This is a genomic window from Gordonia sp. (in: high G+C Gram-positive bacteria), from assembly GCF_052106715.1.
Classification (GTDB): Bacteria; Actinomycetota; Actinomycetes; order Mycobacteriales; family Mycobacteriaceae; genus Gordonia.
The window spans coordinates 1-192075 of the sequence record NZ_JBQEDL010000003.1 but is presented as its reverse complement, the minus strand read 5'-3'; the positions used below and the strand labels follow the sequence as shown (position 1 = coordinate 192075).

At 66.4% G+C, this 192075-nt stretch carries 171 protein-coding genes, 4 tRNA genes, 1 other RNA gene, 1 pseudogene and 1 riboswitch; of the genes and pseudogenes, 76 read left to right on the top strand and 101 right to left on the bottom strand.

Translation table 11 applies throughout. The annotated features are described in order from the left end of the window. Nucleotides 1-208 precede the first annotated feature (208 nt). Complete coding sequence (locus ACTIMF_RS02975; RefSeq protein WP_442348780.1) at nt 209-1135, bottom strand: RluA family pseudouridine synthase; 927 nt, start codon at nt 1133-1135, stop codon at nt 209-211. Beyond that, complete coding sequence (lspA, locus tag ACTIMF_RS02970) at nt 1128-1721, bottom strand: signal peptidase II (protein ID WP_442348779.1); 594 nt, start codon at nt 1719-1721, stop codon at nt 1128-1130. Before lspA ends, ACTIMF_RS02975 begins: the two co-directional genes overlap by 8 nt. Before the next feature lie 84 nt (nt 1722-1805). Between lspA and ACTIMF_RS02965 the strand changes: the two genes are divergently transcribed. Continuing rightward, nucleotides 1806-2828 (top strand): hypothetical protein, encoded by a 1023-nt coding sequence (locus ACTIMF_RS02965; protein WP_442348778.1) that lies wholly within the window; start codon nt 1806-1808, stop codon nt 2826-2828. A gap of 114 nt (nt 2829-2942) precedes the next feature. On the opposite strand, the gene ACTIMF_RS02960 is transcribed toward ACTIMF_RS02965, so the two are convergent. Further along, a complete protein-coding gene (locus tag ACTIMF_RS02960) occupies nt 2943-3521 on the bottom strand; it encodes a hypothetical protein (RefSeq protein ID WP_442348777.1) in 579 nt (192 codons plus the stop codon). Between the two features lie 179 nt (nt 3522-3700). Here ACTIMF_RS02960 and ACTIMF_RS02955 point away from each other — a divergent pair, with 179 nt between their 5' ends. After that, complete coding sequence (locus tag ACTIMF_RS02955) at nt 3701-4639, top strand: asparaginase (protein WP_442348776.1); 939 nt, start codon at nt 3701-3703, stop codon at nt 4637-4639. Nucleotides 4640-4652: 13 nt separating this feature from the next. Here ACTIMF_RS02955 and ACTIMF_RS02950 read toward each other — a convergent pair whose 3' ends face one another. Both ACTIMF_RS02950 and ACTIMF_RS02945 read right to left on the bottom strand, forming a co-directional pair. Then, the gene (locus ACTIMF_RS02950; protein WP_442348788.1) at nt 4653-6014 is read right to left on the bottom strand and encodes a DNA polymerase IV; all 1362 of its coding nucleotides are present in this window, start codon (nt 6012-6014) and stop codon (nt 4653-4655) included. Nucleotides 6015-6061: 47 nt separating this feature from the next. Next, nucleotides 6062-6244 carry a hypothetical protein gene (locus ACTIMF_RS02945; protein ID WP_442348775.1) on the bottom strand — a complete coding sequence of 61 codons (183 nt, stop codon included), beginning with the start codon at nt 6242-6244 and terminating at the stop codon, nt 6062-6064. A 70-nt stretch (nt 6245-6314) separates the two neighbouring features. Here ACTIMF_RS02945 and ACTIMF_RS02940 point away from each other — a divergent pair, with 70 nt between their 5' ends. Then, a complete protein-coding gene (locus tag ACTIMF_RS02940) occupies nt 6315-7073 on the top strand; it encodes an SGNH/GDSL hydrolase family protein (protein ID WP_442348774.1) in 759 nt (252 codons plus the stop codon). Nucleotides 7074-7493: 420 nt separating this feature from the next. Next, nucleotides 7494-8978, top strand: a complete 1485-nt coding sequence (locus ACTIMF_RS02935) for a DUF222 domain-containing protein (RefSeq protein WP_442348773.1) — start codon at nt 7494-7496, stop codon at nt 8976-8978. A gap of 70 nt (nt 8979-9048) precedes the next feature. On the opposite strand, the gene ileS is transcribed toward ACTIMF_RS02935, so the two are convergent. The 22 genes from ileS to ACTIMF_RS02825 form a co-directional block, all read right to left on the bottom strand. Then, nucleotides 9049-12249 (bottom strand): isoleucine--tRNA ligase, encoded by a 3201-nt coding sequence (gene ileS, locus ACTIMF_RS02930; RefSeq protein WP_442348772.1) that lies wholly within the window; start codon nt 12247-12249, stop codon nt 9049-9051. Between the two features lie 248 nt (nt 12250-12497). Further along, nucleotides 12498-13475 carry a hypothetical protein gene (locus tag ACTIMF_RS02925; RefSeq protein WP_442348771.1) on the bottom strand — a complete coding sequence of 326 codons (978 nt, stop codon included), beginning with the start codon at nt 13473-13475 and terminating at the stop codon, nt 12498-12500. Between the two features lie 45 nt (nt 13476-13520). Beyond that, the gene (gene wag31, locus ACTIMF_RS02920) at nt 13521-14324 is read right to left on the bottom strand and encodes a DivIVA-like cell division protein Wag31 (protein ID WP_442348770.1); all 804 of its coding nucleotides are present in this window, start codon (nt 14322-14324) and stop codon (nt 13521-13523) included. Nucleotides 14325-14632: 308 nt separating this feature from the next. Then, on the bottom strand, nt 14633-14935 hold the full coding sequence (locus ACTIMF_RS02915) for a YggT family protein (RefSeq protein WP_442348769.1): 303 nt from the start codon (nt 14933-14935) through the stop codon (nt 14633-14635). Between the two features lie 91 nt (nt 14936-15026). After that, nucleotides 15027-15830 carry a cell division protein SepF gene (locus tag ACTIMF_RS02910; RefSeq protein WP_442348768.1) on the bottom strand — a complete coding sequence of 268 codons (804 nt, stop codon included), beginning with the start codon at nt 15828-15830 and terminating at the stop codon, nt 15027-15029. Between the two features lie 82 nt (nt 15831-15912). Next, complete coding sequence (locus ACTIMF_RS02905; RefSeq protein WP_442348767.1) at nt 15913-16647, bottom strand: YggS family pyridoxal phosphate-dependent enzyme; 735 nt, start codon at nt 16645-16647, stop codon at nt 15913-15915. After that, nucleotides 16640-17356, bottom strand: a complete 717-nt coding sequence (gene pgeF / locus ACTIMF_RS02900; protein ID WP_442348766.1) for a peptidoglycan editing factor PgeF — start codon at nt 17354-17356, stop codon at nt 16640-16642. Before pgeF ends, ACTIMF_RS02905 begins: the two co-directional genes overlap by 8 nt. 16 nt (nt 17357-17372) lie before the next feature. Further along, entirely contained in the window at nt 17373-18545 is a 1173-nt protein-coding gene (ftsZ, locus tag ACTIMF_RS02895; RefSeq protein ID WP_442348765.1) for a cell division protein FtsZ, read from the bottom strand. A gap of 193 nt (nt 18546-18738) precedes the next feature. Further along, on the bottom strand, nt 18739-19413 hold the full coding sequence (locus ACTIMF_RS02890) for a cell division protein FtsQ/DivIB (protein ID WP_442348764.1): 675 nt from the start codon (nt 19411-19413) through the stop codon (nt 18739-18741). A gap of 44 nt (nt 19414-19457) precedes the next feature. Then, nucleotides 19458-20933, bottom strand: coding sequence for a UDP-N-acetylmuramate--L-alanine ligase (murC, locus tag ACTIMF_RS02885; RefSeq protein WP_442348763.1), 1476 nt, complete (start codon nt 20931-20933; stop codon nt 19458-19460). Continuing rightward, entirely contained in the window at nt 20930-22069 is a 1140-nt protein-coding gene (gene murG / locus ACTIMF_RS02880) for an undecaprenyldiphospho-muramoylpentapeptide beta-N-acetylglucosaminyltransferase (protein ID WP_442348762.1), read from the bottom strand. The genes murC and murG overlap by 4 nt, the downstream gene beginning before the upstream one ends. After that, nucleotides 22066-23889 (bottom strand): putative lipid II flippase FtsW, encoded by a 1824-nt coding sequence (gene ftsW, locus ACTIMF_RS02875; protein WP_442348761.1) that lies wholly within the window; start codon nt 23887-23889, stop codon nt 22066-22068. The genes murG and ftsW overlap by 4 nt, the downstream gene beginning before the upstream one ends. Then, complete coding sequence (murD, locus tag ACTIMF_RS02870; protein WP_442348760.1) at nt 23886-25418, bottom strand: UDP-N-acetylmuramoyl-L-alanine--D-glutamate ligase; 1533 nt, start codon at nt 25416-25418, stop codon at nt 23886-23888. The genes ftsW and murD overlap by 4 nt, the downstream gene beginning before the upstream one ends. After that, the gene (gene mraY / locus ACTIMF_RS02865) at nt 25408-26496 is read right to left on the bottom strand and encodes a phospho-N-acetylmuramoyl-pentapeptide-transferase (protein WP_442348759.1); all 1089 of its coding nucleotides are present in this window, start codon (nt 26494-26496) and stop codon (nt 25408-25410) included. Before mraY ends, murD begins: the two co-directional genes overlap by 11 nt. 97 nt (nt 26497-26593) lie before the next feature. After that, a complete protein-coding gene (locus ACTIMF_RS02860; RefSeq protein ID WP_442348758.1) occupies nt 26594-27109 on the bottom strand; it encodes a UDP-N-acetylmuramoyl-tripeptide--D-alanyl-D-alanine ligase in 516 nt (171 codons plus the stop codon). Continuing rightward, nucleotides 27106-28755, bottom strand: a complete 1650-nt coding sequence (locus ACTIMF_RS02855) for a UDP-N-acetylmuramoyl-L-alanyl-D-glutamate--2,6-diaminopimelate ligase (protein WP_442348757.1) — start codon at nt 28753-28755, stop codon at nt 27106-27108. Before ACTIMF_RS02855 ends, ACTIMF_RS02860 begins: the two co-directional genes overlap by 4 nt. 152 nt (nt 28756-28907) lie before the next feature. Then, on the bottom strand, nt 28908-30794 hold the full coding sequence (locus ACTIMF_RS02850) for a peptidoglycan D,D-transpeptidase FtsI family protein (protein WP_442348756.1): 1887 nt from the start codon (nt 30792-30794) through the stop codon (nt 28908-28910). 21 nt (nt 30795-30815) lie between these two features. Then, nucleotides 30816-31703, bottom strand: coding sequence for a hypothetical protein (locus ACTIMF_RS02845; RefSeq protein WP_442348755.1), 888 nt, complete (start codon nt 31701-31703; stop codon nt 30816-30818). A 16-nt stretch (nt 31704-31719) separates the two neighbouring features. Then, complete coding sequence (rsmH, locus tag ACTIMF_RS02840; RefSeq protein ID WP_442348754.1) at nt 31720-32715, bottom strand: 16S rRNA (cytosine(1402)-N(4))-methyltransferase RsmH; 996 nt, start codon at nt 32713-32715, stop codon at nt 31720-31722. Between the two features lie 245 nt (nt 32716-32960). After that, a complete protein-coding gene (gene mraZ / locus ACTIMF_RS02835) occupies nt 32961-33398 on the bottom strand; it encodes a division/cell wall cluster transcriptional repressor MraZ (protein WP_442348753.1) in 438 nt (145 codons plus the stop codon). A gap of 409 nt (nt 33399-33807) precedes the next feature. After that, nucleotides 33808-34221: a DUF3040 domain-containing protein gene (locus ACTIMF_RS02830; RefSeq protein WP_442348787.1), complete on the bottom strand. Its 414-nt coding sequence runs from the start codon at nt 34219-34221 to the stop codon at nt 33808-33810. 54 nt (nt 34222-34275) lie between these two features. Next, nucleotides 34276-34776, bottom strand: coding sequence for an SAV_6107 family HEPN domain-containing protein (locus ACTIMF_RS02825; protein WP_442348752.1), 501 nt, complete (start codon nt 34774-34776; stop codon nt 34276-34278). Nucleotides 34777-34940: 164 nt separating this feature from the next. Between ACTIMF_RS02825 and ACTIMF_RS02820 the strand changes: the two genes are divergently transcribed. Both ACTIMF_RS02820 and ACTIMF_RS02815 read left to right on the top strand, forming a co-directional pair. After that, a complete protein-coding gene (locus ACTIMF_RS02820) occupies nt 34941-35633 on the top strand; it encodes a GNAT family N-acetyltransferase (protein WP_442348751.1) in 693 nt (230 codons plus the stop codon). A gap of 4 nt (nt 35634-35637) precedes the next feature. Then, nucleotides 35638-36453, top strand: coding sequence for an LppM family (lipo)protein (locus tag ACTIMF_RS02815; RefSeq protein WP_442348750.1), 816 nt, complete (start codon nt 35638-35640; stop codon nt 36451-36453). 72 nt (nt 36454-36525) lie between these two features. Here the strand turns inward: ACTIMF_RS02815 and ACTIMF_RS02810 are convergent, their stop codons facing one another. Then, a complete protein-coding gene (locus tag ACTIMF_RS02810) occupies nt 36526-37506 on the bottom strand; it encodes a methylenetetrahydrofolate reductase (protein WP_442348749.1) in 981 nt (326 codons plus the stop codon). A gap of 101 nt (nt 37507-37607) precedes the next feature. On the opposite strand from ACTIMF_RS02810, the gene ACTIMF_RS02805 reads away from it, so the two are divergent. From ACTIMF_RS02805 to ACTIMF_RS02790, 4 genes are read left to right on the top strand one after another with little or no spacing between them, the layout of a single operon-like run. Next, a complete protein-coding gene (locus tag ACTIMF_RS02805) occupies nt 37608-38714 on the top strand; it encodes a polyprenyl synthetase family protein (protein ID WP_442348748.1) in 1107 nt (368 codons plus the stop codon). Next, on the top strand, nt 38714-40222 hold the full coding sequence (crtI, locus tag ACTIMF_RS02800; protein ID WP_442348747.1) for a phytoene desaturase family protein: 1509 nt from the start codon (nt 38714-38716) through the stop codon (nt 40220-40222). The genes ACTIMF_RS02805 and crtI overlap by 1 nt, the downstream gene beginning before the upstream one ends. A gap of 9 nt (nt 40223-40231) precedes the next feature. Continuing rightward, nucleotides 40232-41710: a polyprenol phosphomannose-dependent alpha 1,6 mannosyltransferase MptB gene (gene mptB, locus ACTIMF_RS02795; RefSeq protein ID WP_442348746.1), complete on the top strand. Its 1479-nt coding sequence runs from the start codon at nt 40232-40234 to the stop codon at nt 41708-41710. Further along, nucleotides 41703-42602 (top strand): phytoene/squalene synthase family protein, encoded by a 900-nt coding sequence (locus ACTIMF_RS02790; RefSeq protein WP_442348745.1) that lies wholly within the window; start codon nt 41703-41705, stop codon nt 42600-42602. Before mptB ends, ACTIMF_RS02790 begins: the two co-directional genes overlap by 8 nt. A 19-nt stretch (nt 42603-42621) precedes the next feature. On the opposite strand, the gene ACTIMF_RS02785 is transcribed toward ACTIMF_RS02790, so the two are convergent. Next, a complete protein-coding gene (locus ACTIMF_RS02785; RefSeq protein ID WP_442348744.1) occupies nt 42622-42987 on the bottom strand; it encodes an Rv2175c family DNA-binding protein in 366 nt (121 codons plus the stop codon). 73 nt (nt 42988-43060) lie between these two features. Between ACTIMF_RS02785 and ACTIMF_RS02780 the strand changes: the two genes are divergently transcribed. Next, entirely contained in the window at nt 43061-44287 is a 1227-nt protein-coding gene (locus ACTIMF_RS02780) for a protein kinase domain-containing protein (RefSeq protein WP_442348743.1), read from the top strand. 64 nt (nt 44288-44351) lie between these two features. On the opposite strand, the gene ACTIMF_RS02775 is transcribed toward ACTIMF_RS02780, so the two are convergent. Next, on the bottom strand, nt 44352-45746 hold the full coding sequence (locus tag ACTIMF_RS02775; protein WP_442348742.1) for a class II 3-deoxy-7-phosphoheptulonate synthase: 1395 nt from the start codon (nt 45744-45746) through the stop codon (nt 44352-44354). A 10-nt stretch (nt 45747-45756) separates the two neighbouring features. Next, complete coding sequence (locus tag ACTIMF_RS02770; RefSeq protein WP_442348741.1) at nt 45757-46257, bottom strand: polyadenylate-specific 3'-exoribonuclease AS; 501 nt, start codon at nt 46255-46257, stop codon at nt 45757-45759. A 41-nt stretch (nt 46258-46298) separates the two neighbouring features. On the opposite strand from ACTIMF_RS02770, the gene ACTIMF_RS02765 reads away from it, so the two are divergent. After that, on the top strand, nt 46299-47612 hold the full coding sequence (locus ACTIMF_RS02765) for a glycosyltransferase 87 family protein (RefSeq protein ID WP_442348740.1): 1314 nt from the start codon (nt 46299-46301) through the stop codon (nt 47610-47612). 12 nt (nt 47613-47624) lie between these two features. On the opposite strand, the gene ACTIMF_RS02760 is transcribed toward ACTIMF_RS02765, so the two are convergent. The 6 genes from ACTIMF_RS02760 to ACTIMF_RS02735 all read right to left on the bottom strand — a co-directional run bounded on the left by ACTIMF_RS02760 (nt 47625) and on the right by ACTIMF_RS02735 (nt 51976). After that, on the bottom strand, nt 47625-48350 hold the full coding sequence (locus tag ACTIMF_RS02760; protein ID WP_442348739.1) for a lysophospholipid acyltransferase family protein: 726 nt from the start codon (nt 48348-48350) through the stop codon (nt 47625-47627). 54 nt (nt 48351-48404) lie between these two features. After that, the gene (locus tag ACTIMF_RS02755; protein ID WP_442348738.1) at nt 48405-49397 is read right to left on the bottom strand and encodes an ROK family protein; all 993 of its coding nucleotides are present in this window, start codon (nt 49395-49397) and stop codon (nt 48405-48407) included. Nucleotides 49398-49399: 2 nt separating this feature from the next. Continuing rightward, the gene (locus ACTIMF_RS02750; RefSeq protein WP_442348737.1) at nt 49400-49747 is read right to left on the bottom strand and encodes a hypothetical protein; all 348 of its coding nucleotides are present in this window, start codon (nt 49745-49747) and stop codon (nt 49400-49402) included. Nucleotides 49748-49899: 152 nt separating this feature from the next. Continuing rightward, on the bottom strand, nt 49900-51111 hold the full coding sequence (locus ACTIMF_RS02745) for an ArsA family ATPase (protein WP_442348786.1): 1212 nt from the start codon (nt 51109-51111) through the stop codon (nt 49900-49902). 20 nt (nt 51112-51131) lie between these two features. Then, the gene (locus ACTIMF_RS02740) at nt 51132-51569 is read right to left on the bottom strand and encodes an SRPBCC family protein (RefSeq protein WP_442348736.1); all 438 of its coding nucleotides are present in this window, start codon (nt 51567-51569) and stop codon (nt 51132-51134) included. Then, nucleotides 51566-51976: a hypothetical protein gene (locus ACTIMF_RS02735; protein WP_442348735.1), complete on the bottom strand. Its 411-nt coding sequence runs from the start codon at nt 51974-51976 to the stop codon at nt 51566-51568. Before ACTIMF_RS02735 ends, ACTIMF_RS02740 begins: the two co-directional genes overlap by 4 nt. A gap of 133 nt (nt 51977-52109) precedes the next feature. Here ACTIMF_RS02735 and ACTIMF_RS02730 point away from each other — a divergent pair, with 133 nt between their 5' ends. Beyond that, nucleotides 52110-53906 carry an AMP-dependent synthetase/ligase gene (locus tag ACTIMF_RS02730; protein ID WP_442348734.1) on the top strand — a complete coding sequence of 599 codons (1797 nt, stop codon included), beginning with the start codon at nt 52110-52112 and terminating at the stop codon, nt 53904-53906. 97 nt (nt 53907-54003) lie between these two features. Here the strand turns inward: ACTIMF_RS02730 and ACTIMF_RS02725 are convergent, their stop codons facing one another. The 5 genes from ACTIMF_RS02725 to ACTIMF_RS02705 all read right to left on the bottom strand — a co-directional run bounded on the left by ACTIMF_RS02725 (nt 54004) and on the right by ACTIMF_RS02705 (nt 58767). After that, the gene (locus ACTIMF_RS02725) at nt 54004-55122 is read right to left on the bottom strand and encodes a glycosyltransferase family 4 protein (protein WP_442348733.1); all 1119 of its coding nucleotides are present in this window, start codon (nt 55120-55122) and stop codon (nt 54004-54006) included. After that, nucleotides 55122-56534, bottom strand: a complete 1413-nt coding sequence (locus ACTIMF_RS02720; protein WP_442348732.1) for a peptidase MA family metallohydrolase — start codon at nt 56532-56534, stop codon at nt 55122-55124. Before ACTIMF_RS02720 ends, ACTIMF_RS02725 begins: the two co-directional genes overlap by 1 nt. Further along, the gene (locus ACTIMF_RS02715) at nt 56535-57512 is read right to left on the bottom strand and encodes an NlpC/P60 family protein (RefSeq protein WP_442348785.1); all 978 of its coding nucleotides are present in this window, start codon (nt 57510-57512) and stop codon (nt 56535-56537) included. It abuts the gene before it with no gap. A 167-nt stretch (nt 57513-57679) separates the two neighbouring features. After that, complete coding sequence (locus ACTIMF_RS02710; protein ID WP_442348731.1) at nt 57680-58249, bottom strand: C40 family peptidase; 570 nt, start codon at nt 58247-58249, stop codon at nt 57680-57682. A gap of 18 nt (nt 58250-58267) precedes the next feature. Further along, nucleotides 58268-58458: riboswitch (cyclic di-AMP (ydaO/yuaA leader) on the bottom strand. 111 nt (nt 58459-58569) lie between these two features. After that, nucleotides 58570-58767, bottom strand: coding sequence for a hypothetical protein (locus ACTIMF_RS02705; protein WP_442348730.1), 198 nt, complete (start codon nt 58765-58767; stop codon nt 58570-58572). A 284-nt stretch (nt 58768-59051) separates the two neighbouring features. On the opposite strand from ACTIMF_RS02705, the gene ACTIMF_RS02700 reads away from it, so the two are divergent. Then, nucleotides 59052-60857: a DEDD exonuclease domain-containing protein gene (locus ACTIMF_RS02700; RefSeq protein WP_442348729.1), complete on the top strand. Its 1806-nt coding sequence runs from the start codon at nt 59052-59054 to the stop codon at nt 60855-60857. Further along, nucleotides 60854-61132 carry an Lrp/AsnC family transcriptional regulator gene (locus tag ACTIMF_RS02695; RefSeq protein WP_442348728.1) on the top strand — a complete coding sequence of 93 codons (279 nt, stop codon included), beginning with the start codon at nt 60854-60856 and terminating at the stop codon, nt 61130-61132. The genes ACTIMF_RS02700 and ACTIMF_RS02695 overlap by 4 nt, the downstream gene beginning before the upstream one ends. A gap of 9 nt (nt 61133-61141) precedes the next feature. Here ACTIMF_RS02695 and trpD read toward each other — a convergent pair whose 3' ends face one another. Then, nucleotides 61142-62197, bottom strand: a complete 1056-nt coding sequence (gene trpD, locus ACTIMF_RS02690; protein WP_442348727.1) for an anthranilate phosphoribosyltransferase — start codon at nt 62195-62197, stop codon at nt 61142-61144. Nucleotides 62198-62223: 26 nt separating this feature from the next. Then, a complete protein-coding gene (locus ACTIMF_RS02685; protein ID WP_442348726.1) occupies nt 62224-62673 on the bottom strand; it encodes a hypothetical protein in 450 nt (149 codons plus the stop codon). 152 nt (nt 62674-62825) lie between these two features. Between ACTIMF_RS02685 and ctaE the strand changes: the two genes are divergently transcribed. From ctaE to qcrB, 4 genes are all read left to right on the top strand, one after another. Further along, complete coding sequence (ctaE, locus tag ACTIMF_RS02680; RefSeq protein ID WP_442348725.1) at nt 62826-63437, top strand: aa3-type cytochrome oxidase subunit III; 612 nt, start codon at nt 62826-62828, stop codon at nt 63435-63437. A gap of 70 nt (nt 63438-63507) precedes the next feature. After that, nucleotides 63508-64398, top strand: a complete 891-nt coding sequence (gene qcrC / locus ACTIMF_RS02675; protein WP_442348724.1) for a cytochrome bc1 complex diheme cytochrome c subunit — start codon at nt 63508-63510, stop codon at nt 64396-64398. Continuing rightward, the gene (gene qcrA / locus ACTIMF_RS02670) at nt 64395-65561 is read left to right on the top strand and encodes a cytochrome bc1 complex Rieske iron-sulfur subunit (protein WP_442348723.1); all 1167 of its coding nucleotides are present in this window, start codon (nt 64395-64397) and stop codon (nt 65559-65561) included. Before qcrC ends, qcrA begins: the two co-directional genes overlap by 4 nt. Then, a complete protein-coding gene (qcrB, locus tag ACTIMF_RS02665; protein WP_442348722.1) occupies nt 65558-67177 on the top strand; it encodes a cytochrome bc1 complex cytochrome b subunit in 1620 nt (539 codons plus the stop codon). The genes qcrA and qcrB overlap by 4 nt, the downstream gene beginning before the upstream one ends. 110 nt (nt 67178-67287) lie before the next feature. Here the strand turns inward: qcrB and ACTIMF_RS02660 are convergent, their stop codons facing one another. Genes ACTIMF_RS02660 through ctaC form a run of 4 tightly spaced genes read right to left on the bottom strand, consistent with a single transcriptional unit; the run spans nt 67288 to nt 71087 of the window. Continuing rightward, nucleotides 67288-68940 carry a hypothetical protein gene (locus tag ACTIMF_RS02660; RefSeq protein ID WP_442348721.1) on the bottom strand — a complete coding sequence of 551 codons (1653 nt, stop codon included), beginning with the start codon at nt 68938-68940 and terminating at the stop codon, nt 67288-67290. Nucleotides 68941-68947: 7 nt separating this feature from the next. Beyond that, nucleotides 68948-69511: a GNAT family N-acetyltransferase gene (locus ACTIMF_RS02655; protein WP_442348720.1), complete on the bottom strand. Its 564-nt coding sequence runs from the start codon at nt 69509-69511 to the stop codon at nt 68948-68950. 8 nt (nt 69512-69519) lie between these two features. Then, a complete protein-coding gene (locus tag ACTIMF_RS02650) occupies nt 69520-69936 on the bottom strand; it encodes a cytochrome c oxidase subunit 4 (protein WP_442348719.1) in 417 nt (138 codons plus the stop codon). Then, complete coding sequence (ctaC, locus tag ACTIMF_RS02645) at nt 69936-71087, bottom strand: aa3-type cytochrome oxidase subunit II (protein ID WP_442348718.1); 1152 nt, start codon at nt 71085-71087, stop codon at nt 69936-69938. The genes ACTIMF_RS02650 and ctaC overlap by 1 nt, the downstream gene beginning before the upstream one ends. A 311-nt stretch (nt 71088-71398) precedes the next feature. Between ctaC and asnB the strand changes: the two genes are divergently transcribed. Continuing rightward, nucleotides 71399-73324 (top strand): asparagine synthase (glutamine-hydrolyzing), encoded by a 1926-nt coding sequence (asnB, locus tag ACTIMF_RS02640; RefSeq protein ID WP_442348784.1) that lies wholly within the window; start codon nt 71399-71401, stop codon nt 73322-73324. 24 nt (nt 73325-73348) lie between these two features. Here the strand turns inward: asnB and ACTIMF_RS02635 are convergent, their stop codons facing one another. The 3 genes from ACTIMF_RS02635 to ACTIMF_RS02625 all read right to left on the bottom strand — a co-directional run bounded on the left by ACTIMF_RS02635 (nt 73349) and on the right by ACTIMF_RS02625 (nt 75988). Beyond that, nucleotides 73349-74317, bottom strand: coding sequence for a carbohydrate kinase family protein (locus ACTIMF_RS02635; RefSeq protein WP_442348717.1), 969 nt, complete (start codon nt 74315-74317; stop codon nt 73349-73351). Nucleotides 74318-74426: 109 nt separating this feature from the next. Beyond that, on the bottom strand, nt 74427-74777 hold the full coding sequence (locus tag ACTIMF_RS02630; protein WP_237011102.1) for a HesB/IscA family protein: 351 nt from the start codon (nt 74775-74777) through the stop codon (nt 74427-74429). Between the two features lie 137 nt (nt 74778-74914). Then, nucleotides 74915-75988 carry a glycerate kinase family protein gene (locus ACTIMF_RS02625; protein WP_442348716.1) on the bottom strand — a complete coding sequence of 358 codons (1074 nt, stop codon included), beginning with the start codon at nt 75986-75988 and terminating at the stop codon, nt 74915-74917. Nucleotides 75989-76047: 59 nt separating this feature from the next. On the opposite strand from ACTIMF_RS02625, the gene ACTIMF_RS02620 reads away from it, so the two are divergent. From ACTIMF_RS02620 to ACTIMF_RS02610, 3 genes are read left to right on the top strand one after another with little or no spacing between them, the layout of a single operon-like run. Continuing rightward, nucleotides 76048-76722, top strand: a complete 675-nt coding sequence (locus ACTIMF_RS02620) for a DUF3043 domain-containing protein (protein ID WP_442348715.1) — start codon at nt 76048-76050, stop codon at nt 76720-76722. A gap of 2 nt (nt 76723-76724) precedes the next feature. Beyond that, the gene (gene cobT / locus ACTIMF_RS02615) at nt 76725-78494 is read left to right on the top strand and encodes a nicotinate-nucleotide--dimethylbenzimidazole phosphoribosyltransferase (protein WP_442348714.1); all 1770 of its coding nucleotides are present in this window, start codon (nt 76725-76727) and stop codon (nt 78492-78494) included. Then, the gene (locus ACTIMF_RS02610; RefSeq protein WP_442348713.1) at nt 78484-79230 is read left to right on the top strand and encodes an adenosylcobinamide-GDP ribazoletransferase; all 747 of its coding nucleotides are present in this window, start codon (nt 78484-78486) and stop codon (nt 79228-79230) included. Before cobT ends, ACTIMF_RS02610 begins: the two co-directional genes overlap by 11 nt. Nucleotides 79231-79238: 8 nt before the next feature. On the opposite strand, the gene ACTIMF_RS02605 is transcribed toward ACTIMF_RS02610, so the two are convergent. Both ACTIMF_RS02605 and gcvT read right to left on the bottom strand, forming a co-directional pair. Next, nucleotides 79239-80345: a branched-chain amino acid aminotransferase gene (locus tag ACTIMF_RS02605; RefSeq protein WP_442348712.1), complete on the bottom strand. Its 1107-nt coding sequence runs from the start codon at nt 80343-80345 to the stop codon at nt 79239-79241. Nucleotides 80346-80409: 64 nt separating this feature from the next. Further along, entirely contained in the window at nt 80410-81519 is a 1110-nt protein-coding gene (gene gcvT, locus ACTIMF_RS02600) for a glycine cleavage system aminomethyltransferase GcvT (protein ID WP_442348711.1), read from the bottom strand. A gap of 62 nt (nt 81520-81581) precedes the next feature. On the opposite strand from gcvT, the gene ACTIMF_RS02595 reads away from it, so the two are divergent. The 5 genes from ACTIMF_RS02595 (at nt 81582) to ACTIMF_RS02575 (ending at nt 87946) form a co-directional block, all read left to right on the top strand. Beyond that, nucleotides 81582-83096, top strand: a complete 1515-nt coding sequence (locus ACTIMF_RS02595) for a leucyl aminopeptidase (RefSeq protein ID WP_442348710.1) — start codon at nt 81582-81584, stop codon at nt 83094-83096. Between the two features lie 197 nt (nt 83097-83293). After that, nucleotides 83294-85111: a 2-oxoglutarate dehydrogenase, E2 component, dihydrolipoamide succinyltransferase gene (gene sucB / locus ACTIMF_RS02590; RefSeq protein WP_442348709.1), complete on the top strand. Its 1818-nt coding sequence runs from the start codon at nt 83294-83296 to the stop codon at nt 85109-85111. 218 nt (nt 85112-85329) lie between these two features. Next, nucleotides 85330-86058, top strand: coding sequence for a lipoyl(octanoyl) transferase LipB (gene lipB / locus ACTIMF_RS02585; protein ID WP_442348708.1), 729 nt, complete (start codon nt 85330-85332; stop codon nt 86056-86058). Beyond that, nucleotides 86055-87107 (top strand): lipoyl synthase, encoded by a 1053-nt coding sequence (gene lipA / locus ACTIMF_RS02580; RefSeq protein ID WP_442348707.1) that lies wholly within the window; start codon nt 86055-86057, stop codon nt 87105-87107. The genes lipB and lipA overlap by 4 nt, the downstream gene beginning before the upstream one ends. An 86-nt stretch (nt 87108-87193) precedes the next feature. Then, nucleotides 87194-87946 carry a DUF4191 domain-containing protein gene (locus ACTIMF_RS02575; RefSeq protein WP_442348706.1) on the top strand — a complete coding sequence of 251 codons (753 nt, stop codon included), beginning with the start codon at nt 87194-87196 and terminating at the stop codon, nt 87944-87946. Between the two features lie 47 nt (nt 87947-87993). Here the strand turns inward: ACTIMF_RS02575 and ACTIMF_RS02570 are convergent, their stop codons facing one another. Continuing rightward, a complete protein-coding gene (locus ACTIMF_RS02570) occupies nt 87994-88515 on the bottom strand; it encodes an RDD family protein (RefSeq protein ID WP_442348705.1) in 522 nt (173 codons plus the stop codon). Between the two features lie 267 nt (nt 88516-88782). Between ACTIMF_RS02570 and glnA the strand changes: the two genes are divergently transcribed. The 3 genes from glnA (at nt 88783) to ACTIMF_RS02555 (ending at nt 91882) form a co-directional block, all read left to right on the top strand. Next, nucleotides 88783-90216 (top strand): type I glutamate--ammonia ligase, encoded by a 1434-nt coding sequence (gene glnA, locus ACTIMF_RS02565; RefSeq protein ID WP_442348704.1) that lies wholly within the window; start codon nt 88783-88785, stop codon nt 90214-90216. 206 nt (nt 90217-90422) lie between these two features. Next, on the top strand, nt 90423-91301 hold the full coding sequence (locus tag ACTIMF_RS02560; protein ID WP_442348703.1) for a hypothetical protein: 879 nt from the start codon (nt 90423-90425) through the stop codon (nt 91299-91301). Nucleotides 91302-91312: 11 nt separating this feature from the next. After that, nucleotides 91313-91882 carry an FKBP-type peptidyl-prolyl cis-trans isomerase gene (locus ACTIMF_RS02555; protein WP_442348702.1) on the top strand — a complete coding sequence of 190 codons (570 nt, stop codon included), beginning with the start codon at nt 91313-91315 and terminating at the stop codon, nt 91880-91882. Here ACTIMF_RS02555 and ACTIMF_RS02550 read toward each other — a convergent pair. From ACTIMF_RS02550 to ACTIMF_RS02505, 10 genes are all read right to left on the bottom strand, one after another. After that, on the bottom strand, nt 91876-93006 hold the full coding sequence (locus ACTIMF_RS02550) for an esterase/lipase family protein (RefSeq protein WP_442348701.1): 1131 nt from the start codon (nt 93004-93006) through the stop codon (nt 91876-91878). The genes ACTIMF_RS02555 and ACTIMF_RS02550 overlap by 7 nt on opposite strands. Before the next feature lie 118 nt (nt 93007-93124). Then, nucleotides 93125-93820, bottom strand: coding sequence for a TetR/AcrR family transcriptional regulator (locus ACTIMF_RS02545; protein WP_442348700.1), 696 nt, complete (start codon nt 93818-93820; stop codon nt 93125-93127). Between the two features lie 70 nt (nt 93821-93890). Continuing rightward, nucleotides 93891-94967 (bottom strand): 2Fe-2S iron-sulfur cluster-binding protein, encoded by a 1077-nt coding sequence (locus tag ACTIMF_RS02540; protein WP_442348699.1) that lies wholly within the window; start codon nt 94965-94967, stop codon nt 93891-93893. Between the two features lie 37 nt (nt 94968-95004). Next, entirely contained in the window at nt 95005-96504 is a 1500-nt protein-coding gene (locus tag ACTIMF_RS02535; protein ID WP_442348698.1) for a pyruvate, phosphate dikinase, read from the bottom strand. Then, nucleotides 96501-97322, bottom strand: coding sequence for a coniferyl-alcohol dehydrogenase (locus ACTIMF_RS02530; RefSeq protein ID WP_442348697.1), 822 nt, complete (start codon nt 97320-97322; stop codon nt 96501-96503). Before ACTIMF_RS02530 ends, ACTIMF_RS02535 begins: the two co-directional genes overlap by 4 nt. Then, the gene (locus ACTIMF_RS02525; RefSeq protein WP_442348696.1) at nt 97319-98752 is read right to left on the bottom strand and encodes an aldehyde dehydrogenase family protein; all 1434 of its coding nucleotides are present in this window, start codon (nt 98750-98752) and stop codon (nt 97319-97321) included. The genes ACTIMF_RS02530 and ACTIMF_RS02525 overlap by 4 nt, the downstream gene beginning before the upstream one ends. Next, a complete protein-coding gene (locus ACTIMF_RS02520) occupies nt 98745-99956 on the bottom strand; it encodes a cytochrome P450 (RefSeq protein WP_442348783.1) in 1212 nt (403 codons plus the stop codon). The genes ACTIMF_RS02525 and ACTIMF_RS02520 overlap by 8 nt, the downstream gene beginning before the upstream one ends. A gap of 26 nt (nt 99957-99982) precedes the next feature. Continuing rightward, on the bottom strand, nt 99983-100612 hold the full coding sequence (locus ACTIMF_RS02515; RefSeq protein WP_442348695.1) for a MarR family transcriptional regulator: 630 nt from the start codon (nt 100610-100612) through the stop codon (nt 99983-99985). After that, a complete protein-coding gene (locus tag ACTIMF_RS02510) occupies nt 100609-102117 on the bottom strand; it encodes an AMP-binding protein (RefSeq protein WP_442348694.1) in 1509 nt (502 codons plus the stop codon). The genes ACTIMF_RS02515 and ACTIMF_RS02510 overlap by 4 nt, the downstream gene beginning before the upstream one ends. A gap of 82 nt (nt 102118-102199) precedes the next feature. Next, a complete protein-coding gene (locus ACTIMF_RS02505) occupies nt 102200-103951 on the bottom strand; it encodes a PEP-utilizing enzyme (protein ID WP_442348693.1) in 1752 nt (583 codons plus the stop codon). A gap of 196 nt (nt 103952-104147) precedes the next feature. On the opposite strand from ACTIMF_RS02505, the gene ACTIMF_RS02500 reads away from it, so the two are divergent. Both ACTIMF_RS02500 and ACTIMF_RS02495 read left to right on the top strand, forming a co-directional pair. Beyond that, a complete protein-coding gene (locus ACTIMF_RS02500; RefSeq protein ID WP_442348692.1) occupies nt 104148-104939 on the top strand; it encodes a 5'/3'-nucleotidase SurE in 792 nt (263 codons plus the stop codon). Nucleotides 104940-104967: 28 nt separating this feature from the next. Beyond that, on the top strand, nt 104968-105576 hold the full coding sequence (locus ACTIMF_RS02495; protein WP_442348691.1) for a histidine phosphatase family protein: 609 nt from the start codon (nt 104968-104970) through the stop codon (nt 105574-105576). Between the two features lie 60 nt (nt 105577-105636). Here ACTIMF_RS02495 and ACTIMF_RS02490 read toward each other — a convergent pair whose 3' ends face one another. Both ACTIMF_RS02490 and ACTIMF_RS02485 read right to left on the bottom strand, forming a co-directional pair. After that, entirely contained in the window at nt 105637-108645 is a 3009-nt protein-coding gene (locus ACTIMF_RS02490; RefSeq protein WP_442348690.1) for a bifunctional [glutamine synthetase] adenylyltransferase/[glutamine synthetase]-adenylyl-L-tyrosine phosphorylase, read from the bottom strand. A gap of 12 nt (nt 108646-108657) precedes the next feature. Continuing rightward, nucleotides 108658-109995 carry a glutamine synthetase family protein gene (locus tag ACTIMF_RS02485; RefSeq protein ID WP_442348689.1) on the bottom strand — a complete coding sequence of 446 codons (1338 nt, stop codon included), beginning with the start codon at nt 109993-109995 and terminating at the stop codon, nt 108658-108660. A gap of 201 nt (nt 109996-110196) precedes the next feature. Between ACTIMF_RS02485 and panB the strand changes: the two genes are divergently transcribed. The 3 genes from panB to ACTIMF_RS02470 are packed head-to-tail and all read left to right on the top strand — an operon-like array spanning nt 110197 to nt 113525. Further along, complete coding sequence (gene panB / locus ACTIMF_RS02480) at nt 110197-111039, top strand: 3-methyl-2-oxobutanoate hydroxymethyltransferase (protein ID WP_442348688.1); 843 nt, start codon at nt 110197-110199, stop codon at nt 111037-111039. A 17-nt stretch (nt 111040-111056) separates the two neighbouring features. After that, nucleotides 111057-112028: a prolyl aminopeptidase gene (gene pip, locus ACTIMF_RS02475; protein ID WP_442348687.1), complete on the top strand. Its 972-nt coding sequence runs from the start codon at nt 111057-111059 to the stop codon at nt 112026-112028. A gap of 15 nt (nt 112029-112043) precedes the next feature. Continuing rightward, on the top strand, nt 112044-113525 hold the full coding sequence (locus ACTIMF_RS02470; protein ID WP_442348686.1) for a CYTH and CHAD domain-containing protein: 1482 nt from the start codon (nt 112044-112046) through the stop codon (nt 113523-113525). Nucleotides 113526-113551: 26 nt separating this feature from the next. Here the strand turns inward: ACTIMF_RS02470 and ACTIMF_RS02465 are convergent, their stop codons facing one another. The 6 genes from ACTIMF_RS02465 to cobC form a co-directional block, all read right to left on the bottom strand. Beyond that, the gene (locus ACTIMF_RS02465; protein ID WP_442348685.1) at nt 113552-114988 is read right to left on the bottom strand and encodes an RNB domain-containing ribonuclease; all 1437 of its coding nucleotides are present in this window, start codon (nt 114986-114988) and stop codon (nt 113552-113554) included. Nucleotides 114989-115034: 46 nt separating this feature from the next. Further along, nucleotides 115035-115449, bottom strand: an RNA gene (gene rnpB / locus ACTIMF_RS02460) — RNase P RNA component class A. A 36-nt stretch (nt 115450-115485) separates the two neighbouring features. Continuing rightward, nucleotides 115486-116166, bottom strand: a complete 681-nt coding sequence (locus ACTIMF_RS02455; protein WP_442348684.1) for a histidine phosphatase family protein — start codon at nt 116164-116166, stop codon at nt 115486-115488. Further along, nucleotides 116159-116920, bottom strand: a complete 762-nt coding sequence (locus ACTIMF_RS02450) for a zinc ribbon domain-containing protein (protein ID WP_442348683.1) — start codon at nt 116918-116920, stop codon at nt 116159-116161. Before ACTIMF_RS02450 ends, ACTIMF_RS02455 begins: the two co-directional genes overlap by 8 nt. A 13-nt stretch (nt 116921-116933) precedes the next feature. Continuing rightward, the gene (locus ACTIMF_RS02445; RefSeq protein ID WP_442348682.1) at nt 116934-118058 is read right to left on the bottom strand and encodes a Nif3-like dinuclear metal center hexameric protein; all 1125 of its coding nucleotides are present in this window, start codon (nt 118056-118058) and stop codon (nt 116934-116936) included. Further along, nucleotides 118055-119131 carry an Rv2231c family pyridoxal phosphate-dependent protein CobC gene (cobC, locus tag ACTIMF_RS02440; protein ID WP_442348681.1) on the bottom strand — a complete coding sequence of 359 codons (1077 nt, stop codon included), beginning with the start codon at nt 119129-119131 and terminating at the stop codon, nt 118055-118057. Before cobC ends, ACTIMF_RS02445 begins: the two co-directional genes overlap by 4 nt. Before the next feature lie 30 nt (nt 119132-119161). On the opposite strand from cobC, the gene ACTIMF_RS02435 reads away from it, so the two are divergent. The 3 genes from ACTIMF_RS02435 to ACTIMF_RS02425 are packed head-to-tail and all read left to right on the top strand — an operon-like array spanning nt 119162 to nt 121348. After that, on the top strand, nt 119162-119884 hold the full coding sequence (locus ACTIMF_RS02435; protein ID WP_442348680.1) for an HAD-IA family hydrolase: 723 nt from the start codon (nt 119162-119164) through the stop codon (nt 119882-119884). Next, nucleotides 119877-120380: a low molecular weight protein-tyrosine-phosphatase gene (locus tag ACTIMF_RS02430; RefSeq protein ID WP_442348679.1), complete on the top strand. Its 504-nt coding sequence runs from the start codon at nt 119877-119879 to the stop codon at nt 120378-120380. The genes ACTIMF_RS02435 and ACTIMF_RS02430 overlap by 8 nt, the downstream gene beginning before the upstream one ends. Before the next feature lie 17 nt (nt 120381-120397). Continuing rightward, nucleotides 120398-121348, top strand: a complete 951-nt coding sequence (locus tag ACTIMF_RS02425; RefSeq protein WP_442348678.1) for an SURF1 family cytochrome oxidase biogenesis protein — start codon at nt 120398-120400, stop codon at nt 121346-121348. Here ACTIMF_RS02425 and ACTIMF_RS02420 read toward each other — a convergent pair. Then, the gene (locus tag ACTIMF_RS02420) at nt 121336-122292 is read right to left on the bottom strand and encodes a cobalamin biosynthesis protein (protein ID WP_442348677.1); all 957 of its coding nucleotides are present in this window, start codon (nt 122290-122292) and stop codon (nt 121336-121338) included. The genes ACTIMF_RS02425 and ACTIMF_RS02420 overlap by 13 nt on opposite strands. Between ACTIMF_RS02420 and ACTIMF_RS02415 the strand changes: the two genes are divergently transcribed. Then, a complete protein-coding gene (locus tag ACTIMF_RS02415; RefSeq protein WP_442348676.1) occupies nt 122291-123106 on the top strand; it encodes a spermidine synthase in 816 nt (271 codons plus the stop codon). The two genes, ACTIMF_RS02420 and ACTIMF_RS02415, sit on opposite strands and share 2 nt — an antisense overlap. 40 nt (nt 123107-123146) lie before the next feature. On the opposite strand, the gene ACTIMF_RS02410 is transcribed toward ACTIMF_RS02415, so the two are convergent. Further along, the gene (locus ACTIMF_RS02410; RefSeq protein WP_442348675.1) at nt 123147-123959 is read right to left on the bottom strand and encodes a maleylpyruvate isomerase family mycothiol-dependent enzyme; all 813 of its coding nucleotides are present in this window, start codon (nt 123957-123959) and stop codon (nt 123147-123149) included. 111 nt (nt 123960-124070) lie between these two features. Here ACTIMF_RS02410 and ACTIMF_RS02405 point away from each other — a divergent pair. Next, nucleotides 124071-124142, top strand: a tRNA-Val gene (locus tag ACTIMF_RS02405). A gap of 2 nt (nt 124143-124144) precedes the next feature. Here ACTIMF_RS02405 and mdlC read toward each other — a convergent pair. Continuing rightward, on the bottom strand, nt 124145-125776 hold the full coding sequence (gene mdlC, locus ACTIMF_RS02400; RefSeq protein ID WP_442348674.1) for a benzoylformate decarboxylase: 1632 nt from the start codon (nt 125774-125776) through the stop codon (nt 124145-124147). A 167-nt stretch (nt 125777-125943) separates the two neighbouring features. On the opposite strand from mdlC, the gene ACTIMF_RS02395 reads away from it, so the two are divergent. After that, nucleotides 125944-126156: a DUF3263 domain-containing protein gene (locus ACTIMF_RS02395; RefSeq protein ID WP_442348673.1), complete on the top strand. Its 213-nt coding sequence runs from the start codon at nt 125944-125946 to the stop codon at nt 126154-126156. A 415-nt stretch (nt 126157-126571) separates the two neighbouring features. On the opposite strand, the gene ACTIMF_RS02390 is transcribed toward ACTIMF_RS02395, so the two are convergent. After that, nucleotides 126572-126642: transfer RNA gene (locus tag ACTIMF_RS02390), tRNA-Cys, on the bottom strand. A 159-nt stretch (nt 126643-126801) separates the two neighbouring features. Between ACTIMF_RS02390 and ACTIMF_RS02385 the strand changes: the two genes are divergently transcribed. Beyond that, entirely contained in the window at nt 126802-127689 is an 888-nt protein-coding gene (locus ACTIMF_RS02385; protein WP_442348672.1) for an SGNH/GDSL hydrolase family protein, read from the top strand. A 120-nt stretch (nt 127690-127809) separates the two neighbouring features. On the opposite strand, the gene ACTIMF_RS02380 is transcribed toward ACTIMF_RS02385, so the two are convergent. From ACTIMF_RS02380 to ACTIMF_RS02370, 3 genes are all read right to left on the bottom strand, one after another. Continuing rightward, a complete protein-coding gene (locus tag ACTIMF_RS02380) occupies nt 127810-128298 on the bottom strand; it encodes a peroxiredoxin (protein ID WP_442348671.1) in 489 nt (162 codons plus the stop codon). After that, entirely contained in the window at nt 128295-128714 is a 420-nt protein-coding gene (locus ACTIMF_RS02375; protein ID WP_442348670.1) for a DUF3052 domain-containing protein, read from the bottom strand. Before ACTIMF_RS02375 ends, ACTIMF_RS02380 begins: the two co-directional genes overlap by 4 nt. Nucleotides 128715-128844: 130 nt before the next feature. Continuing rightward, a complete protein-coding gene (locus ACTIMF_RS02370; protein ID WP_442348669.1) occupies nt 128845-129360 on the bottom strand; it encodes a hypothetical protein in 516 nt (171 codons plus the stop codon). A 224-nt stretch (nt 129361-129584) separates the two neighbouring features. On the opposite strand from ACTIMF_RS02370, the gene aceE reads away from it, so the two are divergent. From aceE to ACTIMF_RS02335, 7 genes are all read left to right on the top strand, one after another. Then, on the top strand, nt 129585-132359 hold the full coding sequence (gene aceE, locus ACTIMF_RS02365) for a pyruvate dehydrogenase (acetyl-transferring), homodimeric type (protein WP_442348668.1): 2775 nt from the start codon (nt 129585-129587) through the stop codon (nt 132357-132359). A gap of 120 nt (nt 132360-132479) precedes the next feature. Next, nucleotides 132480-133736, top strand: a complete 1257-nt coding sequence (locus ACTIMF_RS02360) for a PucR family transcriptional regulator (RefSeq protein ID WP_442348667.1) — start codon at nt 132480-132482, stop codon at nt 133734-133736. 207 nt (nt 133737-133943) lie between these two features. Beyond that, nucleotides 133944-134855: an ACP S-malonyltransferase gene (locus ACTIMF_RS02355; protein ID WP_442348666.1), complete on the top strand. Its 912-nt coding sequence runs from the start codon at nt 133944-133946 to the stop codon at nt 134853-134855. A 111-nt stretch (nt 134856-134966) separates the two neighbouring features. Further along, nucleotides 134967-135269, top strand: coding sequence for a meromycolate extension acyl carrier protein AcpM (acpM, locus tag ACTIMF_RS02350; RefSeq protein WP_442348665.1), 303 nt, complete (start codon nt 134967-134969; stop codon nt 135267-135269). Next, a complete protein-coding gene (locus ACTIMF_RS02345) occupies nt 135269-136534 on the top strand; it encodes a KasA/KasB family beta-ketoacyl-ACP synthase (RefSeq protein WP_442348664.1) in 1266 nt (421 codons plus the stop codon). The genes acpM and ACTIMF_RS02345 overlap by 1 nt, the downstream gene beginning before the upstream one ends. Nucleotides 136535-136563: 29 nt before the next feature. Continuing rightward, on the top strand, nt 136564-138015 hold the full coding sequence (locus ACTIMF_RS02340; RefSeq protein ID WP_442348663.1) for an acyl-CoA carboxylase subunit beta: 1452 nt from the start codon (nt 136564-136566) through the stop codon (nt 138013-138015). Nucleotides 138016-138243: 228 nt separating this feature from the next. Next, complete coding sequence (locus tag ACTIMF_RS02335) at nt 138244-138762, top strand: DUF3145 domain-containing protein (RefSeq protein ID WP_442348662.1); 519 nt, start codon at nt 138244-138246, stop codon at nt 138760-138762. Here the strand turns inward: ACTIMF_RS02335 and ACTIMF_RS02330 are convergent, their stop codons facing one another. The 5 genes from ACTIMF_RS02330 to ACTIMF_RS02310 all read right to left on the bottom strand — a co-directional run bounded on the left by ACTIMF_RS02330 (nt 138763) and on the right by ACTIMF_RS02310 (nt 143829). Next, nucleotides 138763-139125, bottom strand: coding sequence for a hypothetical protein (locus tag ACTIMF_RS02330; protein WP_442348661.1), 363 nt, complete (start codon nt 139123-139125; stop codon nt 138763-138765). A gap of 9 nt (nt 139126-139134) precedes the next feature. Continuing rightward, nucleotides 139135-139956 (bottom strand): serine hydrolase domain-containing protein, encoded by an 822-nt coding sequence (locus ACTIMF_RS02325; protein WP_442348660.1) that lies wholly within the window; start codon nt 139954-139956, stop codon nt 139135-139137. A 112-nt stretch (nt 139957-140068) separates the two neighbouring features. After that, nucleotides 140069-141199, bottom strand: coding sequence for an NDMA-dependent alcohol dehydrogenase (locus tag ACTIMF_RS02320; protein ID WP_442348659.1), 1131 nt, complete (start codon nt 141197-141199; stop codon nt 140069-140071). Between the two features lie 172 nt (nt 141200-141371). Continuing rightward, the gene (fadD5, locus tag ACTIMF_RS02315; protein ID WP_442348658.1) at nt 141372-142970 is read right to left on the bottom strand and encodes a fatty-acid--CoA ligase FadD5; all 1599 of its coding nucleotides are present in this window, start codon (nt 142968-142970) and stop codon (nt 141372-141374) included. Nucleotides 142971-143031: 61 nt separating this feature from the next. Next, a complete protein-coding gene (locus tag ACTIMF_RS02310; protein WP_442348657.1) occupies nt 143032-143829 on the bottom strand; it encodes an enoyl-CoA hydratase-related protein in 798 nt (265 codons plus the stop codon). Between the two features lie 178 nt (nt 143830-144007). Here ACTIMF_RS02310 and ACTIMF_RS02305 point away from each other — a divergent pair, with 178 nt between their 5' ends. Next, on the top strand, nt 144008-145216 hold the full coding sequence (locus ACTIMF_RS02305) for a TetR/AcrR family transcriptional regulator (RefSeq protein WP_442348656.1): 1209 nt from the start codon (nt 144008-144010) through the stop codon (nt 145214-145216). A 12-nt stretch (nt 145217-145228) separates the two neighbouring features. Here the strand turns inward: ACTIMF_RS02305 and ACTIMF_RS02300 are convergent, their stop codons facing one another. Beyond that, a complete protein-coding gene (locus ACTIMF_RS02300) occupies nt 145229-145897 on the bottom strand; it encodes a hypothetical protein (RefSeq protein ID WP_442348655.1) in 669 nt (222 codons plus the stop codon). A 159-nt stretch (nt 145898-146056) separates the two neighbouring features. Here ACTIMF_RS02300 and ACTIMF_RS02295 point away from each other — a divergent pair. The 6 genes and pseudogenes from ACTIMF_RS02295 (at nt 146057) to ACTIMF_RS02270 (ending at nt 148501) form a co-directional block, all read left to right on the top strand. Next, nucleotides 146057-146128, top strand: a tRNA-Asn gene (locus tag ACTIMF_RS02295). A gap of 182 nt (nt 146129-146310) precedes the next feature. Beyond that, the gene (locus ACTIMF_RS02290) at nt 146311-146751 is read left to right on the top strand and encodes a hypothetical protein (RefSeq protein ID WP_442348654.1); all 441 of its coding nucleotides are present in this window, start codon (nt 146311-146313) and stop codon (nt 146749-146751) included. A 214-nt stretch (nt 146752-146965) separates the two neighbouring features. Further along, the gene (locus ACTIMF_RS02285) at nt 146966-147550 is read left to right on the top strand and encodes a chloride channel protein (RefSeq protein ID WP_442348653.1); all 585 of its coding nucleotides are present in this window, start codon (nt 146966-146968) and stop codon (nt 147548-147550) included. A gap of 180 nt (nt 147551-147730) precedes the next feature. Next, nucleotides 147731-148225: an FBP domain-containing protein gene (locus ACTIMF_RS02280; protein WP_442348652.1), complete on the top strand. Its 495-nt coding sequence runs from the start codon at nt 147731-147733 to the stop codon at nt 148223-148225. Next, a pseudogene (locus ACTIMF_RS02275) lies at nt 148222-148329 on the top strand (hypothetical protein); the annotation flags it as partial. The gene ACTIMF_RS02280 and the pseudogene ACTIMF_RS02275, both read left to right, overlap by 4 nt. A gap of 46 nt (nt 148330-148375) precedes the next feature. After that, nucleotides 148376-148501 (top strand): hypothetical protein, encoded by a 126-nt coding sequence (locus ACTIMF_RS02270; protein WP_442348789.1) that lies wholly within the window; start codon nt 148376-148378, stop codon nt 148499-148501. Nucleotides 148502-148596: 95 nt separating this feature from the next. Here ACTIMF_RS02270 and ACTIMF_RS02265 read toward each other — a convergent pair whose 3' ends face one another. Then, a complete protein-coding gene (locus ACTIMF_RS02265) occupies nt 148597-149748 on the bottom strand; it encodes a flavin-containing monooxygenase (RefSeq protein ID WP_442348651.1) in 1152 nt (383 codons plus the stop codon). A gap of 95 nt (nt 149749-149843) precedes the next feature. On the opposite strand from ACTIMF_RS02265, the gene ACTIMF_RS02260 reads away from it, so the two are divergent. Together ACTIMF_RS02260 and ACTIMF_RS02255 are read left to right on the top strand one after the other, a co-directional pair. Continuing rightward, nucleotides 149844-150434: a TetR/AcrR family transcriptional regulator gene (locus ACTIMF_RS02260; RefSeq protein WP_442348650.1), complete on the top strand. Its 591-nt coding sequence runs from the start codon at nt 149844-149846 to the stop codon at nt 150432-150434. Beyond that, nucleotides 150431-152110 carry an MDR family MFS transporter gene (locus ACTIMF_RS02255; RefSeq protein WP_442348649.1) on the top strand — a complete coding sequence of 560 codons (1680 nt, stop codon included), beginning with the start codon at nt 150431-150433 and terminating at the stop codon, nt 152108-152110. Before ACTIMF_RS02260 ends, ACTIMF_RS02255 begins: the two co-directional genes overlap by 4 nt. A gap of 54 nt (nt 152111-152164) precedes the next feature. Here ACTIMF_RS02255 and ACTIMF_RS02250 read toward each other — a convergent pair whose 3' ends face one another. The 7 genes from ACTIMF_RS02250 to dnaG all read right to left on the bottom strand — a co-directional run bounded on the left by ACTIMF_RS02250 (nt 152165) and on the right by dnaG (nt 160407). Further along, a complete protein-coding gene (locus tag ACTIMF_RS02250; RefSeq protein ID WP_442348648.1) occupies nt 152165-153541 on the bottom strand; it encodes an FtsX-like permease family protein in 1377 nt (458 codons plus the stop codon). Further along, nucleotides 153538-154326, bottom strand: coding sequence for an ABC transporter ATP-binding protein (locus tag ACTIMF_RS02245; protein ID WP_442348647.1), 789 nt, complete (start codon nt 154324-154326; stop codon nt 153538-153540). Before ACTIMF_RS02245 ends, ACTIMF_RS02250 begins: the two co-directional genes overlap by 4 nt. An 88-nt stretch (nt 154327-154414) precedes the next feature. Then, nucleotides 154415-155059 carry a response regulator transcription factor gene (locus ACTIMF_RS02240; RefSeq protein WP_442348646.1) on the bottom strand — a complete coding sequence of 215 codons (645 nt, stop codon included), beginning with the start codon at nt 155057-155059 and terminating at the stop codon, nt 154415-154417. Continuing rightward, nucleotides 155056-156213: a sensor histidine kinase gene (locus ACTIMF_RS02235; protein ID WP_442348645.1), complete on the bottom strand. Its 1158-nt coding sequence runs from the start codon at nt 156211-156213 to the stop codon at nt 155056-155058. Before ACTIMF_RS02235 ends, ACTIMF_RS02240 begins: the two co-directional genes overlap by 4 nt. Nucleotides 156214-156226: 13 nt before the next feature. Further along, a tRNA-Ile gene (locus tag ACTIMF_RS02230) sits at nt 156227-156301 on the bottom strand. 58 nt (nt 156302-156359) lie between these two features. Further along, nucleotides 156360-158384, bottom strand: a complete 2025-nt coding sequence (locus ACTIMF_RS02225; RefSeq protein ID WP_442348644.1) for an OPT family oligopeptide transporter — start codon at nt 158382-158384, stop codon at nt 156360-156362. Between the two features lie 130 nt (nt 158385-158514). Next, a complete protein-coding gene (dnaG, locus tag ACTIMF_RS02220) occupies nt 158515-160407 on the bottom strand; it encodes a DNA primase (RefSeq protein WP_442348643.1) in 1893 nt (630 codons plus the stop codon). 174 nt (nt 160408-160581) lie between these two features. Between dnaG and ACTIMF_RS02215 the strand changes: the two genes are divergently transcribed. Next, entirely contained in the window at nt 160582-161067 is a 486-nt protein-coding gene (locus ACTIMF_RS02215) for a DUF4262 domain-containing protein (RefSeq protein ID WP_442348642.1), read from the top strand. Here ACTIMF_RS02215 and ACTIMF_RS02210 read toward each other — a convergent pair. The 4 genes from ACTIMF_RS02210 to ACTIMF_RS02195 are packed head-to-tail and all read right to left on the bottom strand — an operon-like array spanning nt 161042 to nt 165699. After that, nucleotides 161042-162010, bottom strand: coding sequence for a FecCD family ABC transporter permease (locus ACTIMF_RS02210; RefSeq protein ID WP_442348641.1), 969 nt, complete (start codon nt 162008-162010; stop codon nt 161042-161044). The genes ACTIMF_RS02215 and ACTIMF_RS02210 overlap by 26 nt on opposite strands. Then, complete coding sequence (locus ACTIMF_RS02205) at nt 162007-163005, bottom strand: FecCD family ABC transporter permease (protein WP_442348640.1); 999 nt, start codon at nt 163003-163005, stop codon at nt 162007-162009. The genes ACTIMF_RS02210 and ACTIMF_RS02205 overlap by 4 nt, the downstream gene beginning before the upstream one ends. Next, complete coding sequence (locus tag ACTIMF_RS02200; protein WP_442348639.1) at nt 163002-164702, bottom strand: siderophore-interacting protein; 1701 nt, start codon at nt 164700-164702, stop codon at nt 163002-163004. The genes ACTIMF_RS02205 and ACTIMF_RS02200 overlap by 4 nt, the downstream gene beginning before the upstream one ends. Before the next feature lie 4 nt (nt 164703-164706). After that, entirely contained in the window at nt 164707-165699 is a 993-nt protein-coding gene (locus ACTIMF_RS02195) for an ABC transporter substrate-binding protein (RefSeq protein ID WP_442348638.1), read from the bottom strand. 150 nt (nt 165700-165849) lie between these two features. Between ACTIMF_RS02195 and ACTIMF_RS02190 the strand changes: the two genes are divergently transcribed. Then, nucleotides 165850-166572: a helix-turn-helix domain-containing protein gene (locus ACTIMF_RS02190; RefSeq protein WP_442348637.1), complete on the top strand. Its 723-nt coding sequence runs from the start codon at nt 165850-165852 to the stop codon at nt 166570-166572. Here the strand turns inward: ACTIMF_RS02190 and ACTIMF_RS02185 are convergent. After that, nucleotides 166497-169574, bottom strand: a complete 3078-nt coding sequence (locus ACTIMF_RS02185) for a hypothetical protein (protein ID WP_442348636.1) — start codon at nt 169572-169574, stop codon at nt 166497-166499. The two genes, ACTIMF_RS02190 and ACTIMF_RS02185, sit on opposite strands and share 76 nt — an antisense overlap. A gap of 131 nt (nt 169575-169705) precedes the next feature. Here ACTIMF_RS02185 and ACTIMF_RS02180 point away from each other — a divergent pair, with 131 nt between their 5' ends. Next, on the top strand, nt 169706-170560 hold the full coding sequence (locus ACTIMF_RS02180) for an alpha/beta fold hydrolase (RefSeq protein WP_442348635.1): 855 nt from the start codon (nt 169706-169708) through the stop codon (nt 170558-170560). Nucleotides 170561-170709: 149 nt separating this feature from the next. Here ACTIMF_RS02180 and ACTIMF_RS02175 read toward each other — a convergent pair whose 3' ends face one another. Beyond that, nucleotides 170710-172080 carry an FAD-binding oxidoreductase gene (locus ACTIMF_RS02175; protein ID WP_442348634.1) on the bottom strand — a complete coding sequence of 457 codons (1371 nt, stop codon included), beginning with the start codon at nt 172078-172080 and terminating at the stop codon, nt 170710-170712. A 139-nt stretch (nt 172081-172219) separates the two neighbouring features. Between ACTIMF_RS02175 and ACTIMF_RS02170 the strand changes: the two genes are divergently transcribed. The 8 genes from ACTIMF_RS02170 (at nt 172220) to ACTIMF_RS02135 (ending at nt 181751) form a co-directional block, all read left to right on the top strand. Continuing rightward, complete coding sequence (locus tag ACTIMF_RS02170) at nt 172220-172912, top strand: S1 family peptidase (RefSeq protein ID WP_442348782.1); 693 nt, start codon at nt 172220-172222, stop codon at nt 172910-172912. Nucleotides 172913-172994: 82 nt separating this feature from the next. After that, entirely contained in the window at nt 172995-173348 is a 354-nt protein-coding gene (locus tag ACTIMF_RS02165; RefSeq protein ID WP_442348633.1) for a VOC family protein, read from the top strand. An 80-nt stretch (nt 173349-173428) separates the two neighbouring features. Further along, a complete protein-coding gene (locus tag ACTIMF_RS02160; protein WP_442348632.1) occupies nt 173429-174910 on the top strand; it encodes a DUF3375 domain-containing protein in 1482 nt (493 codons plus the stop codon). Next, entirely contained in the window at nt 174907-175506 is a 600-nt protein-coding gene (locus tag ACTIMF_RS02155; protein ID WP_442348631.1) for a DUF4194 domain-containing protein, read from the top strand. The genes ACTIMF_RS02160 and ACTIMF_RS02155 overlap by 4 nt, the downstream gene beginning before the upstream one ends. Continuing rightward, complete coding sequence (locus ACTIMF_RS02150) at nt 175503-178871, top strand: ATP-binding protein (protein WP_442348630.1); 3369 nt, start codon at nt 175503-175505, stop codon at nt 178869-178871. The genes ACTIMF_RS02155 and ACTIMF_RS02150 overlap by 4 nt, the downstream gene beginning before the upstream one ends. Nucleotides 178872-178888: 17 nt before the next feature. Continuing rightward, the gene (locus ACTIMF_RS02145) at nt 178889-179749 is read left to right on the top strand and encodes an SCO6745 family protein (protein ID WP_442348629.1); all 861 of its coding nucleotides are present in this window, start codon (nt 178889-178891) and stop codon (nt 179747-179749) included. 155 nt (nt 179750-179904) lie between these two features. Beyond that, nucleotides 179905-180921 (top strand): ATP-binding cassette domain-containing protein, encoded by a 1017-nt coding sequence (locus tag ACTIMF_RS02140; protein ID WP_442348628.1) that lies wholly within the window; start codon nt 179905-179907, stop codon nt 180919-180921. Next, a complete protein-coding gene (locus ACTIMF_RS02135; RefSeq protein WP_442348627.1) occupies nt 180918-181751 on the top strand; it encodes an ABC transporter permease in 834 nt (277 codons plus the stop codon). Before ACTIMF_RS02140 ends, ACTIMF_RS02135 begins: the two co-directional genes overlap by 4 nt. 19 nt (nt 181752-181770) lie before the next feature. Here the strand turns inward: ACTIMF_RS02135 and ACTIMF_RS02130 are convergent, their stop codons facing one another. After that, nucleotides 181771-182253: a PPOX class F420-dependent oxidoreductase gene (locus ACTIMF_RS02130; protein ID WP_442348626.1), complete on the bottom strand. Its 483-nt coding sequence runs from the start codon at nt 182251-182253 to the stop codon at nt 181771-181773. Nucleotides 182254-182278: 25 nt separating this feature from the next. After that, nucleotides 182279-183250 carry an intradiol ring-cleavage dioxygenase gene (locus ACTIMF_RS02125; protein WP_442348625.1) on the bottom strand — a complete coding sequence of 324 codons (972 nt, stop codon included), beginning with the start codon at nt 183248-183250 and terminating at the stop codon, nt 182279-182281. Nucleotides 183251-183384: 134 nt separating this feature from the next. Between ACTIMF_RS02125 and ACTIMF_RS02120 the strand changes: the two genes are divergently transcribed. The 6 genes from ACTIMF_RS02120 to ACTIMF_RS02095 all read left to right on the top strand — a co-directional run. Beyond that, nucleotides 183385-184377, top strand: coding sequence for an ADP-ribosylglycohydrolase family protein (locus ACTIMF_RS02120; protein WP_442348624.1), 993 nt, complete (start codon nt 183385-183387; stop codon nt 184375-184377). 132 nt (nt 184378-184509) lie between these two features. Then, nucleotides 184510-185517, top strand: a complete 1008-nt coding sequence (locus ACTIMF_RS02115; RefSeq protein ID WP_442348623.1) for an NYN domain-containing protein — start codon at nt 184510-184512, stop codon at nt 185515-185517. An 81-nt stretch (nt 185518-185598) separates the two neighbouring features. After that, on the top strand, nt 185599-186306 hold the full coding sequence (locus ACTIMF_RS02110; protein WP_442348781.1) for a DUF6319 family protein: 708 nt from the start codon (nt 185599-185601) through the stop codon (nt 186304-186306). Continuing rightward, on the top strand, nt 186303-187520 hold the full coding sequence (locus ACTIMF_RS02105; RefSeq protein WP_442348622.1) for an MFS transporter: 1218 nt from the start codon (nt 186303-186305) through the stop codon (nt 187518-187520). The genes ACTIMF_RS02110 and ACTIMF_RS02105 overlap by 4 nt, the downstream gene beginning before the upstream one ends. Nucleotides 187521-187585: 65 nt before the next feature. Then, nucleotides 187586-190987 carry a DEAD/DEAH box helicase gene (locus ACTIMF_RS02100; protein WP_442348621.1) on the top strand — a complete coding sequence of 1134 codons (3402 nt, stop codon included), beginning with the start codon at nt 187586-187588 and terminating at the stop codon, nt 190985-190987. Between the two features lie 48 nt (nt 190988-191035). Next, nucleotides 191036-192075, top strand: a 1040-nt coding sequence (locus tag ACTIMF_RS02095) for a thiamine pyrophosphate-binding protein (protein ID WP_442348620.1), incomplete at its 3' end; no start/stop codon positions are given.

Below are 192075 nucleotides of genomic sequence, written 5' to 3'. Positions count from 1 at the left end.
CGGCGAACAACGGCGACATCTTCGCCGCACCGTCGAGCATCGAGAACTCAGTGTGATTGTGCAGATGAACGAACGACCCGGACACTCTGGCGACTCCCCGCATTGCATTTCGATGGAACGGCTCCACTGTATGCGCCCGCTACGACAGTCTCGGCCCGGCACGCCCCGACCGTCGTGGGTTGTGACGCGTGTGGCGACCGGCGGTGCGCTAGACGTCCCGCAGTACGTCTAGCCCGTGCTGCAGGTCGGCCGGATAGTCGGTGGTGAACTGGACGCGCCGACCGTCGGCCGGGTGCGCGAATGCGAGGGAACGTGCGTGCAGCCACTGTCGGTCGAGGCCGAGTCGGCTCGCGAGAGTCGGGTCGGCACCGTACGTCGGATCGCCTGCGCACGGATGGTGCAGCGCCGAGAAGTGCACACGGATCTGATGCGTCCGCCCGGTCTCCAGGTGCACGTCCAACAGCGAAGCCGCCGCGAACATCTCAAGCGTCTCGTAGTGCGTCGTCGACGGCTTGCCGTTCGCGGTCACCGCGAATCGCCAGTCCGATCCGGGGTGGCGGCCGATCGGCGCCTCAATGGTCCCGACCGGCGGATCCAGGCGCCCCTGCACCACGGCGTGATACACCTTCTCGACGGTCCGATACTTGAACGCCCGCTTGAGGAGTGTGTACGCGTTCTCGGAAGCGGCGACGACCATCACGCCGGACGTGCCGACGTCGAGGCGGTGGACGATTCCCTGCCGTTCCTGGGCACCGGACGTCGAGATCCGGAAACCCGCAGCGGCGAGCGCTCCGATGACCGTCGGACCGGTCCAGCCCTGCGACGGATGCGCCGCGACCCCCGGCGGCTTGTTCACCACGACGATGTCGGAGTCGTGGTAAATGACGTCGAGATCGGCGACGGGGGTCGGCTCGACGGTCAGCGGGCGTTCGGGCTCCGGCAGGGTCACATCGAGCCAGGCACCCGCGACGAGCCGGTGCGCCTTGTCGACAGCGACACCGTCGACGGTGATGTCGCCCGCGTCCGCGAGACCCGCCGCGACGGTTCGGGACAGGCCGAGGAGTCGTGCAACCCCGGCGTCGACGCGCATCTCGTGCAAGCCGTCGGGAACCGGCATCGCTCGTGAGTCACGCATCGTCGCCCTCGTGCCCGTCCACGGCCGCGGCACGGCTCTTGCGTGCCGCCCACCCCGATCGGGAACCGTCGTAGTCGTAGCCGAGCAGAGTGAGCACCACCAGCAGCACCGCGCCGCACACGACGGCCGAGTCGGCGACGTTGAACGTCGGCCACCAGTCACCCACCTGGATGAAGTCGACGACGTGCCCGCGCAAAGGTCCCGGCGCGCGGAAGATCCGGTCCGTCAGGTTGCCGATCGCACCGCCCAGGACCAGTCCGAGGCCGATCACCCACCCGGTCGACACCAGTCGGCCGCTGTATCGCATGATCCCGATCACGACGGCGAGCGCGATGAACGTCAGCACCCACGTGTAACCGGTGGCCATCGAGAACGCGGCTCCGCTGTTGCGAATCAGCTTGAAGGTCACTATGTCGCCGATCACGTGGGTCGGATTCCACGGATCGAGTAGGGCCACGGCAAGCGTCTTGGTGATCAGGTCCAGAAAGTAGGCGACCACGGCCACGAGGGCGAGCAGTACGACGGTCCGGGAGGTGCTTCGCCCGGGGGTCCGGGCGCCATCGCGCCCGGGCTCGGTTTCACTCATTCCTCGATTGTCCACGATCGTCGTGGGTCACACCGACGCTCCCCTGGCCTGAGTGCTCTACGCGCGGTCATTACTCTCGGACATGTGAGTGTTCCGCCGATCGCGTCCGCCGCGAACCCGCATCCGTGCTCGCCCCATGATCGCAGAATCGGGCGTCGGGTGATCGCCGCTCTTACGGTGCTGCCGACGGGGGCGATCCTCGCGCTGAGCGGTTGCTCCGCCGACGACACCGACTCCACCGACTCCGGGCCGTGCGCTGCGTCGTCGAGCGCCGACCGCGAGGACGTACGCCCGATCGCGGTGGCTCCGGCCGATGTCGAGGTCCTCGACCCCGGAACCGCCGACCGCGCGCTCCTGGAGCCCCGACCGGACACGACGAGTCCGCAGAAGGTGACATTGACGACGGACTCCGTCGAAGCATCCATCACGCCGGGCGAAAATGGAAACCAGTCGGTGCAGCGCACTCAGCAGCAGTTGAGCACCCCGATCACCGCACGCGTGGTGTGCGATGACCCGTCCGACCTCGAGTTCACCGTCGGGACGCCGACGACGAAGGACGCTGAGCTCACACCTGAGCTCGACGCGATCGCCGGGTCGGACGGCGGGGTGAGCGTCGCCGACGGGTTGCAGGTGCGGTCGCTCCGGCTGTTTCCTAAGGAGGAGTCGGGATCGCCTGCGCGCAGCGCGCTCGAGCAGTCGTTCTCCGGCGCGCTCGACCAATCGGTTCCACTCCCGACCGAACCGGTGGGTGTCGGCGCCCGCTGGCAGTCGGTGCGCACCATATCGTCGGCCGCCACCATCAGACGGACCACGACCGTCACGCTGACCGGGCACACCGGGAACACCGTCGAACTGGCTGTCGCCGTCGAAGACGTCCCCGTCGACTCGATCTTCCGGATTCCGGGCTCTGCGCAGACGTTGACGATCAACCGGTACTCGATGGCGGGGAGCGGCGACCTCACTGTCGACCTCACCCGTGTGCTGCCGGTTGCCGGCTCAATCACCACCAAGGGCGGGCGCGAACTCGCCGGGGACGAGAACGGCCCGCCGCTGCTTCAGCAGAACGAGTACACCGTCACGTGGGCTTCCCCTGATGGAGCGTCCTGAGGGGGCGCCGCGAGACTCCGTAGCCGGGAGAGCACCAGGGACCGGAAGAGCCCCCCAGAACGGGACGAGTCCCGCACCGTGCGGTGCGGGACTCGTCGCCGAGTGTCGGGTAGGTCAGCTCGACTTCTTCTTCGACGACTTCGCTGTCGAAGAAGACGAGTCGTCAGCGCAGAGCGGCGTCTTGACGTCGTTGGCCGACAGCAGCGGGCAGACCGTCGACTTGGACAGCTTCCAGCGGCCCTGGTCGAACACGATCGCGGCGTCGATCTTCTGCGCCGGGTTGTCGGGAAGCTTGACCTCGACCTTGACCTTCGCCTTGTTCGGGCCGTTCTTGGTCACCGGCGGCTTGATCTTGTAGGTGACGTCCGGGTTGTCCTTGGCCGCCTTGACCAACTGGTCGAAGAGCTTGGGATCGACTTCGGATCCTTCGACGAGGTCCGTCTTCTCGGCGGGCTTGACCTTCGGGTCGAGCGCCTTCTCGAGCAGCCCGTTGAGCTCCTTGACGTTCGGCACGCTGCTCGAATCGGTCATCGGATCGCTTGACGACGACGTGCCGCCTGCGGCCGCGCTGCTCGATGCCTCTGCGGTAGGAACCGGAGGCAGGTCCGAGCCGCTGTCATCCGAACCGCACGCGGCGGTTGCGGCGACGGCGGCGGCCACCACGGCACCGGTCACGAAATTACGAATCTTCACGGATAAAATCCTCACGTCTGGTTCTACGCGGGTCCTGGTCTGGCCCCCGAGCCAACCCCACTATGCCAAAAGGGAACGCGGCGGCGCATCCGGCACATCTCGTACCGCCTGCCGCACCAGTCCCGCGCGTCGCCGGTGAGCAGCGCCCCTAGGGGCTCAACAAGTGCGAGAATCGGGCCATGAGCCCACGGCAGGTTGTGATGATCACCACCGGCGGCACCGCCGCCTCGCGCACCACAGACGACGGAGCGGTGCCCGTTCTGTCCGCGCAGGACCTGCTGCCGGACACCGCAGACGACGTCGTCGTCCGCCCCCGCGAGTTGATGACGGTCGACTCGTCGTCGATGACCGTGCGCCAGCAGTTCGACGTCGTACGCGCGATCGCCGAAGAGCTGTCCGATCCAGCAGTCGTCGGGGTGGTGGTCACCCACGGCACGGACACGTTGGAGGAGACCGCATTCCTCGCCGACCTCTTCGCTGCGGATCCACGTCCGGTGGTGTTCACCGGCGCTCAACGTCCCGCCGACCATCCGGACGCCGACGGACCCGCGAATATCGCGGCGGCTGTCGCGCTCGCCGCCGATCCGTCCTCCCGTGACCGCGGTGTGCTCGTCGCGCTCGGCGGATCGGTTCTCACCGCTCGCGGCGTGTTCAAGATGTCGACGACCGAACTCGGCGCATTCGACACGGTCCACCCCGATCTGCCGCGTCCGCTGGTTGCCGCGGCGCTGCCCACACGGCCGGCACGGGTGGATCTCCTCGCGCTCTACCCCGGTGTCTCACCCGGAACCATCGCGTCGGCAGTCGAACAGCGGGCGTCCGGAATCGTCTTGTCCGCCACCGGCTCCGGCAACACACATCCCGACATCACGGCGCAGGTGAACCTCGCGGTGCAACGCGGTGTCCCGGTGGTCGTCTCGACCCGCGTGCCGTACGGCTCCGTGGAGCCGACCTACGGCGGAGGCGGTGGCGGCGTCGACCTGCTCCGCGCGGGGGCCGTCTTCTCACCGTGGCTGCGAGCGCCACAGGCGCGGATGGCCCTCATCGCGCTCCTGTCGACCGGAGCCGAGACGGACGCGATCACCGCGTTCTTCGCGGCGTCCTCACCCGCCGGCTGACCCGCGGTCGACGTCAGTCCTCGTCGGGCAGATCCCAGTCGAGGCTGCCGAGCGGGTCCGCACGCTCCAGAAGCGGTTCGGGCAGGCGGAAGTTCCGCGTCCGTCCGCGTCCGGTCGATCGAGTCTCGAAACGGACCGTGACGAAACCGTGTCCGCCGCCCTGAACCCAGCCATGCCCGTGCTCTGGGTGTGTCACATCGGTGCCAGTGGGGAAATCGTCGGGAGTCCCGGGGCCGCGCGGGATCTGCACGCTCTCCGGCGTCGCGACGGCGGCTGCGTCGCCAGCGGGGTCGTCGGGATCCGGGACGGATCCGGCTGAATCGTGACCGGGAACCGCGTCGAGTTCGGGGAACAACGAGTCCTGTCGCACGTCGTCGAGTCCGGAGTAGCCGACGCCGACGAGACGGACCGGTCCGATGTCGAGAGGGTCGAGCATCACCCGGTAGGCGGCCGCAGTAAGCGCCCTGAGATCGGTTGTCGCGCTCGGGAGTGTCGACGATCGGGTCAGGATCGACATGTCACTGAGACGGTGCTTGACGACGATCGTCCGCGCGCCGCGACCGTCGTCGAGCAGTCTGCGGTGCGCATGCGACGCTGCCGACGAGACGGCGGCCCGCATGCCCGCGAGATCGATGATGTCCGTGGCGAACGTGCTCTCGGCACTGATCTGTTTGGCGTCCGCGCGTTCGGCGACCGGACGCTTGTCGATCCCCTGTGCCAGTTTGTGGAGTGCCGGACCGACCGTGGCTCCGAGCACCGAGGCAACTTCAGTCTGGGACAACGCGGCGAAGTCGCCGATGGTCTCCACGCCAAGACGCCCGAGCCGGTCGCCCGAGACGGGGCCGACGCCCCACAGCTTGCGAACCGGAAGACCGTGCAGGAAACCCAGTTCCGTGCTCGGTGCGATGGCTCGGTATCCGTCCGGCTTCGCCATTCCGGACGCGATCTTCGCGATCTGCTTCCCCGAGCCGAGCCCTACGGATGCGGCGAGCCCCGTCTCGTCCCGGATCGCCGATCGCATCGCTGTCGCGACTCGAGCCGCGTCTTCGACCGTCGCCCCGGCGAGTTCGGGCGGTTCGCCGAATGCCTCGTCTAACGACAAGGTCTCGATGACGGGTGCGAATCGCCGTACGATCTCGAACACTCGGCCGCTCACCACGCGATAGACCGACCCACGAGGCGGAACGACCACGGCCGTCGGCCCGATCAGTCGGCGTGCCTCATGCATCGGCATCGCCGACCGAGCCCCGTAGACCCGGGCCTCGTAGCTCGCACCGGCGACGACGCCCCGGCCGCCCACGCCGCCGACGAGGACCGGGCGCCCAGCGAGAGTTGGGCGGGTGAGTTGCTCCACCGATGCGAAGAAGGCGTCCATGTCGATGTGGAACACCCACCGTGGGCTGCGCTCAGTGCCGGAGTCCGTCACCACCGCTCACGGCACATCGCCAGCACTCGCGGGTCGTCCGTGACGAATCGATCGACCTCTTCGCCGGCGTCGCAGCGTAGGAGCGAGATGATCGCCGACTGCGGTCGCAGGGCAGCCACCTCCCACACTGCACCCGCGTCTTCCCACCGTTGCAGGCGATCGAGGTCGTCGGAGGTCATAGTGGCATTCTATCGTCGGCCGTACGCCCAGTGAGCGAGTGTCCGTCTTCCGGTCAGTAATCTCGTGCGGGTGAGTTTCACTCGATACGTCGCCCTCGGCGACTCGTTCACAGAAGGGGTCGGCGATCCCGACCCGACGCTCCCCAACGGTGTCCGCGGCTGGGCCGACCGCGTCGCAGCCGCCCTCACCGCCGCCGATCCGGCCACGCGGTACGCGAATCTCGCGATCCGTGGCCGCAAACTGATGCCGATCGTCGACGAGCAGATCGACCCCGCCGTCGCCTTGAACCCGGACCTGATCTCGATCCATGCGGGCGGCAACGACATGTTGCGCCCCGGCGTGGATCTCGATGCGCTCGGCGCGGCCTACGACGAGGCGGTCGGCAGACTCGTCGCCACCGATGCGACGGTCGTCATCTTCACTCCCCACGATCCCGGCGCGTCGAAGTTCTTCCGCCCGCTGCGCGGCCGGTTCGCGATCATGGCCGAGATCGTCCGCCAGATAGCCGACCGTCACGGCCTGGTGCTCGTTGACTACTGGCGTATCCGTGACTACGACGATTTCCGGCTTTGGGCCGACGACCGGTTGCACATGTCGGCGCAGGGACACCAGCGCATGGCGATCGCAGTTCTCGATGCGCTCGGCGTCGCACACGATCTGCAGCCTCTGCCCGTCCCCGACTCGATTCCTTCCGGTGCCGCCGAGAACCTCCGATGGACACGAGAGTTCCTCGGCCCGTGGGTGGGCCGACGGCTGCGCGGCACGTCGAGTGGCGCAGATCTGTCGCCGAAGTACCCGACGTGGTCGGCAGTGCCCGCCGTGGTCTGATGCGTCAGAGCGGACCACTGTCTGGCCGCTTCACTACCGGGCCCGCCATCAGTGTGCCGACCTGTGGCTCGCTCACATAGACGTAGCCGGCCCACTGCCCGTCCACACGAACGTCACTCAGCACGATCTCTTCCTTGTGGTGCAGATAACACACCGACCATGCGCCAGGTTGTCGGCAGTCCGACCCCAGATCTCGAGTTCCGACGCCGGGAACAACAGTCCGATCTCGTCGGGTACCGACACACCGGCCGGTAGGTCCTCGACGTGGTCGCGAATCAGATACTGACGCCGCCCGTCCGACCTCAGAACATCCACGCTCGCACAGCAACTCCACCGATCCAGAATTGTCGTACCAGCTTGCTAGTGTCTGTTCAGAAGCCAAATAAATAAGCTCTGACCAGCACAGAGGAGGTGATTCCGATGAGTGGATCGACGTACGAGGGTCCCACTCTCCCGGACTCGCCCGCCGCGCTGATCGAGCTGATGAACGAGGCCTCAGCCAAGCTCACCGAAGTGTCGTTCGCCTCGATGTCGAGCGACGAGATCCTCTCCGCCGCCGAGATGAACGAGCAGATGCGAGCCCGCGTCGAAGCCGCGACGACCGATCTCATGATCGAACTTAGCGACCAGTTCGCATTCCACGGGGCGGGCTTCCAGACCGTGCAGAAGTACATGGCCACCGGGCTCCGCTTGGGCGTCCCGGAGGCGAGCTCACGCATGAAGCTCATGTTCGCGACCGGTGAGTTCCTCGCCATCGGCGGCGGTCGACTCCCGGCCCGCAATCCAGCCACTGCGCAGGCACTGCGCGATGGCGCGATCAATCGCGCCCACGTCCGTGACATCGCCGAGGTGATGGACAAGATTCCCGCAGCAGTCGACGCGAGGACCGTTACCGTCGCCGAGCAGCACCTCGTAGACGCGGCACGGACGCTGTCCCCGGAGGGCCTCAAGAAAGTCGGCGCGCGAATCCTCGGTCACCTCGACCCCGACGGCGAGCTGACGGACGACGCTGATCGCAAGCGCACGCGCGGTTTCACCCTCGCCCCGCAGGATGCGCGGCTCATGTCCAAGGTGCGGGGCTCGCTGACCCCGTCGCTGCGGGCGAAGCTCGACGTGATCCTGACCGCGTGGGCAGCGCCCGGGATGAACAACCCCGAAGACCCGGAGTCGCCGCACGGTGCGGCCGACCGCGCCGACCTCGACGTGGACGTGCTGACGGCGGCGCGCGAGCGGGACACGCGAACCGCCGCGCAACGCAATCACGATGCGCTCGCGGCGATGGCCGACTTCGTCCTGGGGCACAGTGCGCTCGGTCGTCCGGACCGGATTCCGGCCGAGTTGGTCGTGACCGTCACCGACCAGGAGTTGGCTGCTGAGGCCGGTGTCGCGCTAACCGCGACCGGCGCGCGTCTTCCCGTGAGAGATCTCGTGGAGGTCGCCGCCCGCGCGACACCACATCTGGCCGTCTTCAAGGCCCACACCGCCGAAGTCCTTTACCTCGGACGCGGCAAGCGGTTCGCCGGCAAGGCGCAGCGTCTGGCGATGTTCGCCCGCGACCGCGGCTGCTCGGGCCCGGAGTGCGACGTACCGTTCTCCCGTACCGAGGCACACCACGTCGTCCGCTGGGAGAACGGCGGACTCACGGACATCGACAACCTCGGTGGAGCGTGCGGCAAGCACAATCGGTCCGAAGGCTCAGGGGCGGGTAAGTGGACGACCGCGATCCTCGCCGACGGGCCCGACGCCGGTCGCGTCGCCTGGCGCCCGTACGGCTCCACCCGCAAGTGGCAGGTCAACCCGATTCACCACGTCGGGCAGGAACCCGAGTTCCTCCCGCACGGCCCGTCTCGGGGCGCCGGCTCGGCGGTCGAGGCTCTGCTCACCACGATCCTCGACGCCGCCTGACCCGGCTCTACACCCCAAAAGTGGTGCGTGAGCCGGGCAGGAGACGTTGCAACCGAGCCGTCGAGAAGGCTCAGACCTTGGTCACGTCCGCAGAGACACCGTCGCCCAGCTCGATGGCGGCCGCGTCGCCGGTGACGACGTCGAACGTGGTCGCGAGGACCTCTCCCGCGATCAGGTCGGCGTGGGTCTGCGCGGTCTCGACCGACTCCGCCGGCACCACGAGGCGCACCGAGATGCGGTCGGAGACCTCGAACCCCAGGTTTCGGCGCGCATCCTGAAGCTCGCGGACCCGGTCCTTGGCCCAGCCCTCGGCTTCGAGCTCGGGAGTCACCTGGGTGTCGAGCACGACGAGGCCGCGACCGCTCGGCATCTCGGCCGTCGAATCGGGCGACGCCGCAACCAGCTTCCGCGTGAACTCCTCACCGCGCAGTTCGATGCCGTCGGCGATGACCACCTGCTCGCCGGTCTCAGCACTCGTCGAGAACTCCCAGTCACCCGACTTCACGGCCTTGATGGCTCGCTGAACATCCTTGCCGATCCGCGGGCCCGCAGCGCGTGCGTTCACCGCGACCTCGACTCGGCCGAAGGCGTCGACGTCCGTCGACAAGTCGACGGTCTTCACGTTCATCTCCTCGGCGATGAGATCCGAGTACGGCGCCATCGCCTCGGCTGTCGGTGACGCCACCGTCAACCCCGGCAGCGGCAGACGCACCCGCAGCTTGTTCGCCTTACGAACGCTGGACGCCACCGAGCACACCGACTGGATCTCGTCCATCGCCGCAACGAGGTCCAGATCGCTGGGAAGCTCGTCCTTGGCCGGCCAGTCGGCCAGATGCACCGACCGCTCCCCCGTCAGGCCGCGCCACATCGCCTCCGTGGCCAACGGCAGCAGCGGTGACGCCAACCTTCCTGCGACCTCGAGCACCGTGTACAGGGTGTCGAACGCATCCGGATCCGTGTCCTGCCCCGCCCAGAAACGCGCACGCGAACGACGCACATACCAATTGGTCAGCGACTCACAGAACGCACGGAAGCTCTCGCACGCGCCTGCGATGTCGTAGACGTCGAGTGACGCCGTCATCTCGTCACGGGTCGACGCGAGCTTCGCCAAGATGTACCGGTCGAGCACGTTCTGCGAATCGGTACGCCACGTCGCCCGACCGTCCGCATACAATTGTAGGAAGCTGTATGCGTTCCACATCGGCAGCAGCGCCTGGCGGACACCTTCGCGGATGCCGCGCTCGGTGACGACCAGGTTCCCGCCGCGCAGGATCGGCGACGCCATCAGGAACCAGCGCATCGCATCCGAGCCGTCCCGGTCGAACACCTCGTTGACGTCCGGGTAATTGCGCTTGGACTTGCTCATCTTCGCACCGTCGTCGCCCAGGACGATGCCGTGCGCAGCCACCGTCTTGAACGCGGGACGGTCGAACAGCGCGGTCGCCAGCACATGCAGGTTGTAGAACCAGCCGCGCGTCTGGCCGTTGTACTCCACGATGAAGTCGCCCGGGTTGTGCGGCAGCACCGCACCCGACTCGTCGCCGTCGAACCACTCGGTGTTCTCGAATGGGTAATGCACCTGCGCATACGGCATGGACCCCGATTCGAACCAGCAGTCGAGCACCTCGGGCACACGCCGCATCGTCGAGCGGCCGGTCGGATCATCCGGGTTCGGACGCGTCAGCTCGTCGATGTACGGCCGGTGCAGATTGTCCGGGCGCACCCCGAAGTCGGCTTCGAGTTGGTCGAGACTGCCGTACACGTCGATACGCGGGTAATCGGCGTCGTCGGACATCCACACCGGGATCGGCGCACCCCAAAAGCGGTTACGGCTGATGTTCCAGTCCTTAGCGCCCTCGAGCCACTTGCCGAACTGGCCGTCGCGGATGTGCGAGGGCGACCACGTGATCTCCTGGTTCAACTCCAGCATCCGCTGTTTGATCGGCTGGACGGCGACGAACCACGACGGCACCGCCATGTAGATGAGCGGCTTACCGGACCGCCACGAATGCGGGTAGGAGTGCTCGATGGTCTCGTGCCGCACAATACGGCCGGTCTGCTTGAGGTCTTTGATGATCACCGGGTTCGCGTCGAAGACCATGACGCCCTCGTACGGCGGGACCAGCGATGTGAATCGGCCGCCCGGATCGAGTGGCTGGACCACGTCGATGCCGTTGGCCGTGGCCACGTCCATGTCCTCTTCACCGAAGGCCGGAGCCAGGTGGACGACGCCGGTGCCGCTGTCGATGGTGACGTAGTCGGCCAGGAGGACACGGTGCGAGTTGGGGTGCCCGGCGAAGAAGTCGAACGGCGGGGTGTAGGCGAGGTCCGCGAGTTCGCGTCCCTGGTAGGTCGCGACAGTCTCCGGATCGACGATCTCCTTCGCATGCGCACCGACCAATGCGGACGCCAGAAGGTACTGCGTCCCGTCTGCGGCCTTCACATGCGAGTACTCGACGTCGGGGTGGACGGCGATCGCCAGGTTGGACGGGAGCGTCCACGGAGTGGTCGTCCAGATCAGCGCGTTGACACCGTCGAGCGCTGCGAGCGGCGAGTCCGCGGACACGGTCAACGGCATGGCGACCGTGACGGCCGGGTCCTGCCGCATCCGGTAGGCGTCGTCGAGCTTGGCTTCCTGGTTGCTCAACGGTGTCTGCTCGTACCAGGAGTACGGAAGCACGCGGTAGCCCTGGTAGACCAGACCTTTGTCGTGGAGCCGCCTGAAGGCCCACATCACCGACTCCATGAAGTCCAGGTCGAGAGTCTTGTAGTCGTTGTCGAAGTCGACCCACCGAGCCTGGCGGGTGACGTACTCACGCCACTCACCGGTGTACCGCAGCACCGAGTCTCGACAGAAGTCGTTGAACTTCTCGACGCCCATCGTCTCGATCTCCGACTTGTCGGTGATCCCCAATTGACGCTCGGCTTCGAGCTCAGCGGGAAGACCGTGTGTGTCCCAACCGAACCGGCGATCGACCTTCTTGCCACGCATCGTCTGATAGCGCGGGACGACGTCTTTGACGTAGCCGGTCAGGAGGTGACCGTAGTGCGGTAGCCCGTTGGCGAACGGCGGACCGTCGTAGAACACGAACTCCGGTGCGCCGGCACGGTTGGCGATCGACGCCTTGAACGTGTCGTCCGCAGCCCAGTAGTCGAGGACCCTGCGTTCGAGGTCCGGGAACGAGGGAGCGCCGCGCCCGGCGCCACCGGTCAGGTCGACGATCGGGTACACCGGTGTCTGCTGCGGAGTATCGGGAATCTGGTCGCTCATGCGTCCTCCTCGTGCCAGCTGATCGCTCAGCGTGTATCGGCACGGGGACGCTGGCCCGACGGCTGCGCGGTACCACCCCGCTTGCTGCATCACACACCGGGTGCGTGATGCAGCCTCTCATCGACAGGCTGTGACGGGCCTACCCGTCCGGTTCTACTGAGGCACGTCGCGTGCCCGTTCTTCCGGAAGCTCCCCGGTGATGGCCGGATCGTCGCTTGATGGTGCAGAGCTTACCCGCTCTGCACCACTCACCTGTCGTCGGTCTCGCTGGGCGACTGCGCACCCGAGTCCGACTCGCCCGCTGCCTCGTCATCGGAGTCGCGGTAGACGAACTGCATGGCCGGCAAGGTCGGATCCGAGGTGTTGACGACTACGTTCTCCGACTGTTCGATGCGGCGCCGACGACCGACGTACCCGGCCGACTCGGGATCACTCGAACTGTCGACCGCTCCGAACGAACCGGTGTCGGTCGGCGAACCGGCCGGGGTCGGAGTCGGTGCCGGCGGCTGCGCGCTCGATCCACCGAACTCCCCCGTGCCTGTCTCCGGTGCGGGCGCACCCGGCGCGTACGACGCGGGCGCGACGGTCGGCTGCTGCCCGGTCTGCGCGGGGAACGAACCTGTCACTGAACGGATGTAGTCGTTGGCGTCGCCGGTCTCTCCGGCACCGACGGAACCTGTCTGAGGCGGCGTCTGGCCGGTCGGGTTCTGGCCGGTGAACGGTCCTGAGGTCCGCTGATCGCCGACGGCGTTACCGTGCGCGTCCGGCGACACGACCGAACCGAGGCCGCCCCCGGCGGCCGGCTCCCACGTGTTGTCGGACGGCGCGACCACTGCCTGTGCGTGTTCCTGCTGCGAATCATCGACGCTGCCGGTTGCGGTGCGAACGTTCCCGGCGGGAAAGCCTGACGTCGGAACACTCGACGCGCCGAAGCCGCCCGTTCCCGGATCATCGGTCCTCGCCTGATCGTCCGCCTGCGCGGCGTCCTCGTCGATCAACGGCTCGGCCCGGGACGCGGACTCGCGGCCCCGAATGGTGAACAAAGGCTCGTCCTGGACGCCTGCTCGACCACGACGGTTGGCCCGGATCGTGTCGTACAGCAGCACGAGCAACCCCACCACGCACACCGCGATGCATGCGACGGCGAGCGCGAAGTTCGCGTTCATCAGGGCGATGACGAGCAAGACGAAACCGATGAGGGTCAAGCCCACTGCAGCGGTCAGCATGAGAGGCACCTCATCGGTTCGGTCTGTTCAGTAGCGCGGATCACGTCAGCTCTGCGGGTAGCCACCGTCGAAGCCCTGCCCCTGGCCGGACTCCGCAGGTGCTGCGCTTCCGCGCTGCTGCAGTTCTTCCAACTGCGATTCGAGGTAGGTCTTCAGTCGAGTGCGGTATTCGCGCTCGAAGGTCTTCAACTGCTCGATACGACCTTCCAGCACGCCACGCTGCTGGTTGATGGTCGTCATGATCTCGGTGTGCTTCTGTTCCGCGTCGCGCTGCAGGAAGTCAGCACGCTCCTGCGCCTGGCGAACCTGGGTCTCGGCGCGGGTCTGCGCATCTGCCAGGAGAGCCTCGCTGCGCTGGCGCGCATCGGCGAGCGTTGCGTCGGCGTTGCCCTGCGCGTCGGAGACCATGGCCTCGCTGCGCTGGCGAGCATCGGAGACGAGGCCGTCAGCCTCACTGCGCGCCGAGCCGGTGACACGGTCGGCAGTGTCCTGCGCGAGGGCGAGGATGCGGGCAGCGCGGCTGCTCGCCTCGTCGTCGGTAGCGGGAGCCGAGGCCTGGTTCTGGTTCTGGTTCGCAGCCGCCGCGACCGGTGCCGGAGTCGGCTCAGGGGCGGGAGCCGGTCCGGCGAAGCCCTGCGTCTGAGCGGGCCCGGCGGAGCGGGCTTCGGAGAGTTCGGTCTCCAGCTCGCCGACGCGCTGCTTGAGATCGTTGTTCTCGTCGATCAGGCGCGCGAGCTCCGCCTCGGCGAAGTCGAGAAACTGGTCGACCTCGTCCTCGTTGTAGCCCCGCTTACCGATCGGCGGTTTACTGAACGCCACGTTGTGCACATCAGCCGGTGTCAGCCGCATTTGCCGAGTCCCCTCTTACCTCTCGCTCGCATCCGGGTGGATACGAGATCGTCCGCCCGGGCGAACACGTCTATGCGACGGTTTTCATCGCAATTCCATTAATACCAGTACCACTACGTCACTAGCGTGTCATCTCGTCACATCAGGACCAAGTGTCGCCATAAGGCTCTACCAGTTCGCAATCGAAACTCGATCAAATCGTCACCAGGTGATGTTACGAGCTATCAAATTTGCTCGAGAGCCCCGCTGTGATCTGCGGTGACGACACTCACTCCCCCGTGAGCCCCGAACCCCGCGGGAGCCGATGGCTACACGCCCGACGCGACCGCGAAGTGCTGTGTGATCTGCATTCCTATCGACACGACGATCAGCACAATCAGCAGCGAGAGGTCGAGTCGAACGGCCCCGAGATTCAACGGCGGCACCACGCGGCGCAAGAACTTGACCGGCGGATCCGTCGAGGTGAAGACGATCTCGACGACCACCACCGACGCACCCTTCGGCCGCCAACGTCGGGCGAACGACTGCACCGTCTCGAGCACGAGCCGCGCAAGTAGCAGCAGCGTGTAAAGGAACAGGACGAAGTAGAGGATCCACAAGAAGGACGTCACTCCTCAAGGGTGCCTGATTACCTACGACAACGCCGCGTCGACCCGCCCATGGGCGCGTCGACGCGGCGTGCGTCACTACCGACTGCGAATCTCAGACCTGGTTGGAAAATCCCGTCTCGGCGATCCGACGACGCTGTTCAGGCGTCACGTCGATGCCTGCGGGTGAGAGCAGGAACACTTTGGTGGCGACCTTCTCCAACGAACCTCGGGCCGCGAAGGCCAGGCCCGCGGCGAAGTCGACGAGACGCTTGGCGTCGTCGTTGCTCATGTCCACCAGGTCCATGATGACCGGATTTCCGTCACGGTACCGCTCGCCGATCGTGCGGGCCTCGGAGTAGTCGGCCGGGCGAAGCGTGCTGATCTTGCCTGCCACGTCTCCCATCGGATCGACCTCCATACGGGGCTCGGGTGCGATGGCGTTGGCACCGCGCACGCTCAGGTTGGAACGGTCGAGCGGCTCCAACCGCGACCGGGCGGGAACCTCGTCAGAGAGCCGGCGCGACGCAGGCGCATCGGCCATGTGGCGCGACGCGCCGTACGGGCGGCTCGCACGCGGCGCGAAACCGCGCGCAACCTCGTAACGCTCCTCGCGAACGGGCGCCTCGAACTCGATACCCGCGTAGCCGACCTCGCGGTATTCGCCGCGGTACTCCGGCTCACGGAGTTCGCCACGCACCGGTTCGCCGCGCATGGGCTCACCACGCATGGGTTCATCGCGGTAACCGTCCTCGTAGAACGGCTCCTCGCGCATCGCGTTCGACCGGTACTTCTCCATGTACGTACGCTCACGCGCACTCAGGGCCGGCCCGTCGACAGGCTCGTCGAAGTAGTCGTCGTCGTATTCGCTCGGAGGCACCATGCCGAAATATGCCTTGAACTTCTGCATCGTCGTCATCGGAAGCCTTTCTACAGATGCGCGGGGTGGTAGTGAAAGTCGGTGTCTATTGATCCAGATGATTCTGCTGTGACCAATGTGACTAAGGGGAGAGTATCGGCCTGGCGCCCAGGATTGCGGTTCCGACACGCACACATGTCGATCCATGTGCGATCGCCTGTTCCAGGTCGCCGGACATGCCTGCCGACAGTTCCCGTGCGTCCGGATAATCGGCGACGAACCGCTCGCGCACGGCTGCGGCCTGCGCCATCGCCTCATCCGGATCGGCCTCGAGAGGGGCGATCACCATGAGTCCGTCCAACCGCAAGACCCCGGAATGGGCGGCGACTCGCTCAGCGACCCAGCCGAGATCTGCCTCGAGGAGTCCCCCACGCTCCGGATCGCCGTCCAGGCTGATCTGCAGCAGGATGCCGAGCGCTTCCGTACGCTCGCCATCGTCGAGACTGCGGTTCGCCGCCCCACCGAGTGCGTCCACGAGGTCGAGGGAGTCGACCGAGTGCACACGTCTGGCCCAGCGGCTGATCGACCGCGCCTTCTTTCGCTGCAGCCGCCCGATCATGTCGACGTCGAACGCGATATCGGGTCGGCCCCCGCGGACCTGCGCCATCTTGCGACCCGCCTCGGGTTCGCGAGACTCGCCGAATTCGCGGACGCCGAGATCAAGAAGATGGTCGACGTCACTCGCCGGGAAGAACTTCGTCACCACGAGCAGGGTGACGTCGCCTTCTGCGCGGCCTGCCGCACGCTCGGCTGCTGCGACCCGCGCCTTAGCAGCCGCCAACGACGCCGCGAGTTCGTCGCGACGCTCGTCACTCATTCGCATCCATCCAGATCACCGATGCGAGTCGACCCGTGGGCGCGCCGCGGCGATGGCTGAACAGTCGAGTGTCTTCGATCGTGCATCGTGGATCGGCAGCGACGGCTGCGACCCCCGCTTCGACGAGTTGCCGCCGGATCCCCGCGCGAAGGTCCAGGCCGGTGGTGCCCTTCTTGGTGCGGGTCGCGCTTCCGGGCAGGTGCTTCTCGACGTCGGCCTGCATCTCGGGCGGCACCTCGTACTGGTCTCCGCTTGCGGCGGGCCCGAGGAACGCTCCGACACGCTCGAGTCTCGCCCCGAGCTCGACCATCGTGCGGAGGGCCTCAGGAACGATTCCGATGCGTGCGCCGACGCGGCCGGCGTGAACGGCGGCGATCACGCCCGCTTCGTCGTCACTGAGCAGCACCGGCACACAGTCCGCGGTCAGCACCGCCAAGACGAGGCCGGTATGCGTGGTGACGAGTGCGTCGGTCACCGGGACGGGTTCGTCGACGGGACCATCGACGACAGTGACCGTCCGCGAATGGACCTGCTCCATCCAGACGACGCGATCGGGCCCCACCCCGAGATTGCGCGCCAGACGGGCACGGTTGTCCGCGACAGCGGTCGGATCGTCGCCGACGTGGTCGCCGAGGTTAAACGAGTCGTACGGCGCCTGCGAGACGCCACCGGCCCTCGTGGTCACGGCACGGCGGACCTTGAAGGTCATGCGTTAATCGTTCCTTCTACTTCATGAAGTCGGGCACGTCGACGTCGTCGTCGTCGAACCGGAGCGAGTTGCGACGCGGAGCCTGCTCGCCGAACGGGTTTCCGGACTTCTCCCGGTCACCGCCGAACAGCGGGTCCTCCTTGGGCGCCGACGTCGACACCTCGCCCGCACTGGCGTTCGCCACCGAACCCGAACCGTGTGACGACGCGGAAGCCGGCGGTGCGTCGGAGCGCTTGCGCGGCGATCCACCGTCGAAACCTGCGGCGATCACAGTCACGCGCACCTCGTCGCCGAGGTTGTCGTCGATCACGGTGCCGAAGATGATGTTGGCGTCCTCGTGGGCTGCCTCCTGCACCTGCGATGCGGCATCGTTGATCTCGAACAGACCGAGGTCGCTGCCGCCGGCGATGGAGATCAGGACACCCCGTGCACCCTCCATGGAGGCCTCGAGCAGCGGCGAGTTGATCGCAGCCTGAGCAGCCTTACTGGCACGCCCTTCGCCGCGCGAAGCGCCGATGCCCATGAGCGCACTGCCCGCATCACTCATGACGCCCTTGACGTCGGCGAAGTCGACGTTGATGAGACCGGGGGTCGTGATCAGGTCGGTGATGCCCTGGACACCGTTGAGGAGCACCTCGTCGGCGCTGCGGAACGCGTCCATCAGGGACAGCTGCGAGTCGCCGAGTTGCAGGAGCCGATCGTTCGGGATGACGATCAGCGTGTCGCAGGACTCGCGGAGGGCAGTGATGCCCTCATCGGCCTGGTTGCCGCGACGCTTGCCCTCGAACGAGAACGGGCGGGTGACGACGCCGACGGTCAACGCACCGAGCTTGCGCGCGATCGACGCGACGACGGGGGCGCCACCGGTGCCCGTGCCGCCGCCTTCGCCCGCCGTCACGAAGACCATGTCAGCGCCCTTGAGGAGTTCTTCGATCTCATCGCGGGCGTCCTCGGCGGCGACGCGACCCACGTCGGGGTTGGCACCCGCACCGAGTCCGCGTGTCGAGTCGCGGCCGATGTCGAGTTTCACATCGGCGTCGGAGATGAGCAGCGCCTGGGCGTCGGTGTTGATCGCGATGAACTCAACACCCTTGAGTCCCTGCTCGATCATCCGGTTGACGGCGTTGACACCGCCGCCGCCGATGCCGACGACCTTGATGACGGCCAGGTAATTGTGGGGTGGCGTCATGATGCCTTCCTACTTCGAGCTCAAACCCTAAAGCTGAACCATAGGGTTATAGTTATGTCAAGTACTTGCGATGTGCCTAACGGTATTGACTACGCGGTGCCGCGCCCGGCAAGGCGCGCGGGCGTGTCGCGATTAGTCGGTGAATTCTTCGCCACGAATCCGGTATCGGCAGCACTGGCCGCCGACCGGCTGGTCACTTGATCGCCGGGAAGTCCGGACTCGACACGTTGACCTCATCACCTTTGAGTTTGAGGATCTGCCGGAGCGATTCGGCCTTCTCCTCGTTCCGAGACGAATCTCCCCACACCGCGCGGCGACTGCTCTTGAGGACCAGCGTGATGTCGGCGGGCGAGGACGCTTCGACCGAGACCGTGCGACCCCTCAACCAGGACGGCAGCTCCTGCGCCGTCTTCAGCACCGCGGTGGTGGTCGGATCCTTCGGGCCGGGATGGTCTGTGACCAGTGTCGGGAGCCCGGCGAACGCGGCGGGCAGCGACTTCCGGTCGGGGAATCGCTGGTAGATCATGCCCAGTCGGTCCATGACGCCGATCTTTCCGTCCTGCTCCAGCGTGACAACCGGGACTCGCTCGGTCACGTCGATGGTCAGGGTCGACGGGTAGCTCCGCTCGACGGTGACCTCCTCGATCGCCGGAAGCACCGCCACGCGGTCTGCGACGGCGACGGTGTCCACCTGGAGCAACGGTGTACCGGTCGGCGCCTGCGCTACGCGCCGGACCTCGTTCTCGTCGACGGCATTGGCGCCTGCGACCTCAACGTTGCGTACCGACATGAGCGGCGTGTAGTACGCGATCGCCACTGCGGCCCCGACGAGCACCACGGCCAGAAGCGCCGTGACGATCACCGTCACGCGGCTGGGACGTCGACCGCCCTCACCGCGCCCGCGGCCGCGGCTCACTCGCTCGCAGCCAGCGCCGACAGAATCGACGCAGCCTGCATCGTGATGTCACCCGCGCCGATCGTCAGGACGAGATCGCCTCGGCGAGCGCGTGCGGCAACGGCTCCGGCGATCTCCGACATGTGAGGCACGAACTCGGCGGGAGCCGTCACCTGATCGGCGATGAGGCGTCCGCTGACACCCGCCTGCGGAGCCTCACGCGCGCCGTACACGTCGGCGACGATCACCTCGTCGGCCAGACTGAGAGCTGCAGCGAACTCGGCTGCGAACTCGGCGGTCCGCGAGTAGAGGTGAGGCTGGAACACCGCGATGACCCGGCCGGACCCGTGGCGCACCACGTCGCGCGCAGCCTGCAGCATAGCCCGGACCTCGGTCGGGTGGTGCGCGTAGTCGTCGTAGACGTCCACCTCCCGCTCGCGGCCCCGCAGCTCGAATCGTCGATGAACTCCGCCGAAGCCCTCTATGCCGTCTGCGACAGCGTCTGCGTCGACTCCGGTGCGCACACATGCCACGAGCGCTCCCAGCGCGTTAAGTGCCATGTGCCTGCCCGGGAGCGTCACTTCGAGCGAGCGCTCGACATCGCCGTCGGTGACGGGTTCGTGCAACCGTATGGCCGACGTGCTGCCTGCTCCACGCGGCGTCACTTCAAGCAGTTCGGCGACAAGCGGCACATCGGGGGCCAGATCAGCGTGATCGCCTGCGCCGTACCCGAGCACCGCGACTCCGCGCTCGGTCAGCGACGCGGTACACCGTCCGCCGAGGGCCGCCGATCCTGGATCGTCCAGACACAGGACGAGGGAGCCGCCGGGGCGGATCTGCGCGGCGAACCGGTCGAAGACGTCGACGTAGGCGGCCTCGGTGCCGAAGAAGTCGAGGTGGTCCACTTCGATGTTGGTGACGACGACGACGTCGGCGGTGTACTGCAGGAGCGAGCCGTCGCTCTCGTCGGCCTCGGCGACGAACACGTCTCCGCTGCCGTGGTGGGCGTTGGTCCCCGATTCGTTGAGTTCGCCGCCCACCGCGAACGAAGGATCGATGCCGCAGTGCTGAAGCGCGACGACAGACATCGAGGTCGTCGACGTCTTACCGTGCGTCCCGGACACCAGCAACGTCCGGTAATCGGCCATCAGGAGCGCGAGGACTTGCGGCCGGTAGAGGATCTCGATGCCGCGGGCGCGGGCGGCCACGAGCTCAGGGTTGTCTTTCGGAATCGCTGCGTGGGTCGTGACGACGACAGTCGGGCCGCCGTCGAACAGATCAAGGGCGGCCGGGTCGTGGCCGACCTGGACGACTGCGCCCCTGGTCCGCAGCGCCAAAATACCGCGCGAATCCTTGGCGTCGGAGCCCGACACCTGCCCGCCTCGAGCGAGCAGGATCCGTGCGAGGCCGGACATACCAGCTCCGCCGATGCCGACCATGTGCACGCGGGCGAGCTTCGCGGGTAACTGCTGCGGTGTTGCGGGCGCAGTCATCGGCTTCTTCTCTCTCGTGCCAGTTCCAGTGCTGCGCTCGCGACGGCGATGGCCGCGTCGCGGTGCCCCACACCTGCTGCTGCCGTTCCCATCGCTGCCAGGCGGTCGGTGTCGGCGATCAGTGCCGGAACCTCGCGTCCCGCCCATTCGGCGGTGACGACCTCGTCGTCGACGATCACGCAGCCGCCGGCCTGCTCGACGGGCATCGCGTTGAGTCGTTGCTCTCCGTTGCCGTGCGGCAGCGGCACGTAGACGGCAGGCAGTCCGGTCGCCGAGATCTCGGCGACCGTCATCGCTCCGGATCGGCACATCACGAGATCGGCCGCCGCGTAGGCCAGATCCATCCGGTTGAGATAGCTGACTCCGACGTAGGGCGGTGCGCCCGCAGGTGAGACGGGGCTGATCGAGTTCTTCGGACCGTACGCGTGCAATACACCGATGCCGGCCGCGCCGAGCGCGGTCGCGGCCGGAGCTACGGCCTCATTGAGTCGCTGCGCCCCCTGCGAACCGCCGAACACCAGCAGCGTCGGCGCCTCCGGATCGAGCCCGAAGAACGCTCGCGCACGAGCGCGCACTGCGGCGCGGTCCAGGCTGGTGATTGCGCCGCGCACCGGGATACCGACAACGTCTGCATCGGGTAGTCCGCTGTCGCCGACCGCGGCGAGTACCCGGGACGCCACCTTCGCGCCGACTTTGTTGGCGATGCCCGCACTGGCGTTCGCCTCGTGGATGACAACGGGCCGCCTACTCGTCTTCCGCAGCTCCGCGCGAGCGGCCAGGTAAGCGGGTAGTGCGACATAACCGCCGAATCCCACGATGACGTCGGCGTCGACCTCCGCGAAGACCTTGCGCGTCGCGACGACCGACCTCGCGACGCGCCACGGAGTCTTCGCCAACTCCATGCCCGGTTTACGCGGCAACGGCACCGGCGGAATAAGCCGTAGGTCGTAGCCGCGCTCGGGAACGATCGTGGTCTCGAGGCCTCGAACGGTGCCCAGTGCCGTGATGCGCGCGGTGGGGTCCAGCTGTCGGACCGCGTCGGCGACGGCGAGCGCCGGCTCGATGTGGCCTGCCGTTCCGCCCCCCGCGACTACGACGGACAATGGCCTGTCGCCGGACTCACTGTGCTTGCTCACCGACGCCTGTACTCCCGTTCATTTGGCCATTCGGGTCGCGGACGACCCCTGTTCTCTCGACGCGGCGGCGTCCACGACTGGTCGCGCCGCACCGATTGTGGCTGTGGTCGGCGCTGCTGCCGAGCCGATCCGCCTCGCCCGCCAGGATAATGGATCTCGCCGGACGAGACCGCGCCCGTCCGTCGCGGTGTCGCCGACATCGGCCTCGCTCGACGAGCGCGTGCTGGAGCGGGGCGTCGCCCGTCGCTCTGCGTCGAGCGCTTGCGCTCAAGGCGATCGCGGAGCTGGTCGGCCCGCGGCGGACGGTACATCTCGGGGACCGGCAGCCGCAGGACGCGAGCGACTCCGCTCGGCCGGGCAACGCTCAGTGCGCGGACCGCGTCGGGCTCGTGGCGGGCAGCCGCCGCCAGCAGTCCGAGCATCGTCAACATCGTCAACATCGATGTGCCGCCGTTCGAGAGGATCGGCAACTGGATGCCTGTCACCGGCAGCAGGCCGGTGACATAGCCGATGTTGATGAATGCCTGCACGAGGAACAGTACGGTGATCGTCGCCGACAGCAGGCGCAGGAAGGGATCGATGGAGCGCCGCGCGATACGCATTCCGACCCAGCCGAGCAGGACGAACAGCGCGACGACTGTCAACGCTCCGATCAGACCGAGCTCCTCGCCGATGATCGCGAAGATGAAGTCGTTGTGCGCGTTCGGAAGATAGTTCCATTTCGCGGTACTGCGTCCCAGGCCGACACCGAACACGCCACCGTTGGCCAACGCGTACTGCGCCTGCGTCGCCTGGTAACCGTCACCGAGCGGGTCGTTGGTGCGACCGATGAAGCTGAACACACGAGCCGCGCGGTAACTCGAGGACAACGCGAGCGCGACGGCGATCGCGGCGAATCCGATGGCGAACCCGCCGAACACCCGTCCGGGGAGGCCTGCGAACCACAGGAGCGCGCCGACGATGAGTGCGATGATCATCGTCGTCGACTGGTTCGGCTCGAGGATGATGAGCGCACAGATCAGAATCCCCATCGGCACGAGCGGCAGGAGCAGTTCCTTGCCGAACGCGCCGACGCTGCGCCGGGACGCCAACAGGTGGGCACCCCACACACACAGCGCGACCTTGACGAGTTCGGACGGCTGCACCGACAGGCCTGCGATGGAGAACCAACGACGTGCGCCGTTGACGGTGACACCGATGCCCGGCACCAGAACCAGGACGAGCAGGAGGGTCGCCATCATGATGCCGACGGTCGCGAATCGCCGGAAGTACCGTATCGGGAGCTTCAAGGTCCCGTAGAACAGTGCGAGTCCCAGGGCGGCGAAGATCGCCTGGGTAGTGACCATCCCGTAAGCGGAACCGTCCTTGGCGTACCCCTCCACCGAGGATGCGGACAGGACCATGATGAGGCCGAGGACGGTCAGGATCACGGTCAACGACAGCACCATGTGGAACGATGCCAACGGTTTACCGAGGAGTGTCTTCACCCCTTCGCGCAAGGTGGTCACGATGCCTCGAACGTCGACCGACGACATCGAGAAGTTCAGGCTGCGCGACGGCTGCGACGCCTGTTCGCGAGACGACGAGTCGCGACGCCGACGGCCCGAGCGTGGACGCACGTCATCAACCGAAGAGTCCTCGAGGTCCCCGTCTTGGCTCTCCCCATCCGAGATGTCTCGATCCGGGCTGTCCCCGTCCGAGGTGTCCCCGTCAGCGGTATCCCCATCAGCCGAGGGGTCGGCGTCTGTCTCGATTGCGACGAACTCGGCGAGATCGTCGTTAGCGCTCCGAGGTCGCGCGCCGCGCTTCCGCGCACTCATGCGAGCCGCGCGTCGGCGAGGGCCACGGACGCAGCGGCGAACGAATCGCCGCGCGCCCCGTAACTCGCGAACATGTCCAGTGATGCGGCCGCAGGCGCCAAGAGCACCGCGTCCACACCGCCGCGTCCACCGCGAGCGTCTGCCTCTGCCAACTGCCAGGCCGCCGAGACCGCCTGTGCCATCACCGCGTCGGCGCCGTCAGCGCCGACCGCCGTGATGGCGGGAGTGTCGTCACCAGTCCGCTGAGTCATCACCGAACTATCGTCCCTTGTGAATACTGTGACTGCTGGGACTTCTGGGGCGTGTCGCGCAATCGCCTGCAGAATGATCTCCCGATCTGCGCCGATGGCGACCACTCCCGCCAACCGCTGTGCGTTGCGGATGATCAAGTCATCGACTGAGGCGCCCTTCAAGAGTCCGCCCGCGATCAGAACGACACGGTCGAACCCGGCGACCGCGGCCTGCGCGGCGTGGGGGTTGGTGGCTTTGGAGTCGTCGACGAACGAGACACCGCCTATCGTGACGACGACCTTCCCTCGGTGAGCACCCGGCGAGAAGCCTGCGAGCCCGCGCTCCACCGCGTCGGCCGATACACCCGCGGCTCGCATGAGCGCTGCTGCGGCGAGAGCGTCTGCACGGCCAGACGGACCCAGCGGACGAATGCGATCGACCGCGATCAGCGGCACCGGCGCGCCCGCGAACGCTCGGTCCACGAGCGCTCCTTCGATCACCCCGAGCTCCCCCGACTCTGGAGCGTCAAGCGTGAAACCGATGCGCCGAGCGCCGTCGCCGACCGGGAGTTCGGACGCGACCTCGTCGTCGAGGCCAACGATCGCGACCGCGCCCAGGAGCGCCCGCTGCTTGGCTTTCGCGTACGCCTCGAACGAGCCGTGCCAGTCCAGGTGATCGGGCGCGACGTTCAGGACGACACCCGCGGCGGGACGGACGGACGGCGCCCAGTGCAGCTGGAACGATGACATCTCCACGCACAGCACTTCGACACGCGGATCCGCCCGTAGTGCGTCCACCACCGTCAATCCGATGTTTCCGCAGGCCACGACCGACAGGTCCGCAGCCTCGCCGATCGCTTCCGCCATCGACGTCGTCGTGGTCTTTCCGTTGGTGCCGGTGATCACCAGCCAGGCACGCGGCGGGCCGTAGATGCCGGAGCGGTCAACCCGCCACGCGAGCTCGACGTCGCCCCACACCGGGATACCGGCGGCAGCGGATGCGGACAGAAGCGGGTCGTCGGGCCGAAATCCCGGTGAGACGACGATCAGATCGACGTCGGACGGCGCGCGTACCGACCCGTCGGCGCCGGTGAAGGCGTCCGGGCCCAGCACGGCCACATTGCGCGCCCGCAGGTCCGGATCGACGACGCCGTCGAGGAACTTGGTGTCGAGCATCGTCACCGTCGCACCCTGCTCGAGGAGCAGATCCAACACGGACAGACCGGTGGCACGAGCCCCGGCGACGAGGACGCGAGCGCCATCGAGCACGGGCGGAGCCGTCAGTGCCTCAGCTGCCATGCGATATGTACTCGCTATAGAACAGTGTCAGTCCGAGCGCACAGGCGATCGCTGTCAGCAACCAGAATCGGATGATCACTGTGGTCTCGGCCCACCCCCCCAGCTCGAAGTGGTGGTGGAACGGCGCCATCCGGAACACTCGTTTTCCGGTGGTCTGGAAGAACGTGATCTGGACGACGACCGACACGATCTCGGCAACGAACAGCGCACCGAGGACGACGGCGAGGAGTTCGGTCTTAGTGGTGATCGACAGGCCCGCGACGAGACCGCCGAGAGCCAGCGACCCGGTGTCGCCCATGAAGATCTTGGCGGGCGCGGCGTTCCACCAGAGAAATCCGAGGCATGCGCCGCCCGCCGCTACGGCGACGACAGCGAGGTCGAGCGGATCGCGGACCTGATAGCAACCGGCCTTGTCGTCGTTCGCGCCGAGCAGTTCACACGACTGGCGGAACTGCCAGAAGGTGATCAGCACGTACGCACCCATCACCATCGCCGCGGACCCGGCCGCGAGACCGTCGAGGCCGTCGGTGAAGTTCACCGCGTTCGACCACGCCGCGACGACAAGCCAGCAGAAGAACACGAAGCCGATCGCCGAGAGCGAGATGACGTTGATGTCACGTACGTACGACAGGTGCTCACTGGCCGGTGTCAGTTCGGCGCCGTTGCGGAACTGTAGGAGCAGCACACCGAAGATGATCGCGGCGAGGAACTGGCCGACCGATTTCGCTGTCTTGTTCAGCCCGAGGTTCCGCTGCTTGCGGATCTTGATGAAGTCGTCGAGGAATCCGACGATGCCCAGGGCCGTCGCCAGACCGAGGACGAGAAGGCCCGACGCGCTCGGTCCCGAGCCGTCCTGGATAAACCCGACGAGGTGCGCACCCAGGTACCCCAGCCACAGCGCGGCGACGATCGCCACGCCACCCATCGAGGGGGTGCCGCGCTTGGCCTGATGACTCTGTGGTCCTTCGACGCGGATCTCCTGGCCGAATCCTTGGCGGGAGAACACCTTGATCAACACCGGGGTCAGCAGAATCGACACCGCCAGAGAGATCACACCCGCGATCAGAATCTGGGTCACAGCTGGAAGTCCTCACTCGTCGAGAGAAGTTGAATTCTGAATCTATCGTGAGGACGGCCGCTCCGGGTGCACCGGGTGACCCGCCGCGCGTCGAAAATCACAGCTCCACGATCCTGACCTGCAGCCCGACCTCGTCACGCCAGTAGTCCACAAGCGCGGGCCCGAGCTCGTCCGGGCCCGCGACGATGGCGACATCGCCCGATCCGGGCGCATAGCCGGGTTCGCTCCGCATGTGTTCGATCGCTTCGGCGGGCGTCGCGACGAATGCGGCCTCGTCGCCCCACGAGCCCTCCATGACCGCCCCCTGGTGCAATGCGCGGACGATGCGCGTCGTGCCGACCGCGATGATCTTGTCGACAGCGACTCGAACAGCCTGCCTGCCCAGACCGTCATGGGCGAGTGCTCGAGCGTTGTCGTCGAGTCCGTCACGATCTACGAGCTCGCCGAACACCGCCCACGTACGTCGTCCCGGCTCTTCCTGCGACACCCCCCGATGTCCGCTTCCCGCACCGGATTCCGCGGCCACAGCGACCATCTCGCGCAGGAGGCGTCTGGCGTCTGCGACGTCGGCGCCCGAGTCGGCGATCAACACGGTCAACGGCTCGACTCTCACGCTTGAGTCTCCTTCGTCGGTGCCACGCCCTGGTTCGACCCGGCACCGGCCCGCCCCACACCCGCCAGACGCCGGTCCAGGGTCTCGGCGAGTACCAGGCGATCGTCGAACGGGTGCTTCACCCCGGCGACCTCCTGGCCGGTCTCATGCCCTTTTCCGGCAATGAGGACGACATCGCCGGGGCTCGCCCATTCGACAGCAGCCGAGATAGCGGCCCGACGGTCGCCGATCTCGCGGACATCGATGGCCCGGCGAACGTCTCCTGGCGTCTGGTCGGCTCCTGCGATGACTGCTGCGCGGATAGCTGCGGGCTCCTCGCTGCGCGGGTTGTCGTCGGTGACGATCACCAAGTCGGCGCCGCGGGCCGCGGCCTGGCCCATCAGCGGACGCTTCTCGGTGTCCCGATCACCGCCCGCCCCGATGACCACGCCGATCCGCCCGGACGACTGCGCGCCGAGGGTCGCGAGGACCGCATCCACGGCAGCCGGTTTGTGTGCGTAGTCGACCACAGCCAGGAAGTCCTGCCCACGATCCACCTTCTCCACGCGTCCGGGCACAGCGACCGTCGTCAGGCCGTGGATCGCCAGCTCGACGTCCGTACCGGCCTCGGCGACGACGGCGAGCGCGAGCAGCGCGTTCGCGACGTTGTACGCACCGGGAAGCGGAAGGACGACGTCGTGTTCGACACCGGACGGGTCGACGGTGCGGATCTGCTGGGTCCCCTGGTCCGACTGCATCGTCTCGAGCACGCGCCAACCGTCGCCGCGTCCGACGGCGCTGTCGGACGTGGCGACGGTGATCACCGGTCGGTCGCCGCTAGCGGCGACAGCGGCCATCTGTGAGCCCCAGTCGTCATCAACGCAGATCACCGAGCGCTGAGCGTGCACGGCCGAGTCGGCGGCGAACAGCCGTGCCTTCGCCGCGAAGTACTCGTCCATCGTGTGGTGGAAGTCGAGATGATCCTGCGAGAGGTTCGTGAACGCACCGACGGCGAAGCGGCAGCCGTCCACGCGGCCGAGCGCCAGCGCATGACTGGACACCTCCATCACGACGGCGTCTGCCCCGCGCTCGCGCATCACTGCGAGAAGACGCTGCAGGTCGGGAGCCTCCGGCGTGGTCAGTTCGCTGGGAATCGGCTCACCGTCGAGTCGTGATCCCGTGGTACCGACTATGCCCACGCTCGCCCCGGTCGCCCTCAGCGCGGCCTCCGCAAGGTACGACGTCGTCGTCTTACCCGATGTCCCGGTGATCCCGATGAGTGTCAGCGACGCCGACGGGTCGCCGTACACCCGAGAGGACACTGCGCCGAGCACGGCGCGCGGATCTGCGTGCACGAGCGCCGGCAGATCGGCGCCTCGCTCGCTGGCGCGCACGATGTCCAGCCCGACGTGGTCGGTCAAGACTGCGACCGCCCCCGCGTCGACGGCCTGGTCGACGAACTCGGCACCGTGCCTACGTTGACCGGGCATCGCGGCGAATAGGTCGCCGGGTCCACAGTTCTGCGCCCGGAGCGTCGCTCCGCCGACCCGCACACCGTCCGAGCTGCCGTCGACATCGAGGTCCGCGACATCGGCGAGTTCGGCGACGTTCACCGGCTCGGTCACCGGTCGCAACCGAATCGCCTGCGGATCGTCTTGTGCGCTCACTGCGCCACCCCTCTCGTCGAGATAAGTCTGGGAGATCAGTATGGGAGATCGGTCTGAGCGTTCTCGGCCGCCGCTGCGACGCATTCGTCCAACCTCTGATCTCCTGCGTCCAGCGCGTGTCGGTAGACGAATCTACCGTGACGCTCAGTCGATCAGGACTGCAGGCGCAGACGCGGAGCGGGCTGCGCGGAATATGGAACTCGCTCGTGTTGCAGCAACCACTTGCCGATCGTGCCGAACAGCGGGGCCGCGCTCTGTCCGCCGCTCCCGTCCGAACTGCGGACCGGGTTGTCCATCATGATGCCGACGACGTATCGCGGGTCGTCGGCCGGCATGATCCCCGCGAAGGTGATGTTGTAACTCGACCGCGAGTAGCAGTTGCACTTCGGGTCGACCTGCTGCGCGGTGCCGGTCTTGCCGGACGTCTGGTAGCCGGCGATCGCACCCGACGCTCCGGTCCCCTGCTGCGGTCCGCCCTCGTCGTCCTGCATCACGGCCCGAAACATGTCGCGCACCGTGTGCGCTGTCTTCGGGGACACCACTCGTACCGACTCGGGAGCGTCGCCGCCCTCGATGATTCGCGGTTGAATGCGGACGCCGTCGTTCGCGATGGCCTGGTACATGGACGTCATCTGCAGCAGCGTCATCGACAGCCCCTGGCCGATCGGCAGGTTGGCGAAGGATCCGCCGGACCATTGGCTGAGTGCGGGTACTGCGCCGGGGCTCTCGCCGGGCAGTCCGACGTCGGCTGTCACACCGAGTCCGAACTTGCCGAGCATGTCGGCGAACCGGCGTTCGCCGACTCGCTGCGCCAGCATCAGCGTGCCTACGTTCGACGACTTGCCGAAGATCCCGGTGGTCGTGAACGGCGCGGTGCCGTGCGGCCACGCATCGTTGACGGTGATCCCGGACATCCGAATAGATCCGGGCACTTGGAGCACCTCGTCGGGGTTGGTCACGCCGTACTCGATCGCGGAGGCCGCGGTGATCACCTTGTTGACCGATCCCGGCTCGAACGGCGAAGTGACCGATCGATTGCCGCGATCGGCGTCCTGCTGCTGGTCAGCGGGCAGTGACGGGTTGAAAGTACTGTCGTTGGCCATCGCCATCACCTGTCCGGTGTGACTGTCGAGGACGACCGCGGAGACGTTGTGCGCGCCCGAGGCCTTCTTGGCCATGTTGACCTGGCTCTGCACGAACCACTGGACGTCGGAGTCGATGGTCAGTCGCACGGTCTTGCCGTCGACGGCCGGATGCACGTTTCGACTGCTGCCCGGAATGACGGCACCGTCCGCCCCCTGATCGAACGTCTCGGTGCCGTCGGTTCCGGCCAGCACCGACTCCATCGACGACTCGAGTCCTTCGGCGCCGTTTCCGTCGTAGTTGACGTCGCCGACCAAGTTCGCTGCGAGCGACCCGCCCGGATACACGCGGATGCTCTGCGGGTCCGCACCGACCTCGGGGAACTGATCCATGATCCCGGACGCGATCTCGGGGGTGATCGAACGTGCCAGGTACACGAAGTCCTTGTCGGACGTCAGTTTCGCCAGGAGATCCTCGGCGCTGATGCTGCCGCCGAGTGCGGACGACACGCCCGCGGCTATCTGCTTGAGGCGAGTGTCGACGTCCGGAAGACTCGGGTCCTTCTCGTGTTCGTCGGCGATCGACTTACGGACCGACTTCGGCAGAAAGGTGAGGGCACGCGCGTCATCAGTGTGAGCCAGAAGTCTGCCGCTGCTATCGACGATCGAGCCGCGTGTTGCAGGCAGCACGGACGTGACGGTTCGCTGTTGCGCGGCTTGCGCCGAGATCGAGTCGGCTGCGATTACGTGGACGTACACCATCCGGCCTGCGACGAGCGCGCAGGCGAGCGCGACGATGACCCACAGCATGCGCTGTCTGCCGATGAAGCGTTTGGACGGTGCGGTGTCGAGTTCGGCGATCCGGTCGTCGGCAGGCTGTGGAGCGTCGGGCGTACCGGCCGTCGATCGGACGCCCGGCCGAGAGACCGGCGGGCGGACTGATCGGGATCGGGTCATGATCGTCGATTCTCCCCCGCGTCAGCGCGGAGATTCTGCATTACGCTCCGGCGTGGCGTCGACGGGGGCGGTGACGTTCGTCTGCGGGCTGCTCACCTGCCGACGCGGCTCGACCTTCGGGCGGACATTCGGCGCGGGGCCGTCCGACGGCGCAGTCGTGTTCGGCGCAGTCGTATTCGGCGCAGTCGTGTTCGGCGCAGTCGTGTTCGGCGCAGTCGTATTCGGCGCAGTCGTATTCGGCGCAGTCGTATTCGGGGTGCGAGTACTCGGCGCAGCAGTGTCGCCGGCCCCCTGGAGTCCTTCGGAGTCGTCGACACCCTTCGGGTCGATCTTGTCGACGGGGTCCGGAGCGGGGTTCAGATCAGGCACTCGATCGCCTTCGGAGACCGTCGGAGACCCGACCCGGTGCGACTTGCCGTCGGCACCGATAACGATCTGCACGGCGCCTTGACTGGGGACCATGCCGAGGTCACCGGCCTTCGCGGCGAGCGCGGGTGCCGAGTCGGCGAGGTCGTGCTGCCGTTTGAGGTCGTCCCGCTTGTCTTGCAGGGTCTGATTCTGCTCGCGCATGGCGTCGAGGGCGTACGAGTTCTGCGCCGATTTGGTCGTCAAGAAGAGGGTGAGTCCGAGCGCTCCGGCGATGAGCAGCAGTACGGGGAAGACCAGCGGGATGCCGCCGATGCGTTTACGAGTGACCGCCGAGACAGCCGCTTCGGGTGACAGACGGCGCTGCCTCCGGTCGAGCGCACGCTGGGCGGCTTTCGACCGCGTCGCACGATCGCCCGATCCGACGCCGCGGACCCGACGCGGGGAGCCCGCGTGCGCACGTGCGCCCGCCGAGCTCTCGCCGCTGCGGCCGGACGTGCGGGTGGCGACCGTCTTCTTGCGGTCGTCGATAACCATGCTCATCGTGCTCCCCCTTCGTTCACTGCCGTCCCCCGGCGTCTGCTGCGATGCGTTCTATTGCTCTGATCCGGACCGGCGCCGACCGCGGATTCTCTTCTCGCTCTGCCTCATCGGCCTGTTCCGCGCCCCGTGTGACAAGGCCGAAGCGGGCGGCCGTGCCCGGCAAATCCACCGGAAGCCCTGCCGGCGTGGTGTTCCGGACGACTTTCGCGAAGTCGCGTTTGACGATCCGGTCCTCGAGCGACTGGTAGCTCATCACCGCGAGGCGACCGCCGACGGCCAACAGGTGCAGCGACGCCGGAATCACGCCGCGCAGCGACTCGAGCTCGTGGTTGACCTCGATCCGGAGCGCCTGGAAGGTCCGCTTGGCCGGGTGCCCTCCCGTTCGACGAGTAGCCGCCGGAATCGTCGCGTAGAGCAGTTCGACGAGCCTGGCCGACGTGGTGAACGGTTCGACGGCCCGCTCGCGCAGCACTGCCGACGCGATCTTGCCTGCAAAGCGCTCCTCGCCGTACTCACTGAGGATGCGGGCGAGCGCACCGTGGTCGTACGTGTTGAGGACGTCGGCCGCAGTCAGTTCGTCGTCTGCATTCATCCGCATGTCCAGAGGTGCGTCGACCGAGTAGGCGAACCCGCGTTCGGCCCGATCGAGTTGCATCGAGGACACACCGAGATCGAGGAGGATTCCGTCGACGGCCTTCAGATCGGCGGTCGCGGCGACGTCGCCGATCTCGTCGTAGCGCGCGTGGTGGTAGACGACGCGGTCACCGAACTGCGCGAGTCGGTCACCGGCGATGTCGATGGCCGACGTGTCGCGATCGATCGCATGGACGGTGAGCCCGGGAAGCCTGCGCAAGAAGTACTCGGTGTGTCCGCCGGCTCCGAGAGTCCCGTCGACGAGAACACTTCCCGCGCCGTCGTCGGAGGTTCGCGTCAGGGCGGGTTCGAGGAGCCGGAACATCCGCTCGGCCATCACCGGCACGTGGCCGTGTTCGCCGTGCTGACGTTCGTTCACCAGTCCCTCCCCTTTGGTCCCTGAAGTCCTGTAATCCCTGAATGCCGCTGATCTCTGCGGATACGACTCTGCGGTGAGGCGGGGTCCCCGCCCGAGCGCACCTGGCGTTGGGGAAGTACGTCAGGGTCGATCGGGCCGAGGCCTCATCTCACCGCAGCTGTCGTGAGTTCTTGTTCAGTTCGTCAATGTCTGTGCCGGACGCTTGCGGCGACCCGGAGGCCCCGCCGGCCTGCGAATCGATCCGGCTAGAGGATCGATTCCAGTGCTTGCGAGCCCGCGTTCGAGAACGCTTCCTCATGCTCCGCCTGGTACTCGCGCCACTTCTGCGCGTCCCAGATCTCGAGGTGGTCGTACGAGCCGATCACCACACACTCCTTGGTGAGCGATGCGTATCCGCGATGCTCACTCGAGAGGCTCACCCGCCCCTGCCCGTCGAGTCGTTGTTCGTCGGCTCCTGCGAAGAAGTACCGGAGGAACGCTCGCGCTTCGGGATCGTTGCGCGAGGCCGCCACAGCCTTATCCGCGATGGAGTCGAACTCTTCGGCTCGATACACCGACAGGCTGTGATCTTGGCTTCTCGTCACCATGACCCCTCCTGACAGTGCGTCTCGAAACTTCGCGGGCAACGTCAGTCGCCCTTTGTCATCGAGTTTGGGCGTGTACGTGCCGACGAAACGAGCCATGTCGGCACCTCCTCACCCGATGCTGAGTTCGGTGGTTCCGGTATCCTCCGCGCCCAGTGATGCCCACTCTACCCCACCTTCCACCACTTTCCACCCCTCATACCCCACTTCTCCACCACAGTCGGATAAAACCGCAGGTCAGATGCAATCACACCGTGGTGATTCTCAGATTTGAATGTCGCGTTCCCGCGTGTCACACGGTCATCAATGAGGCAGAACAATTCTGGAGTGCCTGGTGGGACGACTTTGGATCAGCGAGTGGGTGAAAGTGGGGACACCAGGTGGGGGAAGGTGGGGATGTCGGGGTATGACGGGGCATACCCAAACGAAAATCGGGGCCGCACCCTTCGTAGTGAAGGTGTGCGACCCCGATCTCAGGTCGAACTATTCGATGGCGACCGTCAAGTCGTCAGCTGTCGTCTTGCTCGAATCGCCTCTGGAACCGCGACTCCATCCGCTCGCTGAACGATGGCCGTCCGCCTCGGTTCGGTTTCCCGTCCCCGCGCGGACCCGACTGCGCTCCGTTCGGGTCCTGAGCTCCATGCCGATTCGGCGCGAGCAACCCGAAAGCTGCGGCACCGAACATGACGAGGAATCCGACGAAGCTCAAAATCTTGAGTCCGCCGAGTTCGAAGTCGACCATCAGTCCGCCGACCAACATAGCGAGTCCGATGAGAAACCCTAGCGCCGCGATAAGACGACGTCGTGCTGTCGGACGACCTACGCGCTGTTTGGTAACGCTCGAGGCGAACTTCGGATCCTCGGCGTACAGCGCGCTTTCAATTTCATCGAGCATCCGCTGCTCGTGCTCGGAAAGCGGCACCATCCCTCCCTCGCTGGTCGTCCGGGCGTCATCTTGTCGTTGCCCAGTTACTCCTCATGATACGAGCAGATCGGCCATCCGACCACCTTCGGTACTGAAGGTGCGCCTCCGATGCCCGATCTTCCCCTGTTCGTACGCCAACAGCGTCGCATCCGCTACATCGAGAAACTCCATGGCGCGCCGTTCTACACGGCTGCAGAGCGTGGAATCAACTGTACGGACGAGCCCCGCCTCGACCTTCGCGCGCATCGCGGACAGGCCGCCGAAATACTCGGCCAGGTCGTGCGCTTCGGGCGCGACCGCGCGGATACGACTCCATGCGTCCCGAGCATCACGACGTCGCCGGACCGGTCCAGCGGGCTCATACACGGCGAGTACTGCCCCCGACGCCCGGATTGCTGCCAAATAGAACAGACGGAACCGTTCGGCACCGTCGTCCTCGACAGCGGACGCGTCGTCGAACAGCGCTTCGGCGCGTTCAAGGAGCTCGCGGCTCCGGATCACGACGCGCTCGTCGACGATCTGCCTCGACTGCGACCGCGTAGGCTGTGCCATCTCGCCTCACTCACTTCGTCGGCTGGGCCCGTCCTTCCGGGCTCGTTGAAGTCGAGACTCCCACGGAGGTCTGACAATTCCGCGCGCTAATGTCGTCGGCGAAGGATTCTCGGCCCGCCCGCGGTACGAGATCGCGGATAGCCGAGAGGAAAGGGGTGCGCGCCGTGACGTCTCCGTCCCCGTTCCGGATCGTTGCGCTCGACCCCGCCGACGCCGACCGCTGGCTCGACCCCGCGGTGCACATCTATGTGACGGCGATGGAGTATCCGCGGAGCACCGAGTACCACCGGTCCCCCCTGTGGCGCGACCACATCGCCCGCCCCGGCTGGTTCGCGGTCGGTGCGGTCACTCGAGTCTCCGCGGTCGACGCCCTGCGGCCCGCGGTCGCCCGTCTGCGCGTCGACGGACTCACGGGCTCCGAGCGCGAGATCCTGGTCGGTGTCGCCTACGGATACCGCGGAGCACGCGACCAGTGGTGGAACCAGCAGTTGCGGTCCGGGCTGCGTCGCACCGGCCGGACCGCCGATCAGATCGCCGCGTTCACCGCCGACTACTTCGAGCTCACCGAACTCCACGTTCACCCGATGGCACAGGGTAGGGGCGTCGGCGAGCGACTACTGACAGCCTTGCTCGCCGACCGACCGGAGTCCAAGGTACTGCTCTCGACCCCGGAGGTCCCGTACGAGGAGAACCGGGCATGGTCGCTGTATCGGCGCCTCGGGTTCGGCGACGTACTACGTCGCTTCACCTTCATCGGCGACCCTCGCCCGTTCGCGTTCCTGGGCAGGCCACTCCCGCTGACCGAACAGGTCGGCCCGTGTCGCGACGAAGATCGGCGCGGTCCTCTGGCACGATGACACCGTGAAGTCACTGTGTCGCGTCCCGATCCTCGCCGTCGTCGCACTGCTTGCGCTCGTCCCCTTGCTGTCCGGGTGCTTGACTAAGTCCACGACCGTCGGCGATCAGTTCTCGGGCCGCGTCATCGTCGCCACCAGTCCGGATTCGGGTCCCACGACGCCGGCCTTCGACATCCCGGCGTCACTGAGCGGACAGGTGTGGGCCTCGGAGTTCCCGACGAAGGACACCGCACCGGCGCCGACTGCCACGACGGCGCCGGACACCGGGGACACGCCCGCACCGACTGCGCAGGGCAAGGCGGGAGCCCAATTGTCGTTCGACCACCTGTCGACCGGCCAGTTCGGCCAGCTCGGCGCCATCGTCGCCGCGGCACTCCCCGACCAGACAGCGACGGTCGACATGAAGGTGACGCGCAGCGGCGACTTCGTGCGACTGCGCGGATCGGCGGCGCTCGCCGAACTCGACCAGAAGACGTCGTACCTCGCCATCACCGTCGACTTCGCCGGGCCGGTCGTCGCGACCAACGGCCAGCAGACCGGCGACTCGACCGTCACCTGGATTCCCGCGCCGGGCCAGACCACCGAGTTCAACGCGGACGCCGAGTACGCCGACCCTGCGACCGCGGCCGTCCCCAGCTGGTCATGGTTCATGCTGTTGCTGTGCGTGGCCGTGATCGTGTTCATCGCAGTCGCCGCTTACAAGAACCGCGACAACAATCCGCGCCCGGGACGAGTCCTCAAGTCCAAGCCGCTGCCCAAACCCTTGCAGAAGGTGGCCGACAAGGTCTCTAAGGACGAGACCGATCCTGAGGCCCCCTAGCCTAGTCTCCAACGGTCAACGGTCTGGCCCCGATGGGCCGGTGCCTCGAAAGGCCCAGGAAGCGCCCGAGCGTCAGGCCGGTGTGAGCGCTCCCCGGGTGTCGACACCGATCCGCTCAAGGACCTCACTGGTGGCCTTCGCGAAGTTCAGGGTGCAGAAGTGCAGACACGGAGCCCCCTCGGCGATCAATCGCTCCGAGGCCTCCGTACACAGGTCGATGCCGACGGCGCGCACCGCTTCCCGGTTCTCCTCCGGTCCGTCCCCCGCTGCGCGTGCGAGACGTTCTTCGACGTCGGCGGGAATCGTGCTACCCGACAACTCAGTCATCCGACGCGCGCCCGCGAGCGACGTGATCGGCATGAGCCCGGGAATGATCGGCTTTGCGCCCTGTTCCGGATCGGCGGCCGCCACTCGGTCGCGCAGCCGTAGGTAGTCCTCAACGTCGAAGAAGACCTGGGTGACCGAGTACTCCGCACCGGCACGCAGTTTTCGAACGAGGTTCTCTGTGTCGGCGTCCAGATCGGGAGCACTGTGGTGCCCTTCGGGAAATGACGCGACACCGGTGTGGAAGTCGCCGAGACCATCGATCATATCGACGAGTTCGGACGCGTACTCGACGCCGTCGGGGTGCGGGGTCCATGCGCCGAGCGGATCACCCGGCGGGTCGCCTCGCAGAGCGAGGAGATTGACGATCCCCTTGTCGGCGTACGCACCGACAAGGGCGCGAAGCTCGTCGACACTGTGGTTGACGGCTGTCAGGTGGGCGATCGTCAACAGGGTCGTCTCGGTCGCCAGCTCACCCGCGATCCGAACGGTGCGGTCCCTGGTCGATCCGCCTGCGCCGTACGTCATGGATGCGAAGGCGGGGTTCATTCGCTCGAAGACGCGGACTGCGCGCCAGAGCCGAGCCTCGGCTTCTAAGTCGCGTGGCGGAAAGAACTCGACAGAGAACGGCACCGGGCCGCTGCCTCGGGCCGCGATCGCTTCGACGACCGACTGGCCGCCCGCGCGGGCAGGCGCGGACACAGTTGCTTCACTCACGTCCCCGATCATACGGACGAGTCCAGCCCGCCCCGGCTCGATGCTTCGAACCCGCCGCCGTTCACCACGGCCGTGAGACTGGTCACCCCGTGCCGCCCCGGTAGGCTGACCGCGTGTTGAATCTGACCGATGTGCCTGCTGCCGTCGACGCGGTGCTGGACGAGTTCTTCCAGGCCACGGCACCGATCTTGGAGTCGATCTATCCGACGGTCGGCGACGGTGGCGCCGCTCTGCGAGAGTTCGTGATGACTGGCGGCAAGCGCATTCGTCCGATGTTCGTCTACGCGGGCCGTCGCTGCCCCGGCGATAAAATCACGGTGAGTGAAACTCCGAGAGACGGCGACGAGACGCTGCGGGTCTGCGCCGCGATCGAGCTCATTCAAGCGTGCGCGCTCATCCACGACGACATTCTCGACCGATCCGACACTCGACGAGGCAACCCGACGATTCACCGTCGCTTCGAAGCACTCCATCGCGCTCGAGGTTGGGGCCACGACCCCGCGCACTACGGCGACTCGGCAGCCATTCTGATCGGCGACCTCGCGCTGGCCTGGGCGGACGATCTGTTCCACGGTGCGCTGCCCGTCGCAATCGCCGACCAGACCACCCCACCGCGCCCCATTCCCTTCCCGGCCTCCGCGGTGTGGTCGCAGATGCGCACAGAGGTGTTGGCCGGTCAGTTCCTCGACATCACGAACGAGGCGTCGGGCGATGAGTCAACGACGGCTGCCGAACGTGTCATGACGTACAAGACGGCCGCGTACACGGTCGCGCGGCCACTCGAACTCGGTGCGACGTTGGGTGGCGCCGACGAGAACATGCGTCGCGAACTGCACGGGATCGGCATCGATCTGGGCGTCGCATTTCAGCTCCGCGACGACCTGCTCGGCGTGTTCGGCGACCCTGCCGAGACCGGCAAGCCGTCGGGGGACGATCTGGTCGCAGGCAAACGCACGGCGTTGCTCGCCGTCGCTCTTCGGAGCGCCGACGACGCCGCCCGCAGCGTCTTGCGAGAGAGCATCGGGCGCACTCTCGACGACGCCGAGATCGCCGCGGCCCGAGGAGTTCTCGTCGATTCCGGGGCGGTGGCGGAGATCGAACGACAGATCGCCGTGCGACGTGACGCAGGCCTGGCCCGGATCGATGTATTGGACTGCGACGAGTCGGCCCGCGCCGACCTGTGTGCGCTGGCGCATCGCATCACCGACCGGAGTCGGTGATGGCATCGCGCGTCGCCGTGATCGGCGCAGGCCTGTCGGGGCTGGCCGCCGCCGCCCATCTGCGCGCGACGGGACTCGAGGTGACCGTCTTCGAAGCCGAGGACTCCCCCGGCGGGCTCGTCCGCACCGAGACAATCGGAGGGCACCGATTCGACACCGGCGCAACGGTCCTCACCATGCCGTCGCTGATTCTCGGCGTGTTGACTGCGCTCGGTGTCGACGCCGACGAGGCGAACCGTCGCCTGGCTCTGCGCACCGTCGACCCCAGTTACGTCATGAACTACGCCGACGGCACGAGTCTGGCGGTTCCGCATGACGCCACCGCAATCCCTGCGGCAGTCTCATCGGTCTTCGGCGAGCAGGCGGGCGACGGCGTCGCCGATCTGCTGCGCTGGCTCCGCCGCGTGTACGACGCCGAATTCGACACCTTCATCGACCGCAACTTCGGCGGCCTTGCCGATCTGGCCGATGGGCGGACCCGGCGGGCAGCCGCCGAGCTGGTCGGTCTGCGGACCCTCGGCGGGCTCACCGGTGCGATCGCTCGATTCGTCACCGACGAGAAGTTGCAGCGCGCCTTCACTTTCCAGGCCTTGTACGCGGGCGTTCCGCCGCATCGCGCACGTGCGATCTACGCGATCATCCCGGATATGGACATCGGGCGAGGAGTCTTCGCGCCTGCCGGCGGGATGGGGCGGGTGGCACGAGTACTCGCCGACGCGCTCACCGACAGCGGCGTCGAGATCGAGTACCGGGCGCCGATCGCATCGATCCGTAGGGACGCGCACGGAAGGGTGAGCGGCGTCTCGACCGACGACACCGTCGTCCCCGTCGACGCTGTCGTCGCGACACTCGAACGGGACGGCGTCGCCCGGCTCACCGGCGAACGCCCGAGGCGTCGGCTGCGGTACTCGCCGAGCGCCGTCGTCGTGCACGGACTACTGCCCGCCGGAACCACCGACGCGTGGCGATCCGGGCATCACACGCTCGACTTCGGCGCAGCGTGGACACAGACCTTTGCCGAGATCACCGGGCGGCGTGGGCGAGTGATGTCCGACGGTTCGTTCCTGATCACTCGCAGCGCGGTCGGCGACTCGTCGACCTTCGTCGCCGGAGGATTGGAGTCGGTGTCCGTGCTGGCCCCGACACCCAACCTCGATTCGGCCGCTCTGGACTGGGATCGGATCGCCGAGCCGTACGTCGCGGAGATCCTCGGAACGCTCGCGTCGAGAGGATATCCGGGGATCGACTCCATGCGCGTCGTGCGCGTTGACCACCCGACGACGTGGTCGCGGGCCGGACTGCCTGCCGGCACCCCTTTCTCGGCGGCGCACACCGCAACGCAGACCGGTCCGTTGCGGACGGCCAACGTGTGGCCGACCAGCCCGAACCTCGTGCTCGCCGGAAGCGCGACGGTGCCGGGCGTTGGCATCCCTCCGGTCGTCGTGTCGGGTTCCCTGGCCGCGGTCCGCGTCACCGAACTGCTGCGCGCCAGGGATGGTGGGCGGTAGATGTCGACTGTGACTGATCGTGTACGCCGCTACCCTGATGCGGTCCTCGGACTCCTCGGGTCGGTGGCCGTCACCATCGGCACATACGGGTTGGCCGACGTGCCTCGCAACGATGCGACGCTGGAACGACTCGGTCTGGTGCCCATGTCGTACGGCCACGGCAAGACGCTGTCGGGGATCGTCTTCTGGCTCGGCATCACGGCCATGGTCGTCGCATGGGTCCGGATCGGCCGCGACCGCGAGTCGATGAGTCTGCGCGCGATGTCGACGACGGTCCTGGTGTGGGCGGCTCCGCTGATGTTCGCGATACCGGTGTTCAGTCGCGACGTGTACGCCTATCTAGGACAGGCCGCAGTCCTGGCCGCCGGCTTCGACCCGTACAACGACGGCCCGGCACACGTGCCCGGCCCGATCGTCGACTCGATGGCGCAGATCTGGGCACCCACGACGTCGCCGTACAACCCGGCGTTCATGCTGTTGGCACGTGGGGTCTTCGCCCTGACCGGCGAGAACGTGTTCGCCGGAGTGATGGTGTTCCGGCTGGTACTGCTCCCCGGATTGCTCTTGGCGCTGTGGGCGGTGCCGCGGATCGCCGAGCATTTCGGCGCAAGCCGACGTTCGGCGATCTGGCTCGCGCTGCTCAATCCGCTGTTGTTGATCCACCTCGTCGGCGGCCCACATGGCGAGATGCTGTTGATGGGCGTCGTCGCCGCGGGGATCGTTCTGGTGTGCGACGGCCGCCACGCGCGCGGGCTGGCGGTGCTGGGACTCGCCGTGTCGTTGAAGGTGACCGCAGGCGTGATCGTGCCGTTCGTAGTGTGGATCTGGCTCGACCATCTGCGCAAAGAGCGCGAGGTGTCCCTGCGTGACCGGATCGGCGTGTTCGCCGCGACCGCAGCGATTCCCGTCGCCGTGTTCGGCGCGTTCACCGTGGTCCTCGGCCTCGGGTTCGGCTGGCTGAACGGCCTCGCGTTCGCGAATCGAATCATCAACCCGTTCACGATCCCGACCGCGGCCGCGCATCTGATCGCCTGGGTGGCGTCGCCGTTCCACGCGTGGAATCTGCACGAGGTACTCGGAGTGACCCGAGACATCGGTTCCGTTGTGATGGCAGTTGCGCTCGTCTACTTCTGGTGGCGCGGGCGCCGCGACGAGCGAACGGCGATGGCCTTCATGTGTTGGGCGGTGTTCGCGGTGCTGGTGCTCGAGCCCTCGACACTGCCCTGGTACTACACGTGGGTCACCGTGCTCGTCGTCGCGTTCACGCTTCCGATGTGGGTGCGCCAGGTGATCGCGGCGGCGAGCGTCGTCCTGTTGATCCTGTTCCAGCCCGACGACTCGATCCTGTTCTACAAACCGTTCGAGTCACTGCTGGCGTTAGCCCTCGGCGTCCTCGCCGCGGTGTCCCTTCGCCGCCGAGATCCGCTGCGGCTGACTCGCTTCTGCGGTGTGCTCCGCCCAGGCGTCTCCCCCGACACCCGTGGCTGATCCGGGCCGCGGCTTCGCGATCGCTCGCGCCGTCACGGCCGATGCGGGCCGCACCTACTATCTCGCCTCTCGACTACTGCCGCTGCGCCGACGCCGCGCAGTGCACGCGCTGTACGCTTTCGCCCGGATCGTCGACGATGTGGTCGACGGCTCGGGATTCGTGCACTCACCCGGGGACCGTGTCGACATGCTCGACGCGGGCCTTGCGGCGGCCCTGGCCGATCGAGAAACGCCGTCGGGTCTAGAGCCCGGAGAAGCCGACGTCCTCGCCGCCCTCGCTGTCGCGGTGCACGACAACGGAATCGACGTCGGCACTTTCGACGCCTTCTTGCGTTCGATGCGGATGGACATCCCCGGCACGGATGTCTTCCGGTCCCGCTACCGCACCTTCGGCGAGCTCGCCGAGTACACGTACGGTTCCGCAGCGGTCATCGGCCTCCAACTGGTCCCGGTCCTGGGGGCCGACCCAACGCTCGCCGACGGAGCCGCCCTTCTCGGAGATGCGTTCCAGCTGACGAACTTCCTCCGCGACGTCGCCGAGGACCTGCGACGCGACCGGATCTACCTGCCGTTGAACGAACTCGGCGCGTTCGGCGTCGACGAGCAGTCGCTGCGCTCAGATCTGGACCGGCGTTCGACGAGCCGCCCGATGCGGCACGCGATCGCCCATCTGATCGCCGTAAATCGCGATCAGTATCGTCGCGCCGCCGGGTCGATCGCGCAGTTGCCACGCTCGAGCCGCCCCGCGATAGCTGCGGCCGCGGCGTCGTACGGTGACATTCTGCGCGTGATCGAAGACATGGGCTACGACGTCATGCGGACTCGGGCCGTGGTACCGACCCGCACTCGGATCGGCCACGCAGTGGCCGCGTCGTTGACCGCGGCGCGGTGACGGTGCTCGACGCAGCCGGTCAGAACGCCTGAGCTTGCGCGCGTCTGATCACTTCACGCGCGGAATGCGTGTGCAAAGCGTCTGCTGGGCGCAGCGCGAGATCGTCGTGTTCTTCGAACAGCCACGCCAACGCCTCGTCGCGGGTGTACCCGCCGTCGAGCAGGGTCGTGACGAGTCCTTCGAAGTGTTTCGCGAGACCGTCCGAGCCGAAGAACGCTGCCGGGATGACCGGCTGTCCGCCGCGCGAGGCGGCGAGCAGATTGTGGTCGCGGATCAGCGTGCGAATCCGGTTCGTGGAGACCCGCAGCCGGGCGGCGGCCTCCTCGAGGCTCAGCACGTCGGCGTCGTCGGGAAGGATGTCGATGGAAAGCGGAAGGGAACCCACGGACGATGACACTACCCGCCCGTGACCTCCAGGTCACACGACTAGCGGTGCGTTACGGGTAGATTCGATCACCGTGAACACCCCCGACGACCCGCTGATCGGCCGCGTCCTGGAACGCCGCTATCAGATCGACGCGCCGATCGCGCGCGGCGGGATGTCCGCAGTCTACGTCGGCACCGATCTACGGCTACACCGTCGTGTAGCGGTCAAGGTCATGGATGCACGCTATGTCGGCGATCCGCAATTCCTCCGTCGCTTCGAGTTCGAGGCGCGCGCAGTCGCCGGGCTCAGTCACCCGGGGCTGGTCGCGGTCTACGACCAGAGCATCGACGGCGAGATCGCTTTCCTCGTCATGGAGTTGGTGCGCGGCGGCAGTATCCGCGAACTCCTCCGTGAACGTGGACCGATGCCCCCGCACGCCGTGGTCTCGGTGGCCGTCCCGATGCTCGGCGGTCTCGGTACCGCGCACCGTGCGGGCCTGGTGCACCGCGACGTGAAACCCGAGAACGTACTGATCTCCGATTCGGGCGATATCAAGGTCGCCGACTTCGGCCTCGTACGCGCCGTGGCGGAGGCCGGGGTGACGTCGGCGAGCGTCATCCTCGGCACCGCGGCGTACCTCTCGCCCGAACAGGTCTCGTCGACCGATATCGACGCGCGCAGCGACGTGTACTCGGCCGGAGTACTGCTGTTCGAACTCCTCACCGGCCGTCAGCCGTTCAGCGGCTCAACGCAACTGGCCCTCGCCTACCAGCGACTGTCGTACGACGTTCCGGCGCCCGGAGACATCATCGACGGCATTCCACCTCAGATCGACGACATAGTGCTGCGTGCCACCGAACGCCATCCCGACGATCGCTTCGTCGACGGCTTCGACATGCAGCATGCGGTGCTCGACGCGGTCGACGAGCTCGGGCTTCCCGCGTTCACAGTGCCCGCACCCCACCAGGCGTCGGCCCGTGTCACCTCGGCCATCGCCCGTCCGGTTCGCCCACCGCGGGCGGCTCAGGCCGGCCCGGGTGCAATGGCCGGGACGCGACAGGCCGCCGAGCCGCACCTACCCGACGACGACACAGACTTCGACGACCCGCAGTACGACGATGACGACGAGTTCGACGACCCGGACTTCCGCGACCGCGACCCGCGACGTGAGCACCGTGGAGTCGACCGTCGAGACCACGACGTCGACTCGATGCCGGCCACTCGCCGTCTGACCGCGATCGTCTGGCTCGTTCTGATCGTTCTGGCCGCCGCCGGAATCGCTGCCGTCGGCTGGGCCGTCGGCGCGACCCTCGCCTGAGCCGCTCTCGGCCCCGCCCGGCACACGATCTGCGGGGACGCTCGGATCGGCAGTGGACGCTCGATCAGCCGCGTAGCATCTCGGCGACGAGGAACGCCAACTCCAGCGACTGCTGTGTGTTCAGACGCGGGTCGCAGGCCGTCTCGTAACGGCCCTCCAAGTCGAGGTCCGAGATGTCCTGGGCACCGCCGAGACATTCGGTGACGTCTTCGCCGGTCAGTTCGATGTGGACGCCACCCGGGTGGGTTCCGAGCGCACGATGCACCTCGAAGAAGCCCTGCACCTCGTCGACGACGCGATCGAAGTGGCGGGTCTTGAACCCGGTCGACGCGGTGTGGGTGTTGCCGTGCATCGGATCGCACTGCCAGATCACCTTGTGACCGGTCTCTTCGACAGCTTGCACGATCGCAGGAAGCACCTCGCGAACCTTGCCGTTGCCCATCCGCGAGACGAGGGTCAGGCGGCCCGGCCGGTTATCGGGGTCGAGCAGTTTCACGTACTCGACGGCCTGTTCCGGCGTTGTCGTCGGGCCGATCTTCATGCCGATCGGGTTGTTGATCAGCTTCGCCAGCGCGACGTGCGCGCCGTCGATCTGACGCGTGCGCTCACCGATCCACAAGAAGTGCGCCGACAAGTCGTACAACACCTGGGCGTCACCGCCCCGCGGATCGTCGGCCAGCCGCAGCATCGCACGCTCGTAGTCGAGGACGAGCGCCTCGTGCGAGGCGAAGATCGATGCCGATTCGAGGCTCGAATCGGTGACACCGCACGCATCCATGAACTTGAGGCCGCGGTCGATCTCCGCCGCGAGCGCTTCGTACCGGGCGCCGGCCGGTGACGTGCGGACGAACTCCCGGTTCCAGTCGTGAACCCGGGCCAGTCGGGCTTCCGCACCGGTGAGCGCGCGCACCAGGTTCATCGCCGCCGATGCGTTCGCGTACGCCCGCACCAGACGAGATGGATCGTGGACCCGGGACGCCTCGTCGGCGGCCAGCGAGTTCACCATGTCGCCGCGGTACGACAGGAGGCCGAGCGCGTCTGTGTCGGACGAGCGCGGCTTCGCGTACTGTCCGGCGATGCGCGCCACCTTCACCACGGGCAGGCTCGCGCCGTAGGTGAGGACGACGGCCATCTGCAGAAGCGTCCGGATGTTCCCCTTGATGTGTGGCTCGGTGTTGGCCGCGAACGTCTCCGCGCAGTCGCCGCCCTGCAGAAGGAACGCCCGACCGTGGGCGACCTCGGCCAATTGGTCGGAGAGCTTCTCGACCTCGGTCGGCATACAGATCGGCGGAACGCTCTCGAGGACTGTCCTCATCTTCCGCGCCGCTTCGGCAGGCCAGTTGGGCTGCTGCAACGCGGGACGCGCCAGCACGTCCTCGAACCGTTCGGCGAGCGAGCCGGGCAACGGCGGAAGTTCGGGAAGTTCGTCGAGCGGTACGTCTACGGTCCAGTTCACCACGCCGTTGAGCCTATCCTGCATCGCCTGCACCCGAACGCGCCGCCTCGATCGTGCGCCACTTGTTCAGGTTGTGCCGCGCGTCGGCGAGCGCGTCGTGCGCGTCTCTCGGAGCCGGCGGCAGTTTCGGTGAGCCCGCTTGCTCCCAGTGCTGTCGCAGTTCCCTGGTGAACCGCGGCATGTTCCGCGGCAGTTCGGTCATCGGCCCCCACAGTTGGCACAGGACGACGTGATCGTAGGCGGCGACCCACGCCCACAACTCGATCCGCCCCTCGCCCGCGCTGAGGAACTCGTGTAGTTCCTCGCGGATCGTCTGTCGTGACCGCCACGCCTTGTCGGCGGGTGAGGGCAGCTTGTCAAGGACGTTGGCGCGCACCCAACTGCCCGCCCGGTCAGGATCGAACTCTGTGCTGCACGCGTAGAACTCACGGCCGTCCTCGGCCGCCACGCCGATCGACACCAGTTCGATCGTCGTCCCGTCCTCAATGAACTCTGTGTCGTAGAAGTAGCGCACGGGGTGAAGGTTAGCGCGGGCGGTCAGTCCATACTCTTCCTATGCCCTCTTCGACCCGAGCCGCCGAAGCCGTGCTGCGTCGATGGCAGCCCGGGCCCGTGGTGACCGTTCTCTGCGCGCTCGCCTTCGCGGCGTCGTCCATCCTGCAGATCGCCGGTGTCCCGTTCACCTCCAGTTGGGGGACGCGGACCCGCTTCGACATGGACGTGTACCGGCTCGGAGGGCAACTCTGGCACCAGGGTTTCAGTCTCTACGCCGACGGATCGATGCCGTTCACGCAGGACGGGATCTGGCTCCCGTTCACGTACCCGCCGTTCGCGGCCTTGCTGTTCACACCGCTCGGCGAACTGTCCCTGGACGTGACGAGCACTGGTGTGTCGATCCTGACCGCCGTACTCCTCGTCTACGTCACCAAGCTGACATTGGATGTCCTCAGCGTCGGCGACCGCGCCAACCGCTGGCAGATCTCATTGCTGGCGTCGGCGGTCACCGTGTGGTTCAACCCGTTCTGGATGACGCTCGGATTCGGTCAGATCAATATGGTGCTGATCACTCTGACGATGGTCGACGTCTTCATCATCGGTCGACGCAGCGGCGCCGCGTCCGCTGTGCAGGGCGTCCTTGTCGGCGTCGCATCTGCCATCAAGCTGACGCCGCTGGTGTTCCTCGGAGTCTTCCTCGCCGCGGGTCGGGTCCGAGCGGCCATCGTCGGCGTGGCGACTTTCGCAGCGGCGGCGTTCATCGGCTGGCTGTGGATACCCGACGACTCGGTGACGTACTGGACCGACACCGTGTTCCACACCGGCCGGATCGGCGAGCCCGAGGGGCCGATCAATCAGAACCTCAACGCGCTGTGGCTGCGCTTGTTCGGCACCGATGGTTCGACCGCATCGATCCTCTGGATCGTGACGAGCCTCCTGGTGAGCATTCCCGCCGCATACGCCGTGTTCGCTGCGCGTCCGCGCGAGGCGTTCGCGCCGGGTCCGATCGGCGGCCGAGTCGACGCGATGGTCATCGCATGCAGCGTGGCCGTGTGGGGGCTGCTCGTCTCCCCGACGACGTGGGCGCATCACTGGGTGTGGTGTGTGCCTGCGATCGCGACATGTCTGGTGTTCTTCTCGCGTGCCCACACCCGACGAGTCCGATCGGTGTACGGCACGCTGGCTGCGGTCGGCACGGTGAGCTTCGCGATCGGACCGTTCCAACTGTTGCCGATTCAGAACGGCTGGGCGTGGTGGGAGCACATCGTCGGCAACACGTACCTGCTCTGGGGCATCGCGCTGCTCTTCGCATTCGGTCGGATGCCCTACCGCCGCACGTGCGTCGACGACGACGAGAGACTCGGTCAGGCGTGACCCGGACCGGACTCAGGCCGCGGGTTCGTCTCCGCCGATGATCTCCTCTGCCTTCGTGTAGGTGCCGTCGTCGTTCTTGAGCTTCGCTGCGTAGACATCGACGTACTGCTGGCCCGTCAACCGCATCAGCGCGTACATGATCTCGTCCGTGACGGCGCGTTCGATGAACCGATTGCCCGCCATGCCCTCGTAACGTGAGAAGTCCAGTGGTTCACCGACCTTGACGGTGATTCGAGTAGGATGCGGCAGAACGGTTCCCGGTGGGTTGATGCGGTCGGTGCCGATCATGGCAACGGGGATCACTGGGGCGCCGGTCTCCAGCGCCAGGCGTGCCAAACCTGTCTTGCCCTTGTACAGGCGCCCGTCCGGTGATCGCGTGCCCTCCGGGTACAGACACAACATGCCGCCGCCTTCGAGTACTCGCTTGCCGGCAGAGAGCGCATTGGCCGCGGCAGTTGCACCGGACCGATCGATCGGGATCTGTCCGGACGCGGAGAAGAACCACTTCTGGAAACTGCCTTTGAGTCCCGGACCCGTGAAGTACTCCGACTTGGCGAGGAAGAAGATACGGCGACGCACCATCAACGGTAGATAGAAACTGTCGACGACGGCCAGATGATTGGACGCGATCAGGGCCGACCCGTCGGTGGGGATCTTCTCGTGCCCCTCGATGCGCGGGCGGCCCATGAGCCGCAGCATAGGTCCCATGAGGACGTACTTGAAGAGGAAGTACCACATGTGTTGCCCCAGTTCCCTTCTACCCGAAGCCGCGCGGCTCCTCGGACGTGCAGATCACTCTACTTCGCCGCTCGTACGCGTCGCGGCCAATCCCTCCCGAGCCACCTCGGCTGCTCCGATGACGCCGGCGGTCTCCCCCAGTTGGGTGCCACGGATACGGGCGAGATGCCGATGCCCGGCACCGGTGACCGCAGCGGTGTAGTGCTCACGAGCGTCGTCGAGGAACAGTCCGGAAGCCGCGCCGACGCCGCCGGCGAGGACGATGAGGTCCGGGTCGAAGACGTCGGCGATCATTCCGAGTCCGACGCCCAGCCATCGTGCAAGGTCCGCGTAGGCGGCGACGCCGACGGGATCGCCGTCGGCTGCCGCGGCGGCCACCCGACGACCGGTGAGCGAACCCGGGTCCGCATCCGATTCCGCTGCGAGCGCGCTCCGCGGAAATCGCTGCGACGCAATGAGTTCGACGGCGGTGTCGACCAGTGCGGTACCGCTGCAGTACCGCTCCCAGCAGCCGCGCTTGCCGCACGCGCACGGACGTCCGTCGGGCACGACCCGCAGATGGCCGAGTTCGGGAGCGACTCCGAAACTCCCGCGATAGATCTCACCGCCCAGGATCAGGCCTGCACCGATTCCGGTACCGATGGCCAGGACCAGAGTGTTGTGCCCGCGGGCCGCCGCACCGAAGTGCAGTTCGGCGACGGCTGCGGCGTTGGCGTCGTGTTCGGCGAACACCGGCATGCCGATCCGCGCGGACATATCGGCCGCCACCGCAGCCTCCTCCCACGCCAAATGCGGCGAGAAGCGCACCACGCTGCGGTCCGGGGTCAGGAAGCCTGCGATCGCCAGCCCGACCGCCCCGATCGCCCAGCGGTCGCGTAGTTCGCCGACCAACCGGTCCAAGCAGTGTTCGACGGCATCGGTCGTCGCAGGTGTAGCGGTCCGCAGCGTGTCCAGGATTCGCCCGGTCGGATCGACGACGCAGGCTCGGACACTCGTACCGCCGATATCGATACCGACCGTCAGGTCCGATCCGGTCTGGTGATCCACGTCTACCTTCCCGTGTTCGAGATACGCACCGGTATCGACTCGAATCCGGTCGGTGCGGCGGTCGGTTCGGACGGCGCCGACCTCAACATCTCGGCGACCGCTTCGAGGACCGTGATGAAAGCGGTGAGGATGCGTGAGAGGAGATCACCGAACTCGGCCAGCAGCGTGCCGAGTTCGGTGAACAGTTCGGGAACCGGTCCTGAGCCGAAGGCCGACGTCGCCTCGTGCTGCCCACCGCCGATCACCGCGGCCAGCTGGTCGATGGTCGTCGCGAACCCGAGCAGGAGTTCTTGCACCGGATCGCCGACGGTGGCGTCTGCGGTGCGCGCATCGCGCTCGTCGTCGGACATCTCGGTGCGGCTCCTGTCACCTGGTGGTCGGCTAACTAGTGAAGTGCCCTGGCGGGAACAACGAACCTTACCGGGCGTCACCGACGACCTTCAACGACGGAGGTCGGACCCGGTCAGGTCCTACCGACGCGATTCTAGTTCCCGGTCACCCGCTACGACGACACCGCTCCCCCGGTGCCGCCCTGTCGGGCAGGCCAGATCGCGGCATCGGGCTCGAACCGCACAGACAGCTCGCCGTCGGCCCAATTCGCGCCGACCACCCGGCAGCGGCGCAACACCGAGGGCAGTCGCACCGGATGCCGGAAGCCTGCGACGGTGACGAGCAGGTCGTCGCCCGACCGGCCGAGGTGCAGCCGGTCGGGTTCGGGGAGTCCCTGTCGCCATCTCAGTTCGAACAACGCGGCCAGCCCTTCCCCGGACGATTCCACGGTCAATGCCCCGCTCCCGTACGGACGGCCACTCGGAGCCGCGACCGGGACAGCGATCTTCCGGATCCGCGATAGTCGGTCCAAGACGCCGCCGGACGCGATCTCGCGCACCGTGACCCCATCGGGGTCACCGAGAATCCCACGGACGGTGTCGGCAGTCGGCGATGTGGGACGATCGGCGTCGCCCGCATTGATCAAGACCGAGCGCAGCGGCAACGCGGTCACGTCCGCGATCGCCAGATGGTCGGCTGCGACGCGACGGCTGCGTTCGGACGCGTCGAGGACGAGATGAGCAGCGACCGAGTGCGGGTCGCAGAACAAGTCCGCGAGGTCCTGACAGTCGCGGTCGATGCGTTCGATCGCCGCTGAGAGCTGAGCGAGGACGGGCTTCTCGCCTGCCTGAGCGAGCCTGGTGGCGCGCGGCCACATTCGCTCGATCGCAGCGGACAGGACAGTCGGTGCCCGCAACAACGCGAACGGGTCTCCGACTCCGGACAAGTCGACGACCACTCGCCTCCACTCGCCAGACGTGGCAGCGTCTCGGACCTGTCGCAGCATCAGGAACTCGGCGGCGCCGGGAAGATCGGTGAGCTCGCCTGGTGCCATCGACGCGAGTGTCCCCACGACCGGCAGCGCAGTACGGCCGGCCGTGAGCGCGGTCAGCGCCGCAGTGAACTCGGTCCATGCGCGTTCGATGACGTCAAGACGCCCCACGTGCAGCAGGTCGACACCCGACGTCACCGGCACCGGTTCCCCGGCGACCCGGTACACGCCCAACAGAGCCGGGACGGGCGAACGAGCGTCGAGAGTGATCAAGACGGTGTCGCGGTGCTCCCTGACCGGTAACGTACCCGCCCGCTCGACCGGGTGCGCGTCAGTGAACGCGGCGGCTGCGGCGAGCACCGAGACGCCCGAGCCACCAGGCCCGAGCACCAGATGGATGTCAGCGAGATCGATCAGCCTTCGACCCTCTTCTTGAGATCGCTGAGCGCAGCCTCAGTGATCGCCTTCTCCGCGCGTCGCTTGAGCTGGCTGATCATCGGGATCTGGAGATCGACCGTCAACGAGTAGGTGACCTTGGTCGATCCGTGCACCTGCTGCGTCAACCGGTAGCTGCCCTGCTGTCCGCGCTGGAGATCACTGGAGACGAGGTTCCACGACACCGAGGTGCCGTCGTCGGACCACTCGTATCGCAGTTCGTAGGTGTCGGCGAGGACACCGGCGTCCAGGACGAAACGAACGTGAGTGCCGCGGCCTCGGGAGTCGCGTTCGAGCACGGTCACCTCGCGTGCCGCACCCACCCACTGCGGATAGTTCTCGAAGTCGGCGATCACAGCCATGATCGCGTCGACGTCGGCCCCGACGACCGTCGACTGCTCGGTGTGCTCACTCATGCGATTGCTGCCTTACGTGCCGCTGGCTCTCCGGCGGCACGACCGCCTTCGACCGTCTGCTTGACCTCGAACGCCATCGCCTTCCCCGCTACTCGGCGGATCCGATTGAGTTCGGCGGTCGCATCCATCCACGCACGCGGCTCGGTCGGCAGTGCGGTGGTGGGCTCTGCGTGCAGGAAGTAGTGGAGGATGAACCCGTCCAGGCGCTTCTCGCACCAGATCTCCATGGTCCCGGTCAGCGGTCCCCCGACTCGCCAACGGACGCCCTCGTCACCGCGGTCTTGTGTGACCTCCAATGTCAGGTCCGGCCACCACCGCCGCCACCGCGCTCGGTCACCGACGACAGCGCCCGCCAGCGATACGGAAGCAGCGACGAAAGCGTCGTCGGCCACCTGGATGCTCGTCACCGACACAGCATCACATACCGGCGACGAAAGGCGAAAGCCGCCTCGGGCGCGTGAGACCCGCATCGGGCGATTAGAATCTGGGGATTGGACCAACAAGTCTTGTCACATAGAGCCGCTCCGGAAGGTGTATTCAATGGCTGAATGCCGTGTCCCCGCAGAATTCGTCACCCCGAAGGAGCGGAATTCGGCCGACGTCCTCTACGACATCGCTGCGGCGACGCCCGGCAGGACCGTTTTCCGCGTACAGCAGGGCGACCAGTGGGTCGCGCTGTCCGCAGATGACGCGGTGAACCGGGTCCGTTCGCTCGCCAAGGGGTTCATCGCCTCGGGCATCGAACCCGGCGACCGGGTCGCCATCCTGTCGTCGACACGACTCGAATGGACACTCATCGACTTCGCCATCTGGTCGGCGGGCGCGGTCCCGGTCCCCATCTACGACTCGTCGTCTGGGCCACAGATCGACTGGATCATGCGCGACTCGGAGGCCGTCGCCATCGTCGCCGAGACGCCGGAGCACCGCGCCACGGTCGACGGTGTCGAATCGGTCACCGATGCCGTTCAGGTGTTCGCAATCGACGATCCACAGGGCGACGGCATCGTCGACCTGTTCGCCGAGCGCGGCGCGTCGGTCACCGACGAGCAACTCGACGAACGACGTCGCCACCTGACGGCTGCCGATCCAGCAACCCTCATCTACACCTCGGGCACTACCGGGCGCCCGAAGGGCTGCATGCTCACCCACGCCAACATGCTCGGCGAGATCAGCGGCGTCCTCGAATCCTCAATGGGCACGCTCCTTCGCCCGGAGCGCCGCCTGCTCCTGTTCTTGCCGATGGCCCACGTGCTCGCTCGCGCCATCAACCTGGTGGCTCTCGAAGCAGGCGTCGAGGTCGGCTACACCAACAACACGAAGGATCTGCTGCCGATCTTCGCGCAGTTCCAGCCGTCACTGATCCTCTCGGTTCCACGCGTGTTCGAGAAGGTCTTCAACTCGGCGCGCCAGAGCGCTCACGACTCGGGTAAAGGAAAGATCTTCGACCTCGCGGCCGACACCGCCGTCGAGTACTCCAAGGCCGGCTCGAACCCCGGTCTCGTCCTGCGCGGCAAGCACGCACTGTTCGACAAGCTCGTGTACGGGAAGCTTCGTGCCGCCCTCGGCGGTGACTGCGAACTCGCCATCTCCGGCGGAGCACCGCTCGGTCCGCACCTCGGCCACTTCTTCAACGGCGTCGGCATCCCCGTCTACGAGGGTTACGGCCTCACCGAGACGACTGCCGCGATCTGTGTGAACACCCCGAACGAGGTGCGCGTGGGCACCGTCGGCCGTCCGCTTCCGGGCAACGCGGTCCGCATCGCCGACGACGGCGAGGTCATGCTGTCCGGCGAGGTCGTGTTCGCCGGATACTGGCACAACGACGAGGCGACGGAAGCTGCTCTCACCGACGGCTGGTTCCACACCGGTGACCTCGGCGACCTCGACGCCGACGGCTACCTGTCGATCACCGGCCGTAAGAAGGAACTCATCGTCACAGCAGGCGGCAAGAACGTGTCGCCTGCGCCGATGGAGGACATCATGCGCACGAACCCCCTGGTGTCGCAGGCGATGATCGTCGGCGATCAGAAGCCGTTCATCGCATCGCTCATCACCATCGATCCGGAGGCCTTCGAGACCTGGAAGTCGCGTAACGGCAAGGACGCAGGCGCCTCTGTCGAAGATCTGGCGAACGACGCGGACCTCGTCTCGGAGGTCCAGTCCGCCGTCGATCAAGCCAATCAGTCGGTCTCCCACGCCGAGGCGATCAAGAAGTTCCGGATCCTGCCGAGCGACTTCACCGAGGAGACCGGCGAGCTCACACCGACGCTGAAGGTCAAGCGCAACGTCGTCGCCGAGAATTTCGCCGACCACATCGAAGCGCTGTACACGAAGTAGCGCTCATGCTCCGATCGAGCATTTCTGCCTGCAAGTCGAGCGAGGTCGAGATTCTTGCCGCACAAGGGCCTCGACTTCGCTCGGCGGCAAGCGTCGGCTACAGGAGACGCATGAGGCGGGCGGCCTGCTGACCCCACTGCCAGTTGCCGACGATCCACTCCCGACCACGGGCGCCCATGTCCGCAGCCAGGTCGGGGTCGCGCAGGATCGCGATGACCGCCTCTGCGACCTGCGCACGGTCACGCCCGTCGACGACGGTCCCCGTGACGCCCTCGCGGACCGTCTCTGGGGCTCCCCCGGAGTCACCTGCGACGACCGGCACGCCGCTCGCAGACGCTTCGAGGAAGACGATGCCCAAGCCTTCGACGTCGAGGCCGCCACCCCGCGTACGGGTCGGCATCGCGAAGACGTCGGCCATCGCGTGGTGTGTCGGGAGTTCGTCCCCGGGTACCGATCCGGTGAAGAGCACGGTGTCGGTGACCCCGGTCTTGGCGGCCAACTCATGGAGCCGATCGCCGTACGGTCCGCCTCCGACGATCACTAATCGAGCGTCAGGCACTTCGCGCAGGACCGACGACCAGGCCTGGATCAATATGTCCTGGCCTTTACGCGGGACCAACCGGGACAGACACAGCACGACGGGTGCGTCGCCGAGTCCGTACCGTTCACGCAGTTCGGCGCGGCCGGCAGCATCGGGGGCGAACCGGTCCGTGTCGACACCGCACGGCACGTACTCGAGCGCAGCGTCACGGCCGAATGCGGCAGCGAAACGACCGCGCGTATAACTGCTGACGTACGTCACGACGTCGGTGTGCTTGCCGATGTGCCGCAGCACCTGCCGTGCACCGGGCAGCATCGACCAACCGACCTCGTGCCCGTGGGTGCTCGCGACGATGTGTCTGGCGCCCGCTTTCCGCAGCCGCGGCCCGAGCACGGCGAGCGGTGCGGCCGCACCGAACCAGACGGTGTGGACGTCGTTCTCACGAACCAGGCGTGCGGCACGGCGGGCGACGAACGGGGTCGGCAGCATCAGCGACGTCCGGTGGCGGACGATTCGGTAGGGCGCTGCCGCGTCGTACGCGTCCGATCCCTTCCATTTGGGCGCGTAGACGATGACGTTCTCCGGTGGCACGAATCGGAGCAGGTTCTCCAGGTACGACTGGATCCCGCCTGCGCGTGGCGGGAAATCGTTTGTGACCAGCAGTGTCGTCCGCATCATCGAACTTGTACGCGTAACCATTTCTGCCATTGCTTCACCAACGCATTCTTGTCGTGGCCCACCGCGTTCTTCATCGCAGCGTCCATTGCTGGCGTGTCACCGCTGGCGGTCATCTTCCGGTACATGTTCTTCAACACGGGCTCGCCGTACTTATCCGAGACGAACGCCGCAAACGACCATGCGCTCTGGTATGCAACGCGAGCGGCGTCGCTGTCGACGGCGAAATCAGAGTCGACCGGCAACGACTTCGGGAGCCGATTCGCTGCGACCTCGACCGCGAGATCCGGTGCGGCGTCCACGAACTCGCGGTACGTGCCTTTCCGGCCCACATATTCGGGGACGCCTTCGGTCAACCACATCGGGGCGATCTCGGGTGTGGACAGTCGCGTCGCGACATGCATGAGTTCGTGCCGGAGAACGACCGCCAGCGCGGGCTCGGACAGGTCCGCCGCATTGGGAGACAGTACGATGCGCTGGCCGACCACCTGCTTCGCACGCTCGTCGATACGCGAGAACACGGTCGCCGCCGCTGCCACCCCGGTGTCGCGAGCCGCCGTGCGGGTCAAACCCGCGAACTCGGCCTGATCGCCGGTCGCGATCACCGCAGCCCGCTGCGGCCAGTCGTCGCCCCAGAACTTGCTGACGGCGGCGACGGCCCCTGGCATGATCTTCCGCGCGCGTTCCACCACCTTGTCGGTCGTGGGGTACGACAGGATCGTCGACGAGCCACCGGCGGTGCGGACGTCTGTCGCAGCGAGCCCGCCGAACTCCCAGGGGCCGATCTCGACCGGCGCATCGGGTCCGGTGGTCGTCGGCCGAGGATCCAGTGCGACGGAAGCGTCGCCGAGTAACTTCCATTCGTCGCCGTACCGCGCGAACGCCATGGTCTCGCTGAGAGTCACCTCGGGTTCGGCGACGCCCGGCACCGCCGCCCCACCGAGCGCGTACGTGAGCTCCACCGGGGTCACCCAGGTGTCCGTCGCGCCGGCCTCGTCGACCTTGGTCGCCACCGTGGGGGCCAGCTGCCATTCGGCTCCGCTACTCGGCGCGACGCGGTAGGTGAACGATGTCGCGGCGAGCGGGCCTCCCCGACGGCCGCGGTCGGAGCCACGAGCGAACGCGTCCGCCATCGTGTGGAGTCGGTCGTCGATCCGGCGCGGTGCGGCGCGGTCGACGAGAGCGTCAACACCGTCTTTGTCTCCGGTGCGGATCACCGAGGAGAGTTCGTCGAGGAGTGCCGCCACACCGTCGGTCCGCTGCTGTTCGAACGGGTTGAGCGGTGTGCGCGACGCACTCACCGGAGCGGTGGACGAGCGATCATCCGTCGATTCTGAACAGGCGGCCGCCGTGCAGGCCGCCGTCACGACGACGAGGACCGCGACGGCGGCCCGAACGCGAACGTCCCTCACTCAGTACCGTCGCGCTGAGTTGTACGGGCCTGCCTTGTCGATCGGGACGACGGCGACCGGCACGCCGAACGTCGCCGCATGGACCACGAAGCCGTCGCCGACGTACATGCCCACGTGCGTGGCGTCCGGATAGTAGATGACGAGATCGCCGGGTTTGAGGTCGTCGCGCTCGACGGGCTTGCCGCCCGCGAGCTGTGCCTCACTGGTTCGCGGAATGCCCTTGTTCGCCTGCTTGTACGCCCACAGCATCAGGCCGGAGCAATCGAACTGATTCGGTCCTGTCGCGCCCCACACGTACGGGTCGCCGATCCGCGAGATCGCAGCCTGGACAGCCACGAGTGCGGGTGAGGTCCCCTTGGCGACGGCGCTCGCGTCGAACTTGTACTTGGGGCCGCGGAGCGCGGCGAGTTGCTTGCCGGTCAGTGATTTGTAGACCGCGCGGATCCGAACGGCTTCGAGCTGAAGGTCCGACTGTTTACCCTGAAGTCGTCCGCGCTGCTTCTCGGCGACGGCGACGGCGTCACTCGCCTCACGCGCAGACTTGTCGGCGTTCGCCTTCGCCTCACGCGTCTTACGGGCGGTCGCGGCGATCGACTTCAGGTCGGCAGCCGACTGACGCGACATGACTTCCAGTCCCGACATGTTGTCCAGAAGCCCTTGCGGCGAGTCGCTGACCAGCACCGCGTACAGCCGGTTGACGCGAGCGCCCCGGTAACTCGCTCGGGCGAGGGCGTCTACCTTCTCTTGGGCTTCCGCCATCTGCTTGTTCATCGAGTCGAGCTGCGTCGTGGCCTTCGCCGACGCGCGACGCGCGGTGACGACGATCTTGCGCTGCACGTCATAATCGTGCTGCGCCTTATTCATGGCCTCGGTGGTCTTCTCCGCGTCACGGGAGAGTTCCCGGTAGTGAGACAAGATCTGGCTCGCACCGCTCCTCGGCTCCGCTGACGCCGCAGGCGTGAGAGGCAGCACCGACATGGCCGCAGTCACTACGGTGCCGACGACGACCGCACAGGTCGCTCGCCTTCTGGCGCTTCGATTCGTCTTGTCCACCACATATTCCTTCAATGCCGAACGGGCGGGCCACACGCGTATCGCGCATGACCCGCCCGGTTCTCAAGATTTCACAACAGACGAGAGAACGCTCAGTAACGGCGGATGCTCGTCACGCTCCAGTTCTTGACCTTGTCGCGCTTGACGGGCACGCCTTCGGTCGACGCGTGAACGAACATACCGTTGCCCGCGTAAAGACCGACGTGGCCGCCGCCGTTGAACACCAGGATGTCGCCGGGACGTGCAGCTGCGATCGACGAGATCGACTTGCCGCCGCCCATCTGGCCGTAGCTGTCACGGGGGATGGTCTTGCCTGCCTGTCGGTACGCCCACGAGGTGAGGCCGGAGCAGTCGAATGAGCTGGGGCCGGAAGCTCCGTACACGTACGGCGAGCCGATCTTCGACTCTGCGTAGTGCAACGCCTTCTTGGCGCGAACCTGCTGCGGGGTGCCGATCGGACCCTGAGGGTCGAACTTCGGCGCCTTCGGCAGAAGGTTGTCCGGGACATCGAAATTGCCGATGCCGGGGACCTTCACGGGCGCTGCGTCCGCGGGGCCTGCTGCGAGTGCGAGCGATCCGCCGATGGCGATCGAGCCCGCGACTACCGCAGTCGTTGCAGCTTTACGGCCAGTGCCGGGCTTGTCCAAACGGTGTTTAGCCACTGAACTTCTGAACTCCTTGTTGTCTCCCTGACCGCCGACCGGGTTAGCTGTCGGGTTCGGGCCGGAAGAAATGGCCCTACGCGTTCCCAGGACTGGCTACCTGAGGCCGCGATTCACCCCGATTCGCCGGCGCGTTCTCACACGCCCTCGAAAGAAGTGGTTCCCCGGTTCGCCTCCGGAGGGTGAAGGCGATTAGGCGGTGACTCTCCGGACGGTCTCCCTATGCTGGGGGATCACCCTGAGTGGAAAGTCTCGAAAAGATTACGAAACCCCGACGCCGATGTCCACCAGCCTCGGCCCGATTGCGACACTGCGTCGTGTCAGACCGCGCGCAGCCAGTCGCGCTGATCCGGGCGGAATCCGGCGTGACCTGCAGTGACACCGGCTAAGGCATCGAGTGCCGTTTCGTCGGAAATCATCCCCGTGTCGACGAACACATCAACGGCATCCGCGATATCCAATTCGTCAGACGATGCGCCATACCCGCTGGTGACAGGGTTGAATAACACCTGCATCATGCATCCGTCGCACTTACGGTTCCGCCCGGGACAGCTCGCGCAGTCGATTCGCATTGTGATCCGCCTCTCATTTGATGCTCGTTGGCACGATCCCGCGAGTCTGGCCGATGGTCGGCGTGTCGCGGCAAGGCCGTTTATCTCAACCTCGGGTGCAGACTACGAGCGCCCTCTGACAATCCGGCATCGAACGAATCGGGCCGTCCCGTGTGATCGAGAGTCAGTGCGATCAGTCCCGGCACCGTCGCCAGAGGCGTTTGTCGGAGGTCGGGCCTACGGTGCAGACCATGACGCAAGGACAGCTGTCGTTCGCTGATCTCGACGACGACGAGTTCGCCGAGCGCTCGTTGTTCGAGACGACGCTCGTTGTCGTCGACCTGGAGACCACGGGCGGGAGTTCCGACGCCGATGCGATAACCGAGATCGGTGCGGTCAAGATCCGGGGCGGCGAAGTCCTCGGGGAGTTCGCGACACTCGTCGACCCCGGCCGGGACATCCCGCCGCAGATCGTCGCCCTCACCGGCATCACCACCGCGATGACGTACGACGCACCACCTATCGAGCAGGTGCTGCCCGCTTTCGCCGAATTCGCGCGCGGCTCGATCCTCGTTGCACACAACGCGCGCTTCGACACCGCATTTCTCCGTAAGGCCGCGGCCCGGATGAATCTCCCCTGGCCGTTCACCACATCGCTGTGCACAGTTGCGATGGCGCGACGCATCCTCACCAGAGAGGAGGCGCCGAGCGTCAAGCTGTCGGCATTGGCCGACCTGTTCGACGTCTCGGTGCGTCCGACCCACCGCGCGCTCGACGACGCGCGGGCGACCGTCGACGTGTTCCACAGACTCCTCGAACGTGTCGGGAACCGTGGAGTGCACACCTATCGGGATCTCACCGAATACTTGCCGCGGGCGACTCCGGCGATGCGGGCGAAGCGTTCGATGGCCTCCGGCCTGCCGCGGCGTCCGGGCGTCTACTTATTTCGCGGTCCGGGAGAGGAAGTCCTCTATGTGGGCACGGCCGTCGACCTCCGGCGCCGCGTCTCGTCCTACTTCTCGGGCGGCGACACGCGCGCCCGTATCGGCGAGATGGTGTCCCTGGCCGAACGAGTCGACCACGTGGAGTGCGCCCACGATCTGGAAGCCGGAGTACGGGAACTGACTCTGCTCGCCGCGCACAAACCCTCCTACAACCGTCGTTCGCGTAACCCGCACCGCGGCTGGTGGATCAATCTGAGCCGAGAGCGGTTCCCTCGACTGTCCGTCAGCCGGACGCCTGCACCAGACTCCATCGGACCGGTCCACAGTCGTGCGACGGCCACCGACGTCGCGGATGTCATCAGTGCGGCGGCTGGCTTGCGCAGTTGCACACAGAAACTCAAACGGGCAGACCACCACTGGTGCCCCGGCGAACGGTCCGCGGTCGGACTCCCCGATCCGCTGGTCGCGCACCTCCCAGGCGTGTGCCGTGCGGCCAGCGACCGGCCGCAGACGCTCCCCGACTATCTGTGCCGGGTCGAGGCCGCTCGCACTCTGATGACCGGTCAGTCCGACGCTCTACTCGCCGACCTTCACCGGCGGCTACAGCTTCTCGCCGACTCTCGACGTTTCGAATCGGCCGCCCGGGCACGAGACCGACTCTCGTCGACCGTGGACGTCCTCGCACGGTGTCAGCGACTCGTAGCCGTCGCGCGCGTACGGGAAATGGTCGTCGCCCGCTCGGACGGCGCGGGCGGATGGAACGTCAGTGTGATCCGCTACGGACGGCTGGCCGGTGCGGCACAGGCGAAACGGGGAGTCCCGCCGATGCCGGTGATCGAGATGGCCATAGCAGCGGCGAAGACGGTCCGGCAACCGGGAGGACTGCAACCCGATGGACTGCAACGCGAAGGACTGGGTCCGCTCGGCGGAGTTCCCGCCGAAGAGGTCTCACTCATCGAACGGTGGATCTCAGAGCCGGGTGCGCGGCTGGTGAGCACCACCGAGCCTCTGGACTCGCCGATCGGATCGGCTCAGCGGTGGACCGAGTTCTCGCGCGCGGCTCGCCGCGCCCGAGACGCACCGGACCCGGTCGCGGCTAGAGTTGGGGCATGATCACCGCCATCGTTCTCATCGGGGCCGACATCCACAAGATTCCCGAGACCGCGCAGGCGGTCGCGGACATCCCCGGCGTCACCGAGGTCTACTCGTGCGCAGGCGACGTCGATCTGATCGCCAAGGTCAGGGTCCGCGACCACGACGAGATCGCGGACGTCGTCACCGGCCGGATCAACCGCCTTCCCGGTGTGCGCACCAGCGCGACCCACATCGCATTCCGCAGCTATGCGAGCGCAGAGGTCGACGGCGGCTTCTCCATCGGCGAGGACTAGACCGGTACCTCAGGACAGTTCGCGGGTCAGGGCCGACCAATCGTCGAGGAGTCGAGCAGCGGCGCCGCCGTCGATGATCTTCTCCACTCGTACGACAGCCGCCTGCAGCGCGGCGAGCAGACTGTCGTCGTCGTACAAGGAAGCCTGTTCGTAGGCGACGATCGCAGCCGCCGCGTTCACAACGACGGCATCGCGTACAGCCCCATGCGCCCCGGCGAACAGGTCGCGAGCGATCTGAGCGTTCACCGTCGCGTCTCCGCCCTGTAGTGCAGCCAACTCGACGAAGTCCACGCCGAGTTCACGCGGATCGATCGTCAGGCGCCGGACCTGACCGTCGAACACCTGCCACGCGGTCGACGTCGTGGTCGTCGTGATCTCGTCGAGCCCGTCATCACCCCGAACCACCAGCACCCGGTTGCCGCGCTCGGCGAACGCCTGCGCCAGAACGGGAGCCAGATCCTCGAAGGCGCACCCGATGAGCCCAGCCTCGGGCGAGGCTGGATTCGTCAGCGGGCCGAGCACGTTGAAGACGGTCGGGATGCCGATCTCCTTCCGCGGCGGACCGGTGAAGCGGAACGCGGGGTGGAACACCGGCGCGAAACAGAACCCGATCCCCACCTTCGCCACGCACTCGGTCACTGCGTCAGGTCCCAGCGTGATGCAGACCCCGAGCGCCTCGAGCACGTCGGCTCCGCCGCTCTTGGACGAGGCCGCGCGGTTGCCGTGCTTGACGACCGCGATGCCTGCCGCAGCCACGACGATGGACGTCATGGTCGAGATGTTGACGGTGTGCGAGCGGTCCCCTCCCGTTCCCACGATGTCGACCGCGTCACCGGGCAGCGTGATCCGGTTCGCCATCGCCAGCATCGTGTCCGAGAGACCGCGCAACTCAGCAGGCGCGGCGCCTTTCATCTTGATTCCTACGCCGAACGCCGCAACCTGCGCTCCGGTCGCCGCATCCGACATGATCTCGCGCATCGCCCATGCGGCCTCCTCCGCCGACAGATCGACACCGTCTGTAGCCTTGCCGAGGATCTGCGGCCATGTGTGTTCCGGGATGCTCACGTATCCAAGACTATCGATCACGCGGGCTATCGATCACCCGGGACGTCGAGGACGGCCCACCCGACACTGACACCGCCGCTTCTCGAGGCGAGGCTCGCCACACGAGAGCGTTCCTGGGACACAGTGCGCGCATCGACCCGCTGCACGCGCGAGAGCGAGACCGGGACGAACTCCGCTCCGACGTCCGGATCGTCGTCCAGCCCCGCCGTTTCGACGTAGCCCTCAAGCGCCGCTGATGCGACGGCTGACTCGACGGCGGATTCCGGCACCGCGATCAAGTGGCGCAGGACGACGGGCGTATCTGAGGAGAAGTCCGCCGCGTCCAAGACCGTCGACGTCGCGACCGCATCGTCGTCACTGGAGACCACGACCACGAGGTCGGTATCGTCCACTCGGGCGACCCGCGACTGCTCACCGCCACGCCGAAACCCTCGCGCGAACCGCTTCCACAGGCTACCGGTGCTGTAAGTACTCATGGGAACGAGCAAACCACGCCCCGCTGACCCCGAGAACGGACACGCCGGAGACCGTTCCCGGTACCGACGTCTACCTGCGCAGAACGGTTGTGCCGAACCGATTTACCGACCCGGCTGGAAATCGGTTACTACGTACCGTCATACTTCTTGTTGTGACTAGCGCTGTGGGTAACTCCGGAACCGCCATCACCTCACGCGTGCACTCGCTGAACCGTCCGAACATGGTCAGCGTCGGCACCATCGTGTGGTTGTCGAGCGAGTTGATGTTCTTCGCCGGCCTGTTCGCGATGTACTTCGTCGCGCGGGCCAATGCTGCCGACGGGTGGCCGCAGCCGCCTGCCCACCTGAACCTCGCGCTCGCCGTACCGGTGACCCTTGTGCTGATTCTCAGCTCGGTCACCTGTCAGTACGGTGTCTTTGCAGCTGAGCGGGGGGACGTCTTCGGATTGCGCCGCTGGTACACCCTCACTCTGGTGATGGGCACCTTCTTCGTCTGCGGCCAGGCCTACGAGTACTACACACTGGTCGGCGAGGGCCTGACCCTGTCCTCGAACGCATACGGTTCGGTCTTCTACATGGCTACCGGATTCCACGGCATGCACGTGATCGGCGGACTCCTTGCGTTCATCTTCCTTCTGATCCGTACCCGGCTGTCGAAGTTCACGCCCGCCCAGGCGACTGCGGCCATCGTGGTCTCGTACTACTGGCATTTCGTCGACGTCGTGTGGATCGCACTGTTCGTGGTGATCTACTTCATCCGCTAGCCGTGACGGCACAGAACCACTCAGCCCGGTTCACCAGAAACCAGTCCAACCGCTTAGTAGAGAGTCACCGATGAGATCATCTCCACCGAGTTCGCCGAAGCCCACGGCCTCGACGGCGTCGCGCTCCAAGGCGCGTCGCAAGCTCCGCCGTCGCGCCACTGGAACGATCTTCCTGCTCCTCGGCCTCGTCGCCACCGGTCTGATCGCAGGCCTCCTCAGCCCGAAGCCACAGGTCGCCACTGCAGACGACCTCGAATCGAGCATGATCACTGCGGGCAAGCAGTTGTACGACACGTCGTGCATCACCTGCCACGGAGCGAACCTCGAGGGTGTCGCGGACCGCGCTCCCTCGCTGATCGGAGTCGGCGACGCGGCAGTCTACTTCCAGGTGTCCACCGGACGTATGCCCGCTGCACGCGGTGAAGCGCAGGCGCAGCGAAAGCCGGCCAAGTTCACCGAAGCCCAGATCGACCAGCTCGGCGCCTACATTCAGGCGATGGGCGGCGGACCCCGCGCCATGTACGTCACGAACGCAGACGGTCAGATCAAGCGTGACGAGAACGGATTCCCCGAGCTGCAGATGGATCAGCTGCGCGGTGAGAACCTCGGCCGCGGCTCCGAGCTGTTCCGAATGAACTGCGCGTCATGCCACAACTTCACCGGCCGTGGCGGCGCGCTCTCCGGCGGCAAGTTCGCTCCCCCGCTCTCGGACGTGAACCCGCAACAGCTGTACACCGCAATGCTCACCGGACCTCAGAACATGCCGAAGTTCTCGAACCGGCAGCTGTCGGTCGATGAGAAGAAGGACATCATCGGCTTCATCCGCTACGCGGACACCGCCGCCCCGTCGGGCGGTCTGGGTCTCGGTGGATTCGGGCCAGCCTCGGAAGGCATGGTGATGTGGGTTGTCGGCGGAGCGGTCATCATCGCTGGCGCCATGTGGATTGGATCACGAAATTGAGCGATTCGAATAAGGACATCCCATCCGACGAGGATCTCGCGGCGATGTCCCACGAAGACAAGGTTCGTCTCGGCACGAATCTCGACGGGGTGGAGATCATCCACCGCGCCGAGCGTTACCCCGAGCCGGGCACGAAGGCCGAGAAGCGCTCTGAATTCGCAGTGGCGGTCTGGTTCGTCATCGCCGGGGTGCTCGCCATCGCCGGCTTCGCGCTCTTCATCTGGAACCGGTGGGAATTCACCATGCCGGAGGAAGAGGGTTACTGGGCGTACACGTTCTACACTCCGCTGCTCGGCGTCACTTTCGGTGGAGCAATCCTGTCGTTCGGTTTCGGCGTAATCCAGATCACCAAGCGTTTCATCCCGCAGGAGATCTCGGTGCAGGACCGCCACGACGGCGGTTCGTCGGAGGTAGACAAGCAGACTATCGTCGCCGAACTCAAGGACACGGCCCAGACCAGCACCCTGGGACGTCGCAAGATGATCCTCGGTTCCGCAGTCTTTGGCCTCGGAGCACTCGGACTCGCAGGCGGCGTCGCCGCGGTCGGCGGTCTCATCAAGAACCCGTGGGCCAAGCGCGATGACGCTCCCCTGTGGAACACCGGGTGGTCACCGATCTTCAATGAGAAGAAGGGCGAGACCGTCTTCTTGCGGCGCGACACCGGCAACCCGTACCAGGTGGCGCTCGTCCGTCCGGAGGATCTGGACGCCGGAGGCATGGAGACCGTGTTCCCGTGGCGCGTCTCGGACGGCTACGGCGAGACCGAAGAATCCCGCCACAAGCTCCTCGAAGGCATTCGCGGCATCCGTAACTCGGTCATGCTCATTCGCTTCCGCCCCGAGGACAACGCGAAGGTCATCAAACGTCGCGGCCAGGAGAGCTTCAACTACGGCGACTACTACGCGTACACGAAGGTCTGCAGCCACCTCGGATGCCCGACGTCGCTGTACGAGCAGCAGACTCATCGCGTCCTCTGTCCATGCCATCAGTCGCAGTTCGACGCGCTTGAGTTCTGCAAGCCGGTCTTCGGACCCGCCGCACGCGCGCTGGCTCAGCTGCCTATCACTGTTAACAACCAGGGCTACTTGGTCGCCAACAGCACCATCAATGAAGGCGACTTCATCGAGCCCGTCGGACCTGCTTTCTGGGAGCGTAAGTCATGACAGTCGCCGACCGTGTCGCCGCGCAGGCCGAAGGGGTCGACTCCAGGTATCACCTCGCTGCTGGCATGCGCCGACAGATCAACAAGGTGTTCCCGACCCATTGGTCGTTCCTCCTCGGTGAGGTGGCGCTCTACAGCTTCATCATCCTGTTGCTGTCGGGTACCTACCTCACGTTCTTCTTCGATCCGTCGATGTCGCACGTCCAGTACGACGGCGCGTACGAGCCGCTCAACGGTGTGACGATGAGCCGCGCGTACGAGACCACGCTGAACCTCTCGTTCGAGGTCCGCGGCGGCCTGTTCGTGCGCCAGATCCACCACTGGGCAGCGCTGCTGTTCGCTGCGTCGATCATCTTGCACATGGCTCGCATCTTCTTCACCGGCGCGTTCCGTCGTCCGCGTGAAGCCAACTGGATCATCGGCTGCTTCTTGCTGCTGCTGGCGATGTTCGAGGGGTTCTTCGGATACTCGCTTCCGGACGACCTGCTCTCGGGCACCGGCGTCCGTGCCGCGATGTCGGGCATCGTCCTGTCGATCCCGTTGGTCGGAACCTGGGTCCAGTGGGCCCTGTTCAACGGCGACTTCCCGGGCGACATCATCATTCCGCGCCTGTACGTGCTGCACATCCTGATCTTCCCGGCCATCATCCTGGCGTTGATCGGTGCACACCTCGCCCTGGTCTGGTACCAGAAGCACACGCAGTTCCCCGGCCCGGGTCGCACCGAGAAGAACGTCGTCGGCGTTCGCATCCTCCCGGTCTTCGCGGCCAAGGGCGGCGCTTTCTTCGCAATCGTGTTCGGCTTCCTGGCACTGATCGCGGGCGTGTTCCAGATCAACCCGGTCTGGAACATCGGGCCGTACAACCCTGCGCAGGTCTCCGCGGGCTCGCAACCCGACATCTACATGATGTGGACGGACGGGTTCGCCCGACTGATGCCTGCATGGGAGCTCTATCTCGGCAATTACACGGTTCCCGCCGTGTTCTGGGTCGTGCTGGTCATCGGCGTGATCTTCGGGTTGCTGTTCGGTTATCCGTGGATCGAGAAGAAGCTCACCGGCGATTACGCGCACCACAACCTTCTGCAGCGTCCGCGTGACGCTCCGGTCCGCACCGCAGCGGGCGCGATGGCATTGACGTTCTACATCATCCTCACGTTGATGTGTATGAACGACATCATCGCGCTGAAGTTCCACATCTCGCTGAACGCGACGACGTGGATGGGACGTATCGGCATGATCGTCCTGCCTCCGTTGGTGTACTTCATCACCTACCGTTGGGCGCTGTCGCTGCAGCGAAGCGACCGCGCTGTCCTCTCCCACGGAATCGAGACGGGCATCATCCGTCGACAGCCGCAGGGCGAGTACATCGAGATGCATCAGCCGCTCGGCCCGGTCGACGACCACGGTCACCCGATCCCGCTCCCGTACGAGGGCGCTGCACTGCCGAAGCGGATGAACAAGCTCGGCTCGGCGGGCGCTCCCGGCACCGGAACCGTATTGATCCCGGACACCGCGGAGGAGCAGGCGCAGAACGTGCGGATCGCGCACGAACAGCACGAGGCCGAGAAGAAGGCCATCCAAGAGTTGCAGACCAAGGGCGGAAACCCGCTCGACTGAGGTCACCTCTCTTCCGACGACGGCCGTCCCGCATCTCGCGGGGCGGCCGTCGTCGTTCGTGGTCACTGGTGCCGGTCTGCTACTTCACTCCCCCACTGGCAGTGTGTTCCTCAGGCATCCGGTGGACGGAGCGCGGCGACAGCGAGCGTAGAGAGGAGCTCCCGGGAGCGCGGAGTGAACCTGACGTGGTTACGACCGGCGACTGCGTCGATGATCGTCTGCGCCCGTTCCAGGTAGGCGGCGCGCTCGACGTCCGTCGTCGACGATCGTGCGTGTCGCAAGAGCTTGACAGCCGTGGAGAGGTCGTCTGCATCTTTGCGCGGCAGCAGTGAATGCCCGCGGCGACGACCGGCGTCCTCACACGCCGTCCAACTCCGGACAAGACGCGACACCGCGCGTCGATACGCCGTGGCGTGCGATTCGTCTACCGGTCCGTCGGTGCGCAGCGCGTCGGCTTCGCCGACCGCATCGAGGAACGCTGCCGTCTCGTCCGCCCCGACATCGGTCACCGATGGATAGAGCAGAATGAGTTCCGGATCCATCTCGTACGCGAGGTACTCACGACGCACACGATCGTGGTCCGCGACGGCCGCTGTCCACAGCAGCCCTGATGCGGCCCCGTCCCGACCGGCCCGGTTTCGGCGCTGCGGTCTGGTTCGCGACCATAGCCGGGACCGACGAGAATCTCCGTTAGGAGCGGCACGGATCGGTGACGGCCCGACCGCGGGCAGCGGCTCCGCCGCAGCATCTGGATGGTCGGCCAGGTAGTCGCGACAGTCGTCGACGGCGACTACGACTGCGGTATCGGCGTCAGCGGACACGGGCGGTTCCACCTGTACGATGGCCTCCCCGCGCAGGCCGTCTGTCACGGCGAGCACACGGTGGTGCGTGCACCCTCGCGCCAGCGCAACGTCGCCTACCCGCGCTGTGCCTGGCACCACCGCGATGACGTCACCATCCTGTGGGCGCCACGATCGGCTGCCGAGGCGGAGCCTGGTCGTCGTGTCGTCGCAGCGGTATGCGCGGACGCCCTGCGGCGAGGTCGCAGGCTCGACCTGGGGAGACGGCGCACCCGCGGTATGCGGGCCGTCGATGCTCGGGATCGCTCCACACACCGCCACGAACGGCGCGAGCACGGCGCGCAGTTCGGCTTTGCTCGCGCGGTGCAGGACGAGGTTGCGCACTCCGGTCTGACGAAGGAGCATCGGCGCGGCCCCGATCGCCGCCAGGAGGTGTCTGCCGCTGGTCCCGAGCGCCTCCCGCGGGAGATGTGTCAGTGCGCGATCGACGAAATCCGGAGAGTGCTCCATGCCCGGACCCGCGCGGAGCACGGAGTCGCAGAGGTCCGCCGACACCGTTCCGCGCGCTGCACGCGCGATCGCCTGCGCCTCATACGGCGTCAGTTGGGTCAGACGCATGGCGAACGCGAGCACCACCGGATCGTCGGCACACAGCCACCGACGCATCGTCTGTGCGTCGGCGGCGTCGAGATAGTCGACAGCGGTCGGCGACGGGCAGAGTCGTTCGAGGGCCGTCGGCCGCTCGATCTCCGCGCCGGGTTCGGCTCTGCGGTCGTGCAGGCGGAACACGACGTCGAGGTCCATGTCGTCGTAGGCCACGGGGACGATGCTCCGCCAGGATCCGCCGCACATGAATTCGGCGGTCACGCTGTAGCTGATCGGGCGTTCCTCGACGCCGGGCGCCCAGAGAAGATCCGGGCCGTCGGCTGGGTCGGACACCTTCACGAATCCTCGCTTCAGCATGAGGTCTTCACCAGTCCGAACCGTCACGCAGGTCGCAGACCAGTCGCTGTGTGGTGTCCAGGTCGGCGTATGACGGTGTCCGCAACACGAGTGTGGAGTGCCGCTCGTCGCCCGGCGATGGCCGTATTCCGTCGACTGTGAGCACGCCCAACGGTCCACGCCACGGTTCCCACCCACGACGCAGGTACAGCGGGCGCCCGTCGTCGGAGGCTCCGAGCGCGCCGAGGTCGTGCGCGCGTACCACTATGTCGTCGACCCGTGCCATGATCGCGTCGCCGATCCCGCGACGACGCGTCCGCGCTGCGACTGCGACGGCCTCGACATACCCGGTGCGCATCACGGTGTCGCCTGCGATCAGCCTGCGCTGGACCACCGCAGCGTGGCCGACGATGCCCGTCTCGTCTTCGGCGAACACATGGACGCCGCCGAGACAGTGATCGAAGTCCGAGGCGTCGAAGTCGCCTGCGAACGCGTCATACAGGAACCCACGGAGCACGTCTCGGTCGGCTTCGGACAACTCGTGGGCATGACGAAGCCGCACCCGGTATCCGGATGCGGCTTCGGTCGACACTCGATCGGTCAGTGCTTCTCGGGACCCACGTGGTATTCGAAGACCAGGCCCGCGACGGATCCGATGATGACGAACACGAGGGCGATCGCGAACCAGAGGTTCGCGCTCGCGAACCCGACCGCGAAGAGCGCGGCGGCGCCGGCGATCATGATCGGCCAGTAGCTGTGCGGGCTGAAGAAGCCCAATTCGCCTGCGCCGTCCTCGACCTCAGCATCCTCGTAGTCTTCCGGGCGGATCTCGACGCGGCGAGCGACGAATCGAAAGTAGGTGCCTGCGATCAGTGCCAGGCCGCCGGCGAAGAACATGCAGACGGCGCCGGTCCACTCGACACCGGTCCGGTAGAAGAACGTGCAGATCGCGTAGATGATGCCCATCACGACGAAGAACATCGCGAGGATTTCAAAGATCCGTGCTTCGACCTTCATCAGTTCGTACCTTCCTTGGCAGGCGTGCAACCCGTCAGCTTGGTGTTCGAAGCATCACCGAGGTCCGACGGAGTCTTGTCGTTCGAGACGCGACGAGAGTCGAACGGAACGGTGGTAACCGATTCGGGCACCTGGCAGATCGCTTGGAGCGCTTCAGCGTTCGTCGCTTCAGGGTTCGCATCACGGTAGGCGATGTAGCGAGCGAAGTCGGCGGGGCTCACCGCACGGACCTCGAAGTTCATCATCGCGTGGAACGTGCCGCACATCTCGGCACAGCGTCCGACGAATGCGCCCTCACGATCGATCGAACTGATCTGGAACTGCGAATCAGTGTGGTTCTGATCCGGGAAAGGCATCACGTCGCGCTTGAAGAGGAACTCAGGAACCCAAAACGAGTGGACGACATCAGCGGCGGCCAGATCGAACTGAATCCGCGTGTCGGTCGGCAGAACCAGTACCGGAATCGTCGACGACGAGCCAAGCGTCTCGATCTTGTCGAAGGTCAAGTACTTGCGCTCTTCTGCGGAGCGTCCACCTGCCGCACCCTCGATGAGTTCCTTCTCACCTTCGTGCTCGCGGAACTTCGGGATCTGGAGGTCGAACGGCTCACCCTTACGGGAGTCCTTGGCGTCGACGAGCTGCTTGCCGTCGACGTTCACCGAGTTGTAGCCGAACTTCCAGTTCCACTGGAAGGCCGTGACGTCGACGACGACCGCCGGATTGTCTTCCTTGGTCTCCACCTTGTTCTGCACGACGACCGTGAAGTAGAACATCACGGCGATCAGCACGAACGGGATGGCGGTGTACGCCAACTCCAAGGGAACGTTGTAGCCGGTCTGACGCGGAATGACCTCGTCATCGCTCTCGTTCGCCTTACCGCGGTGGAAGGTGATGGTCCAGAAGATCAGACCCCAGACCAGGACACCCATCGCCAGCGCTGCGATGACCGACCAGGTCCAGAACACCCGCATGTCATGCGCTTCAGGGGTAACGCCTTCGGGCCAACCGAAGTTCAGCGCCTGTTCGGCACTGCAGCCCGACGTCATCAGCACGACGACACCCAGGACCGCGAGGGCACTCAGTCGTTTGATCGTGCGCGACGCCGGTACTCGTCGTCGTGCCGACGGCCGTCCACGGTTCGTCAATTTCACGCCTTCCTGCTGGCAGGGAGCTGTTCCACAAGGTTCGCACGGCGGAGCAAACCACTCCTTGCGCAATTCTTGCACCTAGTAACTACGCAGCGTAGTCCAACCCGCGGATGACTTCTCTATTGGGTCAGCCGATGTCGGCGCGGCGTAACGCGACCTGCGGATTCGCCCGGCCCGGCGTGGCGTCGACCTCAGGGGGCACCAGAGATGTCGCACGTCGGCGTGCTTCTACGGCATAGTGGACGCGGCGCGGATGCACCTGCGGGTCGCCGCTGCGCGGTACTTGCAATCGACGGGAAATGAGGCTTGTCAGCGTGTGCGGCTTGCTCGGAATGCTCACCAGCGACGGTTCGGCGGCGTCGACGGCCGGATTGATCGCGTCGGCAGCACACTGCATGCGACACCGAGGCCCCGACGAGCCCGGTACGTGGAACGACGACGACATCGTGCTCGGCTTCAACCGCCTGTCGATCATCGACATCGAGCACTCGCATCAGCCCCTGCGCTGGGGCCCGGACGAGGATCCAGAGCGCTACGCCCTGGTCTTCAACGGCGAGATCTACAACTACGTCGAGATCCGTGAGGAGTTGACCGCCGAGTACGGCACGAAGTTCCGGACCGAGGGTGACGGCGAGTCCATCGTCGCGGGCTTTCATCACTGGGGCCCCGAGATCGTCCGGAAGCTGCGGGGCATGTTCGCGTTCGCCGTCTGGGACACACAGACCCGTGAACTGTTCCTCGCCCGCGACCGGTTCGGCATCAAGCCCCTGTTCCTTGCGACCAGCGACGCGGGCACTGCATTCGGCAGTGAGAAGAAGAGCCTCCTCGAGGTCCTCGAATGTCTCGGTCTGGATCGCGAACTCGACGACCGGGCGATCGAGCACTACACGGTCCTCCAGTACGTCCCCGAACCCGAGACTCTGCACGCGAATATCACCCGCTTGGAGTCCGGTTGCTATGCGAGGCTGAGTCCCGGCGTCGCACCAGTCGTCACTCGCTACTTCGATCCGAAGTTCCCGGTTCGCCCGTTCACTCCGGACAGCACACAGAAGCGGTACGACGAGATCGCCGACGTGCTCCGCGATTCGGTCGCAAAGCATATGCGCGCGGACGTCACCGTCGGCTCGTTCCTGTCCGGCGGCATCGACTCGACCGCGATCGCCGCACTCGCCATCCAGCACAACCCCGACCTGATCACCTTCACCACCGGGTTCGAACGTGACGGGTATTCCGAAGTCGACGTCGCCGCCGAATCGGCCGAGGCCATCGGCGCGCGTCACATCGTGAAGGTCGTCTCGCCGCGCGAGTTCATCGAGGCGCTCCCCCGGATCATCTGGTATCTCGATGACCCCGTCGCCGACCCCGCCCTGGTCCCGCTCTACTTCGTGGCCGCCGAAGCCCGCAAGCACGTCAAAGTCGTGCTGTCCGGCGAGGGCGCCGACGAACTCTTCGGCGGCTACACGATCTATAAGGAGCCGCTGTCGCTCAAATCGTTCGACAAGATGCCTGCGGGCCTTCGTCGCCTCGCCGGGCGAGTCTCTGACCGCATTCCGGAAGGCACTCGTGGCAAGAGCCTCCTGCACCGCGGTTCGCTCTCCTTGGAGGAGCGCTACTACGGCAATGCCCGGAGTTTCGACGACGCCCGACTGCGCGCCGTGCTGCGAAACTTCCGTCCCGACTGGATGCACCAGGACGTGACGGCGCCGATCTACCGCATGTCCGAGGGGATGGACCCCGTCACCCGGATGCAGCACCTCGATCTGTTCACCTGGCTGCGCGGCGACATCCTCGTCAAGGCCGACAAGATCACCATGGCGAACTCGCTGGAACTACGCGTCCCCTTCTTGGACAAGGAGGTGTTCGCTGTCGCCGAGCAACTCCCGTACGACGAGAAGATCGCACACGACACCACCAAGTACGCGCTGCGCAAGGCGCTCGAACAGATCGTCCCGCCGCACGTCCTGCACCGCCGCAAGCTCGGTTTCCCCGTACCCCTGCGCCACTGGCTGGCAGGGACCGAGATGTACGACTGGGCACGTGAACTGATCGCGACGTCGGACACCGATCACATCGTCGACAAGGCCTTCACTCTGGCGATGCTGGAGGAGCACCGAGCCGGAACCGTCGACAACAGCAGGCGCATCTGGACCGTCGTCTGCTTCATGCTCTGGTACGGGATCTTCGTCGACGGGTCGGTCGTGCCTGATATCGAGGATCACGACTACCCGGTGCGTCTCTAGTAGGACGTGCCGAGTGGGTGCCCCTCAGATCGCGTTGGCGATCTCCTGCGCCGCGTCGGGACCGTAAGCGGCGGACAGGCGCTCACGGGCGGCGGCCGGATCCCACGACCAGCCCTGCGTCGACTCGCACTCGAGGACGAGGGTCGCGACCATCGCGCCGAGCTGGGCGCTGCGCTCGAAGTTCAGACCCTTGCTCAGTCCGGTCAGGAAGCCCGCGCGAAAGCCGTCGCCGACGCCCGTCGGATCGACCTGCTCGTTCACCGGCACCACGTTCACGTGCGTCACCGATCCGTCGGTGTCGATGATGTCGACTCCCTTCGAACCGAGTGTGGTGATCCGAACTCCGACCAGGTCGGCGATCTGGGCGTCGGACAGCCCGGACTTCTGCTTGAGCAGGCCCCACTCGTACTCGTTCGTGAACAGGTACGCAGCACCCTCGATCAGGTCTCGGGCGGCCTCCCCGTCCAGACGGGCCAACTGCTGCGACGGGTCCGCGGCGAACTCGATCCCCTCGGCACGGCAGGCCGCGGTGTGACGGCTCATGGCCGCCGGATCGTCCGCTCCGATCAACACCAGGTCCGGACGTCGGTCCGCGACGACTGCCGCCAGATCGATGTCGCCCGCCTCGGTCATCGCTCCCGCGTAGAAGGTGGCGAGCTGCGCCATCGTCTCGTCTGTGGTGCACATGAATCGGGCGGTGTGCTTGGTCTGCGACCGCTGGACGCCTCGGCAGTCGACGCCGTGCTCGCTGAGCCACGCCTCGTAGTCGTCAAAGTCGCCGCCTGCCGCACCGACGAGCAGAGGCTCGTTCCCGAGTACACCGAGCGCGTAGGCGATGTTGCCGCCGACACCGCCCCGGTGCAGAACCAGGTCTTCGACGAGGAAGCTGAGTGAGATGTGCTCGAGCTGATCGGCCACGAGTTGGTCGGCGAATTTTCCGGGGAACTTCATCAGATGATCGGTCGCGAGGGACCCACAGACGGCAATGAACATCTGTCCAACGTAGTGGGATCTCGACCGCACACGATCACCCGGGGGCTCGATCAACGCACGACGGCCGCGACCCCGGTACGGGATCGCGGCCGTCGAGGACCGTCGAAGGTCAGTTGAACGAGTCGCCGCAGGCGCAGCTGCCGGTCGCGTTCGGGTTGTCGATCGTGAAGCCCTGCTTCTCGATGGTGTCGACGAAGTCGATGGTCGCGCCCTGCACGTACGGGGCACTCATCCGGTCGACAGCCAGTCGCACGCCGCCGAAGTCGGAGACGACGTCGCCGTCGAGCTGGCGATCGTCGAAGAACAGCTGGTAGCGCAGACCGGCACAACCACCCGGTTGGACTGCGATACGCAGGGCGAGGTCGTCACGTCCCTCCTGGTCGAGAAGACCCTTCGCCTTCGCAGCTGCGGCGTCGCTGAGCAGGATGCCGGTCTCGGTTGTTTCGTTCTGGACGGTCATGAGCGCTCCTTGAATACGTCTGTCGTCAATCGCCTGACACGGATCGGAATCAGATGTCGTCGGTCTGACACGGTCAACGGTACCCGCCATATGGTTATTCCCGCATCATGCCCCGCGGCAACGTCGGCGTACTCGCCTCACGCCTCGCGCGCCGACCATCGGGCGGCGACGCACGCAGCGAGGCTCGTCAACGACGGCGCGGCGTCGTTCATCGCGGCACCGATCGAACCCACGTGTTCGGTCATCGACCACACTCCGGCGACCCCCTGTATCCGGGGGTCGCCGACCACCTGACCGGCGAGCACCACGACCGGCACGCTTCCGGCTTCGGCCGCGAGCGCCGCGGCGACCTTGCCGTGCGCGGTCTGCGAGTCGAACCGCCCCTCGCCGGTGATCACCAGGTCCGCAGCGGCCAGCCGGGACCGACGATCGGTCGCGTCACCGACGACATCCGCGCCCGGGTGCCGTCTCCCGCCGACCCACAGCATCGCGGCGCCGAGGCCGCCTGCCGCGCCCGCACCCGGCTCGTCGCGGACGTCCCGCCCGCTCGTCGCGAGGTCGTCGGCCCACGCGGTGAGTCGGTCCTCCAGCGCCGCGACAGCCGCCGGATCGGCGCCCTTCTGGGGTCCGAAGACGGCAGCCGCACCGTCGGGCCCGAGGAGCGGATTGTCCACGTCGGAGGCGACGATCACTTCCACATCGCGTAGTAGATCTGCGGCAGCGGCGCGTCCGCCGAGCGCTTCGAGGGCTCCCCGACCACCATCGGTCGTTGCGCTCCCACCGAGTCCGACGACGATCCGGGGCGGACGATCGGCGAGCGCGGCCCGTATCAATTGCCCGACTCCGACCGTCGTCGCCGCAAAAGCGGTCTGCGGGGACGGCGTGACTCCGAGGATCGTCAGTCCACACGCCTGCGCGGCCTCCAGATAGACGGTGCCGTCGGCGGCGATCCCGTATTCGGCGGTCACCGGGACGCCAAGCGGCCCCGGCACCCGAGTCGTGCGCACCGACACCGCTCCGGCGGCGGCAAGGACCGCGACGAATCCGGGTCCGCCGTCGGACTGCGGCAGGACGTCGAACGTGTCGTTCGGGCGCTCCGACGACCAGCCTTCGACGATCGCGGCCGCCGCCTCCGTCGCGGTGAGCGTGCCGCCGAACTCGTCGGGCGCGACGACGACAAACCTCTTGCGGGCGCCCGTTGGTTCCTCCATGCGCCGCAGGATACTGCCCGATTCCAGGCCGCCGCCCGTCATCGCCTAGTCTCGAAGGCGTGAAGCTGCCTTGGAAGTCCGATGCGACGAGCACCGACGACACCGTCGACGACGCCCAGACCACCGACGACGCCGACGGCGACGAAGCGCGCGTCGAGAAGGCGAAGCTGACGCCCGGCAAGGGTCGACCTACGCCGAAACGCCGCGAAGCCGAGAACAAGCGCCGCGGGCCTGTCGCACCGCCGCCCACCACTCGCGCCGAGGCTCGCGCACGTAAGAAGGCGCTCAAGTCGACAATGAGCAAGGACGAGCGCAAAGAACTCAGCGCAAAACGTCGCGAGGCCCGTCTCGAGCAGCGCGAGAAGATGATGAGTGGCGACGAGAAGTACCTGATGCCGCGCGACAAGGGGCCCGCACGTCGCCTGACCCGTGACATCGTCGACTCGCGCCGCAACTTCGCCGGACTGTTCATGCCGTTCGCAGTGTTCCTGATCGTCGCGATCATGATCCCCCAGCTCGCGGTGATCGCGAACCTGGTGCTGCTCGTGTTCGTCGTGTTCATGGCGATCGACTCGTACATTCTGGGGCGAATAGTCAACAAGCGTGTCCGCGAACGTCATCCGGACACGCAGGAGAGCCGGTTCCGGCTCGGTTGGTACGCCTTTACACGCGCCATGCAGCTACGCATGATGCGTGCGCCGAAGCCACTGGTCAAGCCGGGCGACAAGGTCTAGAAGTGCGCACCCTGGTCCTGGGTGGGACCCGATCAGGCAAGTCTGCACACGCCGAACGCCTCCTCGCCGATGCCGGCGAGGTCCGCTATTTGGCGACCGGTTCCGTGCCCGCAGACGACGCCGCGTGGGACGCGCGCGTCCGAGCGCATCGCGACCGGCGGCCAGAACGGTTCCGCACGGTCGAGACGACCGATCCCGCAGCCCAGCTCCGCGCCGACCGCACTGCGGCCGTCCTGTTGGACGATCTCGGCACCTGGTTGACCGGTGTCATCGACCGCGCTGGCGCGTGGGAGGACCAGGCGGTGTCCGTCGTCGACGACGTCGACGAGTTGTGTGCGGCGATCGCCGACCACCGGGGCGAGCTCGCGATCGTCAGCCCGGAGGTCGGGTTGTCGGTTGTCGCACCGACTGCCGCCGGGCGACGCTTCGCCGACGAACTCGGCGCGTTGAACGCCCGCGTCGCGCGGGTCGTGGACTCGGTCCGGCTCGTCGTCGCGGGTCGGGTGCTCGACCTCCCCGCCGACACGGCCAACCCCGTGGGTTCAGACGCTGCCGAATCAGACACCGCCGAATCACATACTGCGAGCTCGGCCATCGCAGATTCCGCCCCGGGGACGAGCGCGACCGCCGTGCCTGCCCCGGCCCCCTCACCCGATGCGGCGCAGGCACACGAGATGCGCACCGTCGAATTCGTTCCTCGCGCCGTGCCCGACGGGACCGACGCCGAAGTGTTCGTCGCGATCGACCCTCCCGACCACGAGACCGTAGCTCTGGCGGAAGCCCGCCAGCTGACCCTCACGAAGCCTCCGGGCTCGCTCGGGCTCCTCGAGGAACTCGGGGCCTGGGTGTCGGCATGCCAGTCGGAGTGTCCACCGCGTCGACTCAGCGCTCCCGCGGTGGCCGTGTTCGCCGGCGACCACGGCGTCGCCCGCGACGGAGTCTCGGCCTACCCACCCGCAGTCACCGCACAGATGATCGCGAACATCGCTGCGGGTGGCGCCGCCGTCAACGTGCTCGCCCGCCGTGTCGGCGCGAGTGTGCACGCCTTCGACATCGCCGCCGACATCGACCTCTCCGATCCTGACGCTGTCGTGACCGACTACAAGGTGCGGCACTCCAGTGGGGATCTGCGACGCGGCGAAGCCCTCACGATCGCCGAGGCACGGCGTGCGGTCGCAGCCGGCCGTGCTATCGCCGACGGGCTCGTCGACTCCGGCGCAGACCTGTTGATCGCGGGCGACATGGGGATCGGGAACACGACTCCGGCCGCCGTTCTCATCGGCACCATCGCCGACAAGGAACCGGTGGTCGTCGTGGGCCGCGGTACCGGAATCGACGACGAGACGTGGATCCGCAAGACCGCCGCGATCCGAGACGGTATGCGCTTCGGGCGCCGCTACCGTAATGAGCCGCTGGCGCTGCTGGCGGCAGTGGGCGGGGCAGACCTCGCCGCGATGGCAGGCTTCTATGCACAAGCCGCAGTCCGCAGGACTCCGGTGATCTTGGACGGTGTCGTCACGACCGCGGCCGCGCTCGTCGCCGAGCAGATGGCTCCGGGCGCGTCGTCGTGGTGGCGCGCAGGCCACCAGTCCACCGAACCCGCGCACGCCTTCGCCCTCAAGAGTCTCGGTCTGGAGCCGATCCTCGATCTGTCGATGCGGCTCGGCGAAGGCACCGGCGCGTTGACCGCGCTGTCGGTCGTCATGTCGGCCGTGGACATCCTGATCGACATGGCCACATTCGACGAGGCCGGCGTCAGCGATGGGGCGTAACCCTCTCACGGCAGTAGGCATCGCAGTCAGTTGGCTGACCGTCGCTCCGGTTCCCGCGCCCCGCGTCCAGATGGACCGCCGAGCCGGTGGCGCCGCGATCACGGCTGTTCCGCTGGTCGGCGCGCTGCTCGGAGGCATCGCCGCGGCCGCGGCGTATGGACTCTCGTTGACCGCGCTCCCCGACCTGCTCGTTGGAGTCCTCGTCGTCGCACTCCTGGCCCTCGCGACTCGCGGCATGCACGTGGACGGCCTCGCCGACACGGCGGACGGTCTGGGCTGCTACGGCGATGAGGTGCGCGTCCGGGAGGTGATGCGCAGCGGGGACGTCGGACCGTTCGGCGCCGCGAGCCTCGCTATCGTGCTCGGAGCTCAGGCGGCCGCTTTCGGCGCACTGTCGGCGAGCGAACAGTGGTGGGACATCGTGTTCGCCGTCGCTCTCGCCCGCGTGACCGCCGTCTACGTCTGCCGTGCGGGACTGCCGCCCGCGAACAGTACCGGTTTCGGCGCACTCGTCGCCGGAACCCAACGGTGGTCGATCCTCGTGTGGACCGCCGTCGCCGCAGCGGCCGCCTGGCCGCTCGGAATCCGCGCGCTGTGCGCGGTCGCCGCCGTCGCCGTGTTCTCCTACGCGTTCGCCGCCCACTGCCGACGACGAATGGGCGGGATCGCCGGCGACGTGATCGGTGCCGCCATCGAACTGTCGACTGTCCTCACGTTGGTCGTCCTGCTCGTCTGAGGGGCTCCTCAGCGGGCCGGGTGCAGTGTGGTCATCCAACCGTGGGTATCGGCGAACAGGCCACGCTGGAGCCCGGTCAGGGTGTCCCGCAACGCCATCGTGACCTCACCGGTCTCGCCGTCGGCGACGGTGTACTCGTCGGTGTCGCTCAGGACGCGTCCGACCGGGGTGATGACTGCAGCGGTACCGCACGCGAACACCTCGGTGATCTCGCCCGACCGGACGTCGGCCGCGAGTTCGTCGGTGGAGATCTTCCGCTCCTGGACCGCGTACCCGGCGTCGGCGGCGAGCGTCAACAACGACTTACGGGTGACTCCCGGCAACAGCGATCCGCTCAGCGCGGGCGTCACCAGTCGTGCTTCCGAGCCCGAGCCGTACACGAAGAACAGGTTCATGCCGCCCATCTCCTCGATGTAGCGGCGCTCGATCGCGTCGAGCCAGACCACCTGGTCGCAGCCCTTCTCCGCAGCCTGCGCCTGCGCAAGAAGCGAGGCAGCGTAGTTGCCGCCGAACTTCGCTGCGCCGGTGCCGCCCGGAGAGGCACGCACATACTCGGTGCTCAAGTACACGCTGACCGGTTTCACGCCGCCGGAGAAGTAGGCGCCTGCAGGCGAGGCGATCAGCGCGTACCGGTACTGGTCGGACGGACGCACGCCGAGGCTGGCCTCGGTCGCGATCATGAACGGCCGCAGGTACAGCGACTCCTCGCCGCCCGCAGGCGGGACCCACGCATTGTCGACGGCGAGGATCTGACGCAGCGACTCGACGAACACGTCTTCCGGGAGTTCCGGCATCGCGAGACGACGTGCCGACGTGTTGAACCGCTCGGCGTTGGCCTCCGGGCGAAACGCCGCGATCGAACCGTCGGGCTGCCGGTACGCCTTGAGGCCTTCGAAGATCTCCTGCGCGTAGTGCAGGACCATCGCCGCCGGATCCAGCGCGATAGGACCGTACGGCGTCACCCGTGCTCGGTTCCAGCCGCGACCCCGGTCGAAGTCGATCACGACCATGTAGTCGGTGAAGTAATTGCCGAAACCCGGCGCGGCGAGGATCTCGGCGCGGCGACCTTCGGAAACGGGGTGCGGATGTTCGGTACAGGTGAACTCCAAGGTCATGCCGACAATTCTAACGCCGACCCACAATCGGGTCTGCGCGTGCCCGGCACGCGATGACCGGGAGTCAGACGTGCCCCTCGACGAACGGCGGCAACACCACTTCGCATTCGAGTGCGCGTCCGCGGACGTCGACGACGACGGTCGCGCCCTTCTTGATCCCGGACGCGACATCGATGAATGCGAGGGCGATGCCCTGCTTGAGCGTCGGCGAGAAGGTCCCGGACGTGCACACACCGATCTGCTCACCGCCCGCCTGCGTGTGGACGGTGCAGTCGGCGCGAGGGACTCCGCGGCCGGTCGCCTTGAGCCCGTAGAGACGACGCGAGGGGCCTGCCTCCCGTTCGGCGACGAGGGCGTCGCGCCCGAAGAACTCGGGCTTGTCCCAGCCGACTGCCCACGAGCTACGCGCCTGTACCGGTGTGACGTCGGCACTCAACTCGTGTCCGTGCAACGCATAGCCCATCTCCGTGCGCAGCGTGTCGCGAGCGCCGAGTCCGGCGGGCAGACCGTCTCGAGCCGTCACCTCCGCGATCAGCGAGTCCCACACGACTCCCGCATCGGCCCAGAGCGGGAGGATCTCGTAACCGTGCTCGCCGGTGTATCCCGTCCGACAGACTCGAACCCGGCGGGCCGCACCGTCGACCGTCATCTCGGCGTCAGCGAACGCCATGTAGTCCATCCCAGTAGGCAGGCCGAGCGCTTCGAGGACGTCCGTCGACTGCGGCCCCTGCACCGCGAACACCGCGTACTCGCGGTGCAGATCGGTGATCTCGATATCGTCGGGAGCCACTGCGCGCATTGCGTCGAGCACAGCCGCGGAGTTCGCGGCGTTCGGGATCAGGAAGACCTCGTCGTCGCCGACCAGATACGTGATCAAATCGTCGATCACACCACCGTCGGGAGCACAGCACATCGTGTACTGAGCCTTGCCCGGCACGATCTTGCCGAGGTCGTTGGTCAGTGCCCGGTTGACGAACGCGGCCGCGCCCGGGCCGGCGACGAGCGCCTTGCCGAGGTGGCTGACATCGAAGATGCCGACGGCCTCGCGGACCGCCGTGTGTTCGGCAACGGTGCCCGAATACGACACGGGCATGTCCCAGCCGCCGAATTCGGCGAACGATGCGTGCAAGGCTGCGTGGCGGTCGGCGATGGGGCCTGCGAGGAGTTCGGTCATGCCCGATACGGTATCGCCCGCACCGACTCGGGGTACACACGCCTGTGGCAGAGTTGACTTCTGTGAGCAGCAACGATTTCTCCGCCCGCGAACGCGGCCCGCGCATCGAACTGACCACCGCCATCGCCAAGGACGACGACGTCCTGGTGATCGGCCTGACCGCCCCGGATGCCGACGGCGAACCGCCGACTCTGCTAGTCGCCGACGATCTTTTCGACGACGAGACTGCAGACCGCGTGACGACCTCGCTGCACGCGTTGGGAGCGACCCATAAGTCCGGCTCGCTGACGACGATCCCCGCACCCGCGTCACTGCCGGTGTCCCGGATCCTCGCCGTCGGACTCGGCGACGAACCCGACGACGCCGAAGCGCTACGCAAGGCCGCAGGCGCTGCGATCCGTGCGCTGGACGGCGTCGCCACCGTCGCATCGACGCTCTCGGCCGCCGCGATCGGCCCCGTCGCCGAAGGCTTCTACCTCGGGGCATACCGGTTCGACGAGTTCCGCACCGACAAGTCGCGCTCGGATGAGCGGCCTCCGTCGAAGGTGCGACTGCTGGCTCCGAAGACCAAGGAGAACCGGGCCGAACTCGACCACGCGGTGGCCGTCGCCGACGCCGTCGCGATCGCCCGCGACCTGGTGAACACTCCGCCGAGTCACTTGTTCCCCGCCGAGTTCGCCGAGCGTGCCCGCGTCCTGGGCAGCCAGGCCGGCCTGCGCGTCGAGATTCTCGACGACACCGAACTCACCAAAGCCGGCTACGGCGGAATCATCGGCGTCGGCAAGGGCAGTTCGCGTCCGCCGCGGCTGGTCCGCCTCATCCACGAGGCGAAGGGCTCGGACAAGAAGGTCGCTCTCGTCGGCAAGGGAATCACCTTCGACACCGGTGGCATCTCCCTTAAGCCCGCAGCAGGCATGGAGGCGATGACCTCCGACATGGGTGGTGCGGCAGCAGTCATCGCGACCGCCGTCGCCGCAGCGCGTCTGGACGTCGACGTCACCGTCGTCGCGACCGTCCCGATGGCCGAGAACATGCCGTCCGGGACGGCCCAGCGCCCAGGCGACGTCCTGACCCAGTACGGCGGCACCACCGTCGAAGTCCTCAACACCGACGCCGAAGGGCGCCTGGTCCTCGCGGACGCCATCGTCCGCGCCTGCGAGGACGAGCCCGACTACCTGATCGACACCGCTACCCTGACGGGTGCGCAGATGGTCGCTCTGGGTACCCGGACCCCGGGCGTGCTCGGCACCGACGAGTTCCGCGACCGCGTCGCCGCCGTCTCGCAGAACGTCGGGGAGAACGGATGGCCGATGCCGATGCCGCCCGAGCTCCGCGCCGACCTCGACTCACGGGTCGCGGATCTAGCGAACGTCACCAACCACCGGTTTGGTGGAATGCTCTCGGCCGCAATGTTTTTGCGCGAGTTCGTCGCGGACGGCGTCGGATGGGCCCACGTCGACGTGGCAGGCCCGGCATTCAACTCGGGCGGCCCATGGGGATACACCGCCAAGGGTGGCACCGGCGTGCCTGTGCGGACCCTAGTCGCCGTCCTCGAAGACATCGCAGACAAAGGGTGACCGGGTCCACAACACCTACTCACGGGTAAGAGGGCCACTCCCCTGAGAGCACTGCAGTCGGCGGGTACTGTGAATCGCGGGAGTCGGTCGATCCACCGCCTGCAGCATGCGTTCGCGTAATCCTCGCGCACGCAGATCAGACCCGCATCGGCTAGACCGGACATAACAAGGTTCACGAGTTTAGGGAGTCACACGCAATGGCCTTCTCTGTTGAGATGCCCGCACTGGGTGAGAGCGTCACCGAGGGCACCGTCACCCAATGGTTGAAGCAGGAAGGCGACACCGTCGAAGTCGACGAGCCCCTGCTCGAGGTCTCGACCGACAAGGTCGACACCGAGATCCCATCGCCGGTCGCCGGTGTTCTCACCTCGATCCTGGCGCACGAGGACGATGTGGTCGAGGTCGGCGGTCAACTCGCGTTGATCGGTGATGAGGGCGAGACCGCCGACAGCGCTCCGGCCGCTGCGGAGTCGGCTCCTGCCGAATCGGCGCCCACCGAGCCGGAACCCGCGCAAGCCGATACCGCTGCGGCCGAAGCCGCCCCGGCCCAGTCAACTCCCTCCGAAGCCGCTCCCGCTGAGTCGGCTCCCGCCGGATCCGCGTCGGGTACCGACGTCGTAATGCCCGAGCTCGGCGAATCCGTCACCGAAGGCACGGTCACCAACTGGCTCAAGCAGGTCGGCGACTCGGTCGAGGTCGACGAGGCGCTCCTCGAGGTCTCGACCGACAAAGTCGACACCGAGATCCCGTCGCCGGTCGCCGGCACCCTGTTGGAGATCGTCGCCGATACAGACGACGTCGTCGAGGTCGGCGGCCGTCTCGCCGTCGTCGGCGACCAGGACGGAGCCCCCGCAGCATCTGCCCCGGCAGCATCCACTCCGGCCGAGCAGGCGCCTGAGCCCAGTCCGCAGCCCGAATCGGCTCCGCAGCCCGAATCGACTCCGACGCCTGAGCCACAGTCGGCTCCCGCGACTCCGACGCCCGAGCCCGCGGCACCCGCTCCCGCCTCGAACAGCTCTGCGTCGAACAACGCTGCCTCGACGAGCGCTGTCTCGGACACTCTCGAGTCGACGCCGTACGTGACGCCCCTGGTCCGTAAGCTCGCGGCCGAGAACGACGTCGATCTGTCGTCGGTCTCCGGCACCGGTGTCGGTGGGCGAATCCGCAAGCAGGACGTGTTGGCCGCCGCCGAGGCGAAGAAGGCTCCGGCCACTGCACCGGCGGCTCCCGCCTCGGCTCCGGCCACTGCTCCCGCGGCCGCTCCGGCCACGGCGAGCCCGGAGTTGGCCGCCCTGCGCGGAACCACGCAGAAGATCAACCGCATCCGCCAGATCACCGCGGCGAAGACCCGCGAATCGTTGCAGAGCAGCGCACAGCTGACGCAGGTCCACGAGGTCGACATGAGCCGCATCGCGGCGCTGCGGTCCTCGGCCAAGGCCACGTTCCTGGCCGCCGAGGGCGTCAACCTCACGTACCTGCCGTTCTTCGCCAAGGCGGTCGTGGAAGCACTCAAGGCCCACCCGAACGTGAACGCGTCGATCGACGAGCAGGCCAAGGAGATCACCTACCACGCGAACGTGCACCTAGGCATCGCTGTCGACACGCCGCAGGGCCTGCTTTCTCCGGTGATTCACAATGCAGACGATCTGTCGCTCGCCGGTCTGGCGCGCGCTATCGCCGACATCGCCGACCGTGCTCGCAACGGCGGCCTCAAGCCGGACGAGCTCGCCGGCGGCACCTTCACGATCACCAACATCGGAAGCCAGGGCGCGCTGTTCGACACGCCGATCCTAGTTCCGCCACAGGCCGCGATGCTTGGCACCGGCGCGATCGTGAAGCGTCCCGTGGTGCTGACCGCACCGGACGGAACCGAATCGATCGCTTCGCGGTCGATGACGTACCTGCCGCTGACCTACGATCACCGCCTCATCGACGGCGCCGACGCCGGTCGTTTCCTGACGACGGTCCGCCAGCGTCTCGAAGCGGCCGAGTTCGCCGCCGATCTGGGACTGTAAGACGTCCCGAGACACCGCGACCGCCGTCCGCTGCGACTTTCGGGTCGGAGCGGACGGCGGTTCGGCGTCTGACGGCAGTGATCCGTCCGGCGGAAGCCACCGTGGAATAGTCTGCGCCGCACGAGATGTTGGACAGGATGTGCGTGCACGGACCGATCACCCCCGCCCCGTCGTCCGCGTCGTGGCTTCCTCCCCCATTTCCGCCTAGGAGTATCGCTGTGCGTAATGGATCCGCTCGGTTGAGCACCGAACCCGTCGAAGTTCGTCTGCTCGGCTCCGTCGACTATCAACAGGCGTATCGGCTGCAGCACGACCTGGCCGACAAGCGTGCCTCCGGGGAGCTCGACCACGATGTGATGCTCCTACTGGAGCATCCGCCGGTGTACACGGCGGGTAAACGTACGCAGGCCTCGGACCGACCGGTGAACGGCGCACCCGTGATCGACGTCGATCGTGGCGGACGCATCACATGGCATGGTCCGGGGCAACTCGTCGGGTATCCGATCATCAGACTCGCCGAGCCGGTCGACGTCGTCGACTACGTACGCCGCCTCGAGGAGGCGCTGATCCGCGTATGCGATTCGCACGGCGTCACGACTGGACGCATCGACGGCCGGTCGGGAGTGTGGGTACGCGACGACGCAGGCGAGCGTAAGCTCGGCCAGATCGGTATCCGAGTCGCCAAGGGAGTCACCCTCCACGGCTTCGCTCTGAACGTCGATCCCGACATGTCGGTGTTCGAAGCCATCGTGCCGTGCGGCATCGCCGACGCCGGAGTCACCTCCATCGCGATGGAGACGGGCACCGCACTGAAAGTCGCCGACGTTCTCGCCGAGGTGACCGCATCGATCGTCGACTGTCTCGACGATCCGATTCCACCGTCGCCCGGACACACCGCAGACACACTCACGACCACCGAACCCGCAACCGTAGGAACTCCGCAGTGACTGCTTCACCGTCCACACCGTCCACCCCTTCCGGTTCGTCCGGGCAGGCCCCGGCCGGCCGCAAACTACTCCGTCTCGAGGTCCGCAACGCGCAGACCCCGATCGAGCGCAAGCCGAAGTGGATCAAAACCCGCGCCACGATGGGACCGGAGTACACCGAGCTCAAATCGCTGGTGAAGGGCGAAGGCCTGCACACTGTGTGCGAAGAGGCCGGCTGCCCCAACATCTACGAGTGCTGGGAAGACCGCGAAGCGACGTTCCTCATCGGCGGCGAGCAGTGCACCCGTCGCTGTGACTTCTGCCAGATCGACACCGGCAAGCCGTCCCCCCTCGATCGTGACGAGCCGCGCCGCGTCGCCGAGTCCGTGCGCTCGATGGGGCTGCGGTACTCGACCATCACCGGGGTCGCCCGCGACGATCTCCCCGACGAGGGCGTCTGGCTCTACGCCGAGACCGTTCGTAAGATCCACGAACTCAATCCGGGCACCGGTGTGGAGAACCTGATCCCGGACTTCCACGCCAACCCCGACCTCCTGGCCGAAGTCTTCGAGTCTCGACCCGAGGTGCTCGCTCACAACGTCGAGACGGTGCCGCGCATCTTCAAACGGATCCGACCGGCTTTCCGCTACGAGCGGTCGTTGGACGTGATCACCCAGGCGCGCGACTTCGGTCTGGTCACCAAGTCCAATCTCATCCTGGGCATGGGCGAGACGCCCGAGGAGATCCGCGAGTCGCTGAACGACCTGTACGAGGCCGGCTGCGACATCGTGACGATCACCCAGTACCTGCGGCCGTCACCCCGGCACCACCCGGTTGATCGTTGGGTGAAGCCCGAAGAGTTCGTCGAGCACTCCGAGTACGCGAAAGAACTCGGTTTCGCCGGGGTCATGGCGGGCCCGCTGGTGCGATCCTCCTACCGTGCCGGACGCCTCTACGCGCAGGCGATGGACCGTCACGGCCGTGAGATCGCACCCGAACTCGCGCACTTGACGGCCGAGGGATCGACTGCGCAGGAGGCGTCGAGCGTCCTGGCTCGCATGGCGAACTGACACCCGGGGCCCATGGTGGCGCGTGGTGTCCGACGCGGACCGTTCCGCCTCGGACTGCCGCGGCGACGCCCCGTAGACTAGTCGGCATGGCGAAGGCGCAAGACAAAGCGAGTAAAGAGGCGAAGGCGGCCGCGAAGGCCGCTCGCAAGGCGGCGAGCAAAGAACGCCGCCAGCAGATCTGGCAAGCGTTCCAGATGCAGCGCAAGGAGGACAAGGGCCTCATTCCGCTGATGGCGGGGATCATCGTCGCCGTCACGGTGATCTTCGTGCTGCTGTCGCTGTTCGCGAACTTCGGACCGCTGTGGCTGATGATTCCGCTTGGTCTGATCCTCGGCGTGCTGCTCTCGTTCATCGTGTTCGGCCGGCGGGTCCAGAAGACAGTGTTCCGCAAGGCCGAAGGGCAACCGGGCGCCGCGGGTTGGGCGCTCAGCAACATCAAGGGTCAATGGCGCGTACAGCAAGCCGTCGTAGGCACTTCTCATCTCGACGCCGTGCATCGGGTGATCGGCAAGCCCGGCGTCATCCTCGTCGGCGAAGGCCAGGCCAACCGGGTCAAGCCGCTACTCGCGCAGGAGAAGAAGAAGTCTGCCCGAGTAGTCGGCGACACTCCTATCTATGTGATCGTCGTCGGCAACGAAGAGGACCAGGTTCCGCTCCCCAAGCTCGAACGCCACATCCGCAAGCTTCCCGGCAACATCGACCGTAACCGGATGGACACACTCGAGGGTCGCCTGGCGGCGCTGAAGGCCAAGGGCGGAGCCGGTGCGGCGATGCCGAAGGGGCCGATGCCGCAGGGCGCCAAGATGCGCGGTGCCGCGCGCACTGTCCGCCGCCGCTGACCGAACCTGTCGCGCTGACCCCGCGCAGAGAAGTGTCTCGGAGGAGTTCAGCGTGCCCGGACCAGCGCGGTGCCGGTGGCGCGGTCGTGCATGGCGCGACCGTTGTAATCGTTGATGAGGGCGGGGACGACGAAGCTGATCAGCACCTGCCTCGCGAGCGCACGGACCGGGCCGACAGCGGCTCTGGGCACTTCGCCCGCGGCTTCGGATGCTCCGCGTTGCGCACCGTGGTCGACACGCGCCACGCGCATGCCGGTGATGTACTGGCCAGGGGTGAACCCGAAGAACGTCACTGTCAGCACGCCGATCACGAACCAGACGATCAGCACGGACGTGCCGATGTTGCTTCCCCAGCCGACGATGAGGAGCGCGATGCCGTACGACAGCAGCCAGTCGACGAGCAACCCCAAGACGCGCTGCCAACCGGTCGACAACGAGCCGACCCCGCTCTCCGGGAGCCCGAGGTCCTGGCCGCGGTAGTCGTTGTTCTCGCCGCCGGGCATCTGGGTACCCGACAGCCAGGTCCCCATCGCGCGCCTGGATGCGTGCTCTTCACGCCGTGCAGTCATAAGCCCATCGTAGTGGTCGAGCGGTGTTATCCGATTTCCCGTGACCACCGGCACACAGGAGCCCGTCGCCGCACATATGTCGACGGCAGGCGACTAGCCTGTAACACGTCGCCCGTGACGTAACACAGGGGAAACATTCGCTTGACGCCCGGGCAACCTCACCTCCATAGATTTCTCGGTGAGAGTCGCACCTGCCGAGCCCCGGTCGGTGCGGCCTGCGGTCAGAGGTTCTGGCCGGACGTTTTGATTTAAGGAGTCAGGCCCACCGTGTACAACACGAACGAAGAGCTGCTCGAAGGCATCAAGTCCGAAGGCGTCGAGTACGTCGACATCCGTTTCTGCGACCTGCCGGGCACCATGCAGCACTTCTCGATCCCCGCAGCAGCGTTCGACGAGGACGTCTTCACCGAGGGCCTGGCGTTTGACGGTTCGTCGGTTCGCGGCTTCCAGTCGATCGACGAGTCGGACATGATGCTCCTCCCCGATCCTGCAACGGCCCGCATCGACCCGTTCCGCAAGGCCAAGACGATGAACGTCAGCTTCTTCGTCCACGATCCGTTCACCCGCGAGGCCTACAGCCGCGACCCGCGCAACGTCGCCCGCAAGGCCGAGGACTACCTGCTCTCGACCGGTATCGCAGACACCTGCTTCTTCGGAGCCGAGGCCGAGTTCTACATCTTCGACTCGGTCTCGTTCAGCTCCGAGATGAACTCGACGCACTACGAGGTCGAATCGGTCTCCGGGTGGTGGAACGCGTCGTCGCCGACCGACCCGGACGGCAGCCCGAACCTCGGTTACAAGGTCCGGCAGAAGGGCGGGTACTTCCCCGTCGCACCGTACGACCACTACGTCGACCTGCGCGACGAGATGTCGTCCAACCTGACGAACTCCGGCTTCGAACTCGAGCGCGGCCACCACGAGGTCGGCACCGGCGGCCAGGCTGAGATCAACTACAAGTTCAATACGCTGCTGCACGCGGCGGACGACGTTCAGTTGTTCAAGTACATCATCAAGAACACCGCGTGGCAGAATCAGAAGTCGGTCACGTTCATGCCGAAGCCGCTGTTCGGCGACAACGGTTCGGGAATGCACGCCCACCAGTCGCTGTGGAAGGACGGCAAGCCGCTGTTCCACGACGAGTCGGGCTACGCAGGCCTGTCGGACGTTGCGCGCCACTACATCGGCGGCATCCTGCACCACGCACCGTCGCTGCTGGCATTCACCAACCCGACGATGAACTCGTACAAGCGTCTGGTTCCGGGCTACGAGGCACCGATCAACCTCGTCTACAGCCAGCGGAACCGCAGCGCCTGCGTCCGCATCCCGGTGACCGGCAACAACCCGAAGGCCAAGCGCGTCGAGTTCCGTTGCCCCGACAGCTCGGGCAACCCGTACCTGGCGTTCGCCGCGATGATGATGGCGGGGCTGGACGGCGTGAAGAACAAGATCGAGCCGCACGAGCCGGTCGACAAGGACCTCTACGAGCTTCCGCCGGAGGAGGCCAAGGGCATCCCGCAGGCCCCGACGTCCCTGGCCGCGGTCATCGACCGTCTCGAAGAGGATCACGACTACTTGACCGCGGGTGGCGTGTTCACCGAGGACTTGATCGAGACCTGGATCGCACTCAAGCGTGAGAGCGAGATCGAGCCGATCCAGATCCGTCCGCACCCGTACGAGTTCTCCCTGTACTACGACTGCTGATCCGCTGAGAGCTCTACCCGCTCAGCCGGACACGCGCAGCACATTCGACCCGCGCGGTGATCGCATTTCCGATCGCCGCGCGGGTCGGGTCGTCTGAATTCTGCCCAGCTGTCGCACACGGGTAGGCTCGATGTCTTGTACACGTTGAGGCCAGTGACCGTACCGGCGGCACGTGAGGTCCGAGGGACTCCGATCAAAGGGAAACGATGAGTGGACGACACCGCGTCCCGGCGCAGGACGACCGCGCCGCGCCGCGCCGACTCGTCGTCGCGGTGATCGTGGTAGCCGTCGTCATCGTTCTCGGAATCGTGAGCTACTTCGTGTTCGGGCGCGGCGACGACGCGGCTCCCCCGACGCCCGCCCCACCGGGTTCGGCACCTGCCCAAACGCTCCAGAAGTCGTTCGCCTCGCTGCACCTGACCGCACCCACCGGGGTAGCGCTCACCCCGGTCGGCGGCGGCAAGCCGCTCCTGTTCGGTGATCAGCAGGTACAGGACGCGTGGTCGACGATCAAGGCACCGCTCGGACTGGCCGCCGAACGAAAGCACGGTATGAGCCGCACCGAGGCGAACGCCGTCATCGACTCCGATAACGAGTCGGCACGCATCCTCACCCGATCGTTCGGTTCGCCGGTCAAGGCCTCCGATGAGTTGGCTGCCGTGCTGCGAGAGGGCGGCGACACGACGACCGTTCCCGCAGCACGCCATGGCCGCGACTACCCGCTGCTCGGCGAGACGTCGTGGAGCCTCGCTGATTCGGCGACGTGGACTGCGCATCTGCCGTGCATGATCGGCAGCGACCACGTGCTCGAGTTGATGCGCGAGGTGGCAGGCATCCAGGACTGGGGCCTGCGACGCATCGGTGACCGCAGCCCCGTCAAGGGCGGGTGGGGCCAGGCGCCCGACGGCGGCTATGTCGTGCGGCAGATCGGCGTTCTGAGGCTTCCCGACGGCAGTCGGACCGCGGTCTCGATGAGCACACACCTGCCCGGGATGACGTTCGAGGATGGCACCCGCGAACTCGACCAGATCGCCGACTGGCTGACGGCCAACCTGCGTCTGCTCCCCGGCGGCGCCTGCCGGTAGCCTTGACATCCATGACGTCGAAGACCACGCTCAAACCCCTCGTCCTGATTCCCGCGGCCCTCGCCGCCTTCGCTCTCGTAAGCTGCTCGTCCGACGACGATGCCGCCGCGTCGAACGCCCCGACGTGCCCGAAGGAGGCTCCCGCCCCGGGCACGCAGGCCGACTGGACTCTGCAGGGCAAGACCGGCACGCTCGACGTCGTCGCGCCGACCGATGACAACGCTCCCCTCATCACCGTCAAGGAACCGTTCACCGTCGACCAGACCACTGTGAAGACCCTCGACGAGGGCGACGGCACCGATGTCACCGAGGCGATGAACGTGACGGTCTGCTACCAGGGTGTCAACGGCCGCGACGGCAAGACCTTCGACAGCGCCTTCGAGCGGGGCGAGCCCGCCGAGTTCAGCCCGACCGGGGTCGTGCCCGGCTTCTCGAAGGCGCTCGTCGGACAGAAGGTCGGGTCGACCGTCGCCGTCGCGATGACGCCGACCGATGGTTACGGACCGAACGGCAACCCGCAGGCAGGCATCCAAGGCGACGACACCCTCGTCTTCGCCCTGAAAATCGTCGACGGTTACTGACGAACCGACGCGTCCGTCTTCGGTCCACGTCCCGGCGGCGCCGCGAACGGCTTGATGAGTTCGGGGACGCCGCCGGTCCGACGCAGAAGCGGCGTGCCGAAGAACGGGGCAACCACCTGACACGGGACCACGCGCGTCGGCTCGTCGTCCAGTGCGTTGAGGACGAACGCCGCCGCGCGAGGCGAACCGCAGATGCCGAGGTGGTCGGACAAGTCTTTGACGCACCCGTTCTGCAGGACGATGTTGTGCACCGTCGCGCCGTCATCGCCGGGTACCTGCCCCGAGGTGAACGGGCGGACGAGTTCGTCGTGGACGGTCGAAATGTTCGTGTACTCGATGCCGCGCACGTATGGCCCGCCGTCGGCGTTCATCTTCTGAATGAACGACGACCCGTCCATCATCTGCGGAAGCGCACGACACGGTATGACGGTCGCAGGGTCCAGGCCCAACCGCTTGTTGGCACCGGTGAACACCAGGCTGGCACGGTCGATGAGCGACGTACCTTGCCATAGGGGTGCCAGCGAGACGTATTTGGCGATCTTGTCCGCACCCCCGAGGTACTTCGCCCAGTAGTTCGGCACCAGTGTGCCCTGTGAATGGCCGACGACGTGGACCTTGTCGGTGCCGGTAGCCGCCATCACCTTCTCCGCGAATTCACCGAACTCGGCGGCGCTCTCCTCGATCGGTTTCATCCCACCGAGCGCCGAGATCGGCCATCGCGACCCTTCGATCGCGCCGTAGGTGAGGCTGAACACCGAATAGCCCGCCTCGGTCAACAACGGGACGTATGTCCCCCAGTTAGTCTGCCCGCCACCGGCGGTTCCGTGCGCGAGGATCACCGGGATCGGATGCTCCGGGTCCAGCGGATCGTCCCAGCGGTTGGCGCCGGGGAGGTCGCCGCCGGGGTGTGCGAGTTCGGGGCCGATTCCAGCGAAGAAGTCGTACACGACACGGCCCTGCGCGTCGTTCTGCTCGCTCCCCAGCGGAACTGTTTCCTTCGGGAATCGTTGCACCACTTGGTTTCCGAGCACCAGAAGAGGCTTCGTCGCCTGCTGTCCGATACGAACCGACGCGATCACCGCATCGGCGACTGCATGTCCGATGCGGGTACGCAAGGACTCCACGTTGTTTCTGCCTCCACAAATCTCCGCCTGCACACGATCGCATAGCGGTCTCCGGCACAGCCTACGGGAGCGGTGCGCCCGGCCCGGAATGTCGGAGCTCGCGGGTATCGACGGTGTGCTACGTGGGTTCCTTCACGAGCGGCAGCAGACGGTGCCACGCCGACCCAAGCGCCTCGCCCAACTCGTCGATACGCTCGCGACGCGGAGTCTGCGCCGGAAGCCCGACGTGGATGTAGGCGAGTTGCTCGGTCAGACAGCCGAGCGATTCGGCGAGGAGGTCGAGGCCGTCGTCTGCTATCTCGCCGCCTTCGGCCAGCCGAACGAGCCAACGATGGGTCCTGGCAACGAAGTCCCCGCGGATCCGGAGCCACAGCGCCTGGAAGCCGTCGTTCGGGCTGGCGGCCGCAGCCTCGCGCAACAGACGAAGGATGTGCCGATGCCGGGAGTACGCGTGAAGGTAGGTGGTGTTGGCCTCGATCAGGCTCTTCTCGTCGGCCGCTCCCCCGGAACTACTGCGCGAGGCGACGGCGATCTCCTCCAGGCCGGGCCGCAGCACTGCGAGAAATATGTCGTCCAGGGAATTGAAGTGTCGATAGAAGTTCCCCTGGGCCGTGCTTGCCCGGTGAACGACGTCCGAGATCCGCGTCCGGGTGTAGCCGTATTCGGTGAAGCACTCTCCCGCTGCTTGGATGAGCTTCTCGCGGGTGTGCTGTCCTCGCCGATTGGGGCGTTTGGCCGGCCCGTCCTCGACGAATCCCACCTCGCTGAACAACGCAACGATGGAACCGCTGGTGGCCTTCTCCTCGGTGGACATCGCCTTCACTCACCTTCCGACGGTTCCGCGACAATACATCGCAGCTCTGGGTGTTCTCTGACGGTATCGGTCAGAATTCGATCTTGATCACCTTCGACGCCGGTTTGGCTTGGCACCCAAGGATGTAGCCGTCGGCGATGTCGTCGGGTTCCAACGCATCGGTGCGCCCCAGATCAACCTCGCCTTCCGCGAGGCGACAGGTGCACGCACCGCACTTCCCCTCGCGGCACGCGTACGGCGTGTCGATTCCGCTGTGGACCATCACGTCGACGAGAGTATGCGTCGCAGGCCATGCCAACTGGTATGTCTCGTCGTCGATGTTCACCTCCACGTGCCCCGCGTCGGACAGACTCTCCTCGGTGAATTCGGCCATCGGCTCGAAGGGGTCACCGGTGAGCGATCGATACTCTTCGGTCTGAATCCGTACGGTGTCGAATCCGGCTGCCGCAGCACCGTCGCGGATCATCTGCATGAACGGCGCCGGTCCGCAGGTGAAGATCTCCCGGTCGCGATAGGCCTGCGCCCACCGGGCGAAATCGCCTGCGGTCGGCCGACCGCGCTCGGCCTCGAGCCAGTGCTCGACGACGAGCCGCTCGCCGTATCGCTCGCCGAGTTCGGCGAGCTCATCGCCGAAGATGATCGACTCGGCGTCCCTGTTCGCATAGAAGAACGCGATGCGGCCGGTCACCGACTCCAAGACAGTTCGCAGAATCGACATCTCGGGAGTCACGCCCGAACCTGCCGCGCACAGCAGCAGGTCCGCTTCCGGCGACCTTGGAGAGAACAGTCCGCTCGGCGGCAGAACGCGCAGGCGGTCGCCGACGCTGACGTTGTCGCACAACCAGTTCGACGCGTAGCCGGTCGTGGTGCGTTTCACCGTCAGGGCTACACCCGGTTGCGAGGGCGCGCTGGAGATCGAATAGCAGCGAGCGACCCACCCGGTCTGTGCGCTCGGCACCGCGACGGTCACGAACTGTCCCGGCGCGAACTCGTAGTCGGCCGATCGTGCGTCCGGGATCGCGAAGCCGATCGTGGTCGCGTCGGCGGTCTCGGGCACCACCCGGTCGACGGTGAGCACGTCACCGATCAGTGCGGCGCTCGGGTCGCGCGAGTCGACCGCTGTCGACGTCCTGGTTTCACTGGTCATCGCTATCGCTCCATGGCGAGTCGAGGCCGGTCCATGATCACTTCGATGCGAACCGACAGATGGGATGATTCTTTGCGTCGGCGGCCTCCGCGTAGCCGATCAGGGTTCGGACGTGCTCGTCGGCGCTCGCGGACGCAGTCCCGGTCTCACCGTCGGCATAGACCTTCCCCGAGTTGCCGTCGAACATGATCACCTGACCGCTGACGCGATCGACGACGCCTGGTCCCGCACCAACCACGCACGGCAGCCCGATCTCTCGGCAGACCAGCGCTGCGTGCGACGTCGCCCCGCCGACTTCAGTGAGAACGCCTGCAGAGGCGAACATGGCCGGGACGTCGTCGGGCGCGGTGAACGTGGTGGCCAGGATGGCTTGTTTGCCCTCGGCTTCCAGTGCGATGACCTCGTTGAAGTCATGGGCGACGTGCCCGTGTGCGACGCCGGGCGACGCGCCCAGCCCGACAGCAAGGGGTTCGCTCGTCGTCTCGATGCGAGTCGCTCCGGCCAAGGCCTGCACATGCTCCTCGGTGACTCGGTCGAGCGCTTCGCTCTCGGTGATCACACCGTCACCGACCAGGTCGACGGCGATCCGGACGGCCGCGCCGGGAGCGCGCTTTCCGGCACGGCACTGCAGCATGTAGAGGCGACCGCTCTCGACGGTGAACTCGATGTCGACGAGGTCGCGGTACTCCGATTCGAGGACGGTCGCGATCCGGGACAGCTCTGCGTGAAGCGCTGGCGCGGACTGCGCCAACTCGGCGATCGGTATCGGTGTGCTCTCCCCGGACACGACGTCCTCGCCTTGCGCGTTCGACAGCCATTCGCCGTACAGAACGGGCTCACCGGTGTTGGGGTCGCGACTGAACAGGACACCGGTACCGGATTCCTCGTCTCGGTTTCCGAAGGCCATCGCCTGGACTGTGACGGCGGTGCCGCCGCCTTCGCCGAGGGCGTGCCGCTCACGATAGGCACGGACCCGCTCGTTGGTCCAGGAGTCGAAGACCGCACCGATCGCGGCGCGCAACTGGTCCCACGGATCGTGGGGTGGTTCGCCCCCGTCGTCACCGAGGACGATGTCGGCGTACGAACGACGGAATCGGGACCAGGTGTTCTGGGCCCAGTCGGCGTCACCGCTCTCAACGGTGAGTGCTTCGACGAGATCGGGAGTCAACCCGAGGTTGAGGACGGTGTCCATCATGCCGGGCATGCTCTGCGCGGCCCCCGACCGCACCGAGACCAGCAACGGCGAGGGGCCGGATCCGAAGGTGCGTCCGGTGTCGTCTTCCAATGCGGTCACCGCACTCTTGACCTGGTCCCACATCGCGTCCGGAAGCGAGCGCGAGTTCTGGTGGTAGACACCGCAGACCGAGGTCGGCAGCGCGAAGGCGAGCGGGACAGGCAAGCCGATCGCACGCATCCGGTTCACGCTGTACGCCTTGCCGCCGAGTAGTTCGCGGTCGCCGGGCGACAACCCGTCCAGCAGAACGACGTCGTCGTGTGTTCCTGATGTGATGTCGCCTCGTGAGGCTTCCGTTGTCATGATGATGTCGATCCTTTGAACTGAGGTCGGTCGGAGGCGCCGACGAGGTCTACCGCGGGATGCTTCGACGCCTCTCGGGCGCAGAGGAGTCCGCCTTCTACCGGGATGTCGATGCCGTTGAGCCAGCTGGCCTGCGCGGACAGGGCGAACGCGACGACCGACGCGATCTCCCCGGGGCGGCCGTACCTCCCGACGGTGGCCACCGAGCGGTCCATGGACTCCTTCCCCATGCTCACGGTGAAGTCGTCCAGGATCGGTGTCTGAACCGGTCCCGGGCTGACACTCAGCGCACGAATGCCGCGGTCGATCAACGCTCCGGCGAGCCGGGCCGTCCAGTCGACGACGACCCGCTTGGACGTGTCGTACGCTGCTGGACCGTCCGCCGGGTGGGCGTCGAGCCAAGTTCGGATGTCGGCGGCTGCTGCGGCGACGATGAGCTCCTCGACCGCTTCCTGCGGCGCCGTATTGCGGTGAGCGGCAACCGATGCGACGTTGACGATCGCCGAACCGGCGGGCAGTCGCGGTAACAGCGACTGAGTCAGGATCCGCGGTCCGAGGACGTTGACTCGCAGAACAGTCTCCGACGGCGCCGTGCCCGGCACGCCTGCGACGTTGGCCAGCCCGGCGATGACGGCGGGAATCTGCGGGAGCGCCGCATCGATCGAGGCCGGGTCGGACAGGTCGCACTCGACGATGCCCGGGCCCTCGGTCCGGTCGAGGCCGATGACCTCTCGACCGGCGGCACGCAGCTGATCGGTAAGGGCCGCACCGATTCCCGATGCTGCGCCGGTGACGACCACCGGTGCGTTCGCCGTCATGACAGGACCGCCGTGACATCGGTGAACTCGTCGATCCCCATGACTCCCAGTTCCCTCCCGTAGCCGGAGTCGCGCATCCCGCCGAACGGGACGAGAACGCGGTCGCGGGTGCGCACTCCGTTGATCTTGACCTGTCCCACGGACAGCCGAGCAGCAGTCTCCTGAGCGCGGTCCTCGTCTGCGGACCACACTTCGGCAGACAATCCGTAGACACTGTCGTTCGCGATGCGCACCGCGTCGTCGACGTCCGAGTACGTCTGGACGACCACGACCGGGCCGAAGATCTCCTCACGCACCGCGGCAGCGGTCTCGGGCAGGTCGACGATGACGGTCGGGTCGATGAAGTAGCCGGTGTCGGCTGCCCGTGACGCGGCGCCCGTGCCTGTGACGAGACGACCGCCGTCGGCCAGCGCCTGGCCGATCCGGCCGAGCACTGCTCGTTGCGCCGACGCCGTGACCAGCGGTCCGTGCGTCGTATCCGCGTCCGTCGGATCGCCGAGGACGTACGTCTTCGCGGCGGCGCGGATCCGGTCGACGACATCGTCGAACGACGCAGCCGGGACTACCAACCGAGTGGTCGCGTTGCATGCCTGACCGGAGTTGACCAGTCCCGACCCAAGGGCGGCGGGCACTGCACGGTCGAGGTCTGCGTCGGGCAGGAGCACGGCAGGCGATTTGCCGCCGAGTTCCAGCGCGGTTCTGGTCAGGGTGCTCGCGGCCAGTGCGGCGACTGCACGTCCGGCCCGAACACTGCCGGTGAACGAGAGTCGGCTCAACTCGCGGTGGCCCGCCAACGCTGCTCCGGTGGTGGTCCCCGCCCCCGTGACGACGTTGAACAGACCGTCGGGAGCTCCTGCAACGGCGAACATCTCAGCGATCCGAAGTGCGTCGTAGGGTGTCTGCTCGGATGCCTTGAGCACGACGGCGCACCCGGCGACGACCGCGGCCGACACCTTCGCGATGATCTGGTGCACCGGCATGTTCCAGGGTGTGATCGCGCCGACGACTCCCGAACCGGAGCGCAGAAGCACGGCGTCTGCCGACTCCTCTCGCCACGGGAAGCTCGCGCGCGCCACCTCGGCGGTTGCCCGCAGCACTCGTCCGGGCAGCTGCGCCTGGGTGATCCGGGCGAGGCTGATCGGCATGCCCATCTCACGGGTGACCAGCCCGGCGATCGAGCTCTCCTCGCCTTCGAGCGATTCGGCCACTCGTTCGAGCAACGCCGCTCGAGTATCGACCGGGACGTCGCGCCACGACGCGTGGGCCCGCCGCGCGCTGGTTACCGCGCGATCCACCACATCGTCGTCGGCGTCGTGAACGGCGCCCATCGGCGCCTCGGTGAACGGGTCGATGATCAGATGTCGCGCCCCGGTCGCGGCGACTCGCTCTCCGTCGATGAAGCATTCTGCGGGCGCCAACGGCTCAACCATGTCGTTGCTCCAGACGGACGTCGAGGCGCTTGATGCCGCGGAAGAAGTTGCTGCGCAGTCGGGCCGGCTCGCCGTCGACGATGATGTCGATGTTGCGTTCGGCGAGGCGTGAGTAGAACAGCTTGGCCTCCAACCGGGCGAGGTTGGATCCGAGACAGCCGTGCTCTCCCCACCCGAACCCGAGGTGGTCATTGGGGTGGCGGTCGACGACGAACTCATCCGGACGGTCGAAGGCCCGCGGGTCACGGTTGGCCGAGGTGAACCACATGACGACCTTGTCGCCGGTGCGAATGGTCTTTCCGTGGAAGTCCACGTCCCGGGTGGCGTTGCGCCGCATGCAGATGATCGGCGAGACCCACCGGATCATCTCCTCGACGGCGAGCCGAGCCTTCGCCGGTTGCCGACGGATCAGCTCCCAAGCGGCGGGATTCTCGAACAGCACATACGTTCCGCCGGACAACAGGTTCCGGGTGGTCTCGTTCCCGGCGACCATCAGGATCAGGTAGTACGCGTCGAGTTGGCCGCGCGTGAGGGGCTCGCCCGCTATGGTCGCGGCCGCCAACGTGCTGATGAGATCGTCCGTCGGATGAGCTCGACGCTCGTCCTCGATGGTGCGGAAGTAGTCGAAGATCTCGTCCCGCGCGGCGACCGCGTCCTCGGGACCTGTCGAATGGTCCGGGTCGTCGGGCGACATGCGGTTGGTCCAGCTGATGATCCGTTCGCAGTCCGACAACGGTGCGCCGAGCAGCCGCGAGATCATGACGACCGGCAGCCGCGCCGAGACCTCCCTGACGAAGTTGAACGAGCCCTTGCCGACGTGCTGATCGAGCAGGTCGTCGATGACGGAGACGATGTCCGGCTCGAGCGCCTTGACCTTGACCGGTCGGAGGTGCGACGTCGACACACGCCGCAACGGCCCGTGGTCTGGCGGATCGACGTGGTGGACGCTTCGGGCCGAGTCGCCTTCTGCCCGCCGACTCGGAATCTGGGTACCCTCGGCCACGGTGAACGCCGAGTGGTTGTTCGCCACGGCGAGCACGTCGGCGTAGCGCGTCACCGACCAGAAGCCCGGACCGCCGTCGGGTTCACTGTTCCAGTGCAGCGGATCCTCCTCGCGGAGGCGGGCGAACAACTCACGGTCGCGCCCCTGTTCGAAGGCGTCGAGGTCCATGAGATCGATATCGGGTGCGCTCGCCACCGTCATACTGCTCGAGTCATTCATGTGAGTCCCTATTCGTCGCCCGCGCCGCGTTCGCGGCCGGCGGTCAACAGCAGATCTTGGTGCAACTCCATCCACACGTCGTGGTAGCTGTCGTACATCGGGCGCGCGAATGCCGCCCGGTCGCCCGCCTTCACCTTGTCCAGAGCAGACGCGAGGCGGCCACGGTAGCGCCCGAAGCGCGGTACCACTCCTGCTGCGTCGTCGAGTGCTGCCGCGATGCGTTCGTTGATCGCAGCGAGATCGGCGACGACCCCGGCGTCGTAGTCTTCGTCCTCGTGGTCGTTCGGACTGCCGTCCGCACGCATCTGCCAGGCCGAGCAGACCTTCTTGAAGTCCCCGTTGATCGGTAGGAACGCATCGTAGAACTCGACGATCGCCCCCTCGGCCTCGGGCGTCACCATCGCATCGGCGACGAGCCGGTCGTACTCGGTGCGACCGTTCGGAGTGATCATCGTGCCCGACATACGGCCGGCCTCGCGCCGGATCGCCAGTCCGTCCGACACCAGTTCATCGACGGTGCCCGACAACGACTTGGCCTCCAGTCCGGTGATGGCCGCGAGAATCTCATCGTTGGCGAGCCCCTTCACCTTGAGGGCGTGCAGAACCTCGAAGCGGGTGTCGACTGATTCGACTGTCATGACGTCTCTCTCCTTGTGAATCTGCTGACCAGGCTGCGTTTGTCGAGTTTTCCGGTGGGTAGTCGCGGGAGGTCATCGGTGAATTCGACGCTACGTGGCGCTTTGAAGTGCGCGAGGCGATTCCGCACGTGATCGATGAGTTCTCGTTCCCCGAGAGCCACACCTGGCTGCCGCCGGACGACCGCCTTCACCGTCTCGCCGAACTCCGGATCGGGCACGCCGATCACAGCGGCGTCGGCGACCGCCGGATGCGCCAGAAGCGCCGACTCCACCTCGTCAGGGTAGATGTTGACGCCCCCGGAGATGATCATGAATCCGCGCCGTCCGACCAGGTACAGATAGCCGTCCTCGTCCAGATACCCGATGTCGCCCATCTGCTTGAGCGGCTGAGCCTGCTCGTCGTCGGCGTTACGGTAGCTCTGCGCACCCGACGCTTGGAAGCACACCGTCCCCTCGGTGCCCGCAGGCACGTCTGCGCCGTCGGCGTCGACGACGCGCACCCGCGTCGCTCCGAGCGGCCGGCCGACCGAGCCCGGGTGGATCCGAGCCTCGTTCGGGGAGATGTACGTGTGCCCGTATCCCTCGGAGGCGCCGTAGTACTCGTGCAAGATCGGCCCCCACCAGTCCAGGACGTCGGTCTTGACGTGGGCGGGGCACGGCGCACCCGAAGTGAACGCGACTCGATGGGTCGGTGAGAGACCGATCTGCTCCCGGTCAGACAAGCGCAGCATCCGCACCAGCATCGTGGGCACCCATTGCGAATGCGTCACCCCGTACTCGACGATCGCCGCGAGCGAGTCCCGCGCGTCGAACCGTTCCATGCACACCACGGTGCCGCCGGCCGACAACGTGATCAGCGCGAACGTGAACGGTGCAGCATGATAGTTCGGTGCGGGCGAGAGCAGCACGGTGCTCGAATCGACTCCAAGGCGGTCGACCAGTTCCGAATGCCTCCGCGGTGCGTCGGCCGGGTGGACGCCGAGCAACTTCTGCGCGAAGCGTTTCGGGCGGCCCGTCGTTCCGCTGCTGTAGAGCACTCGCGCCCCGAGCAGTTCGTCGTCGATCGGCTCGGCCGACTGCCCGGCGAGCGCATCGTCGAGCGTGATACAGCCCGCAACGTCTCCGTCCACGCAGACGATGACCGGCCGCGGTTCCAGTGAATCGACTGCTGCGACGATGTTCGGCGCGAGCGCAACACTGGTGACGATGGCCGCCGGACTGTCGTCGGCGATGAGTGCCGCGAGTTCGGCAGGCTTGAGGTGCCAGTTGATCGGTGTCACGTAGAGCCCGCTGCGCATGCCCGCCGCCACCGCGACCGGCCAGGCCAGCGAGTTCTCCATCACCAGGATCACCGAGTCGCCCGGCGCTGCCCCGACCGAGCGCCAGTAGTTGGCGAGTCGGTTGGACTGTTCGTCGAGCCGGCCATAGGTCAGACGTCGGCCCGATCCTGCCATGACATAGGCAATCGCGTCGGGTCGATCGCGAGCTGTCGCCGGAGGGTACATGTCACTCCTGATGATCGATGTCGATGCCGGTCCGTATGCACGGAGTCGGTCGGGATGGGTGGTCGGACTTCACCGGGCCTCCTCAGGACGACGGGTCCTCGAGAACCGTGACGGTGCCAGACGTGCCGTTGACCTCAATCAGCGCGCCGTCCGGGATCCGCGCAGTCGCGTTGAGCGCCGATACCACGCACGGGATCCCCAGTTCGCGACTGACGATCGCAGCGTGCGAGAACGGCGCGCCGACGTTGACCACGACGGCGTTAGCAGCGACGAACAGCGGGGTCCACGACGGATCGGTGATCGGCGCGATGAGGATGTCACCTGCCTCCAGTGCCGCGGGATCGTCCGGCGAGGTCAGGACCCGGGCCCGACCGCGCGCCGTGCCGTTGCACCCGGACACGCCCGCGATCTCTCCCCCCGCCGTCAGCACGGGCACGTCGAGGCTGTCGACCCGCTCCCAGGTCGAGAGATCCGGAGCCTCGCCTGCGACGACGAACGGCGGGATGTACTCGAAGAGCTCCAGATAGCTGCGCTCGCGATCGGCGAGAACCTCAGCGAAGGACGCGGGATCGGCCAGAAAGCCGTCGAGTTCCTCGGCGAACAGCATGAACACGTGCTCAGCGGCCTCGATGTGTCCGGCCTTCGCCACTCGGCTGCCCAACTCGATCGCCGCCAGCCGGATCTCGTGCATCGCCATAGCCGCCGTCGTCCGCGCACGCTCTCGACCGCGCATCCACACCGTCGAACCGTTGAGAACGGCCTCGAACTGGCCGGACGCCTCGGGATCTGCGGCAATCGACTCGCGGATGGCGGCAGACGCGGCCTCCCGTTCGGCGGCGCGGGCCTCGTTCTTGATCTGGGGTCCTTCGTCGTCGGACACCCGTCGCATCGTGTCGATCGTCGACAGCGCGATCTCCGGGACCTGCCCCCAGGTCTTGGCGCGGATCTCCCATTCGGCGGGTCCGCGGAAGTCCCAGTCCTCGAGAAACTGGTCCAGCTCGGCGACGAATTCGGCCACCGCCGGGTCGTCGGAAGCGCGCAACCGATCCACGAGGCCTGCCAGTCCCTCGTCGAATAGCGCGGCGATCGCCGGTGCCTGCGCGGCCCGGCTGAGTTTCCACATCACGGTCGACGGGATGGCGGAGTCGACATCACCGAGACCGGAGACCAGGACGAGTGCGAGTTCGGGCTTGCCGATCGCTTCGGCGAACTGAGCGACCCCGCCGAGGCCGACGCCGCATTTCAGCGACGCCTCGATATGCCGCTTGAACAGTGGCCGAAGGATGTAGTCGAACGAAGTGATCCGCTCACGCAGTTCCTGCTCGGTTAACGTCGTCAGATCCGGGCGCTGCCTGCGGATCTCCAGGACGGCTTCACGGTCCTTGTCGTACTCGGGCAGGCCGGTCGCGCCGAGGACCTCGTCCATGAGCCACGCACCCGCCTTCTCCTCGAACGCCGGATCCTCGTCGAAATCTCGTCGTTCACTCTCGTAGCTAGGGATGCCCGGCATGTCGCCGAAGTACTGGAGGTCGACCGCTTCCGGCGACATCCCCGGCACGCGCACGCCGAACAGGCGCATGAGCGACATGTTGATGTACAGGTAGCTCCCGAAAGCAGGCAGGACCGTCGTCGGGACGCCCGACTTCTCGTACAGATCGTCGTCCCAGACACGGCACGCCACGAACGCGTCACGCCAACCCGGCTCGAGATTGTGTTGGAACCCCGCCGACGCATTGAGCGGGCTGATCGGGTTGGGAAAGATCTCACCGACGTTTGCTCGCGAGTACAGCGGGAAGACCTGCGAGACCTCGTCGTTGATTGGCCACTGAGACACGGTTGCTCCTTGCGGAATGAACTCGACGATTATGCGATTACCGATTCACATTATTATGTGACCGGCGACACCGTGTCAACCCTCATATTCGTAGATTTTGCACGCGAAGTCGCAACCCTAAGCCGACATTCGAGATTCTTGTGGACAAATATGCGACTCATAGATCACAATCGAGCAACATGACATGGAGGTTCACATGCGCATTATGGTGACCAACGACGATGGGATCGAGGCCGCGGGGCTCCGCAGTCTCGCGCTCGCCTTGACCGCCTCGCACCACTCGTTCCAGGTAGTGGCGCCGTCGACCGATTTCTCCGGCTCTGGTTCCGGACTCGGCTCCATCGAGCACGGCATCGAGATCGCCTACTCCGAGCATTCGATCGCGGGCATCGACGCCGAAGCGTTCGCCGTCGACGCCCCGCCGACGTTCGCCGTCCTCGCCGCCTGCGCCGGGCTGTTCGGGCCGCGCCCCGACCTCATCGTCAGTGGTGTCAACGACGGCTTCAACACCGGTCGGTTCCTATCGACCTCGAGCACGGTCAGTGCGGCGTTGGCCGCCGGTTCGCTCGGTGCGCGAGGGCTCGCGGTGAGCACGGGATTTGCACCGAACGGCCGCACGGACACCGCGTCGCAGGTCGCAGTGCACGCGGTCGATTGGATGCTCACCCACAGCGCACCGCGCACGGTGCTCAACGTGAACGTCCCCGACCTCGGACTGCACGAGCTCAAAGGAGTCCGTACCGGCCCTCTGGCCCCGCGAGGACTGATGGGCCTGCGTTTGACGCGGTCGAGCGACGCCATAATTCTGGAACGCTTCGAGAACGGCGACTCGCTCGGCACCGACACCGACGCCGCCCTCGTCCGGGACGGTTACGTAGCGCTCAGCGTCTTACCGAGCATCTCCGAGACATCCATGGTCTCGACGTCCGCCGACCCCGCTGAACCGATCGAAGACGCGCTGCGGACAGTGGCTCCGTCGGCGTCATGACTACCCGAACACCGAAGGTGGGACCAGCATGGAACTCCTCCTCGTCCGGCACGCACAACCTGAGCGGGTAACGGCATCGGCGAGTGCCGCCGATCCGGCGCTCACCGCCCTCGGACACCGCCAGGCGGCCGACCTCGCGTCCTGGCTGGCCGCACACCCCGAGTCCCGGCCCGACCTGGTCGTCTCCAGCCCGATGCGTCGCGCACGGGAGACCGCCGAAGACCTCGTCGCCGCATACCGGGCGCCGCTACGAGTTGACTTCCGTCTTGCCGAGTTCGACTTGGGCGCAACCGAATACGTGCCGATGGAAATCCTTCCCGCCGACCGGATCACCGTCGTGGCCGGCGCATTGACCACGGGCCGGTGGGGTGCCCATCGGTTCGACCCCCAGGAGTTCCGATCTCGAGTCCGCGAGGCATTCGACGACATCGTCGCCGACCGATCCGCGAACCGAGTCGCTGTGGTGTGTCACGGCGGCGTGCTCAACTCATTCCTCAGCACGCTCATCGGAGAACCGCACGGTGTGTTCTTCTTGCCGAACTACACGTCGGTCAGCCGAGTCGTGAAGAGTCCGAACGGCCCCCTGATGGTCGAGTCCCTCAATGAGGTCCCTCACGAGCCGCCTGGTCTGCCCTGAGCCCGGTCTGCCCTGACTGGTGATCAGAGAGGCTCTGATCTCGAGCGGCCGGTTTACGCGTCAGCCTCCGAATACTTCGACTACCACTGCCTTCGCCCGACGCGTGACGCGCATGTAGTGCTCCAGAAACTCGGTCGCCTCCTCCTGCGGCCATCCCGCCGCATACGCGACTGCGCGTAGCTGGCGACCTGGGCCGGGCAGCTGGTCGACGGGTTTGCCGCGCACAAGGACCAACGCGTTGCGGGCGTGTGTCGCGGTGATCCAGGCCTCGGTCAGAACCTCCACTTGATCGGCCGGGATCAGCTCGGCCTCAGCGATGGCCGCCAACGTCTCCAACGTGGAGGTGTTGTGCAGTGACGCGAACTCGTGGGCATACCGCAGTTGAGTCAGCTGCACCGTCCATTCGACGTCGGCGAGCCCGCCGCGACCGAGCTTGGTGTGCGTCGCGGGGTCCGCTCCGCGAGGCAGTCGCTCGGAGTCGACGCGCGCCTTGATCCGACGGATCTCACGGACGGCATCGGGCGATACTCCCCCGGCCGGATACCGGGTCTTGTCGATCATGTGCAGGAAGTCCAGGCCGAGGTCGGCGTCACCGGCGACGGTGTGCGCGCGAAGCAGAGCCTGCACCTCCCACGCTTCGGCCCACTGCCGGTAGTAGGCCTCGTAGGAGGCGAGCGTTCGCACCACGGGACCGTTGCGCCCTTCGGGACGCAGGCCGATGTCCACCTCGAGCGGCGGGTCGGCACTGGGCGATCCGAGCATCGTTCGAACCTGCTCGGCGACGCTCTGCGCCCATGACACGGCGTCGGCGTCGTCGAATCCGTCGACGGATCGGCAGACGAACAGCACGTCGGCGTCCGACCCGTATCCGAGTTCGCCGCCGCCGAGTCGGCCCATGCCGATCACGGCGATCCGCGCGGGCGCCGGCGTCCCGCGCGTACGCAGGGACTCTTCGATCACCTTCTCGAGCGCGGCGTCGAGGACGGCCGCCCACACCGTCGACAGCGCCTGACACACCTCTTGGACGCTCATCAGGCCCAAGATGTCTGCCGACGCGATGCGTGCCAACTCGGCGCGCCGATGCGAACGCGCGACCGCGATGGCTCGAGTCAGGTCGGGGGCGCGGCGCATCGACGCGCGCAGCCCCTTGGCGACGTCTGCCGAATCGACCTCGGTGAGCTTCGGCCCAGCGGCTCCGATCGAGTACATCGCAATGACGTCCGGAGACCTCATCAACAAGTCGGCGATGTACTCACTGGTCCCGAGCACACGCATCAGGGACTCGGCGACGACGCCGTCGTCACGCAGCAGCCGCAGATACCACGACGTGGTCCCCATCTGCTCGCTGAGTTTGCGGTAGTTGAGGAGGCCGGCGTCTGGGTCGGGCGCGTCGCTGATGTGCTCGAGCAGTTCGGGCAGGATCATCGACTGGATGGCCCCGGTCCGGCCCGGCGTGGACGCCAGCGCGCGGATGTGCGCGAGCGCGCGCTCCGGCTTCGCGTAGCCGAGTGCCGCCAGTTGGCGTTTGGCCGAGTCGTCGGTGAGTCGCAGCAGACCTTTCTCCTGGCGAGCGACGGCGTCCAGCAGCGGACGGTAGAACAGCTTCTCGTGCAGTTGGCGCACTCGTGTGATCTGCTTGCGGAGGCCGCGACGAAAGACTGCAGCAGCGTCCTTGTCGCCCTCGGGGCGTACGTGCGCCGCCCTCGCCAACCACCGCACGGCGGGCTCGTCGTCGAGGTCGGGCAGTACATGGGTCCGCTGCAGCCGCTGCAACTGCAGCCGATGCTCGAGGAGCCGAAGGAACTGGTACGACGCCGAGAAGTTCGCGCCGTCGTCGCGGCTGATGTATCCGCCCGTGACCAGTGCGTCCAGGGCGTCGAGCGTCGACTGGACGCGCAACGACGCGTCGACCCGGCCATGCACCATCTGCAGCAGTTGGACGGCGAATTCGACGTCACGCAGTCCGCCGCGGCCCAGCTTCAGGTTCCGCGCCTTGTAGTCGTCGGGAACCAACGATTCGACGCGCCTGCGCATCGCCTGCACTTCGGGGACGAAGTCGTCACGCTCGGACGCGTCCCACACCATCGGAGATGTCGCGAGCACGTAGTCGTATCCCAGGCTCATGTCGCCGGCCATCGGTCGAGCCTTCAACAGCGCCTGGAACTCCCACGTCTTGGCCCACCGCTTGTAGTACGCGATATGCGACTCGAGCGTCCTCGTCAGCGCTCCCGACTTCCCTTCGGGACGCAGCCCCGCATCGACGTCGAAGAAGGCCAGAGATCCGATCCGCATCGTCTCCCCCGCGATCCGCGCCGACGTGGTGTCTGCGGGTTCCGCGATGAAGACGATGTCGACGTCACTCACGTAGTTGAGTTCGCGCGCACCGCATTTGCCCATCGCGACGACGGACATACGCGCCTGGAGCGGATCGTCGCCGAGGACGTCGGCGATCGCGACCGCCAGCGCAGCGGTCAACGCGGCGTCGGCGAGGTCGGCGAGTCGGCCGCCCACCTCGGGTAGGTACAGGACGGGTTCGTCCTCGACGGTCGCGGCCAGGTCATGCGCGGCCAGGATCAGAACCTGGTCACGGTATGCCCGACGTAATTGGGTGACGGCGTCGTTTCCGGTGACGCCCGCGCGGAAGGTGAGATCCTCGGCTGCGGCACTCGCGTCCGGGACCGCGTCAACGGCCGCCAGCAACGATGTCCGCGACTCGTCAGCGGTCGGCATGACGTCGTCGACCAACATTCGCCAAGCATGAGGTTCGGCGATGATGTGGTCGGCGAGCGCATCGGAGCCACCCAGCGCCGACAACAGACGGCCGCGGAACGGCTTCGACGTGTGCAGCAGCGCATCGATCTCACGCCACGGCTCGTCCTCCCGCTCGCGCAGACGGTTCAGTGCCCGGAGTGCCAGGTCCGGGTCCGGGGCACGCGAGAGCGCCCACAGCAGGTCGACGTCATCGAGAGACGACCAGCCCAACGCGGCCAGGTTCTCACGCGCGTTCTCGTCTAGCAGCCCGAGGCGCCCCGGGCTGGGCACCACCGAGCGGCCTGTCCCTCTCGTCACTCGTCAGACCCCTTATAGCGGCAGGTAGCGCTCGAGTTCGAACGGTGTCACGCGGCCGCGGTACGCCGTCCACTCGGCCCACTTGTTCCGGAGGAAGTAGTCGAAGACGTGCTCCCCCAAGGTCTCTGCGACCAGCTCGGACTTCTCCATCTCGGTCAGCGCGTCGGCCAGTGACCCGGGCAGCTCCCGGTAGCCCATCGCCCGACGTTCGGCGGGCGTCAACGCCCACACGTTGTCTTCGGCCTCCTCGGGGAGGTCGTAGCCTTCCTCGATGCCCTTGAGCCCGGCCGACAGGATCACGGCGAACGACAGGTACGGATTGCAGGCGGAATCGGGCGTGCGGACCTCGACTCGTCGCGACGACGCCTTGTTCGGCGTGTAGAGCGGCAACCGCACCATCGCCGAGCGGTTGGCCCGCCCCCAGGTCGCCGCCGTCGGAGCCTCGTCCCCGTAGACAAGCCGCTTATAGCTGTTGACCCACTGGTTCGTGACAGCGCTGATCTCGTTGGCGTGCTCGAGAATTCCGGCGACGAACTGTCGGCCGACGGTCGAGAGCTGCATCGGGTCGTCAGGATCGTGGAAAGCGTTCGTATCGCCTTCGAACAGACTCAGATGCGTGTGCATCGCCGAACCCGGGTGGTCGCTGAACGGCTTGGGCATGAACGTCGCCCGTACACCGTCGTTGAACGCGACCTGCTTGACCAGGTAGCGGAAGGTCATCACATTGTCGGCCATCGAGAGTGCGTCGGCATACCGCAGGTCGATCTCCTGCTGGCCCGGGGCCGCCTCGTGGTGCGAGAACTCGACGGAGATCCCCATCGACTCGAGCGCGTCGATCGCATGCCGCCGGAAGTTGGGGGCCGCGTGGTGGAACGTCTGATCGAAGTAGCCGCCGCCGTCCGCGGGGATCGGCGGAGCTCCGTCGTCCGGAGTGTCCTTGATGAGGAAGAACTCGATCTCCGGGTGGACGTAGCAGGTGAACCCCTGGTCGGCGGCCTTGTTGAGTTGCCGACGCAGGACGTTGCGCGGATCGGCCCACGACGGTGTCCCGTCGGGCATCGCGATATCGCAGAAGATGCGAGCCGAGTACTGCTTCTCATCACTCATCCACGGCAATACCTGGAAGGTCGACGGGTCGGGTTTGGCGACAGTGTCCGCTTCGGAGACGCGCGAGAGCCCTTCGATCGCCGAGCCATCGAATCCGATGCCTTCGGCGAAGGCGCCTTCGAGTTCGGCAGGGGCGATCGCCACGGATTTCAGGTATCCGAGGACGTCGGTGAACCACAGCCGGACGAAGCGGATGTCGCGCTCCTCGAGGGTGCGCAGCACGAATTCCTGTTGGCGATCCATACCCGAACCTTAGTGCTCCGCAGTTACGCGCGTGTTACACCGGCTAGGTTCGGCGCCGCCTTTCACGACCGGCGCGCCCATGTGACCAACGCCACCGGACGACCCCTGCCGGTTATGCGCGGACGGTGGAAGAATCAGTGCCGTCCACACCAACCCGGGTACCCGCGCCACGCGGGACTCGAGGCAGAAATGAGGCAAGTCATGTCGGAGAACTCCGTCTACGGTTCCACCGCCCCCACGTCGTCCCCGCGCCGACCGGTCCGCATTCAGCAACTCGCGAAGTGGAAATCCGAAGGCCACAAGTGGGCGATGCTCACCGCGTACGACTTCACGACCGCCCGCATCTTCGACGATGCCGAGATCCCGGTCCTGCTGATCGGCGACTCCGCCGCCAACGTCGTCTACGGTTACGACACCACGATCCCGATCACGCTCGACGAGCTGATCCCGCTCGCCCGTGCCGTGGTCCGCGGCGCACCGCACGCGCTCGTCGTCGCCGACCTTCCGTTCGGTACCTACGAGGCGAGCCCGCAGCAAGCGCTCGAGTCGGCGATTCGCATGTTCAAGGAGTCGGGCGCGCACGCGATCAAGATCGAGGGCGGCGAACGCATCGCCCCGCAGATCGCCGCGCTCACCGCCGCGGGAATCCCGGTGATGGCCCACATCGGCTTCACGCCGCAGAGCGTCAACGGCCTCGGCGGCTACCGCGTCCAGGGCCGCGGCGACGCCGCCGCCCCATTTATCGCCCACGCGATCGCCGGCCCGGCGGCAGGCGCCATCTCCGTCGTGATGGAGATGGTTCCGGCCGAGGTGGCAGCGCAGATCACCCGCAAGCTCACCATCTCGACGGTCGGCATCGGCGCGGGCCACGAAACAGACGCACAAGTCCTCGTCTGGCAGGACGCCGCCGGGTACACCCAGGGCAAGACGGCGAAGTTCGTCAAGCGGTACGCGGCGCTCGGCGAGGAGTTGGGCGCCGCCGCACGTCAGTACGCGAGCGAGGTCGCGTCCTCGTCGTTCCCCGGCCCTGAGCACTCGTACTGACGGCTATGGTTGGGCGCATGCGCACGTTGTATCCGGCAATCGAACCGTACGCGTCCGACCTACTGTCCGTCGGCGACGGACAAGAGATCTACTGGGAGACCACCGGCAACCCGGATGGGAAGCCGGTGGTCTTCGTGCACGGTGGTCCCGGCGGCGGGACATCGGGCGACCAACGTCGGTTCTTCGACCCTCAGCGGTACCGAATCGTGCTGTTCGACCAGCGGGGCTGCGGCAGATCGCGGCCGCATATCAGCGACGGCGCCGATTTGTCGGTCAACACCACAGAGCACCTGATCGCCGATATGGAGGCGCTGCGCGAGCATCTCGGCATCGATCGCTGGCAGGTGTTCGGCGGCTCCTGGGGATCGACCTTGGGGCTGGCGTACGCGCAGCGGCATCCCGACCGCGTCACCGAACTCGTGCTGCGCGGGATCTTCCTCCTGCGGCGCAGCGAGATCGACTGGTATTACAACGGAGGGGCGGCCAACCTCTTCCCGGATGTATGGGAGCGCTACCTCGAACCGATCCCGGAGGACGAACGGCCTGGCGGCGACCGCAGCGCCGACCTGGTCACCGTGTACCACCGACTGTTGAACGGCGACGACCGCCGGATCGCTCAGGAGGCGGCGGGCGCGTGGGCCGACTGGGAGGGACGCACGAGTTACCTCGCGCCGCGGCCCGCATCTGGCGACGGCGGACCGTGGGACTTGGCGTTCGCGACGATCGAGAACCACTACTTCGTCAACCACGGCTTCCTCGACGAGGGCCAACTGCTACGGGACATCGCGACCATCGAGCACATCCCCGCCGTGATCGTCCAGGGTCGGTACGACGTCGTCTGCCCGATGCGCAGCGCGTGGGACCTGCACCGAGCGTGGCCCGCAGCCGACCTTCACATCGTCGACGACGCCGGACACGCGTCGTTCGAACCTGGCATCGTCCACCATCTAGTGGAGGCCACCGACCGTTTCGCGCGTCCGACCGGCTGAGCACAGGAGCACATCATGAGCGCCCACGAGTCCCTCGAGATCGAACTCAAGTTCGACGTCGACGCCGGCCTACCCGCGCCCGACCTGGCGGGGCTGGTCCCCGACGGGACCGTGTCCACGCCACAGACCTATCTCCTCGAAGCGACCTACTATGACACTCCCGACACGGTCCTCGCGCGCAATCGCACCACGCTGCGGCGTCGGACCGGCGGCACCGACGCGGGCTGGCACCTCAAGCGCCCCTCGACCGTCAAGTCGGCTCGGCGTGAACTCGGAGTGTCTTTCGACGACGCGCCGACCGACGACGGGGTGCCCGCCCTGATGCTCGATCAGGTCGCTTCCATCGTGCGGCGAGCGGAACTCAGTCCGGTCGCGACGATCACCACCGACCGCACCGTGACGAGCGTGTTCGACGCCGACGGCCGCGAACTCGCGGTCTTCTGCGAGGATCTCGTTTCTGCCGAGTCCTTCCTGCCCGGCGGCGGTGTCGCGCGGTGGGCCGAGTGGGAGTTCGAGCTCGTCGAGGGCGACGGCGTACTCCTCAAACGGGCCAAGTCGTATCTCAAGGAGGCAGGCGCGCGGAAGGCGTCGAGCGTCTCGAAGCTGGCGCGCGCGATCGGATCACTCCCGGTCGACGACGAGCCGCGAACCGTCGGACGCAAATCGACGGCCCTCGACCTGGTGCTGGCCGGGCTCGCCGCGCACCGCGACGCACTCGTCGCCTACGATCCACTGGCCCGCGACGATGCATCCGACGCCGTCCACCAGATGCGCGTCGCCGCACGACGACTGCGGTCGACGCTGACCTCGTACCCGCAGGTCCTCACGCCGGACTCGGTCGAGCCCATCGCCGCCGAGCTCAAACTTCTCGGCACGGTCCTCGGCGAGGCCCGCGACCTCGAAGTCGCGTTGGAGACCAACGAGATGATGCTCGCCAGGGAGAACACTCCCACCGACTTGTACGAGGTGCTCGTCGAAGGCGAACGAGTGCACCACGAGCGAGCTGTCCGGGCCATGCGGTACGCGTTGTCGACCGATCGCTATCTGGCCCTGCTGGACGACCTCGACGCACTGATCGCCGATCCGACGCCCGGCCTCGATGCCGACAGTCCCGCTCGAGACGTCGCGGCCGAGGCGATCGCCATGTCGTACCGACGGCTACGGCGCGCGCAGAAGGCGCTGCGCCAACACGACTCGTGGTCGCCCGACTGGGTCGAAGCGCTCCACACGATTCGCAAGCGCGCCAAGGCGACTCGGTACACAGCAGAGACGGCCGCTCCCCTCCGCCGATCCTCGTTCGCTGAGGTCGGCTCCTACGCGAAGAAGGTGCAGACCCACCTCGGCGTCTTCAATGACACCGCCGTCAACCGTACGAAGCTGGCCGACGTCGCCGAGAACACGCCACTGAGCCCGGCGGCCCTGTTCGTACTCGGCCGGCTGGACGCCCGCGAGGAGACTCGTGGCCGCAAGGCAGTCAAGGCGTACCGAAAGCTCTGAACCCGGCAGCCGGTTGAGGCGACCCCTCAGTCACGCACCGCGAACCGCACCTTCGCCTCTTCGACATCGGCCACGGTCACTTCCACCGTGGACCTGGCACCGGCGGCGGGCGCGCCGTCGCATGCACCGATGATCGCCGGCGAGGCGATGAATACCTCGGCGGAGCGTTCGCCGTTCGCCTCACGCATGACGACGGCGTCGAAGCGCGTGCCGATCCGGTCGGCGAGGACGGTCGCCTCGGTGAGATCGATGCTGCGCCGTTCGGCCGTCGACGCCAGCTGATCCGACGACGCCATCGTCTTACGCAGGGACGGAAGAGCTTCGGTCACCCAGTCCGGAACCCCGTACCCGCCGGCCGCCGCGAGACACACTTCGGTCGCGTACCGGTCAGCCAGCCGCCTCAGCGGCGCCGTGACGTGTGAGTACACGCCGCCGACCCCGGCGTGAACGACGTCCGCGTCGTCGTAGTGTTCCCCCGGTTCGAGTGTCAGGTAACCGGAGCCGCGCATCAACCGGGCCCCGACCGTCATGAGCGCGAGCGTCGTCGGCGCGTCGGCCTGCAGTCCAGCCAAGAACTCACCCGGCGACGACCCGTCTGCCCACGGAACACCGAGAGTCCTTGCGGCGCTGCGGAGTTCGGCGATCGCGTCGTCTGACGCGGGAGGGACGGTCCGCAGCAGCCCGATCCCGGCGCGCCGCTGAATATCGCCCGCACACATACCGACCAGGAGGGACACTTGCGCGTTCCAACCGTCGGCGCGGGTGCGTGGAGCGATCTGCAGTGTCCACGCGCGGCCGCCGTCGTGGCGGACGACCTCCTGGTCGGGCAGGTCCAATTGCATGGCCCCGCGCCGCAGCGACCAGTCGATGCGAGTCTGCCCGAACGTAGGCAGTGCAGCGATGGACGGATGCAGGCTCCCGCCCTCGTACGCGGCCATCACCTCCGCGTAGTCGAATCTCCTTCGCGAGCGGACGATCGCTCGTTCGACGCCGACCTCGGCGGTATCGCCGGAGCCGTCGACCCGGACGGTCCACAGCACGGCGGGTCGGACCTCGTCGGGCAACAGCGATCCGACGCCTTCGGACAGTGGCCGAGGATGCAACGGCACGCTCTCGTCCGGGAAGTACATCGTCTGCCCGCGTTCACGACTCTCGTCGTCGATCGCTCCACCCGGTTCCACGAGCGCTGCGACGTCGGCGATCGCGTAGTGGACGAGGAAGCCGTCGCCGTCGGACACCACTCGAAGTGCCTGGTCCAGATCCTTGGAGCCGGGCGGATCAATGGTGACGAGTTCGATGTCGGTCCGGTCGGTGCGCCCGTGGGCGAAGCGATCTGCGACATTGCGGGCCTCCGCGGTCGCGGCCGACGAGAAGTCGGCGGTGAGATCGAGTTCCCTGCGGATCCGGTCGAAGTCGATGGCAGAAGCGAGCACTCTGCGTCGGACACCCGTGAACGGTTGCATACCCCGAATGTAGTGGTCGCCGAATGATGCAGTCCTCGGATGTGGGCGAACGAGCCGACGTGTAAGCCGGATCCTGTCCCGACCCTTGCGGATCGGTGGCGACCATCCATCTGGACACACCGTTGCCGGGTGCCTCGAGCGGCCAACCCGCGAGCTCGGACGAGCAGTCCTCAAGCACTCGCGCATCCGCACCGGCTCGCGGTGCGGACTTCGGCCTTGCTCCGGGTGGGGTTTACCGAGCCGTCACGGTCACCCGTGTCGCTGGTGCGCTCTTACCGCACCGTTTCACCCTTACCGTTCCGCGTACGGGACGGCGGTCTTTTCTCTGTGGCACTGTCCCGCGGGTTACCCCGGGTTGCCGTTAGCAACCACCCTGCTGCTGTGGAGTCCGGACTTTCCTCGGCTGTCGGCCTGCGCAATGGAGTGCGTGGTTCCGTCGCCGCGGCCGCCCGGTCGGCTCGTTCGCCGTTCGAGAATACCGCAGCTCTCACCGAGCGTCATACACGCTGTGTCTGTAAATGCGCGGTGTCGTTGACGAGCCGAACGACGGAGCCGCCGTCGGGATAGAACTCGACGATCGAGTATGACGCGAGGTCCAGGTGCAGCCGGAACAGCAGTTCGGGGCCGACGCCGAGGGCACCGCGCAGGAACGTCTTGATCGGCGTCACATGGCTGACAGCGAGGACTGTCTGGCCCGCGTACTGATCGACCAGATCGTCTCGGACCCGAGCGATGCGCTGGCCGACCTGTGCGAAGCTCTCCCCGTTCGGCGGTGTGACGTCGACATCGCTCAACCACCGACGGTGCAGCCGTCCGTCACGTTCGGCGGCCTCAGCGAACGTCAGGCCCTCCCAGTCGCCGAAGTCCGTCTCGATCAGACCTTCGTGCACGGTGACGTCGAGTCCGAGGACACGCGAGGCGAACTCACCTGTCGCACGCGCACGAGACAACGGCGACGATACGATCGCGTCGATCCCACCGAACGGACGATCGGCGAGGCGCACCGCAGCGGCGGTCGCCTGCTCGAGGCCGACGTCGCTGAGCTCTGGGTCGCCGTGGCCCGAGTAGCGGCGTTCCACCGACAGCGCGGTCTGACCGTGCCGGAGCAGGATGATGCGGGTCGGCGCCGACGTCTGTCCCTGCCAGCTCGGCCCATTGACCCCGTGCTCGTCATTCACGGGGGCGCCCCTGTCCCGGCAGGCCGGAATGGTCGGTTCGGATCATGATCGCGCCGCACTCCTCGCACCGCAAGACCTCGTCTTCGTCGGCGGCGGCGATCCGCGACAGTGTGCGCGGGTCGAGTTCCATCCGGCACGCTCCGCAGCGGCGCGCCTGGACCAGTCCGGCGCCGACCTGCCCGCGATCGTGGAGCTTCTCGTAGACACCGACGAGGTCGGCGTCGATCGTCGCCGCCAGTGCTGTCCTTCGCTCGGCGAGATCGGCCGAGCGCGCATCGACGGCTTCGGCCGCTGCGTCGCGCTTGGCGACGAGGTCCAACTCGTTCTCGGTCAAAGTCAGCAACGTCGCCTCGGCGCGGTCCGCCTCGGTCGCCGTCGCCTCCTGCTGCTCCATGAGTTCGAGCATCTCGCCTTCGAGAACATCGCGACGCCGTTCGAGTGACTCCAGTTCGTGCTGTAGTTCGGCAAGCGCCTTGTGCCCCGCCGTTCCCCCCTCGATCGTGGCCTTGTCTCGCGCGACGTGCTCGGCCATCCCGGTCAATTCGCGGTCGAATCTCTCGTACACCTCAGCGAGATCGTCGACGGCGACCCGTGCGGCGGCGACGTCGTCACGAGCGGCGTCGAGCTTCGTCGCCAGTTCGGCCAGTTCGGCGTCCTCTGGCAGGTTCTTACGACTGTGCGCGGTCTTGGCGATGTCCGCGTCGAGGTCGGCGAGGTCGAGCAGTGTTCGCTGCGCGGCGGCAGAGGCTTTCATGGGCACACTCCTGTCACTGGGGTCGTCGGGCGACGACGCCGAAGGGATCGGTGGGTGGCGTGAAGACGTTCGTCTCGCAGCCGAAGTCGGTGAGCAGCGCGGCGGCCTGTGCGCACCACGGATATTCGGTTGACCAGTGGCCTGCGTCGATCAATGCCGGGGCCCCCTCGCGCCGTGCCTCGTCGACCACATGATGGCGCAGATCCCCGGTCACGTAGGCGTCGACGCCCGCGCGGGACGCGGCCGAGACGAGCGAGTCGCCTGCTCCGCCACACACGGCGACGGTCTGGATTATCGCTGCGGGGTCCCCGGCCCCGCGTACGGGCCAGGCTGCGGTCGGCAGTGCGTCATCGACGTGGGCGACGAACTCCGCCAACCGCATCGGGACGGGCAGACGGCCGATGCGGCCGAGCCCGAGGTCGCTGTCGACCGGCGCCTGTTCGAAGACGTCGAATGCTGGCTCCTCGTAGGGGTGAGCGGAGACGAGCGCGGCGAAGACGGCGGATCGGACTCGGCGCGGCGCCACCATCTCCATACGCTCCTCGTCGACGCGAGTCAGTTCGCCGACTCCGCCGATCGCCGGGGACGCGGTGCCGACGGGCAGGAACTGCCCGGTACCGACGACTCCCCATCGGCAGTCACGGTAATCGCCGATCGCCCCGGCTCCGGCCGCGAACATCGCTTCGCTGACCTGGTCGACGTTCCCTTCGGGGACCATGACCACCCACTTATCGAGCGTTCGGACCGGTTCGGCGTCCAACGGGACGGTGTCGACGAGTCCGATGGCGTCCGCAAGGGCGTCCGACACCCCGGGCCGAGCCTTGTCGGCATTGGTGTGCGCCGAGTACAGGCCGCACCCGGACCGGATGAGCCGGTGGACGATTCGTCCCTTCGGAGTGTCGGCACCTACCCCCGTCACACCGCGCATCAACAGCGGATGGTGGGCGAGCACGAGTTGTGCGCGGGTGTCCACGGCCTCGTCGACGACGGCATCGGTCACGTCGACGCACACGAGCACTCGCTCGACGGGCTCGTCGGGGTCACCGCAGACCAACCCGACCGCGTCCCACGATTCGGCGAGCCCGACCGGGTAGGCCTGTTCCAGTCGCGTGATCACGTCCGCGAGTGTGCGGGTCATCTCGTCGGTGCTCCTGTCTCGAGTCGGTTCCTCACATCTTGCATGGCGTGCACGAGCGCATCGGACACTTCGCGTGGACGAACCGCCAGCCGCAGGTAGTCCGAGTCCAGTCCCTCGAAGTTGGCACAACTACGCACGGAGAACCCGCGCGCAGCCAACTCGTGCTTCCATCGCCACGCCTGCGGAATCTTCACCATCACATACGGTGCGCGTGGCTCGGCCTCCGGCGCGAAGCCGAGGTCGGACAGTTGCGCGAGGAGATGGGCACGCTCGTCGTCGACCAAGTGCGCCTGGCTGCGTGCATACTCCTGTCCTTGCGGCCCCAGACACGCGGCGAGGGCCGCGAGTGTGAGCGTTCCGACTGCCCAGTGCCGTCGGCCTGCGGTCATCCTGGCGATGAGCTCGGGTGCCGCCAGCAGGTATCCGGCGCGTAAGCCGGCCAGGCCGAACGTCTTGGTGACCGATCTGACGACGATCAGATCGTCTGTCGTCTCGGCTGCCACCGATTCCGGTTCCAGCCGGTCACCGTCGAGAGTGAGGTCGGCGAACGCCTCGTCGACAACGACGATCCGGCCCGGACACCGCAGCGCGAGGACGTCGGCACGCGGATGCAGCACGGAGGTCGGGTTCGTCGGGTTGCCCAACACGACGAGGTCGGCGTCCTCGGGTACGTCTGCGTCGACGAGCCGCCACGGAGCGTCCAGGGTGACGTGGCTGATCCGGGCGCCCGACGCGGACAGCACGCGCTCGGGCTCAGTGAACGACGGCGCGATCACGGCGACGTGCCGCGGGTTCAGGTGCGCGAGCAGCTCGAACCCTTCTGCTGCGCCGCCGAGCAGAAGCACCTCCTCGCGCGTCCTCTGGTGCAACCGTGCGACGAGACCCGCCACGTCGTCGGCTTCGCGTGCACTCGGATAGGCAGCGAGGTCGGCGATGCGCCCGCGCAGTGTCTGCGCGACGAACTCCGGCGGACCCGGGCGAACGTTGACCGCGAAGTCGACGAGCCCGGCCTGTGCATCGGCGTCACCGTGTCGGTCGCGGTCGCGCAGGTGGGGAGGCACGTCGACTGTCATGATCATTCAGCCTACGTGCACGATGGAACCATGATTTCGGCCCCGACCCTCCCCGGCCCCTTCACAACCGACCCCGTCACGACCGATACCTGCCTGCTGTTCGACCTCGACGGCACCATCACAGACAGTTATCCCGGGATCACCCGTTCATTCCTGCACGCGCTCGAGGTCATCGGCGAACCGGAGCCACCCGTCGAGTTCCTGCAAACGATCGTCGGTCCGCCGCTGGTCGAGTCGATGCGTGCCCTCGGATACGACGAGGCGACCTCGGCCGCCGGGGTACGCGCATATCGGGCTCGCTACGACGTCACGGGCTGGCTCGAGAACTCGGTCTACGACGGGATGGCCGCATTGCTGGCCGATCTATCCAGCGCAGGCCGCACACTGGCGCTCGCGACGAGCAAGGACCAGCGGATCGCGCGCAACATCCTGGACCATTTCGAACTGACGTCGTACTTCGCATTCGTGGGCGGAGCCGACGAGACGGCGGGGCGAGCAGGCAAACAGGCCGTCGTCCGACATGCCCTCGAGACGTTGGACGTCGATCCGGACTCCGAGCACCTCCTAATGATCGGCGACCGATCACACGACATCGACGGTGCCGCATCCTGCGGGGTCCCGGCGCTCGGCGTCCGATGGGGTTACGCTCTCGCAGGAGAACTGGAGGACGCCCTCGTACGCGCGGGCGGTCCGGGACACGACCGGCGGATCGTACAGACGGTCCCGCAACTGCGAAAGGTACTCGGTGTCTGACAACGCGGCGGCTTCAGCCGCAGGCCGCGCACTGCACATCTGTTTCGTCTGCTCCGGCAACATCTGCCGGTCACCGATGGCTGCGTCGATCTTCGCGCACGCCGTCGAGGATGCTGGGCTCTCGGACCAGGTTCGAGTGACCAGCGCAGGCACCGGAGGATGGCATGTCGGCGAACCCGCCGACAATCGCGCGCGCACAGAACTGTTGGCGCACGGCTACTCCGATGCGCACGTCGCCTCCCAGTTGACACCGGACCACCTGTCCGCCGACCTTCTCGTGGTCGCCGACCGCGGGCACGTAGCGGAGTTGGAACGTAAACGTCTCGGCGACCGTGTCCGACTGCTCCGCAGTTTCGATCCCGAAGCGGACGGCGACGAGGTCCCGGATCCCTACTACGGGACGCAGGACGACTTCGAGTTGGTCCGTACCCAAGCGGAGGCCGCGGTCCCCGGATTGATCGAGTGGGTCCAGGAGACGCTGGCCACTCGAGCCTGATCCGTATCCTGGAGGGCGTGCGCGTCCTCCGTTCGTTCCTCAAGCCCGGGTGGCTACTGCTCGTGCTGCTCGTGATCGCGTTCGCGGCAGCGTGCTTCGCGATCCTCGCACCGTGGCAACTCGGGAAGAACAGCGACACGGAGCACCGGAACGACCTGATTCGCGCCGCCGTCGATACCGACGCCGTCCCGATCGACCAGCTGGCCCCACCCGGAAGCACTCTCGACCCGAACAACGAATGGCACGAGGTATCGCTGCGCGGCCGGTACCTGCCAGATGACCAGGTGATGCTGCGGTTCCGCTACTCGCAGGAGCGGCCCGCCGTCGAAGCGTTGACGCCGTTCCAGATCGCAGGTTCGGGCCGGACGATCCTGGTGAATCGAGGAATTGTCGCCAACAACGAGAACGGGCAGGTGAGCGTGCCCGTGCCGCCGTCGGGCGACGTGAGCATCGTAGCCAGGCTCCGCAAGTCCGAGGGCACGAGCCGAGGTAAGGAACCGCGTGTCGAGGGCGGCGAGTCGACGGCATACACAATCGACACCGCGCAGCTCTCGCGCCTCACGGGTCTGCCGTTGGATCCGTACTACCTTCAGCTCTCACCGAATCAGCCGGGCTCGCTCGGCGAGATCGAGCTTCCCCAGCTCGAATCCGGTCCGTTCCTCTCCTACGGCCTCCAGTGGCTGGCGTTCGGCGTGATGGTTCCGCTCGGCGCGGCCTACTTCATCTACAACGAGGTCAAAGCGCGGCGCGCCCGTCGCGCGGACGGCGACGACACGGCGGTCGTCGAGACTCCGCAGCCTACGACCAAGTCCGAACGCGACCGCATCCGACACACACTTCGCGAAGCCGGTTTCCGATCGGGAAACGATGTCCACGCGGCGCCGGGCACGCAGGTCGGCGACGGATCGGCGGGCATCGCAGACGACGACGCCGTCAAGACGCGGCTAGCGCAGCGCTACGGCAAATAGCCACGAGCACCAGCTTGCGCGAGCACTGCCACTACCGCACTCGCTCGCTGCACCTGACGCGACAACCTCACCGCTGCCCGCAGATCAGACGCTGTGGGAGACGGCCCGTCGCCGAGCCGCGGGCGCTCTTCGACGCCGTGCGCGTACTCGGTCCGGCCCCCGAGACTGACCCCGAGGGCCCCTGCGAACGCCGCTTCGACCACGCCGGCATTGGGACTCGGATGCCCGCCGGAGTCTCGCCGGACGGCGGTCCACACCTCCCGCGGACGACCCGAGAGCGCACCGACGAACAACGCGGTCACGCGCGCTGGCACGAGGTTCGCGGCATCGTCGATCCGCGCCGACGCCCACCCGAACCGAAGATACTTCTCCGATCGATAACCGACCATGGCGTCGAGGGTGTTCGCGGCCCGGTATCCGAGCATCCCGGGGGCTCCGGCCACCGCGCCCCAGCACAGCGGCGCGACGGCCGCATCCGAGGTGTTCTCGGCGATCGACTCGAGCGCCGCACGACAGATCCCGGCCTCGTCGAGTCGGGTGGTGTCGCGGCCGACGAGGCCCGCAACCGCGGTCCGTGCGGCGTCGATGTCGCCACCGTCGAGTGCATCGGCGATATCGTCGCCGATGCGGCACAGCGACGTTCCGCCCAGCGCGCTGAACGTGGCCGCCGCCGTGCCCGCGACCCCGGCTCGCCGCGCGAGCACACCGCACAGCGCCCCGGCCCCAATCCAGCAGGCGGCGAACATCGCACCGCTCACACGGCCGTCTCGATACAGAACCTTCTGCGATGCGGCGACACCACTGCCGAATATCGCGACCGGATGACCGCGCCGGGGGTCGGCGAACACCGAGTCGGTGAGGGCTCCGACTGCGGACCCGACGGCGGCGGTGTGGCGGTGGCGCATCCGGTGATCGTATCGACCGCCGATATCATCGGTGGCCATGGCCGCCTCTCGTCCGACTCCCGAAGCCGGGGTCTTCGACATCTCCACCGGTACTGCCGAACTCGTGCACAGCATGGACGGTGGCTGGTTGCTGTCGGTCAACGGTGCGCAGAGCAGCCACATCGACCCCGACCGGCCCGATGCGCTCGATTTCGAGTACATGCGCCAGGCCGCGGCCGCCATCGCCGATCACTACCCCGACCCCGCGACGCCGTTGCGCGTGCTGCACCTCGGCGCAGCGGCGTGCGCTCTCCCCCGGCATCTCGCGCACCGGTACCCGCAGTCTCGGCACGTCGCTGTCGAGATCGACGCCGAACTGACGCGTCTCGCACGGGAGTGGTTCGATCTGCCGCGGGCGCCGAGACTACGGATCCGGGTCGGCGACGCCCGCGAGGTCACCGAGAGCCTGCGTGAGCGGACACGCGACGTCGTGATGCGTGACGCGTTCAGCGCGAGCCTCACGCCCAGGCACCTGACGACCGTCGAGTTCACCCGCGCCGTGCAGCGACTTCTGGTGCCCGGCGGCCTCTACATCGCGAACTGCGGCGACCGCCGCGACCTCGCGTCAGTCCGGTCGGAGGTGTCCACGATCGCCGATGTCTTCGCGAACGTCGAGCTGATCTCCGATCCGTCGATGTTCAAGGGCAGACGGAGCGGGAACATCGTCGTCGTCGCGGGCGACGGCCCACTGCCTGACTCCGCACGTCTGGAACGTGCCCTCCGGGCCGATCCCGAACCGTCTCGGCTGGTGACGGGACGCGACGCCATTGCCTTCGGGTCGGGGCAGATCCGACGGGACGTGCCGGCGGTGTAGGAGCGCGATTCGGATCCTCCACCGTGCCAGACCGACCGGGTCAGATCATGTAATGCAGGCTGTCGACGATCGCTGATCCGAGCGCGACGTCGCCGTCGATGTGGACGCTAGCCTGTGCGGCTCCGGGGCGTCCGCCTGCGAGGCGTGTGTAGTCGGTGATCGTGGTCCGCAGCGTGACGTCGGCCAGGCCGTCGAGTTCAGGTACGAGCGCGGCCCGCTCGTCGACTGCGATGTGCACCTGCTTCGGCACGAGGCCGGTGAACTCGAACCTCACGCGGCAGCCTTTCGGTGCCGCGGCCTTCTTGCCGACGATGTACGGCATGACGGCCGCCATCTCGTCCAGTGCGAACCCGGCCGGTTCCGGGTCGGACGGCTCCCCCATGTCCAGGGCGTCGCGCAGATCCACCTCGTGCACCCAACTGTCGTAGGTGCGCACCCTCATGAACCGCCCGTACGTCTCCGGACCGACCGGCGTGACGGCGTCCTCGTTCCACTCCTCGTCGTCCATCGTGGTCAGGTCGGCGATGCGCTTTGCGGTCATCGCCCGGTAGTCGGCCATCACCTCCGCACGACTGCGGGCCCGGTAGTGGTCGACCCATCGCTCGTTGAGTTCACCGATCGGGTTCTTCACGTGATCGAGTCCGGCGACGTCACGACCTGCATCAGGTTCACGGCCGTCGAGCATGTTCTCGGTGCCGACGATATGCGCGACGACGTCGCCCACCGACCAACCCGGTAGACCGGAATCCGCTGACCACTGGTCATCCGAGAGCCCGCTGACGAGCGCGTCGATCGTCCTCCACTGTGCACCGAGCGCCGCAATGACCGGCGCCTTCTCCACTCGAGTCTTCATGCGGGTTCCTCTCGCTGGGCATGCCTCGGTCGAGTCTACGAACACCGGTTTGAGGCTTCGACCGCACACCCGATATTGTTCTGTGGAGCCGCCGTTTCGACAGCGGCTCACGCGCGTATAGCTCAGCGGTAGAGCTCTGGTCTTACACACCAGCGGTCAGGGGTTCAAATCCCTTTGCGCGCACTCTAGATCAGCGGCGGGATTGCCGGGTCGATCGGGACTTCGATCATAGTGGGGCCGTTACGATCCCACGCCTTCGCGAGTTCGGTCCGCACCTCGGCGGCGGTCGATGCGACGACTCCTTTCGCACCATAGCCTTCGGCGACCAGGTGCGGCTTCAGCCCGGGAAGGTCGAGACCCGGGACTCCCGGGTTGTCCTGGAACTTCGCGAACGCCTTCAGGATTCCGTACTCGCGGTTGTTGGGCACGATGACGACGAGCGGCAGTGCGTGCTGCGCCGCGGTGTACAGCGCCTGCGGCGAGAACTGCAGTGAGCCGTCTCCGATGACCGCCATGACGGGTCGATTGCGGCCGAGGTCTCGCTCCGCGAGTGCGATACCGACCGCGGCGGGAAGGTCCCATCCGAGCGCACCACTGGCCATCGCGAAATAGCTGTCCGGTTCCGTGAACATCCACTCGGAGTGCAGGTCGGCGATATTCGACGGTGATTCCTGCACGATGACCGTGTCTGCGGGTGCCGCGACGCTGAGGACCCGAAACAACTGCCGAGGAGTGAGCCTGCCGTCGTTGTCGGGGTCGGCCGGCCTCGCCTCCGCGGACGCATGCGGAGCCAGGCGATGCTCCTGCCTCTCGACCGCCGCCCGACTCTGCCGCACAGGAACCAGGTCGGCCAATGCGCGGAGCGCGAACACTGCGTCGGAGATCAGGCTGTCACCGACGGGCGCACGACCGGACTCGGCCGGATCATCGGTGATGTGCAGAAGGCGCGAACCCGCGGGGATGTAATCGCCCGGCACCCACGGGTAGTAGCGGAACACCGGCGCTCCCACGACGAGAACCACGTCGTGTCCCCTCAACTTCTCCGACAGGAGCCCCTGCGCGAACGGCAAGCCGCCCGCGTAGAGCGGATGATCCTCGGGGAAGGGCACGCGCTCGCTCGACGGCGCCGCCCATACGGGAGCGCCGACGCGTTCGGCGAGTGAGACGGCGTCCTCCCAGCCGTCGGCGCGAGCGATGTCGGAGCCGTAGATCAGGACCGGGTTCTCCGCTGCGGAGAGAACGGCGGCGAACTCGGCGAGCCGGCCCGGGTCGGGCCCGACTCGAGTGGCGACGGACCGCACCGACGCCCGACCAGCCGCCTCCTTGTCCCAGTCGTCGAGCGGAAGGGACAGGAATACGGGCCCCTGCGGCGGCTGCATCGCGACGGCGTAGGCGCGCATGAAGGCGGCGGGCACGTCCTCGGCCCGCGCCGGCTGGTAGGCCCACTTCACCCACGGCTTCGCGATGACCTCGGGATCGGGATTCACCAGCCACGGTTCCAACAAAAGCATCTCTCGAGTCTGCTGACCGGCCGTGATAATCAACGGCGTCTTGTTCTGGAAGGACGAGTCCAAGGTTCCCACCGCGTTGCTCACCCCAGCGGCGGTGTGCACATTGACGAGTACGGGCTTTCGGGTGACCTGGGCATACCCATCGGCTGCTGCGACGACACTGGCTTCGTGGAGCCCCAAAACGTAGCGGAAGTCGTCCGGGAAGTCCTCCAGGAACGTCTCCTCCGTCGAACCCGGATTGCCGAATATCGTGGTGAGTCCGAGTTCGCGTAGAAGCTCGAAAGTGGTGTCGCGGACTGTGATCACGTGAACTGCTCCTTCTGCGGTACCCGCCCCGACACGAGGCGTGCGAGCTGCGTCTCGTCCCGAGCACACACTCCTTGGTCCATACACTCTGGATACACCAAGCGAACTCGCGTCTGCAGCCGTACCGGCCCCGACAGGAGGACGCACGACCGAGAGACCCAGCAGCGATGAACGACGAAGACCGGGACATACTCGATCTCTCCAGACGCGAGTTCCGTAGCCCGCAAGCCCACGCCGAGGCGGTAGGCAGCGTCCTCGGGATGTCGATCACCCGCTATTTCCAGGAGCTCAACCGCCTCGTCGACGATCCGGAAGCGCTGGCGTACTCACCGACTGTCGTCAAACGACTGCGGCGCGCCCGCAGACGACGCAATACCTGACCGATCTGAGACGACCCGCCACGACGTCGTCATCGCGTCGCGCGCCGCCGGTAGTCACGCAGCGTCATCCAGTCTCCCGCAAGAGCATGGCGCGCAGGCGCGACGCGAGCACCATGTCACTGCGTTCAGCGCGCTTCGCCCCCAGCACCAGGACCTGGACGGTGTCCATCACAAAATCGTCCATCCCGGCAGGACGGCCGACCGCGGCCCGAGTGGCATCGTTTGCCAGCGATTCGAAAACGGCGCGCCCTCCGCGCAGCCGGTGGCCGATGCGGCACGGCCAGCGGGTTTCATCATCTGGGCGACTTCTCGGCGGCGTTCACGACCAGGTTCGGCAAGACCCCGACCAACGTGGTTCGCGGCGTTTGCGGGCGACCTTTCCGGCCGTGATCTGCGAGCGCGTCAGACCCGATAGAGCGGATGGCGGGATTCGAACCCACGTAGACGGTTTTGCAGACCGCTGCTTAGCCTCTCAGCCACACCCGCGTGCGACGCCTCCGACTCTGCTCGAGGCCTGCCTTCGAGTCGAGGGTTTGACGCAGCGGGGCACCAAAAGTCTATGAACGCGGGCCTGCCTGCTGTGACCAATTCGCAATCCGCTAAGACTTGATACTGCTGAGGTTTGTGTTATCTACTGTGGCTATTGTGACTACTGAGACTGACTTCCGCCCCGATTCCCGTCGACCCGTGCGTCGGCCGACCTGGCTGCTGCGCGCCGCGACGTCGGTGGGCGCAGTAACCCTCGCTGCAGCAGTGGCGACGAGCGTCGCCGGACAGGCCGCCGCCGAACCGACGATCGGCGAACTCATGGACAGCGCGGGAAACGTGCTGCAGGAGTTGCCTATCGACCCGAACGGATCGAGTGACCTGACCTCCCTGTTCGACCTACTCTCGCCGCAGTCCCCGATGCCTCCCGGGACACCGAGCACACCGACGGGCGACCGACGCACATCGTGCAAGCAGGTCGTACAGATCGGCGACTCGGCCTCTGTCGGCGTCGACAACGCGTCGAAGGTCGCCAAGGCCGAGGACCGCCTCACTCCGCAGTACAAGCGCGTCGGCGTCGAGCAGGTGACTCTCGACGCAGGCGGTGGACGCTCCATCGTCGAGAAGGTCGACGGCGAACCCAATGCCGTCGACGCCGTCGACAGCGCGCTCGGACGCGGATACCGAGGATGCTGGGTGATCGCGGTGGGCACCGACGACGCCGCCAACATCGCTGACGGATCGAAGGTCACCGCTGACCAGCGGATCGATCGTGTGATGCGCAAGCTCACCGACCAGAACGTACTGTGGCCAACCGTGATGACGAACGACCCGAGCAACACCGCGTACTCGGAGAAGAACATGACCGCGTTCAACGATGCCCTCAAGCGTGCCGCCGCCCGGTACCCGAACCTGAAGATCTACGACTTCGCGTCCGAGACCCAGCCCTCCTGGTACAACGACGACGGAATCCATTTCAACGCAACGGGAGTCACGCAGCGCAACCGACTTTTCGCGACGGGGCTCGCCACCGCTTTCGGCGCCTGAGTCCCGATCTGGCGTTCACCCCGCACGCGTGGGCCGCCGCTTATAGTCCGGACTAGTAGCGGGCGCCGACGCTTGTAGCGTTCGACGGGGCCGCAGTCGGGTATTCGTCCGATCGGACGGTCAACTGCGAGCGGCGAGCGCCGCCGACCAGGTGTCCTCGGTGCGCGCTTCACCGGGGCCAACCATCGAAGAATGACGAATCACGCCGTCGCGGCCGACGAGGAACGTACCGCGATTGGCGTATCCGCGATCCTCGTCGAGTACACCGTACTTGCGCGCCACCTCACCGTGCGGCCAGAAGTCGGACAGAATCGGAAACAGGTATCCCTGCGCCGACGACCACACCTTGTGCGTCGGCGGCGGACCGACCGACACTGCGACAGTCGTCAACGTGTCGTCGGCGAACCGCGGCAGATTATCGCGAATGTGCCCGAGTTCGCCTTCACAGGTGCCGGTGAACGCGAGCGGAAAGAAGACAGCCAGAACGTCGCCGTGTTGACGCAGACCAGAGAGCGACACACGCCGGTTGTTCTGATCGCGCAACTCGAACTCCGGTGCGACCGACCCCACCGGAATGGGGCCGACGACAGCGGTGCCGGCGCTTGTCATGCCTTCTTGCCCGACCGAGCCTTCGGTGTCACGAGTCGTGCACCGGACCAGTCGTCCAAGTTCACGACGGAGGTCTGCGTGAGGCCTGCGGTCGGTGCGGCCTCCGCGATGACAGCAGGATCGACGTGACCGTCGAGACCGGTCTTCGGCGAGAGCACCCAGACGTATCCGCCTTCGGCCAACGGCCCAATAGCGTCCATCAACGCGTCTACCAGGTCCCCGTCATCGTCACGCCACCACAGGATGACTGCGTCGACGACATCGATGGCGTCCTCGTCGAGCATCTCCGCGTCGATTGCGTCTTCGATGTCGGCCCTCAGGTCGTCATCGGTGTCTTCGTCCCAACCACGCTCTTGGATCACCATTCCGTTGGTGAATCCGAGCTTGCTCGCCTTGTCGTCTGTGGCGGCTACCACCGCGTGCGTCCTCCCGATCGTCGTACTGATTCCACGTCCGCCGAAGCGAGACGTAAGTCAAGCGTAGAGGGTCTCGCCGGTTATCGACAGCAGACACCCGACTCCGGGACCAACTACCTGATCCCGGCGATCACTTCGTCGGCAGGTATTCGGCGCACCGGTCGAGCACCGCACGCCGCTTGTCGTCCCACTCATCAGAGGCACGATTGAGCGAAACCCTCTGTTTGCGCGTGATCCGTTCGGCGAGCTTCTCCGAACTGTCGACGAACCCCGACACGTCGTCGACGAGGTCGGTCGGCGCGGCAGGCGAGATCCTCTCGCGGACGACGTCGGCGCCCGTCTCCAGCGTCTCTGCGGCCCAGCGGTCTTCGGATCCGACGGTCTCATACGACTGCTTCTGGTTCAGCACCCTCATGAAGGTGTTGTAGTCGCGGACCATCACGCCTGCGGAGGTGATCACCTGGCGACACACCTGGATCGCGGCCACCCGCTCCACATCTGAACGTTCCGCGGAGGAGACGCCCGACGCGTCCGACGCCGATACGACCGGATCCGGAATCTCACCGGAGCCGTCGGAGCATCCAACCATCAGCATCACACCTGCCGCCAGCACGACGCCGACGACAGCTGCTCGAGCGCCTTTCATGCGACTCCCCCTGGCGTAGACACGAATTGCTTGAGGTTACCGCAGAGTAGAACGTGTGACTGGGCACATCTGCGTCTGAGGACCGTGATTTGGGGCACGATGGGGCCGAGGGTGCGCGAGAATCCTTGGGTACTCGAAACGAATCCGACCGTCACCACCCCGACGGTCATGTGAGAGGCGCGCCGCAGACCATCACGACGCGCTAGAGGAAGATTGGTGGATAAGTGACTGACCTGACCACGAGCACACCGAGCACCGGAGCGCGATCCAGCCGCGTCAAGGTGATTCGCGACGGTGTGGCGTCCTACCTGGCCGACAGCGATCCGTCGGAGACCGACGAGTGGCTCGAATCGTTCGACGCGATGCTCAGCAACGCGGGACCCGAACGGGCGAGATACCTGATGCTTCGGATGCTCGAGCGCGCGGACGACAAGCGAGTCGTCCTGCCACAGCTGACGTCAACCGATTACGTCAACACCATCCCCACGGACTTGGAACCGGACTTCCCGGGCGACGAGGACATGGAGCGCCGGTTCCGCGCATACATCCGGTGGAATGCTGCGGTCATGGTCCACCGCGCCCAGCGTCCTGGGATCGGCGTCGGCGGCCATATCTCGACGTACGCGTCGTCAGCATCGCTCTACGAGGTCGGCTTCAACCACTTCTTCCGCGGTCTGGACCATCCAGGTGGCGGCGACCAACTGTTCATTCAGGGCCACGCTTCCCCCGGCATCTACGCGCGCGCCTTTCTCGAGGGTCGCATCGACGAGCACCGCATGGACGGATTTCGACAGGAGCACAGCCACGCCGGGTTGGGCGGCGGCCTCCCGTCGTATCCGCATCCGCGTCTGATGCCTGAGTTCTGGCAGTTTCCGACAGTTTCGATGGGCATCGGCCCGATGAACGCCATCTACCAGGCTCGATTCAACAAGTACCTTCACCTCAACGGCATCAAGGACACGTCACAGCAGCACGTGTGGGCGTTCCTCGGCGACGGCGAGATGGACGAACCCGAGTCGCGCGGACTCGCGCAAGTCGCAGCGTCCGACCATCTCGATAACCTGACGTTCGTCGTCAACTGCAACCTGCAGCGCCTCGACGGCCCGGTCCGCGGAAACGGAAAGATCATCCAGGAACTGGAGTCGTTCTTCCGGGGCGCAGGCTGGAACGTCATCAAGGTGGTCTGGGGGCGCGAGTGGGACAACCTGCTGCACGCCGACCAAGACGGCGCCCTGGTCAACTTGATGAACAAGACGTCCGACGGCGACTACCAGACATACCGCGCCAACGACGGCAGTTTCATCCGCGACAACTTCTTCGGTCGAGACCCGCGGACCAAGGAACTCGTCAAGGACTACACCGACCAGGACATCTGGAACCTCAAGCGTGGCGGCCACGACTACCGCAAGATCTTCGCCGCCTACCAGGCCTCGCTGAATCACAAGGGTCAGCCGACGGTCATCCTGGCGCACACGATCAAGGGCTACACGCTGGGCGGGCACTTCGAGGGTCGTAACGCCACCCACCAGATGAAGAAGATGACCCTCGACGACCTGAAGGCCTTCCGCGACACGACGCGCGTTCCGATCTCGGACGCACAGCTCGAGTCCGATCCGTACTTACCGCCCTACTACCACCCGGGCGTCGATTCACCGGAGGCCCAGTATCTGCTCGAGCGTCGGAGCACGCTCGGCGGGTTCCTCCCGCGACGCCACATGACCCCCGAGCCGTTGCATCCCGACACCACGCGCGCTCTCAAGGCGGTCTCCGGCGGCTCGGGCAAGCAGCAGGTCGCCACCACGATGGCGCTGGTCCGCATCTTCAAGGAGTTGATGCGCGACGAGCAGATCGGCAAGCGGATCGTGCCGATCATCCCCGACGAAGCGCGCACCTTCGGCATGGACTCCTGGTTCCCGACCCTCAAGATCTACAACCCGAACGGCCAGCACTACCGTTCGGTCGACGCGGAGCTGATGCTCGCGTACAAGGAGGCCGAGAACGGCCGGATCATGCACGAGGGCATCAACGAGGCAGGCTCCACCGCGTGCTTCACGGCGGTCGGCACGTCCTACGCCACGCATAACGAGCCCATGATCCCGCTGTACATCTTCTACTCGATGTTCGGCTTCCAGCGGACCGGCGACGGCCTGTGGGCTGCGGCCGACCAGATGGCCAATGGATTCGTGATCGGCGCGACTGCAGGCCGCACGACGCTCACCGGTGAGGGGCTGCAACACGCGGACGGTCACTCGCATCTGATCGCCGCCACCAACCCGGGCGTCGTCGCATACGACCCGGCGTTCGCGTACGAGCTCGCGCACATCGTCGACGACGGTCTGCGCCGCATGTACGGCCCGGAACCGGAGAAGGTGTACTACTACCTCACGGTCTACAACGAGCCCATCCACCAACCGGCCGAGCCCGCGGACCTCGACGTGGCCGGCGTCCTCAAGGGCATCTACCTGCATCGTCCGGCCGAGGGCGAGCACGAGGAGAAGGCGGGAATCCTCGCCTCCGGTATCACCATGAACGACGCGCTCGAAGCTCAGCGGCTGCTCGCCGCCGACTGGAACGTGGGAGCCGACGTGTACTCGGTGACGTCATGGAACGAACTCGCTCGCGACGGAATCGCTTGTGACCGTGAGGAACTGCGTGAAGGCACCGTCCGGACGCCGTACGTCACCGAGGTGCTGAGCCAGCGTCCCGGACCGTTCGTCGCGGCATCGGATTACATGCGTGGCGTCCAGGAGCAGATCCGCGCCTACGTACCCGGCACGTATCTGACACTCGGCGCGGACGGCTTCGGGTTCTCCGACACGCGATCGGCTGCCCGCCGGTACTTCAACATCGACGCGGCGTCGATCGCCGTCGGCGTGCTCGTCGCCCTGGCGCGGGACGGAAAGATCGACCGCTCCGTCGCATCGGACGCCGCCACGAAGTACCAGATCACCGATCCGACGGCTGCCCCGGTGTCCACCGCCGACCCCGGCGTCGCCTGATCTGCAGTCGCGACCGACACGACGCCGCCACCGGGATCCGCTGGCGGCGTCGTACCTCCTGGCCGGGGTCCTGCACTGCGCGCGACCCTCGCACCGGGCCATCAGCGTTACATTGGTGACGTGTCCGACCAACCGCTGAAGTCCACCCGCGCAACCGACGTGTTCGCCGACAAAGGTGCGCACGTACCGGCGCCGGCGACGGTGCACGATGCACTGCCCGATACGTTGTTGCGTCGAATGAAGCAGTACAGCGGCCGCTTGGCGACTGAAGCCGTGCACTCGATGTCCGACCAGCTCCCCTACTTCAGCGAGCTCGACGCAGCGCAGCGCGCGAGCGTCCAACTCGTCGTACAGACGGCAGTCGTCAACTTCGTCGAATGGATCCAGGACCCCGAAGGCAACGTGAGGTTCACAGTGCAGGCCTTCCAGGTGGTCCCCCAGGACTTGGCCAGGCGCATCACCCTCCTGCAGACCGTCGAGATGGTCCGTGTCGCGATGGAGTTCTTCGAGAAGTGGCTCCCGCTCCTCGCTCGCAACGATGCCCAGCTACGTGCACTCACCGAGTCGGTGCTCCGATACGGCCGCGAGATCGGATTCGCCGCGGCAGCGATCTATGCCGCGGCCGCCGAGTCGCGCGGGGCGTGGGACTCGCGAATGGAGGCGCTCGTCGTCGACGCCGTCGTCCGCGGCGACGACGACGCGCAACTCCTCTCCCGCGCGGCCGCACTGAACTGGCCGAGCGACTCGCCTGCGACGGTGATCGTCGGAACCCCTCCGCCCGAGCAGAACGTGTCGGTACCGATCGCCATCCACACCACCGCGAAGCAGTACGACCGTGCGACGTTGTCCGTGGTGCAGGGCAGCACTCTCGTCGCCATCGTCGGCGGTTCACTGCGCCAATCGGATCGATTCCTCACTGACCTCCTGGAACACTTCGCCGACGGTCCCGTCGTGATCGGGCCGACCACCGCGAACCTCACCGCCGCTCACGCGTCGGCTGTGGAAGCCCTCGCCGGTGTGCGCGCGGTGACCGGCTGGCAGAGCGCCCCCCGCCCGGTCTACAGCTCCGATCTGCTCCCCGAGCGCGCATTGAGCGGCGACGCCGACGCCGTTCGAATGCTCATCGATTCGCTCGTCACTCCCCTCGGCGGCGACAACGACACCCTGATGGGCACCCTCGAGTCGTACCTCGATGCGGGCGGCTCCATCGAGTCGTGCGCGCGCAAGCTTTACATCCACCCCAATACTGTTCGATACCGACTAAAAAAAGTGACCGACGTCACGGGTCGTGATCCAAGTAACCCCCGAGACGCCTACATCCTTCGAGTGGCCCTGACTGTCGGTCGGTTGACTCATTTTCAGCAAGAATCGCATTAAACAGCCACGTGAGTCACATGCGTTACACATTGCGTGAGAAAGATCCGCACGTCCGGTACGTTTTCACCCAGGCGGTAACGGATAACGGGCCGATGACGATGAAGGTGCCACTCGCGACACTTTTGTAGGAAACCTACAAATTTCATGGCCAAGGTTCATACGACTCAACACCCACACCGAGGGCCTTAAGGGTGTTCGCTTAGTCACGTGCTTGCGATGCTTGCGCCCGGACAGGGCTCTCAGAAACCCGGAATGCTCGCCGAATGGCTCGAGCTTCCGGGAAACCGTGACCGTGTGGCCGCGTGGTCGGAGACGACTGGACTCGATCTCGCGCGTCTCGGAACCACTGCGACAGCCGAGGAGATCACCGACACCGCGGTGACCCAGCCGCTCGTCGTCGCCGCCACACTGCTCGCCTTCGACGAACTGACCCGTCGCAACGGCCCGCTCCCCGCAGACACCGTCGTGGCAGGCCATTCGGTCGGCGAACTCGCGGCTGCAGCCATCACCGGCGTGATCACCCCGGACGAGGCGGTCCGCCTCGCGGGCATCCGCGGCAGCGAGATGGCCAAGGCATGCGCGATCGAGCCAACCACGATGGCCGCTGTCCTCGGTGGCGACGAGAGCGCTGTCCTCTCGCATCTCGCGGAACTCGACCTGGTACCGGCGAACCGGAACGCCAAGGGTCAGATCGTCGCTGCGGGCTCGGCCGGGGCGATCGACGAATTGGCCGCGAACCCGCCGGAGAAGGCTCGGGTCCGTAAGATCGCCGTCGCTGGCGCCTTCCACACCGAGTACATGGCTCCGGCACAGGAGGCCGTGGCCTCTGCTGCCGCCGAGATTACCCCCGCGGACCCGACACACACCCTGTTGTCGAACTCCGACGGCCAGCCCGTCGGCGACGGCGCCCTCGCGCTCAAGAAGCTCGTCACCCAGGTGACGAGCCCTGTGCGGTGGGACCTGTGCTCGCAGATCATGCTCGCCACCGGCACCGACGCACTCGTCGAACTCGCGCCGGCCGGAACCCTCGTCGGTATCGCCAGGCGCGAACTCAAAGGCGTGCCCTCGCGCGCCGTCAACGTCCCCGCAGATCTGGAGGACGTCCCAGGACTTGGATAGCGGTCGGGCAACCCCCGGCCACCGGAGAGTCGATCATCGACTTGTCCAACAGCGAACCCGCTGATCTCCGGAAAACACGCAACGCAATACGAACTAGAAGGGAGCCACACCGTGGCTGCAACTCAGGAACAGCTCGTCGCCGGCATCGCCGAGATCATCGAAGAGGTCACCGGTATCGAGCCGTCGGAGGTCACCCTCGAGAAGTCCTTCGTCGACGACCTGGACATCGACTCGCTGTCGATGGTCGAGATCGCCGTTCAGGTCGAGGACAAGTACGGCGTCAAGGTTCCCGATGAGGACCTCGCCGGACTGCGCACCGTCGGCGACACCGTCGCCTACGTCCAGAAGCTCGAGGCCGAGAACCCGGACACCGCTGCTGCCATCGCCGCCCAGATCGAGGCGAGCCAGTCCTGATGACCGAGCTGCGTGACTTTTCCACTCGCGGTGGGGAGTTCCCCAGCGTCGTGGTGACCTCAATGGTCGCCACGACGTCACTGGGCGCCGACCTGGACACGACCTGGGAAAATCTCGTCGCCGGTAAGTCCGGCATCCGCGAGCTCACCGACGAGTACGTCGGCAAGTACAACTTGCCGGTCAGTATCGGCGGCAAGCTGGTCGAGGATCCGACCCAGGAGGTCACCCGCATCGAGGCACGCCGCATGGCGTACGTCGAGCGGGTCTCCCACATCATGAGCAAGCGTCTGTGGGCGCAGGCCGGCGAGCCCGAGGTCGATCGCGACCGTCTCGCCGTCGTGCTCGGCACCGGGATGGGCGGAGCCGACGCGATGATCGACGCCGACAACGCCATCAAGACAACCGGCAACTACCGCAAAGTGTCGCCGCTCGCGGTGTCGATGACGATGCCGAACGGCCCCGCGGCCGTCGCAGGCCTCAACGTCGGCGCGCGCGCAGGCGTCATCACCCCGGTCTCTGCCTGCTCGTCGGGCGCCGAGGCCATCGCCCATGCCTGGCGGCACATTGTCTTCGGTGATGCCGACATGGTGGTGTGCGGCGGCGTCGAGGGACACATCGACGCGGTGCCGATCGCAGCGTTCTCGATGATGCGCGCCATGAGCACCCGCAACGACGACCCGGCAGCGGCGTCGCGTCCGTTCGACAAGTCGCGTGACGGCTTCGTCTTCGGTGAAGCCGCCGCGATGCTGATCGTCGAACGCGAGGACCACGCCAAGGCGCGCGGCGCTCATATCCACGCCCGACTTCTGGGCGCGGGCATCACGTCCGACGGCTTCCACCTGGTTGCTCCGGACCCGTCCGGTCAGGGAAATGCGCGGGCGATGACTCGTGCGCTGCAGACTGCGGGGCTCGCGAAGTCGGACATCTCGCATGTGAACGCACATGCGACGTCCACTCCGATCGGCGACACAGCCGAGTCGGAGGGTATTCAGGCGGCCGTGGGCAATCATGCCGCCATCTACGCGCCGAAGTCGGCGCTGGGACACTCGATCGGCGCTGTCGGTGCTCTCGAAGCGGTCCTAACGGTCAAGTCGGTGGAAGAGTCTGTCATTCCGCCGACATTGAATCTCGAAGAACTCGACCCGGAGTGCGGCGACATCGACGTCGTGCACGGGGAGGCTCGACGCGGCCAGATCGACTACGCGCTGAGCAACTCGTTCGGATTCGGAGGACACAACGTCGCTTTGACGTTCGGTCGCTACTGATTCACCTCCCCCGCAATAGGAGTAAACCGATGACCACACTGGCACCCATCCCCGGCCGTGAGGAAGCGACGGATCCCCGTGACCCGCTGCTTCGGTTGACGACATTCTTCGACGAGGGCACCGTCGAGTTGCTGCACGCCCGCGACAGATCGGGAGTGCTGGCAGCCGTCGGTGAGGTCGACGGTGTCCGCACCGTCTCCTATTGCACTGATGGCACCGTGATGGGCGGTGCCATGGGGGTGGTCGGTTGCGCTCACATCGTGAACGCGATCGACACCGCCATCGCCGAGCAGGCGCCGGTCGTTGCCATCTGGCATTCGGGCGGTGCCCGGCTCGCCGAAGGCGTCGAAGGACTGCACGCTGTCGGCGGAGTGTTCGAGGCCATGGTGCGCGCGTCCGGCTACGTACCGCAGATCTCCGTGGTCGTCGGGTTCGCGGCAGGCGGGGCCGCGTACGGTCCGGCCTTGACCGACGTCGTCATCATGGCGCCAGAGGGACGGGTCTTCGTCACCGGTCCGGACGTCGTCAAGTCGGTGACCGGTGAGAGCGTCAGCATGGAAGACCTGGGCGGCCCGCACACGCACGGCAAGCGCTCCGGCGTCAGCCACATCACCGCCGACTCCGAGGCCGACGCGTACTGGCGTGCCCGGCGTCTCGTCAGCACGTTCTCCCAGCAGGGAGACGTCGATCTGGCCCGCGCCGTGGCGGGCGACAGCGACATTCGCGCTCTCCTGCCCGAATCGAACCGTCGCGCCTACGACGTCCATCCAATCGTCGAGGCCGTTCTCGACACCCAGCACGCCGCGGATGGTGTCACCGAGATCTCGACGTTCGAAGAGATTCAGGCCAAGTGGGCGCCCAACATCACGATCGGCCTCGGACGGCTCGGCGGACGCTCGGTGGGCGTCATCGCCAACAACCCGCTCCGCATGGGCGGCTGTCTGAACTCCGAGGCGGCCGAGAAGGCCTCCCGTTTCGTGCGCATGTGCGACGCGTTCGGCGTTCCGCTCGTCGTCCTGACGGACGTCCCCGGTTACCTTCCGGGCGTCGGCCAGGAGTGGAACGGAGTCGTCCGACGCGGAGCGAAGCTCCTGCACGCGTTCGCCGAGTGCACGGTTCCTCGTGTCACCCTGGTGACCCGCAAGATCTACGGCGGCGCCTACATCGCCATGAACTCGCGTGCGCTCGGCGCGACGGCCGTGTTCGCCTGGCCGGGCTCCGAGGTCGCCGTCATGGGCGCGAAGGCCGCTGTCGGCATTCTGCACAAGAAGACGCTCGCCGCCACTCCCGAGGACGAGCGTGAGGCTCTCCACGAACGTCTGGCCGTCGAGCACGAGCAGATCGCCGGCGGTGTGGGACGCGCCCAGTCGATCGGCGTGGTCGACGAGGTCATCGATCCCGCCGCGACCCGCAGCCGTATCGCCGAAGCGCTCGCGGCCGCTCCCGCGCGCCGCGGACGCCACAAGAACATCCCGCTCTAGGGCGACGGGCAACCACTCAATTCAACGACGGCCGCTCACTTCGACGTCGTTCGCTCATCTCCGGAGGTGAGCGAACGGCGGTGAGGTGAGCGCCCGACACATTCGACAACAAATAGAACTAGCGCAACACGCACCTCACAAGGCATAATCTCTAACAGCGGTGTGCTATCCGATTCGACGCGGTGCCTTGGGGAAGACGTTCCTCGTCGAACCGGAGGTGAATGACCAGTGCGCAATCTCAACCAGTTTGCGGACCTGACGACAGGCGTGGTGTACATCCACGCCTCTCCCGTCGCGCTGTGCCCGCATGTGGAGTGGGCACTGTCGTCGACGCTGAACGCGCGCGCCGATCTCAAGTGGTCGGCGCAGAACGCGGAGCCCAGTCGTATGCGGGCGACGGTCGATTGGACCGGCCCTGTCGGGACCGCCGCGCGTCTCGCATCCGCGCTGCGCGAATGGCCCGGTCTGGCATACGAAGTGACCGAGAACGCGAGCGAAGGCGTCGACGGCGAGCGATTCAGCCACGTCCCCGGCCTCGGCCTCTGGCGCGGGTCGACCGGTGCGAACGGCGACGTGATCATCGGCGAGATGCAACTGCGGGCCATGATGGACAACCAACCCGACAGCGCGGGCTTGGCCGCCGAGCTCGACACGGTCCTGGGCACCGCGTGGGACGAAGCGTTGGAGAACTACCGCATGGGCGGTGCGGGAGCCGAAGTCACCTGGTTGCATCAGCGCGTCGGCTGATCACTCCCGGACGTCGACCAACGCCTGGTCGCGTTCGGCGCGGAGGATGTGTGTAATCCGCGACCCCACAGACTCGATAGTGAGCAGAACCGCGCACATGATCGAGATGGTCCCGGGGACGAACACGAGCATGTCGTCGATCCGATCCCAGGCCGCCGGACTCCACAGCGCCACCCAGGTCAGCATCAATGCGATGACTGTCGACAGTTCGCCGAGGAACGTCAGGACGACAAATGTGAGCGCGGCCTTCCGGTGCCGCCGAACAGCCTTGCGGGAGAAGTGGAAGTTCGCAGCCACGGCGAGCAGAAGCACGGCGAACAGCGAGAGAAGAAGGCCGAGATCATCGGCCGTCAGTGACCGCACGGCACCGTCCTAATCGGTATGTGAATCCAGTTCGTCCAGTATGCCCTGGTTGAACTCGCTCCACAGCGGCTTCGCCCACGTCCCGAACGGCCGGTCGGTCACCACGACGCAGGCGGAGCGACGATCGGGGTCCACCCACAGGAATGTCCCCGACTGGCCGAAGTGGCCGAACGTCGACGCCGAGTGCGACGGCGCCGTCCAGTGCCGCGCTTTGTCGCCCTTGATCTCCGGCCCCAGACCCCAGTCATTCGGGCGGAACTTCCCGTAGCCGGGGACGAAGCCGTCGATGCCCGGGAAATGGACGGTCCTCGCCGCACCTGCGGTCTGCACCGACAGGAGCGTCGGTTCGAGGAGTTCGGCCGCGAACCGGCCGAGGTCGTCCACCGACGCCCGCGCTCCGTGACCCGCCGACCCGGCCAGCACCGTCGACGTCATTCCGAGCGGCTCGCTTACGGCTTGACGCAGATACTCCCCGAACGCGATCCCGGTTTCGGTCGCCACCAGGTCGGCCAGGATCTCATATCCCCGGCTCGAGTAGATCCGCTGCTCACCCGGCCTCGCCTGGACCTCGCCGGTGTCGAAGGCGATCCCCGATGCGTGCGCCAGCAGATGCTCCACGCACGCGCCGGGCGGTCCGGCCCGCGTCGCGAGATCGATCGCCCCCTCTTCCACCGCGACGAGCACGGCGTGGGCAGCGATCAGCTTGGTCACCGAAGCGAGCTCGAACACGCGGGCGGTGTCGCCGAACGTGTCTCCGGAGCCACTCGCCGTGACGAGTGCGCCTGCCACGTTGTCGACGGGCCATGACTCCAATTGCGCCAGTGCCTTCACGGTACCGACGTTACCCAGACGATGCAGCGAAGACGATGCGAGGCCCACCGCTCGGCGGGCCTCGCATCGTTCGTCGGTCAGGACACCTCGCCCGACCGCCTCCATCCACTACTCAGCGATCGGCATCCGTGTACCGAATGACGCCGCGGATATTGCGGCCCTCGAGCATATCGGTGTAACCCTCGTTGATCTGGTCGAGCGTGTACTCGCGGGTGATCATATCGGCGATGTTGAGCTTGCCGATCTTGTACATCGACAACAGATTCGGGATGTCGAGCTTCGGGTTCGCGCCGCCGAAGATGGAGCCCTGCAGGTTCTTCTGCAGCAGAGTCAGCATGGACAGGTTCAACGTGACTTGATTCTCCACCATGTTGGCCATACCGGTGAGAACGCACGTGCCGTTCTTAGCGGTGATCGACAGCCACGTGTCGACGTCCTTGCCGAATACCTCGCCGACCGTGACGATGACCTTCTGGCACATGCCCCACTCGGTGGCGTTGCCGATCTCGTTCATGGCCTCCTCGACGGACGCGAACGCATGGGTCGCGCCGAACTTGAGCGCCTGTTCGCGCTTCCATTCGACGGGATCGATGGCGAACACGTTCCGCGCGCCCGCGATGACGGCGCCCTGCAGTGCCGCCGTGCCGACTCCGCCGACACCGATGATCGCAACGTCTTCACCTGGACGAACGTCGCCGCTGCGGGTGGAAGAACCGTAACCGGTGGGGATGCCGCAGCCACAGAGCGCGGCGATCTCAAACGGAATGTCCTTGTCGATCTTCACCGCGGACGCTTCGTGGACCACCATGTACGGCGAGAAGGTTCCCAGAAGCGTCATCGGGTAGACGTTCTCTCCGTCCGCGGTGTGAATGCGGAAGGTGTTGTCGGAGACCGCTTCGCCCTGCAGGAGCATGGCACCGAAGTCACAGAGATTGGCTACGCCGGCCTTACAGGACTTACATTTGCCGCACGACGGTATGAACGACAGGACCACATGGTCGCCGACCTCGAAATCAGTGACGCCGTCACCGATTTCTTCGACGACTCCCGCGCCTTCGTGCCCACCGAGGATCGGGAAACCGGCCATGGGGATTCCGCCGGTCATCAAGTGATGGTCCGAGTGGCACATGCCCGCGGCTTCCATTCGGATCTTGATCTCATGGGGTCTCGGGTCACCGATCTCGATCTCTTCGATCTTCCACGGCTGGTTGAGCTCCCGCAGGAGCGCGCCCTTCGTCTTCACCTTCACAACCTCGCTTCGCCTGAATCGGCTACGTCAGATCACTAATGTTTGCGCGCGGCTTCGCGCTCCCTTTGTGAGGGTAGTCAGCTGAGACGAAAATTGGAACACGTTTCAGAAAGAAATCTAGAACGTGTTCCAATTCGCCTCGCGGCAGTGGACCACCGGCGTCGTGCTACCCCTTGAGGCCCTCGTCCTTGCTCCCGTACTCGGCTCGCAGAGTCGGCTTGACGACCTTGCCGCCCGCGTTGCGCGGCAGCTCAGAGACGACGACGACATCCTTCGGGTGCTTGAAACGCGCCAGGTTCTCGTTCAGGTACGGTTCCAGATCCTCAATGGTCAGGTCGTCGACCCCCTCAGCGAGTACGACCACGGCCACCGGCACCTCACCCCACTTATCGTGGGCGCGACCGATGATCGCCGCCTCGGCGATCCCGGGGTGCCCGTACAGGACGTTCTCGACCTCGGCGCAGTAGATGTTCTCTCCGCCGGAGATGATCATGTCCTTGGCCCGGTCCACGACATAGAGGAAGCCCTCCTCGTCCTCGCGGACGAGGTCGCCCGAGTGGAACCAGCCGCCGTGGAAGGCGTCGGCCGTCCCTTGTGGGTTCTGCCAGTAACCGGACATCATGTTGGGGCCGCGGTACACGATCTCACCAATGTCACCTCGCTTCACGTCGTTCATCTCGGGGTCGACGATCCGCGCGGTGACACCTGGGACCACTCGCCCGATGGAGCCGATCTTGCGCAGCGCGTCCTTGCCTTCGAGAACGCAGGTGATCGGCGACATCTCGGTCTGACCGAAGACCGCGATGTTCAGCGCGTCTGGGAATGTCTCGTTCATCGCTGTGAGAACAGTGTCAGACGCGGGTGCAGCGCCCCACGAGATGACACGCAGGTTGAGTGTGCGCGGCTTGGCCTGCTGCGCGGCACACACGGCCTGCCACTGCGCAGGCACCAGGAAGATCGACGTAGTGCCCTCCCGCTCGAGAGTGTCGAGCATGTCGTCGGGGTCGAACGCACCGAGCGGGTGGATCACCGAGAGCGCCCCGATATAAATCAACGGGGTCATCGCACCGAGGCCTGCGATATGGAACATCGGCGCAACGCACGACCCGATGTCCTCAGCGCTCGTACTCAACGCCTGCAGCGTGTTCAACGCCTGCGCCTGCAGATTCTGATGGGTGAGCATCGCCCCTTTGGGCTTTCCCGTGGTGCCGGAGGTGTACATGATCAGCGCGACGGTGTCCTCCGGGATGTCGATCTCCGGTAGATCCGACCCGTCTTCGGCGACGAGCGCCTCGTAGTCGAGATGGCTGTCGTTCTGCGCCCCGCCGACGACGATCGTGTGGTCGATGGCGCCGGTGCCGCTGACCACGGCGTCGGCGAGCGGCGCGAGCATCGTCTCGGTGACGATGAGCTTGGCGCCCGAATCCGAGACGAGAAAGCCGACCTCCGGGGGCGTCATACGAATGTTGACCGGGACCGGGATCGCCCCGATGAGATTGGCGGCGAGGACGGTCTCGACGTACTCGCTGCGGTTGAGCATCAAGATGAGGATTCGGTCGCCGAACTCGACGCCGCGACGATGCAGGGCGGCCGCGAGGGCGTGCGTGCGCTCGTCGAGCTCGCGCCACGTCGTGGTCGCACCGAGGAACCGCAGGGCTCCGCTGTCCGGGATCATCGTCGAGTGGCGGCGGACCTGATTGTTCCAGTGGTTGCGGCGAGAGCGCAGCGGCTCGGTGTTCAGGGCGAAGCCCAGGGCGTCGGTCATGGGGTACTCCTCGGTGTTGTGCGCGGCGCGCGGACTCTTCGGTCGGGGTCGATGCAAGCGGTCAGCGGTCGCCGAATCCGGTGAGCGCTCGGTGGAATTCGGAAGACTGCAACAGACGCGTCTGCCCGGCGATCTCACGGTCGATCGCATCGTCGTAGTCGGCCAACGCGTGCGCGTCGAGCGCCTCCTTGGTGACAGCGAGCGCCGTCGGCGACTTACGCAGAAGCCGGGACACCGCGCGGTCGACCAGGGTTCCTAGACCCGCTTCGTCATCGGCTACAGCGGTGAGAAGACCGGCGTCGTAGGCTTCACGAGCGGGCAGCTTCTCCCCCAGCAACGCCATCGCGTTGGCGCGGGCACGTCCGAGCGATGCGGTGAACAGCGCGGTGGCTCCGCCGTCGGGCATCAGACCGATGTTGACAAATGCCAGCAGAAAGTACGACCGCGCCGTCGCGTAGACCAGGTCGGCCGCTACGGCCAGCGACGCGCCGATTCCGACGGCAGGTCCGTCGACCGCGGCGATCACCGGCACAGTCAGCGAACGGAACGCGCCGATGAGATGGGAGCCGTTCTCGATGATGGCACGCGCCTGCGTCTCATCGAAACCGCCGCTGGCCGCCGCATCGGTGGCCATCCCGGCGACATCCGCCCCCGCACAGAATGATCCGCCACGGCCCGCGACGACTACGACGCGGACGTCGGAGCGGTCGGCCCACTGGCCGCACAGTTCGATGAGACGGGCCGACGCTGCTCCGTCCAGAGCGTTCATCTGCCCGGGACGATCGATCTCGATGCGCGCGACACCGTCGTCGTCGATACCGTCCCACACTCCGTCTACATGTCGGGTCTCGCCGATCATCACACCTCGTATCGGATACGTGCCGTTTGTGAATTGCCAACACCGTACCATCGAGAGTGACCGAGGTCATGCGAATGCTCGTTAACTTGATTCAACCATAAGTGATCTTCACGTGCCATTATGTGACGAATCGTCATTCCGAGTCATGTTTACCCGCCATTCGATACGATGTCCGACTATGACCGCTCGGACACCGTTGGACGACGCCGTGGGCCGATCTCGCACTCGCCGCACCGACCGGCGCGAGATCGTCTTACGGACCGCGTCCGAGGTGTTCGGCGTGCGCGGGTATGCAGGTACTCGTCTCACCGACATCGCTTCTGAGGTCGGCATCTCCACACCCGCTCTGTACCGACACTTCTCGACCAAGTACGAGCTGTTCGCCGCCGCTGTTGACCGACAGTCGACCGATGTCGATTCCGCGATCTCTGCGGTCCCCCGTCACGACGAGCCGAGGCACGAACTGGCGGCGGTTCTCGCCGCGTTCACCGACACCGTGATGGAGCACCGCCGGGGCGGAAATCTGTACCGCTGGGAACGACGCGTCCTCGACGATGCCGATCGCACCCGCACCCGCGAGGTCCGCATCCGCCTGCACCGCCGACTGCGAATGCTGATCGAGACCGCCCGACCCACCCTCGACCGCCCGACTGCCGACCTGCTCGCCGTCGCTGCACTGTCGATCGCGGCCAGTCCGGCGACACATCGGATCGCGATGGGTCGACGTGCCGCGACCGAACTGGTTTCGACCGCAGCGGTCGCGCTCATCGGCGTCGAGCTTCCCGATCCCGCACCGGTGTTCGCGCACCCGCCGGGCCTGACCCCGATCGGACGTCGCGAGTCGATCCTCGCTGCATCCGTAGCGTTGTTCGCAAGGCAGGGTTTCCACGAGGTGACGGTCGAAGACATCGGCGCAGCGGTCGGCCTCCCCGCATCCGGCGTGTACCGCCATTTCGAGTCAAAAGCAGCCATTCTCGCAGCAGCGTGCTGGCGGACCGCCGACCGGACGACCGACGCGGTCGCCGTTGCCCTGTCACAGGCGCAGACCCCGCGCGATGCTCTGGTCGAATTGACAAGCCGTTACAGCGCGCTGTGCGTGGACGACCCCGACATCATGGCGGTCTATCTGTCGGGAGCCGGCGCACTCGACGACAACGACCTGCGCGCGTTGCGTCGCCAACAACGGACGACGGTCGACGAGTGGGCCACATGGGTGGTGCGTGCACGACCCGAACTGACGAGTGCCGCCGCACGCTATCTGGTGCACGCAAGCCTCAATCTGGCAAGCGATCTGGTCACTGGCCGACCCGGCGTCGATGCACCGACCGTCGCGGCAGTGTCGGCCGCGGTGCTACTCGGCGAAAGCGGCGCAGGCGCTGCCGGGTAGAACTCCCCGAGATCAGACCACTTCAAAGTCGGAGACGAGCCACTTCCCGTCGTCCTGGCTGAGCGTGAGCTTCACTCGCGACTCGTACGCGCCATTGCCTTCGCCGAGCGCAGGGGCCTGCGGACTGGTCACTGTGTTGTCGAGCGCCACGAGCACAACGGCTTCATCGGCTCCTATCGACACGATGCCCGCTGTCTGGGCACTCCCCTTCGACGAGGCGTGGGCGGCGTCGTTCGCTGCGCGCGCCTGCTGCGACGACTTGATGTAGGTGTCGGCGAACTCGGGCGTGGAGATCGCGCGGATCCGTCGGTCGAGATCGTCGTACTTTCCCGTCTCGTACGTCAGCATCTGAGCCGCGTACGATTTGGCGTCCCGCAGCGCGCCCGCACGGTCGAGATCATCGGAGTCGTCAGAACTCGACCCGAACGCCAGGTAAGCCAACACGGCGGCGGCCACCGCGAGGACCACGACCGTGGCGATCAGCGATGGAACCAGCGCACCGGTTCGGTGCATGCCGAGAACAACTGCCCCCTCTGCTCCGGAGTCCCCCGGCACCGACGATTCCTTCTTCTCCGACTTCCGCGACTCCTCGGCACGGATCTTCGCACGCTCAGCCCGGTTCGCCGCGAGAAAGTCGTCGTCGTCAGGTGCGGTCGGATCGTCGCCGGTGGTGGAAGACATGCGCCCCAATGTAGTGCCAACCATCGCCGTCAGATGCACTGAACTCCGTTCGATTCTCGACACCGCGTTCGTCGCCCTCAGTCGATCCGGGACTGTCCAGGCGTTTTGCACCTGCCGGGACCAATAGGCTAGAGTTTCAAACCGGTTCGGAAAGAGCAATCCCCCATAGCTCAACGGCAGAGCACTCGACTGTTAATCGAGCGGTTATTGGTTCGAATCCAATTGGGGGAGCAAGCAGACCCGCTGGCGACAGCGGGTTTTCTGCTTCTCACGCTACCGTTCGAACGTCCGCCCCGATGCCGGGCATTTAAGCCCCGATGCCAGTGGCCCCACACTGTCGGAACTGTCTGAGTCCACTCGGTCCGGTGATCCCGCATGCGCCCCGCGGTGAACGGCTGTTGCATACTGCAAGTATGAGATCCGGATGGAAGAGCCTGATCGCCGCTTCCGCCGCCTGCGTCCTGATGGCAGCGTCGGCGGCGTGCTCATCGGGCGACGACCGTTCTCAGCCCGACCACGGGTCCACAACGAAGCCTCAGACCAGCGCCGCCGCAGCACTTCTCGAGCCTGCGACGCCTGCGCAGATCGTCGACCGCTTTGTCCAGGCCGGGTTGCCTGCGACAGATCTGCACGATGTCACCGATTCCGAATGTCCGGAGGCGCATTGCATGTCGGCTGCCCAGACAGCCGAGACGACGGTCATGAAGTTCGACCATCCGCGCGACACGATGATGTACTACGCGACTCACCGAGGTGCCTTCGCCATTGCGGACATAGTGATCTCCTTCTCTGGCGACGTCGATGGGGACGCAAGGAAGGCGTACGAACGGCAGACGACACTCGCCGTCCGATAGGCCTGCATGACCAGACGCCCTGTCGACGACACCGGAGAGTCGGCCGGAGGCCTTGTCGGGTTCAGCCTCACCGCGGCGGCCGTCGGCGCCTTGACCGGACTGATCGCCGCGAGCTTCACACTCGTGATCGACCTGTTGTCGCGCCTCCGCGGAGACGCGTCGGCGGGCCGTTATCGATCGGCGCAGGCATGGCGCTCGGACGTGAGGGCCGTCCGTGCAGATCGGTGGGTCGATCGCGACGCTCATCGCTTCTGCAGCGGGATTCGTCGTTGCCAACCCGATCGCCGGCTCGGACACCGACCTCGCCATGCCGGAACTGCACGACCCGCATATGCCCAATGCCGGATGGATCCTGCTCGTCGGCATCGTCACCGGGATGCTGGGAGTCGCATACAACAAAGCGATCATGGCCAGTCCCCGGTTCGCCGATCGCAGCAGACTGCCCGCCGAGGCACGCGGGCTATTCGCCCCGATGCTTGTCCTCGGCGCCGACAGCGGACCGATCGTCGGCCTTATCGCTGCGGGCCTCTTCCCCGCAAGCGCCCCCGACCCCGCAGCCCTGGCATTGATCGGCATGGCCTCGTTCTTCGCTGTGAGCGTTCACGCCCCGGTGACCGGCCTCGTTCTCGCCACCGAACTCACCGGCACCACGAGCCAACTGCCACCGATGCTCGGTGCATGCGCGACCGCCCTCCTCGTCGTCGTGATGGTTCGCTTCCGTGGCATCTACGACATGCTCGCCGCCCGCGCCACAGCGAAATCCACAGATAACAGCATGTCCGTAGCGCGCCCTTCATGAGAATGCATTCGACACACCACCGTCACGCGCCTACTCTGGCCTCCGTGTCCGACCGAGTAACGGGAGCTGATGGCGCGCGCAGCGCCGCTTCCAGATGAGCCCGCCCCGCAGCCGATCCAACGCGATCGGCTGTTGACGCATACCCTCATCACTCCTCTGACGCGAGAAGGTCGTCTTTTCATGCGCACTCCCACTCAACAGCAGATTCTGTCCGCGTTCCGCGGCGCCACCAAGAGCGAGATCGCCAAGGTCACGTTCCCGTTCAACTTCGACGACGTCGACTTCGCCGACCGCGAGTTCTACGGCTGGCGCGACCGCAAGATCCCGCGTCGGGCATATCTCGTCGTCGAGCACGACGACGAGCTCGTCGCATTGATCCTGAACCGGGCCGAAGCCAAACCACGTCGCCGCGCCATGTGCGCGTGGTGCCGGGACGTCGAACTCTCGCACGACGCGATCCTCTACTCGGTACGTAGAACCGGACCCCGCGGACGACGCGGAGACACCATCGGCACGCTCGTCTGTGAAGACCTCGGTTGCCCCAAACGCGCGCGGAAACTCCCGCCCGCCTATCACAAGGGCACCGATCTCACTGCGGTCCGTTCCACGAAGGTCGCCGAGATGTCGCACCGTGTAACGGCTTTCGTGACCGAGGTCCTCTCGACCGACGAGTGACGCCGGGGCCGGGGCGAGGCGTCGAAATACTCTCGTATCCCCTGCCGACGATCATCCTCGGCGCGTGCCGTCCACAACTCGCACACGCGGCGTTGACAGCCGATCCACGGGCGGCCGCCCAGTTGCCGTGCAATGTCGTGGTCAGCGCGGATGGCGGAGATCATGGACCCCGGCATCATGGAAGAGTTCACCGGCACCGCCGGGCTGGGGGCGATCACTGAGGGCGCCCGCACGAGGCTCGCCGGGGTCCTCGACGCGTTGACATCCGCGAAGTAGCCGTCGGCTTGTAGCACCGTGCTGCAGCGGGCCATACGCTCGTGGCGACAGGCTTGAAGCAGTCACGGCCCAACTACAGCGTGCCCGGACGTCTATCAGGACAAGCTGGACAGACTCTTCCGGTCCTTGGCGTCACGCTCGAGTGAGGTGTACCGGACCGCCGCACGCGCGGCCCGTCGCCCGGCACGGGTCGCGCCGAGAGTGGACGCGCTGCGGCCGTATCCGACGAGGAACAGGCCCGGAGCTTTCAGAACGCTCACATCGTCGTCGGCCATCAGAACGCCGCCGCTGCGTTCTCGCACGCCGAGCGGCGCGAGGTGACTCAGTGAAGCGCGGAAACCGGTGGCCCACAGGATCGCGTCGACCGCCTCATGAGTTCCGTCCGCGAAGTCGACGCCGTCGGCAGTGAGGGCACCCAGCGGTCCCCGCGAGACGAGCACTCCCCGATCGATCGCGTCGAGCACCGACGGCGTCGTCGGCAGCCCCGTCTCGGCGACGACACTCCGCGGCCGCAGCCCTGCGCGGGTTCGAGCGGCGACGCGGTTCTCCACGCCGAGTCCGGCTTCGGTGTCGAATGGACACTCGCGCCAACGCGGCTCGGTCCGGGTGGACCACAACGTGTCGACTCCGTTCTCATCGAGGAGTTGCACGAATTGGACGGCTGAGATGCCGCCTCCGACGACGAGCACCCGTCGTCCGAGGAAGTCATCGGGTTCGGTGAAATCGCGGGTGGTGAGCTGCTTTCCGTCGAAGGCACCGCGATACCAGGGCACGTACGGCTGGTCCCAGGTTCCGGTCCCGGAGATGATCGCCCCTGCGAGATACTCCCGGCTGTCGCCTTCCGGCCCCTCGGCGACGACGCGAAACCCAGTCGTGTGCTCGCCATCCATCTCACCTTCTGCGGACTCCACCGACCGAACGCGCCACGGCCGCTGAACGTCGAGGCCCTTGTCCCTCTCGAACCGCCCGTAGTAACGCTTGACCACCTCCCGCGCAGGCTCATCGGGCGCTGCGTCGCCGAGCGAGGAGCCGGGGAGATCGTGCAGGCCGTTGACGTGGTCGAACGTCAAGGCGTCCCATCGGTGACTCCACGCTCCGCCCGGAGTCGGGTTCGCGTCGAGCACTCCGACGTCGATCCCCGGCCGTAGACCCGCACGTACAAGGAAGTACGCGGCAGACAGGCCTGCTTGCCCCGCCCCGATCACGACGACACGCCGCCGCGCACCCTGGCCCGCTGATGGATTCACATCGGTGTCAACTCGTCGGTCCGCCTCGTGATTCCCACGAGTCTCGTCGATCACAATCGTTGCTTCATAATTTGCACCCGTGCAATAATGCACTAGTGCAAAAAGATCAGGTAGGACTCCGCGAGCGGCAACGCGCCGAAACGTTGCGCCGTCTGCACGACGCGGCCATCGACCTCGTTCAGGAGAACGGCCTCCTCGAGACGACGATCAGTGCCATCGCCGATCGGGCAGGCGTTTCTCGTAGGACGTTCTTCAACTACTTCGCGACGAAAGAGGACGCGGTACTCGGAGTGGGTTCGCCGACGATCCCAGACGACGCCGTCGATCACCTCTTCGACAGCCCCGACCAGCTCGAACACGCGGTGCGCGTCGTCTTCTCAGTGGCTTCGAGCGTCCGACACGTAAAGAATCGGCCAGCCGAGCGACGCGAACTGGTCCGATTGCACCCCGAACTCAAGGCGAGGGCCCAGCACTACGCAATCGGCGCCCACGACCTTCTGGCCAAGGCTCTCGCCGAGCGCTACGACGGCGACGAGGCCGACCGGGCATCGGCCCTGCTGCTACTCGCGACGGCGATCATTCGCTTTGCGTACTCCCGAGACCCCGACGCCGCCGACAGCCCCGATTCGTCCTCCCTGGCCGACGCTATCGACATCTTCAAGACAATGATGAAGGACCTCATATGACCTCCGCTGCCGCGTCCGCAGCCAAACCGCCGGACACCGACGACAACCCGACCGGGATGTCCAAGAAGAACGTCATCCTGCTGTTCATCGGCCTGATGATCACGATGCTCCTGGCATCCCTCAACCAGACCGTCCTGTCGACGGCCCTGCCGACAATCGTCGGCGAACTCAACGGCGTCGACCAGATGACGTGGGTCATCACCGCATACATTCTCGCGATGACGATCGTGATGCCGGTCTACGGCCGCATCAGCGACCTCGTCGGACGTAAACCCGCTCTCCTGTTCGCGATCAGCGTGTTCATGGTCGGTTCCGTCGTCGGCGCACTCGCAGGCAACATCCTGTGGCTCATCGTCGGCCGCGTCATCCAAGGCCTTGGCGGCGGTGGCCTCATGATTCTGGCTCAGGCCGCGATCGCCGACGTCGTCTCCCCTCGCGAGCGCGGGCGCTACATGGGCTTCATGGGCGCGGTCTTCGCCGTGGCCTCGGTCGCCGGTCCGCTCCTGGGCGGCTGGCTCACCGAAGGACCCGGCTGGCGCTGGGCCTTCTGGATGAACATTCCACTCGGCGCACTCGCCATCATCGCGACCGTCATTTTCATGCGCCTGCCCAAGCCGCAGCACGCGAACCGTCCGAAGCTCGACTACCTCGGCATGGTCCTCATCGCAGCTGCGACGACGACGCTCGTCCTGATGTGCACGTGGGGTGGCCACACCTACGACTGGCTCAGCCCGCAGATCATCGGTCTCGCCGTCTCGAGCATCGTCCTCGCCGTCGCCTTCGTGTTCGCCGAGAAGCGTGCGCAGATGCCGATCATCCCGATGCAGCTGTTCAGCAACCGGAACTTCACGCTGGTCACGGTCGCCGCCCTCATGGTCGGCATCGCGATGTTCGGCGCCATCGGCTACATGCCGACCTACATCCAGATGGTCACGGGCGTCGACGCCACAGTCGCGGGTCTCTACATGACCCCGATGATGGGTGGACTGCTGATCACATCGGTGATCTCGGGACAGATGATCTCCCGGCACGGTAAGTACAAGCGGTACCCGCTCGCCGGAGCCGTCGTCATCGGCATCGGCCTCGCCCTTCTGTCGTCGATGCATCCGGCCACGCCGAACTGGCAGATGTGCATCTACCTCGGTGTATTCGGCATCGGTCTCGGCCTGATCATGCAGGTCCTCACGCTGATCGTGCAGAACGAGTTCCCCGGCGCGTTCGTCGGCACCGCCACCGCCGCGACCAACTACTTCCGCCAGGTCGGTGCCACGTTGGGTTCGGCGATCGTCGGCTCGATCTTCGCCTCGCGACTCGTGGACCTGTTGACGGAGAACCTCGGCGGCGCCGCCGACAAGCTGGGCGGCTCGGGCGGTGGACAGAACAGTCTGACCCCCGCACTCGTCGACTCGCTCCCCGAGCAGCTCCGGATTCCGATCGTCGAGTCGTACAACGACGCCCTCCTGCCGATCTTCTTGTTCTTCGTACCGCTCGCGGTGGTCGCGCTCATCGCACTTCTGTTCGTCGACGAGCGTGCCCTGTCGACCAAGGTCCGTGGGGAAGCCGAAGCGGAAGGCATTGGCGAAGGCCAACTGCTCCCCGAGCCGTTCCGGGTCCCGGAGCACGACGACGAGACGACCTCTGCACAATCACCGGACGCCGAACGCGCTCTGCGCTGACGAGTCCGACCCCGTCTGATCGAGCGCAGAAACCCTGCGCTCGATCAGACGGGGTCACGCGACCGCGAGAGCGTCGACTGGGGTGACCGCGACGGCACGGCGACTCGGCGGGAGCGACGCCGCGACGACGAGCGCCACAGTGCAGGCCACGATCGCAGCGAGAGCGGGCAGGGGCAGTCCGATGACAAATCCGTCGGTCGTGGAGCCGATCAACGATTGTGCGCCGACCGAGCCGAGGACGATGCCGAGCAGGAGTCCGAACACCACAGCCGTGCCGCTGAGCGCCACCGATTCGAGCGTGATCATCGATCGGACCTGTTTGGCGGTGAATCCCATCGCCCGCAGCATTCCGATCTCGCGAGTGCGGCCGATGACCGTCAACGACATCGTGGAGACGAAGCCGACGGCCGCGATGACCGCCGAGATCGCGATCATCGCGATCAACACGCTCGAGGTCACAGACAGCACCTGCTCGGCCTGGCGGACGTCGTCGGGGGTCATTCCCTCCCAACTGTGCACCGACTCGGTGAGTGCCTGCATCCCGCCGGCGATCGTCGTCACCAACGTGACGCCGATCAGCAGCCCGACCGTGGATCGAGTGGTCCGCTGCGGGTCGCTGACGGCATTCTTACGAGCGATCACCGCAGACGGCGAGTTGCCGACCAACCGGCCGACCGCGCCAACCAGACTGGGGACGATCCGTCCCGCACCGAGCATGATGCCGGTCGCGAGAACCGCCGCACCGAAGAAGGCGACGACGAATCCGGCCTGACTGGCCTGTTCACCCAAGTAGCACGCTCCGGCGAGCAGGACCGCTCCGCCTGCGACGGCCACGGCGGCCGCACAATCGCGCAACCACGAACGGGCTACGCGAGCGGTGCGGACCGCGCTCGCCCTCGAGAGCGCCGACCGCGACCCGACGAACGCCGCGGCGACGGCTGTCGCGACCACTGCGATCGCTCCGAACAGCACAAGTGGCGGCAGGACGTCGTAATGCACGCGAGGCAGCGTTCCCCGGCTCACCAGGACCGCGCACAGGATCCACGCGCCCGCGACACCTGTCACGACTCCGGCCGCCGCCCCGACCAGGGCGACCTTCCCGACGGCGCTGACGAGGGAGTCGCGCAACTGCTTGCTGCTCGCACCGACCAGGCGCAATAGACTGAGTTCGCGTCGCCTGCCCGCGATCACGGTGTCGACACCGTTGCTGATGACGACGCCCGAGACGAACAGGGCGATCATGATGAACACGCCAGCCACCACGTCGAGGATCGGTCCCGCGCTGCCACCTTCGGCCTTCGCCACCGCTCCGAGAATGCTCGACGCGCAGACCAGTGTCGTCGAGTACATCGCTGATAACCCGGAGACGACGCCGATGGCGGTCAGTTCACGTAGTGACCCGACTGTCAGTCGAGAGCTCGTCGCCTTCATGCCGCCGCTCCTTGGAGGGTGATGAGCAGGTCGGAGATCTGCCGGGGGTCGAGACCCCGGTACTCACCGACGATCGCTCCGTCGGCCAGCACCAGTATGCGGTCGGCGTACGACGCCGCGACCGGGTCGTGGGTGACCATCGCGATCCCCTGACCGTATTCACGGGCCGCCGTCGTCAACAGCGTCAGCACCTCACGGCTCGTCCGGGTGTCCAGCGCGCCCGTCGGTTCGTCGGCCAGGATGATCGTCGGACGGCCGGCGAGCGCACGGACGATGGCCACACGCTGCTGCTGTCCGCCCGAGAGCTCCGACGGCAGATGGCCGAGCCGGTCACGAAGACCGAGGGAGGTCACGAGGTGGTCGATCCACGCCTCCTGCTCAGCGTCGGGCCGACGCCCGGCGAGGACGAACGGGAGTCTGATGTTCTCCTTGGCGGTCAGTGTGGGCACGAGATTGAACGACTGGAAGATGAAGCCGACTGTGGTGCGTCGAAGAATCGTTCGCGCGGTGTCACCGAGGCCGACGATCGGATTAGCCCCCAACCAGATCTGACCGGCAGTCGCCTCGTCGAGTCCTGCCATGACGTTCATGAGCGTCGATTTCCCCGATCCGGACGGCCCCATCACGGCGGTGAACTCGCGCCGATTGATATCGACGCTGACGTTGCGAAGCGCGTGAATGGGGTTCGCCGGGTCGCCATAGGTTCGAGAGACGTTGCGGAGGGTGACTGCCGCGACGGGCCCGTTGGAAGGAGATCGTGTGTCGGTATGTCCTGTGGAGTTCATGCCACCTAGGTTATGGCTGTGACCTGCACGAACACATCCTTCTACGGGCTGGTTCGGCATACCTCTTCAGATGTACGCGAGAGCTGGTTCAGACAAGGGCGTGCTCGTACGCGTACACCACAAGTTGTACGCGGTCACGCAGGCCCAGCTTGGCGAGGATTCGCGAGATATGCGTCTTGACGGTGGCCTCCGACAAGTATTCGGCCGCGGCGATCTCCCCGTTCGACAGTCCGCGTGCCGCGAAGACGAGGATTTCGCGTTCGCGCGGTGTCAGTTCGCCGTACTCCGGTCCGGGTTCGACCGCCCGACGAGTCCGGTGCCGTTCGAACAACTGTCGGGTGGCCGAGGCTGCGACGACCTGATTTCCGTCGGCGACGGCGCGTACCGAAGCAAGCAAGAAGTCCGGTTGCGCATCCTTCAAGACGAACCCGCTCGCGCCCGCTTCGATGGCCGATGCCGCGGCCTCGTCGACGTCGAACGTCGTCAGGACTAGAATGCGCGGCGCGTCGTCGCCCAACTCGCGCACGAGACCCGATGTCGCGGTGATTCCGTCCACTCCGGGCATCCGCACATCCATCAGGATCACGTCGGGCCGAGCTGTCGAGACCATCGCGTTCAACGCAAGAGCCGATGACTCCTGCGCGACCACCTCGATGTCGGGTTGGCTCTCCAGGATCATCGCGATCCCACCGCGGAACAGCGGCTGATCGTCGACGAGAGCGACGCGGATCATCGGGTGGGTCCTTTCGGATCGGGAACGGTCAGAACCACGAGCCAACCGTCCTGCGTGCTGGTACTCGACAGACGGCCTCCGATATGAGCGGCGCGTTCGGTCATACCGATGATGCCGTGGCGTGCTCCGCCGGGGGCAAGGGGGCGGTCGGCCACGGCGTTACCGACGGTGAGGCGAGCGCCGATCGTCCAGTCGTGGTGAACGATAACGGCCTGGGTGAGGTCTCCGTACTTCAGCGCGTTGGTCAGTGCTTCGGTGAGGACGGCGTGGGCCACTCGGACGGTCACCGGATCGACGTCGTCCGCAGTTCCGGTCTCGTCCGCATCGATGGTCATTCCCGCGGCTCGCATGCGCGCGAACAGTTGATCGCGGTCGGCTCGGCTGACGTCGCCGACACTGTCGGTGCTGCGGAGCTCTTCGAGAACCGTGCGCACGTCGGCGAGCGCTTCGCGGGCGGTGTCGGCGATGACTCCTAGGGCATCGCGCACCGCGTCAGGGTCGGCGTCGAGCGTGTATTTGGCGCCTTCGGCCTGTGCGACGACGACGGCGAGTGAATGTGCGACCACATCGTGCATGTCGCGCGCCAGACGTGACCGCTCGGCCTGTTCGTCGTAGAGGTCGAGGACGCGACGACGTTCCAGTTCGGCTATCGTCTCACTCACCTCGGCGGCGGCAACGCTCCGACGCTGGTAGCCGACGAAACCCGCCGTCCATCCGCCGACCACCACGACGGCGGTCAGGACCACTCCGAATGCGGTGCCCCACACGACGGAGCCGCCCCCGAGCGCGATGTCTCCGTACCCATGCGGGAGAACCGCGCCCGCAATGATCGAGCCGACCACGGCGACCGCGAACGATCCCCGTCGGACCCTACGGTCGGGGTGGCCTCCCGCGGTGAAGAACATCGGCGCGTACATCACCGACAGCGCGGTGACGTGAACCGACGCGACCTGCACGACGGCCGAAGCGACCGCTGCCGTCATCATCACGCTCGGTGCGAAACGGCGGGCGGCGAGTGCGAGCGTGATGAGCCCGCCCGCCACATACATCGCAGCACCGAGACCCGAGTTCGATACGACAACCACGAAGCCGACGAACGCCGCGACCACCAGGTCGAACGCGACCGCCGAACGGCGCAGGCCTGGCGCAGCCAACGGATCTCCCACGTGCCCCGTGTCGGGCTCGAACCGACGAATGACCGCTTTATGAGAGCGGGGCCTTAACCAACTTGGCTAACGGGGCCGTCCCAGATTACCGACTGCCCCGGCCATGCGTTCGCCAGCCCCCGCTCTTCCTCAGATCACTTCTTGGCCATCGCTGCGAAGTCACGCACGGACCGGTTCTGCGTGTACCGGTACAGGCCGCCGACAAGCAGAACGAAGACGATGACCCCGACGATCTGCGCCCAGTCGCCGTACCCGTCGCCGAGGATCGACAACGGGGCCTCCTCGCCGGACGCCGCCACGATGCCGGCGAAGATCACGCCGTAAATGCTCTCGCCGACGATCAGACCGGTCGCCAGGAGCACGCCGAGGCGCTTCTTCCGTTCGGCATCGACAGCATCACGATCGGCCCACTTGTCGTAGAAACGTCCGATGAACGCACCGATCGGGATGACGAGCGTCAACGACATCGGCAGATACATGCCCATTCCGACCGCGAGCGGCGGCAGTCGTAGACGCGAGGTGCCGCGCTTGAGCACCCCGTCGACGACTACGACGCCGCAGCCGATGAGGGCTCCGACCCCGACGAGCGCCCAGTTCAGGTCGCCGCCGAACACGCCCTTTGCGAGGGTCGACATCAGGCCCGCCTGCGGTGCGGAGAGAGTGCCGTCGACACCATTGGCGTTGGTACCGCCGACGAAGCCGAACGCGTTGTTCATCAGGCTCAGAATCGGCGGGATGATGGCCGCACCGAACAGCACGCCGACGATCAACGAGACCTGCTGCTTCCACGGCGTGGCGCCAACGAGTTGGCCGGTCTTGAGGTCCTGCAGGTTGTCGTTCGAGATGGTGGCCACACCGAAGACGACGGACGCCGTGAACAACGTGTAGGCGACGAGGGCGTCGATCTCCGACTGGTCAGACGTCGCTCCGTGGGTCACCTTGATCAGCAACGCCGCGCACAGCACGACAAGGATCCCGACGCCCGAGATGGGGCTGTTCGACGACCCGATCAGGCCGGCCATGTAGCCGCACACCGCCGCGACGACGAGACCGATGACAAAGACGAAAACGATGCTGACGGCGACGATGCCGCCGAGCGAGTCGGAGATGTGCGAGTCGGCGGCGAAGTCCCACAACAGCCAACCAATCGGGATCATGGCGATCACGACGGTCAGCCCGACCCACTGAATCGGGATGTCGCGCTCGGTGATGTCCACGTCGGCACCGCTTCTACGCGTCTTCGCGCTGGCCATCGCCGCGATGATGCCCTTGAGGATGGGGCCGATTACGGTGGCGAGCGTCCAGACGGCGGCCACGGCGATCGCGCCCGCACCGACCATGCGGACATCGTCGGAGAAGACGCCGTCGACGAAGTCGAGCAACGACTCGCCTGCACCGGGCCCGGAGCCCCACGTGCGGATCGGCAGGATGATGAAGAACGAGATCACGAGACCCACGAGCATCGCGATGCCGACGGCGACGCCGACGAGGTGGCCGACGCCGATGAGTGCCAGTGACAGGCTCCCGCCGACCATCGTGGCGCCGGATCCGGTCTTGAATGCCACCGCCGCCTCGGTCGCGAGAAGCTTCAGCGAGCCCAGCAGGGAGAACAGCGCCGCACCGAGTGCACCGACCACGATCGCCCGCATGCCGCCACGGTTCTGGTCCACGCCCTTCGAATCGATGTCTGACTCGTGATCGGTCGCCGCCTCCCCGACTTTGAGGACCTCGGCGGCGGCGACTCCTTCGGGGTACGGCAGATCCGACCCGGTGACCAGCGCACGCCGCACCGGGATCGAGTACATCACGCCGAGGATGCCGCCGATCGCGCAGACGGCGACCGTCGTCCAATACGGAAATCCGCTCCACCAACCGATCATGATCAGACCGGGAAGAACAAAGACGATCGCCGACAGGGTACCTGCGGCTGATGCGATCGTCTGGACGATGTTGTTCTCGACGATCGAATGGTCCCGGAAGTAGCGCAGTACCGACATCGATATGACGGCCGCGGGGATGGCCGTGGCGAACGTCAGGCCGACTTTCAGGCCCAGATATACATTCGCTGCGGTGAACACGAGTGTGATGAGTCCACCGAGGACGACGGCGCGAATGGTCAGCTCACGTGCCGTCGACCGTGCTGCAGTAGGTGCAGACAAAGCTCTTCTCCCAACGGGTCGCACTTTCTCGCCCGCGTCGATGCTGTCGGCGCTGAACGAAACACGGTGTTACACGTTATTCCTGTGGCCGCCCGCGCGAGCGCGAACCCCCGATGCCGGACCGATTCGCCTAGACGCCCGACTCGAACGTCTGCTCCAGCAGGCTCCGCCGATAGGCCTCGAGTGCGACGAGGTCACCGAAGAGCGCGTTGTATCCGTCGGCGTCGCCCCCCGGCGACATCCGACGCAGCTTGGACTTGATATCGGCGATCTGCGACCCGACCCACACTTCTTGGGACCGGGCCAGAACGCTTGAGATGTAGCGCGAAATCTTGTCGTCCTCCACTGGCATCGGCTCTACTGCCAGTTCTGTGACGAGTGGTGTGGCCGCTTGATCGTCGACGGATTGGATCACCGCGTCGACCCAGGTAGCTCCACCGAGCCCGCTCGCAGTCCCGCCCGCGTCGGCGATCGCCTGGCGGAGCCGCCGGTACGACGGGTCGGAGAAGCACTCGCCAGGGAGCGAGTCGAATACCGTGCCCGCGATCGCTGGGTACTGCAGTGCCGCTTTGAGCGCTTCCCGTTGTGCCCATAGGCGAGGATCGTTCGGAAGCGGTCGCGCGGTCGGCGGCGGCGACATCGCTTCGGGGCGGACCCGGTCGCGAGTACCGCGGGCGGTGGGACGGCCTCGTCCCGACTTCGCCATTCCTCTGACCCGCGAGAGCACCTGACCGACGTCGTCCCAGCCGACCCAGCCCGCGAGCTGGCGGGCGTACTCGTCACGTAGTGCGACGTCGCGGATCCTCGACACCACCGGAACGGTGTCCCGCAGCGCGGCCACCCGACCCTCGGCGGTGTCCAGATCGTGATTGCGCAGCAGTGCCTTGATCGCGAACTCGAACATCGGGATCCGACGAGCGACGAGGTCGCGGACCGCAGCGTCGCCCGAGCGCTGCCGCAGATCGCATGGGTCCATTCCGTCCGGGGCGACGGCCACGAACGTCTGTCCCGCGATCGACTGCTCGCCCTCGAAGGCCTTGAGCGCCGCGGCCTGTCCCGCGTCGTCGCCGTCGAACGTGTAGATCACTTCGCCGCGGAAGTAGGAGTCGTCCATCATGAGTCGCCGGATCAGCGCGAGGTGGTCTTCGCCGAACGCGGTGCCACACGACGCGACAGCCGTGTGAACGCCTGCGACCTGCATGGCCATCACGTCGGTATAGCCCTCGACGATCACCACCTGGTGACTCTTGGCGATCGACTTCTTCGCGAGGTCGAGGCCGAACAGCACCTGGGACTTCTTGTACAGCATGGTCTCGGGCGTGTTCATGTACTTACCGAGTTGATCGTCATCGAAGAGTTTCCGTGCACCGAACCCGATGACGTCGCCGCCGAGGTTCCGGATCGGCCACAGCAGGCGGCGATGAAACCGATCGATGGGCCCCTTACGCCCCATCTTCGACAGACCGGCCGCCTCCAGTTCCGCGAACGCGAAGCCTTGGGACTGGAGCGCACGCGTCATCGTGTCCCATCCCGCGGGCGCATAGCCGCATCCGAAGGTCACTGCGCTCGTCTCGTCGAAGCCACGGCCCGCGAGGAAGTCGCGCGCCGTCTGCGCCTGGGGGCTGCGGAGCTGCTCGGCGTAGTACCGCTGAGCGGCAGCATTGGCCGCGACGAGCCGGGCACGGGTTCCACGATCCCGGTTGATCGCTGCCGCACCGCCCTCGTAATTGATGCGGTAGCCGATGCGATCGGCGAGTTGCTCGACGGCTTCAACGAAGCCGACGTGCTCCTGCTTCTGCAGGAACGAGTAGACGTCGCCGCCTTCGCCGCATCCGAAGCAGTGGAAGTGCCCGTGATTGGGCCGCACATGGAACGACGGCGTCTTCTCGTCGTGAAACGGGCACAGGCCCTTCATGCTGTCGGCGCCCGCGTTGCGGAGTGCGACGTAGTCGCCAATGACATCCTCGATTCGCGTCTGCTCACGGATCGCCGTGATGTCGCTATCTGGGATACGTCCTGGCACGACGTCCACTGTAGTCACCCGCCCTCGCTCCTCGGGGCGCGGTCGTTCCGGGGCGAGGCGCTACTCCTTAGCCCGCGGCGACATCGCACGTCAGCGGACACGTTCTCGTTCTGTCGGACCCTCACCATACAGTTCCACTCAGATCGAACACATGAACGAACAAAGGAGTCAGGCATGTGTGAATTCGACCCCCGCTGCAGCGGGTCCGACGATCTGATCGGTCAGGCGCTCGCCCTGATCGCCCGCGGATCGTGGGCCGTCACGGGCGTATACGGCGACGAGGCCTCGGCACCCGTCGCGTACACCTCCGGGCTCACCGAGCTCGGGCGTCCGGAATTGGTGATCGCCGGTGTCGACCCTGAGCATGCGGGCCCCGTACTCAACGAAGCAGCGGCGCGGGTAGTCCTGACGCCGGAATTCGGCTCCGGTTCGGTCATCTCAAACCTTCGGTCGACCAACGGCTATCCGCTGACTGCGATCGACGTGATCGATGCCTCGTCGATGCGCGTGACCTCGCTGTTATTCGGGCAGTCGTTCCAGGCGGTACAACTCGTCTGGCCCGACCGCGACGGACGTCTGCCGTGGGACCGTGGCTACGTCCTCGCCCCCGACGAACAGCCGCTGTACGGGGTCGCTATTCCCTCAGCAGGAGCCATATGAGGTAGATGCCGCCGAGAGTAACGGTCACCGCGCCGACTGGCGGCGAGACGTCGCCGAGGAGGTGCTGTGCGGTCAGATCGCCGATGGCGAGCACGGCGGCACCGACGAGCGCCGAGCCGGTGATGCTCAGCGACGGGTTGCGCGTGAGACGCTTCGCGATCTGTGGGGCCGCCAACGAGACGAAGGCGATCGGTCCGGCGACCGCGGTGACGATTGCGGTGAACACGACACCGACCACGATCATCGACAATTTCATCCGTTCGACGTGAACGCCGAGCGACGCCGCGGTCTCCTCGCCGAGTTCGAACGCCCGCATGGCGTGCGCGAGCGGCCCCAGGGTGCATGCGAGGACGAGCGCGATCGCGGTCACCGAGGCCAGTGGCGTCCATGTCATTCCGTTGAGACTTCCCGCGCCCCAGATCGCCGCGCGCATCGACTCGTCGAGATCGGCACGCACCGAGAACCAGTGGTTGAACGACGCGAGGATCGCGCTGACTGCGATACCGACGATGATGAGCCGGAAGCCGGCGAGCCCTCCTCGGTACGCGAACACGAACACGGCCAGAGCGGCGACGATGCTGCCGACCACCGCGCCGACCGCGACCGCACCGAAGCCGGAGCCACCGACCATGAGGACCACGATCACCCCGGTGTACGCACCCGAGTTGAGGCCGATCACGTCTGGACTTCCCAGCGCATTCCTGGTGAGCGACTGGAAGATCACGCCACTGACCCCTAGACAAGCACCGAACACCGGTGCGGCCAGCGCGCGCGGGGCACGCCAGTCGAAGACCAGACGATCGCGGGCGCTCCCGTCGCCGATGAGCAGATCGGTGAGGTCGGCGACCGACAGCCCGGTCCGCCCGATCGTCAAGGACACCCCGACGCAGGTGACGATCACGGCGAGCATCGACAGATGAACCGCCGCGGCCCTCCGCTTCACAGTGTGGCCCTCCCTCGGACCAGCCAGATGAGGATCGGTGCGCCGAGCACCGGCATGACCACACCGACCTGTAGCTCGGCGGGCCACACCACCAGCCTGCCGACGATGTCGGCTGCCAGCAGCAACGCCGAACCCGCCACCGCGGAGAAGACCAGCAGCCACCGCTGGTCGACCCCAGAGACGAGGCGGACCGCGTGCGGCACGAGCAGACCGACGAATGCGATCGGGCCGGCGGCTGCCGTCGCCGCCCCGCATAGCAGAACAAGCGCGACGAGACCCACGACCCTCGTCGTGTGGACGCGAGTACCGATGGCGCGGGCGACGTCGTCGCCGAGTGCGAGCGCGTTCAATGACCTCGCGCTGGCCAGCGCGAGGACGAGGCCGACGACGATGAACGGCATGATGAATCCGACTGTGCCCGGCGGGCGATCCGCAATAGTGCCGACACCCCAGAACCGGACATGTTCGAAGCGCGCCGGATTCACGAGGGACAGACTCTGACTCACGCCGTTGAACACCGCGGTGACGGCGACACCGACGAGGATGAGACGCAGCGGCGACGAGCCGCCGGACCCCCGTGCCGAGATAGCCCCGACGAGTACAGCTGCCACGACCGCGCCGACGAGCGCCAACCAGATGAACTGGTCGATCTCGGTCAGGCCCAAGTAGGCGACACCGACGGCGACTGCGAGTCCCGCACCCGCGTTGACGCCGAGGATGCCGGGATCGGCGAGCGGGTTTCGGGTAATGGCCTGCATCAGCGCACCCGCCACCCCGAGACCCGCACCGACCAGGACGCCGATGATCGTGCGGGGAACGCGGACGTCGACGACCGTTATGTGATCGATCGCGCTCGGGTCACCGTCCGTTCCGGTCAGGGCTCCCCACACCGTCGACCACGGTAGATGTGCCGATCCGATGGCCAGGCTGAGCACGCCCAACACAGCGAGAACCAGAAGCGCCACTGCGAGCGCGGCGAACCGCCGCGTCTTCACGAGGTCTTCGAATCCCTCCGCAGCGTGATCGCGGCGGTTCCCCAACCGACCGGGACCTGCTGCGCAGCAGTCCATCCCGCGGCCTGTGCCAGTTCTGCGACTCGCTGATGATCACGCGGTGCCGAGCCGACGGTCGCGAACTGAACCAGCGAGCGTTCAGCAGCGCCGCCGCCGAGCGCGTCCGACGAGGTCGATGCGATGAGGACTAGTTCGTCGGTCAGGTCACGAAGGTCGGCTAGGAACACGACGGCTTCGTCATCGGTACGACTGTCCAGAGCATCGACGGCCACGATCGCGTCGAGGCCGTCGGTGAGAGGCTCCACCGTGCGCCCGACGCCCTCGGCGACGACCTCGGCGCCGGGACCGCAGAATCCTATCCGGTTCGCAGTGAATACGGGCAGCCGTGAGATCGCAGGCATCAGGTAGACGCGGCCCGCACTGCGGTCGGCGAGTTCTTCACTCACATCGCTGTCGGTGGCGGCACACTCGGCGAATGTTCGTCCGGTGCGCATCTGCCAGGCGGGCATACCCGAGTCGATTGCTTCGGCGAGATCGATCAACGCGAGGACCTGATCCGCGGCGACACCGTCGAAGTCCTCGGCGACGTGCTCGTCGGTGATGATCGTCTGACCGACGTCGGTCAGGCCGAGCACACCGTCACGGTCGTCCACCACCCCGCAGGCGATGAGCACATCGACGAGCGCGGCCTGCGCCGCGAGACTCGACCGCTGCGGGCGGTCGGCGTCGACGGCTCCCAAAAGGCCCGATCGCAGCGCGGTCCGCACGGCGAACCAGGTAACCGGCGAGGTCACCAGCGGCAGAGACGGCCCGACCGACTGCTGGGCGTCTTCGACCGTCTCTGCAGCCGTTTCAGGCTCCGTCACATGCCAGTATCCGGTGATGTCGATGTGGGTCTTCGCCGCACCCAATTGCCGCGACGCGTGCCTTCGGACCGGCAGAAGCGCGCGGCTCTCGGCTCCGGCCCAGATGTACGGCCTGCCCGAGAGTGGCGCCACGTCCGCGACGGCCGCGGCCAACGACTCGCGGTCGCCGGGAACGGCGCGGACCCAGGTGATCTCGTCGTCGGGCCCCAGCGCGAAGTCGCGGCGGGCCGACTCCTCCCCGACGGTCAGCACGATACGGGCGGGGACATCGACGGGCCGTTCGGCGAGAAACCTTTCCACAGCGGGCTGCGCGGTCTCATCGCCTGCCAACAACATCCAGTCGACGTCATCGGGAATCTCGGTGGATGATTTGGGGCCGACGAACCACAACTCGTCCCCCTCTTGCGCCGAGCAGGCCCACGTCTCACCGATACCCGCGGCAGGGGCATGTCGCGCTCCGGCACCCGAGGTGTGGACCACGAAGTCCAAAGACAGTTCACCGCGATCCATGTCGACGTGCACCGGCGTGTAGTCGCGTGTCTCCAGCGCATCGGAGGCCTGCCATTCGATTCCCTGGTCCACCTGTCGTGGCAAGACGTCGGCGATGTCACCGTAGGCTGCGAAGATGAGTTTGACGTGGTCGTCGAATCCCGGGCAGGCGAACGCAGGCAGCGTGAATCCATCCCGTTCGAACTCACGCAGTTGCGGCCCTCCCACCGTGACCCGCTGAAGTCGCGGCGTGATCCGCTCCGTTCGGGACACGGTGACGCGTCGCAGGGTGAGCGGCAGGGGGACGATACGGCGGTGAGTCACCGGGCTACTTCTTTCTGAACGTGTCTTCGATGATGTCAAGCGTCTCCATGGACTCGTTGAAGTCGCTGCGCTGTGTCCAATAGGGCAGGTCGTAAGCCTGATTCTTTTGGAACGCCGGGAGCGCCGCCCAGATCGGCTGCTTGCGCATCTGTGCGATCGACGTGACGTCGGCGTTGAATCCGGCAGCGAACAGCGTCGGCTGAGTGAGGATCTGTCCTATCTGTTCGGTCGACAACTCGAAACTGTCGCCGTCGGTGGTGTACGGCTCGTACCTTCCGGTGGCGAACAACGGTGCGGGCCGGAATCCGACCTTCGCGAATTCCTTCGGCAGTCCGCGATCCTCGATCAGGACGTAGGCGCGTCCGTCGGGCAACATCGACAGGAATACCGAGTCGCCGTCTGGCACCGCGATATTGTTCTTCACCTCGTCAATGCGTGCGTCATACGTGGCGACGGCATCGTGGAACACCTTGGGCTTACCGAACACCTTGTCGGCGATGAACTCGTACTGGGACTGCCACTCGGTGAGATCATCGCCGACGATGACGGTCGGTGCGATCTTAGTCAGTTCGTCATACGCGGTAGTCGCGTGCTTGAACGGGAAGCCGATACCGCCCGCGACGATCAGGTCGGGATCCTGCTCGAGAATTGCTTCCATGTCGAATCCGTCGGCGCTCCATGGGAGCAGGACCGTGCCCTCCTCTTCGGCGTGGTCGGCCCACTGCTTGGCGAACGCACCCTTCTCGTCCGTCGACTCCGTGGTCACGGCGACGACCGGGACGTCCAAGTCGTACAGGTATCCGGCGAGTGCGTAGTTCAGAACGACGACGCGCTCAGGCTCCGCCGGAATCGTCACATCACCGTTGATAGTCGGCACCACTCGTTCGGAGCCGCCCGAGTCCGCGGAGTCACTTGACGACGAGCATCCGGCGACAGCGAGGGCGAGAACCGTCAGGAGCGTGAGGATCGTTGCTCCGGAGGAACGGAGATGTCGCATGAGAACCCATTTCTGATCGTCCGACGGGGTATGCACTATTAGGCGAGACTAAGCTAATCGCAATCAGGTGAGAAATTCGTCCATAGCTGACACGATCTGAGAACTAACACGACACGAACACCGGTAAACGACCGCCGAAGGAGCACGCGCATGGATCAGGTGCCTGGGCGCCTTGCGACGATCGTTCCCGAGAACTCCATCCGCTTCCTCGGACACGACACGCATTCACATGACGAGCCTCACCTCGTCTACGTCGGCGCGGGGTCTGCACGTCTGGTCATCGACGGCGAACGAGTCATCCTCGGCACCCACGAGTCGGTCTGGCTCGCACCGAACGTTCCGCATTCGGCTCGTTACTCCCCCGGCAGCCTGGTCCTCGGCCCCATGCTGTCACCGTCGACACTTCCTCCCGAGCCTGTCCACCGACTGGGCGCCGTCCCCGCGGTGACTGCGGTGATGACCGCGATCCTCGGGGCCGCACCCACCACTGTCGACGAGGTACGAGTCTTCCGGGCCGCCCTCGACGATGTCCTGACGCGACTGGTCCGACCGTTTTTCGCGCTCCCCGCACCAACGCACCCGGTCGCTCTCGCTGTCGCGCGCGAACTGCCGTTCTCGGCGGAGTCCCTGGATGTGATCGCCGCCCGCCACCGCATCAGCGGCCGACACTTACAACGGCTGTTCGTCGCCGAGACGGGTATCGCGTTTCGGCAGTGGCGTGTCCGTGCCCGCCTGAATATCGCGATCGACCGTCTTCGCGAAGGCTCGTCGGTGACACAGGCCGCGCGTGCAGCAGGCTATGAGACCGGGTCTGGACTTCGTAAGGCGCTGCTACGCGAAGCAGGCTGCGAGGTCGACGACCTGCGCGGCTGAACCGCGTCCAACGCGGCCGCCCGCACGGCCACGGCATTCGCCATGAGCAGGTCAGCGGACACCATGGCTGGGAAGTAGTCGGCAAGCGCCGCCCACATCGCGCGGCCTTTGTCCGTCAGCCCGCCACCCTTCTTGAGGCAGCCATTAGCCTGCAGCCTCGCCACGGCTGCGAAGGTCATCGACTGCATCGACAGCAGCATCCACGGGTTGGCGCCGGTGTCGACGCCTGCGAGTACCTCGTTACGCGCGGCGATGAGGTCGTACATCTCAGGCGACGACCGTCGAACGTCCCGCAGCATCGTGTTGACGTACCGCGGAGCCTCGACGCTCAGCGGGTCGGCCATCCACTCCATCCGGTGGTGGAAGGCGTCGATCGTCGCGCTGGTACGCATGTCGAGGTCGAGCACTGGGCCCGGAACGAGCCGGAAGTGCTCGAAGAGCACGTCCACCTGGTCGCGCCCCATCGCTTCGACAGCCATCACATTGCGGTCGAAGACGCCGGTCCTCGGGTCGCTCATCCGACCGGTCGCCAACAGGCGAAGCAACTCGTCGCCGCCGCGGGTCGTCAGATACGACTGGATCTCGTCACGGTCGGACGTCTTCGGATCGACGATCGCTGACATCGCGATGGTGCATCCGACATACGGGTTCGGATGTGACGTGCTCACGCGGTCACTCGGCGCGAACGGCCGTTCGGCGAGGCCGGACCGGATGAGCAGGGCCGGGATCCGACGCGACGCGACCGGGCTGTCGCCGAGCGCGACGAGCGATGCGGTCGCGTCCGCGGTCAGCACGTCGACGGACGGTGCCGGGCTCTCCGCGTCGGCGGCCTGTTCGGTGTCGAGCAGCATCCACGCGCCGGTCAAGTCGTCGACGACGGGCGCCGAGGCGGACACAGCCATGGTCGACTGCTCTACTCCGCGCGCGAGCATCGCGATCGGCGCCTCGTCCGTCTCGCCGTCCGCGTCCTCGATGACCGCGACGATCGTGCCACTCACCAGACGTCGCGCTGCGTCGGCGAGAGGCCTGGTTGCCAACGCGAACTCGGTGCCGGCACGTCCCTCGGACTCCCATTCCCGGACGATCTCGAAGTCGCCGTCGAGGAGAGCGAACGACACATCGACGCCGCCGGGAACGTACACGGCCAGTCGTCTGTGATCGGTGGCGTCGACGTCGATCACCGGAAGCGCGCTCTGCCACGCGGACGGAACCCCCGCGCGTTCGAGTCGCACCAGTGCGTGCGGCGGACGCACCACCAGTTCCAGAGAGGCGTCGCCCGACCGAGTGGAGGTGATCTGTTCGACGTCGCTCGGGCCGAAGGTCAGTTTCGCGTCGTCGACGGTGAGGTCACCGTCGACGGTCAGCTCGGTGACCGACTCGGCGAGTCCGTCGGCTGCGGGGAGTCGAACAGCTGGGTCGTGGGTTACGCCGAGCCCTTCGACAATGACGGCCACGCGGCGTAAGTCCAATGCGTACGAGTCGCTGACGACGATCTCGTAGGCTCCGACCAGCGGTGCGTCGACTCCGTCGAACGGGTCGGCCGATGTCACGAAGGCCTCGGACTCCCACGGATAGTCGACGAGCCAGTCGAGATCTCCGACCCGCCGGACCCGCACACGCCACCGCTTATCGCCGTCGCCGAGGTGCGCAGGCAAGTCGACGAGGGGCCGCTCCCCGAACACCGGATCGCCATCGCGGGTCGTGATGCCGGGCAGCGGCTCGGGCAGTTCGATGCTCGGGCTCTCCGCAGGCCGCACACGACGTGTCGTGCCGACCCGTCCGTCCCGGACCACAGTCAGTTCGCGGTGTCCCGCGAGGTCGAGGGTGCGCAGCAGCCACCCGTCCCACGGGCCGTTGCGCGTGTCTGTGACAGCGACCTTCTTGCGACCCGAACCGGTAAATTCGGCGTCTTTCGGTACCAGCGCCAAGACCTCGCCTGCGGGCAGAGTGCGGTGCCGGGACATGACGCGGCCGTCGGGTGCGAACAGGACGATCGGATCGCCCGGCAGGACCACCGGGATGGCCCTACGGGCGCCGGTTTCGAGGTTGACGAGCACGCACTCGCGTAGCGCCGAAGTGACGGGTACGACGGCTGCCTCATCGGCGCCGGTCTGGACCTGTTCGGGAGCGTCACCTGCCCAGGCACGCCACGTCGTGGGCTTCTCGTCCGACGGGATGACGACGTCGAGCGTGCCTTCGGCCGCGTCGTAACGGAGTTCCGGAAATCGGGCGACGCACAGTGCGGCCGCATCATCGTCGCCGTCGAGGAACGGCTTGTCCGCCAACCGATCTCGCAGTGCGGACAGGATTGTAGGCGGCAGGTCGACAGCAGATTCGGTCAACGCATCCGCGGACCAGGTGTCTGGCTCAGCGATGCTTGCGACAAGGATGGCGCAGATCCGCGCGAGGAAGGTGACGGCGATGTCTGGGGCGTGATCGAGCAGGGCCCGGAACTCGGCGGGCAGTTGCCTGCGCCGGTGGGAGAATCCGGGTTCGGTCAGGTGGTCGAGGACGACGGTCCCCTGCGGCGCGCGACCGGCAGTCACATGTTGTTCGATGACGTCGACGAGCCCGCCGATGGCGTGCGCCGGGATGCCTGCGTGGAGTTCGAGCAACCACACCGGATCTCGATCGCGGAGTGCTTCGACGTCACGGAGCCCGATCGTCCGGAACATGTCGCCGGCAAAGCCGACGAGCGAGGCCTCGAACGACGGGTCGCGGTCCACTCCGATCGCGGCAGCGAACCCGTCCCAGAAGTCGGTGGCGCCGTCGCGGAGAGCGGCGTGCCCGACGAGGGCGGTCGCGATGAGTGCCGGATAGCCGGTGATGAGCGCGAAGTGCGCGCCCGCAGGCATCTGTGACATGAGCCTGCCGAGCTGGGAGTGCACCTGTCGGAGCTCGTCGACCGTCGGATCGGTCTCGACGACGAGTTCGGCGTCGGTGTATCGATTGCGAATACAGTCTTCGAATTCGTTGTCCTGCAAGGTCGCCGAACCTGTCATGCGCGTTTGCTCACCACACCTCTTCTACTCGCGTCGCTGGGAGGTGCGGCGCGTCGTGAAGCACACAAGTTACCCCGCGACGGTTCCCCGTCTCGACCCCGGACGGCGACGCTGTGGGAAGGCTCACGCGGATGCTCGGATCTGGCAGACTCGAGGGCACTATGGACATGTTCTCGCGCGACGGCCTCACTTTCGACGTGATCGATTCCGGACCGTCCGACGGCGACCCGGTGATCCTCCTTCACGGCTTCCCGCAAACCGCGTCATCCTGGTCTCGGGTATCGAAACTACTGACGGCGCAGGGATTTCGGACGATCGCCCCGACGCAACGCGGGTACTCACCCCAAGCGCGCCCCCGTGGACGACGCAGTTACCGGACGAGTGAGCTGACCGCAGACATCGTCTCGCTGATCGAACAGCTCGACCAAGGCCCGGTCCACGTCGTCGGGCACGACTGGGGCGCGGTCGTGGCGTGGTCGTTGGCGTCGCGCAGACCGGAGCTGGTGCGGTCGTTGACGACGGTATCGGCGCCTCATCCTGGCGCGTTCGCGCGGTCGATGACGCGCAGTCGTCAGGCACTCATGTCTTGGTACATGTACTTCTTTCAGCTTCCGTGGCTGCCAGAGTTCACTATCACCCGCGCACGGTCGGTGCTGCCTGCTGCCTTGCAGCGCACCGGTATGACACTCGACGAGGCGCGAGTCGTCCAGCGCGAAGTCGTCGACTCGGGCGCGTTGACCGGCGCTCTGAACTGGTATCGCGCCATGCTCCTCGACGGCCCCGGCGGCCTCGGCGCCAAGGTGTCGGCGCCGACGACCCACGTGTGGAGTTCCGGCGACACCGCGCTCTCCCGCTGCGGAGCCGAACTCACCCACGAGTACGTCACGGGAGACTTCCGTCTTGCGATCATCGACGGCGCCCCCCACTGGCTCCCCGATCAGCGTCCCGCCGACCTCGCCGACCTCATCCTCGATCGCATTCGCTGACCCGCTCGGCCGACCGGGCTGCGTCTGCTGGTCGAGACCCCAACCCGCGATCTCGACTCCGCTCGATCAACGACGGAGCAGCTCGATCAGCGGGCCCGCACGAACAACGGGACCCGCCCCCCACCGCTGGTCGAGCGGAGTCGAGACCCCTACAGCAGCACACCTGGGTTCAACAGCCCGTCGGGGTCGAGCGCGGATTTCAGAACGGCCGTGAGTTCCATGACGTCGTCGCCGACCTGGTCGCGGAGGAATCCCTTCTTCAACCGTCCGACGCCGTGCTCACCGGTGATGGTGCCGCCCAACGAGATCGCCAGACTCATGATCTGACCAAACGCTGCATTCGCGCGGGCGGTCTCGTCCGGATCGGTCGGGTCGTGGACGATCAGCGGGTGGGTATTGCCGTCGCCTGCGTGCGCGATCACTGCGATCATCACGCGGTTGTCGGCGGCGATCGCCTCGACGCCGTCGATCAGCGCGGGCAGCGACGGAAGCGGAACGCCGACGTCCTCGAGCAGAAGGGCGCCGAGCCGTTCCACAGCGGGGATCGCGACCCGTCGCGCCTGAGTGAACGCTTCCGACTCTGCCGGGTCCGACGTCGAGAACACCTCTCCCGCGCCGCAAGCGGAGAACGCCTGCTCGATGAGTTCGACTTCGGCGACACCGGCGGGCCCCGGCGCGTCCGACTGCGCGACGAGCATTGCCCCGGCCTCTCGATCGAGGCCCATCTTGAGCATGTCCTCGACGGCGTTGATCGATGCCGAGTCCATGAACTCGAGCATGGCGGGACGGATCTGCGAGGTGACGGCCAATACTGCTTCCGATGCGGCGCGCACACTCGGGAACGATCCGACGACGGTGCTCGCGGATGCCTGCGGCGGCAGGAGCCGCAGCGTCACCTCGGTGACTATCCCGAGGAGGCCTTCGCTGCCGACGAACAGCTTCGTCAACGGCAGTCCCGCCGAGTCCTTGAGTTGTTTCCCACCCAACCGGACTGCGCGGCCGTCAGCCAATACGACTTCCAGGCCGAGAACATAGTCAGTGGTAACGCCGTATTTGACGCAGCAGAGTCCCCCCGCGTTGGTTGCGACGTTTCCGCCGATCGAGCAGATCTCAAACGACGACGGGTCCGGCGGGTACCAGAGTCCTTCCGCTGCAGCTGCCGCTTTGACCTCGGCGTTCAACATGCCGGGCTGCGAGACGGCGGTGCGGGTCGACGTGTCGATGCTCAGGTCTCGCATCTTCTCCGTCGAGATCGTGACGGCGCCGTCGACCGCTGTCGATCCGCCGGACAGACTCGTCCCTGTCCCCCGCGTGATGATCGGGACTTTGTGCTCGGCGCACCAGCAGACTGCGGTCTGCACGTCCTGGGTGGTGAGCGGTCGAACCAGAGCGAGTGGCGTGCCTGCATCCGGATCATTCGCTCTGTCGAAACGGTAGGCCCCGAGGATGCCGGGGTCGGTCACGACCATTCCTGGAGCGAGCGCAGCGGACAGGGTCGACAGGTCTGGACGCGTAGACATGCGCCCAACGGTATTCGTCACACAGTCGGCACGCGATGCTTCGCCTCACATTGCGACGGCCGCCCGTGTGTTTGAATCGTTACCGAGTCCGGCCGGGGGGTCGGAAGTCAAAATCGAACGGAGTTCCGTCAACGTGAAGATGTTCAAACGTGTGCTAGTCGCGGTCGCCGCGGTCGCCACTACTGCGGTGCTGATACCGAGCGCACCTGCTGACGCCGCGCCGCGTGCCACGGTCGGCGGAGGCTCGGGAATCATCCTCGCGGGCAACTCGCTGTGCACGATGACCGCGGTCGGTCACGATCGCACCGGCCGTCTCGTCGGCCTGACGGCAGCCCACTGCGGCGGCATCGGCAACACCGTCCAGGCCGAACGCAAGCGCTCGGCCGGAGTCATCGGGACCATCGCGGCCCGAAGCGACCAACTCGACGTCGCGGTCATCGCGCTGAATCCTTCGCGCGTCAAGGCCGTCCGCCAGGTCGGCAAGGCCCGCATCTCGCGTATCGGCGTCTACCCGAAACCCTTCTCGAACGTGTGCAAGGCAGGCCGCACCACCGGGTTCACCTGCGGCCCGACACTTCTCGACGACGGTGACGCTTCACTGAACTACGTTTGCGCCGACCACGGCGACTCGGGCGGACCGATCATCGTCGGCGGCCGTCTCGTCGGCATGTTGAACGGCGCACTGCGCGTCGCAGGTGCGGGCACTCCGTCGATCCCATGCGTTGACCCCGCCTTCCCGGTGTACAGCCCGATGATCGCTACCAAGATGACGGACATTCTGCGTCCTCTCAACCGGACAAGCATGGTCGGATCGGGTTTCCGCCCCATCTGATTCCTCACGCGAGACCAGTTGAGGCCCGGTGCATTTCGTGATGCACCGGGCCTCAATCGTGTGTCGGCCCTACATTGTGCGTATGCAGGCCAAGAAGATCAGCACCAACATTCGAGTCGACGGTATCGAGCAGGCGAAGTCGTTCTACCAGGACTTCCTCGGGCTGCAGACCGAGGAGTTCAACTTGGGTTGGGTGGCTCGCTTCACCGATGCCGAGTCCGGCGCACACGTGCAGCTCGTCACCGAGGACCGGACGGCTCCTGCTGACTCGGCGCTCTCGGTGCACGCCGACGACGTCGTCGCCGCATACGCCGAGGCGCAGGAGCTCGGATACGAGATCGTCTATCCGCTCACCACCGAGGAGTGGGGTGTGCGGAGATTCTTCGTCCGCGCCCCGGACGGCACCCTGCTCAACATCGTCGCGCACCGCGACTGACCTGGCGCTCTACCCGCCGCCACGCTGTCCGATCGGCCCGCGACTACGACTCTCGCGGAGTCACTCGTTACCCTGTCCCAGTGCAATTCGACGAGATCGTCGCCGTGCGGAAGTCCAGCGCGGCCTGGAGGCTGCTGCGCGCGGACAACGCGCCGCTCGTCTTGTCGTTCCTCGGCCGGGTGTTCGTCGACGACAACATCCGCGAGATCTCCGAGTCGGGTCTGATCAGTCTGCTCGACGACGAGTTGTACGGCCTCAACCAGCGACTGGGCGAAGGAACCTATCCGCGAGCGCCGAAGGCGTATCTCGACGAATGGGCGGCGCCGTCTGCCGGTTGGCTCCGCAAGTACTACGTCACTGACAGCGACGAGCCGCACTACGACGCGACACCCGCTGTCGAGAGGGCCGTCGCCTGGCTTCAGTCCTTGCGCGAGCGTGACTTCGTCGGCACCGAGTCGCGCCTGAACACAGTCTTCGACCTCCTCCGTCAGATCGTGTACGGGACGAACACCGATCCGCAGGTCCGACTGGCCGAGCTGCGCCGCCGCCGCGCCGAGATCGACGCGGAGATCGACGCCGTCGAACGCGGAGAGGTGAGCGTCCTCGACACCACGCGACGCCGGGACCGGTACCAGCAGTTCGGCGAGGTGTCGCGAGCCCTGCTGTCGGACTTCCGCGAGGTCGAGGCGAACTTCCGCGGATTGGACCGGCAGATGCGCGAACGGATCGCCACCTGGCGCGGCACCAAGGGCGAGCTCCTCGACGAGATCGTCAGCAGCCGCACCATGATCACCGACTCCGACCAGGGGCGCAGCTTTCAGGCGTTCTACGACCTGCTGCTGTCGGCGGACCGCCTCGACGAACTCGACCGACTCGTCCGGGAGACTCAGGCGTTCTCCGACGTCGCGGACGACCGTCTGGCCAATATCCACCACGACTGGCTCGATGCGGGAACCCGCGCACAAGACACCGTCCGCCGCCTGTCCGAACAGCTCCGGCGGTTCCTCGACGACCAGGCATGGTTGGAGAACCGGCGCGTCATGGATCTGCTCCGCAGCATCGAAGCGTCGGCGTATTCGGTCCGCGACGGGCGCACCGACGAGTTCTCCCACGAGATCGACTCCCCCGCACCGACCGTCGTACTACCGATGGAACGTCCCCTCTATCACCGGGCGCCCACCGTCGACATCGAGAGCGACGACATCGAATACGGGGAGGCGGAAGGCGATTCCGATGCGTTGTTCGAGCAGATCCACATCGATCCTGCTCCTCTCGTCGACGAGGTCCGGCGTCGTCTGCGCCGTCACGATCAGGTGACTCTCGCCGACGTCCTCGCCGAGTCCCCGCTGTCGCAGGGGCTCGCCGAGCTGATCACGTACCTCTCGCTCACCGATGAGAGCTTCACGAAGATCTTCGACGACGCCACGACCCAACACGTCGCCTGGACCGACGAATTCGGCGCCCGCCGGACCGCGCGCGTCCCCCGCGTCATCTACTCACGCCCCCGAACGACCGGCCCAGGCGATCGCATCGACGCGATCGAGACACAGGAGTCACGATGAGCCGTACAGTCCCCCGCGACGAACTCAGCCTGTCGATGGCAGTCACTTCTCTGATGAAGGGCGTCGTCTACCGCGACTCGGCCGAGACCACCTGGCAGCACGTGGTCGGATTGGCTGCGCAAGTCAGCGACTACGTGGCGACGCTCGGGCTCGCGGTCGTCGTCGACGAGGCCGAAGGCTATGCGTTCCTGCGTTCCCGAAGCGACGACGAACTCGCCGAGGCGGGGATCCCCCGCCTCGTCGCCCGTCACCAGTTGCCGTTGCACACGTCGCTACTGCTCGCACTGCTCCGCAAGAAGCTCGCCGAACACGACACGACCGATGCGGGCAGCCGACTGATCCTGACCGGCGACCAGTTGCGCGAACTGCTCGATCCGTTCTATCCGGCGACGACGAACGAGGCTCGCACCGCCGATCAGACCGATACCGCGGTACGACGCGTCACCGATCTCGGCTTTCTCCGCCGTATGCCGGGGCAGGACGGCGAGTACGAGGTGCGCCGCGTCATCAAAGCGTTCGTCGACGCGCAGTGGCTGTCCGATCTCGATTCGCATCTGGCCGAGTACGCCGATATCGCACGGGAGGAGACGCGATGACGGGGCTGTTCGCCGCGACGGAATTGGAGAACACCGAGTCGGCCCGGTCGGGTTTTCGACTGCAGAAGTTTCAGGTCTTCAACTGGGGAACGTTCGACCAGCGGGTCTGGACACTCGATCTCGCGGGCGAGAACGGCTTGCTGACCGGCGACATCGGCTCCGGTAAGTCGACGCTCGTCGACGCTCTCACCACCCTGCTGATGCCTGCGCACCGCATCGCCTACAACAAGGCTGCGGGCGCCGAGTCGCGAGAACGCGACCTCCGCTCCTACGTGCTCGGCCACTACAAGTCCGAGCGCAACGACTCGTCCGGGGCGTCGCGCCCCGTAGCTCTGCGCGGGATGTCGAACTACTCGGTGATCCTCGGTGTCTTCACCAACGAGGGCTACGACGAGACGGTCACGCTCGCGCAGGTCTTCTCGATGCGCCACGACAGCGGCCAGCCTGAACGATTCTTCACCGTCACCGACCGCGCACTCGACATCACCTCGGACTTCGCCGATTTTGGCACCGACCTGCGCGCGTTACGGAAACGATTGAAGGACAGCGGAACTCGCATTCACGAGCACTTCCCGGAGTACGGACGCGACTACCGTCGCAGCCTGGCGGTCCGGTCGGAGCAGGCGATGGAGTTGTTCCATCAGACCGTCTCCATGAAGGCTGTCGGCAACCTCAACGACTTCGTCCGCGACCACATGCTCGAACCGTTCGACTCCACCGGGTGGGTCGACACGATGGTCGCCCACTTCGAGGATCTGACGGCAGCGCACGACGCCGTGGTCCTCGCGCGCCGCCAACTCACTGATCTCGCACCGTTGTTGGCCGACTACGACAAGTACACGAGTCACACCGAGATGGCCGCCGAGATGCGGCAGCGACGTGGCGCGCTCCGCTTCTATTTCGCGAGCCGACGCTCCGAACTCCTGGAATCCGATCTGGCCGAGTCCAATCGCGAACTGGCCGCGACGCGCAGTGCGTTGGAGGAGATCGACCGAGACATCGCCGACCTCCGGATCGCCTTGCGCGAGTTGGAGCTTCGGCAAGCAGGGCTGGGCGGCAACGACATCGCCGCGTTGGAGGCTCAGATCGCCGAAGCGCAACGTCAACGAGACGAGCGCGCAGGCGCGTACGAGAGGTACACGACGCTTCTCGAAGACTCGGGGCTGGCGCCGGTCGCCGACCGCGGCCAGTTCGAGCAGCGGCGCAGCGAGATCACGGACGCCGTCGACGCGCTCGATGCGGAGATCGCCGACGTCGCGAATGGCATCACCGAACTCGTCGTCGACCGACGCCAGATCGATGGCGAGGGACGCCGGGTGGCCGGCGAGATCGCGAGTCTGCGCGGTCGGACCAGCAACATTCCGGAACGCAACCTGCGGATGCGCGAACTAATCTGCGCAGGCGTCGGCCGCTCGCATGACGAACTGCCGTTCGTCGGCGAACTGATCGGCGTCCGGCCTGACGAGAGCCGTTGGGAGGGTGCAGCCGAGCGAGTGCTCCGCGGGTTCGGGCTGTCGCTCCTGGTGTCGGCCGATCTGTACGACGAGGTGTCGGCGTGGATCGACGCCAACCATCTCGGCGGTCGGCTCGTGTACTTCAAAGTGCCCGAACGTCTTTCCCCCAAGACCACGGCCACTCCGCCATCCAACGCGCTCGTCCACAAGCTCGACGTCAAAGAGGGTCCCTTTTACGAGTGGCTCGAACGCCGACTGTTCGAGCGAGCCCGCCACATCTGCGCCGAGACGCTCGACGACTTCCGGAACGCCGACTACGCCGTCACTGCCTCCGGTCAGGTGCGGTCGGGCGGCGGTCGCCACGAGAAGGACGATTCACAGCGCGTCGACGACCGCCGCAACTATGTGCTCGGCTGGAGCAACGAGCAGAAAGTCACGGCGCTGTTCACCGCGGGCCAACGGGTCCAGGACGATCTGAACCGGATCGACGGCGACATCGAAGAGTTGGAGGACTCTCGACGTCGGCTGATGAATCGGCGCAATGCGCTCACCGGGTTGGAGACGTATCAGAGCTTCGACACCGTCGACTGGGAGTCGGTGGCCGGCCGCATCTCCGAAATGACTGAGCGCAAGACCGACCTGGAGCACTCGTCGGACGAGTTGGCTGAGGTGACCGAATTCGTTGCGTCCACGCGCGACCAGTTATCGGTCGCCGACGCGACCCGTGACGGCCTGCGCGACAAAGTGTCTCGACTCGAGATGTCGCGGACGCAGGGCGAGCAGACTCGCGACGCGGCCCGGCATCTGGCGGCCGAGCCGGGATCGCAGGACGCGTCGACACATTTCGACGCGATCACCGAGTCGATCGGCGACGTCGAACTGACCGTCGAGATGTGCACCGAGCTGGAGGCGACTCTCACCCAGTCGCTGACCGACGCATCCGAGCAGCACACATCGCGGGCCGGCACGTTCGAGACGCGCGTGGTGAATCGGATGTCGGAGTTCAACCGAGACAACCCGATTCTGACGACTGAGTTCGACGCCGACATCGCGTCTGCAGACGAGTACCGCGAACTGAACCGCCGACTGTCCGAGGACGACCTGCCGCGATTCGAGGGCGAGTTCAAGGACTATCTGAACACCAACGCGATCCGTGATATCGCGATCTTCGCCGCGAAGCTCAACAAAGAAGTCCATCTCATCCACTCCAAAATCGACACGATCAACGAGTCCCTGTCAGGTATTGAGTACAACCCCGGTCGCTACATCCGTCTCGAGGTCAATTCGAGTGAGTCGCAAGAGATCAAGGAGTTCCGCGCTGATCTGCGCCGCTGTGGCGACGGCGAGATGGAGATCGGGGCTCAGGAGCAGCAGTACACGGAGGAGAAGTTCCTCCTGGTGAAGGCGATCGTCGAACGCTTCCGGGGTCGTGAAGGGTTCGCCGACGTCGATCGGCGGTGGACTTCGCTGGTCACCGACGTCCGAAACTGGGTGACGTTCGCGGCGTCCGAGCGCCATGTCGAGGACGACGAGGAGTACGAGAACTACACCGACTCCGACGGTAAGTCGGGCGGCCAGAAGGAGAAGCTCGCCTATACGATCCTCGCCGCGTCGCTCGCGTACCAGTTCGATCTGAAGTGGGGCGCAACGCGGTCACGGGACTTCCGGTTCGTCGTGATCGACGAGGCGTTCGGCCGCGGCTCGGACGATTCGGCACGGTACGCGCTGTCGCTGTTCGCGAGGCTCGGGCTTCAACTCCTCATCGTCACTCCGTTGACGAAGATCTACACGATCGAGCCGTTCGTGTCGGCGGTCGGCTACGTCGAGAACCGCGGCGGCAGCTACTCGCAGTTGCAGTGTCTGACGATCGAGCAGTATCGACAGTCGAGGCGGGCACGCGAGAGCCGCTGAGCTGGCACAGTGGTGGCATGGGAACCAATAGCACCGCCGCAGCCCGTCACGCCTACGAGAGCCTCGAGCCCTTTCACGTCCTCGCCTACTTCAATCCGGGCATCGGTCCGGCTCAGGACGAACTCGGCCTGGACGGCTACGCGTTCTATACCGGTGGACGCGGCGCACCGCTCGCCGGCGCCCCGGGATCGGTTGTCGCAGCAACGTTCTACAACTTCTCCCCGGCATTGGTCGCGTCAGCGTGGGACGCCGCGCAGACTCGCGGCCTCGACGCGGTCAACGCGCGGCGGTACGAGATGCTCGACGAGCAGTTCCGCACAATCTTGGGCGACGACTGTGAACTCCTCGCTCCCCTGATCCCCGAGTTTCAAGCGGTCGCGGACACGCTGCCGTTCTCGGGGCGCCCGCTGGCCGCGGCGTGGGCGTCGACGGATGTCCCGGACGCACCTCATCTCGCGGTGTGGCGCACGTGGACGATCGTCCGAGAGTGGCGCGGCGACAACCACATCGCCGAACTCGTGTCGCACGGTCTCGACGGGATCGACGCAGGCGTCTTCCATGAGTCCGAGCTTCCCGATCCGTCGATTCACCGTCGAGTCCTGGGCAAGAAGCTGTTCCAACTGACGCGCGGTTGGTCGGACGACGACTGGTCGGAGTCGGTGGAACGACTCTCCTCGCGCGGTCTGCTGGAATCCACGGGTGATTCGACCCGACTGACCGCCGACGGTTTCGCGCTCTACCAGGAGATCGAGGACCGCACCGACGCCGTCTCGGGCCGCTCCCTCCCCGACAGTCTCCCGGACCTCGTCGAGCGCACTCGCCCCTTCGTCAAGAAGGTCATCGACGCAGGCGTCCTCCCCGGCACCAAGAAGCGCTGAGGGCCGGACCGGCCCTCTACGTGACTCATATTCCCACCACGCGGAAAGTCATTCCGACACTTGCGGCTAGTTTTCGGCCGGATACGGGTTGGTAATGCGAGACACCGCGGATAATCCGGTGGCGGTCGTCGTGCGGCTTCCGTAGCGTCATCCGGGTGAACGAGCTGCATGAACCGGGTATCGCGGTCGAGGCCATCGACCTAGTGAAGCGCTTCGGCGATTTCACCGCCGTGGACGGAGTGAGTTTCGCGGTGCCGACGGGGACCGTGCTTGGCATGCTCGGCCCGAACGGCGCAGGCAAGACGACCGCCGTCCGCATGATGACCACACTCAGCGATCCGACCTCGGGGACGGCTCGCATCAGCGGATACGATGTGAAGACCGATCCCGATGCCGTGCGGCGCAGCATGGGTCTCACTGGACAAGCCGCTACCGTCGACGAACTCCTCACCGGGCGCGAGAACATGCAGATGATTGGGAGCCTGTATGGGATCGACCGCAAGTCGCTGCGGAAGCGAATCGATGAGCTCCTCGAGCAGTTCTCACTCACCGAAGCCGGGAACAAGACGGTCCGCGAGTACTCGGGCGGCATGCGCCGCCGGATCGATCTAGCCGTCAGTCTGATCGCCGCGCCCCCCGTGCTGTTTCTCGACGAGCCGACCACCGGTCTCGATCCCCACAGCCGCAACGAGCTGTGGGACGTGCTGCGCGGGCTGGTCGCTGCGGGAACCACGCTGGTTCTCACCACCCAGTACCTGGAGGAGGCCGATCAGCTCGCCGACCGCATCGTGGTCATCGATGCCGGCCGGATCATCGCCGAAGGCACACCGCTCGAACTCAAGAAGCAGGCCGGTGAGGCCAGCCTCGTCGCGACGATCACCAACGCAACCGACGTCGCGTCTGCGCGCGCACTCCTCGATCGCGTGTCCGACGAGGTATTCGTCGACGCGCACGCTCGAACCCTGACCCTGCCCGCTGGAGGTCTGGCCGATCTCACCCGCGTCGCGGCCCTGCTCGACGAGTCCGGGATCGCCGTCGACGATCTCGGCCTGTCCCGTCCCAGCCTCGACGACGTATTCCTCAGCCTCACCGGTCACCGCGCCGAACCGTCCGCATCCGATCCCGACGTCGACACCGGTCCCGACTCCGATACCGAAGGAGCGAGCGCATGAGTGCGCCCACCGCCGATCCGCGATTGGCGATCCACCCGCCGAGTCTCTGGCGTCAGACGTCGATCATGGTCAAGCGCAGCCTGATCCACACCAAGCGCATGCCGGAGATGCTCTCGGATGTGACCGCACAACCCATCATGTTCGTGGTGCTGTTCGCGTTCGTCTTCGGTCCGGCAATGCCGACTCCCGGTGGCGGCAGTTACAGCGAATACCTGCTGCCGGGCATCATGGGGCAGACCATCGTGTTCACGGCGTTCGTCGTCTCGAACGGCATCACCTCCGACGTCGACAAGGGCATCGTCGACCGCTTCCGCTCGTTGCCGATCAACCGGACGTCGTATCTGCTCGGCCGCGCCATCGCGTCACTGTTGCACTCCTCGATCGGCATCGTGGTGATGTCGCTGACCGGTCTGGCGATCGGCTGGCGTATCCACACCTCGGTTTTCGAGGCGATCGCAGGATTCGCGATGGTGCTGGTGTTCGGTTTCGCGATGATCTGGTTCGGCATCCTCGTCGGTTCCTGGCTGCGTTCGGTTGAGGCGGTGAACGGCTTCATGTTCACCGCGCTGTTTCCCTTGACATTCCTGTCGAACGCCTTCGTACCCACCGAGCCGATGGCTCCGTGGCTGCGCGCGATCGCCGAGTGGAACCCCATCTCGTCGCTGGTTCAAGCAATGCGCCAGCTCTGGGGGAACGGTCCGCACGCAGGCCCCGACGCCGCGTTCCCCCTGCACCACCCGATCCTGGCGACGGTGCTGTGGTCGGCGGCGTTGACCGCGATCTTCGCGCCGTTCGCGCTGCGCGCATTTCGCCGACGCACAACGGACTGAGTCGGGGCGCGTTCGCCGACTAGTCGGCTGCGTCCAACCGCTCAACGACGTCAGCGGGAAAACCGCCGGTGGCGATCGGGCCCCAGCGGGTCGGCGTGATGCGGATGAGCGACTTGTTCTGCAGGCGCATGGCCGCCCGATACTCATCCCAGTCCGAGTGCTCGCCTGAGATGCTGCGGAAGTAGTCGACGAGACCGTCCTCGACTTCGGGCATGTCGAGCACGTCGGCGGTACCGTCCACCTGCACCCACGCTTCACCGAACTTGTCGGACAGCACGCACACGCTGACCTGTGGATTCCGCTTTGCGTTGGCGGTCTTGGCCCGTCCCGGGTAGGTCGCGATCACGATGCGGCCGTCGGCGTCGACACCCGCAGTGACAGGTGACATCTGGGGAGAGCCGTCGCCGCGAGACGTGAGGAGGACCATCTGATGACGTGTGCGGACGAAGTCCAGGAGGTCGGCTAGTTCGACGGAGGATGCGGTTGCGACTGTTCGTGCCATACCGCACTACCCTACGGACGACTCCCTATCCCTGCGGACTGTTCTGGGGTGAGCCGCCTGGTTTACCTGGACCTCCGGGAGGCGGTCCGCCGCGCCCGCCGCCCGGAGGACCGCCCGGTCCACCGGGCGCGGAACCTGCCTGCGGCTCGGTTTTGGTGTCGACGCCGACCGGAAGTTTCGCGACGTATCCGGACACCGCGTTGCCGGTGACCGACGCCGTCTGCGACTTGCCGCCGTCGTCACCGAAGACGTTGTCGCTCGCCAACGTGATCTGACTGAGGTTCTGGGCCGAGCCCGAATAGGTCGAGCGCGAGTAGACGGCATCGCAGACCTTCTTCGGCAGCGCCAACTGCGACGTCGCGATGGCCTTCGTGTGATCGGTGATCGATGCGACGTTCGGGTACACCTCGAAGTGGATGTGCGGCCACCGGCCCATGTAGCAGCCGGGGACGATCGTCGTGAACGTCACCGCACCCTTGTCGTCGACTACCTGCACGCCGCGCAGAAAGGTCTCGTTCTCGATGCCGTCGCCGTACATCGAGTACTCGCCCTGCGCGTTGCAATGCCAGACGTAGACGGCGGCCCCGGCGAACGGCTTGCCGCCGCCTGCGATGTCGATGACGTCGAGGGTCACTGTCAACGGGGCGCCGTCGGCTGTCGCGCCGCCGCCCAGGCTGGAGGTGATGTCCCTGCGCACGATGCCCGACCGGTCGAGCACGTCGGGGCCGTTCGATCCGTCGCCCGGGTACGGACCCGCAGTCTCGTCGGGGATCTCGCCTGCGCTCGTCCCGGACGACGCGGCCGACGACCCCGACGACGCGGTGTCACCGGCCTTGTTCGAACATGCTGCGAGCAACGCCGCCGCACCGCCGGCGCCGATGAGTGCCAACACTTTTCGTCGACTAGACAAGGTCTGCAAATCGAAGGCGGCACCCTGATCGACGATGGGCGTGTCGGGCCGGTGCAGAGCTCGTCCTTCGTAGGTTCTGGCTCTCATGGAGTCGATCGTTTCACTGCTTGCTCTCACCGCACTGGACATCAGCTGAAAGATCGCTGTACAGAACGAAATTGTTGGTACCCGGCGATATGGTCCTCGCAAACAAGTCGCTCGCGGGCCCTCAGGAGGCCGATATGACTGTACTCACCCCCGAACAACGCGACCGTGCGCGCGGTGCGCTCCTCGGTTCAGCGGTCGGCGACGCACTGGGTGTCCCGTACGAGTTCGAGCCTGCCCTGTCGTCTACGACGGAGCCCGTGATGAAGGGCGGCGGCCTCGGCGACTTCGAGCCTGGCGAGTGGAGCGACGACACAGCCATGATGATGAGCGTGGCTCGCGCAGGAGCGCACCACGGCACGCTGTTGACCCAGACAGCGCTCGACGAAGTCGCCGACGGATTTCTCGAGTGGTTCGCGTCCGACCCGCCGGATGTCGGGAACCAGACGCGCCGCGTCCTGAGCGATTCACTTCGGCACCGATCGGCGACAGAGTCGATCGGCCAGACCATGCTGCGGATGTCGACCGCGCTGCGCCAGAGTGGCACGAGGACTGGCGGAAACGGCGCCCTGATGCGCACGGCGCCTGTTGCTCTCGCGCACCTCAACGACCGAGATACATTGGCGCAGGCTGCCTCAGCAGTCGCCGCGTTGACACATTCCGACGACGATGCCGAAGACGCGTGCGTCCTGTGGTGCGAAGCAGTTCGAATCGCGATCGTCGAGTCACGGACCGACGTCTACACCGGCGTCGACCTGCTCCCAGCGGAGCGTCGCGATGTCTGGATGCGCCGACTCGATGAGGCGCGCGAGAACGATCCGAAGACGTTCACACCGAACGGCTATACCGTCACCGCACTGCAGGCGGCCGCGTCGTCCATTCTGCACGCGACTGGCGACGGCGCAGACCATTTTCGGGGCGGACTGTTCACCGCGATCCGCATCGGCGACGACACCGACACCGTCGCCGCGATCACCGGCACATTACTTGGCGCGCGGTGGGGTCAGGCAGCGATCCCGACGACCTGGCAGGCCGACGTCCACGGATGGCCCGTCACTGACGGGCGTCCGTCTACCACCGACGACCTCGTCCGATTCGCCGACGCGCTCACCCGTGGACAGGGCAGGTGAGCACCGGCGTAGACGCCACCTATCCGCATGTCCCGCCTCGATCGACACCGAACCTTACGTGAGAGTCACACACGCGGCGGCGACTCACCGAAGTCCCCGATTCGGCATCCGCACCGTGACACAGTGAACGCCATGCGATCGACATGCGCCCTGTACATCGACGCCGGTTACCTCCTCGCCGCCGCCGCGACGCGGGTCACCGGAACGTCGCTCCGCAGCGGCATCCACGTCGAATACGTGAAGCTCATCAGTTCCCTCATCGACACCGCGCAAGAACTGTCCGGGCTGCCGTTGCTGCGGGTCCACTGGTACGACTCGGCGCGCAACGGCGTCCCCGATGCCCGGCAGGAGCGGATCGGCGAGATCCCGCGCGTCAAACTCCGGCTCGGCCGCTTCGGAATGGATGGCGAGCAGAAGGGCGTCGATCTCCGCATCGGCCTCGACCTCGTGACGCACGCCCGTAACGACGCATCGGACGTGTTCTTCGTTCTCTCCGGCGACGACGATCTGACCGAGGCCGTCGAGGAGTCCCAGGTCCACGGCATCCTCGTCAGCCTGCTTGCCGTCCCGAACCTCGAAGGCCGACCCCACGGCGTCAGCCGACACCTCATTCGCGCGGCAGACGACATCCACACCGTCGACGGCGCGGCGATCGACAACGCCGTCGTCAAGATCGAGCAACCGCCGGTGCCGTGTGTCGACGAACCCCTGCCCGCCGCGGCAGCGGTACCTCCGGCTCCGACGCCTAAGCCCGGGCCGAAGCCCGGCCGTCCAGCGACGAAGACTCCGCTCGACGTCGCGGCAGCCGTCCGTCAGGCACCCGAGCCTGGGCCCGAACCCCGAGAGATCCTCGCGTACAGTTCGTCGACCGGCTCGGCCGGACACGTCATGCCCGGATACGACGCGGAACTCAGCGACGAGGTCGTCGACGGCGTAGTAGCGCGCGTCCTCTCCTCGTTCCGCGAAAGCGCGACGCCGGAGACGATGGCGACGCTCGAACGGGACAAGCCGTCAATTCCCCGAGACATCGACCGCGCGATGCTGCTCGACGCGTCCGACGCCCTCGGCATGTACGACCTCGACGACGGCGTCCGATACCGCCTCCGCGCTCGGTTCTGGGAGATGTACAGCGACTCCTGACCGTTCGCACACCCGTGCGAAACTGTCACTCCGGTATGCGAAAATGGCGTGAGCAACGGAACTGACCAGAAGGACCCGCCCATGCCTCCGCGCCGCCGCTCGACCCCTGTGGCCGAGTCGTTGACACCCGACGACCTCACCAAACTGGCCACCGCGTTGGCCGACGGACGCCGAGCCACCGTCTACCTTCGCGAAGCCGTACCCAGCCTCGGCCTCGAGGAGGGAAGCTCCGCGAAGGTCGTATCGATCGCCGACACGACAGTCACTGTGAGTCCACGAGGCGTCGACGACGAACTCCCCTACGAGGCAGACGAATTGCGGATCACGAAGGACGCGCCCCCCACACCCGAACCAGCCAGGAAGGCTCCGCAGCGTAAAGCGGCGCCCCGTAAGGCCGCGGCGCCTGCTCCGAAACCTGCGTCGGCGTCCTCTGCGTCGGTCCCGCCGTCGAGCGGGCCGGAAGCCACACCCCGCCCTGCTGTCAAGCGCACACCGAAGAAGGCGACCCCGAAGAAATCGACGCAGTCGGTCACCGTGACCGTCTACGGCACCACCGACAACGACTGGTTCGTCTCGATGACTCGCGGAGCCAAGAAACCGCCCCGATCGCGGCCCGTCACACCCGAGGCAGTCAACGCCGCCGTCCGAGAACTCGGTGACGCCACCACCCGCGACGCCGTCACATCGGTATTGAGTGCCGCTCACGAAGAGGCCCAACGCCGCGTCGAAGAACTCAGTCGCGAACTGGCAGCCGCAAAACAAGCACTGGCAGCACTGGAAAAGGCGTGACACACAGCCAGTCCGCCACGACCACTGAACAGAACACATCTCGCCGCGACGTGCTAATCGTCCTGGCACTGCTGTTCACGGCCGGTTGGGCCACCAATCATTTCGTCGCGATGATGCCCGTCCTCCATGACGATGAGCACATCTCCGACGCGGCCCTCGAAGGAGCGTTCGCGATCTATGCGATCGGACTCCTACCCGGACTACTCACCGGCGGCGGACTGTCCGACCGCATCGGACGACGTCCCGTGGTGCTCACGGGCGCGACGGGCGCGGCACTCGGAAATCTGCTCATGCTGATCTGGCACACCGAGCCCGGGGTGTTCGTCGGTCGGTTCGTCGTCGGCCTCGGAGTGGGCCTCGCGGTCAGTGCAGGCACAGCCTGGTCCGCTGATGTCGGCGGCGTCCGCGGAACCGTACTCGCCGGCCTGACTCTCACTTGCGGATTCGCCATCGGCCCGTTCGCCTCCGGCCTGATCGCCCAGTTCACCGACGGAGCGGCACTGATCGCACCGTTCATCGTCACCGTCGTCGCATCGTTGGCAGCAGTCGCTGCCGGGTTCGGAGTCTCGACCCCTCGATCCGCGTCACCCGCTTCACCCGCACAGGAGGACGCCCCACTCGAGTGCGGCGACGTGCCGGCCGCCCGATCGGACAAGTCACTGTTCCGAGCGCTCGCCACCAGCCTCCCGATGTCGTTCTGGGTGTTCTCGGCGGTAGCGACGTCGGTGGTCACGATGGCAGGCCGCATGACCGATTTCTCCGGGCCGTGGGTGCCGGGGGTCGCCGCGGTTCTGGCGCTCGGCTCCGGCGTGGTCAGTCAGGCGCTCGCGCGGCGAGGATCGTGGGGGCCGCCAGCCGGGATCGCGGGCGCACTCCTCGCGGCGACAGGCTTCGTGGTCGTCGCGGTCGGCGGATCAGACCCGGCACCGATCGCGTTCCTCATCGCGTCGATCCTCCTCGGCGCAGGGTACGGGCTGTGCCTCCGCGAAGGGCTCCTCGACGTCGAGGAGTACACACCTCCGGAGCGACGCGGCCTCGCGACCGGCGTCTACTACGTTGGCACCTACCTCGGGTTCGGTTTGCCGCTCCTGCTGCGCGCCGTCGAACCCTCCGTCGGCATCGTCGGGCCACTCCTCGTGATCGCCGCCTGCGCCGCAGCCTGCGCACTCGTCCGAGCAGGGCAGATCAGATCGGGGATCCTCGCACGCCACTGAACCTCACCTGGTCCCATGCGATGGCGGCAGAGCACTGCCGAGACGATGCCATAGGCTGAACAACGATGCCCGCCGCCCCGTGGAACCCCCAGCAGACCGCCCAGATTTTGACGTTCTTCGACAAGGGAAGTCTGTCGCGGGGTCGGAGCTACGCGGAGTCGGGTCTCGTGCACGGAATCGAGTGGTCGGGCCACACGCTGTCCGGACATTCCGAGGGCAGTCACGGACAGACGTACCGCTGCACGGTGAAAGCTGAGTTCAAGGGTCCGCGCGCGCAGGTCTCCGCCCGCTGCACATGCCCGGTCAACACGTTCTGCAAGCATTGCGTCGCCCTCGTCGTGACGGCGACCGACACCGGTAAGCCGACGCCACAGGCGGCGCTCGCAACGGAAGCGCAGCCGCCGAAACCGCCCGCGAGCGCCCTCGAACTCAGCCGGTGGCGGACGCTCGTCGACGAGATCACCTCGCCGAAGGCGTCCGCCGAGGCTCCGACCGACCGCGGTCCGGAACTGCCGCTCGCACTTCAGTTCTCATTCGATCTCGACTCCCGCGGCCACCGTCGTGTGTACGCGCGCCCGATGACGCACGGAGCCCGCGGCAAGTGGATCGCCTCGCGCGTCACATGGCGATCGCTGCTGACCACCAACCGGCCCGGCGACAACCACGACCCGACAGCACTCGCCCTCCTCGTCGAGATCGGCGGCGTGCTCGCCGCACGTACACAGCGGTCGACGCCGCCCGACACACTGCCCGTCTCGTCGGCGCCCGCCCGCCTCTGGCCGCTCCTGTCTCAAGCCGCAGAGGTCGGCATCGAGTTCGTCGGCCGGGGCGGCTGGGGACAGCCGCAGACCGTCGCATACGACTCCGCGATCACGACGAGCCTGCACATCGAACGCGTCCAGAGCCATCTCGACGTCAGTGTCGCCGTCGTCGTCGACGGGCAGCCCGTACTCCCCGACCGCCTTCACCTGATCGGTTCTCCGCGCACCCACGGAGTCGCCGTCCTCGTCGACCGTCACTTGAGTCTCGGTCCGCTGAGCGAACTCACTCCTTCGGAGATGATGCTGCTCACCACATCGAACAAGCTCTCCGTCCCGGCGACCGACGTCGAAGACTTCCGGGCGGCCCTCCCCGCCCTCATCGCCGACCGGACCGTGACGTTCGGGGACGACGTCTTCCCTCCCGACGACGTCGACGGGCCGCACCCGGTACTGGTCGTCGACTATTCCGGGTACGGAGCCACCACACGCTGGGAGGCCGAGTACATCGCTGAAGGCGAGTCGATCCGCGGAGCACCCGACGACCATTCGAATCCCCGCCGGGTCCGGCGCCGCAAGGACGAGCAGAGGATGTGGAAATCGCTCGTCCCGGAGCTCGCGGACGTCGCCCAGGTCTACGGGGAATGGTTCGACGAGACCGCCGAGCACCTCATGCGACGCGTCTACCAGGCACCCAGACCGGACGAAGCCACCAAACTCGTCGACCTACGCCGACGACTCGCCGAGGCGAACACCGTCGCGGAGACCGCAGACTTCCTCCCGGTCAATCACTTCCTACGCGACTGGTCCCTCGACCCCGTCGAGGCCGCCGTCCTGTCCGGCGAAGTGCTTCCCGACCTCGTCGAGGGCGGCAACGTTCGCGTCGAGGTGATCGGCGAGCAGCCCGACTACCGCCGCCCGGACCAAGCGCCGGTTCTCCGCTTCGGTGGCGACGCGACCACCGACTGGTTCGACCTGTCGATCGCGCTCGACGTCGACGGCCACCAGGTCCCGATCGCCGACATCATCGCTGCGCTCGCACGCGGCGAGACACACATGCTGCTGTCCGACGACACCTACTTCCCGCTCGACACCCCAGAACTGACGACGCTGCGCGACCGTCTCACCGAGGCTCGCGAACTCGGGGACCTCACCAGTGACGGCGTCTCGGCGTCGACGTTGAACGTCACGCTGTGGGAGGAACTGCTCGAACTCGGCGTGGTCGACGATCAGCTCGCGAACTGGCGCGATCGACTCGCTCGGCTCGCGGTCGCCAAACCGCCTGCCCCGGTGACACCACCCGACAGGTTGGACGCCGACCTGCGAAGCTACCAGCAGGACGGTCTCGATTGGCTTACGTTCTTGTGGGACAACGGACTCGGCGGCATCCTGGCCGACGACATGGGACTCGGCAAGACCTTGCAGACTCTCGCACTCTTCCAACACGTCGTCGACGACGATCCGATCGCTCGCTTCCTGGTGGTCGCGCCGACCTCCGTCGTCGGCAACTGGGCGGCCGAGGTCCGACGGTTCGTCCCCGATCTGCGGGTCGTAGTCGTCGGTTCCACCGAGAAGCGCGCGGGGATCTCCCTGTCCGAACAGATCGCAGACGCGCAGATCGTCGTGACGTCGTACGCGCTGCTGCGGATCGATTACGAAGCGTTCGAGGACATCACGTGGTCGGGCATGGTCCTCGATGAGGCGCAGTTCGTGAAGAACCGGACGTCCAAGACCCACCAGGCGGCTCGACGTCTGCCTGCCGCGTTCAAGCTCGCCATCACCGGCACCCCGTTGGAGAACCGCGTTATGGAGCTGTGGTCCCTGGTCTCGATCGTCGCGCCAGGACTGTACAGCTCGCCGAAGACCTTCAACGAACACTTCGCCGACCCGATCGAAAAGGGTTCCGAGCCCGAGCGGCTCGCCGTCCTACGACGACGCCTGCGACCGATCATGTTGCGCCGCACCAAGGCTCAAGTACTCGCCGACCTGCCCGAGAAGCAAGAGCAACTGCTTCCCCTCGACCTGAACGACGACCACCGCAAGATCTACGACACGTTCCTCGCCCGCGAGCGCCAGAACATGCTCGGCCTCCTCGACGACTGGGAGGGCAACCAGATCAAGATCCTGCGCGCCCTCACCCGCCTGCGTCAGCTCAGCCTGCACCCGGGCCTCGTCGACGAGCAGCATGCCGGGCTGGAGTCGGCGAAGATCGCCTACCTGTCCGAGCAGATCCCGATCCTGGCCGCAGAGGGGCACAGCGCCCTCATCTTCTCCAGCTTCACCGGGTTCCTGAAACTCGTCGCCGCTCAGTTCGAGAAAGACGGCGTCGAGTACAGCTACCTCGACGGCACGATGTCGGCAGCCAAGCGAGCCGAGCAGATCGAGCAGTTCACGGCTGGGCACACCGGCGCGTTTCTGATCAGCTTGAAGGCAGGCGGTTTCGGACTCAACCTGACGGCGGCCGACTACTGCTTCATGACCGACCCGTGGTGGAACCCGGCAGCCGAAGCGCAGGCCGTCGATCGCGCCCACCGCATCGGCCAGCACCGTGCCGTCACCGTCTACCGCATGGTGTCGACCGGCACGATCGAGGAAAAGGTCATCGACCTGCAGGAGCGCAAGCGCGAACTGTTCAACGCCCTCATCGACGACGGCGCGGCCTTCTCGGGCAAGGTCACCGCCGCCGATGTCCGCGGCCTGCTGGAGTAACCGCGCATCCCCTGTCGAGACGAGACAGTCGGCGTACCGTGAGATGTCATGAGCTACACCGTCGCTGACCTCATCGTCGAGACCGTCGAAGCCGCAGGTGTGGAGCGGGTGTACGGCATCCCCGGAGACTCGCTCAACGGTTTCACCGACTCGCTGCGCGAACACCCGCGCGTCGCATGGCAGCACGTTCGCCACGAAGAAGCTGCGGCATTCGCAGCGTCGGCCGAAGCCGCGATGACCGGTTCGCTCGCGGTCTGCGCGGGCAGTTGCGGCCCTGGCAACCTCCACTTGATCAACGGCTTGTACGATGCCCACCGGTCACGGGTCCCGGTGCTGGCGATCGCCGCGCAGATTCCAGGGTCGATGGTGGGCACCGGCTATTTTCAGGAGACGCACCCCGAGAGCGTCTTCGCCGAATGCAGTTCGTACTGCGAGACGATCACCACCGTCGACCAGCTGCCGTATGTGCTCGACATCGCGATCCGCACCGCCGTGGAAGAAGGCGGGGTGTCGGTGCTGGTGATTCCCGGCGAGTTGTTCCTCTCCGCCATCGATCGGCCCGCGCGGGTCACCCGGATCCGCGCGACGGACACGGTGGCCCGACCGAGCGACGAGTCGCTCGCGGTCGCGGCCGCACGCCTCAACGAGTCCGAGCGGGTGACGGTTCTTGCGGGCGCAGGAGTTCAGGGTTCGCACGACGAGCTGGTCGCACTCGCGGACAGCCTGCAGGCACCGATCGTGCATGCGCTGCGCGGCAAAGAGTTCGTCGAATACGACAACCCGTACGACGTCGGCATGACAGGGCTCCTCGGATTCTCCTCCGGATACCGCGCCGTGGAACACTGCGACACCCTCGTGATGGTCGGCACTGACTTTCCGTATCCGCAGTTCCTGCCATCGGACGCGTACGTCATCCAACTCGACATCCGCGGTCGCCAGATCGGTCGCCGCACCCGCGTGGACCTGCCACTGGTCGGCTCGGCGCGCGACACTCTGCCTGCTCTCACCGCACTGATCCGCAGCGGCCGGGACAGCAAGCACCTCTCGAAGTCGGTCGACCACTACCGCCGTACCCGCGCATCGCGCGA

Bases quoted from the DNA above. Each gene is read 5' to 3' on its own strand.
- ACTIMF_RS02975 (WP_442348780.1), bottom strand. From the start codon at position 1,135: ATGCGTGACTCACGAGCGATGCCGGTTCCCGACGGCTTGCACGAGATG.
- lspA (WP_442348779.1), bottom strand. From the start codon at position 1,721: ATGAGTGAAACCGAGCCCGGGCGCGATGGCGCCCGGACCCCCGGGCGA.
- ACTIMF_RS02955 (WP_442348776.1), top strand. From the start codon at position 3,701: ATGAGCCCACGGCAGGTTGTGATGATCACCACCGGCGGCACCGCCGCC.
- ACTIMF_RS02950 (WP_442348788.1), bottom strand. From the start codon at position 6,014: ATGGACGCCTTCTTCGCATCGGTGGAGCAACTCACCCGCCCAACTCTC.
- ACTIMF_RS02945 (WP_442348775.1), bottom strand. From the start codon at position 6,244: ATGACCTCCGACGACCTCGATCGCCTGCAACGGTGGGAAGACGCGGGT.
- ACTIMF_RS02935 (WP_442348773.1), top strand. From the start codon at position 7,494: ATGAGTGGATCGACGTACGAGGGTCCCACTCTCCCGGACTCGCCCGCC.
- ileS (WP_442348772.1), bottom strand. From the start codon at position 12,249: ATGAGCGACCAGATTCCCGATACTCCGCAGCAGACACCGGTGTACCCG.
- ACTIMF_RS02925 (WP_442348771.1), bottom strand. From the start codon at position 13,475: ATGCTGACCGCTGCAGTGGGCTTGACCCTCATCGGTTTCGTCTTGCTC.
- wag31 (WP_442348770.1), bottom strand. From the start codon at position 14,324: ATGCGGCTGACACCGGCTGATGTGCACAACGTGGCGTTCAGTAAACCG.
- ACTIMF_RS02910 (WP_442348768.1), bottom strand. From the start codon at position 15,830: ATGACGACGATGCAGAAGTTCAAGGCATATTTCGGCATGGTGCCTCCG.
- ACTIMF_RS02905 (WP_442348767.1), bottom strand. From the start codon at position 16,647: ATGAGTGACGAGCGTCGCGACGAACTCGCGGCGTCGTTGGCGGCTGCT.
- pgeF (WP_442348766.1), bottom strand. From the start codon at position 17,356: ATGACCTTCAAGGTCCGCCGTGCCGTGACCACGAGGGCCGGTGGCGTC.
- ftsZ (WP_442348765.1), bottom strand. From the start codon at position 18,545: ATGACGCCACCCCACAATTACCTGGCCGTCATCAAGGTCGTCGGCATC.
- murC (WP_442348763.1), bottom strand. From the start codon at position 20,933: ATGACTGCGCCCGCAACACCGCAGCAGTTACCCGCGAAGCTCGCCCGC.
- ftsW (WP_442348761.1), bottom strand. From the start codon at position 23,889: ATGAGTGCGCGGAAGCGCGGCGCGCGACCTCGGAGCGCTAACGACGAT.
- murD (WP_442348760.1), bottom strand. From the start codon at position 25,418: ATGGCAGCTGAGGCACTGACGGCTCCGCCCGTGCTCGATGGCGCTCGC.
- ACTIMF_RS02850 (WP_442348756.1), bottom strand. From the start codon at position 30,794: ATGACCCGATCCCGATCAGTCCGCCCGCCGGTCTCTCGGCCGGGCGTC.
- ACTIMF_RS02845 (WP_442348755.1), bottom strand. From the start codon at position 31,703: ATGAGCATGGTTATCGACGACCGCAAGAAGACGGTCGCCACCCGCACG.
- mraZ (WP_442348753.1), bottom strand. From the start codon at position 33,398: ATGGCTCGTTTCGTCGGCACGTACACGCCCAAACTCGATGACAAAGGG.
- ACTIMF_RS02825 (WP_442348752.1), bottom strand. From the start codon at position 34,776: ATGGCACAGCCTACGCGGTCGCAGTCGAGGCAGATCGTCGACGAGCGC.
- ACTIMF_RS02810 (WP_442348749.1), bottom strand. From the start codon at position 37,506: ATGATCGGGGACGTGAGTGAAGCAACTGTGTCCGCGCCTGCCCGCGCG.
- crtI (WP_442348747.1), top strand. From the start codon at position 38,714: ATGGCATCGCGCGTCGCCGTGATCGGCGCAGGCCTGTCGGGGCTGGCC.
- ACTIMF_RS02765 (WP_442348740.1), top strand. From the start codon at position 46,299: ATGCCCTCTTCGACCCGAGCCGCCGAAGCCGTGCTGCGTCGATGGCAG.
- ACTIMF_RS02760 (WP_442348739.1), bottom strand. From the start codon at position 48,350: ATGTGGTACTTCCTCTTCAAGTACGTCCTCATGGGACCTATGCTGCGG.
- ACTIMF_RS02750 (WP_442348737.1), bottom strand. From the start codon at position 49,747: ATGTCCGACGACGAGCGCGATGCGCGCACCGCAGACGCCACCGTCGGC.
- ACTIMF_RS02740 (WP_442348736.1), bottom strand. From the start codon at position 51,569: ATGAGTGAGCACACCGAGCAGTCGACGGTCGTCGGGGCCGACGTCGAC.
- ACTIMF_RS02730 (WP_442348734.1), top strand. From the start codon at position 52,110: ATGGCTGAATGCCGTGTCCCCGCAGAATTCGTCACCCCGAAGGAGCGG.
- ACTIMF_RS02725 (WP_442348733.1), bottom strand. From the start codon at position 55,122: ATGCGGACGACACTGCTGGTCACAAACGATTTCCCGCCACGCGCAGGC.
- ACTIMF_RS02715 (WP_442348785.1), bottom strand. From the start codon at position 57,512: ATGTCGGTGCTGCCTCTCACGCCTGCGGCGTCAGCGGAGCCGAGGAGC.
- ACTIMF_RS02705 (WP_442348730.1), bottom strand. From the start codon at position 58,767: ATGATGCAGGTGTTATTCAACCCTGTCACCAGCGGGTATGGCGCATCG.
- ACTIMF_RS02700 (WP_442348729.1), top strand. From the start codon at position 59,052: ATGACGCAAGGACAGCTGTCGTTCGCTGATCTCGACGACGACGAGTTC.
- ACTIMF_RS02695 (WP_442348728.1), top strand. From the start codon at position 60,854: ATGATCACCGCCATCGTTCTCATCGGGGCCGACATCCACAAGATTCCC.
- ACTIMF_RS02685 (WP_442348726.1), bottom strand. From the start codon at position 62,673: ATGAGTACTTACAGCACCGGTAGCCTGTGGAAGCGGTTCGCGCGAGGG.
- qcrC (WP_442348724.1), top strand. From the start codon at position 63,508: ATGAGATCATCTCCACCGAGTTCGCCGAAGCCCACGGCCTCGACGGCG.
- qcrB (WP_442348722.1), top strand. From the start codon at position 65,558: ATGACAGTCGCCGACCGTGTCGCCGCGCAGGCCGAAGGGGTCGACTCC.
- ACTIMF_RS02660 (WP_442348721.1), bottom strand. From the start codon at position 68,940: ATGCTGAAGCGAGGATTCGTGAAGGTGTCCGACCCAGCCGACGGCCCG.
- ACTIMF_RS02650 (WP_442348719.1), bottom strand. From the start codon at position 69,936: ATGAAGGTCGAAGCACGGATCTTTGAAATCCTCGCGATGTTCTTCGTC.
- ACTIMF_RS02635 (WP_442348717.1), bottom strand. From the start codon at position 74,317: ATGTTCATTGCCGTCTGTGGGTCCCTCGCGACCGATCATCTGATGAAG.
- ACTIMF_RS02630 (WP_237011102.1), bottom strand. From the start codon at position 74,777: ATGACCGTCCAGAACGAAACAACCGAGACCGGCATCCTGCTCAGCGAC.
- ACTIMF_RS02625 (WP_442348716.1), bottom strand. From the start codon at position 75,988: ATGGAGGAACCAACGGGCGCCCGCAAGAGGTTTGTCGTCGTCGCGCCC.
- ACTIMF_RS02610 (WP_442348713.1), top strand. From the start codon at position 78,484: ATGGGGCGTAACCCTCTCACGGCAGTAGGCATCGCAGTCAGTTGGCTG.
- ACTIMF_RS02605 (WP_442348712.1), bottom strand. From the start codon at position 80,345: ATGACCTTGGAGTTCACCTGTACCGAACATCCGCACCCCGTTTCCGAA.
- gcvT (WP_442348711.1), bottom strand. From the start codon at position 81,519: ATGACCGAACTCCTCGCAGGCCCCATCGCCGACCGCCACGCAGCCTTG.
- sucB (WP_442348709.1), top strand. From the start codon at position 83,294: ATGGCCTTCTCTGTTGAGATGCCCGCACTGGGTGAGAGCGTCACCGAG.
- ACTIMF_RS02575 (WP_442348706.1), top strand. From the start codon at position 87,194: ATGGCGAAGGCGCAAGACAAAGCGAGTAAAGAGGCGAAGGCGGCCGCG.
- ACTIMF_RS02570 (WP_442348705.1), bottom strand. From the start codon at position 88,515: ATGACTGCACGGCGTGAAGAGCACGCATCCAGGCGCGCGATGGGGACC.
- ACTIMF_RS02560 (WP_442348703.1), top strand. From the start codon at position 90,423: ATGAGTGGACGACACCGCGTCCCGGCGCAGGACGACCGCGCCGCGCCG.
- ACTIMF_RS02555 (WP_442348702.1), top strand. From the start codon at position 91,313: ATGACGTCGAAGACCACGCTCAAACCCCTCGTCCTGATTCCCGCGGCC.
- ACTIMF_RS02545 (WP_442348700.1), bottom strand. From the start codon at position 93,820: ATGTCCACCGAGGAGAAGGCCACCAGCGGTTCCATCGTTGCGTTGTTC.
- ACTIMF_RS02540 (WP_442348699.1), bottom strand. From the start codon at position 94,967: ATGACCAGTGAAACCAGGACGTCGACAGCGGTCGACTCGCGCGACCCG.
- ACTIMF_RS02535 (WP_442348698.1), bottom strand. From the start codon at position 96,504: ATGACAACGGAAGCCTCACGAGGCGACATCACATCAGGAACACACGAC.
- ACTIMF_RS02530 (WP_442348697.1), bottom strand. From the start codon at position 97,322: ATGACGGCGAACGCACCGGTGGTCGTCACCGGCGCAGCATCGGGAATC.
- ACTIMF_RS02525 (WP_442348696.1), bottom strand. From the start codon at position 98,752: ATGGTTGAGCCGTTGGCGCCCGCAGAATGCTTCATCGACGGAGAGCGA.
- ACTIMF_RS02520 (WP_442348783.1), bottom strand. From the start codon at position 99,956: ATGACGGTGGCGAGCGCACCCGATATCGATCTCATGGACCTCGACGCC.
- ACTIMF_RS02515 (WP_442348695.1), bottom strand. From the start codon at position 100,612: ATGACAGTCGAATCAGTCGACACCCGCTTCGAGGTTCTGCACGCCCTC.
- ACTIMF_RS02510 (WP_442348694.1), bottom strand. From the start codon at position 102,117: ATGTACCCTCCGGCGACAGCTCGCGATCGACCCGACGCGATTGCCTAT.
- ACTIMF_RS02500 (WP_442348692.1), top strand. From the start codon at position 104,148: ATGCGCATTATGGTGACCAACGACGATGGGATCGAGGCCGCGGGGCTC.
- ACTIMF_RS02495 (WP_442348691.1), top strand. From the start codon at position 104,968: ATGGAACTCCTCCTCGTCCGGCACGCACAACCTGAGCGGGTAACGGCA.
- ACTIMF_RS02485 (WP_442348689.1), bottom strand. From the start codon at position 109,995: ATGGATCGCCAACAGGAATTCGTGCTGCGCACCCTCGAGGAGCGCGAC.
- panB (WP_442348688.1), top strand. From the start codon at position 110,197: ATGTCGGAGAACTCCGTCTACGGTTCCACCGCCCCCACGTCGTCCCCG.
- pip (WP_442348687.1), top strand. From the start codon at position 111,057: ATGCGCACGTTGTATCCGGCAATCGAACCGTACGCGTCCGACCTACTG.
- ACTIMF_RS02470 (WP_442348686.1), top strand. From the start codon at position 112,044: ATGAGCGCCCACGAGTCCCTCGAGATCGAACTCAAGTTCGACGTCGAC.
- ACTIMF_RS02465 (WP_442348685.1), bottom strand. From the start codon at position 114,988: ATGCAACCGTTCACGGGTGTCCGACGCAGAGTGCTCGCTTCTGCCATC.
- ACTIMF_RS02450 (WP_442348683.1), bottom strand. From the start codon at position 116,920: ATGAAAGCCTCTGCCGCCGCGCAGCGAACACTGCTCGACCTCGCCGAC.
- ACTIMF_RS02445 (WP_442348682.1), bottom strand. From the start codon at position 118,058: ATGACCCGCACACTCGCGGACGTGATCACGCGACTGGAACAGGCCTAC.
- cobC (WP_442348681.1), bottom strand. From the start codon at position 119,131: ATGACAGTCGACGTGCCTCCCCACCTGCGCGACCGCGACCGACACGGT.
- ACTIMF_RS02435 (WP_442348680.1), top strand. From the start codon at position 119,162: ATGATTTCGGCCCCGACCCTCCCCGGCCCCTTCACAACCGACCCCGTC.
- ACTIMF_RS02415 (WP_442348676.1), top strand. From the start codon at position 122,291: ATGGCCGCCTCTCGTCCGACTCCCGAAGCCGGGGTCTTCGACATCTCC.
- ACTIMF_RS02420 (WP_442348677.1), bottom strand. From the start codon at position 122,292: ATGGCCACCGATGATATCGGCGGTCGATACGATCACCGGATGCGCCAC.
- ACTIMF_RS02410 (WP_442348675.1), bottom strand. From the start codon at position 123,959: ATGAAGACTCGAGTGGAGAAGGCGCCGGTCATTGCGGCGCTCGGTGCA.
- ACTIMF_RS02395 (WP_442348673.1), top strand. From the start codon at position 125,944: ATGAACGACGAAGACCGGGACATACTCGATCTCTCCAGACGCGAGTTC.
- ACTIMF_RS02380 (WP_442348671.1), bottom strand. From the start codon at position 128,298: ATGACAAGCGCCGGCACCGCTGTCGTCGGCCCCATTCCGGTGGGGTCG.
- ACTIMF_RS02370 (WP_442348669.1), bottom strand. From the start codon at position 129,360: ATGAAAGGCGCTCGAGCAGCTGTCGTCGGCGTCGTGCTGGCGGCAGGT.
- ACTIMF_RS02345 (WP_442348664.1), top strand. From the start codon at position 135,269: ATGACCGAGCTGCGTGACTTTTCCACTCGCGGTGGGGAGTTCCCCAGC.
- ACTIMF_RS02340 (WP_442348663.1), top strand. From the start codon at position 136,564: ATGACCACACTGGCACCCATCCCCGGCCGTGAGGAAGCGACGGATCCC.
- fadD5 (WP_442348658.1), bottom strand. From the start codon at position 142,970: ATGACCGACGCCCTGGGCTTCGCCCTGAACACCGAGCCGCTGCGCTCT.
- ACTIMF_RS02310 (WP_442348657.1), bottom strand. From the start codon at position 143,829: ATGATCGGCGAGACCCGACATGTAGACGGAGTGTGGGACGGTATCGAC.
- ACTIMF_RS02305 (WP_442348656.1), top strand. From the start codon at position 144,008: ATGACCGCTCGGACACCGTTGGACGACGCCGTGGGCCGATCTCGCACT.
- ACTIMF_RS02300 (WP_442348655.1), bottom strand. From the start codon at position 145,897: ATGTCTTCCACCACCGGCGACGATCCGACCGCACCTGACGACGACGAC.
- ACTIMF_RS02290 (WP_442348654.1), top strand. From the start codon at position 146,311: ATGAGATCCGGATGGAAGAGCCTGATCGCCGCTTCCGCCGCCTGCGTC.
- ACTIMF_RS02280 (WP_442348652.1), top strand. From the start codon at position 147,731: ATGCGCACTCCCACTCAACAGCAGATTCTGTCCGCGTTCCGCGGCGCC.
- ACTIMF_RS02270 (WP_442348789.1), top strand. From the start codon at position 148,376: ATGGCGGAGATCATGGACCCCGGCATCATGGAAGAGTTCACCGGCACC.
- ACTIMF_RS02255 (WP_442348649.1), top strand. From the start codon at position 150,431: ATGACCTCCGCTGCCGCGTCCGCAGCCAAACCGCCGGACACCGACGAC.
- ACTIMF_RS02250 (WP_442348648.1), bottom strand. From the start codon at position 153,541: ATGAAGGCGACGAGCTCTCGACTGACAGTCGGGTCACTACGTGAACTG.
- ACTIMF_RS02245 (WP_442348647.1), bottom strand. From the start codon at position 154,326: ATGAACTCCACAGGACATACCGACACACGATCTCCTTCCAACGGGCCC.
- ACTIMF_RS02240 (WP_442348646.1), bottom strand. From the start codon at position 155,059: ATGATCCGCGTCGCTCTCGTCGACGATCAGCCGCTGTTCCGCGGTGGG.
- ACTIMF_RS02215 (WP_442348642.1), top strand. From the start codon at position 160,582: ATGTGTGAATTCGACCCCCGCTGCAGCGGGTCCGACGATCTGATCGGT.
- ACTIMF_RS02195 (WP_442348638.1), bottom strand. From the start codon at position 165,699: ATGCGACATCTCCGTTCCTCCGGAGCAACGATCCTCACGCTCCTGACG.
- ACTIMF_RS02190 (WP_442348637.1), top strand. From the start codon at position 165,850: ATGGATCAGGTGCCTGGGCGCCTTGCGACGATCGTTCCCGAGAACTCC.
- ACTIMF_RS02185 (WP_442348636.1), bottom strand. From the start codon at position 169,574: ATGACAGGTTCGGCGACCTTGCAGGACAACGAATTCGAAGACTGTATT.
- ACTIMF_RS02180 (WP_442348635.1), top strand. From the start codon at position 169,706: ATGCTCGGATCTGGCAGACTCGAGGGCACTATGGACATGTTCTCGCGC.
- ACTIMF_RS02175 (WP_442348634.1), bottom strand. From the start codon at position 172,080: ATGTCTACGCGTCCAGACCTGTCGACCCTGTCCGCTGCGCTCGCTCCA.
- ACTIMF_RS02170 (WP_442348782.1), top strand. From the start codon at position 172,220: ATGTTCAAACGTGTGCTAGTCGCGGTCGCCGCGGTCGCCACTACTGCG.
- ACTIMF_RS02165 (WP_442348633.1), top strand. From the start codon at position 172,995: ATGCAGGCCAAGAAGATCAGCACCAACATTCGAGTCGACGGTATCGAG.
- ACTIMF_RS02155 (WP_442348631.1), top strand. From the start codon at position 174,907: ATGAGCCGTACAGTCCCCCGCGACGAACTCAGCCTGTCGATGGCAGTC.
- ACTIMF_RS02150 (WP_442348630.1), top strand. From the start codon at position 175,503: ATGACGGGGCTGTTCGCCGCGACGGAATTGGAGAACACCGAGTCGGCC.
- ACTIMF_RS02145 (WP_442348629.1), top strand. From the start codon at position 178,889: ATGGGAACCAATAGCACCGCCGCAGCCCGTCACGCCTACGAGAGCCTC.
- ACTIMF_RS02135 (WP_442348627.1), top strand. From the start codon at position 180,918: ATGAGTGCGCCCACCGCCGATCCGCGATTGGCGATCCACCCGCCGAGT.
- ACTIMF_RS02130 (WP_442348626.1), bottom strand. From the start codon at position 182,253: ATGGCACGAACAGTCGCAACCGCATCCTCCGTCGAACTAGCCGACCTC.
- ACTIMF_RS02125 (WP_442348625.1), bottom strand. From the start codon at position 183,250: ATGAGAGCCAGAACCTACGAAGGACGAGCTCTGCACCGGCCCGACACG.
- ACTIMF_RS02120 (WP_442348624.1), top strand. From the start codon at position 183,385: ATGACTGTACTCACCCCCGAACAACGCGACCGTGCGCGCGGTGCGCTC.
- ACTIMF_RS02115 (WP_442348623.1), top strand. From the start codon at position 184,510: ATGCGATCGACATGCGCCCTGTACATCGACGCCGGTTACCTCCTCGCC.
- ACTIMF_RS02110 (WP_442348781.1), top strand. From the start codon at position 185,599: ATGCCTCCGCGCCGCCGCTCGACCCCTGTGGCCGAGTCGTTGACACCC.
- ACTIMF_RS02100 (WP_442348621.1), top strand. From the start codon at position 187,586: ATGCCCGCCGCCCCGTGGAACCCCCAGCAGACCGCCCAGATTTTGACG.